General features: G+C 68.4%; 214 protein-coding genes and 1 pseudogene (1 of these 215 cut by a window edge). 117 read left to right on the top strand and 98 right to left on the bottom strand.

Annotated features, from left to right (window positions below; genetic code table 11):
- The 5 genes from DFS13_RS16335 to DFS13_RS16310 all read left to right on the top strand — a co-directional run.
- On the top strand, positions 1-959 hold the 3' portion of the coding sequence (locus DFS13_RS16335; RefSeq protein WP_034201314.1) for a DUF3108 domain-containing protein. Its footprint begins 301 nt before the window's first position; the window shows 959 of its 1,260 coding nt (coding positions 302-1,260); its start codon lies beyond the left edge, outside the window; the stop codon is at positions 957-959.
- 258 nt (positions 960-1,217) lie between these two features.
- Positions 1,218-1,475 (top strand): DUF3567 domain-containing protein, encoded by a 258-nt coding sequence (locus tag DFS13_RS16325; protein ID WP_006477667.1) that lies wholly within the window; start codon positions 1,218-1,220, stop codon positions 1,473-1,475.
- A gap of 202 nt (positions 1,476-1,677) precedes the next feature.
- A complete protein-coding gene (locus DFS13_RS16320) occupies positions 1,678-2,745 on the top strand; it encodes a homocysteine S-methyltransferase family protein (RefSeq protein ID WP_059721698.1) in 1,068 nt (355 codons plus the stop codon).
- A 42-nt stretch (positions 2,746-2,787) separates the two neighbouring features.
- Positions 2,788-5,505, top strand: coding sequence for a methionine synthase (metH, locus tag DFS13_RS16315; protein WP_006495430.1), 2,718 nt, complete (start codon positions 2,788-2,790; stop codon positions 5,503-5,505).
- A gap of 179 nt (positions 5,506-5,684) precedes the next feature.
- Positions 5,685-6,272: a hypothetical protein gene (locus DFS13_RS16310; RefSeq protein WP_006495431.1), complete on the top strand. Its 588-nt coding sequence runs from the start codon at positions 5,685-5,687 to the stop codon at positions 6,270-6,272.
- A gap of 307 nt (positions 6,273-6,579) precedes the next feature.
- Here DFS13_RS16310 and DFS13_RS16305 read toward each other — a convergent pair whose 3' ends face one another.
- Entirely contained in the window at positions 6,580-6,903 is a 324-nt protein-coding gene (locus DFS13_RS16305; RefSeq protein WP_006489103.1) for a DUF1840 domain-containing protein, read from the bottom strand.
- A gap of 200 nt (positions 6,904-7,103) precedes the next feature.
- Between DFS13_RS16305 and argS the strand changes: the two genes are divergently transcribed.
- From argS to DFS13_RS16275, 6 genes are all read left to right on the top strand, one after another.
- Positions 7,104-8,885 (top strand): arginine--tRNA ligase, encoded by a 1,782-nt coding sequence (gene argS / locus DFS13_RS16300; RefSeq protein WP_006495432.1) that lies wholly within the window; start codon positions 7,104-7,106, stop codon positions 8,883-8,885.
- A 107-nt stretch (positions 8,886-8,992) separates the two neighbouring features.
- Positions 8,993-9,883 (top strand): SPOR domain-containing protein, encoded by an 891-nt coding sequence (locus tag DFS13_RS16295; protein ID WP_034201311.1) that lies wholly within the window; start codon positions 8,993-8,995, stop codon positions 9,881-9,883.
- Between the two features lie 70 nt (positions 9,884-9,953).
- Positions 9,954-10,592, top strand: coding sequence for a thiol:disulfide interchange protein DsbA/DsbL (locus DFS13_RS16290; RefSeq protein ID WP_034201310.1), 639 nt, complete (start codon positions 9,954-9,956; stop codon positions 10,590-10,592).
- A gap of 19 nt (positions 10,593-10,611) precedes the next feature.
- On the top strand, positions 10,612-11,385 hold the full coding sequence (locus DFS13_RS16285) for an SDR family oxidoreductase (protein ID WP_006489097.1): 774 nt from the start codon (positions 10,612-10,614) through the stop codon (positions 11,383-11,385).
- Between the two features lie 351 nt (positions 11,386-11,736).
- Positions 11,737-13,332 carry an ABC transporter substrate-binding protein gene (locus DFS13_RS16280; RefSeq protein ID WP_111441876.1) on the top strand — a complete coding sequence of 532 codons (1,596 nt, stop codon included), beginning with the start codon at positions 11,737-11,739 and terminating at the stop codon, positions 13,330-13,332.
- Positions 13,333-13,524: 192 nt separating this feature from the next.
- Positions 13,525-15,168 carry an ABC-F family ATP-binding cassette domain-containing protein gene (locus DFS13_RS16275; RefSeq protein ID WP_111441875.1) on the top strand — a complete coding sequence of 548 codons (1,644 nt, stop codon included), beginning with the start codon at positions 13,525-13,527 and terminating at the stop codon, positions 15,166-15,168.
- A 16-nt stretch (positions 15,169-15,184) separates the two neighbouring features.
- On the opposite strand, the gene DFS13_RS16270 is transcribed toward DFS13_RS16275, so the two are convergent.
- Positions 15,185-16,264: an MBL fold metallo-hydrolase gene (locus tag DFS13_RS16270; protein WP_006483650.1), complete on the bottom strand. Its 1,080-nt coding sequence runs from the start codon at positions 16,262-16,264 to the stop codon at positions 15,185-15,187.
- 304 nt (positions 16,265-16,568) lie between these two features.
- On the opposite strand from DFS13_RS16270, the gene aceK reads away from it, so the two are divergent.
- The 9 genes from aceK to bioB all read left to right on the top strand — a co-directional run bounded on the left by aceK (position 16,569) and on the right by bioB (position 26,630).
- Positions 16,569-18,386, top strand: coding sequence for a bifunctional isocitrate dehydrogenase kinase/phosphatase (gene aceK / locus DFS13_RS16260; protein WP_006495436.1), 1,818 nt, complete (start codon positions 16,569-16,571; stop codon positions 18,384-18,386).
- A gap of 56 nt (positions 18,387-18,442) precedes the next feature.
- Positions 18,443-19,210 (top strand): carbonate dehydratase, encoded by a 768-nt coding sequence (gene can, locus DFS13_RS16255; RefSeq protein ID WP_058901849.1) that lies wholly within the window; start codon positions 18,443-18,445, stop codon positions 19,208-19,210.
- A 111-nt stretch (positions 19,211-19,321) separates the two neighbouring features.
- A complete protein-coding gene (locus DFS13_RS16250; protein ID WP_006495437.1) occupies positions 19,322-19,999 on the top strand; it encodes an SDR family oxidoreductase in 678 nt (225 codons plus the stop codon).
- 38 nt (positions 20,000-20,037) lie between these two features.
- Positions 20,038-20,472: a YchJ family protein gene (locus DFS13_RS16245; RefSeq protein WP_006495438.1), complete on the top strand. Its 435-nt coding sequence runs from the start codon at positions 20,038-20,040 to the stop codon at positions 20,470-20,472.
- 106 nt (positions 20,473-20,578) lie between these two features.
- Positions 20,579-21,850: a dienelactone hydrolase family protein gene (locus DFS13_RS16240; RefSeq protein ID WP_006487605.1), complete on the top strand. Its 1,272-nt coding sequence runs from the start codon at positions 20,579-20,581 to the stop codon at positions 21,848-21,850.
- Between the two features lie 475 nt (positions 21,851-22,325).
- Positions 22,326-23,672: an adenosylmethionine--8-amino-7-oxononanoate transaminase gene (bioA, locus tag DFS13_RS16235; protein ID WP_012492369.1), complete on the top strand. Its 1,347-nt coding sequence runs from the start codon at positions 22,326-22,328 to the stop codon at positions 23,670-23,672.
- Positions 23,669-24,853: an 8-amino-7-oxononanoate synthase gene (gene bioF / locus DFS13_RS16230; RefSeq protein WP_034201305.1), complete on the top strand. Its 1,185-nt coding sequence runs from the start codon at positions 23,669-23,671 to the stop codon at positions 24,851-24,853. The genes bioA and bioF overlap by 4 nt, the downstream gene beginning before the upstream one ends.
- On the top strand, positions 24,850-25,569 hold the full coding sequence (gene bioD / locus DFS13_RS16225) for a dethiobiotin synthase (protein WP_006483466.1): 720 nt from the start codon (positions 24,850-24,852) through the stop codon (positions 25,567-25,569). The genes bioF and bioD overlap by 4 nt, the downstream gene beginning before the upstream one ends.
- A 41-nt stretch (positions 25,570-25,610) precedes the next feature.
- Positions 25,611-26,630 (top strand): biotin synthase BioB, encoded by a 1,020-nt coding sequence (gene bioB / locus DFS13_RS16220; protein ID WP_111441873.1) that lies wholly within the window; start codon positions 25,611-25,613, stop codon positions 26,628-26,630.
- A gap of 79 nt (positions 26,631-26,709) precedes the next feature.
- On the opposite strand, the gene DFS13_RS16215 is transcribed toward bioB, so the two are convergent.
- Positions 26,710-27,627 carry a LysR family transcriptional regulator gene (locus DFS13_RS16215; RefSeq protein ID WP_006483476.1) on the bottom strand — a complete coding sequence of 306 codons (918 nt, stop codon included), beginning with the start codon at positions 27,625-27,627 and terminating at the stop codon, positions 26,710-26,712.
- A gap of 259 nt (positions 27,628-27,886) precedes the next feature.
- On the opposite strand from DFS13_RS16215, the gene DFS13_RS16210 reads away from it, so the two are divergent.
- The 6 genes from DFS13_RS16210 to DFS13_RS16185 all read left to right on the top strand — a co-directional run bounded on the left by DFS13_RS16210 (position 27,887) and on the right by DFS13_RS16185 (position 33,830).
- Positions 27,887-28,669, top strand: a complete 783-nt coding sequence (locus tag DFS13_RS16210) for a 5-oxoprolinase subunit PxpA (RefSeq protein WP_006483471.1) — start codon at positions 27,887-27,889, stop codon at positions 28,667-28,669.
- Between the two features lie 22 nt (positions 28,670-28,691).
- Complete coding sequence (locus DFS13_RS16205; protein WP_006483474.1) at positions 28,692-28,934, top strand: acetyl-CoA carboxylase; 243 nt, start codon at positions 28,692-28,694, stop codon at positions 28,932-28,934.
- A gap of 4 nt (positions 28,935-28,938) precedes the next feature.
- On the top strand, positions 28,939-30,396 hold the full coding sequence (locus DFS13_RS16200) for an acetyl-CoA carboxylase biotin carboxylase subunit (protein ID WP_111441872.1): 1,458 nt from the start codon (positions 28,939-28,941) through the stop codon (positions 30,394-30,396).
- Positions 30,393-31,268, top strand: coding sequence for an allophanate hydrolase subunit 1 (locus DFS13_RS16195; protein WP_006495445.1), 876 nt, complete (start codon positions 30,393-30,395; stop codon positions 31,266-31,268). Before DFS13_RS16200 ends, DFS13_RS16195 begins: the two co-directional genes overlap by 4 nt.
- A complete protein-coding gene (locus tag DFS13_RS16190; RefSeq protein WP_006483468.1) occupies positions 31,258-32,253 on the top strand; it encodes a biotin-dependent carboxyltransferase family protein in 996 nt (331 codons plus the stop codon). The genes DFS13_RS16195 and DFS13_RS16190 overlap by 11 nt, the downstream gene beginning before the upstream one ends.
- Before the next feature lie 221 nt (positions 32,254-32,474).
- Entirely contained in the window at positions 32,475-33,830 is a 1,356-nt protein-coding gene (locus tag DFS13_RS16185; RefSeq protein WP_006484074.1) for a cytosine permease, read from the top strand.
- Positions 33,831-33,854: 24 nt separating this feature from the next.
- Here the strand turns inward: DFS13_RS16185 and DFS13_RS16180 are convergent, their stop codons facing one another.
- From DFS13_RS16180 to DFS13_RS16160, 5 genes are all read right to left on the bottom strand, one after another.
- Positions 33,855-34,943: a suppressor of fused domain protein gene (locus DFS13_RS16180; RefSeq protein WP_111441871.1), complete on the bottom strand. Its 1,089-nt coding sequence runs from the start codon at positions 34,941-34,943 to the stop codon at positions 33,855-33,857.
- Between the two features lie 61 nt (positions 34,944-35,004).
- Positions 35,005-35,730, bottom strand: coding sequence for a copper homeostasis protein CutC (locus DFS13_RS16175; protein ID WP_006495447.1), 726 nt, complete (start codon positions 35,728-35,730; stop codon positions 35,005-35,007).
- 109 nt (positions 35,731-35,839) lie between these two features.
- On the bottom strand, positions 35,840-36,244 hold the full coding sequence (locus tag DFS13_RS16170; protein WP_006484079.1) for a hypothetical protein: 405 nt from the start codon (positions 36,242-36,244) through the stop codon (positions 35,840-35,842).
- Positions 36,241-36,627 (bottom strand): hypothetical protein, encoded by a 387-nt coding sequence (locus tag DFS13_RS16165; protein WP_006484062.1) that lies wholly within the window; start codon positions 36,625-36,627, stop codon positions 36,241-36,243. The genes DFS13_RS16170 and DFS13_RS16165 overlap by 4 nt, the downstream gene beginning before the upstream one ends.
- Positions 36,628-36,783: 156 nt before the next feature.
- On the bottom strand, positions 36,784-38,070 hold the full coding sequence (locus DFS13_RS16160) for an EAL domain-containing protein (RefSeq protein WP_058901856.1): 1,287 nt from the start codon (positions 38,068-38,070) through the stop codon (positions 36,784-36,786).
- Between the two features lie 308 nt (positions 38,071-38,378).
- Here DFS13_RS16160 and DFS13_RS16155 point away from each other — a divergent pair, with 308 nt between their 5' ends.
- Positions 38,379-40,046, top strand: a complete 1,668-nt coding sequence (locus DFS13_RS16155) for a Na+/H+ antiporter (protein WP_043204969.1) — start codon at positions 38,379-38,381, stop codon at positions 40,044-40,046.
- Between the two features lie 92 nt (positions 40,047-40,138).
- Here the strand turns inward: DFS13_RS16155 and DFS13_RS16150 are convergent, their stop codons facing one another.
- The gene (locus tag DFS13_RS16150; protein ID WP_059721713.1) at positions 40,139-43,711 is read right to left on the bottom strand and encodes an indolepyruvate ferredoxin oxidoreductase family protein; all 3,573 of its coding nucleotides are present in this window, start codon (positions 43,709-43,711) and stop codon (positions 40,139-40,141) included.
- 1,726 nt (positions 43,712-45,437) lie between these two features.
- Entirely contained in the window at positions 45,438-45,995 is a 558-nt protein-coding gene (locus tag DFS13_RS16145) for a DapH/DapD/GlmU-related protein (protein WP_048984858.1), read from the bottom strand.
- Positions 45,996-46,349: 354 nt separating this feature from the next.
- Here DFS13_RS16145 and DFS13_RS16140 point away from each other — a divergent pair, with 354 nt between their 5' ends.
- Positions 46,350-46,964, top strand: a complete 615-nt coding sequence (locus tag DFS13_RS16140; protein WP_006484065.1) for a glutathione S-transferase family protein — start codon at positions 46,350-46,352, stop codon at positions 46,962-46,964.
- 32 nt (positions 46,965-46,996) lie between these two features.
- On the opposite strand, the gene DFS13_RS16135 is transcribed toward DFS13_RS16140, so the two are convergent.
- Positions 46,997-47,965 (bottom strand): ion channel, encoded by a 969-nt coding sequence (locus tag DFS13_RS16135; RefSeq protein WP_006484077.1) that lies wholly within the window; start codon positions 47,963-47,965, stop codon positions 46,997-46,999.
- 165 nt (positions 47,966-48,130) lie between these two features.
- Positions 48,131-49,150, bottom strand: a complete 1,020-nt coding sequence (locus DFS13_RS16130; RefSeq protein ID WP_111441870.1) for a sulfate ABC transporter substrate-binding protein — start codon at positions 49,148-49,150, stop codon at positions 48,131-48,133.
- A gap of 451 nt (positions 49,151-49,601) precedes the next feature.
- On the opposite strand from DFS13_RS16130, the gene dapA reads away from it, so the two are divergent.
- A complete protein-coding gene (gene dapA / locus DFS13_RS16120) occupies positions 49,602-50,495 on the top strand; it encodes a 4-hydroxy-tetrahydrodipicolinate synthase (protein WP_006495455.1) in 894 nt (297 codons plus the stop codon).
- Positions 50,496-50,551: 56 nt separating this feature from the next.
- On the opposite strand, the pseudogene DFS13_RS16115 reads toward dapA, so the two are convergent.
- The 3 genes and pseudogenes from DFS13_RS16115 to DFS13_RS16105 form a co-directional block, all read right to left on the bottom strand.
- Positions 50,552-50,932: pseudogene (locus DFS13_RS16115) on the bottom strand (type II toxin-antitoxin system VapC family toxin).
- Positions 50,932-51,141, bottom strand: coding sequence for a hypothetical protein (locus DFS13_RS16110; protein WP_006484075.1), 210 nt, complete (start codon positions 51,139-51,141; stop codon positions 50,932-50,934). Before DFS13_RS16110 ends, DFS13_RS16115 begins: the two are co-directional and overlap by 1 nt.
- Positions 51,142-51,255: 114 nt before the next feature.
- Positions 51,256-52,308 (bottom strand): LysR substrate-binding domain-containing protein, encoded by a 1,053-nt coding sequence (locus tag DFS13_RS16105; protein ID WP_111441869.1) that lies wholly within the window; start codon positions 52,306-52,308, stop codon positions 51,256-51,258.
- A 106-nt stretch (positions 52,309-52,414) separates the two neighbouring features.
- Here DFS13_RS16105 and DFS13_RS16100 point away from each other — a divergent pair, with 106 nt between their 5' ends.
- A complete protein-coding gene (locus DFS13_RS16100) occupies positions 52,415-53,686 on the top strand; it encodes an MFS transporter (RefSeq protein ID WP_012492366.1) in 1,272 nt (423 codons plus the stop codon).
- A 56-nt stretch (positions 53,687-53,742) separates the two neighbouring features.
- Here the strand turns inward: DFS13_RS16100 and DFS13_RS16095 are convergent, their stop codons facing one another.
- A complete protein-coding gene (locus DFS13_RS16095) occupies positions 53,743-54,381 on the bottom strand; it encodes a glutathione S-transferase family protein (protein WP_006493377.1) in 639 nt (212 codons plus the stop codon).
- A 112-nt stretch (positions 54,382-54,493) separates the two neighbouring features.
- Between DFS13_RS16095 and DFS13_RS16090 the strand changes: the two genes are divergently transcribed.
- The gene (locus DFS13_RS16090) at positions 54,494-55,414 is read left to right on the top strand and encodes a LysR substrate-binding domain-containing protein (protein ID WP_058901861.1); all 921 of its coding nucleotides are present in this window, start codon (positions 54,494-54,496) and stop codon (positions 55,412-55,414) included.
- 9 nt (positions 55,415-55,423) lie between these two features.
- On the opposite strand, the gene DFS13_RS16085 is transcribed toward DFS13_RS16090, so the two are convergent.
- From DFS13_RS16085 to DFS13_RS40330, 4 genes are all read right to left on the bottom strand, one after another.
- Positions 55,424-57,649, bottom strand: coding sequence for a xanthine dehydrogenase family protein molybdopterin-binding subunit (locus DFS13_RS16085; protein WP_006493375.1), 2,226 nt, complete (start codon positions 57,647-57,649; stop codon positions 55,424-55,426).
- Entirely contained in the window at positions 57,646-58,647 is a 1,002-nt protein-coding gene (locus DFS13_RS16080) for a xanthine dehydrogenase family protein subunit M (protein ID WP_006495461.1), read from the bottom strand. Before DFS13_RS16080 ends, DFS13_RS16085 begins: the two co-directional genes overlap by 4 nt.
- Before the next feature lie 18 nt (positions 58,648-58,665).
- Positions 58,666-59,421: a (2Fe-2S)-binding protein gene (locus DFS13_RS16075; protein ID WP_006495462.1), complete on the bottom strand. Its 756-nt coding sequence runs from the start codon at positions 59,419-59,421 to the stop codon at positions 58,666-58,668.
- A 228-nt stretch (positions 59,422-59,649) separates the two neighbouring features.
- Positions 59,650-59,979: a hypothetical protein gene (locus tag DFS13_RS40330; RefSeq protein ID WP_166677915.1), complete on the bottom strand. Its 330-nt coding sequence runs from the start codon at positions 59,977-59,979 to the stop codon at positions 59,650-59,652.
- Between DFS13_RS40330 and DFS13_RS16065 the strand changes: the two genes are divergently transcribed.
- Positions 59,978-60,262, top strand: a complete 285-nt coding sequence (locus tag DFS13_RS16065) for a hypothetical protein (RefSeq protein ID WP_006493376.1) — start codon at positions 59,978-59,980, stop codon at positions 60,260-60,262. The two genes, DFS13_RS40330 and DFS13_RS16065, sit on opposite strands and share 2 nt — an antisense overlap.
- A 242-nt stretch (positions 60,263-60,504) precedes the next feature.
- Here the strand turns inward: DFS13_RS16065 and DFS13_RS16060 are convergent, their stop codons facing one another.
- Complete coding sequence (locus tag DFS13_RS16060; protein WP_006488647.1) at positions 60,505-61,128, bottom strand: alpha/beta hydrolase; 624 nt, start codon at positions 61,126-61,128, stop codon at positions 60,505-60,507.
- 346 nt (positions 61,129-61,474) lie between these two features.
- Between DFS13_RS16060 and DFS13_RS16055 the strand changes: the two genes are divergently transcribed.
- The 4 genes from DFS13_RS16055 to DFS13_RS16040 are packed head-to-tail and all read left to right on the top strand — an operon-like array spanning position 61,475 to position 64,117.
- On the top strand, positions 61,475-62,416 hold the full coding sequence (locus tag DFS13_RS16055; protein WP_109342244.1) for a glyoxylate/hydroxypyruvate reductase A: 942 nt from the start codon (positions 61,475-61,477) through the stop codon (positions 62,414-62,416).
- A gap of 32 nt (positions 62,417-62,448) precedes the next feature.
- Entirely contained in the window at positions 62,449-63,381 is a 933-nt protein-coding gene (locus tag DFS13_RS16050) for a hydroxymethylglutaryl-CoA lyase (protein ID WP_060214923.1), read from the top strand.
- A 26-nt stretch (positions 63,382-63,407) separates the two neighbouring features.
- Positions 63,408-63,914 (top strand): YbaK/EbsC family protein, encoded by a 507-nt coding sequence (locus tag DFS13_RS16045; RefSeq protein ID WP_006488642.1) that lies wholly within the window; start codon positions 63,408-63,410, stop codon positions 63,912-63,914.
- Positions 63,911-64,117, top strand: coding sequence for a DUF1289 domain-containing protein (locus DFS13_RS16040; RefSeq protein ID WP_060214925.1), 207 nt, complete (start codon positions 63,911-63,913; stop codon positions 64,115-64,117). The genes DFS13_RS16045 and DFS13_RS16040 overlap by 4 nt, the downstream gene beginning before the upstream one ends.
- Positions 64,118-64,369: 252 nt before the next feature.
- On the opposite strand, the gene DFS13_RS16035 is transcribed toward DFS13_RS16040, so the two are convergent.
- Positions 64,370-65,272, bottom strand: a complete 903-nt coding sequence (locus tag DFS13_RS16035) for a DMT family transporter (RefSeq protein WP_006488637.1) — start codon at positions 65,270-65,272, stop codon at positions 64,370-64,372.
- Positions 65,273-65,384: 112 nt separating this feature from the next.
- On the opposite strand from DFS13_RS16035, the gene DFS13_RS16030 reads away from it, so the two are divergent.
- Positions 65,385-65,876, top strand: a complete 492-nt coding sequence (locus tag DFS13_RS16030) for an Lrp/AsnC family transcriptional regulator (RefSeq protein WP_006495467.1) — start codon at positions 65,385-65,387, stop codon at positions 65,874-65,876.
- Positions 65,877-65,937: 61 nt separating this feature from the next.
- On the opposite strand, the gene DFS13_RS16025 is transcribed toward DFS13_RS16030, so the two are convergent.
- On the bottom strand, positions 65,938-66,834 hold the full coding sequence (locus tag DFS13_RS16025) for an alpha/beta fold hydrolase (protein WP_111441868.1): 897 nt from the start codon (positions 66,832-66,834) through the stop codon (positions 65,938-65,940).
- A gap of 239 nt (positions 66,835-67,073) precedes the next feature.
- Here DFS13_RS16025 and DFS13_RS16020 point away from each other — a divergent pair, with 239 nt between their 5' ends.
- Positions 67,074-68,033: a nitronate monooxygenase family protein gene (locus tag DFS13_RS16020; protein WP_006488640.1), complete on the top strand. Its 960-nt coding sequence runs from the start codon at positions 67,074-67,076 to the stop codon at positions 68,031-68,033.
- Positions 68,034-68,148: 115 nt separating this feature from the next.
- On the opposite strand, the gene DFS13_RS16015 is transcribed toward DFS13_RS16020, so the two are convergent.
- From DFS13_RS16015 to DFS13_RS16005, 3 genes are all read right to left on the bottom strand, one after another.
- Positions 68,149-69,111: a LysR family transcriptional regulator gene (locus tag DFS13_RS16015; RefSeq protein WP_006488650.1), complete on the bottom strand. Its 963-nt coding sequence runs from the start codon at positions 69,109-69,111 to the stop codon at positions 68,149-68,151.
- A 183-nt stretch (positions 69,112-69,294) separates the two neighbouring features.
- Positions 69,295-70,371, bottom strand: a complete 1,077-nt coding sequence (locus DFS13_RS16010; RefSeq protein WP_006488646.1) for a porin — start codon at positions 70,369-70,371, stop codon at positions 69,295-69,297.
- A gap of 345 nt (positions 70,372-70,716) precedes the next feature.
- Positions 70,717-71,199 (bottom strand): hypothetical protein, encoded by a 483-nt coding sequence (locus DFS13_RS16005; RefSeq protein ID WP_034201267.1) that lies wholly within the window; start codon positions 71,197-71,199, stop codon positions 70,717-70,719.
- 355 nt (positions 71,200-71,554) lie between these two features.
- On the opposite strand from DFS13_RS16005, the gene DFS13_RS16000 reads away from it, so the two are divergent.
- The 6 genes from DFS13_RS16000 (at position 71,555) to DFS13_RS15970 (ending at position 78,531) form a co-directional block, all read left to right on the top strand.
- Positions 71,555-72,586 (top strand): bile acid:sodium symporter family protein, encoded by a 1,032-nt coding sequence (locus DFS13_RS16000; protein ID WP_060214927.1) that lies wholly within the window; start codon positions 71,555-71,557, stop codon positions 72,584-72,586.
- A gap of 185 nt (positions 72,587-72,771) precedes the next feature.
- Positions 72,772-74,616 (top strand): phosphodiesterase, encoded by a 1,845-nt coding sequence (locus tag DFS13_RS15995; protein WP_060214929.1) that lies wholly within the window; start codon positions 72,772-72,774, stop codon positions 74,614-74,616.
- Positions 74,617-74,998: 382 nt separating this feature from the next.
- On the top strand, positions 74,999-76,018 hold the full coding sequence (locus tag DFS13_RS15985) for a LacI family DNA-binding transcriptional regulator (RefSeq protein WP_006482178.1): 1,020 nt from the start codon (positions 74,999-75,001) through the stop codon (positions 76,016-76,018).
- Positions 76,015-77,295, top strand: coding sequence for an AGE family epimerase/isomerase (locus tag DFS13_RS15980; RefSeq protein WP_034201266.1), 1,281 nt, complete (start codon positions 76,015-76,017; stop codon positions 77,293-77,295). The genes DFS13_RS15985 and DFS13_RS15980 overlap by 4 nt, the downstream gene beginning before the upstream one ends.
- Entirely contained in the window at positions 77,292-78,200 is a 909-nt protein-coding gene (locus DFS13_RS15975) for a carbohydrate kinase (RefSeq protein ID WP_006495474.1), read from the top strand. The genes DFS13_RS15980 and DFS13_RS15975 overlap by 4 nt, the downstream gene beginning before the upstream one ends.
- A 109-nt stretch (positions 78,201-78,309) precedes the next feature.
- On the top strand, positions 78,310-78,531 hold the full coding sequence (locus DFS13_RS15970; protein ID WP_006484657.1) for a hypothetical protein: 222 nt from the start codon (positions 78,310-78,312) through the stop codon (positions 78,529-78,531).
- A 54-nt stretch (positions 78,532-78,585) separates the two neighbouring features.
- Here DFS13_RS15970 and DFS13_RS15965 read toward each other — a convergent pair whose 3' ends face one another.
- On the bottom strand, positions 78,586-78,780 hold the full coding sequence (locus DFS13_RS15965) for a DUF2905 domain-containing protein (RefSeq protein WP_006484654.1): 195 nt from the start codon (positions 78,778-78,780) through the stop codon (positions 78,586-78,588).
- Positions 78,781-78,793: 13 nt separating this feature from the next.
- Positions 78,794-79,984 carry a class I SAM-dependent methyltransferase gene (locus DFS13_RS15960; RefSeq protein ID WP_060214931.1) on the bottom strand — a complete coding sequence of 397 codons (1,191 nt, stop codon included), beginning with the start codon at positions 79,982-79,984 and terminating at the stop codon, positions 78,794-78,796.
- A 13-nt stretch (positions 79,985-79,997) separates the two neighbouring features.
- Between DFS13_RS15960 and DFS13_RS15955 the strand changes: the two genes are divergently transcribed.
- The 9 genes from DFS13_RS15955 (at position 79,998) to DFS13_RS15915 (ending at position 87,146) form a co-directional block, all read left to right on the top strand.
- On the top strand, positions 79,998-80,741 hold the full coding sequence (locus DFS13_RS15955; RefSeq protein WP_006495477.1) for an SDR family oxidoreductase: 744 nt from the start codon (positions 79,998-80,000) through the stop codon (positions 80,739-80,741).
- A 75-nt stretch (positions 80,742-80,816) separates the two neighbouring features.
- The gene (locus DFS13_RS15950) at positions 80,817-81,221 is read left to right on the top strand and encodes a dihydroneopterin aldolase (protein ID WP_006488695.1); all 405 of its coding nucleotides are present in this window, start codon (positions 80,817-80,819) and stop codon (positions 81,219-81,221) included.
- The gene (gene ttcA / locus DFS13_RS15945) at positions 81,218-82,198 is read left to right on the top strand and encodes a tRNA 2-thiocytidine(32) synthetase TtcA (RefSeq protein WP_034178390.1); all 981 of its coding nucleotides are present in this window, start codon (positions 81,218-81,220) and stop codon (positions 82,196-82,198) included. Before DFS13_RS15950 ends, ttcA begins: the two co-directional genes overlap by 4 nt.
- Before the next feature lie 135 nt (positions 82,199-82,333).
- A complete protein-coding gene (glmU, locus tag DFS13_RS15940; RefSeq protein ID WP_060214934.1) occupies positions 82,334-83,695 on the top strand; it encodes a bifunctional UDP-N-acetylglucosamine diphosphorylase/glucosamine-1-phosphate N-acetyltransferase GlmU in 1,362 nt (453 codons plus the stop codon).
- Between the two features lie 50 nt (positions 83,696-83,745).
- Complete coding sequence (glmS, locus tag DFS13_RS15935; RefSeq protein ID WP_006488693.1) at positions 83,746-85,563, top strand: glutamine--fructose-6-phosphate transaminase (isomerizing); 1,818 nt, start codon at positions 83,746-83,748, stop codon at positions 85,561-85,563.
- Positions 85,564-85,693: 130 nt separating this feature from the next.
- The gene (locus DFS13_RS15930; protein WP_060214937.1) at positions 85,694-86,059 is read left to right on the top strand and encodes a type II toxin-antitoxin system RelE/ParE family toxin; all 366 of its coding nucleotides are present in this window, start codon (positions 85,694-85,696) and stop codon (positions 86,057-86,059) included.
- A complete protein-coding gene (locus tag DFS13_RS15925) occupies positions 86,052-86,372 on the top strand; it encodes a DNA-binding transcriptional regulator (RefSeq protein WP_006477596.1) in 321 nt (106 codons plus the stop codon). Before DFS13_RS15930 ends, DFS13_RS15925 begins: the two co-directional genes overlap by 8 nt.
- A 70-nt stretch (positions 86,373-86,442) precedes the next feature.
- Positions 86,443-86,928: a hypothetical protein gene (locus DFS13_RS15920; protein WP_060214939.1), complete on the top strand. Its 486-nt coding sequence runs from the start codon at positions 86,443-86,445 to the stop codon at positions 86,926-86,928.
- Entirely contained in the window at positions 86,928-87,146 is a 219-nt protein-coding gene (locus DFS13_RS15915; RefSeq protein WP_006477594.1) for a hypothetical protein, read from the top strand. Before DFS13_RS15920 ends, DFS13_RS15915 begins: the two co-directional genes overlap by 1 nt.
- A 125-nt stretch (positions 87,147-87,271) precedes the next feature.
- Here DFS13_RS15915 and DFS13_RS15910 read toward each other — a convergent pair whose 3' ends face one another.
- Positions 87,272-88,108 carry an FTR1 family protein gene (locus DFS13_RS15910; RefSeq protein ID WP_006488051.1) on the bottom strand — a complete coding sequence of 279 codons (837 nt, stop codon included), beginning with the start codon at positions 88,106-88,108 and terminating at the stop codon, positions 87,272-87,274.
- A gap of 12 nt (positions 88,109-88,120) precedes the next feature.
- Complete coding sequence (locus tag DFS13_RS15905; protein WP_006488047.1) at positions 88,121-88,453, bottom strand: cupredoxin domain-containing protein; 333 nt, start codon at positions 88,451-88,453, stop codon at positions 88,121-88,123.
- 330 nt (positions 88,454-88,783) lie between these two features.
- Between DFS13_RS15905 and DFS13_RS15895 the strand changes: the two genes are divergently transcribed.
- Positions 88,784-88,984 carry a heavy-metal-associated domain-containing protein gene (locus tag DFS13_RS15895; protein WP_006477591.1) on the top strand — a complete coding sequence of 67 codons (201 nt, stop codon included), beginning with the start codon at positions 88,784-88,786 and terminating at the stop codon, positions 88,982-88,984.
- Positions 88,985-89,042: 58 nt separating this feature from the next.
- Here DFS13_RS15895 and DFS13_RS15890 read toward each other — a convergent pair whose 3' ends face one another.
- Both DFS13_RS15890 and DFS13_RS15885 read right to left on the bottom strand, forming a co-directional pair.
- Positions 89,043-90,533, bottom strand: a complete 1,491-nt coding sequence (locus DFS13_RS15890) for an aldehyde dehydrogenase (RefSeq protein ID WP_006488053.1) — start codon at positions 90,531-90,533, stop codon at positions 89,043-89,045.
- 88 nt (positions 90,534-90,621) lie between these two features.
- Complete coding sequence (locus tag DFS13_RS15885; protein WP_034178391.1) at positions 90,622-91,173, bottom strand: cupin domain-containing protein; 552 nt, start codon at positions 91,171-91,173, stop codon at positions 90,622-90,624.
- A 455-nt stretch (positions 91,174-91,628) separates the two neighbouring features.
- On the opposite strand from DFS13_RS15885, the gene DFS13_RS40835 reads away from it, so the two are divergent.
- The 11 genes from DFS13_RS40835 (at position 91,629) to DFS13_RS15830 (ending at position 104,512) form a co-directional block, all read left to right on the top strand.
- The gene (locus DFS13_RS40835; protein ID WP_006488040.1) at positions 91,629-91,811 is read left to right on the top strand and encodes a hypothetical protein; all 183 of its coding nucleotides are present in this window, start codon (positions 91,629-91,631) and stop codon (positions 91,809-91,811) included.
- A gap of 283 nt (positions 91,812-92,094) precedes the next feature.
- The gene (locus DFS13_RS15875) at positions 92,095-92,880 is read left to right on the top strand and encodes a gamma-glutamyl-gamma-aminobutyrate hydrolase family protein (protein ID WP_012492361.1); all 786 of its coding nucleotides are present in this window, start codon (positions 92,095-92,097) and stop codon (positions 92,878-92,880) included.
- 28 nt (positions 92,881-92,908) lie between these two features.
- Positions 92,909-94,246: a glutamine synthetase family protein gene (locus tag DFS13_RS15870; RefSeq protein ID WP_006485614.1), complete on the top strand. Its 1,338-nt coding sequence runs from the start codon at positions 92,909-92,911 to the stop codon at positions 94,244-94,246.
- A 34-nt stretch (positions 94,247-94,280) separates the two neighbouring features.
- Positions 94,281-95,723, top strand: coding sequence for an aspartate aminotransferase family protein (locus DFS13_RS15865; RefSeq protein ID WP_111441867.1), 1,443 nt, complete (start codon positions 94,281-94,283; stop codon positions 95,721-95,723).
- A 63-nt stretch (positions 95,724-95,786) separates the two neighbouring features.
- Positions 95,787-96,902, top strand: a complete 1,116-nt coding sequence (locus tag DFS13_RS15860; protein WP_006485616.1) for a polyamine ABC transporter substrate-binding protein — start codon at positions 95,787-95,789, stop codon at positions 96,900-96,902.
- A 188-nt stretch (positions 96,903-97,090) separates the two neighbouring features.
- Positions 97,091-98,245, top strand: a complete 1,155-nt coding sequence (locus tag DFS13_RS15855) for an ABC transporter ATP-binding protein (protein ID WP_006485613.1) — start codon at positions 97,091-97,093, stop codon at positions 98,243-98,245.
- Between the two features lie 10 nt (positions 98,246-98,255).
- The gene (locus tag DFS13_RS15850) at positions 98,256-99,242 is read left to right on the top strand and encodes an ABC transporter permease subunit (RefSeq protein WP_060210665.1); all 987 of its coding nucleotides are present in this window, start codon (positions 98,256-98,258) and stop codon (positions 99,240-99,242) included.
- Positions 99,239-100,078 (top strand): ABC transporter permease subunit, encoded by an 840-nt coding sequence (locus DFS13_RS15845; RefSeq protein ID WP_006485612.1) that lies wholly within the window; start codon positions 99,239-99,241, stop codon positions 100,076-100,078. The genes DFS13_RS15850 and DFS13_RS15845 overlap by 4 nt, the downstream gene beginning before the upstream one ends.
- A gap of 115 nt (positions 100,079-100,193) precedes the next feature.
- A complete protein-coding gene (locus tag DFS13_RS15840) occupies positions 100,194-101,783 on the top strand; it encodes a DUF3138 family protein (protein ID WP_034201261.1) in 1,590 nt (529 codons plus the stop codon).
- 97 nt (positions 101,784-101,880) lie between these two features.
- Entirely contained in the window at positions 101,881-103,185 is a 1,305-nt protein-coding gene (locus DFS13_RS15835; protein WP_060210663.1) for an FAD-binding oxidoreductase, read from the top strand.
- A gap of 25 nt (positions 103,186-103,210) precedes the next feature.
- Entirely contained in the window at positions 103,211-104,512 is a 1,302-nt protein-coding gene (locus DFS13_RS15830; protein WP_060210662.1) for an FAD-binding oxidoreductase, read from the top strand.
- A 92-nt stretch (positions 104,513-104,604) separates the two neighbouring features.
- On the opposite strand, the gene DFS13_RS15825 is transcribed toward DFS13_RS15830, so the two are convergent.
- The 8 genes from DFS13_RS15825 to DFS13_RS15795 form a co-directional block, all read right to left on the bottom strand.
- Positions 104,605-105,279 carry a DUF799 domain-containing protein gene (locus DFS13_RS15825; protein WP_006492460.1) on the bottom strand — a complete coding sequence of 225 codons (675 nt, stop codon included), beginning with the start codon at positions 105,277-105,279 and terminating at the stop codon, positions 104,605-104,607.
- 10 nt (positions 105,280-105,289) lie between these two features.
- The gene (locus DFS13_RS15820) at positions 105,290-105,721 is read right to left on the bottom strand and encodes a DUF4810 domain-containing protein (protein ID WP_034201258.1); all 432 of its coding nucleotides are present in this window, start codon (positions 105,719-105,721) and stop codon (positions 105,290-105,292) included.
- A gap of 57 nt (positions 105,722-105,778) precedes the next feature.
- The gene (locus tag DFS13_RS15815; protein ID WP_185626066.1) at positions 105,779-106,450 is read right to left on the bottom strand and encodes a CsgG/HfaB family protein; all 672 of its coding nucleotides are present in this window, start codon (positions 106,448-106,450) and stop codon (positions 105,779-105,781) included.
- A gap of 51 nt (positions 106,451-106,501) precedes the next feature.
- Complete coding sequence (locus tag DFS13_RS40325; protein WP_154641531.1) at positions 106,502-106,651, bottom strand: hypothetical protein; 150 nt, start codon at positions 106,649-106,651, stop codon at positions 106,502-106,504.
- A 324-nt stretch (positions 106,652-106,975) separates the two neighbouring features.
- Complete coding sequence (gene gor / locus DFS13_RS15810; protein ID WP_060210661.1) at positions 106,976-108,331, bottom strand: glutathione-disulfide reductase; 1,356 nt, start codon at positions 108,329-108,331, stop codon at positions 106,976-106,978.
- Between the two features lie 240 nt (positions 108,332-108,571).
- Positions 108,572-108,796, bottom strand: coding sequence for a hypothetical protein (locus tag DFS13_RS15805; protein ID WP_011546403.1), 225 nt, complete (start codon positions 108,794-108,796; stop codon positions 108,572-108,574).
- Positions 108,797-109,170: 374 nt separating this feature from the next.
- Positions 109,171-110,292 carry a porin gene (locus DFS13_RS15800; protein ID WP_012492356.1) on the bottom strand — a complete coding sequence of 374 codons (1,122 nt, stop codon included), beginning with the start codon at positions 110,290-110,292 and terminating at the stop codon, positions 109,171-109,173.
- A gap of 347 nt (positions 110,293-110,639) precedes the next feature.
- Positions 110,640-111,386, bottom strand: a complete 747-nt coding sequence (locus DFS13_RS15795) for a YoaK family protein (RefSeq protein ID WP_006495495.1) — start codon at positions 111,384-111,386, stop codon at positions 110,640-110,642.
- A gap of 287 nt (positions 111,387-111,673) precedes the next feature.
- On the opposite strand from DFS13_RS15795, the gene DFS13_RS15790 reads away from it, so the two are divergent.
- Complete coding sequence (locus tag DFS13_RS15790; RefSeq protein WP_006483072.1) at positions 111,674-112,012, top strand: hypothetical protein; 339 nt, start codon at positions 111,674-111,676, stop codon at positions 112,010-112,012.
- A gap of 43 nt (positions 112,013-112,055) precedes the next feature.
- Here DFS13_RS15790 and DFS13_RS15785 read toward each other — a convergent pair whose 3' ends face one another.
- A complete protein-coding gene (locus tag DFS13_RS15785) occupies positions 112,056-112,583 on the bottom strand; it encodes a chromate transporter (RefSeq protein ID WP_060210660.1) in 528 nt (175 codons plus the stop codon).
- Positions 112,580-113,239 carry a chromate transporter gene (locus tag DFS13_RS15780; protein WP_060210659.1) on the bottom strand — a complete coding sequence of 220 codons (660 nt, stop codon included), beginning with the start codon at positions 113,237-113,239 and terminating at the stop codon, positions 112,580-112,582. The genes DFS13_RS15785 and DFS13_RS15780 overlap by 4 nt, the downstream gene beginning before the upstream one ends.
- Before the next feature lie 96 nt (positions 113,240-113,335).
- Between DFS13_RS15780 and DFS13_RS15775 the strand changes: the two genes are divergently transcribed.
- On the top strand, positions 113,336-114,220 hold the full coding sequence (locus tag DFS13_RS15775; RefSeq protein WP_006483074.1) for a transcriptional regulator GcvA: 885 nt from the start codon (positions 113,336-113,338) through the stop codon (positions 114,218-114,220).
- A 63-nt stretch (positions 114,221-114,283) separates the two neighbouring features.
- Here DFS13_RS15775 and DFS13_RS15770 read toward each other — a convergent pair whose 3' ends face one another.
- The 13 genes from DFS13_RS15770 to flgB all read right to left on the bottom strand — a co-directional run bounded on the left by DFS13_RS15770 (position 114,284) and on the right by flgB (position 127,721).
- Positions 114,284-115,591 carry a solute carrier family 23 protein gene (locus DFS13_RS15770; protein ID WP_034201255.1) on the bottom strand — a complete coding sequence of 436 codons (1,308 nt, stop codon included), beginning with the start codon at positions 115,589-115,591 and terminating at the stop codon, positions 114,284-114,286.
- A 278-nt stretch (positions 115,592-115,869) separates the two neighbouring features.
- Positions 115,870-117,105 carry a flagellar hook-associated protein FlgL gene (gene flgL / locus DFS13_RS15765; RefSeq protein ID WP_006489190.1) on the bottom strand — a complete coding sequence of 412 codons (1,236 nt, stop codon included), beginning with the start codon at positions 117,103-117,105 and terminating at the stop codon, positions 115,870-115,872.
- Positions 117,106-117,122: 17 nt separating this feature from the next.
- Positions 117,123-119,054: a flagellar hook-associated protein FlgK gene (gene flgK, locus DFS13_RS15760; protein ID WP_060210658.1), complete on the bottom strand. Its 1,932-nt coding sequence runs from the start codon at positions 119,052-119,054 to the stop codon at positions 117,123-117,125.
- A gap of 189 nt (positions 119,055-119,243) precedes the next feature.
- Positions 119,244-119,999, bottom strand: a complete 756-nt coding sequence (locus tag DFS13_RS15755; RefSeq protein WP_006477567.1) for a flagellar brake protein — start codon at positions 119,997-119,999, stop codon at positions 119,244-119,246.
- 219 nt (positions 120,000-120,218) lie between these two features.
- Positions 120,219-121,196, bottom strand: coding sequence for a flagellar assembly peptidoglycan hydrolase FlgJ (gene flgJ / locus DFS13_RS15745; RefSeq protein ID WP_006493513.1), 978 nt, complete (start codon positions 121,194-121,196; stop codon positions 120,219-120,221).
- Entirely contained in the window at positions 121,197-122,381 is a 1,185-nt protein-coding gene (locus tag DFS13_RS15740; RefSeq protein ID WP_034195648.1) for a flagellar basal body P-ring protein FlgI, read from the bottom strand.
- Positions 122,382-122,386: 5 nt separating this feature from the next.
- A complete protein-coding gene (gene flgH / locus DFS13_RS15735; protein ID WP_006495504.1) occupies positions 122,387-123,076 on the bottom strand; it encodes a flagellar basal body L-ring protein FlgH in 690 nt (229 codons plus the stop codon).
- A gap of 20 nt (positions 123,077-123,096) precedes the next feature.
- The gene (gene flgG, locus DFS13_RS15730) at positions 123,097-123,885 is read right to left on the bottom strand and encodes a flagellar basal-body rod protein FlgG (RefSeq protein WP_006485706.1); all 789 of its coding nucleotides are present in this window, start codon (positions 123,883-123,885) and stop codon (positions 123,097-123,099) included.
- A gap of 34 nt (positions 123,886-123,919) precedes the next feature.
- The gene (gene flgF, locus DFS13_RS15725) at positions 123,920-124,678 is read right to left on the bottom strand and encodes a flagellar basal-body rod protein FlgF (RefSeq protein ID WP_006485699.1); all 759 of its coding nucleotides are present in this window, start codon (positions 124,676-124,678) and stop codon (positions 123,920-123,922) included.
- Positions 124,679-124,697: 19 nt separating this feature from the next.
- Positions 124,698-125,939 (bottom strand): flagellar hook protein FlgE, encoded by a 1,242-nt coding sequence (gene flgE / locus DFS13_RS15720; RefSeq protein WP_006485700.1) that lies wholly within the window; start codon positions 125,937-125,939, stop codon positions 124,698-124,700.
- A gap of 27 nt (positions 125,940-125,966) precedes the next feature.
- A complete protein-coding gene (locus tag DFS13_RS15715; RefSeq protein ID WP_006485702.1) occupies positions 125,967-126,713 on the bottom strand; it encodes a flagellar hook assembly protein FlgD in 747 nt (248 codons plus the stop codon).
- A gap of 55 nt (positions 126,714-126,768) precedes the next feature.
- Positions 126,769-127,194 carry a flagellar basal body rod protein FlgC gene (gene flgC / locus DFS13_RS15710; RefSeq protein WP_006485701.1) on the bottom strand — a complete coding sequence of 142 codons (426 nt, stop codon included), beginning with the start codon at positions 127,192-127,194 and terminating at the stop codon, positions 126,769-126,771.
- Positions 127,195-127,232: 38 nt separating this feature from the next.
- The gene (gene flgB, locus DFS13_RS15705) at positions 127,233-127,721 is read right to left on the bottom strand and encodes a flagellar basal body rod protein FlgB (RefSeq protein ID WP_006485705.1); all 489 of its coding nucleotides are present in this window, start codon (positions 127,719-127,721) and stop codon (positions 127,233-127,235) included.
- A 204-nt stretch (positions 127,722-127,925) separates the two neighbouring features.
- Between flgB and flgA the strand changes: the two genes are divergently transcribed.
- The 3 genes from flgA to DFS13_RS15690 all read left to right on the top strand — a co-directional run bounded on the left by flgA (position 127,926) and on the right by DFS13_RS15690 (position 130,100).
- Positions 127,926-129,137 carry a flagellar basal body P-ring formation chaperone FlgA gene (gene flgA / locus DFS13_RS15700; protein ID WP_111441895.1) on the top strand — a complete coding sequence of 404 codons (1,212 nt, stop codon included), beginning with the start codon at positions 127,926-127,928 and terminating at the stop codon, positions 129,135-129,137.
- A gap of 117 nt (positions 129,138-129,254) precedes the next feature.
- On the top strand, positions 129,255-129,581 hold the full coding sequence (gene flgM, locus DFS13_RS15695; protein ID WP_109342238.1) for a flagellar biosynthesis anti-sigma factor FlgM: 327 nt from the start codon (positions 129,255-129,257) through the stop codon (positions 129,579-129,581).
- 78 nt (positions 129,582-129,659) lie between these two features.
- A complete protein-coding gene (locus DFS13_RS15690) occupies positions 129,660-130,100 on the top strand; it encodes a flagella synthesis protein FlgN (protein ID WP_006483184.1) in 441 nt (146 codons plus the stop codon).
- 49 nt (positions 130,101-130,149) lie between these two features.
- Here the strand turns inward: DFS13_RS15690 and DFS13_RS15685 are convergent, their stop codons facing one another.
- Positions 130,150-132,000, bottom strand: a complete 1,851-nt coding sequence (locus DFS13_RS15685) for a M24 family metallopeptidase (protein WP_111441866.1) — start codon at positions 131,998-132,000, stop codon at positions 130,150-130,152.
- 375 nt (positions 132,001-132,375) lie between these two features.
- On the opposite strand from DFS13_RS15685, the gene DFS13_RS15680 reads away from it, so the two are divergent.
- A complete protein-coding gene (locus DFS13_RS15680; RefSeq protein WP_043204979.1) occupies positions 132,376-133,155 on the top strand; it encodes a helix-turn-helix domain-containing protein in 780 nt (259 codons plus the stop codon).
- 38 nt (positions 133,156-133,193) lie between these two features.
- Here DFS13_RS15680 and DFS13_RS15675 read toward each other — a convergent pair whose 3' ends face one another.
- The 4 genes from DFS13_RS15675 to DFS13_RS15660 all read right to left on the bottom strand — a co-directional run bounded on the left by DFS13_RS15675 (position 133,194) and on the right by DFS13_RS15660 (position 138,104).
- Complete coding sequence (locus DFS13_RS15675; RefSeq protein WP_034201249.1) at positions 133,194-134,435, bottom strand: multifunctional CCA addition/repair protein; 1,242 nt, start codon at positions 134,433-134,435, stop codon at positions 133,194-133,196.
- On the bottom strand, positions 134,432-135,079 hold the full coding sequence (locus tag DFS13_RS15670; protein ID WP_109342236.1) for a glutathione S-transferase family protein: 648 nt from the start codon (positions 135,077-135,079) through the stop codon (positions 134,432-134,434). The genes DFS13_RS15675 and DFS13_RS15670 overlap by 4 nt, the downstream gene beginning before the upstream one ends.
- Before the next feature lie 62 nt (positions 135,080-135,141).
- Positions 135,142-136,101: a complex I NDUFA9 subunit family protein gene (locus tag DFS13_RS15665; protein WP_006483181.1), complete on the bottom strand. Its 960-nt coding sequence runs from the start codon at positions 136,099-136,101 to the stop codon at positions 135,142-135,144.
- A gap of 50 nt (positions 136,102-136,151) precedes the next feature.
- The gene (locus DFS13_RS15660) at positions 136,152-138,104 is read right to left on the bottom strand and encodes a lytic transglycosylase domain-containing protein (RefSeq protein WP_048986130.1); all 1,953 of its coding nucleotides are present in this window, start codon (positions 138,102-138,104) and stop codon (positions 136,152-136,154) included.
- Positions 138,105-138,112: 8 nt separating this feature from the next.
- Here DFS13_RS15660 and DFS13_RS15655 point away from each other — a divergent pair, with 8 nt between their 5' ends.
- On the top strand, positions 138,113-138,721 hold the full coding sequence (locus DFS13_RS15655) for a 5-formyltetrahydrofolate cyclo-ligase (protein ID WP_109342235.1): 609 nt from the start codon (positions 138,113-138,115) through the stop codon (positions 138,719-138,721).
- 74 nt (positions 138,722-138,795) lie between these two features.
- Here the strand turns inward: DFS13_RS15655 and DFS13_RS15650 are convergent, their stop codons facing one another.
- Complete coding sequence (locus DFS13_RS15650; RefSeq protein WP_006483173.1) at positions 138,796-139,308, bottom strand: winged helix DNA-binding protein; 513 nt, start codon at positions 139,306-139,308, stop codon at positions 138,796-138,798.
- Between the two features lie 146 nt (positions 139,309-139,454).
- Here DFS13_RS15650 and pxpB point away from each other — a divergent pair, with 146 nt between their 5' ends.
- The 3 genes from pxpB to pxpA are packed head-to-tail and all read left to right on the top strand — an operon-like array spanning position 139,455 to position 141,996.
- Entirely contained in the window at positions 139,455-140,111 is a 657-nt protein-coding gene (pxpB, locus tag DFS13_RS15645; protein ID WP_006483176.1) for a 5-oxoprolinase subunit PxpB, read from the top strand.
- Positions 140,108-141,175 (top strand): biotin-dependent carboxyltransferase family protein, encoded by a 1,068-nt coding sequence (locus tag DFS13_RS15640; RefSeq protein WP_034201245.1) that lies wholly within the window; start codon positions 140,108-140,110, stop codon positions 141,173-141,175. The genes pxpB and DFS13_RS15640 overlap by 4 nt, the downstream gene beginning before the upstream one ends.
- Positions 141,176-141,231: 56 nt before the next feature.
- Entirely contained in the window at positions 141,232-141,996 is a 765-nt protein-coding gene (pxpA, locus tag DFS13_RS15635; RefSeq protein ID WP_006483671.1) for a 5-oxoprolinase subunit PxpA, read from the top strand.
- Between the two features lie 557 nt (positions 141,997-142,553).
- On the opposite strand, the gene DFS13_RS15630 is transcribed toward pxpA, so the two are convergent.
- From DFS13_RS15630 to DFS13_RS15585, 10 genes are all read right to left on the bottom strand, one after another.
- The gene (locus DFS13_RS15630; RefSeq protein WP_006492839.1) at positions 142,554-143,699 is read right to left on the bottom strand and encodes a TraB/GumN family protein; all 1,146 of its coding nucleotides are present in this window, start codon (positions 143,697-143,699) and stop codon (positions 142,554-142,556) included.
- Positions 143,692-144,705 (bottom strand): peptide ABC transporter ATP-binding protein, encoded by a 1,014-nt coding sequence (locus tag DFS13_RS15625; protein WP_006489146.1) that lies wholly within the window; start codon positions 144,703-144,705, stop codon positions 143,692-143,694. The genes DFS13_RS15630 and DFS13_RS15625 overlap by 8 nt, the downstream gene beginning before the upstream one ends.
- Entirely contained in the window at positions 144,702-145,700 is a 999-nt protein-coding gene (locus tag DFS13_RS15620) for an ABC transporter ATP-binding protein (RefSeq protein WP_034201243.1), read from the bottom strand. Before DFS13_RS15620 ends, DFS13_RS15625 begins: the two co-directional genes overlap by 4 nt.
- 2 nt (positions 145,701-145,702) lie before the next feature.
- Positions 145,703-146,620 (bottom strand): ABC transporter permease subunit, encoded by a 918-nt coding sequence (locus DFS13_RS15615; protein ID WP_034201242.1) that lies wholly within the window; start codon positions 146,618-146,620, stop codon positions 145,703-145,705.
- A 4-nt stretch (positions 146,621-146,624) separates the two neighbouring features.
- Positions 146,625-147,635, bottom strand: a complete 1,011-nt coding sequence (locus DFS13_RS15610; protein ID WP_006495518.1) for an ABC transporter permease subunit — start codon at positions 147,633-147,635, stop codon at positions 146,625-146,627.
- Between the two features lie 110 nt (positions 147,636-147,745).
- The gene (locus DFS13_RS15605; RefSeq protein WP_006495519.1) at positions 147,746-149,374 is read right to left on the bottom strand and encodes an ABC transporter substrate-binding protein; all 1,629 of its coding nucleotides are present in this window, start codon (positions 149,372-149,374) and stop codon (positions 147,746-147,748) included.
- 321 nt (positions 149,375-149,695) lie between these two features.
- Complete coding sequence (locus DFS13_RS15600; RefSeq protein ID WP_006489148.1) at positions 149,696-151,003, bottom strand: MFS transporter; 1,308 nt, start codon at positions 151,001-151,003, stop codon at positions 149,696-149,698.
- Positions 151,004-151,194: 191 nt separating this feature from the next.
- Positions 151,195-151,506 carry a high-potential iron-sulfur protein gene (locus DFS13_RS15595; RefSeq protein ID WP_012492346.1) on the bottom strand — a complete coding sequence of 104 codons (312 nt, stop codon included), beginning with the start codon at positions 151,504-151,506 and terminating at the stop codon, positions 151,195-151,197.
- Positions 151,507-151,665: 159 nt separating this feature from the next.
- Positions 151,666-152,775 (bottom strand): NAD(P)/FAD-dependent oxidoreductase, encoded by a 1,110-nt coding sequence (locus DFS13_RS15590; RefSeq protein ID WP_006489140.1) that lies wholly within the window; start codon positions 152,773-152,775, stop codon positions 151,666-151,668.
- Between the two features lie 176 nt (positions 152,776-152,951).
- Positions 152,952-153,932 (bottom strand): AAA family ATPase, encoded by a 981-nt coding sequence (locus DFS13_RS15585; RefSeq protein ID WP_006495523.1) that lies wholly within the window; start codon positions 153,930-153,932, stop codon positions 152,952-152,954.
- 227 nt (positions 153,933-154,159) lie between these two features.
- Between DFS13_RS15585 and DFS13_RS15580 the strand changes: the two genes are divergently transcribed.
- From DFS13_RS15580 to DFS13_RS15545, 8 genes are all read left to right on the top strand, one after another.
- Complete coding sequence (locus DFS13_RS15580; RefSeq protein WP_034201241.1) at positions 154,160-154,888, top strand: nitroreductase; 729 nt, start codon at positions 154,160-154,162, stop codon at positions 154,886-154,888.
- Positions 154,889-155,034: 146 nt separating this feature from the next.
- Positions 155,035-155,523 (top strand): hypothetical protein, encoded by a 489-nt coding sequence (locus DFS13_RS15575; RefSeq protein ID WP_034201240.1) that lies wholly within the window; start codon positions 155,035-155,037, stop codon positions 155,521-155,523.
- A gap of 5 nt (positions 155,524-155,528) precedes the next feature.
- Entirely contained in the window at positions 155,529-156,344 is an 816-nt protein-coding gene (locus DFS13_RS15570) for an endonuclease/exonuclease/phosphatase family protein (protein ID WP_006482036.1), read from the top strand.
- Positions 156,345-156,652: 308 nt separating this feature from the next.
- On the top strand, positions 156,653-157,423 hold the full coding sequence (locus tag DFS13_RS15565) for a ferredoxin--NADP reductase (RefSeq protein WP_006482027.1): 771 nt from the start codon (positions 156,653-156,655) through the stop codon (positions 157,421-157,423).
- A gap of 415 nt (positions 157,424-157,838) precedes the next feature.
- Positions 157,839-158,654: a quorum system sensor histidine kinase RqpS gene (rqpS, locus tag DFS13_RS15560; RefSeq protein ID WP_043204981.1), complete on the top strand. Its 816-nt coding sequence runs from the start codon at positions 157,839-157,841 to the stop codon at positions 158,652-158,654.
- A gap of 7 nt (positions 158,655-158,661) precedes the next feature.
- Positions 158,662-159,318 carry a response regulator transcription factor RqpR gene (rqpR, locus tag DFS13_RS15555; protein ID WP_006477530.1) on the top strand — a complete coding sequence of 219 codons (657 nt, stop codon included), beginning with the start codon at positions 158,662-158,664 and terminating at the stop codon, positions 159,316-159,318.
- 216 nt (positions 159,319-159,534) lie between these two features.
- A complete protein-coding gene (locus DFS13_RS15550) occupies positions 159,535-160,941 on the top strand; it encodes an amino acid permease (protein WP_111441865.1) in 1,407 nt (468 codons plus the stop codon).
- Positions 160,942-161,193: 252 nt separating this feature from the next.
- Positions 161,194-162,219, top strand: coding sequence for an XdhC family protein (locus DFS13_RS15545; protein ID WP_006482029.1), 1,026 nt, complete (start codon positions 161,194-161,196; stop codon positions 162,217-162,219).
- A 57-nt stretch (positions 162,220-162,276) separates the two neighbouring features.
- Here the strand turns inward: DFS13_RS15545 and DFS13_RS15540 are convergent, their stop codons facing one another.
- From DFS13_RS15540 to fliE, 7 genes are all read right to left on the bottom strand, one after another.
- Positions 162,277-163,011: a PepSY-associated TM helix domain-containing protein gene (locus DFS13_RS15540; RefSeq protein WP_006482034.1), complete on the bottom strand. Its 735-nt coding sequence runs from the start codon at positions 163,009-163,011 to the stop codon at positions 162,277-162,279.
- Entirely contained in the window at positions 163,008-163,250 is a 243-nt protein-coding gene (locus DFS13_RS40320; RefSeq protein ID WP_166677913.1) for a hypothetical protein, read from the bottom strand. Before DFS13_RS40320 ends, DFS13_RS15540 begins: the two co-directional genes overlap by 4 nt.
- A gap of 30 nt (positions 163,251-163,280) precedes the next feature.
- Positions 163,281-163,598, bottom strand: a complete 318-nt coding sequence (locus DFS13_RS15535; protein ID WP_058901893.1) for an EscU/YscU/HrcU family type III secretion system export apparatus switch protein — start codon at positions 163,596-163,598, stop codon at positions 163,281-163,283.
- A complete protein-coding gene (locus DFS13_RS15530) occupies positions 163,595-164,947 on the bottom strand; it encodes a flagellar hook-length control protein FliK (RefSeq protein WP_111441864.1) in 1,353 nt (450 codons plus the stop codon). Before DFS13_RS15530 ends, DFS13_RS15535 begins: the two co-directional genes overlap by 4 nt.
- 133 nt (positions 164,948-165,080) lie before the next feature.
- Entirely contained in the window at positions 165,081-165,413 is a 333-nt protein-coding gene (locus DFS13_RS15525; protein WP_006486993.1) for a flagellar protein FliT, read from the bottom strand.
- The gene (gene fliS / locus DFS13_RS15520) at positions 165,410-165,844 is read right to left on the bottom strand and encodes a flagellar export chaperone FliS (protein ID WP_006486995.1); all 435 of its coding nucleotides are present in this window, start codon (positions 165,842-165,844) and stop codon (positions 165,410-165,412) included. The genes DFS13_RS15525 and fliS overlap by 4 nt, the downstream gene beginning before the upstream one ends.
- A gap of 225 nt (positions 165,845-166,069) precedes the next feature.
- Positions 166,070-166,414 carry a flagellar hook-basal body complex protein FliE gene (gene fliE, locus DFS13_RS15515; RefSeq protein WP_006486991.1) on the bottom strand — a complete coding sequence of 115 codons (345 nt, stop codon included), beginning with the start codon at positions 166,412-166,414 and terminating at the stop codon, positions 166,070-166,072.
- A gap of 248 nt (positions 166,415-166,662) precedes the next feature.
- Here fliE and fliF point away from each other — a divergent pair, with 248 nt between their 5' ends.
- From fliF to DFS13_RS15480, 6 genes are read left to right on the top strand one after another with little or no spacing between them, the layout of a single operon-like run.
- On the top strand, positions 166,663-168,426 hold the full coding sequence (gene fliF / locus DFS13_RS15505; protein ID WP_006495531.1) for a flagellar basal-body MS-ring/collar protein FliF: 1,764 nt from the start codon (positions 166,663-166,665) through the stop codon (positions 168,424-168,426).
- Positions 168,416-169,411 (top strand): flagellar motor switch protein FliG, encoded by a 996-nt coding sequence (fliG, locus tag DFS13_RS15500; protein WP_006484813.1) that lies wholly within the window; start codon positions 168,416-168,418, stop codon positions 169,409-169,411. The genes fliF and fliG overlap by 11 nt, the downstream gene beginning before the upstream one ends.
- On the top strand, positions 169,404-170,087 hold the full coding sequence (gene fliH / locus DFS13_RS15495; RefSeq protein ID WP_006493319.1) for a flagellar assembly protein FliH: 684 nt from the start codon (positions 169,404-169,406) through the stop codon (positions 170,085-170,087). The genes fliG and fliH overlap by 8 nt, the downstream gene beginning before the upstream one ends.
- Positions 170,088-170,119: 32 nt before the next feature.
- Positions 170,120-171,625 carry a flagellar protein export ATPase FliI gene (fliI, locus tag DFS13_RS15490; RefSeq protein ID WP_012492343.1) on the top strand — a complete coding sequence of 502 codons (1,506 nt, stop codon included), beginning with the start codon at positions 170,120-170,122 and terminating at the stop codon, positions 171,623-171,625.
- 5 nt (positions 171,626-171,630) lie between these two features.
- On the top strand, positions 171,631-172,089 hold the full coding sequence (gene fliJ, locus DFS13_RS15485) for a flagellar export protein FliJ (RefSeq protein ID WP_006495534.1): 459 nt from the start codon (positions 171,631-171,633) through the stop codon (positions 172,087-172,089).
- Between the two features lie 31 nt (positions 172,090-172,120).
- Positions 172,121-173,485 (top strand): flagellar hook-length control protein FliK, encoded by a 1,365-nt coding sequence (locus tag DFS13_RS15480; protein ID WP_062911131.1) that lies wholly within the window; start codon positions 172,121-172,123, stop codon positions 173,483-173,485.
- Positions 173,486-173,519: 34 nt separating this feature from the next.
- Here DFS13_RS15480 and DFS13_RS15475 read toward each other — a convergent pair whose 3' ends face one another.
- A complete protein-coding gene (locus tag DFS13_RS15475) occupies positions 173,520-175,160 on the bottom strand; it encodes a GMC family oxidoreductase (RefSeq protein WP_111441863.1) in 1,641 nt (546 codons plus the stop codon).
- Between the two features lie 223 nt (positions 175,161-175,383).
- Here DFS13_RS15475 and DFS13_RS15465 point away from each other — a divergent pair, with 223 nt between their 5' ends.
- Both DFS13_RS15465 and DFS13_RS15460 read left to right on the top strand, forming a co-directional pair.
- The gene (locus DFS13_RS15465; protein WP_181461615.1) at positions 175,384-175,890 is read left to right on the top strand and encodes a hypothetical protein; all 507 of its coding nucleotides are present in this window, start codon (positions 175,384-175,386) and stop codon (positions 175,888-175,890) included.
- Positions 175,887-177,329: a coniferyl aldehyde dehydrogenase gene (locus tag DFS13_RS15460; protein ID WP_111441862.1), complete on the top strand. Its 1,443-nt coding sequence runs from the start codon at positions 175,887-175,889 to the stop codon at positions 177,327-177,329. The genes DFS13_RS15465 and DFS13_RS15460 overlap by 4 nt, the downstream gene beginning before the upstream one ends.
- 66 nt (positions 177,330-177,395) lie before the next feature.
- Here DFS13_RS15460 and DFS13_RS15455 read toward each other — a convergent pair whose 3' ends face one another.
- Together DFS13_RS15455 and DFS13_RS15450 are read right to left on the bottom strand one after the other, a co-directional pair.
- A complete protein-coding gene (locus tag DFS13_RS15455; protein ID WP_077175738.1) occupies positions 177,396-178,418 on the bottom strand; it encodes a serine/threonine protein kinase in 1,023 nt (340 codons plus the stop codon).
- A 56-nt stretch (positions 178,419-178,474) separates the two neighbouring features.
- A complete protein-coding gene (locus DFS13_RS15450) occupies positions 178,475-178,687 on the bottom strand; it encodes a hypothetical protein (protein ID WP_006477514.1) in 213 nt (70 codons plus the stop codon).
- Positions 178,688-179,495: 808 nt separating this feature from the next.
- Between DFS13_RS15450 and DFS13_RS15440 the strand changes: the two genes are divergently transcribed.
- Entirely contained in the window at positions 179,496-180,383 is an 888-nt protein-coding gene (locus DFS13_RS15440) for a DMT family transporter (RefSeq protein ID WP_080331659.1), read from the top strand.
- 353 nt (positions 180,384-180,736) lie between these two features.
- Positions 180,737-180,922, top strand: coding sequence for a hypothetical protein (locus DFS13_RS15435; protein WP_006482800.1), 186 nt, complete (start codon positions 180,737-180,739; stop codon positions 180,920-180,922).
- Between the two features lie 106 nt (positions 180,923-181,028).
- Here the strand turns inward: DFS13_RS15435 and mgrA are convergent, their stop codons facing one another.
- A complete protein-coding gene (gene mgrA / locus DFS13_RS15430) occupies positions 181,029-182,072 on the bottom strand; it encodes an L-glyceraldehyde 3-phosphate reductase (protein WP_006482799.1) in 1,044 nt (347 codons plus the stop codon).
- A 193-nt stretch (positions 182,073-182,265) separates the two neighbouring features.
- Between mgrA and DFS13_RS15425 the strand changes: the two genes are divergently transcribed.
- The gene (locus DFS13_RS15425; RefSeq protein ID WP_006482797.1) at positions 182,266-182,472 is read left to right on the top strand and encodes a DUF3185 family protein; all 207 of its coding nucleotides are present in this window, start codon (positions 182,266-182,268) and stop codon (positions 182,470-182,472) included.
- A 151-nt stretch (positions 182,473-182,623) separates the two neighbouring features.
- Here the strand turns inward: DFS13_RS15425 and DFS13_RS15420 are convergent, their stop codons facing one another.
- Positions 182,624-183,397 carry a phytanoyl-CoA dioxygenase family protein gene (locus tag DFS13_RS15420; RefSeq protein ID WP_006482801.1) on the bottom strand — a complete coding sequence of 258 codons (774 nt, stop codon included), beginning with the start codon at positions 183,395-183,397 and terminating at the stop codon, positions 182,624-182,626.
- 352 nt (positions 183,398-183,749) lie between these two features.
- Between DFS13_RS15420 and DFS13_RS15415 the strand changes: the two genes are divergently transcribed.
- Positions 183,750-184,091, top strand: a complete 342-nt coding sequence (locus tag DFS13_RS15415; protein WP_006492161.1) for a hypothetical protein — start codon at positions 183,750-183,752, stop codon at positions 184,089-184,091.
- A gap of 111 nt (positions 184,092-184,202) precedes the next feature.
- Here DFS13_RS15415 and metK read toward each other — a convergent pair whose 3' ends face one another.
- Positions 184,203-185,390 carry a methionine adenosyltransferase gene (gene metK / locus DFS13_RS15410; protein WP_006482984.1) on the bottom strand — a complete coding sequence of 396 codons (1,188 nt, stop codon included), beginning with the start codon at positions 185,388-185,390 and terminating at the stop codon, positions 184,203-184,205.
- Positions 185,391-185,655: 265 nt separating this feature from the next.
- Here metK and lpxL point away from each other — a divergent pair, with 265 nt between their 5' ends.
- The 9 genes from lpxL (at position 185,656) to hslU (ending at position 195,030) form a co-directional block, all read left to right on the top strand.
- On the top strand, positions 185,656-186,540 hold the full coding sequence (gene lpxL, locus DFS13_RS15405; protein ID WP_006482982.1) for a lauroyl acyltransferase LpxL: 885 nt from the start codon (positions 185,656-185,658) through the stop codon (positions 186,538-186,540).
- Positions 186,541-186,863: 323 nt separating this feature from the next.
- Positions 186,864-187,733: a diaminopimelate epimerase gene (gene dapF, locus DFS13_RS15395; RefSeq protein ID WP_111441861.1), complete on the top strand. Its 870-nt coding sequence runs from the start codon at positions 186,864-186,866 to the stop codon at positions 187,731-187,733.
- A gap of 37 nt (positions 187,734-187,770) precedes the next feature.
- Positions 187,771-188,496, top strand: a complete 726-nt coding sequence (locus DFS13_RS15390; protein ID WP_034201232.1) for a DUF484 family protein — start codon at positions 187,771-187,773, stop codon at positions 188,494-188,496.
- Between the two features lie 13 nt (positions 188,497-188,509).
- Positions 188,510-189,430 (top strand): tyrosine recombinase XerC, encoded by a 921-nt coding sequence (xerC, locus tag DFS13_RS15385; RefSeq protein WP_006483686.1) that lies wholly within the window; start codon positions 188,510-188,512, stop codon positions 189,428-189,430.
- Positions 189,431-189,506: 76 nt separating this feature from the next.
- Complete coding sequence (locus DFS13_RS15380) at positions 189,507-190,721, top strand: class I SAM-dependent rRNA methyltransferase (protein ID WP_111441860.1); 1,215 nt, start codon at positions 189,507-189,509, stop codon at positions 190,719-190,721.
- A 96-nt stretch (positions 190,722-190,817) separates the two neighbouring features.
- Positions 190,818-191,993: a GTP-binding protein gene (locus DFS13_RS15375; RefSeq protein ID WP_171984008.1), complete on the top strand. Its 1,176-nt coding sequence runs from the start codon at positions 190,818-190,820 to the stop codon at positions 191,991-191,993.
- A gap of 494 nt (positions 191,994-192,487) precedes the next feature.
- Complete coding sequence (dksA, locus tag DFS13_RS15360) at positions 192,488-192,904, top strand: RNA polymerase-binding protein DksA (RefSeq protein WP_006477498.1); 417 nt, start codon at positions 192,488-192,490, stop codon at positions 192,902-192,904.
- Positions 192,905-193,140: 236 nt separating this feature from the next.
- Positions 193,141-193,677 (top strand): ATP-dependent protease subunit HslV, encoded by a 537-nt coding sequence (gene hslV / locus DFS13_RS15355; RefSeq protein WP_006483683.1) that lies wholly within the window; start codon positions 193,141-193,143, stop codon positions 193,675-193,677.
- Between the two features lie 9 nt (positions 193,678-193,686).
- Positions 193,687-195,030: an ATP-dependent protease ATPase subunit HslU gene (gene hslU / locus DFS13_RS15350; RefSeq protein ID WP_006483681.1), complete on the top strand. Its 1,344-nt coding sequence runs from the start codon at positions 193,687-193,689 to the stop codon at positions 195,028-195,030.
- Between the two features lie 67 nt (positions 195,031-195,097).
- Here hslU and DFS13_RS15345 read toward each other — a convergent pair whose 3' ends face one another.
- From DFS13_RS15345 to DFS13_RS15335, 3 genes are all read right to left on the bottom strand, one after another.
- Positions 195,098-195,640 carry a response regulator transcription factor gene (locus tag DFS13_RS15345; RefSeq protein WP_006483687.1) on the bottom strand — a complete coding sequence of 181 codons (543 nt, stop codon included), beginning with the start codon at positions 195,638-195,640 and terminating at the stop codon, positions 195,098-195,100.
- Between the two features lie 13 nt (positions 195,641-195,653).
- A complete protein-coding gene (locus DFS13_RS15340; protein ID WP_006495543.1) occupies positions 195,654-197,084 on the bottom strand; it encodes an ATP-binding protein in 1,431 nt (476 codons plus the stop codon).
- Between the two features lie 91 nt (positions 197,085-197,175).
- Entirely contained in the window at positions 197,176-197,400 is a 225-nt protein-coding gene (locus DFS13_RS15335; protein ID WP_006495544.1) for a cysteine-rich CWC family protein, read from the bottom strand.
- Between the two features lie 293 nt (positions 197,401-197,693).
- On the opposite strand from DFS13_RS15335, the gene argB reads away from it, so the two are divergent.
- The 7 genes from argB to DFS13_RS15290 all read left to right on the top strand — a co-directional run bounded on the left by argB (position 197,694) and on the right by DFS13_RS15290 (position 204,598).
- Positions 197,694-198,593 carry an acetylglutamate kinase gene (gene argB, locus DFS13_RS15325; RefSeq protein WP_006490510.1) on the top strand — a complete coding sequence of 300 codons (900 nt, stop codon included), beginning with the start codon at positions 197,694-197,696 and terminating at the stop codon, positions 198,591-198,593.
- Positions 198,590-199,381, top strand: a complete 792-nt coding sequence (locus DFS13_RS15320) for a pyrimidine 5'-nucleotidase (protein ID WP_006495545.1) — start codon at positions 198,590-198,592, stop codon at positions 199,379-199,381. The genes argB and DFS13_RS15320 overlap by 4 nt, the downstream gene beginning before the upstream one ends.
- The gene (gene slmA / locus DFS13_RS15315; RefSeq protein ID WP_012492337.1) at positions 199,348-200,013 is read left to right on the top strand and encodes a nucleoid occlusion factor SlmA; all 666 of its coding nucleotides are present in this window, start codon (positions 199,348-199,350) and stop codon (positions 200,011-200,013) included. The genes DFS13_RS15320 and slmA overlap by 34 nt, the downstream gene beginning before the upstream one ends.
- Positions 200,014-200,279: 266 nt before the next feature.
- Entirely contained in the window at positions 200,280-201,425 is a 1,146-nt protein-coding gene (locus tag DFS13_RS15305) for a homoserine O-acetyltransferase (protein WP_006484643.1), read from the top strand.
- Complete coding sequence (metW, locus tag DFS13_RS15300; RefSeq protein WP_006484645.1) at positions 201,422-202,030, top strand: methionine biosynthesis protein MetW; 609 nt, start codon at positions 201,422-201,424, stop codon at positions 202,028-202,030. Before DFS13_RS15305 ends, metW begins: the two co-directional genes overlap by 4 nt.
- A 116-nt stretch (positions 202,031-202,146) precedes the next feature.
- Complete coding sequence (locus DFS13_RS15295; protein WP_006484646.1) at positions 202,147-203,568, top strand: AmpG family muropeptide MFS transporter; 1,422 nt, start codon at positions 202,147-202,149, stop codon at positions 203,566-203,568.
- Positions 203,558-204,598 carry a M48 family metallopeptidase gene (locus tag DFS13_RS15290; protein ID WP_034201229.1) on the top strand — a complete coding sequence of 347 codons (1,041 nt, stop codon included), beginning with the start codon at positions 203,558-203,560 and terminating at the stop codon, positions 204,596-204,598. Before DFS13_RS15295 ends, DFS13_RS15290 begins: the two co-directional genes overlap by 11 nt.
- Before the next feature lie 21 nt (positions 204,599-204,619).
- Here the strand turns inward: DFS13_RS15290 and DFS13_RS15285 are convergent, their stop codons facing one another.
- Positions 204,620-205,564, bottom strand: a complete 945-nt coding sequence (locus DFS13_RS15285) for an AraC family transcriptional regulator (protein ID WP_034201228.1) — start codon at positions 205,562-205,564, stop codon at positions 204,620-204,622.
- A 226-nt stretch (positions 205,565-205,790) separates the two neighbouring features.
- Here DFS13_RS15285 and DFS13_RS15280 point away from each other — a divergent pair, with 226 nt between their 5' ends.
- The gene (locus DFS13_RS15280; RefSeq protein WP_034201227.1) at positions 205,791-206,843 is read left to right on the top strand and encodes an NAD(P)-dependent alcohol dehydrogenase; all 1,053 of its coding nucleotides are present in this window, start codon (positions 205,791-205,793) and stop codon (positions 206,841-206,843) included.
- Between the two features lie 109 nt (positions 206,844-206,952).
- Here the strand turns inward: DFS13_RS15280 and DFS13_RS15275 are convergent, their stop codons facing one another.
- From DFS13_RS15275 to gatC, 5 genes are all read right to left on the bottom strand, one after another.
- Positions 206,953-207,726, bottom strand: a complete 774-nt coding sequence (locus DFS13_RS15275; RefSeq protein WP_006494378.1) for an exodeoxyribonuclease III — start codon at positions 207,724-207,726, stop codon at positions 206,953-206,955.
- A gap of 40 nt (positions 207,727-207,766) precedes the next feature.
- Complete coding sequence (locus tag DFS13_RS15270) at positions 207,767-208,606, bottom strand: polyphosphate kinase 2 family protein (RefSeq protein WP_034201226.1); 840 nt, start codon at positions 208,604-208,606, stop codon at positions 207,767-207,769.
- A 118-nt stretch (positions 208,607-208,724) separates the two neighbouring features.
- The gene (gene gatB / locus DFS13_RS15265; RefSeq protein ID WP_006482505.1) at positions 208,725-210,200 is read right to left on the bottom strand and encodes an Asp-tRNA(Asn)/Glu-tRNA(Gln) amidotransferase subunit GatB; all 1,476 of its coding nucleotides are present in this window, start codon (positions 210,198-210,200) and stop codon (positions 208,725-208,727) included.
- A gap of 4 nt (positions 210,201-210,204) precedes the next feature.
- Positions 210,205-211,695, bottom strand: a complete 1,491-nt coding sequence (gene gatA, locus DFS13_RS15260) for an Asp-tRNA(Asn)/Glu-tRNA(Gln) amidotransferase subunit GatA (RefSeq protein WP_006494379.1) — start codon at positions 211,693-211,695, stop codon at positions 210,205-210,207.
- Positions 211,696-211,764: 69 nt separating this feature from the next.
- The gene (gatC, locus tag DFS13_RS15255; protein WP_006477478.1) at positions 211,765-212,064 is read right to left on the bottom strand and encodes an Asp-tRNA(Asn)/Glu-tRNA(Gln) amidotransferase subunit GatC; all 300 of its coding nucleotides are present in this window, start codon (positions 212,062-212,064) and stop codon (positions 211,765-211,767) included.
- A gap of 367 nt (positions 212,065-212,431) precedes the next feature.
- Here gatC and DFS13_RS15250 point away from each other — a divergent pair, with 367 nt between their 5' ends.
- From DFS13_RS15250 to rodA, 5 genes are all read left to right on the top strand, one after another.
- A complete protein-coding gene (locus tag DFS13_RS15250) occupies positions 212,432-213,475 on the top strand; it encodes a rod shape-determining protein (RefSeq protein ID WP_004189550.1) in 1,044 nt (347 codons plus the stop codon).
- Positions 213,476-213,613: 138 nt separating this feature from the next.
- Positions 213,614-214,678 (top strand): rod shape-determining protein MreC, encoded by a 1,065-nt coding sequence (gene mreC, locus DFS13_RS15245; RefSeq protein WP_006494380.1) that lies wholly within the window; start codon positions 213,614-213,616, stop codon positions 214,676-214,678.
- On the top strand, positions 214,675-215,187 hold the full coding sequence (gene mreD, locus DFS13_RS15240; RefSeq protein ID WP_006482567.1) for a rod shape-determining protein MreD: 513 nt from the start codon (positions 214,675-214,677) through the stop codon (positions 215,185-215,187). Before mreC ends, mreD begins: the two co-directional genes overlap by 4 nt.
- Before the next feature lie 101 nt (positions 215,188-215,288).
- Positions 215,289-217,559, top strand: coding sequence for a penicillin-binding protein 2 (gene mrdA, locus DFS13_RS15235; protein ID WP_049004828.1), 2,271 nt, complete (start codon positions 215,289-215,291; stop codon positions 217,557-217,559).
- 11 nt (positions 217,560-217,570) lie between these two features.
- Positions 217,571-218,719 (top strand): rod shape-determining protein RodA, encoded by a 1,149-nt coding sequence (gene rodA, locus DFS13_RS15230; protein ID WP_006482564.1) that lies wholly within the window; start codon positions 217,571-217,573, stop codon positions 218,717-218,719.
- Positions 218,720-218,797: 78 nt separating this feature from the next.
- Here rodA and DFS13_RS15225 read toward each other — a convergent pair whose 3' ends face one another.
- From DFS13_RS15225 to queC, 5 genes are all read right to left on the bottom strand, one after another.
- On the bottom strand, positions 218,798-219,550 hold the full coding sequence (locus DFS13_RS15225; protein WP_048987582.1) for a tetratricopeptide repeat protein: 753 nt from the start codon (positions 219,548-219,550) through the stop codon (positions 218,798-218,800).
- Positions 219,547-220,332, bottom strand: coding sequence for an HpcH/HpaI aldolase/citrate lyase family protein (locus DFS13_RS15220; RefSeq protein ID WP_111441859.1), 786 nt, complete (start codon positions 220,330-220,332; stop codon positions 219,547-219,549). Before DFS13_RS15220 ends, DFS13_RS15225 begins: the two co-directional genes overlap by 4 nt.
- Before the next feature lie 325 nt (positions 220,333-220,657).
- Positions 220,658-221,110: a 6-carboxytetrahydropterin synthase QueD gene (queD, locus tag DFS13_RS15215; protein ID WP_006482561.1), complete on the bottom strand. Its 453-nt coding sequence runs from the start codon at positions 221,108-221,110 to the stop codon at positions 220,658-220,660.
- A gap of 18 nt (positions 221,111-221,128) precedes the next feature.
- Positions 221,129-221,761, bottom strand: a complete 633-nt coding sequence (gene queE / locus DFS13_RS15210; RefSeq protein ID WP_006495383.1) for a 7-carboxy-7-deazaguanine synthase — start codon at positions 221,759-221,761, stop codon at positions 221,129-221,131.
- A 75-nt stretch (positions 221,762-221,836) separates the two neighbouring features.
- Entirely contained in the window at positions 221,837-222,571 is a 735-nt protein-coding gene (queC, locus tag DFS13_RS15205) for a 7-cyano-7-deazaguanine synthase QueC (protein WP_006482568.1), read from the bottom strand.
- Between the last annotated feature and the right edge of the window lie 194 nt (positions 222,572-222,765).

Here is a 222,765-nt window from a genome sequence, read left to right as displayed (position 1 = left end):
CGTCGCACGAGCCGGTCCTCACGTCGACGCAGACCGCCGAGCACGGCGAACCGCCGGCTGCCGCCGCGTCCGCGGCGAGCGGCACACCGGGGGCTTCGGGTGCGCACGCCGCATCGGCCGCGGGCGCCAGCGCCGCGACACCGGGCCCCGCGACGAGCGGCGTGAAGTTCGCGGCGCCGCCGTCCGGCGACCTGCAGTACGACACGTTCTACAACGGCATGCAGAACATGATCGGCACGATCCACTGGCGCACCGACGGGCATACCTACGACTTGTCGGTGTCGATGCCGGTGCCGTTCGTCGGCCCGTTCACCTATCGCAGCGAAGGCCGCATCGACGCCTTCGGCGTCGCACCCGATCGTTACGTCGAGAAGCGCGGCAAGCGGCCGGAAGACATCGCGATCTTCAACCGCGAGATCCGGCAGGTCGTATTCACGCGCACGCCGAACAACGCGCCGCTGCCGGACGGCGTGCAGGACCGCTTCAGCATGCTGATGCAGTTGTCGGGGCTCGTGCGCGGCAATCCCGCCGCCTACAAGCCGGGCGTCACGCAGCAGTTCTTCGTGATCGACAACAACAGCGGCGAGACCTGGCCGATCACCGTGATCGGCGACGAACAGGTGCAGACGCAGGCCGGCATCGTCGCGGCGCGGCACTTCATGCGCCTGCCGCGCCGCGACGGCGACACGCGCCGCATCGACATGTGGCTCGCGCCGTCGCTCGGCTGGCTGCCCGCGCGGCTCGTGCAGAGCGAGCCGAACGGGGCGCAGATCGAACTGCTGTGGCACGGCCGGCTCGCCGCACCGAACGTGCCTGCCGACGCCGCGCCCAGCGGCGCAACGAACGCGCCCGCCGGCGCTCCGGCACTGGATGCATCGGCCGTGCCGCCCGCGGAACCCGCGCCCTCCACGCCGCCCGCCGCCGTGCAACCACCGGCGTCATCGACTGTCACACAGTGAACGCGCGCACATGAACGCGCACGAATCGGCAATTTCGACCGATTACAGATTTCCGGAAAATGGCCGATGACACTCTTTAACAACTATTTCAGTGCACCGGCTCACAATAAGAAACGTTTGATAGACATCGGCTTCTAACCGATACACCCCACGCAAACGGGAGAACGGGGTGTGCAGCGCAAGCCCCTTGAAACCGGCAAGGCTCGCCCCACCTAGGGGACAACAAGGCCAGATGCCACTGCGAAGAGGAGTGCCGCCATGCAAATGATCTACAACAGCCCCAACTACTGCGTCGTCGAATTTGCGCCGCAGGCCGGCCATCACCTGATGAATGCCGGCGGATACGAAATCGTCGACAAGAACGCGCAGCGCGAAATCTTCATCGACGGCGAACTTGCCGAACGATTCCGCGCGCACGTGAAGCAGCTGATCGAGGATGAACCGTCGCTCGACGAAGTCGACGAATTCCTCGGACAATTCGACAGCCTGATGATGATGCCCGTCGTGCTGCACTGACGACTCGCGGCCCGGCGCGTCACGCGGCCGGGCCATTCGCCGCGCATCGACGCGGCGCCGCGTGCACTCCGATCCTGCCCCCGTCCGGTTCGCCTGCGGGGGCTTTCATTTGACGGGCCGTCCGGCCGGCGCGGCGAGGGTCGGCGACCGCTTGACGCACCGGCTACAATGACGGTTTTCCGTCTTCGCCGGTCTTCCGCCCATGTCTGCGACTCCCCTCGCCGCTTCCGCCCCGCTCGACGCGCGCTACACGCGCGGCGCCGCCCTGCCCGCGCTGCTGAAATCGCGCATCCTGATCCTCGACGGCGCGATGGGCACGATGATCCAGCGCTACAAGCTCGACGAAGCCGCGTATCGCGGCGAGCGCTTCAAGGATTTCCCGCGCGACATCAAGGGCAACAACGAGCTGCTGTCGCTCACGCAGCCGCAGATCATCCGCGAGATCCACGATCAGTACTTCGCGGCCGGCGCCGACATCGTCGAAACCAACACGTTCGGCGCGACGACCGTCGCGCAGGCCGACTACGGGATGGAAGATCTCGTCGTCGAGATGAACGTCGCATCGGCGAAGCTCGCGCGCGAATCGGCCGCCAAATACGCGACGCCGGACAAGCCGCGCTTCGTCGCCGGCGCGATCGGACCGACGCCGAAGACGGCCAGCATCTCGCCGGACGTCAACGATCCGGGCGCCCGCAACGTCACGTTCGACGAGCTGCGCACGGCGTACTACCAGCAGGCGAAGGCGCTGCTCGACGGCGGCGTCGACCTGTTCCTCGTCGAGACGATCTTCGACACGCTGAACGCCAAGGCCGCGCTGTTCGCGCTCGACGAGCTGTTCGAGGACACCGGCGAGCGCCTGCCGATCATGATCTCGGGCACCGTCACCGATGCGTCGGGCCGGATCCTGTCGGGCCAGACCGTCGAGGCGTTCTGGAATTCGCTGCGCCACGCGAAGCCGCTCACGTTCGGCCTGAACTGCGCGCTCGGCGCGGCGCTGATGCGCCCGTACATCGCCGAGCTCGCGAAGCTGTGCGACACCTACGTGTCGTGCTACCCGAACGCGGGCCTGCCGAACCCGATGAGCGACACCGGTTTCGACGAAACCCCCGATGTCACGTCGGGCCTGCTGAAGGAGTTCGCGCAGGCCGGGCTCGTGAACCTCGCGGGCGGCTGCTGCGGCACGACGCCCGAGCACATCGCCGAGATCGCGAAGGCGCTCGCCGGCGTGAAGCCGCGCCGCTGGCCGAACCAGTACAGCGACAACGCCTGACCCGACCGCCCCACGTCCTTCCTCAAAAGAATTCGCACCGCCATGACCGATCACATGATGCGCCTTGCCGGCCTCGAGCCGTTCAACGTCACGCCCGGGACGCTCTTCATCAACGTCGGTGAACGCACCAACGTCACCGGCTCGAAGGCGTTCGCACGGATGATCCTCAACGGCCAGTTCGACGAGGCGCTCGCCGTCGCGCGCCAGCAGGTCGAGAACGGCGCGCAGGTGATCGACGTCAACATGGACGAGGCGATGCTCGATTCGAAGGCGGCGATGGTGCGCTTCCTGAACCTGATCGCGTCGGAGCCGGACATCGCGCGCGTGCCGATCATGATCGACTCGTCGAAGTGGGACGTGATCGAAGCCGGCCTCAAGTGCGTGCAGGGCAAGGCGATCGTGAACTCGATCTCGCTGAAGGAAGGCGAGGACGCGTTCCGCCACCACGCGAACCTGATCCGCCGCTACGGCGCGGCCGCGGTCGTGATGGCGTTCGACGAGACCGGCCAGGCCGATACCTACGCGCGCAAGACCGAGATCTGCAAGCGCTCGTACGACTTCCTCGTGAACGAAGTCGGCTTCCCGCCGGAAGACATCATCTTCGACCCGAACATCTTCGCGGTCGCGACGGGCATCGAGGAGCACAACAACTACGCGGTCGACTTCATCGAGGCGACCCGCTGGATCAAGCAGAACCTGCCGCATGCGAAGGTGAGCGGCGGCGTGTCGAACGTGTCGTTCTCGTTCCGCGGCAACGACCCAGTGCGCGAGGCGATCCACACCGTGTTCCTGTATCACGCGATCCAGGCCGGGATGGACATGGGCATCGTGAACGCGGGCCAGCTCGGCGTGTACGCCGATCTCGACGCGGAGCTGCGCGAGCGCGTCGAGGACGTGATCCTGAACCGCCGCGCGGATTCGACCGATCGCCTGCTCGAGATCGCCGACAAGTTCAAGGTGGGCGGCGCGAAGAAGGAAGAGAACCTCGAGTGGCGCAACCAACCGGTCGAGAAGCGGCTCTCGCACGCGCTGGTGCACGGCATCACGACCTTCATCGTCGAGGATACCGAAGAAGTGCGCGCGAAGATCGCCGCGGCCGGCGGCCGTCCGATCAACGTGATCGAAGGCCCGCTGATGGACGGGATGAACATCGTCGGCGACCTGTTCGGCCAGGGCAAGATGTTCCTGCCGCAGGTCGTGAAGTCGGCGCGCGTGATGAAGCAGGCGGTCGCGCACCTGATCCCGTTCATCGAGGAAGAGAAGCGGCTGCTCGCGGAAGCGGGCGGCGACGTGCGCGCGAAGGGCAAGATCGTCATCGCGACCGTGAAGGGCGACGTGCACGACATCGGCAAGAACATCGTGTCGGTCGTGCTCCAGTGCAACAACTTCGAAGTGGTCAACATGGGCGTGATGGTCCCGTGCAACGAGATCCTCGCGAAGGCGAAGGTCGAAGGCGCGGACATCATCGGGCTGTCGGGCCTCATCACGCCGAGCCTCGAGGAAATGGCGTACGTCGCGTCCGAAATGCAGCGCGACGACTACTTCCGCGTGAAGAAGATTCCGCTGCTGATCGGCGGCGCCACGACGTCGCGCGTGCACACGGCGGTGAAGATCGCGCCGCACTACGAAGGCCCGGTCGTCTACGTGCCGGATGCGTCGCGCTCGGTGTCGGTCGCGTCGAACCTGCTGTCCGACGAAGGCGCGGCGAAGTATCTCGACGAGCTGAAGTCCGACTACGAACGCATCCGCGACCAGCACGCGAACCGCAAGCAGCAGCCGATGGTCACGCTCGCCGACGCGCGCGCGAACAAGACCAAGATCGACTGGGCCGGCTACCAGCCGGTCAAGCCGAAGTTCATCGGCCGCCGCGTGTTCAGGAATTACGACCTGAACGAGCTCGCGAACTACATCGACTGGGGCCCGTTCTTCCAGACCTGGGATCTCGCGGGCCCGTACCCGGCGATCCTGAACGACGAGATCGTCGGCGAATCGGCGCGGCGCGTGTTCTCCGACGCCAAGTCGATGCTCGCGCGCCTGATCCAGGGCCGCTGGCTGACCGCGAACGGCGTGATCGCGCTGCTGCCGGCGAACACCGTCAATGACGACGACATCGAGATCTACAGCGACGAGTCGCGCTCCGAGGTGCTGCTCACGTGGCGCAACCTGCGCCAGCAGAGCGTGCGCCCGGTGGTCGACGGCGTGATGCGGCCGAACCGCTCGCTCGCCGATTTCATCGCGCCGAAGGAATCGGGTGTGGCCGACTACATCGGGATGTTCGCGGTGACGGCCGGCCTCGGCGTCGACGCGAAGGAAAAGCAGTTCGAAGCCGACCACGACGACTACAGCGCGATCATGCTGAAGGCGCTCGCCGACCGTTTCGCCGAAGCGTTCGCCGAAGCGATGCACGCGCGCGTGCGGCGCGAGCTGTGGGGCTATGCGAGCGGCGAGACGCTCGACAACGACGCGCTGATCGCCGAGAAGTACGCGGGCATCCGCCCGGCGCCCGGCTACCCGGCCTGCCCGGACCACCTCGTGAAGCGCGACATGTTCGACGTGCTGCACGCGGACGAGATCGGCATGAGCGTGACCGACTCGCTGGCGATGCTGCCGGCGGCGAGCGTGTCGGGCTTCTACCTCGCGCATCCGGACAGCCGCTACTTCTCGGTCGGCAAAATCGGGCAGGATCAGCTCGAGGACTATGCGCGGCGCATGGCGCTGTCGCTCGACGACGCACGTCGCGCGCTCGCGCCGCAACTGTAACCGCGTCGACCTGCCGCTTCCATCGCCACGCGCCCCGATCCAGGGGCGCGTCGCACAACAGCTCAATTCATCAGGATACCTAATCTCAATAATCAAGATCGAAGCCGCTGTAACGCCGAGCTTTCGGGCCAACGCGCGTGGGCGACATGACGCGCCCTTCTCTCTAAATCATTCCCGCCATGTCGACCTTCGAGATCCGGATCACCGAAACGCCAGCGGACAGCGCAAGCCCGTTCCCGCCGACGATTTACCGCGGCGAGCGCTGGGATCTGGACCATCTGCGTCCATTGACCTTCACCTGCGATCTGGAAACCGGCTTCGATGTGACGGTTCTTGTCCTGTTCTCGTGTCACTGCTTCACACGCAGCTTCAAATGGGACGGACGCAGCCGCGACACCATTCCGGACGGCGAGATCTACGACGACGGCCGCGAGACACGCGTGCTTTGCGCGGACCGGTATCGCGCGTCACGGGAGCTGTTGCGCGGCGTGATCGTGGGGCTGGCGACGCGCCGGATCGTCGTCGCGGATGAACGGCAACCCAATTTCGTCACGGTGGAGGCGGTCGCATCGGACGGCACGCAACGCGTGTATGCCGTGTTCTTCGAGGTGTCGAAGGACCGGATCAGGAAACGCCGGCTCATCCTGCGCGTACAGTCGGCCTACATGCTGGACGGCGGCCTGAACCGGCGCCAGCGGGAAGCCCGGAAAGTCGCGTTGCGCACGTTGCTGCGCGCGAGCCTGGAAGGCCGCAAGATCCGGGCGTAGAAAAACCAACGGCCGCCTTTCGGCAGCCGTCGCATGCAGGATTCTCTTTCCGTCTTTCGACGAAATACCCACTCCAGGTGGGACCCGGTTGTCCGGGCGGCGCTATGTTTTCGCACCCGCTTTCACATAGTCTTGCGTTGAATTATAAGGAATTTCATCTTTCGGTCAAGGCAAGTGCCACGCTGCCGCCCCGATTTCGCGCCCGCCTTCCGCTGAGCGCAACTTTCATCAGACAAAAGAAAAAGCCCGCTCGAAAGCGGGCTTTTTCCTGTCTGGCGAACCTTTCGATCCGCCAAGCAAGGGAAGCTCAGAAGCCCCAGTGGACGTCGGCCTGGCCGGCCTTCGCTTCGCGCAGCATCGTCAGGAACGGCGCGACGCGCTGGGCCAGGCTCGGCGGCACTTCGTGGTGCGCGTGGTCGGCTTCGTCCTCATGGAAATGGCCGGCGTGCTCGGCGCGTTCCTGCTTCGCCTGCGCGACCGCGCCTTCCAGCTTGGCGATCGCGTGGTCCAGTTCGTCGTGCGTAATCACACCGCGCTCGCCCAGCTGCTTGCCGACGAGACCCAGCACATACACGGCGAAATCCTTCAGCACGTCGAGATCCTGTGCCGCCTTGCTCTTGAACGTAATCATGACAATTCCCTTTTCATCTTGTTGTGCCTGCGCGGCGCGGTTGGGGAACGCCGGCAGACCGGCGTCCGGCCTCGCGGACGCGGGCCGCCTGAGCGGCATATTAGCACCTGTTAAAATTCTGCGATCCCTGAAACGCGCGCTTAAAAAGCGTGCCGGCGGGCCGGCGTTTCCGGCCGCCACCAACGAAGCCTTCTACCAGCATGCTGCCAGCACACAAACAGACCCTCGAAGCCCTGCTCGCGGATAGCGTCAAGCAGGTCGCACACGCGCTGAAAGGCGCCGACGCAGCATTCGTCGCCCCGGCCATCACGCTGGAGCGCCCGAAGGTCGCCGCGCACGGCGACGTCGCGTGCAACGTCGCGATGCAGCTCGCGAAGCCGCTCGGCACGAACCCGCGCCAGCTCGCCGAGCAGATCGTCGCCGCCCTCACCGCGCAGCCGGCCGCGCAAGGCCTCGTCGAAGCCGCCGAGATCGCCGGCCCCGGCTTCATCAACCTGCGCCTGTCGGCCGCCGCGAAGCAGGCCGTGATCGCCGCCGTGTTCGACCAGGGCCGCGCGTTCGGCACGTCGGATCGCGAGAAGGGCAAGCAGGTGCTGCTCGAATTCGTGTCGGCCAACCCGACCGGCCCGCTGCACGTCGGCCACGGCCGCCAGGCCGCGCTCGGCGACGTGCTCGCGAACGTGATCGCGAGCCAGGGCTACGCGGTGCACCGCGAGTTCTACTACAACGACGCGGGCGTGCAGATCGGCAACCTGGCGATCTCGACGCAGGCGCGCGCGCGCGGCCTGAAGCCGGGCGACGCGGGCTGGCCGGAAGCCGCGTACAACGGCGAGTACATCGCCGACATCGCGCGCGACTACCTGAACGGCGAAACGGTCGCCGCCTCGGACGGCGAGCCGGTCAAGGGCACGGGCGACGTCGAGGATCTCGACGCGATCCGCAAGTTCGCGGTCACCTACCTGCGTCGCGAGCAGGACATGGACCTGCAGGCGTTCGGCGTGAAATTCGACCAGTACTACCTCGAATCGTCGCTGTACAGCGAAGGTCGCGTCGAGAAGACGGTCGACGCGCTGGTCAAGGCCGGCATGACCTACGAGCAGGACGGCGCGCTGTGGCTGCGCACGACCGACGAAGGCGACGACAAGGATCGCGTGATGCGCAAGTCGGACGGCACGTATACGTACTTCGTGCCGGACGTCGCGTACCACGTGACGAAGTGGGAGCGCGGCTTCACGAAGGTGATCAACATCCAGGGTTCGGACCACCACGGCACGATCGCGCGCGTGCGCGCCGGCCTGCAGGGGCTGCACATCGGGATCCCGAAAGGCTATCCCGACTACGTGCTGCACAAGATGGTCACGGTGATGCGCGACGGCCAGGAAGTGAAGATCTCGAAGCGCGCGGGCAGCTACGTGACGGTGCGCGACCTGATCGAATGGTCGGGCGGCGCGGCGGCGGGCCAGGAAGCGGCCCCCGACCTGATCGACGAGGCGACCATCACGCGCGGCCGCGACGCGGTGCGTTTCTTCCTGATCTCGCGCAAGGCCGATACCGAGTTCGTGTTCGACATCGACCTCGCGCTGAAACAGAACGACGAAAACCCGGTCTATTACGTCCAGTACGCGCATGCGCGAATCTGCTCGGTGCTCAACGAACTGAAGTCGCGCTACAACGTCGACGTCGCGCAACTGCCGGGCGCCGACCTGTCGCAACTGACGAGCGCGCAGGCGACATCGCTGATGCAGAAGCTGGCCGAGTATCCGGACATGCTCACGCACGCGGCGAACGAGCTGGCGCCGCACGCAGTCGCGTTCTACCTGCGCGATCTCGCTGGCGAATTCCACTCGTTCTACAATGCGGAGCGCGTGCTGGTCGACGACGCAGCGCCGCGCAATGCGCGCGCCGCGCTGCTCGCCGCGACCCGGCAGGTGCTCGAGAACGGCCTGGCGGTGCTCGGCGTGTCCGCACCCGCCAAGATGTAAGGATGTAAGCGCGGCCCCGAACCGGGCAGCGAATGGCCGCGGCAGCGCCCGCCGCAGGAGAGCCTGCCTCGGCCTTTTCACGATTCTTTTTGCAGGTGACTCAAGCAATGGCACAACCACGCCGAACTTCGAAGCAATCGAAACAAGCCGGAGGGACATTTCTTGGAATCGTGCTGGGCCTGATCGTCGGCCTCGCGATCGCCGTGGTGGTGGCGCTCTATATCACGCGTTCGCCGTCGCCGTTCGTGTCGAAGGTCGCGCCGCCGCCGGCCGACAACGGCGCAAGCCAGCCGCAGCAGTTCGATCCGAACCGCGCGCTGCAGGGCAAGACGCCTGGCCAGCCGGTGCCGCAAGCCGCGCAGCCCGCCCCGCCGAACACGGCGCCGGGCCAGGCCGCGAACCAGACCCAGGGCGGCCTGCTGCCCGAACCGCAGATCGTCGAAGTGCCGCCGTCGGGTAACACGAACGGCGCGACCGGCTCGAGCAACACCACCGCGTCGAACACTCCGTCGTCGGGCAACGGCGTCGCCGTCGCGCCGAAGCCGGCCGACACCACGCCGCCGCCGAAGAAGACGCAACAGGCGCAGCAACAGCAGCAAGGCGGCGAGGACGACCTCGCCCGCTTCGCCGCGCAGAAGCAGGCGCAGCAGGCCGCCGCGCAAAAACAGCAGCAACAGCAGCAGGCCGCGAACACGCCGAAGCCGACGTCGTCGGCCACGGCCGCAGCGGCAGCGAAGCCGCCGACCGCGAACGACGCGAACACCGGCTACTTCCTGCAGGTCGGCGCATACAAGACGGAAGGCGATGCCGAGCAGCAGCGCGCGCGCCTCGGCTTCCAGGGCTTCGAATCGAAGGTGTCGAAGCGCGACGTCAGCGGCGTGACCTATTTCCGTGTGCGCGTCGGCCCGTTCTCGAAGTTCGAGGATATGAACTCGGCCCGTCAGCGCCTGTCCGATGCAGGTGTCGACACGGCGGTGATCCGCTTCACGAAGCAGTAAGCCAACCGGCCGAGCCCACGCAGAACCCGTTACGTTCCGTAACCCGAGCAACTGATTCGACGTTCACAACATGAAAAAACTGCTTAGCACGCTCCTTCTGTCCCTGGGCCTGGCCGCCGGCCTCGCGCAGGCTTCGCCGGCCGCGCCGGCCGCCGGCAAGGACTTCGAGGTGATGAAGTCGCCGCAGCCGGTATCCGCGCCGGCCGGCAAGGTCGAGGTGATCGAGTTCTTCTGGTACGGCTGCCCGCACTGCTACGAATTCGAGCCGACGATCGAGGCCTGGGTGAAGAAGCAGGGCAACAACATCGACTTCAAGCGCGTGCCGGTCGCATTCCGTGACGATTTCGTCCCGCACTCGAAGCTGTACTACGCGGTGTCCGCGCTCGGCATCTCCGAGAAGGTCACGCCGGCGATCTTCAACGCGATCCACAAGCAGAAGAACTACCTGCTGACGCCGCAGGCGCAGGCCGACTTCCTGGCCACGCAGGGCGTCGACAAGAAGAAGTTCATGGACGCGTACAACTCGTTCAGCGTGCAGGGCGAGGTGAACCAGTCGGCCAAGCTGCTGAAGGACTACGCGATCGACGGCGTGCCGACGGTCGTCGTCCAGGGCAAGTACAAGACGGGCCCCGCTTACACGAACAGCATCCCGGGTACCGCCCAGGTGCTCGACTTCCTCGTGAAGCAGGTCCAGGACAAGAAGCTCTGATCCCCGCCCGCGCGCCGGCATGACTACTCCGCTGAAGGTCTTCATCACCGGCGCGTCGAGCGGCCTCGGCCTCGCGATGGCCGAGGAATACGCCCGCCAGGGCGCCACGCTCGCGCTCGTCGCGCGGCGCACCGATGCACTCGATGCGTTCGCGCGGCGTTTCCCGAAGCTGTCCATCTCCGTCTATTCCGCCGACGTGCGCGACGCCGATGCGCTCGCGACGGCCGCCGCGTCGTTCATCGCGACGCACGGCTGCCCGGACGTCGTGATCGCGAACGCAGGCATAAGCCAGGGCGCCGTCACGGGCCAGGGCGATCTCGCGGCGTTCCGCGACGTGATGGACATCAACTACTACGGGATGGTCGCGACGTTCGAGCCGTTCGTCGGCCCGATGACGGCCGCGCGCCACGGCACACTGGTCGGCGTCGCGAGCGTCGCCGGCGTGCGCGGGCTGCCCGGCTCCGGCGCGTACAGCGCGTCGAAGTCGGCCGCGATCAAGTATCTCGAAGCGCTGCGCGTCGAGCTGCGTCCGGCCGGCGTCGGCGTCGTGACGATCGCGCCCGGCTACATTCGCACGCCGATGACTGCGCACAACCCGTACCGGATGCCGTTCCTGATGGACGCCGACCGCTTCGCCGCACGGGCGGCGCAGGCGATCGCCCGGCAGCACGCGTTCCGCGTGATTCCGTGGCAGATGGGCGTCGTCGCGAAGGTGCTGCACGTGCTGCCGCGCTGGCTGTACGACCGCCTGTTCGAAAAGGCGCCGCGCAAGCCGAAGGCCGGCGCGCACTGACGCTCCGCCGACGCGGCCCGCGCGACACGCGCCGGGCCGTATCGCTGCGCCGGAGCGTCGACGCGCCGGTTTTGCGACACCTGCCGCGGCACCTTCGCCGCACCCCGCCCGCCGGCTCCGCCGCCCCGGCGCCCGCCCCGCCCGCCGCCTCCACCGCACCTTTCGCCGCATCAACACCCGTTCCGTCGCGAACGCAGCCGTTTTTCGGCCAATTCGCCGCGTTCCGGCGCCTTTTTTCACGCGTCGCGCGCTTTGACGGTATGCTATTCGCCAGCCGCGCCGGCCCTGCCGCTTCCAGGCCGCGCCTGCCTCCATCATCCAGCGAAAAACACAAGCCACGTGGGAGATCCTATGCACGTCAAGCTGTTCGCCGCGGCCGCCATCGCCGCCGCCCTTGCCGCCCCCGGCCTCGCCGCCGCCAAGCCGCTCACCGTTTGCACGGAATCGAGCCCGGACGGCTTCGACGTCGTGCAGTACAACTCGCTCGTCACGACCAATGCATCGGCCGACGTGATCTTCAACACGCTCGTGTCCTACGACGAGGCCGCGAAAAAGGTCGTGCCCGCGCTCGCGGACAAATGGGAGGCCAGCGCCGACGGCCTCACGTACACGTTCCACCTGCGCCCGAACGTCGCGTTCCAGACCACCGACTATTTCAAGCCGGGCCGCGCGCTCGATGCGGACGACGTCGTGTTCACGTTCACGCGGATGCTCGACGATGCGAACCCGTGGCACAAGGTCGCCGGCGCGAGCGGCTTCCCGCACGCGCAGTCGATGGGCCTCGTGAAGCTCGTGAAGTCGGTCACGAAGATCGACGACAGCACGGTGAAATTCGTGCTGAACGAGCCGAACGCGACCTTCGTGCCGATCCTGACGATGGGCTTCGCGTCGATCTACTCGGCCGAATACGCGGATCAGTTGCTGAAGGCCGGCAAGCAGGCCGACCTGAACGCGAAGCCGGTCGGCACCGGCCCGTTCGTGCTGAAGAGCTATACGAAGGACGCGCTGATCCGCTACGACGCGAACCCGACGTACTGGGGCCCGAAGCCGAAGGTCGACCGGCTGATCTATGCGATCACGCCCGACCCGTCGGTGCGCCTGCAGAAGGTGAAGGCCGGCGAATGCCAGATCGCGCTGTCGCCGAAGCCGCAGGACGTGCTCGCCGCGAAGGGCGAAAGCGCGCTGAAGGTCGTGCAGACGCCCGCGTTCATGACCGCGTTCGTCGCGCTGAACACGCAGAAGAAGCCGCTCGACAACGACAAGGTACGCGAGGCGCTGAACCTCGCGTTCGACCGCGCGACTTACCTGAAGGTCGTGTTCGACAACACCGCGACGGCCGCGAACAACCCGTATCCGCCGAACACGTGGAGCTACGCGAAGGACATCGCGCCGTACCCGCACGATCCCGCGAAGGCGAAGCAGCTGCTCGCGCAGGCCGGCTTCCCGAACGGCTTCTCGACGACGATCTGGACGCGCCCGACCGGCAGCGTGCTGAATCCGAATCCGAAGGTCGGCGCCGAACTGCTGCAGGCCGACCTCGCGAAGATCGGCGTGAAGGCCGAGGTCAAGGTGATCGAATGGGGCGAGCTGATCAAGCAGGCGAAGCTCGGCCAGCATGACATGCTGTTCATGGGCTGGGCCGGCGACAACGGCGATCCGGACAACTACCTGTCGCCGCTGTTCAGCTGCAACGCGGTGAAGTCGGGCATCAACTTCGCGCGCTTCTGCGATGCGCCGCTCGACAAGCTGATCGCCGACGGCAAGGCGACCGCCGACCAGGCCAAGCGCGCGAAGCTGTACGAAAGCGCGCAGAAGATCATCCACGATCAGGCGCTGTGGATTCCGCTCGGCTACCCGACCGCGGCCGCGCTCACGCGCACCAACGTGAGCGGCTATCACGTCAGTCCGTTCGGACGACAGAACTTCACGACGGTCGCCGTGCAGTAACCGTGCGTGGCGCGCAAGCGACGGCGCACGCGCCGCCCGCTTGCGGCCCGCACGCCGCGCTTGCTACACTGCGCGCCTATTCCTCATACCGGACGCCAGCCAAAGTGAACAACTAAGCCTTCCCGAAATGTTTTCGCCGCCCGTGCCACGCACGCCGCGCGCGAAGGTCTTCACGCATTTTTGGAGGTGCTTATGGCTGCAGCCACGCCCACCGGCGCGCTCGTCGCGCTTCATCACGTTTCCTTCCGCTTCGACGACGGCGTCACGCTGTTCGATTCGCTCGACCTGTCCATCGATCGCACGCCGACCGGCATCGTCGGCCGCAACGGCATCGGCAAGAGCCTGCTCGCGCAACTGATCGCGGGCCGCCGCGCGCCCAGCGCGGGCACGATCGAGCGGCATGCGCAGGTGGTCTACGTCGCGCAGCAGCACGACGACGACGCAATGGCCATCCCGCGGACCGTCGCGCAGATCACCGCGCTCGATGCCCCGCTCGGCGCCCTCGCGCGTCTCGCGGACGGGCGCGCAACGCCGCACGACTTCGAGCTGATCGGCAATCGCTGGGATCTCGCGGAGCGGCTGCGCACGACGCTCGACGCGGCTGGCCTGCACGACGTCCACGCCGACACGCCCGCGCACGCGTTGAGCGGCGGCCAGCTCGCGCGCGTCGCGCTGATCGGCGCGCTGCTGTCCGGCGCCGGCCTGCTCGTGCTCGACGAACCGACCAACCATCTCGACGCACCGGGCCGCGCGTGGCTGCGCGCGGCGCTCGACGGCTGGCGCGGCGGCGTCGTCATCGTCAGCCACGACCGTGCGCTGCTCGCCGGCGTGCAACGCATCGTCGAGCTGACGCCGCACGGCGCGCGTTCATATGGCGGCAACTATGCGCGCTACCGCGCGCAGCGCGACGCGGAACAGGACGCCGCGCACGCGGCGCTCGACCATGCGCGCACCGAGCGCGGGCGCGCACGGCGCCGGCTGGAACAGGAACACGACACGATCCAGCGTCACGCGGCCGCGTCGCTGCGCGACGCGAAGACGGCCAACCTGTCGTCGATGGCGCGTCAAAGCCGCAAGGGCGCCGCGCGCGCGATCATGGGGACCGTCCGGCGTCATCAGAGCGACTTCAAGGCGACCCTCGACGCGCGCGTGCAGGAAGCGGCCGCGCGCGTCGAAGCCGACGCGCCGGTGCTGGTATCGCTGCCGGGCACCGAGGTCAGCGCGCGCCGCCAGCTGTTCACGCTCGAACGCGCGCAACTGCCGTGGCGCGTCGCGGGCGACGCCGACGCGATCACGTGGTCGGCGAGCGGCCCCGTGCGCATCGCGCTGACGGGCCCGAACGGCTGCGGCAAGTCGACGTTGCTGAGAATGCTCGCGGGCGAGCTGGCGCCGCGTTCGGGCACCTGCACAACGCACGTGAGCACCGCGTATCTCGACCAGCGGCTCGCGCTGCTCGACGCCGAGCGCTCGATCGTCGAGCAGTTGGGCCTGCTCGATACGCCGCTCGCCGAAGGCGACCTGCGCAGCCGTCTCGCGCTGCTGCAGCTCGACGCGACGCGTGCGACGCCGCCGGCGCGGCAACTGAGCGGCGGCGAACGGCTGAAGGCCGCGCTCGCGTGCGCGTTGTGGCGCGGCACGCCGGCGCAACTGCTGCTGCTCGACGAGCCGACCAATCACCTCGATCTCGAATCGGTGCGCGCGATCGAAGCGGCGCTGGCCGCCTTCCCGGGCGCAATCGTGGTCGCGTCGCACGACGCCGCGTTTCTCGCAGCGCTCGAACCGACGCACACGATGCAGTGGCAGCGCGACGGGTGGCGCTACGAACCCGTCGCGTGACGGCGACGCAGCGTGCTCAGCCGGCGGTGCGGAACCGCAGCACGCCGTCGTCGCCCTGCTCGCGCACGAGTTCGCCCGCGAGCCACAGCAGGTTCAGGTGCGCGAGCGCCTCGCCGAGCGCGAACGTCATCTGGTGGATGTCGAGCTCGCGGCGGCGGAACATGATCGGCACGATGTCGGCCGCGCTCATCGGCTGCTCCGCGCACGCGACACGCACTTCGGCCAGGCGCGCATCGTGGTGTTCGCGCAGTTGCGCGATGCGCGTGCGCACGCCGCGGAACGGCTTGCCGTGCGACGGCAGCACGAGCGTGTCGGGCGCCATCGTCTCGTAACGGCCGAGCGATTCGAGGTACAGCGCGAGCGGGTTCGCTTCCGGCTCGAGGTCGAACACCGACACGTTCGTCGAGATGCGCGGCAGCACCATGTCGCCGGAAATCAGCACGCCGTCCGCTTCGCTGTGGAGCGCGCAATGTTCAGGCGAATGGCCAAAACCGGTGACGACGCGCCATGTCCGCGCGCCGATCGTCACCGCGTCGCCTTCGCGCAGGCGCCGGTAGCGCGGCGGCACGGCCGGCACGAGGTCCGAGTAGTAGCTGCGGCGGTTGCGCAGCTTGTCGAGCGCGGCCGGATCGGTCAGGCCGTGGCGCGCGAAGTGATCGGCGGCGGCCGCGCCGCCCGCGTTCGAACCGTTGCCGGCCGCCATCAGGCAGCCGAACATATATTCGCCGAGCGTCATCCACAGCCGCACGTTCCAGCGGCCTTGGTCGCCGCCTTCGCACAGCCAGTTCGCGAGGCCGAAGTGATCGGGGTGGCAGTGCGTGACGAGCACGCGCAGCACGGGCAGGCCGTCGAGCTGCGTGTCGAAGATCTGTTCCCAGTGCGTGCGGATCGCGTCCGACGAGATCCCGCAATCGACGACAGTCCAGCCGGCCTGCCCGTCGATCTCGTCGCGCAGCAGCCAGAGATTGATGTGATCGAGCGAGAACGGCAGCGGCATGCGCAGCCAGCGCACGCCGGGCGCAACCTCGAACGTGTCGCCCGCGGCGGGCAGCGTATCGGCGAAGGGGTAGTCGAGTTGGTGTTCCAGGGCGTTCATCGGTGGGGTGTCTCGTCGTTATCGGTGCGAATGCGCGCCGGCGGCGGGCGCGGCGGGCGGTGCGTCGATTCTATCGCCGTCGCGAAAAACGCGTGCCCGGCGGGCGCCGGCCCGCCAAAAAAAGTTCGTGTCAGAATCGGTTCCGTACCCGTATCTTTACGCGAAGATGCACCGAACGGCGCCGAACGGCGAGCAACACGCCGATTGACGGCCATTCGCGCGTCGCCCCGAAAGTCATTGAAACGCCGACTTGGGCGCTAAAATGGCGAGTGCTTACAGCCCCTCCAGAACGAGCCTGCACGCAATGAATCACTTCCCCAAACTGCTGTCGTCGCAGATCGGCTTCGACGTCGCGCAGACGATGCTCGAATACTTCGATCGCCATTACCGGATCTTCCGCGAAGCGGCCGTCGAAGCGAAGACGCTGTTCGAGCGCGGCGACTGGCACGGGCTGCAGCGGCTCGCACGCGAGCGGATCACGTCGTACGACGATCGCGTGAAGGAATGCGTGGAGGTGCTGGAAGACGAATACGACGCGGAGAACATCGACGACGAAGTGTGGCAGCAGATCAAGCTGCACTACATCGGCCTGCTCACGTCGCACCGCCAGCCCGAGTGCGCGGAGACCTTCTTCAATTCGGTGTGCTGCAAGATCCTGCACCGCTCGTATTTCAGCAACGATTTCATCTTCGTGCGCCCGGCGATCTCGACCGAGTACCTGGAGAACGACGAGCCGGCCGCGAAACCGACCTACCGCGCGTACTATCCGGGCACCGACGGGCTCGCGGTCACGCTCGAGCGCATCGTCACGAACTTCCAGCTCGAGCCGGCGTTCGAGGATCTCACGCGCGACATCGGCTGCGTGATGCAGGCGATCGACGACGAATTCGGCCACTTCGACGCAGCGCCGAATTTCCAGATCCACGTGCTGTCGTCGCTGTTCTTCCGCAACAAGAGCGCGTACATCATCGGCCGCATCATCAACGCCGACCGCGTGCTGCCGTTCGCGGTGCCGATCCGCCACGTGCGCCCGGGCCTGCTCGCGCTCGACACCGTGCTGCTGCGCCGCGACCTGCTGCAGATCATCTTCAGCTTCTCGCATTCGTACTTCCTCGTCGACATGGGCGTGCCGTCCGCGTACGTCGAGTTCCTCTGCACGATCATGCCGGGCAAGCCGAAGGCCGAGATCTACACGTCGGTCGGGCTGCAGAAGCAGGGCAAGAACCTGTTCTACCGCGACCTGCTGCACCACCTGTCGCATTCGAGCGACCGCTTCATCATCGCGCCCGGGATCAAGGGCCTCGTGATGCTCGTGTTCACGCTGCCGTCGTTCCCGTACGTGTTCAAGATCATCAAGGATCACTTCCCGCCGCCGAAGGAAACGACACGCGCGCAGATCATGGAGAAGTACCAGCTGGTGAAGCGCCACGACCGCCTCGGGCGGATGGCCGACACGCTCGAGTATTCGAGCGTCGCGCTGCCGCTCGCGCGGCTCGATCACGCGCTCGTGCGCGAACTCGAGAAGGAAGTGCCGTCGCTGCTCGAATACGAGGACGACAAGCTGGTGATCAAGCACCTGTACATCGAGCGCCGGATGACGCCGCTCAACCTGTACCTGCAGAACGGCAGCGACGCGGACGTCGAGCACGGCGTGAAGGAATACGGCAACGCGGTGAAGGAGCTGATGAAGGCCAACATCTTCCCCGGCGACATGCTGTACAAGAACTTCGGCGTCACGCGCCACGGCCGCGTCGTGTTCTACGACTACGACGAGATCGAATACCTGACCGACTGCAACGTGCGGCGCGTGCCGCCGCCGCGCAACGAGGAAGACGAGCTGTCCGGCGAACCGTGGTATACCGTCGGCCCGCACGACATCTTTCCGGAGACCTACGGGCCGTTCCTGCTCGGCGACCCGCGCGTGCGCAGCGTCTTCATGAAGCATCACGCGGACTTTTTCGATCCCGCGCTGTGGCAGGCGAGCAAGGACAAGCTGATGCAGGGCGAATTGCCCGATTTTTATCCGTACGACGCGACCCTGCGCTTTTGCGTGCGCTACCCCGCGCGCTTCGGCGCGACGGGCCGCAACGACGGCGAAGGCGATGCGCAGCGCGCCGCCTGACGCCGGCAACACCGAATCCGATATCGACCCGATTTCCGCCAACGGAAGCCACCCCGATGACTACCCAAGACAATCCGCTTTCACATCTGTTCGACAACAACGACGCGTGGGTCAAGCGCCAGCTCGCCGACGATCCCGATTTCTTCGCCCGGCTCGCCGACCAGCAGGCGCCGGAATATCTGTGGATCGGCTGCTCGGATTCGCGCGTGCCGGCAAACCAGATCATCGGCCTCCCGCCGGGCGAAGTGTTCGTGCACCGCAACATCGCGAACGTCGTCGTGCACAGCGACCTGAACTGCCTGTCGGTGATCCAGTTCGCGGTCGACATCCTGCGCGTGAAGCACATCATGGTCGTCGGCCACTACGGCTGCTCGGGCGTGAACGCGGCGCTGCACAACCGCCGCGTCGGCCTCGCGGACAACTGGCTGCATCACGTGCAGGACGTGCGCGAGCGCCACGCGGCGCTGCTCGACGAATGGCCGGTCGGCGAAGCGCGCTATCGCCGCCTGATCGAGCTGAATTCGATCGAACAGGTCGTCAACGTGTGCCGCACGACGATCGTCAACGACGCGTGGGCGCGCGGCCAGTCGCTGACCGTGCACGGGCTCGTGTACGGCGTGCACGACGGCCGGATGCGCAATCTCGGCATGTCCGTGTCGAGCTTCGACGCGCTCGACGCAACCTACAAGCGCTGCGTGGCGGCGCTGACCGCGCGCGGCCAGCACGCGCCGGACAACGACATGGTCGCGGCGGACGCCGCACGGCTCGACGGCGTCGCGCAGGCGGTCGCCGCCACGCTGAAGCCGTGCGACGACGCGCAGTAACGTGAGGTGCGCGCCGGCCGCGCGGCGGCGACTGCCGCGCGGGCGCGGCACGCATCGAACGGATCTGACACCGGCACTGCCGCGGCGGCGCCAACCCAAGGAGCGACGAGCATGAAAACCGTATTGATCGTCGGTGCATCGCGCGGCCTCGGCCGCGAATTCGTCCGGCAATACCGGCGCGACGGCTGGAACGTGATCGCCACCGCGCGCGACGCCGCGTCGCTCGACGCGCTGCGCGCGCTCGGCGCCCAGGCGCATGCGCTCGACATCGCGCAGCCCGAGCAGATCGCGGCGCTCGGCTGGAAGCTCGACGGCGAGCGGCTCGACGCGGCCGTGCTCGTGTCGGGCGTGTACGGGCCGCGCACCGAAGGCGTCGAGACGATCACCGCCGAGGATTTCGACGCGGTGATGCATACGAACGTGCGCGGGCCGATGCAGTTGCTGCCGATCCTGCTGCCGCTCGTCGAGGATGCGCGCGGCGTGCTGGCGGTCGTATCGAGCCGGATGGGCAGCATCGCCGAGGCGACCGGCACGACCGGCTGGCTGTACCGCGCGAGCAAGGCCGCGCTGAACGACGCGCTGCGCATCGCGTCGCTGCAGACGCGCCATGCCGCGTGCATTTCGCTGCATCCCGGCTGGGTACGCACCGACATGGGCGGCGCGCAGGCCGCGATCGATCCGGAAACGAGCGTGACCGGCATGCGTCGCGTCATCGCCGAATCCGGTTCGGACGTGTCTCAGGCGAACGGCCGGTTCTTCCAGTACGACGGCATCGAGCTCAGTTGGTGAGTGCGCCGACAACCCAGCGTTGTTAATTCACATTTCGCATGATTTTGAACCGACCTGACGCGTGCCCGTGCGGCGGCGCGTCCCCCGCGCCCGCCAGGACGTCCGCGCCGCGCTATGCGGCCTGCTGCGGCCGCTTCATCGACGGCGGCGAGGCCGCGCCGACCGCACTCGAATTGATGCGTTCGCGGTACAGCGCGTACGTGCTCGGCGCGACCGATTACCTGCGCGCGACGTGGGCCGCGCGCACCTGCCCGCCCGATCTCGACACCGACCCCAGCGCGCCGGACGCGCCGCGCTGGCTGGGCCTCGCGGTCAAACGCCACGCGCCGCTCGACGACCGGCACGCGGAGGTCGAATTCGTGGCCCGCTACAAGGTCGGCGGACGCGCCTACCGGCTGCACGAGACGAGCCGTTTCGAGCGCGACGAGCACGGTTTCTGGCGCTATGTCGACGGCGAAGTAAGTGAACGCTGACAAATAGTTGCTGTGTCAGACGCCGGGTTATTCCCGCATTGCACAACCCGATTTTGTCGGGCTACGATGACCTCGAATTGGTCATGTTGCATGGCAGGGCTTACGGATGGCGTTCAGCAAGGTATTGGTGGGATGGATGGCGGCCTGTGCGCTGTCGGCCGCTCAGGCCGGTACGCTGCCGAGCGCCAATACGGGTGCGGGCACCAGCGGCTCGCTCGCCCATGCCGAGCACTTCGACTACGCCGACGCGAACCTGCCGCAGGTTGCCGCCGACCTCAACGAGCAGATCCTCCGCATTCCGGCCGACGCGTCGGGCGCCGTCACGCTCGAGGCCACGCTGTTCAAGCCGAACGGCCCCGGCCCGTTCCCGCTCGTCGTCTTCAACCACGGTAAAAACACCGGCGATCTCCATCTGCAGCCGCGCAGCCGGCCGCTCGCGTTCGCGCGCGAATTCGTGCGCCGCGGCTATGCGGTGATCGCGCCGAATCGCCAGGGCTTCGCCGGTTCGGGCGGCACGTACCAGCAGGAAGGCTGCAACGTCGGCAAGAACGGCCTCGCGCAGGCCGCCGACGTCGACGCGACGGTGCGCTACATGTCGCGCCAGCCGTACGTCGATGCGTCGCGCATCGTCGTCGCCGGCACGTCGCACGGCGGCCTCGTGTCGGTCGCCTACGGCACCGAAGCCGCGGCGGGCGTGCGCGGCATCATCAACTTCTCCGGCGGGCTGCGCCAGGACCTGTGCGACGGCTGGCAGCGCAACCTCGTCGACGCGTTCGACCAGTACGGCGCGCATACGGCCGTGCGGTCGCTGTGGCTGTACGGCGACAACGATTCGGTGTGGACGCCCGCGCTCGTCGCGCAGATGCACGATGCGTACGTGTCGCATGGCACGCAAGCGCAGTTCATCGATTTCGGCCGCTACAAGGACGACGCGCACCGGCTGATCGTCGATCGCGACGGCGTGCCCGTGTGGTGGCCGGCCGTGCACGCATTCCTCGCCGAACTGAACCTGCCGACCGCGGTGCGCTATGCGGTCGCGAACCCGCACGAGCCGAAGGCCACCGGCTATGCGTCGATCGATGCGGTCAACGCGGTGCCGTACGTCGACGAAGCCGGCCGCGAAGGCTATCGCCGCTTCCTGAACCAGCATCCGAGCCGCGCGTTCGCGGTGTCGTCGGAAGGCGCGTGGTCGTGGGCCGAAGGCGGCGACGATCCGATGGCGCTCGCGCTCGACAACTGCGCGAAGCAAGGCGCGGGCGCATGCCGGTTGTATGCGGTCAACGACCGTGTCGTGTGGAACGACAACGCGACGCAGACGGCCGACAACGGCGACGCCCCCGCCCGCGACACCGATACGCGCGCACTGGCTTCGCGCTGACGTCCGACGCGCGGCGGATCGTACGCCGCGCGCGTTTTTCGTCTTTTCCCCCGCTTCCTTTTCTTTTCTCCTGAGCGCGTGTCCGTCGCGCGGCGCCGCCTGCCGTTCCGGCTGCCCGATTGCGTTCCGGTGCGCCCCCACCGCTGTGCCGCCGCCTGTCGGTCGCGACATCGCCCCGCACGCCCCTATTGCGCTTCGATCCCCGATTTTTCGCCCGCGCACCGCGCGCCGCCCCGCGATTTTTTTCTGTCGGGGGGTGTCACTCGAACGTCGTCATCTGCGCGCATTTCGCCCGATCCGTCGCGTTCCGTTCCGAGCCCCCGCGAACTGCGCCGAACTCCCGCCCGACAAGGCTTTGCGGCACTTGTAACCGCTAGTGCAACGTCCGGCGGAACACGCTAATCTCAGCGCGTTTCGTATCCCGCCGCGCGGCATCCCGTCGATGCCGCGCGGTCGTTTTACCCCCGGAGCCGCCTTGAGTACGCCAGCCACCGACGACTGGGTCGCGCGCAGCCTGCGCGCGGTCTGGCACCCCTGCACCCAGATGAAGCATCACGAGCGCCTGCCGCTCGTCCCCGTCGCGCGCGGCGCGGGCGTGTGGCTGTACGACCGTGACGGCCGCCGCTACTTCGACGCGATCAGCTCGTGGTGGGTCAACCTGTTCGGCCATGCGAACCCGGACATCAACGCGGCGCTGAAGGACCAGCTCGACACGCTCGAGCATGCGATGCTCGCCGGCTGCACGCACGCGCCCGCGATCGAGCTCGCCGAACGGCTGCACGCGCTCACCGGGCGCACGCTCGGCCATGCGTTCTTCGCGTCGGACGGCGCGTCGGCCGTCGAGATCGCGCTGAAGATGAGCTTCCACGCGTGGCGCAACCGCGGCCGCGCGAACAAGCAGGAATTCGTCTGCGTCGCGAACAGCTATCACGGCGAGACGATCGGCGCGCTCGGCGTGACCGACGTTGCGCTGTTCAAGGATGCGTACGACCCGCTGATCCGCCACGCGCACGTGGTCGCGTCGCCCGATGCGCGCGGCGCGCTGCCGGGCGAGACGGCCGCCGACGTCGCCGGCCGCGCGCTCGCGGACGTGCGGCGTCTGTTCGTCGAACGCGGCGACCGGATCGCCGCGCTGATCGTCGAGCCGCTCGTGCAGTGCGCGGCCGGCATGGCGATGCACGATCCGTCGTACGTGCGCGGGCTGCGCGCGCTGTGCGACGAATTCGGCGTGCACCTGATCGCCGACGAGATCGCGGTCGGGTGCGGACGCACCGGCACCTTCTTCGCGTGCGAGCAGGCCGGTGTCTGGCCCGATTTCATGTGCCTGTCGAAAGGGATCAGCGGCGGCTACCTGCCGCTGTCGCTGGTGCTCACGCGCGACGACGTGTTCGCGGCGTTCTACGACGACGACACGACGCGCGGCTTCCTGCACTCGCATTCGTACACCGGCAACCCGCTCGCGTGCCGCGCGGCGGTCGCGACGCTCGACCTGTTCGCGCGCGACGACGTGCTCGCGCGCAACGCCGGCAAATCGGCGACGCTGCGCGCGGCGCTCGCGCCGCTCGACGCTCATCCTCAGGTGCGACATCTGCGCGAGCGCGGCACGCTGTTCGCGTTCGACGTCGCGCTCGACGGCGACGCGGCGCGCGGTTTCTCGCGGCGCTTCTTCGAACATGCGCTGGCGCGCGAACTGCTGCTGCGCCCGATCGGCACGACCGTGTACCTGATGCCGCCGTACGTGATGAGCGACGACGACATCGCGTGGCTCGCGCAGCGCACGCGCGACACGCTCGACGCGACGCTGGAGGACCTCGGCCGATGAGCCTGCTCGACACCCTGCAACGCGGCCTCGCCGATCTCGACGCGCAAGGGCTGCGCCGCGTGCGCCGTATCGCCGACACCGCGTGCGACGCACGCATGACCGTAAACGGCCGCGAGATCGTCGGCTTCGCGAGCAACGACTACCTCGGCCTCGCCGCGCATCCGGCGCTCGTCGCCGCATTCGCGGAAGGCGCGCAGCGCTACGGCTCCGGCAGCGGCGGCTCGCACCTGCTCGGCGGCCATTCGCGCGCGCACGCGCGGCTCGAGGACGAGCTCGCGGGCTTCGCGGGCGGCTTCTCCGACGCGCCGCGCGCGCTGTACTTCAGCACCGGCTACATGGCGAACCTCGCCGCGATGACGGCGCTCGCGGGCAAGGGCGCGACGATCTTCTCCGACGCGCTGAACCACGCGTCGCTGATCGACGGGATGCGGCTGTCGCGCGCGAACGTGCAGGTCTATCCGCACGCCGATACGGCCGCGCTCGCCGCGCTGCTCGACGCATCGGAGGCCGAAACGAAGCTGATCGTCAGCGACACCGTGTTCAGCATGGACGGCGACGTCGCGCCGCTCGCCGAACTCGTCGCGCTGGCCGAGCGCCACGGCGCGTGGCTCGTCGTCGACGATGCGCACGGCTTCGGCGTGCTCGGCCCGCAGGGGCGCGGCGCGCTCGCGGCCGCCGCGCTGCGTTCGCCGCATCTGGTGTACGTCGGCACGCTCGGCAAGGCGGCCGGCGTCGCCGGCGCGTTCGTGATCGCGCACGAAACCGTGATCGAATGGCTGATCCAGCGCGCGCGCAGCTACATCTTCACGACCGCCGCGCCGCCGGCCGTCGCGCATGCGGTCTCCGCGAGCCTGAAGGTGATCGCGGGCGACGAAGGCGACGCGCGCCGCGCGCACCTCGCCGCGCTGATCGAACGCACGCGTGCGCTGCTGCGCAACACGCGCTGGCAGCCGGTCGATTCGCACACGGCCGTGCAGCCGCTCGTGATCGGCAGCAACGATGCGACGCTCGCGGCGATGCGCGCGCTCGACGCGCACGGCCTGTGGGTGCCCGCGATCCGGCCGCCGACGGTGCCGGCCGGCACGTCGCGGCTGCGCGTGTCGCTGTCGGCCGCGCATTCGTTCGACGATCTCGCCAGGCTCGAAGCCGCGTTGATCGAAGCTAGCGAGGCAGCAGCATGACCGCCCCGCTCTCGTTGTTCGTCACCGGCACCGATACCGAAATCGGCAAGACCTTCGTGTCGGCCGCGATGCTGCACGGCTTCGCGCGGCACGGGCTGCGCGCGGCCGCGCTGAAGCCGGTCGCGGCCGGCGCGTACCAACGCGACGGCGTCTGGCGCAACGAGGATGCCGATCAGCTCGACGCCGCCGCGAACGTCGTGCTGCCGCCCGAGCTGCGCACGCCGTTCCTGCTGAAAGCGCCGGCCGCGCCGCACATCGTCGCCGCGCAGGAAGGCGTGACGCTCGACCTCGACACGATCGTCGCGTGCCATCGCGAAGCGCTGACGCGCGCGGACGTCGTCGTCGTCGAAGGCGTCGGCGGCTTTCGCGTGCCGCTGAACGACACGCAGGACACCGCCGATCTCGCGGTCGCGCTCGGCTTGCCCGTCGTGCTCGTCGTCGGCATCCGGCTCGGCTGCATCAGCCACGCGCTGCTGACGGCCGATGCGATTCGCCAGCGCGGGCTCGCGCTCGCGGGCTGGGTCGCGAACCACGTCGACCCGGCCATGTCGTTCGCCGACGAGAACGTCGCGACGATTCGCGACTGGCTCGCGCGCGAGCACCGCGCGCCGCTCGTCGGCCGCATCGCGCACATGACGCCGGCCGCCCCCGAATCCGCCGCGGCGATGCTCGACATCGCCGCGCTCGTCGAGTCGCTGCGCGCCGCGCGGCCTTGACCCAACCGATCCCCCAATCCCGCCCAGGACAGGAAAACGAAATGACCCAAGCCCAGACCGTCGCCGTGCAATCCGACGCGATTCCCATGGCTGCACCGGCGCCGCAGCGCTGGCGCGTCGCCGACGTCGTCGCGCTGTTCGAACTGCCGTTCAACGACCTGATGTTCCGCGCGCAGCAGGTGCATCGCGAGCACTTCGACGCGAACGCGGTGCAGCTGTCGACGCTGCTGTCGATCAAGACGGGCGGCTGCGAGGAAGATTGCGGGTACTGCTCGCAGTCGTCGCATCACGACACGGGCCTGAAGGCCGAGAAGCTGATGGACGTCGACACGGTGCTCGACGCCGCGCGCGCGGCGAAGGCGAACGGCGCGAGCCGCTTCTGCATGGGCGCCGCGTGGCGCAACCCGAAGGAGCGCCACATGCCGGCGCTGACCGAGATGGTGCGCGGCGTGAAGGAGCTCGGCCTCGAGACCTGCATGACGCTCGGCATGCTGGAAAACGAACAGGCCCGGCAGCTCGCCGATGCGGGCCTCGACTACTACAACCACAACCTCGACACATCGCCGGAGTTCTACGGCCAGGTGATCTCGACGCGCACGTACCAGGATCGCCTCGACACGCTCGACCGCGTGCGCGACGCGGGCATCAACGTGTGCTGCGGCGGCATCATCGGGATGGGCGAGTCGCGCCGCGAACGCGCGGGCCTGATCTCGCAGCTCGCGAACCTGAACCCGTATCCGGAGTCGGTGCCGATCAACAACCTCGTCGCGATCGAAGGCACGCCGCTCGAAGGCACCGCGCCGCTCGATCCGTTCGAGTTCGTGCGCACCATCGCGGTCGCACGCATCACGATGCCGAAGGCCGTCGTGCGCCTGTCGGCCGGGCGCGAACAGCTCGACGACGCGATGCAGGCGATGTGCTTCCTCGCCGGTGCGAACTCGATGTTCTACGGCGACCAGCTGCTGACGACGAGCAACCCGCAGACGCAGCGCGACCGCGCGTTGTTCGAGCGCCTCGGCATCCGCGCGAGCCAGGCCGACGCGCTGTCGGACAACGCGTAAGCGGCAACGGCCGGCGCGCCGCGCCCGCCAACGAAAAAGCCGGGGCGCGCCCCGGCTTTTTCACGCCCGCGCGCACGGCTCAGGTCGCGCCGCCCAGTGCGCGCGGCTCCATGAACGTGTGCCGGAAATAGTCGCGCACCGCGTGCATCGCGGGACTCAGCTCGATGTTCTTGCGCCACGCGAGGCCGACGCTCATCGGCGGCACCGGGTCGCGCAGCACGATCGTCTCGATGCGCCGCCCTTCGAGCGACCACGGGCGATACACCATGTCGGACAGGATCGCGACACCGCTGCCGTTCGCGACCATGCTGCGCACCGCCTCGACCGACGAGGTGCGCAGGATCACGTTCGGCCGGTACGGCGTCTCGTTCCAGTAACGCAGCGCGGTCTGCCCGGCCTCGTCCACCGTCAGCATCACGAACGGCTCGTGCGCGACCTCCGCGAACGTGACGCTCTCGCGCCGCAGCAGCGGATGATGCGCGCCGACCCACAGCCTGCGCACCGAATGGATCACCGGCTCCAGCACGAGCTCCGGATTCGACACGTTCGACGTGAGCAGCACGGCCATGTCGTAGCGGCCCGCGATCAGCCCTTCCTCGATCGACTCGCGGTTCAGCTCGTGCAGGTGGATCGTCAGGCGCGGATAGAGCGTATTGAGCCGCAGCACGTGATGCGGCAGGAAGTAGCCGAGCACCGTGTAGCTCGCGGCGATCGCGAGCGTGCCGGTCAGCGTGCTTTCGAGATTCGGGATCCGCATCGCCTCGTCGACCGACGACAGGATCGTGTACGCGTGATTGAGAAAACGCCGCCCGGTATCGGTCAGCGTCACGCCCGCCGACGTGCGCACGAACAGCTGCGTGCCGAGACTGTCCTCCAGTTCCTTGATCGCGCTCGTCACGGCCGACTGCGAGATGGTGAGCTGGATCGCGGCCTGCGAGATCTGTCCGAGCTCGGCGGTCGCGACGAAGTACTTGAGCTGTCTGAGCGTCAGGGCCATGCGCGGTGGAAAACTGATGGGGGCATGGCAACCATCATATCAACCGTCCGTTGCGCGGCAATCCGGGCCCGCCCGACCCGCGCGCATCCGCCTGCCGCGGCGCCGGGCGGCCGCTTCCCGCGATATCTGAAAAATCGATACGCTCGCATATAAAAATAGAACTATTTTGACGCACCCCGCACGGCTAACCTGCGTTCAACACGGTGTCGACACGCGCTGCGGCGCACGCGAGACCGGAGAACCTGGAGGAACGAACCGTATGAGGAAGCACAGTGTCGACCTGAATTCGGACATGGGCGAAGGTTTCGGCCCGTGGACGATCGGCGACGGCGTCGACGAGCAGATCATGCCGCTCATCAGCTCGGCGAACATCGCCACCGGTTTTCATGCCGGCGACCCGAACATCATGGCGCGCACGGTGCAGCTCGCGCGCGACGCCGGCGTCGGGATCGGCGCGCATCCGGGCTTTCGCGATCTGGCGGGCTTCGGTCGCCGCACGATCACCGAAACGCCGCAGGCGCTCGTCCACGACATCCTGTATCAGCTCGGCGCGCTGCGCGAGTTCGCGCGGCTCAACGGCGTGAGCCTGCAGCACGTCAAGCCGCACGGCGCGCTCTACATGCACGCGGCGGCCAACGAGGCGTTCTCGCGGCTGCTGATCGAGACGCTGCAGCGCGTCGATCCCGGCCTGTGGCTGTACTGCATGGAAGCGTCGGTCACGTATCGCGTGGCGAGGGAGTACGAACAGCCGGTGATCCGCGAGTTCTACGCCGATCGCGACTACGACCGCAGCGGCTCCATCGTGTTCACGCGCCGCGTCGGGCGCCTCGACCCGCAGCAGGTGGCCGACAAGGTGCTGCGTGCGTGCATCGACGGCAAGGTGCGCACGATCGACGGCGACGACATCGACATCGATTTCGATTCGGTCTGCATCCACAGCGACACGCCCGGCGCGCTCGAACTCGTGCGCGAAACGCGCGACGCGCTGGTCCGCGAAGGCATCCGGACCGCCGGCCCGCAACCGCTCGCCGCTCATCACTGAACCCGATTCAAGGAGACGCAAGATGGCATTGCACGACATCGTCAGCCCGCTGCCGGGCACGTTCTACCGACGCCCGTCGCCCGAGGCGGACTACTACGTCGCGGTGAATGCGACGGTCGCGGCCGGCGCGGTGGTCGGCCTCGTCGAAGTGATGAAGCAGTTCACCGAGATCGAGGCCGATGCGGCGGGCCGCGTCGTCGAGCTGCTCGTCGACGATGGCGAGCCGGTCGACGCCGGCCAGGTGCTGATGCGGATCGAGGGGTGATGCGATGAAGCCGGCAAACGCCCCCGACACCTTCTATCGACCGTCGCGGATCAAGACCGTGCTGGTCGCGAACCGCGGCGAAATCGCGGTGCGCGTGATCCGCGCGGCACGCGAGCTCGGCATGCGTGCGGTCGCCGTGGTCAGCGACGCGGACCGCGACAGCCTCGCCGCGCGCATGGCCGACGAAGCGATCCACATCGGGTCGTCGCATGCAGCGAAGAGCTATCTGAATCCGGCAGCGATCCTCGACGCCGCGCGGCAATGCGGCGCGGACGCGATCCATCCGGGCTACGGCTTCCTGTCCGAGAACGCGGCGTTCGCCGCGCAGGTCGAGGCGGCCGGGCTGATCTTCGTCGGCCCGGGCGCGCAGGTGATCGCCACGATGGGCGACAAGGCGCGCGCCCGCGACACCGCGCGGCGTGCCAATGTGCCGACCGTGCCGGGCAGCGACGGTGTCGTGCAGTCGCTCGACGAGGTGCGGGAAGTCGCCGCGCGCATCGGCTACCCGATCATGATCAAGGCGGCCGCGGGTGGCGGCGGACGCGGCATCCGCGTCGCGCACGACGCCGCGCAGCTCGACGCCGAACTGCCGCTCGCGCAGCGCGAGGCGCAGGCCGCGTTCGGCGACGGCGGCGTCTATCTCGAACGCTTCATCGCGCGAGCGCGGCACATCGAGGTGCAGGTGCTCGGCGACGGCCGCGACGTCGTCCACCTGTTCGAGCGCGAATGCTCGCTGCAGCGGCGCCGCCAGAAGATCCTCGAGGAAGCGCCGTCGCCGTCGCTCACGCCGGCGCAGCGCGACGCGCTGTGCGCGTCGGCCACGCGCCTCGCGCGCGAGGTCGGCTACCGCAGCGCGGGCACGCTCGAATACCTGTTCGACGATGCGCGCGGCGAGTTCTACTTCATCGAGATGAACACGCGCATCCAGGTCGAGCATCCGGTGACCGAGGCGATCACCGGCATCGATCTCGTGCGCGAAACGCTGCGCATCGCCGACGGCGAGCCGCTGCGGTTCGCGCAAGCCGACATCGCGATGCGCGGCGCCGCGCTCGAATGCCGGATCAACGCGGAAGATCCGCTGCAGGATTTCCGCCCGAATCCGGGCCGGATCGACGCACTGGTGTGGCCGACCGGCCCCGGCGTGCGCGTCGATTCGCTGCTCTACCCGGGCTACGTCGTGCCGCCGTTCTACGATTCGCTGCTCGCGAAGCTGATCGTGCACGACGAGAGCCGCGCGGCCGCATTGCGGCGTCTGTCTCGCGCGCTCGGCGAGCTGCAGGTCGGCGGCCTGAAGACCACCGCGCCGCTGCACGTCGCGCTGCTCGCGGACGACGACGTGCGCGCGGGCCGCTATCACACGAATTTTCTCGAAGCGTGGATGCCGTCATGGCGCGAGGCCGCGACGGCCGCCGCCCGGCAGCACGAAACCGCGGACGCCGCGCGCGTCGGGGAGGCCCTGTGACGACCCGTTATACGTTCGGCGGCGACGAATTCGTGTTCGTCGAGATCAGCGAGGCGATGTCGCTCGACGCCTTCTTCAAGGGCACGGCGATCACGCGCGAACTGCAGCGGCGCGCGGTGCCGGGCATCACCGAGATCTGTCCGGCGAACGCGTCCTACCAGGTGCGCTACGACCCGGACGTGATCGAGCCCGACACGCTCGTCGCGCTGCTCAAGGCGATCGAGGCCGAGGTCGGCGACGCGCCGCTCGAACTCGATACCCGCATCGTCGAGGTGCCGGTGCTGTACAACGACCCGTGGACGCACGAGACGCTGATGCGGTTTCGCGAGCGTCACCAGGACCCGTCGTCGACCGACCTCGAATATGCGGCGCGGATCAACGGCAAGCGCGACGTCGACGACTTCATCGCCGCGCACTCGGGCTCGCCGTGGTTCGTGTCGATGGTCGGCTTCGTCGCGGGCCTGCCGTTCATGTACCAGATGGTCGAGCGCGCACGCCAGCTCGAAGTACCGAAATACCTGCGGCCGCGCACCGACACGCCGAAGCTGACGGTCGGCCACGGCGGCTGCTTCGGCTGCATCTACTCGGTGCGCGGCGCGGGCGGCTACCAGATGTTCGGCGTGACGCCGGCGCCGATCTTCGATCCCGCGCAGCGGCTCGACTACCTGCGCGATTTCATGGTGTTCTTCCGGCCCGGCGACATCGTGAAGTTCCAGCCGATCGATCGCGACGCCTATGACGCCGCGGTGGCGGCCGTCGAAGCGGGTACCTTCTCGCTGCGCGTGCGCCCCGTGAAATTCTCGCTCGACGCGTTCCGGCGCGATCCCGATGCGGTCAACCGTTCTCTCGTCGAGGTGCTGCATGCCCGCTGACGCGCACAACCTGATCGAGGTCGTGAAACCCGGCCTCGCGACGTCGGTCCAGGATACGGGCCGGCAAGGCTACTACCACGTCGGCATCCCGCCGTCGGGCTCGCTCGACCAGTACGCGTCGCGCGCGGCGAACCTGCTGGTCGGCAATCCGGAACAGGCGGCCGTGCTCGAATGCACGCTGCTCGGCCCGGAGCTGCTGTTCCATGCGGACGCGCTGGTCGCCGTCACGGGCGCCGAGATGACCCCGAAGATCGACGGCGTCGGGCAGCGCTGCAACGTCGCGCTGTGGATCCGCGCGGGCAGCGTGCTGTCGTTCGCCTACGTGAAGGGCGGCGCCCGCGCGTACCTGGCCGTCGCGGGTGGCATCGACGTGCCGGTCGTGCTCGGCAGCCGCTCGACCTACACGCTCGGCGCGATCGGCGGCCACGCGGGCCGGCGCCTGCAGAAAGGCGACCGTTTGCCGATCGGCGCGGCGCGCGGCACGCTTCGCGAAGGGCGCGAGCTGCCGGCATCGGTCAGCCGGCCGCTGGACAGCCAGGTCGAACTGCGCGTGCTGCCGGGGCTGTACCACTACCGGCTCACCGACGCGTCGGCGCACACGTTCTTCGATGACGAATGGACGGTCGCGCCCGAGGCGGACCGCATCGGCTACCGCTACAAGAACGGCCGGCCGCTGCAGTTCCGGCCGCGCGAGCAGCCGTTCGGCGCCGGGGCCGATCCGTCGAACATCGTCGACGCGTGCTATCCGATCGGATCGATCCAGGTGCCGGCCGGGGTCGAGCCGATCATCCTGCATCGCGATGCGGTGTCGGGCGGCGGCTACGCGACGATCGGCACGGTCATCAGCGCCGACATGGACCTGATCGGCCAGATGCAGCCGAACCATCGCGCGCGCTTCGTGCGCGTGACGATGGCCGACGCGCTCGCCGCGCGCCGCGAGTATCAGCGGCGCCTCGCGCTGCTGCGCGCCGTACTGAAGGACTGAGCGCCACGCGCCCGGCCGTCGCGCCGGGCGCCGTGCGCCGCCCTCCGTTTTCATCCTTCGCTTCCGTTTCCCGTCCGTGCGGCCGCGCGCGGCGCGGCGGGGACGCCTGCGCGCCGTTTTCGCCGGACCGGTTGCCCGCCCCGACGTCGGGGCAACCCCGCGGCTCGCATGGGCCGCGGCCCAGACGTCGTCCGCTGTTTCGCTCATCGAGGAGCACGCTCATGGCCAACCTGGCTCAGGCCCGCACCGACGAGGATCTCGACCTGTCGACGCTCGCCATTCCCGATCACGCACGCATGCCGCCCTTTGCGCTGACGATGGCGTGGTGGGCCGTCTGCAGCGCGGTGTTCTACATCGTCGTCGGCGCGACGCTCGCGCTCACCTACGGCGCGCGCAACGCGCTGATCGGGATGGCGCTGTCGGTCGTTTCGTACGGCATCGTCAATTCGATCATCAGCCGCTACGCGATCCGTACCGGCCTGTCGGTCGCGCTGTTCTCGCGCGTGCTGTTCGGCAGCGCGGGCGCGGCGCTCGCGACGCTGATCTTCTTCGCGACGGCGATCTACTACGCGGTGTTCGAGGGCTCGGTGATCGCGGTCGCCGCGCATCACCAGTTTCCGGCGCTCGACTACAAGTGGGCCGCGCTGATCGTCGTCTGCTACAGCGTGCCGCTCGTGTTCGGCAGCGTGCAGCACTGGCTCGACAAGTTCAACGGCGTGCTGCTGCCGTTCTACCTGTTCGGGTTGCTCGCGGCGGTCGGGCTCGCGACGGCCGAGTACGGCTATCACGCCGCGTGGCTCGATTTCGGGCCGGCGGGCGGCGCCCCGGCCGGCGGCTGGTGGCAGTGCTTCGTCTACTACATGGGCGTATGGGTGCTGATGATGTTCACGTTCGACTACGCGCGCTTCGGCCGCAAGGCCGACGCCCGCTATCACGGCCGCTTCAACTTCGGGATGCCGTTCTACCTCGTCACGTTCCTCGTCAACGGCGCGGCCGGCATCTATCTCGTCAGCACGATTCCCGGGCTCGGCACGCTGTCGGAAGTGTCGGTCGTGCTCGCGCTGCTGAAGCTGATGGGCGTGTGGGGGCTGCTGTTCGTGTGGGTCACGCAGTCGCGCATCAATACCGCGAACTACTACCTCGCGACCGTCAACATGCAGGCGTTCTTCCAGAAGGTCGCGGGGCTGCGCGCGCCGAAATTCGTGTGGGCGGTCGTGGTCGGCGCGGTCGTCTATGCGCTGATGATGGCCGACATCTTCTCGCGGATCCTGCAAGCGCTCGCGTACCAGGGCATCTTCGTCGTCGCGTGGGTCGGCGTCGCGCTCGCGCACATCCTGTCGGCGCGCTACGGGCAGCTCGTCGGCGACGACGTCGAATGCCGCGACGCGCACGTGCCGGTGTTCAATCCGGGCGGCCTGACCGCGTGGTTCGCGGGCGCGTTCGCGGGGCTCGCGCTGAACCAGGCGACCGGGTTCGCCGCGTCGCTGTCGGCGCCGGCCACCTTCGTCGTGTCGTGGCTCGTCTATCGCGCGCTGCTCGGCACCGCGAAGCGGACCTGGTTCGTGCGCAACACGTGACGCGCCGCGGCTCGGGCGCCGGCCCTAGCCGATCGTCTGCACCGGATGGCCCTGCGCGTCGCGGATCACCGTCGGCTCGACCCGCCAGCGCACGCCGTCGAGCCCGTCGATCGCATACTCGCCGGCGCGCGGCTTCAGCGTGCGCGCCAGCGCCTGCACCGTCGCGTCGGTGAGCCGCAGCGTCAGCGTGCCGTCTTCGTCGCTCACGCCGTTCCCGTCGCCGCGCACGAACCGCACCGCGCCGTCGTGACCGACGAGGCGGAACGGCCGGTCGAACGGCAGCCGCAGCGGCAGTAGCGTGACGAGTTCGTCGACCTGCCGCGCGCCGACGGTGATCTCGATCACCGGCGCGCGCAGCAGCCGCTTGCGGGTGCCCCAGCCGAGCACGTCGGTGAACAGGTAACCGCTCGCCGAGCCGTCGCGCTGCGTGCCCGCGTCGACCTGCTCGCGCACGTCCGCGCGTTCGAGCAGCGACGCGCGGCCGAGATCGGTCACCCACAGCGGCATGTGCGGCAGCAGCGTGTCGAGCAGCGCACGCGTGCGCCAGCGCTTCGCGGCGCGTTCCTCGTCGAGCGTCAGCCCGACGACCTGCAGGAACGCGAGACGGCCGTGCGGCGTGTCGATCGCCGGCAGCTCCGGATCGAACGCGAAGCCCATCGAGCAGAGCGCCGTATCGGTATCGAGCGCGATCGGGCCGTTGGCCGTCATCCAGTGGCCGTCGTCGAACGCGTTGCCGCTCTGGAACACGTAGCGCGCGAGATTCTGCAGGAAGCTGAACACCCAGCGCGGCGGCTCGTCGTCGCCAGCCACGCACGCGACGCGCATCGTCAGCTCGAAGCCGAAACCGCTGGCGGCCGGATCGTCCGACTCCTTCGCATACAGCTCGCTCAGCCCGTACGTGACGAAATGCCAGTGCGGCACGGGGGCCGCGCGCCGCCACACGCTGATCCCGTCGAGCGGATCGGGGCCGCCGAGCCGCCACTTGACCAGCGTGCCGTAGTGCTTCGGCTCCTGGCCCGGATAAAGGCGCGCGAGCGCGGCGTCGATCGCGTCCCAGCCGGGCGCGGCATCGTCGTCCGCGCCGTCGTGCGTGTCGTGCGTGGCGTCCGTCATGTGGCCCGCTCTCCCCGATGATGTCGTGTCGTGTTTGTGTCGTGCGGTGTCGGGACGTGCGTCACACGTGCGACGCCGCGCCGTCGAGCGCCGCGCGCACGCGCTCGACGCGTTGCCCGTCGACGGGCGCCAGCACCTCGCCGCGCGGCCGCACGCCCGAGCCGAAATGCACCGCACGCACGCCGGTGGCGCGGACGAAATCGCCGACCGCGTCGATCGTGAGCCCCGAGCCGGCCAGCACCGTGCAGGTCGTGCCCGCCGCCTGCCGCACGAGCCGCGTGATCGTCGCAACCGCGTCGAGCACCGACGGATGACCGCCCGACGTCAGCACGGACGTGACGGCCGGCACGCGCAGCAGCGCGTCGAACGCGGCGTTCAGATCGCGCGCGACGTCGAACGCGCGGTGAAACGTGAGCGCGCGCCCGTCCGCGGCGGCCGCGATCCGGGCCAGCGCGCCGAGATCGACGTCGCCGCGCGAGTCGAGCGCGCCGAACACGACGCCGTTCGCGCCGGCCGCGACGGCCGCGCGCACGTCGCGCTCGATCACGCGCAGGTCGTCGGCGTCATAGACGAACGAGCGGCTGTGCGGACGCACGATCACGTTGACCGGAATCGGCACGGCGGCCACGACGGCCTCAATCAGGCCGACGCTCGGCGTCAGCCCGCCTTCGGTGATCGCGGTCACGAGTTCGAGGCGGTCGGCGCCCGCGCGGGCGGCGGCCTGGGCATCGCCGACGGTCGTGGCGATCACTTCGAGGAGGACGGAAGAAGCGGCATGTCGGTTCATGGGCGGCCCGCGAATCGTCTGGATAATTCGCGCATCCTAGCCGAGCCGCGTGACGGACGCCAGCGTGCCGGCGGCCGCGTATTTCAGTCGCGCATTTCAGCCATGTCCTTCAGCCGCGCCGCACGAGCCAGACGCCGACCAGCGCGGACAACGCCGTCACCGCGGTGCCGGACACGAACCGGAACATGCGCGCGTCGAAGTACGCGCCCTGCTGCTGCATCATGTCGACGATCGCCGGTGTGAGCAGGAGCATTCCCCAGCCGATCATCCCGAGCGCGGTGGTCGCGGCCGCGGCCAGCAGCGTGATGCCCGCGCCGCGCGCACGCGGCCGGAATGCGCCGGCAAACGCGCCCGCAGCCAGCAGCACGGCCGACGCCGTGAACAACACGGCGACGAATACGACCGTCACACCCGCCTGCCCGACTTTCAGGAACGCGGCCATCTGCGCGGCCATCACGCCGAAGCCGGCGATCGTGAACAGCACGATCGCCAGCGCGTTGCGCACGACGTTCACGCGAGGGCGTGCCGGAAATACGCGGTCGCGGGACGCCGGAACAGCAGGTAGATGAACAGCGCGAACAGCAGGAAGCCGGGGATCAGCACCGCGAACATCGACTTCGGCATGTTGATGAACGAAAACGCGAAGCCGAACACCGACGTCGCGACGTAGGCCTTGCGCGACCACTCGCGCCCCTTGAGGATCGCGATGCCGATCACGACGTTCGCGGCTTCGATGATCACGCTGATGCCGAGCGTCGCCCAGACGGGCAGCAGGTAGTGCGACAGCAGCGCCTGGGTGGTCGGCATGCCGATCGAGAACGGCGTATACACGCAGGTGATCGCGTTGGTCACGATGATGACCCACGCGAGGATGGTCAGCGAAATCGGTCGTTTCATGGTTTTTTTCCTTTTTTATTCGCCGCCATGGTGGCCCCCGGGACGGCGCGCGCGGTCACGATGGCCGCGGTCGCGCCATTGTCGGGGAAGCCCGCGGTGAACGCAACGGCCGCCCCGCGCCCCGCTCGCTGGTCATCGCATGCGCGCCGTGCGTCGCTACGCGACTGGCGCGTCGTCGTCGATCCAGTCGATGTCGCCGCACAGCACGCGCTGCGCATCGCCGACGCGCACGGCCACCGACAGCGTCACGCACGGCTGCGCCTCGTTGATCGACAGGTACGGCCGCGTGACCTGCACGCGCCCCGGTTCGGCGATCGCCGAGCGGAAATACGGCCGGCGCAGCCAGTTCGCTCCCTGCGCGTCCGCCAGCGGCGAAAAGCGCGCCTCGGCCAGCGCGCGATCGGCGCGCAGCACGACGTTGCGGCCCGACTGCCGGCCCTGCGCATCGAGCAGGAAACAGCGCGCGGCCGCGTCGAGCGCGAGGAAGTTCCAGCACACCTCGTCGAGCGGCTCGCCGGCCTCGAGGCGCTCGGCCGCCCGTTCGAACGCGCGCAGGTACGGCGCGAGCCGCTGCGTGTCGCGCCGCTCGCGCGCTTCGGTCTGCTGACGAAAGCGCTCGGTCAGCTCGCCGATGCAGCCGGTCGCGGCCGCGCTGTCGGGCAGCCCCGGCGCCGGCCGGCCGAAGTAGTAGCCCTGCACGAAATCGGCCTCGCACGACAGCGCGATCTGCGCTTCGTGCTCGGTCTCGATCCCTTCGACGAGCACCAGCTTGCCGGCCTCGTGCAACAGCGTCACGAGCCCGTGCAGGATCGCGGTCAGTCCCGTGCGATGTGCCGCGTGCGACAGCATGATCCGGTCGAGCTTCACGATGTCCGGATTCAGTTGCCAGATCCGCTCGAGGTTCGAATGGCCCGCGCCGAAATCGTCGAGCGCGATCAGGAAACCCTGCGTGCGGAACGCGCGCACGGCCTCCGCGAGCCGCTCGACGTCCTCCGCGCGCTGTTCGAGCACTTCGAGCACGATGCGCCGCGGCGGCATGCCGAGCCGCTTCAGGTTCGCGAGCAGCGCGGCCGCCTGGAACGGGTCGGTGAGCACGCCCGGATGGACGTTGAGAAACAGCCACTCGCGCTCGGCGCCGAGCAGCGCGAAGTTCTCCAGATGCAGCGCCTGCGCGAGCCGGTCGAGCTGCAGCAGTTCGCCCTGGCGCGCGGCTTCGCCGAACACGTCGAGCGGCGACACGGCGCGGTCGAGCGCATCGTGCGCGCGCAGCAGCGCCTCGTAGCCGACCGCACGCTGGTGCGACAGGCTGAATATCGGCTGGAACACGGTCGTGAGCGTCAGGTCGCGGTGCTGCGTCGCCAGCCGTTCGAAGCCGGAGCTCATCTCCCGCTCGAACCGGTACGGCGACGCGGCGGCCGGACGCTCCTGTTGCACGATCGTCATGCCCTTCTCCTGGTGATGCACTCGAACGCGCCGTCCGGCGTCACGGACGACGACCGGGACGGCGCGCGCAATGTCATGGTTGGACCCTCGGTTGCCCGGCGCGGGCCGGGCGGCTGCTCTCCCTCAAGCAAGCTCCGTGCAAGGTGCGCATGAGCCGTGCGCCGCAGGGTCGCGCCGGGCTGCCGCACCACCGTGGCGCGCCGTCGATGCACCATTTCCGTGCGCACGCACCGCCCGTTCGAGCGCATCCGTCACGTCGGCACGCTACACTCCGTACGATCGTTTCATTCTGCCTATCCGCCGTATCGATGGAAATCGTCTTCACCGTCCTCATTCTGCTGCTGACCGTCGCGCTGTCCGGCGCCGTCACGCGCCTCCTGCCGTTGCAACTGCCGCTGCCGCTGATGCAGATCGCGTTCGGCGCGATGCTCGCGTGGCCCAAGCTGAACCTGCACGTCACGTTCGATCCCGAGATCTTCATGCTGCTGTTCATTCCGCCGCTGCTGTTCGCGGACGGCTGGCGGATTCCGAAACGCGAGCTATACCTGCAGCGCCGCGCGATCCTGATGCTCGCGTTCGGGCTCGTGTTCATGACGGTACTCGCAGTGGGCTACTTCGCCCACTGGCTGATTCCCGAGTTACCGCTGCCGATCGCGTTCGCGCTCGCGGCCGTGCTGTCGCCGACCGATGCGGTCGCGCTGTCGGGCATCGCCGGCAAGGGTCGCATCCCGCCGCAACTGATGCACATCCTCGAAGGCGAGGCGCTGATGAACGACGCGTCGGGCCTCGTCGCGCTGAAGTTCGCGATCGCGGCCGCGCTGACCGGCGTGTTCTCGCTGCGCGCCGCGTCGGTCACGTTCGTGATCGTCGCGGCCGGCGGGCTCGCGACGGGCGCGATCGTGTCCTGGCTGTTCAGCGCGCTGTCGACACGCTTCCTGAACGCCGAACAGGAAGGCGACCCGGCGCCCGGCATCGTGATGACGCTGCTGGTGCCGTTCGCGGCCTACCTGTTCGCCGAGCACCTCGACCTGTCGGGCGTGCTCGCGGCCGTGTCGGCCGGGATGATGATGAATTACACGAGCTTCTCGCGCAAAAGCACCGTCGCGTCGCGCGTGCGCGCCGAAAGCACGTGGGCGATGATCGAGTTCGTGTTCAACGGCATGGTGTTCATCATGCTCGGGCTGCAGTTGCCGCACATCATCGGCCGCGCGCTCGTCGACGCGCACCATACGAGCGACGCGCTGGTCGGCCGCATGATCTTCAACGTGTGCGCGATGATGCTCGCGCTGTATGCGATCCGCTTCCTGTGGGTATGGCTGCTGCGCTGGTTCGCGAGCCGCCGCGCCGCGCGCCAGGGCCTCGCCGGCACGATGGCCGGCGTGCGCACGATCGCGGTGATGACGGTCGGCGGCGTGCGCGGCGCGGTCACGCTCGCCGGCGTGCTGTCGATCCCGGTCGCGCTGTCCGACGGCGCGCCGCTGCCCGGCCGCGACACCGCGATCTTCATCGCGTCGGCCGTGATCCTCGGCTCGCTGATCGTCGCGGTGATCGGCCTGCCGCTGCTGCTGCGCGGCGTGCGCTCGTCGCGCAACCCGCTCGGCGACGAGGAGCGCACCGCGCGCTCGGCCGCCGCGCAGGCCGCGATCCGCGCGATCGATTCGTCGCACGACGCGATTTCGGCCGATCTCGACGAATCGGGCGCGGCGCGCTGCGCGGACATCTCCGCACGCGTGATGGACCAGTATCGCCGCCGGCTCGCCGCGCTGGCCGAGGACGGCCCCACGCCGCGCGCGGAAGCGAAGCAGGCCGAAACGATGGAGCTGCAGATGCGGATCGCTGCCGTGCGCGCGGAGCGCTCGGCGCTGTACCGGCTGCGCAGCGACAGCAAGATTTCCGACGAGACGCTGACGAAGCTGATTCGCGAGATCGACCTGTCGGAAACCGCGCTGTCGACGCGCAAGAAAGGCATTCTTTGACGGGCCTGCAACGGCCTGCGCGCGGCAACCGGCATGCATGAAAAAACGGCGACGCACCCGCGTCGCCGTTTTCGCATCCACTCGCGTTCGCGTTACTTCGCGACGACGACCGGAATCCCCTTCAGCATCCCCGCACCCTTCATCTCGTCGAGCGCGTGCTGCACGGCCGCGCTCGTCGCCGCGTCGATGCCGAGCTGCAACGCGAGCTCGCGTTCCGCGCGCTTCACGCCGGCCAGGTTGCGCACCTTCACGTGACCGAAGCCGCGCACGCGGGCGTGCAGGTCGGCCAGTTGCACGACCTGCGCCGCATTGCCGGGGGTCATCGCGGCGAACGCACGCGTGAGCGTGGTCTCGTAGTCGTCGGCCAGCGCGCGCTCCATCTTGCGCTCGACGGTGCGGCCGAACGGATCGAGCCACGTGCCGCGCAGGCTGCGCACGCGCGCCAGTAGGCCGAGCACCGGCCACATCCACTGGCCGAACACGCGCTTCTTCGGCGTGCTGCCGTCGCTGCCGGCCTTCGCGACCGTCGGCGGCGCGAGGTTGAACTTCACGCGGTACGCCTGCCCCGGCACGCCTTCGAACTGCGCTTCGAGCGCGGTGCGGAACGCGTCGTCCGTGTACAGCCGCGCGACTTCGTATTCGTCCTTCACCGCGAGCAACCGGTAGAACGTCGTCGCGACCGCGCGCGTCAGCGTGTCGTCGCCCTTCGCGCGCGCCGCACTCACCAGCGCCCGGTAGCGCTCGACGTAGCGCGCGCCGCCGTAGGCGTCGAGGCGCGCCTCGCGATCGGCGATCAGCTCGGCGAGCGTCTCCGGCGCGGCATGGACGGCCACCGTATGGCGCGCGTTCCACAACGCATCGAGGCCCGCCGCGTCGCCGGCCGCCATCCGGCCGATCGAGAACGCGAGCTTGTTCATCGGCACCGCGACGTTGTTCAGCTCGATCGCGCGCATCATCGCGGCGAGCGACACCGGCACGAGGCCGAGCTGCCACGCGTAGCCGAGCATCAGGATGTTCGCGCCGATCGAATCGCCGAGGAACTTCGCGGCGAGCGCCTGCGCGTCGCAGCTCGACAGGTAGCCGTCGCCGGCCGCGTGGCGCATCTTCTCGAGCAGTGCGTCCGCATGCAGGTTCGCGTCGGGGTTCTGCACGAACGACGCGTTCGGGATCCGGTGCGTGTTGACGACGATCCGCGAACGCTCGTGACGCACCGTCTGCAGCGCCTCGGCGCTCGCGCCGACCACCATGTCGCATGCGAGCAGCACGTCGGCCTGCTGCGTGTCGATGCGCACCTGGTTCAGCCAGCGGTCGCTCGACGCGATCCGCACGAACGACAGCACCGAGCCGCCCTTCTGCGCGAAGCCCATGAAGTCGAGCACCGACGCGCTCTTGCCTTCGAGATGCGCGGCCATGCTGATCAGCGCGCCGACCGTCACGACGCCGGTGCCGCCCACGCCCGTCACGAGCATGTCGAACGGCGCGGCATCCAGATGCGTCGCCGGCACCGGCAGCGCGTCGACGCGCGCGGCGAGCGCCGCTTCGTCGAACGCGGCGCCGGCGGCCTTCTTCAACGCCGCGCCTTCGACCGTCACGAAGCTCGGGCAGAAGCCGTTCACGCACGAATAGTCCTTGTTGCACGACGACTGGTCGATGCGGCGCTTGCGGCCGAGCGGCGTCTCGAGCGGCTCGACCGACAGGCAGTTCGACTGCACGCCGCAGTCGCCGCAGCCTTCGCAGACCGCGTCGTTGATGAACAGGCGCTTGTCCGGGTCGGGGAATTCGCCTTTCTTGCGGCGGCGGCGCTTCTCCGCCGCGCAGGTCTGGTCGTAGATCAGCACGGTGACGCCCGGCGTCTCGCGCAATTCGCGCTGCACCGCATCGAGTTCGCTGCGGTGATGGAACGTCGTGCCCGTCGGGAACTGCCCGTGATGGCCGTCGTACTTCTCCGGTTCGTCGGACACCACGACGAAGCGCGACACGCCTTCCGCCTCGACCTGCCGCGCGATCTGCGGCACCGAGATGCTGCCGTCGACCGGCTGGCCGCCCGTCATCGCGACCGCGTCGTTGTAGAGGATCTTGTACGTGATGTTCGCTTTCGCGGCGACCGCCTGGCGGATCGCGAGAATGCCCGAGTGGAAGTAGGTGCCGTCGCCGAGGTTCTGGAACACGTGCTTCGTGTTCGTGAACATCGCGTGTGCGGCCCAGTCGACGCCCTCGCCGCCCATCTGGATCAGGCCCGTCGTGTCGCGCTCCATCCACGACGCCATGAAGTGGCAGCCGATGCCGGCCTGCGCGATCGAGCCTTCGGGCACCTTCGTCGACGTGTTGTGCGGGCAACCCGAGCAGAAGTACGGCGTGCGCTTCACCGCGTCGGCCTCGTTCGACAGGATCTGCGGCGCGACGAGATCGACGACGCGCTCGCGGCGGTCGAGCGCCGGCTTGTGCCGCGCGAGCCAGTCGGCGAACACCGGCAGGATGCGCGACGGGCGCAGCTCGCCCAGCTCCGACAGCAGGCACCCGCCGGCCGCGTCGTGCTTGCCGAGCACGCGCGGGCGCGCGCCTTCGGTGCGGTTGTACAGGTAGTCCTTGATCTGCTGCTCGATGACCGGACCCTTCTCCTCGATCACCAGCACTTCGGCCAGCCCGTCGACGAAGGTCTCGAGCCGCGTCATTTCGAGCGGATACGACAGGCCGACCTTGTAGATCCGCACGCCGGCCGCGTCGAGATCGGCGACCGTCAGGTCGAGGCGGCGCAGCGCCTCCATCAGGTCGAGGTGCGCCTTGCCGCAGGTGACGATGCCGACGTTCGCGTGGGTGCTCGGCGCGATCCATTTGTCGATGCTGTTGGCGCGCGCGAAATGGCGGACCGCGTCGAGCTTCGCGGCGAGGCGCGCCTCGATCGTGAGGCTCGGCAGGTCGGGCCAGCGGTTGTGCAGGCCGCCCGCCGGCGGCGTGAAGCCGGCCGGCGCCGGCCAGCGCGTCTGCAACGCATCGAGGTCGACGGTGGAGCCCGACTCGACCGTTTCCGAGATCGCCTTGAAGCCGACCCACGCGCCCGAGTAGCGCGACAGCGCCCAGCCGTACAGGCCGAATTCGAGCATGTCGGCGATGTTCGACGGGTTCACGACCGGCATGTGCCACGCCATCATCGCGAAGTCGCTCTGGTGCGGCATCGACGACGACACGCAGCCATGGTCGTCGCCCGCGACGACCAGCACGCCGCCGTGCGGCGACGAACCGTACGCGTTGCCGTGCTTCAGCGCGTCGCCCGCGCGATCGACGCCCGGGCCCTTGCCGTACCACATCGCATACACGCCCTCGACCGTGCGCTCGGGGTCGGCCTCGACCCGCTGCGTGCCGAGCACGGCCGTGCCGCCGAGTTCCTCGTTGATCGCCGGCAGGAAGCGCACGCCGCTGGTGTCGAGCAGTTTCTTCGCCTTCCACAGCTGCTGGTCGACCATGCCGAGCGGCGAGCCGCGATAGCCGCTGACGAAACCGGCCGTGTTGAGCCCCTGTTCGGTGTCGACCGTGCGCTGCATCAGCAGCAGGCGAATCAGCGCCTGCGTGCCGGTCAGGAAGATCCGGCCGCGCGTCGCGGTCAGGTTGTCGGTCAGGCGGTAGTCGGACAGGGCAGGCGTGCCGTCGACGGGCAGGCGGGCGGTCATGAGGGGATGTCTCCGGATTGTGCTGTTCTGGGCCGTGCGCGGCGGAGCGTCGGATGACGCGCGGGTGCCGGCAGCGAATGGCTCTATTTTTTCGCGCGCCGGCGAGAATGTTTTTTCTCATCTTGCGCGGACCGGCCCGTGGCGAGAAAAACTGCGCAGCTTTTTGCCGTGATTTGAGAGAGTTTTCGCGCGGGTGGCGGGAGCGTGACGGGCGGCGCGTCAGGGCGGTCGAGTGGTTCGGCAGAAAAGCCGGTGCGTGCCGCAACGCTCGCCGCCAGCCGGGTGGAGGGCGCTCGAACCCCGAGCGGCAAGGGTTTCGGCGGCATCGGGACGTCACGCTCACCGTCGAAATGCACAGCGTTCCGACTGGTCGCTGGCGGCGGATGTCCACAACGACGCGTCCTTCGGCCGGTCGGGCAAGCGCGCTCACCGTTCGATTGCACAGCGTTTCGAGTGGCGTCGGGGGCGGGATGTCCACCTCCGGAATCGGCATGCAGAGCGCTCGGAGGCCGACGCTCACCGTTGAAATTCACAGCGCGGCGAGTCGGTTTGTGGGCGGATATCCACATTGGAGCCCGCGCATTTCGTCGCTCGGCTGCTCGCCCTCACCGGTCGGATACACAGGCGCGCGAGTACGTCCGTCCGGCGGACGGTCGCGCCGGAATACGCCGGTCGAGGGACTATCGCTTCACCCTCACCGTTGAAATACACAGGACTTCGAGTGGTTGCCGCGATAGTTGTCCACGCCCGGACCAGCGTTGCCCGCCGGCCTGGCGCGCACCCTCACCGTCGAAAAACACAGCGCTTCGAGTGGTCCCGGGAACCGGATATCCACATGGACGAATGTGCCTGGATCGACGGAGGATGCACGCGTCGAAACCCATCGGCGACCGGCAATCCGTACCGGAAGCGGCACCGCGCCCGACGAAGCGCCGATGCTCACCGTCGAAAGTCACAGTGGCGAGCGTCGTTTCGGCGGCCGGATATCCACACGGGAATGCGTAGACGCATCGCTCGCAACCTCGCGTCCAGGCGTGACACGGACGGTGCTTCGCGTGGCTTCATCGGTCGAGCGGCTGCTTCTTCGCGCGCTGCGCGCAGATCACGGGCCCAGATTCACCATTGGGTTACACGATGCGTCGAGTCCCGCGAACAGGCGAAGACGCGCACCGAAACCCGCATGTTGCGAACCACGCGCCGGCGCTCACCGTTAGAATGCACAGCCCTTCGATTGGGGCCGGAGCCGGATGCATACGTCCCCGGGCACGTATGCGGCAGTCACGCGCTCGCGACAGTCGGCTAGAATGCGCGGCGCGCCGAACCGCGGCAAACGGCGCGAAACCCGCGCCGGTGCAGGCGCCCCGCGTGATCGGGCGCGACACTCACCATCGAATTTCACAGCGTTTCGCTTCGTCTTGCCGCGAGTTGTCCACAACCTGCGTCATCTATCGCGCCGCATCCGGTCACCCTCACCTGTGAAAACCACAGCGCGCCGAGTCGTTTCGCGACGCGGATATCCACAACCCGGCACCCGACCGGATTTTCATCCGCCGTTCGGCGGATGCGTTGTTGGACGAAAGCAGCGGAAAGCCCGGAGGGCTTGTCCGGGCGGCCTCGGCGGCACGCTCACCATTCAGATGCACAGCGTTTCGAGTGGCTGGGGCGACGGGTTGTCCACATTCGTTCGACGACGCCTCACCGCACCGGCACGCGCGCCCGGACGACGTTATTCGGCAATCGACCGGATGACCTTCGCCGGATTGCCGCCGACCAGCGTATTCGGCGGCACGTCCCGGGTGACGACGGCCGCGGCCGCGACGACCGCGTTCTCGCCGATCGTCACGCCGCCGATGATCGTCGCGCCCGCGCCGATCCACACGTTGCGTTCGATCACGATCGGCTTCGCGACCACGCCATCGCGCCGCCGCGAAGGTTCGACCGGATGACCGGACGTGATCAGGCTGACGTTCGGGCCGATCATCACGTCGTCGCCGATCTCGAGTCCGCCCAGATCGTAGAACGTGCAGTTCTGGTTGACGAACACGTTGCGCCCGAGCTTCATGCCGGTGCCGCCGGTCGCATGGAACGGCGGGATCAGCACGAAGCCGTCGTCGACCTGCGTGCCGATCAGTTCACCGAACAATGCGCGCACGTCGGCCGCATCGTCGAACGTCAGGCGGTTGAGCCGCGCGGTGATCGCCATCGCCCGTCTGACCTCGGCCACCATGGCCGCCGATTCGGGCGTTCTGCGCGGAACGAACGTGGTGCGATCGTCGTTTGTCATGCGTGACTTGTCTCCTCGTTATTGCGGCGGCGCGTTTCCGGTCGCAGCCGGACGATCGCGTTGCAGTATGCGCGGGTACGGCGGAATGCGGCCGGGCGCATCGTAACGATGCGGATTTGCGTTGAGACCTCTCGATTTTTATAACTAGTTTATAAATAACTAGTCATTCATTGAACTCCCGTTGCCGAAGGCTTCACGAGGCATTTCGCCCGGTTCATCCGTGCTCCCGCGCACCGAATCAGGCACACGCAACCGACCGGCGCCCATGGCCGGGTTCCTCTGTCCGAACCTCCCGCGCTCGGGTACGCTTGAGCATCCACCGGATCGACAGCAGCACCCAAACGCGGAGGCGCGATGAAGCTCTACTACTGGCCGAAGACCCGGGCATTCCGGGCGCTGTGGATGCTCGAGGAACTCGGTGTGGTGTACGAACTCGTGCCGATCGACCTGCGCTCGCACGAGCAGGGCAGCGATGCGTTCGTGCAAGTCAACCCGATGGCCAAGCTGCCCGCGCTCGACGACGGCAGCGCGCCGTTCGCCGAATCGGGCGCCGTGCTGCTCTATCTTGCCGACCGTTGCCCCGGCGCCGGGCTCGGCGTCGCGCCCGACGATCCGCTGCGCGGCCGTTTCCTTCAGTGGATGTTCTTCACACCGACCTGTCTCGAACCGGCGATGGCCGAGAAATTCACCGGCGCGTCCGGCAATCCGGTCGCGTTCGGCTGGGGCAACATCGCGCGCGTGCAGCGCGCGCTCGCGCAAGCGCTCGCCCACAGCCGCTGGCTCGTCGGCGACCGCTTCACCGCGGCCGACCTGCTGCTGGCCAGCACGCTGAAGATCGCGTTCGACGCACATCTGCTGCCGCACGAAGGCGTGCTCGGCGACTACGTCGCGCGCGCCGAGGACCGCGACGCGTTCCGCCGCGCGGTCGCGATCGAACAGCGCGAAGCGGCGCGTCTGCTGCACGCGTGACGCCCGAACGGGCGGCGCCCCGCCGCCCTCGATCACGCCTGCGCCGCGGGCCCCGGCGACGACGCGTCCGCGTCGATCACCACGCCCGGCGAACCACGCTCGTCCGTGTCGACGTCGATCGGCACGACTTCGTGAAAATGCGTGTAATCGATGTGCGTGATGCCGTCCTCGTCGTGCATCAGGTCGACATAGCGGTGGCGCCAGCGGATCTCGCCATGCGCCCACGCATGACGCGCCTGCATGACCTGCGCGGTAGTCTCGTCCGAGCCCTCGATCGTGATCAGCAATTGCGCGTCGCGCGCGGCGAGCGATTCGGGCGTCTCGCCGAACAGCGCGCTCGACTCGTCGATCACGTGCATCAGGTTCCAGCCGAGCAGGAAGATCGGATGCTCGCTGCGCACGAGCGGCAGGTCGTGAATCTTGCGCAGCGAGTAGCCCTCGTGCGTGCCTTCGACGCGCATCAGCCGCAGTTTCGCCTGCGCCTCGGCAATCACGTTCTGGCGGGCATTCGCGGCGCGCACCATCAGCGTCATCCGGCCGTTCAGCGGCCGCACGATCGCGTAGCGCGCGAACAGGATCTTCGCCTGCGGCCGCGAAAACCGCGCGAACACGAGCCCGGTGGCCAGCGCGATGCCCGACATCCCGACGAAGATCTCGAACGTCGCGACGAGGTGCGCATAGACCGTCTGCGGATGCATGTCGCCGTAGCCGACGGTCGCGAGCGTCTCGACGCTGAAGAAGAACGCGCCGCCGAAGCCGGCCGGCGACTGGTTCGCGATCGGCGCATGGCCGAGCAGATAGAGCGTCGCGAAGCCGCCGTTGAGCAGCAGGAACAGCACCGCAAGCGACAGGAAGAACACCGGCCAGCTCACCGTCAGCGCGCGATGGTAGAAGTCGCGCCAGCCGAGCGGCGGCATCCCATACGCGATCACCGGGCGGGTGCCCGACCAGATCTTGCGGCCACGGCCGCGGGAGGCTGGGGAGGACGAATCGACGTTCATCGCGCGGCGCCGGTTGCAGGGAGGCGATGAGCGTAGCACGCGCGGCGGCGGCCGGGAATGCGGGCCGGCTCGGAACGGAAATCCGCCGCGCAGGCACAAAAAAAGCCGGCCGCGGGAGCGGCCGGCTGCGTCGTCATGCGAGCGCGCGCGTCGTGCGCGCCGCGCTCACTTCCGGTCGACGATCACCTGGTCGAACGTGCCGCCGTCGGCGAAATGGGTCTTCTGCGCGTTCGCCCAGCTGCCGAAGACCTGCTCGACGCTGAACGTCTTCAGCGCCTTGAACTCGGCCGCATGCTTCTTCAGCACGGTCGCGTCGCGCGGGCGCAGATGGTGCTGCGCGATGATCTCCTGCGCTTCCGGCGTGTACAGGTAATCCAGATACGCCTGCGCGACCTTGCGCGTGCCTTTCTTGTCGACCACCTTGTCGACGACGGCGACGGGCGGCTCCGCGAGGATGCTCGCCGACGGATACACCGCGTCGAATTGCGCGCCCGATGCGCCCGTGTCCATCAGCGCGACCTCGTTCTCGAACGTGACGAGCACGTCGCCGATGCCGCGCTGCGTGAACGTCGTCGTCGCGCCGCGGCCGCCCGAATCGAGCACCGGCACGTTGCGGAAGATCGCCTTCTCGAAGTCGAGCGCCTGCTGGTCGGTCGCGCCCTTCTGCTTCTGGAAGCCCCATGCGGCGAGATACGCATAGCGGCCGTTGCCCGACGTCTTCGGGTTCGCGATGATCACCTGGACGCCCGGCTTCGCGAGATCGCTCCAGTCCTTGATCGCCTTCGGGTTGCCCTTGCGCACGAGGAACACCATCGTCGTCGAGTACGGCGAGCTGTTGTCCGGGAAGCGTGCGCGCCAGTCCTTCGGCAGCAACTGGCCGCGCTCGGCGAGCAGGTCGATGTCGTTCGGCTGGTTCATCGTCACGACGTCGGCCTGCAGCCCCTGCAGCACCGACAGCGCCTGTGCGCTCGATGCGCCGTGCGACTGCTTGATCGTGACCGTCTCGCCGGTCTTCTGCTTGTAGGCGGCGGCAAAGCTCGCGTTGATGTCCTTGTACAGCTCGCGCGTCACGTCGTACGACACGTTCAGGATCGACGTGTCCGCGTGCGCGGCCGTCGCCGCCACGACCAGCGCCGCCGCCGCGCCCGTGTGCAGCCAGCGGCCGATCCCCTTGATGCTTGCCATCGTGATATGCCCCGTTTCCAGTGGTGGTGAATGTGCGTGACCGCACGCGTACGCGCTGTCATCGAAACGTAAGCGGGCATTCTAGCGGCCGGGCGCGGCGCGCTTTCCAATCAGTCGTGGAAAGCAAATCTCGAATCCTGCTAAGCGGCGGCCGGGGCTCGCGCGCGCCGCCGCTCCGGTGTTAAGATCGCCGCTCAGCCCATTCACGGTTCATCCATGTCCGCTACCCTGCGCTCGCCCTCGATCCTCGCCGCCGTCGCGGCAGGTGCGCGCGCGGCCGGGCTGAAACTGAAAAAACGACTCCTCGACTGACGGGGGCGTCGCGTCCCGTCAGGCGAATGCCGGACGGGATGCCCGCAGGTCGTTTCATTCTCCTTGCACGCACGCCTCGCTCCGGCACACCGCCGGCGGAACGGTTCCTTCCCACTCCGTTTCCACCCTGAGGTTTTGCATGAACACACGTTTCGAAGGTATCTGGCTGCCGATCATCACGCCGTTCCACCACGGCGAGGTCGACCATGCGGCGCTCGCGCGGCTTGCGCGCCACTATGCGGCCGCGGGCATCGCGGGTTTCGTCGCGGGTGCGACGACCGGCGAAGGCGTGCTGCTCGACGCGCGCGAACAGGACGCGGTGTTCGCGACGCTGCGCGACGCGGCGCCCGGGCTGCCGATCGTCGTCGGGCTGACCGCGAGCGCGACGCATTTCGCGGCCGCCCGCGCACGGGAACTCGCGGCGCTGCGCCCGGACGGGCTGCTCGTCACGCCGCCCGTCTACGTGCGGCCGACGCAGGACGGCATCCGCCGCCATGTCGAGGCGATCGTCGACGCGGCCGACCTGCCGGTGCTCGTCTACAACATCCCGTACCGCACCGGCGTGAACGTCGAACTGGACACGCTGCAGGCGCTCGCCCGCGATCCGCGCGTCGCGGGCATCAAGGAATGCGGCGGCACGCTCGACCGGATGAGCCGGCTGGTGCACGACACGCCGCTCGCGATCCTGTCCGGCGACGACAACCAAAACTTCGCGGCGATGTGCGCGGGCGCGCACGGCGCGATCGCGAGCAGCGCGCACGTGCTGCCCGACTGGCATGTGCGGATTCACGCATGGCTGCGCGACGGGCGGCTCGCCGATGCGCGGCGCCTGTCGGTCGCGCTGCAGCCGCTCGTCGCGGCGCTGTTCGCGGAACCGAACCCGGCGCCGGTGAAGGCCGTGCTCGCCGCGCAAGGGTGGTGCGAGGACGGATTGCGGCTGCCGTTCGTGCCGGCGAGCGAAGGGTTGCGAGCGCGGTTGGACGCGCTTTGCGCGGCGCTCGAAGCAATCGAGCCGGACGTCGCCACGGCATAGGCCGCTAAGCCACGCATGGCGCTGGCGGCAGATGAATCCCGCCCCGACGGATTATTTCAAACTGTCAAAACCAGGGACCGGTCATACCGAGCCAGATGCGCGTCGGCCGTCACAAGCCGAAGGGGTTCATGTCGCGCCTGCGCGACCAGCAATCAATCGAAAGGATCGCGATGGTGATGAGGCAAATCGCGCACCGCGGCTCCATGTACGGCGCGAACCGGTAACTCGCGAATCCCGCTTGCGCTGATTGCGCGGATCAGCTCGCCAACGTCGATGTCGAGCTTCCCAAGGCCGGCCTTGATGGCGGCCTCCCAGATGCTCGCGCTGCTGACGAAGCGTTCGTCAGCAGCCGAGATCAGTCTGCGCGCACGCGTGCTGAGCCTCGGATCGTTGGTCGCGATCCACAGGAAGATGTGCGTATCGAGCAACAGGCGCATCACCGTCCTTCGAAAGCATCCAGCAGATAATCGGGCAGCGGCGCATCGAAGTCGTCCGCGATCCGGACCTGTCCCTGCAGGACCCCGAACCGAACGGGTAGCGAGGCAGGCGCGGACTGATCGGCGGGTTCCCCGTCACTGCGGATCGAACCATCCGTCCGATGCGCAGGATCGATCGCGCCGGCACCGGGAACATTCGCTTTTTGCATGATGACCTCCGTTTCAGATGATCATCACTGTAGTCAGGTTCGCCCGATCGATCCATTCGGCCAATCGGCAGAGGGGCTGTCGGATAACCGGCAGTGACCATCGCGAACGTGTCGTCAGGCCGCCAACGCCGCGCCTTCCGCCCCCGTCGCCCCCCGCACCGCCTGCGTCACGATCCGCGCAAGCCGGTCGACCGTCGGCGTTGCCGACGACGTGCGCCGCAGCAGGATCAGCGGCAGGCCAGGCAGCGCCGGCAGCCCGCACGACGCCGCATCGAGCACGCGCACCGACGCGGGCAGCCCGTAATGCGAGCGCACCGTCAGCCCGAGGCCGGCCGCCGCGGCCGCCCATAGCCCGGCCAGGCTCGGCGTCGTGAACGCGACGCGCCACGGCACCCCCGCGCGGTCGAGCGCATCGGTCGCCGCGCCGAAGAACCGGCACGGCCGGTCGAACACGACGAGCGGCAACGCCTCGCCCGTCGCGTGCACGGCGCGACCGCCGGTTTCGTCGACACGGCCCGTCACGCCGGCATCCCCGCCGCCATCCGGCACACCGGCACCACCACCCGCCGCCGCGCCGATCCATTGCATCGGCACCTGCGCGATCGCTTCGCTGTCGATCCCCGCCCGCGACACGAGCGCCGCCGACGCCGGATCGCCCCACACGAGCGCCAGATCGAGCTGGTTCGCGTCGAGCCGGTCGAGCAGATCGGCGTTGCGCGCCACGCGCGCCTCGATCTTCACTTTCGGATGCGCACGCGCGAACCGCCCGAGCACGTCGGGCAGGATCGCTTCGCCGAAATCCTCCTGCAACCCGACGCGCACCCAGCCGTCGAGATTCACGCCACGCACGGCCGCGGCCGCTTCATCGTTCAGCTCGATCATCCGCCGCGCGTAGTGCAGCATCGCGTTGCCGGCGTCGGTCAGCGCGAGCCCGCGTCCGGCCTTCACGAACAACGGCGTGCCGGCCTGCTCCTCGAGCTTGCGGATCTGCGCGCTCACCGCCGACGACGAGCGCGCGACGCGCTCGGCCGCCTTGGCGAAACTGCCGAGATCCACGCCCGCGACGAGGCTGCGCAGCGCCGCGACATCGAAGTTGGGCCGCGCCAGCGCGGCATCGGCCCCCGCGAGCGGCTCGCCGCCGTCGCGCGGCAGGTCTTGTCCAGGCATTTCAACCATCCTGTTTCATCGAACAATTCATCAAAAACTTTCCGATTTTCAGGATGAATGTAGGCCGCCAGACTGTGGACGTCAACTTCGAACCGGGCCTGCCGTCATGGACACTTCGTGCATCGTTTCTCCTGCTTCGCCAGCCCGCGACGTGCGCGGGCCGGCCCATCGCTGGCGCGTGCTGGCCGCCGGCGTCGCCGCGAACATGAGCTTTTCGGCCGCCGCGGCCGGCATTCCGACCACGGCCGTGTGGATGCGCTCGGCCTATCACCTCGACAACGGCGCGCTCGGCCTCGTGCTCGGCGCGCTCGGCTTCGGCGTCGCGCTGTCCGAGCTGCCGTGGGGCATCGCCGCCGACCGCTTCGGCGACCGCCGCGTGCTGCTGACCGGGCTCGTCGCGACGGCCGCGATGCTCGCGCTGATGGTGGGCACGGTCGTCCCGACCGCGCACGCGGCGCCGCCGCTGATGCGGGTCGTCGCGGCCATGTGCTGCGTCGGCCTGCTCGGCGGCAGCGTCAACGGCTCGAGCGGACGCGCGGTGATGCGCTGGTTCGGCGAGCGCGAACGCGGGCTCGCGATGAGCATCCGCCAGACGGCCGTGCCGCTCGGCGGCGGCCTCGGCGCGGCGCTGCTGCCGTCGCTCGCGTCGCATGCCGGCTTCGCCGCGGTGTTCGGGGCGCTGATGCTGCTGTGCGCGGGATCGGCCGCACTCACCTGGCGTTGGCTGCACGAACCGCCTGCCGAGCCGGCCGCGGCGCCCGTCGCGACGCGCCGCATCGCCCAACGGCCACCGACCGCCGGCCACGCGCGCAACCCGCTCGCGAGCGGCCCCGTGTGGCGCATCGTGCTCGGCATCGGCCTGCTGTGCGCGCCGCAATTCGCGGTGCTCACGTTCGCGACGGTGTTCCTGCACGACTTCGGCCGGCTCGGCCTGTCCGGCATCAGCGCGGCGATGGTCGCGCTGCAGCTCGGCGCGATGGTGATGCGGGTGTGGAGCGGCCGCCATACCGACCGGCACGGCAATCGACGCGCGTACCTGCGCGGCTCCGTGTTCGTCGCGGCCGGGTCGTTCACGCTGCTCGCGGCGGCGACGGCCGGCAGCCCGCATGTGCCGCTCGCCGCGATCGTCGCGATTCTCGTGTTCGCCGGCATCTGCGTGTCGGCGTGGCATGGCGTCGCGTACACGGAGCTCGCGACGCTCGCGGGCGCGAACCACGCGGGCACCGCGCTCGGGATGGCGAACACGATCGTCTACCTCGGGCTGTTCGCGACGCCGCTCGCGATTCCGCCGCTGCTCGCCGCGAGTTCGTGGAGCGTGGTGTGGCTCGCGGCCGCGCTGGTCGCGGGCGCGACCTATCCGCTGTTCGCGGCGAAATAACCGCCGCCCGTTTCACTCGGACGTCGCGGCAAGGACCCGCGACGCCCGCTCCCCCGTCAGGCCGCCTCGCGCGCCAGCGCGCGCCGCGCGGCCGGCCGTTCGGCCTCGCGCTGCGCATGAGCGGTCCATGCGGGATGCCGCGTCATGTCGAGCCCGATCGCGACGCCCCACCGATACAGCACGAGCAGGAACGGATCGACGATCGAATGCGCGCCCGGCTCGGCCCACGTGCGCCCGTCGGCCAGCAGGGCTTCGATCGACGCGTTCGCGGCCTCGATCGTGCCGCGCCCATGCGCGCTGATCGCGCCGTGCAGCGCCGGATCGTCGATGAAGCGCCCCGGCCGCCACAGCGCGCCATACCCGACGCCATGCACCCAGCCGACCAGCCAGGCGAGCCATTCGTGGCAGCGCGCCTCGCGCAGCGGATCGTCGAGCGGCAGCAGTTGCGCGTCCGGATAGCGGCGCGCGAGATACGTGAGGATCGCCGGCGTTTCGGTCAGCACGCGCGGCTCGCCCGGAATCGCGAGCACGGGCACGCGCGCCTTCGGGTTGATCGCGAGATAGCGCGCTTCGAGGTTCTGCTGTTCGCGCACGGACACGATTTCGACGTCGAACGGCGCGCCGGTTTCCTCCAGCGCGATGTGGGCGGCAAGCGAGCAGGCGCCCGGCGAAAGGTAGAGACGATAGGCGTTCATGGCGGTGTGGCCCGATGGGGCTGTGGAAGACGGAACCGAGTGTAGGAACGCGTACCGATACGCGGCAAACGATGAATTGTCGTGCTCGGACATTAGTGTTACTAATACCCGTATGCGACGCATCCACCTCCCTCCGCTGCAGACGCTGCGTGCGTTCGAAACCGCCGTGCGGCTGCAGAGCTTCACGCGCGCAGCCGACGAGCTCGCGCTCACGCAAGGCGCGGTCAGCCAGCACATCCGCGCGCTCGAGGCGCAGCTCGGCTATCCGCTGTTCACGCGCGAGCGCAACGGTGCGACGCCGACGCACGCCGCGCACGCGCTCGCGCTGCAGGTCCGCCAGGGCCTGAGCGTGCTCGAACGCGCGTTCGAACCCGCGCTGGCGGTGCGCCGCCGCCCGCGCACCTGCGACGTGACGCTGAACGTGAGCGTGCTGCCGAGCGTCGCCGAGCGCTGGCTCGCGCCGCGCCTGCCGCGCTTCTCCGCCGCGCATCCGCACATCTCGATCGTGCTCCATCCGGACGTGGCGCTCGCACCGCTGCGCAAGCGCGACCGCATCGACGTCGCGCTGCGCTACGGGCCCGGCACCTGGCCCGGCGTCGTCGCCGAGAAGCTGATGAACGAGACGATCTTTCCGGTCGCGAGCCCCGCCTACCGCAATCGCGACGGCGTCGCCCCGCGCACGCCGGCCGACCTCGTCCGCGCGACGCTGCTGCGCCATCCCGCGCAACCGTGGGAACCGTGGTTCCAGGCCGCGCGGCTCGACCTCACCGAATCCGCGCGCGCGCCCCGTTTCACCGATACGAACGCGCTGATCGACGCAGCACGGCAAGGCCGCGGCGTCGCGCTCGCGCGCCGCTCGCTGATCGAGCCCGAACTCGCGGACGGCACGCTCGTGCGCGTGTCGACGGTGCGCATCGCCGACGTGTATGCGCACTACGTCGTATGGCGCCCCGGCCATCCGCACGAAGCGGCGATCCGCACCTGGCTCGACTGGCTGCGCAGCGAAGTGCGGCGCAGGACGCCGCGGCGCTGACGTCGCGGCTCACGCACGCGTCGGCATCGCCACCTTGTCGAGCGTGATCGGCAAGTCGCGCACCCGCACGCCGGTTGCGTGATAAACCGCATTGGCGATCGCGGCCGGCACGCCGGTGATGCCGATCTCGCCGATGCCGCGAATGCCGAGCGGATTGAAATGCGTGTCGCTTTCGTCGACGAAACTCACGTCGAGCGCGCCGATGTCCGCGTTCACGGGCACGTGATATTCGGCAAGATTCGCGTTCGTGAAGCGGCCGTGGCGCACGTCGAGATGCGAACCCTCCTCGAGCGCGGTACCCAGTCCCCATACCATTCCGCCGATCAACTGGCTGCGCGCGGTCTTCGCGTTGAGCAGACGCCCGACGCTGTACACGCCGACGATGCGCGGGACGCGGATCGTGCCGAGCTCCGCGTCCACGCGCACTTCCGCGAACACCGCGCCGAACGAATGAGACGCGTAGCGCGACTTCTCGTCGCCCGGCTTCGTCGTCGCCTGCGCGTCGATCGGTCGACCGCCCGCGCGCGCGAGCACCGCCGCGGCCGGATCGCGCCGCGACGGCGCGCCGCGATGCACGATCCAGCCGTTGTCGACCGTCACGTCATCGGCCGCGGCGCCGTGCAGCGGCGACCCCGGATCGGCGATCGCCAGCGCGATCAGCTTCGCGCGCGCCTGCCACGCGGCCTCGCGCACGGCCGGCGCCACGCTCGCCGCCGACTGCGAGCCGCCCGATACCGGCGCGCGCGGCAGGCTGGAATCGCCGAGCACGAAGCGCACGTTCCGCGGCGCGAAACCGAGCGCATCGGCCGCGACCTGGGTCATCACGGTGTAGGTGCCGGTGCCGATGTCCTGCGTGCCCGACGCGACTTCGGCCGTGCCGTCCGGCAAGATCCGCGCACGCGCCGACGCCTCGCTGCGGTTCGCCGGATACGTGGCGGCCGCCATCCCGAGGCCGATCAGCGTGTCGCCGTCGCGCATCGTGCGCGGCGCGCCGGCTCGGCGCGACCAACCGAAGCGCTGCGCGCCGACGCGGTAGCATTCGCGCAGCGCGTTGCTCGACCATGGCTTGCCGTCCTGCGGATCGACTTCCGCGTAATTCGCGAGCCGCAGCGCGACCGGATCCATGCCGAGCCGCCACGCAAGCTCGTCCATCGCCGATTCCAGCGCGAACGAGCCGGACGCCTCGCCGGGCGCGCGCATGAACGTCGGCGTGCCGACGTTCAGCGACACGATCCGGTGCGTGGTCGCGTGGTTCGGCACCGCGTACAGGATGCGCGACGGCATCCCGCAGGTCTCCATCCAGTCCTCGAACGTCGACGTGGTGGCGATCGTGTCGTGGCGCATCGCCGTCAACGTCCCGTCCTGGCGCGCGGCCAGCACGATGCGCTGCTCGGTGAACGGCCGCCCGCCGACCGGGCCGAACATCTGCGGCCGCGTCAGCGCGAGCCGAACCGGGCGCCCGACCTGTTTCGCCGCCATCGCGCACAACGACACGTGCGACCACGACGAACCCTTGCAGCCGAAGCCGCCGCCGAGGAACGGCGAAATCACGCGCACCTGCTCCGGTGCGATGCCGAAGACCGCGGCCACCGCCGCGCTCGTGCCCGACACGCCCTGCGTCGCATCGTGCAGCGTGAGCATCGGGCCGTCCCAGCGCGCCATCGTCGCGTGCGGCTCGATCGGGTTGTGGTGCTGCATCGGCGTCGTATAGGTTGCGTCGATGCGCACCGCGCCTTCGCGCAGGCCGGCATCGAGGTCGCCGCGCTGCGTGTCCATCGCACGCCCCTGCTGTTTCGGCGGCACGCGCGCGCCGTGCTTCGCCTGCGCGAAATCGAGCACGGCCTCGCTCGCGCGATAGCGCACCTGCACGGCGTTCGCGGCGTCGGTCGCCTGCTCGAGCGTCTCGGCGACGACGACCGCGACGGGCTCGTTGCTGTAGCGCACCGTGTCGTCCTGCAACAACGTGAGCCGGCGCCCGGCGGGCGGCGACAGCGGCGGCCGGCCGCCGTCGGGCAGCCGCATCGCGTTCTCGTGCGTGATCACGATCAGCACGCCCGGCATCGCGCGGGCCCGCGCCGCATCGATCGATTCGATGCGCCCGGATGCGATCGTGCTCGTCACGAGCACCGCGTGCGCGAGCCGCGCATCGGCAAACTCGGCCGCGTAGTGCGCGCCGCCCGTCACCTTGAGTACGCCGTCGACACGGTCGAGCGGCTGTCCCGTCAACGTGTTCATGCGACACCTCCCGTCGTGGCGGCTGCCGTTGCGACCGCACGGACGATCGCCCGCTGCGCGAGCGCGACCTTGAATCCATTGCCGTCGAGCGGCCGCGCATCGCGCAACGCCAGCGCGGCCGCCTCGCGCAGCGTCGCGTCGGTCGGCGTGCGGCCCGCGAGATGCGCTTCCGCCTCCAGCGCCCGCAACGGCTTGTGGGCGACGCCGCCCAGCGCGATCCGCGCGTCGGCAACGTGCGGGCCGTCCATCCGCAAGGCGGCCGCGACCGACACCAGCGCGAACGCGTAGCTCGCGCGATCCCGCACTTTCAGATAGTGCGCATGGTCGGCGAAGCGCGGCGGCGGCAAGTCCACCGCGGTGATCAGCTCGCCCGGTTCGAGCGTCGTGTCGAGATCGGGACGATCGCCCGGCAAGCGGTGAAACGACGCGATCGGAATCTGCCGTGCGCCGCGCGGGCCGCTCACCTGCACGACGGCGTCGAGCGCGGCGAGCGCGACGCTCATGTCCGACGGGTTCACCGCCACGCAGTGCGGACTGGCGCCGAGGATCGCGTGCATCCGGTTGTGGCCGCCAATCGCCGCGCAGCCGCTGCCCGGCTCGCGCTTGTTGCACTGCGCGAACGCTGGATCGTAGAAATACGGGCAGCGGGTGCGCTGCATCAGGTTGCCGCCGACGGTCGCCATGTTGCGCAATTGCGCGGACGCCCCGGCGAGCAACGCCTGCGACAGCAGCGGATAGCCGGCGCGCAGGCGCGGATGATCGGCCGCATCGCTGTTGCGCACGAGCGCACCGATGCGCATACCGCCGCCGGGCAACGCATCGACCGTATCGAGGCCCGCGATCCGCGTGATGTCGATGAGCGTGACGGGCCGCGCGACGCCGCCCTTCATCAGGTCGAGCAGGTTCGTGCCGCCGCCGATGAAGGCCGTGCCGGGCCGCTGCGCCGCGCGCACGGCGCCGGCGACGTCGGTCGCGCGCTCGTAGGAGATCGCTTCCATTGCGATGCCCTCCGTCGGCTAGCCGTGCGCCGCATGCGCGGCGCGCACGGCGGCGACGATGTTCGGGTACGCGCCGCACCGGCACAGGTTGCCGCTCATGCGCTCGCGGATCTCGTCGTCGGACAGGCGCGCGGGGCGGCGCCGCACGTCGTCGGTGGCGGCGCTCCCGGCGCCGGCCGCGAACTCATCGAGCAGCGCGGTCGCGGAGCAGAGCTGGCCGGACGTGCAGTAGCCGCACTGGAACGCATCGTATTCGACGAACGCGCGCTGCACCGGGCTCAGCACGCCGTCGCGCGCCAGCCCTTCGACGGTCGTGATCCGCTCGCCTTCGTGCATCACCGCGAGCGTCAGGCACGCGTTGATGCGCCGCCCGTCGACGAGCACCGTGCACGCGCCGCACTGCCCGCGATCGCAGCCCTTCTTCGTGCCCGTGAGGCCGGCGTATTCGCGCAGCGCGTCGAGCAGCGTGACGCGCGGTTCGAGCTGCAGCGTGTACGCGCGCCCGTTGATGTCGAGACGCACGGGCTGCGCCGGCGCCGTATCGCGGCGCGGCGCGGGCGGCTGCGCTGCCGCGTGCGGCGGCTGCGAATGAACGTGCGATGCGGCGCTGACGGTCGCGGCAGCCGCCGCGGATTGCAGGAAGCGGCGCCGCGCGGCGCTGGACGGCGTATCGTGCGGCAACGGCGGCGCCACGGGATGGCCGGGCCCGAGCGGCGACGGGGCGGCATCGCGCGCCGGTTCGGCGGACGGAGAATCGGATCGATCGCTGGACATGGCTTGTGCTCGCTCCATGGTGGAGGGACGCGGATGTGCCGCTCGTGCCCGGATGGCAGCGCAGTCGGCACGCGGATCGGCAAACGAGCAATTCCGGTGCCGCGACACCGCGGGAAGCCGCGCCTCTGCAGCGTGCCGGCGCCCGGCCGCGGCGCGCACATGCGATCGCCAGGCTCGGGCGCCCGAGATCGCGCGTTCATGACGCCACGCTGGCGCGCGGCTGGCAATTCACTGACGAAGCGGCAATAACGCCCGGTTTTCGGGCGAAACCGGCCGCCCGTCGATCGCAAGTTGCCGATCGCATCGCTGATGGCGCGCATGGCGGCCGCTTCGCGGTGGCCGGGTTGGGAAGTTGCGCGCCGTGTAAATGCGCGCAGCATCCGCGTCTGCTGGAAAATTCCGCCATGCGTGCAGGCGAATCGCCGCGAAGGCGCGCGGTCGGCCTGACGAAAACATGTCGCGATCGCGCCCCGATCGCCAACGATTCACCGAAACGTCGCATCGCGGCGGCATACTCGAAAACGTTTCCCGATCAGCCTGCCAGGAGAGAGAAGTCATGCGTCGCGTTTCCGTCGCCGTCGTTCTGTGTGCCGCCGTATTCGTCGCCGCCTGCAGCGACGACGCACCGCCCGACGCTCACGCGACCGACGCCGCGCCGCAGGCCGGCGCATCGAGCGGCGCCGCCAGCGCGTTCAACAGCGACGCGCCCGCGAACGCCGCCGCATCCGATGCCGCGCCGCTCGCGCCGCCCGTCGTGCACTACCCGCCCGATGACGACGACGATGCGAAGCCCGCCACGAACGCGGCCGCATCGAGCGCCGCCGCCTCGTCGCCGGGTTGATTCCTTCGTAACCTGACAGGAGTCGGCACCGCTCGCACAGAGCAGCAGGCGCTCGTGCGGAGGCGTGACGGGTATGACGTGACGGTGGGGTGGACGGCGGCGCAAACGGCACGTTCGCGCGCCGCTTCGCGAGCCACATCGAGAACGGCCGGCCGAGCGATTCAGCGCCGGCCGGCGTCAGGCCGGCGCGTCATCGGCGCGACGGTGCCGCATGCCGCGGCAGCCGCCGCGCAGCCTGCCCGTCAGACCGCGTGCGCGAGCGCGCGATCGACGAGCGCGGCCTCGAAGCCGTCGTCGGCGTCGCGAAAGCGCAGCGGCGCCGCGCAATGCACCAGCGTGTCGATGAAGTATTTCGCGCGCGGCCACGGCCCGAAGCCGGCCGCGGTGTTGATGTGCCCGGCGTCGCCGAGGTTCACGAACGCGCTGCCCAAACGCTGCGCGAGCGTGCGCGCATCGGCGAGCGGCATCCACGGATCGGTCTCGCTGCCGATCACGATCGACGGCACCGCGAGCCGGCGCGCGTCGAACGGCCCGGCAAACGTGAATTTCTTCGGGCTGGCCGGCGCGACGAACAGCACGCCCGCGACATCGCCCACGTGCGGCCACTGCGCGAGCGCATGCGCGGCCGCGAGGCAGCCGAAGCTGTGCGCGGCGAGCACGAACGGGCCGCGCTCGCGATCGAGCAGCGCGCGCACCGATTGCGCCCAGCCCGCGAGATCGGGCGCATCCCAGTCGTGCTGCTCGACGCGCAACGAGCGCGGGAACTGCCGCTCGAGCCAGGTCTGCCAGTGGGCGCCTTCGCTGCCGTGCAGGCCCGGAACGGTGACGAGCCGCGGCGGCCACGCCGATTTGCTGCATGCGCGCATGATTGCCCTCGCTTGCTTGAAGACGAGGTTCGATTGTGGCGCCGGGTACGCGGCGGCCGAACCAATATTTTGTGCTTTGCTTTTGCACGACCGGTGGCGCGGTGGCGGCCGGTGGCCGCGTGACGGCGGCCCGCACCGGCCGCGCCGTCCCGCACGACGGCGCGATGTGCCGCGAAACCGTAGAATGTGGGCTTCCCGTCAGCTTCACACGGAACCGGTCCCCGCGCCGACGCGCCGGACCGCTCGTCAGGAGACACCCGATGTCCGCTACGTCCGCCGGTGCGCTGCACCCGGCTTCGCTTGCCGTTCCCGCGGCGCGCCTTGCCGGCGCGCGCGCCCTCACGCAATGAAGATCCTGTTCTACTCGCCGCATCAGGAAGCCGGCGCATGGCGCGACGAGATCGCGCGTGCGCTGCCGGAAGCCGAACTGCGCGCATGGCAGCCGGGCGATACGGCCGCCGCCGACTACGCGCTCGTGTGGCGCCCGCCGCGCGAGTTGTTCGCGCCGCGCGACGGCCTGCGCGCGATCTTCAACCTCGGCGCGGGTGTCGATGCGCTGCTCGCGCTCGACCGCGCGCATCCGGGCACGCTGCCCGCGCACGTGCCGCTGGTGCGGCTCGAGGATTCGGGCATGGCGCGGCAGATGGTCGAATACGTGACGCACGCGGTGCTGCGCTACCTGCGCCGTTTCGACGAATACGACCTGCAGCAGCGCGAGCGCCGCTGGCAGCCGCTCGAGCCGCATGCGCGCGCGAACTTCACCGTCGCGGTCCTCGGGCTCGGCGTGCTCGGCGCCGAAGTCGCCCGCGCGCTCGCCGCCCTCGGCGTGCCGGTGCGCGGCTACAGCCGCAGCGCGAAGCAGCTCGACGGCGTCACGACCTTCGCCGGCGACGGCGCGTTCGACGCGTGCATCGACGGCGCGAAGGTGCTCGTCAATCTGCTGCCGAGCACGCGCGACACCGACGGCATCCTGTCGTCGCGTGCATTCGCGCGGCTCGCGCCCGGCGCGTACGTCGTCAACGTCGCGCGCGGCGCGCATCTCGTCGAAGCCGACCTGCTCGACGCGCTCGCGAGCGGCCAGGTCGCCGCGGCCACGCTCGACGTGTTCCAGCACGAACCGCTGCCGGACGACCATCCGTTCTGGCGTACGCCGCGCATCACGATCACGCCGCACAGCTCGGCCGAGACGCTGCGCGCGGAAGCCGTCGAGCAGATCGCCGGCAAGATCCGCGCGTTCGAGCGCGGCGCGCCCGTCAGCGGCATCGTCGACTACGCGCGCGGCTACTGAATTCCGCCACAAAGAGAAACCAGGAGACAACCATGACGTTCCCCACCGCCGTCAAGATCGTCGAAGTCGGCCCGCGCGACGGGCTGCAGAACGAGAAGACCTTCGTGCCGACCGACGTGAAGATCGCGCTCGTCGACCGGCTGTCGCGCGCCGGCTTCCGCAACGTCGAGGCCGCGTCGTTCGTGTCGCCGAAATGGGTGCCGCAGATGGCCGACGGCGCCGACGTGATGGCCGGCATCGAGCGTCGCCCGGGCACCGTGTACTCGGTGCTCACGCCGAACCTGAAGGGCTTCGAGAATGCGGTCGCGGCACGGGCCGACGAAGTCGTGATCTTCGGCGCGGCGAGCGAGGCGTTCTCGCAGCGGAACATCAACTGCAGCATCGCCGAGAGCATCGCGCGCTTCGAGCCCGTCGCGAAAGCCGCGAAGGATGCGGGCCTGCGGCTGCGCGGCAGCGTGTCGTGCACGCTCGGCTGCCCGTACCAGGGCGAGGTGCCGGTCGCGTCGGTGGTCGACGTCGTCGAACGGTTCGCCGCGCTCGGCTGCGACGAGATCGACATCGCCGACACGATCGGCGTCGGCACGCCGAAGCGCACGCGCGAAGTGCTGTCGGCCGTCACGCGCGTGTTCCCGCGTGAACGGCTGTCGGGCCACTTCCACGACACCTACGGCCAGGCGCTCGCGAACATCTACGCGGCGCTGTTCGAAGGGATCGAGATCTTTCACGCATCGGTCGCGGGCCTCGGCGGCTGCCCGTACGCGAAGGGCGCGACCGGCAACGTCGCGACCGAGGACGTGCTGTACCTGATGCAGGGCCTCGGCATCGAAACCGGCATCGACCTCGCGCAGGTCGTCGCCGCCGGCGATTTCATCTCGAACGCGATCGGCCGCGCGAACGTGTCGCGCGCCGGTCGTGCACTGCTCGCGAAAGCACGGAGCGCGGCCGACGCCGCGAACTGCGTCTGATCGCGCCACTCCACGGATTCATCAACATGACGACACCCGCTTCATTCGATTCCCTCCCCGATTCCGCGCGACGCGTCGCGCTACTGCTGCGCGAGCGCGGCCATGCGAAAGGCATCGTGATGCTCGCCGAAACCGGCAAGACGTCGGCCGAGGCCGCGGCCGGGCTCGGCTGCTCGGTCGCGCAGATCGCGAAGTCGATCCTGTTTCGCCGGCAGGCCGACGGCGCGCCCGTGCTGGTGATTGCGAGCGGCGTCAACCGCGTGGACGAAAGGAAGGTCGCCGAACAGGTCGGCCCGGTCGGCCGCGCGGACGCGAAGTTCGTGCGCGACAACACCGGCTATGCGATCGGCGGCGTCTGCCCGATCGGCCATCTGGTCGAACCCGTCACGCTGATCGACGCCGACCTGCTCGCGCTCGACAGCCTGTGGGCCGCCGCCGGCCATCCGCACGCCGTGTTCAACCTGTCGCCGCACGAACTCGTGTCGCTCACCGGCGCGCCGGTCGCGGACGTCGCGTTGCGGGAGTCCGCATGAGCAACGTGACGATGCCGGTCGCCACGGTCGCGTCGCCGTGCACCGACGTCTGCCGGATCGATCCGCGCACCGACTGGTGCGCGGGCTGCCTGCGCACGCGCGGCGAGATCAAGGGATGGCGTACGTCGGACGACGACGCGCGGCGCGCGCTGCTCGCGCGGCTCGACGCACGGCGGCGCCTGATCGCAGGCAGCGAGACATAAAAAAAAGCCGTTCAGCCTCACGGGCGAACGGCATCGAGATCGGAATCCTGTGAACGTGATCAACGTCACAGCCCGCATCATACGAGCGACGCGGCCGCATCGCATCGGGTGTTTCCCTACAACTTCTTACAGCGCTTTTCCGAGTGCGCGCGGCGTCCGCAGGGCGTCGTTTCAACCGCAATCTCCGTTCCCGACTCGCCCCTTCGACGGCCGCTGCATGAGCCCGCCACGGCGCCGAATCGTCTGACCGTATCAGTTGCCGACCGCCGTGCGACGCGCCGGCACGATGCGCCAGCCGAGGTTCACGCCGGCCGCCGCGAGCAGGATCAAGAGCGCGCCGACCACCTGCGTCCACGCGAGCGTCTGCCCGAACGCGACACGATCGACGACGATCGCGACGACCGGATAGACGAACGACAGCGCGCCCGTCATCGCGGTCGGCAGCTTCTGGACCGCGCCGTACAGCAACACGTACATCAGCCCGGTGTTGACGATGCCCAGCACGATCAGGTCGGCCCATTGCCCGACCGTCGCCGGCAAGGTGTCGAAGTGTGCGAACGGCGCAAGCAGCAGGACGCCGAGGCCGACCTGCAGCAGTGCGAGCAGATGCGGCGGCGTGCCCTTCAGGTGCTTCGTGATGATCGACGAGATCGCATACAGGAACGCCGCGCCGAGCGACAGCGCGACCCCTTCCAGGTATTCGCCGGGCACCGCGAGCACGGCCGGCTCCACGCGCACCACGAACACCAGCCCCGCGAACGCGAGCACGAGCCACGCGACCGTCGACGCGGTGATCCGCTCGCGGAACACGATGGCGCCGAGCGCGACGAGCATGAACGGCTGGGTGTTGTAGACAGCGGTCGCCATCGAGATCGACGCGCGCGAATAGGCGGCGAAGAGCAGCAGCCAGTTCGCGACGATCGCGAGGCTGCCGAACATCGTGAGCACGAGCATCCGCGGCGAGAACAGCGAGCGGCGCAGGAAACCGAACGCCGCACAGACGATCGCGAGCGTCGCGGTGCCGAATACGCAGCGGAAGAACACGACATTGGTCAGCGGCTGCTGCGACGACATCACGAGCCAGCCGATCGTGCCGGACATCAGCATCGCGACGATCATCTCGGCGGCGCCGCGGCGAATTTCATTCGTGGCCATCAGGAACTCCGTTGAAGAGAGTGGATGACTTCGATTCTAGAAACTTGCTTTCGCCGCAACCACGGCTAAACTGAAGTGAATCAGCCGATTCACCTTCGAAAGCAAAGCAATCATGCCGAAACGCCTTTCCCCGCCTGCCGTCGCGTCGCTCGACGCGACCGACCGCGCGATCGTCGCCGCGCTGGCCGACGACGCCCGCATCGCGACCAGCGAACTCGCCCGGCAGATCGGGTTGTCGGCGCCCGCGACCGCCGACCGCGTGCGGCGGCTCGAGGCGCAAGGCGTGATCGCCGCATTCACCGTCGAGCTCGACCCGCGCGCGCTCGGCTACACGCTGCAGGCGATCGTCCGCGTGAAGCCGCTGCCGGGCCAGTTGCATCTGGTCGAGGAGTTGCTGCGGCGGATTCCCGAATTCGTCGAATGCGACAAGGTCACCGGCGACGACTGCTTCATCTGCCGGCTCTACCTGCGCACGATCGAGCATCTCGACGACATCCTGTCGAAGGTGACGGAGCGCGCGGAGACGAGCACCGCGATCGTGAAATCGACACCCGTGCCGCGCCGCCTGCCGCCGCTCGTCGAAGACGAGCACGCGCACCGCTGAGCCGCGAGCGGCACGCCCCGCCGAGGCGCGGGCGACCCGCGCCGGCCGCCTGCAGGCACCGTCACGCAGCCGCGTCGCGCGCGTCGAAGAACGCGAGCAGTTCGTCGATCAGCGCGGCGGGCGCCTCTTCCGGAATGTAGTGCCCGCAGTCGAGCGCACGGCCGCTGACGTCGCGCGCGACGCGCCGCCATTCGTCGAGCGGATCGAAGCAGCGGCCGACGATCCCGTGCTCGCCCCACAGCACGCGCAGCGGGCACGCGACCTTGTTGCCGCGTTCGAGATCCGCACGGTCGTGCTCGAGATCGATCGTCGCCGACGCGCGGTAGTCCTCGCACATCGCGTGCACGGCGCCCGGCTGCGCGAGCGCCGCCCGGTACGCGTCGAGCGCCTCCGGCGCGAACGGCGCCAGCCCGGCCGACCGGTTGCCCATCACGCGCTCGATGTACGCATCGGTGTGCGCGCCGACCAGCGTCTCGGGCAGCGGCGCCGGCTGGATCAGGAAGAACCAGTGGAAATACGCGGTCGCGAACGCGCGATCGGTTTTCTCGTACATCGCGAGCGTCGGCGCGATGTCGAGCAGCATCATCCGCTCGACGGCATCCGCATGATCGAGCGCGAGCCGGTGCGCGACCCGCGCGCCGCGATCGTGCGCGCATACGTGGAACTGCTCGAAGCCGAAATGCCGCATCACGGCGACCTGGTCCGCCGCCATCGCGCGTTTCGAATACGGCGTGTGCCGCGCGTCGCTCGGCGGCCGGCCCGATGCGCCGTAGCCGCGCAGGTCGGTGGCGATCACCGTGAAGTGATCCGCGAGCGTCGCGGCAACGCGATGCCAGATCATGTGGGTCTGCGGATGGCCGTGCAGCAACAGCAGCGGCGGCCCCGTGCCTCCTTTGACACCGAAAATGTCGGTGTCCTGCACCGTCACGCGAAACGGTGCAAACGCCTCAAACGACATGGTTTGTTTCTCGTTGGTTTGTTATGGCGGCTATTTTAGGAGCGCCGGCGCGTCTTCACAGCGGGGTAAGCACCCGAAACCATAGAAAGAGAACACTCACTCGATTGCCGGCGCACCGCGCAGTTTGCTAAGCTCGCGTAGAATCGCACGACCGTTCGTATTAATATGAACGAACGCATTCCACAGCTACACTCGAATCACCGTCCGACCGCAACGCCCCCGGAGACTGGAGACATCACATGGCATTGCCCACCGTCCTGCAGAACCTGACGCTCCCCGTCATCGCGTCGCCGATGTTCATCGTCAGCTACCCCGAACTCGTGCTCGCGCAATGCAAGGCGGGCATCGTCGGCTCGTTCCCCGCGCTCAACGCGCGCCCGGCCGAACTGCTCGACGAGTGGCTCACGCAGATCCAGTCGGAACTCGCCGACCACAAGGCGAAACATCCCGATGCGGTGATCGGCCCGATCGCGGTCAACCAGATCGTCCACCAGTCGAACGCGCGGCTCGAACACGACGTGCGCGTGTGCGTCGAGCACAAGGTGCCGATCTTCATCACGAGCCTGCGCGCACCGGCGCGCGAGATCGTCGACGCGGTGCACAGCTACGGCGGCATCGTGCTGCACGACGTGATCAACCTGCGCCACGCGCAGAAGGCGCTCGAAGCGGGCGTCGACGGGTTGATCCTCGTCGCGGCCGGCGCCGGCGGCCACGCGGGCACGACGTCGCCGTTCGCGCTGGTCGGCGAAGTCCGCAAGATCTTCGACGGTCCGATCGTGCTGTCCGGCTCGATCGCGAACGGCGGCTCGATCCTCGCCGCGCAAGCGATGGGCGCCGACTTCGCGTACATGGGCACGCGTTTCATCGCGACGCAGGAAGCGCACGCGATCGACGACTACAAGCACGCGATCCTGAACGCGAAATCGTCGGACATCATCTACACGAACCTCTTCACGGGCGTGCACGGCAACTACATCCGCGAGAGCATCGAGAAGGCCGGCCTCGATCCGGACGCGCTGCCGGAATCCGACAAGACCAAGATGAATTTCGGCAGCGACAAGACGAAGGCGTGGAAGGACATCTGGGGTGCGGGCCAGGGCGTCGGCCTGATGGACGACCTGCCGAGCGTGGGTGCGCTCGTCGAGCGGCTCAAGCGCGAATACGACGACGCGAAGGCGCGGCTCGGCATCCCGCGCTGACGGAGGCGGCGGCCATCGCGGCCGCCATCGACGCGAAATCGTCGAGCCAAGCAAAAAGCGCGAACCGCAGCGGTTCGCGCTTTTTTTATTGCCCCGCCGCGGCGGACGATGCGGGTCAGACCGCGCGCTTCATCCGCGTGATCGGCAGCACGCGCAGACGCGCTTCGATCGACGGGCACAACGACTGCCCTTCGAAGCGCGCAGCCAGGAAGTCGACGAACGAGCGCACCTTCGCGGACACGTGACGACGGCTCGCGTACACCGCGTAGATCGGCGCCTCGTGCGGCGGCACCGAATCGAGCAGCACCGGCACGAGCCGGCCCGACTCGATGTCGTCGCCGACCACTTCGGTGCCGAGCAGCGCGATGCCCGCGCCGGCGAGCACGGCCGCGCGCAGCCCTTCGAGATGGTTCACGATCAGGTTGCCGTTCAGGCTCACGCGCGACGCGGCGGCCGCGTCGATCACCAGCGAATCGAGCATCGTCGAATTCGAATCGCGCCGCAGGTAGTTGTGGTTCGCGAGATCGGCGATCGTCTGCGGCGTGCCACGCTTCTCGAGATACTCGGGCGACGCGACCAGCAGGATGTGCGCGGTCGCGATCTGGCGCGCGACCAGCGACGACGATTTCAGGCCGTTCGGCGCCGCGCGCACCGCGACGTCGTAGCCTTCCTCGATCAGGTCGACCACGCGATCGGAGAGCGTCATGTCGACCGTCACGTCCGGGAACCGACCCGCGTAATCGGTGACGGCCTGCATCACGTGCCGCAGCCCGAACGCGGACAGCGACGTCACGCGCAGCCGGCCCTGCGGCACCACGCTCGCGGCGCCGACGGCCTGACCGGCTTCGTCGAGTTCGGACAGCGCCTGCACGAGGCGCTCATAGTATTCACGTCCGGCCTCGGTGGGCGCGACGCGTCGTGTCGTGCGATGCAGCAGCCGCGCGCCGAGCTGCTGCTCGAGGTGCATCACGTGCTTGCTCGCCATCGCCGCCGACATCTGCATGCGCTCCGCCGCGCCGACGAAGCTGCCCACTTCGACGACGTAGCGAAACACATTCATGCTGACGAGGGTATCCATCGAACTAGCTCGCAATCCCGGGGGAATCAACCAATTACGAGATAGGGTAACAAAGGCGAGGAAACAGAAAGGTCAAGAAAGGCAAAACGGCGCCGCGGGTGGCGGCGCCGTTTCGGGCGGGAAAACATGCAGCCAAAACGCGCGATTGACGCGCGCGGCCGGCGCGCCGATCGCGCGTGCGCGTCAGAACTTCGCGCGGATGCCTGCGCCGAACGTGTTGCCGGTCGACAGGCCGCTGATGTGGTCGTTCATGTAGGCCGCGTAGACGTCGGTGCGCTTGGACAGCGGATAGTCGTAGCCGACGGCCCAGGTCTGGCGCGTCTGGTCGAGGCCGCCCGCGTCGCGCGAGTACGCATACGACGCCATCGCGTTGCCCACGCCGAGCGGCACCGACACGCCGCCCTGCGCGGTGTTCACGTGCCAGCTGCCCGCGACCTGGTCGTTCTTCGTGTACATGTACTGGCCGAACAGCTTCACGAGCTTCAGGTCGTAGGTCGCGCCGACCAGCGCGATGCCCTGGCTCTTCATGCCGGTCACGAGCGCGCTCAGATCCTGCGGGCCGTTGTTGAAGTTCACGTACTGATAGACGGCGGTCGCCGCGAACGGGCCGTTCGCATAGTTGAACTGCGCGCTCCACTTCTTCGAACGGTTGTCGCCGGCCTGGTTGCCGAGTGCGTACATCGCGCCGAAATTCAGGCCACCGAACGAAGGCGACGTGTACGACAGCGCGTTGTTCCAGCCCGAATCGCCGACCGCGCCCTGGTCGCTCGGATAGGTCGGGAACGTGCCGAGGCCGAGGAACACGTGGTACACCATCGGCGAGAAGGTGTACGAGTCGTAGAACGGGTTGAACAGGATCGTCGACAGGAACAGGTGCGTCGTCAGGCGGCCTGCCGTCACCGTGCCGTACGGCGAGCTGATGCCGACGTACGCGTTGCGCGCGAAGAACGTGTCGCCCTGGAAGCGGCCGTACTGGCCGTTCTGCGCGCGGAAGAAGCTCTCCATCGTGAAGATCGCCTTGTAGCCGCCGCCGAGGTCCTCCGCGCCGTGCAGGCCCCAGTACGACGTCGACATGCCGCCGCCCGACACGTTCCACGCACGATTGCCGCCCGGGAACTTGGTGGCGCCGACCCATTCGTCGACCTGACCGTAGAGCGAGACGCTCGACTGCGCATGGACGGGTGCGGCGGCCGCCACGCAGGCGGCTGCGGCGATCAGCTTGACGGACGTGCGCGACGCACGGCGAGCGAATGCTTTCATGGGATCTCCAGGTTTTGTCGAATAGTCGATAAGTGGCGCGAGCGTTGTTTTTTGGAGCCGAGTGCTTGCGTCGTATGGGGCGCAGCCATCTTTACGGATCATTCGTCCGGTCAAAATTGCGCACACTTATTGCTGGTATAGCGCCAGCCTTAACTTCGCGGAACGTATCCATGGCCGGATGCACGGCGGCGGCCCGGCGCGAACGCGGTCGCACGGGTGGGCGGCGGCGTGGCATGCGCGTGCCGGGCGCGAAAGATAGCGCAATGCGGCGGGAAAATCAGCGGAAATCTGCGCGCGACTGTGGCGAATTCGCATCAGCCGGCGAGGGGACGCGCGCCGGGGCGCTCAGTTTCGGTAGAACGGGGAGAAAAACGGCGAGTGCGCAGGCTCTTCCTGCGAGCGGGGCGGCGGCATCGGACGACCGCCGCGCTCCTCGTTGTAGCGGGCGACGTCGGCGCGGATCGAACCGGCGCGCAGCGGGACGTTGCCGCCGCCCGGCGGGCGCGGCATCTGGCGGACCTCGGCGCTGATCGGCCGATACGGGCTTTGCGCGGCGTAATGGCCGTACGACGGCGTCGGGCGCAGCCCCCAGCGGGAGCCGGAGCCGCTGACGCCGCCGGGACGTACGCCGGCAGGCGGCGCGGCGCGGCGCCAGACGGGACCGCCGGCGGCCGCCTGGCCGTACGCGCGCATGTCGCCGCCACCGAAGCCGTGGCCGCCGAACCCGTGACCGCCATGGGGCGGCTGGGCGAGCGCGAGCGGCATCAGCAGCGTGCCGAGCACGCCTGCCACCCATCGTCCGATCTTCCGTTTCACCCGTTCCGTCATCGTTCCGTGCCCATCGACGCCCGCCGTCGGCTCCTTTCGGCCGACCCAAGGCTTTCAGCAGTAATTTATGAGCGGGCGGAAAGTGTGTCGAGCCAAAAAGTGTTATGTCGCCGGCATCGGTGTAACACCATGTTACTGCTAGGTTTTTTCACTTCGGGGCGCGATCGCGACAGAACATTCTTCTGCTGTTTTGCGTGAGGCCGGACAGGTGTGGCGGACGCCATTGCATGCAACAGATTCATCAATCGATTCTCACAATGAATTTGTGTAGTGAATCGCCAACCGCGACAATGACGCCATCCGCGCGCGCGACGCGCGCTTTTGCCGCCCGTGCTGTTTCCGAATCGAGTTCCCGATGGCCCGTCCCCGTTTTCTTCCCGACAACTTCACGCTCGCGCTGGTCGGCACCGTCGTGCTCGCGAGCCTGCTGCCCTGCCGCGGCCCGGCCGCCCATGCGTTCAACTGGGCGACCAACATCGCGGTCGGCCTGCTGTTTTTCCTGCACGGCGCGAAACTGTCGCGCGAAGCCGTCGTCGCCGGCGCGACCCACTGGCGGCTGCACGCGGTCGTGCTGCTCAGCACGTTCGCGCTGTTCCCGCTGCTCGGCCTCGCGCTGAAGCCCGTGCTGCAGCCGCTCGTCACGCCGACGCTGTATGCGGGCGTGCTGTTCCTGTGCACGCTGCCGTCGACGGTCCAGTCGTCGATCGCGTTCACGTCGATCGCGAAGGGCAACGTGCCGGCCGCCGTGTGCGCGGCATCCGCGTCGAGCCTGCTCGGGATCTTCGTCACGCCGGCGCTCGTCGGGCTGATGATCACGTCGCAATCGGCCGCCGCCGCGTCGCCGTGGAGCACCGTCGGCAGCATCGTGATGCAGTTGCTCGTGCCCTTCATCGCCGGCCAGTTGCTGCGGCCCGTGATCGGCGGCTGGATCGACCGCAATCGCGGCGTGCTGCGCTTCGTCGACCAGGGTTCGATCCTGCTGGTCGTCTACGTCGCGTTCAGCGAGGCCGTCAACGAGGGGCTGTGGCACCAGATTCCGCCGCGCGCGCTCGGCGGGCTGCTGGCCGTCAACCTCGCGCTGCTCGCGATCGCGCTGCTGCTGACCGCGTTCGTCAGCAAGCGGCTCGGCTTCAACCGAGCCGACCAGATCACGATCATCTTCTGCGGCTCGAAGAAGAGCCTCGCGGCCGGCGTGCCGATGGCGAAGGTGATCTTCTCGGCGAACGCGGTCGGCGCGATCGTGCTGCCGCTGATGCTGTTCCATCAGATCCAGCTGATGGCGTGCGCGGCGCTCGCGCAGCGCTGGGGCGCGCGCGACACGAGCGGCGAGCAGGACGAGGGTGATGCGACGGCCACGTCGGGCGCGTTGAGTACCGGCAAGCGCTGACGTGTCTCCGGGGGGCCGGATGGCCGCCGCTGGCGGCCTCCTGCCTTCCGCCCCTTCCAGCCACACCTCAACGCGCTCGCGGCGCGATGCACCAACAACGCCCATCGCGTCACGAAATCTTCATTCAATTCTCCGCGAGCGGTGCCGTTAAGTCGGGCGTCCCGTCGATTCGGCTGCCCTCGCCCATGCCCGCGCTTCCCTCCGATTCCGCTGTCGCCCGCACCACGCGCCTGATCGCGGATCGCGCGCTCGCCGCCGTGTTCCAGCCGATCGTCGACCTCGGGTCGGGGACGGTCGTCGGTTACGAGGGGCTGATCCGCGGCCCGCGCGGCACCGACCTCGAACCACCCGCCGCGCTGTTCGCGCAGGCCGCGCGCGAAGGCGAAACCATCGCGCTCGAACGGGCCGCCGCGCTCACCTGCCTCGACGCGTTCGCGGCGCTCGGCTGCGACGGCAAGCTGTTCCTCAATTTCAGCGCGGGCACGATCCTCACGCTCGCCAGCGAACGCGAGCGCACCCGCCAGTTTCTCGGCCGTGCGCGCGTCGGCGCCGAGCGCATCGTGATCGAGCTCACCGAGCAGAACGCGATTCCCGACGTCGCGCACATCGGGCCGGCGGTCGCGTCGCTGCGCGACGCCGGCATCCAGTTCGCGCTCGACGACTACGGCACCGCGAACGCGAGCATGAACCTGTGGCTGCGCCTGCATCCGGACGTCGTGAAGATCGACCGTTTCTTCATCCACGACATCGCGCGCGACCCGCTCAAGTTCGAAGCGGTGAAGGCGATGCAGCACTTCGCGCAGGCGAGCGGCGCGCAGCTGATCGCGGAAGGCATCGAGAACGAATGCGACCTGATCGTCGTGCGCGACATGGGCATCTGCTGCGTGCAGGGCTTCCTGCTCGGCCGGCCGAACGCGCAGCCGTCGCGGGTGGTCGCGCCGGCCGCGCGCGACGCGATCCGCGCGCCGCATATCGCGGTGTTTCCCGGCGTGACGCGCGCGGTGCGGCCGGCCGGCACGATCGCCGGGAAGATGCTCGTACCCGCCCCGGCGCTGCCGCGCGACGCGACCAGCAACGACGTGCTCGAGCTGTTCAACCGGATGCCCGACCTGCACGCGGTCGCGCTCGTCGAGCGCGGGCGGCCCGTCGCGCTCGTGAATCGCCGCGGCTTCATCGACCGTTTCGCGCTGCCGTATCACCGCGAGGTGTTCGGCAAGAAACCGTGCCTGCAGTTCGCGAACGATGCGCCGCTGATGATCGACGTCGCGACGACCTTCGAGCAGCTCGCGCTGCTGCTCGCGAGCCACGACCAGCGCTATCTCGCGGACGGCTTCGTGATCACCGACCACGGCCGCTATGTCGGGCTCGGCACCGGCGAGAGCCTCGTGCGCGCGGTGACCGAGATGCGCATCGAGGCCGCGCGCTACGCGAATCCGCTGACGTTCCTGCCCGGCAACATCCCGATCAGCGCGCACATCGACCGCCTGCTCCAGCGCGACGCCGGCTTTCATGCGTGCTACGTCGACCTGAACCAGTTCAAGCCGTTCAACGACCAGTACGGCTACTGGCAGGGCGACGAAGTGCTGAAATTCGCCGCGACGGTGCTGGCCGGCGTGTGCGACCCGCAGCGCGACTTTCTCGGCCACGTCGGCGGCGACGATTTCCTCGTGCTGTTCCAGCGCGACGACTGGCGCGAGCGCGCCGCCGACGCGATCGCGCGCTTCAACGACGGCGCGCAGCTCTTCTACACGCAGGCCGACCGGCAGGCGGGCGGGCTGCGCGGCGAGGATCGCCACGGCAACCCGGCGTTCTTCGGCTTCGTGACGATGGCGATCGGCGCGGTCGGCGTGCCGGCCGGCGCGCACGGCGCCAAACGCTACGGCAGCGACGAGATCGCGTCGGTCGCGGCGCTCGCGAAGCGGCGGGCGAAGCAGCAGCCGGACGGGCTCGCGGTCGTTGATCTCGATGCCGGCCGCGCCGCGCTGCGCCATCGCGGCGAACCGCCGGCCGTGGCGGTGACGGCAGGCTGAACCGCGCGCTGCCGCGGACGCACGGAACAGCTAGACGCCTGCGCACCGTGCGAAGAAACCGATGCCGGTGCGACGCAAGGTTCGGCGGTTGCGCCGCCGGCCCTCATCGTCGCGCGCGAAGTCCACGGGGCAGCACGCCTTCGTGCGCGCCGCCGGCTCGCGCTCCTTAAGCTGTTTCCCGCGGCACCGTCGATGCCGCCCGACACCCTCACACGCACCTTGCCTTTTTCGCGTTTTGTTTAGTATTTTTAGTAACGGCGTTTTCGCAGATTAGCGCTTAAAAACCCGTTATTTTCGGGTATTCCCCGGTTATCCGGCCCGAATTCGGCGATGCGTTTTACTATACAATCGCTTTCACCCTAAACAAACCGGACCCCGAACGATGGGTACGACCATTCGCGATGTGGCGCGGGCGGCAGAGGTCTCGATCGGCACCGTCTCCCGCGCGCTGAAAAACCAGCCGGGCCTGTCCGAAGCGACGCGTGCGCGCATCGTCGAGATCGCGCAGCAGCTCGGCTACGATCCCGCGCAGTTGCGGCCGCGCATCCGCCGGCTCACCTTCCTGCTGCACCGCCAGCACAACCGCTTTCCGGCCAGCCCGTTCTTCTCGCACGTGCTGCACGGCGTCGAGGACGCCTGCCGCGAGCGCGGCATCGTGCCGACGCTGCTCACGGTCGGCCCGAACGACGACGTGCTGCGCCAGATGCGTCCGCACGCGCCCGACGCGATCGCGGTCGCCGGCTTCATCGAGCCCGAGACGATCGAGGCGCTCGCCGCCACGGGCCGGCCGCTCGTGCTGATCGACCTGTGGGCGCCCGGGTTGCGCTCGGTCAACATCGACAACGCGACAGGCGCGGCGCTCGCGATGCGCCACCTGCTCGCCACCGGCCGCTCGCGGATCGCCTTCATCGGCGGCTCGCCCGCGCACTACAGCATCGCGCAGCGCGCGATCGGCTACCGGCGCGCGTTCTTCGAAGCCGGGCGGCTGTTCGATCCCGCCTACGAAGTGACGATCGACGCGGGGCTCGACCCGGACACGGGCGCCGCGCGCGCGATGGAGCAACTGCTCGACGCGCCGGGCCCGCGCCCCGAAGCCGTGTTCGCATACAACGACGCGGCCGCGCTGGCCGCGCAGCGCGTGTGCACCGCGCGCGGCCTGCGGATTCCGGACGACATCGCGATCGTCGGCTTCGACAACATCCCGGCCGCCGCGCACGCGAGCCCGCCGCTCACGACGCTCGCGGTCGACAAGGAAGCGCTCGGCCGCCGCGGCGTCGAGCTGCTGCTCGCCGAAGCGCCCGAGCGCACCGAGATTTCCCTGCCCGTCGAGCTGATCGTGCGGGCCAGCAGCCAGCCCGCCGGCTCCCCGGCACTCGATACCGTAACGGCCACCGAATCATGAACATGCCTCCGGTCCAACCCTGCACGGCCGCGCCGGCCGCCCACACGCAAGCCGCACCGTTCGTCGCGAGCTTTCGCGATCCGTCGTTCCTGCTGTCGCACATCGAAGACACGCTGCGCTTCTACGCGACCCACGCCTTCGACCCGACGGGCGGCTTCTACCATTACTTCCGCGACGACGGCAGCATCTACAACCGCACGTCGCGCCACCTCGTCAGCAGCTGCCGGTTCGTCTTCAACTACGCGATGGCGTACCGCCATTTCGGCGATCCGCGTCACCTCGACTACGCGCGCCACGGGCTGCGCTTCCTGCGCGACGCGCACTGGGACGACACGCTGCAGGGCTACGACTGGGAACTCGACTGGCGCGACGGCGCGAAGCGCGCGACGCTCGACGGCACGCGCCACTGCTACGGGCTCGCGTTCGTGCTGCTCGCGGCCGCGCACGCGACGATGGCCGGCATCGATGAAGCACGCCCGCTGATCGCCGCCACCTACGAACTCGCCGAGCACCGCTTCTGGGATGCGGCCGCGGGCCTGTATGCGGACGACGCGACGGCGAACTGGAACGTGTCGTCGTATCGCGGCCAGAACGCGAACATGCACATGACGGAAGCGCTGCTCGCCGCGTACGAGGCGACCGGCCACCTCACGTACCTCGATCGCGCGGAAAAGCTCGCCACCCACATCACGCAGCGCCAGGCCGCGCTGTCGGGCGGCCTCGTGTGGGAGCACTACCATGCGGACTGGTCGATCGACTGGGACTACAACAAGGAAGACAGCTCGAACATCTTCCGTCCGTGGGGCTTCCAGCCCGGACACCAGACCGAATGGGCGAAGCTGCTGCTGATCCTCGAGCGGCACCGCCCGCTCGACTGGCTCGCGCCGCGCGCGGCCGAGCTGTTCGACGCGGCGCTCACGCACGCGTGGGACGCCGATCACGGCGGCCTGTACTACGGCTTCGGCCCCGACTTCACGATCTGCGACCACAACAAGTATTTCTGGGTGCAGGCGGAAACCTTCGCGGCGGCCGCGATGCTCGGCGCGCGCACCGGCAGCGAGCGCTTCTGGGACTGGTACGACGAGATCTGGCGCTACAGCTGGGCGCATTTCGTCGATCACCGCTACGGCGCGTGGTATCGAATCCTCACCTGCGACAACCGCAAGTACAGCGACGAGAAAAGCCCGGCCGGCAAGACCGACTATCACACGATGGGCGCGTGCTACGACGTGCTCGCGACCCTCGCGCGCGCGCAACGCAGCGAGCCGACGCAATGAGCGGCGGCACGTTTCCGGCTTTCGTGTCGGCGGGCGACATCCTGACCGACATGGTGCGCGCGGGCGATGCGCAGTGGACGTCGGTGCCGGGCGGCGCCGGCTGGAACGTCGCGCGCGCGGTCGCGCGGCTCGGCGTGCCGAGCGCGCTCGCCGGCGCGATCGGCGAAGACTGCTTCTCCGACGTGCTGTGGCACACGAGCGAAGCGGCCGGGCTCGACCTGCGCTTCCTGCAGCGTGTCGCGCGGCCGCCGCTGCTCGCGATCGTCCACGAGACGCGCCCGCCCGCGTACTTCTTCATCGGCGAAGCGAGCGCCGACCTCGCATTCGATCCCGCCCGGCTGCCGGCCGGCTGGACCGAGCACGTGAAATGGGCGCATTTCGGCTGCATCAGCCTCGTGCGCGAACCGCTCGCGGGCACGCTGGCCGCGCTCGCGGCCGACCTGCACGCGCGCGGCGTGAAGATCAGCTTCGATCCGAACTGCCGGAACCTGATGACGGCCGCGTACCGGCCGACGCTCGAGAAGATGGCCGCCCTCGCCGACCTGATCAAGGTGTCCGACGAGGACCTGCGGCACCTGTTCGGCGGCGACGGCCCCGACGCGATCGCGGCGGTGCGCGCGCTGAATCCGCGGGCGGCCGTGCTGGTCACGCGCGGCGCGCAGGCGGCGACGCTCTACGCGGACGGCGACGTGCACGAAGCCAGCCCGCCGCGCGTCGAGGTGGCCGACACGGTCGGCGCGGGCGACGCGTCGATCGGCGGGCTGCTGTTCAGCCTGATGGCCGCGCCGCAGCGCGGCTGGCGCGAGCATCTGGCGTTCGCGCTGGCGGCCGGCGCCGCCGCGTGCCGGCACACGGGCGCGCACGCGCCGACGCTCGACGAGGTCGTCGCGCTGCTCGAAGGTTGAAGGGACGTTGAAGGAACGGTGACCGGTCGCTGATCGGTCACCGATAAACCGCACTCACCATGCTGCGCCGCAGTGCTACGATGAAGCGTCCTATTGCGGGAGAGGCACGATGGACACGAACACGTTCACCAAAGGCATCTATACGGCCAAGGCGCATACGCACCGCGCGGACAACGGCGAGTTTCAGGGCTACGTGATCCTCGCGCGGGACGACGGCGACGAGACGGAGAACATGCGCTACGACGTTCACACGACGAGTTCGAGCGAGGAAGAAGCGTTCGAGGAAGCGAAGGCGCTCGCGCACCGGATTCTCGGCGAAATCGAACTGTAAGGCGCGAGCCGTCATGCGCGCGCCGCGGCCCGGCCGCGACGCGCCGCCTGCGGCTCAGAGCAGCCGCGCCACCATCGATACCAGCATCGTCAGCACCAGCGTCGACATGAACGGGAACGGGTAGCGCCGCCCGCCGAGCGTCAGCGTGACGTCGCCCGGCATCCGGCCGATGCCGAGCTTGCCGAGCCACGGCCAGCAGCGCGTCAGGATCATCACCGCGACAAACGACGCCATCAGCCAGCGCAACATGAGGGATGCCTCGTCAGAGCGCGTGCGAGCGGTCGCCGCGCGCGAACGCGCCGAGCGTGCCGTCGATCCCGCGCGAAAACGCGATCACCTTGAACAACTCGCCCATCTCGGCTTCCGAGATCAGCTTCTGCACCGCGTTCGCGGCCGGCAGGAAGGCGTGGATGTCGGACGGATCGATCGCGGCCAGCGCATCGGTGATGCCCGCGTTCAACAGGAAGCGCGCCTGCGAGGTATAGCCGAGCAGCTCGGCGCCGGTGGCGATCGCGGCCTCGTAGATGCCGGTGAATTCGACGTGCGCGGTGATGTCCTGCAGGCCCGGGTACACGAACGGGTCGTCGTGCGCGTGATGGCGGTAGTGGCACATCAGCGTGCCGCGGTCGCGCTGCGGGTGGTAGTACTCGTGCGCGGGGAAACCGTAGTCGACCAGCAGCACCGCGCCGCGGCCGAGCATCGTGCAGACGGTGCGCGTGAACGCGAGCGCCGCCTCGTGCGTTTCGGTCACGTAGCCGTCGCCGACGTCGAGCGCCGCGAGCACCGCCGGCAGGCCGGCCGCGCCGACCGGCCGGTCGTCGAACACGAACGCGTGCCGCGCGTCGAGCGCGACGCCGCGCTCGCGCCATGCGCCATCCGCCTTCGCGAACAGCCGCACCGGCATCGCATCGAGCACCTCGTTGCCGACCACGACGCCGTCGAACCGCTCGGGCAGCGCGTCGAGCCAGCGCACCTTGGCGGCCAGCGCCGGCACCGCGGCTTCGATCGTGTCGCGCTGCCGTTCGCGCAGCTCGCCGGACAGGTCGACGATCAGGTATTGGTCGAGCTCGACGCCCGGCGCGTCGAGCGCCGCGAGCAGCCCGGCCGCGAGCTTGCCCGTGCCGGCGCCGAATTCCATCACGCGGCGCGTGCCGCTCGCCGCGAGCGCCTCGGCCACCGGTTGCGCGAGCGTCTGCGCGAACAGCGGCGACAGTTCGGGGGCGGTGACGAAGTCGCTGCCGTCGTCGGCGCGGCGCCCGAACTTGCGCGCGCCGCCGCTGTAGTAACCGAGGCCCGGCGCATACAGCGCGCGCTCCATGAAACGGTCGAACGGCAGCCAGCCGCCGGCCGCCGCGATCGCGTCGCGCAGTTGCGCGGCAAGGGTTTCGGACTGCGCGAGCGCGTCAGGGCCGGGAGCAGGTAAACTAGCGGGTTCGTGAGCTTTCGGGTTCATCCCGGCATTGTAAATGACCGTTTCAGCCGATACGTCGACCCCACGCGTGGTGCTCGTCACGGGCGCCCTGGGCAGCGCGGCCGACGCCGCGTCGATCGGCCGTGCGCTCGCGACGGGCTTCGCCCGCCGCGGCTGGGACGTCGCGCTGCAGCGCAGCCACGGCGCGCCGCGCGCGGCCGCCGACGCGCTCGTCGCCGAAGTCGCGGCGCACGGCCGCCGCGCGGCCGTGCTCGACGCCGATCTGGCCCTGGAGGCCAATGCCGCGGCCCTCGTCGCCGCGTGCGGCGAAGCGCTCGGCCGGCCCGCATGCGCGGTGTTCGTCAGCGCCAGCGCAGGCGCCGACGACGCGCACACGGTGGACGGCGCGTCGCTCGCCGCCGCGCTCGCGCGCAACGTGACCGCGCCGCTCGCGCTGGCCCGCGCACTCGCCGATGCGACGCCCGACGCCGCGCGCGAGCACGAAGCGCTGCGCGCGTGCGCGATCCACGTACTGGATCAGGCGCTGTTTCACCCCGCACCGGCGCAGCTGTCGCACGCGCTGATGCAGGCCGCGTTGAACCGCGCGACGTCGGCGCTCGCGCTGGCGCTCGCACCGAAGGTGCGGGTCGCGGCGCTCGTGCGCGGCCACGCGCCGCACGCGGACGACATCGCGGCGGCCGCGTGCTATCTCGCGAGCGCGCCCGGCGTCACGGGCGCGACGCTGACCGTCGACGGCGGCGAGCACCTGGTGCCGCCGGCCGCCGGCCCGAATGAATGAACCGCGCGGGCGCGGCCTGACCGCCGCCGCCCGCGCCGCTTTGCGTGCGCGCACGCCAATTTGACTGGGACGACCATGTTTTCCGCTCTCCTGCACCCCCGCCTCGCGGATTGCCGCAGGCTCTACCTGCGCGACTACGAGGTGCACATCAACATCGGGGCCTTCGAACACGAGAAGCGCGGCGAGCAGCGCGTCGTCATCAACGTCGACCTGTTCGTGCCGCTCGCGCTGTCCACCCCGGTCGACGACCGGCTGCACGAAGTCGTCGACTACGATCTGATGAAGCAGAGCGTCGCGCAATGCGTGGCGCGCGGCCACATCCACCTGCAGGAGACGCTGTGCGATTCGATCGCCGCGCACCTGCTGGCGCACGATGCCGTGCGCGCGGTACGCGTCCGTACCGAGAAACCGGACGCCTATCCGGACTGCGACGCCGTCGGCGTCGAAGTCTTTCGCATCAAGGACGAGGAGCGCGCATGAACGCCCCCCACATGAACGACACGGCGGCCGACGCCACGACCGCCGAAACCGGCCGCCCCGCGCTGACGCGCCGCGAACAGAAGGAAGCGTACGAGAACAACAAGCTGTTCAAGCGGATCGTGCGCCAGGTCGGCCAGGCGATCGGCGACTACAACATGATCGAGCAGGGCGACAAGGTGATGGTGTGCCTGTCGGGCGGCAAGGACAGCTACGCGATGCTCGACGTGCTGCTGCGCCTGCGCGAACGCGCGCCGATCGACTTCGACATCGTCGCGGTGAACCTCGACCAGAAGCAGCCGGGCTTCCCCGAGCACGTGCTGCCCGAATACCTGAAGCAGGTCGGCGTGCCGTTCCACATCGAGAACCAGGACACCTACAGCATCGTCAAGCGGCTCGTGCCGGAAGGCAAGACGACCTGCTCGCTGTGCTCGCGGCTGCGCCGCGGCATCCTGTACCGCGTGGCCGGCGAGCTCGGCGCGACCAAGATCGCGCTCGGCCATCACCGCGACGACATCGTGCAGACGCTGCTGCTGAACATGTTCTACGGCGGCAAGCTGAAGGGAATGCCGCCGAAGCTGCAGTCGGACGACGGCAAGAACATCGTGATCCGCCCGCTCGCGTACGTGAAGGAAACCGATCTCGAGAAATACGCGGAGCTGCGCGAATTCCCGATCATCCCGTGCAACCTGTGCGGCAGCCAGCCGAACCTGAAGCGCGCGGAAATGAAGGCGCTGATCCGCGACTGGGACAAGCGCTTCCCGGGCCGCGTCGACAACATGTTCAACGCGCTCGCGAAGGTCGTGCCGTCGCACCTGATGGACACGACGCTGTACCCGTTCCAGTCGCTGCGCGCGACGGGCGAAGCCGACCCGCAGGGCGACATCGCGTTCGACGAGGAACCGTGCGCATCGGGCGACGACACCGCGACGCCGGGCGCGTCCAAACCGATCTCGATCGTCCAGTTCGACGACCTGTAAGCAGGGCCGGAACACCCGCCGGAACCGGGCGCCGGCCGCCCTTTCCGGCGTCGCGCGCCCGCCGCGGCAGGCCCGGAACGGCAGGGGCCGCATGCTAAAATGGACGGCTTCGAACTCCTCTGACAAGCTGGCGCCATGAATATCGTGATTTTGGCGGCAGGCACCGGCAAGCGCATGCGTTCCGCGCTGCCGAAAGTGCTTCACCCCCTGGCCGGCAGGCCGCTCCTCTCCCACGTCATCGACACCGCGCGCACGCTGCAGCCGTCCCGGCTCGTCGTCGTCGTCGGCCACGGCGCCGAGCAGGTCCAGGCCGCGGTCGCCGCGCCCGACGTCCAGTTCGCGGTGCAGGCCGAGCAGCTCGGCACCGGCCATGCGGTCCGCCAGGCGCTGCCGCTGCTCGATCCCGCGCAACCGACACTCGTGCTGTACGGCGACGTGCCGCTCACGCGCGCGTCGACGCTGCAGCGTCTCGTCGATGCCGCGCGCGAGGGCCGCTACGGGATCCTGACCGTCACGCTCGACGACCCGACCGGCTACGGCCGCATCGTGCGCGACGCGTCCGGCTTCGTCACGCGCATCGTCGAGCAGAAGGATGCGTCGCCGGAAGAGCTGAAGATCGCCGAGATCAACACCGGCATCATCGTCACGCCGACGGCGCAGCTGTCGATGTGGCTCGGCGCGCTGAAGAACGAAAACGCGCAGGGCGAGTACTACCTGACCGACGTCGTCGAACTCGCGATCGAGGCCGGCTTCGAGGTCGTCACGTCGCAGCCCGACGAGGAATGGGAAACGCTCGGCGTGAACAGCAAGGCGCAACTCGCGGAGCTCGAACGCATTCACCAGCGCAACGTGGCGGACGCGCTGCTCGTCGACGGCGTTACGCTCGCCGATCCGGCGCGCCTCGACGTGCGCGGCACGCTGCGCTGCGGGCGCGACGTGTCGATCGACGTGAACTGCGTGTTCGAAGGCAACGTGACGCTCGATGACAACGTGACGATCGGCGCGAACTGCGTGATCCGCAATGCGTCGGTCGGCGCCGGCACGCGCATCGACGCGTTCACGCACATCGACGGCGCCGCGCTCGGCGCGAACACCGTGATCGGCCCGTACGCGCGGCTGCGCCCCGGCGCGCAGCTCGCGGACGAAGCGCACGTCGGCAACTTCGTCGAGGTGAAGAACGCGGTGATCGGTCACGGTTCGAAAGCGAACCACCTCACGTACATCGGCGACGCCGACATCGGCGCGCGCGTGAACATCGGCGCTGGCACGATCACCTGCAACTACGACGGCGCGAACAAGTTCCGCACCGTGATCGAGGACGACGTGTTCGTCGGCTCCGACACGCAGCTGGTTGCCCCCGTGCGGGTCGGCCGCGGCGTGACGATCGCCGCCGGCACGACGATCTGGAAGGACGTCGCCGAAGGCGTCCTCGCGTTGAACGAGAAGACGCAGACCGCGAAGAGCGGCTACGTCCGGCCGGTCAAGAAGAAAAGTTAACCTCATGCGGGTGCCGGACGGCATCCGCTTCCACATAGAAGGTAGATTTCATGTGCGGCATTGTCGGCGCAGTTGCGCAACGTAATATCGTTCCGGTGCTGATCGAAGGTCTGCGGCGCCTCGAATACCGCGGCTACGACTCGTGCGGCGTCGCCGTGCTCGAGCCGGGCGCCCCGAAGCGCGCGCGCAGCGTCGCCCGCGTCGCCGATCTCGATACACAGGTGCAGGAATCGCACCTCGAAGGCACGACGGGAGTCGCGCACACGCGCTGGGCCACGCACGGCGCGCCCGTCACGCACAACGCGCACCCGATCTTCTCGTCGAACGCGCTCGCGCTCGTGCACAACGGCATCATCGAGAACTTCGAGCCGCTGCGCGAAACGCTGCGCGCGAAGGGCTACGAATTCGTGTCGCAGACCGACACCGAAGTGATCGCGCACCTCGTGCACAGCCTGTATCGCGGCAACCTGTTCGACGCGGTGCGCGAAGCCGTGCAGCAGCTGCACGGTGCCTACGCGATCGCCGTGATCCACAAGGACCAGCCGCACACCGTCGTCGGCGCGCGCCAGGGTTCGCCGCTCGTCGTCGGTCACGGCGACGGCGAGAACTTCCTCGCATCCGATGCGCTCGCGCTCGCCGGCAGTACCGACCGCTTCACGTTCCTCGAGGAAGGCGACGTGTGCGAGCTGTCGCTCGACGGCGTGACGATCGTCGACCGTCACGGCGCCACCGTGCAGCGCGAAATCCGCGTCGTCAGCGCGTACGGCGGCGCGGTCGAGCTTGGACCCTATCGCCACTTCATGCAGAAGGAAATCTTCGAGCAGCCGCGCGCGATCGGCGACACCGTGCCGCAGACGGACGCCTTCGACGCGACGCTGTTCGGCGATGCGGCCCCCGCCGCGTTCGCGGAGATCGACAGCCTGCTGATCCTCGCGTGCGGCACGAGCTACTACTCGGGCCTCACCGCGAAATACTGGCTCGAATCGATCGCGAAGATCCCGACCCAGGTCGAGATCGCCAGCGAATACCGCTACCGCGAGTCGGTGCCGAACCCGCGCCAGCTCGTGCTCGTGATCTCGCAGTCGGGCGAGACGGCCGATACGCTCGCGGCGCTCAAGCATGCGCAGTCGCTCGGCCACACGCATACGCTCGCGGTGTGCAACGTCGCGACGAGCGCGATGGTGCGCCTGACCGAAATGCAGTTCCTCACGCACGCGGGCACCGAGATCGGCGTCGCGTCGACGAAGGCGTTCACGACGCAGCTCGTCGCGCTGTTCGTGCTGGCCGCGACGCTCGGCAAGCTGCGCGGGCACGTCGACGCCGCGCAGGAAGCGCAATTCCTGAAGGAGCTGCGCCACCTGCCGGCCGCGCTGAACAGCGTGCTCGTGCTCGAGCCGCAGATCATCGCGTGGTCGGAGGAATTCGCACGCAAGGAAAACGCGCTGTTCCTCGGCCGCGGGCTGCACTACCCGATCGCGCTCGAAGGCGCGCTGAAGCTGAAGGAAATCTCGTACATCCACGCCGAGGCCTATCCGGCCGGTGAACTGAAGCATGGGCCGCTCGCGCTCGTCACGGAAGCGATGCCGGTCGTCACGGTCGCGCCGAACGACACGCTGCTCGAGAAGCTGAAGTCGAACATGCAGGAAGTGCGCGCGCGCGGCGGCGAGCTGTACGTGTTCGCCGATGCCGATACGCAGATCGTCAACGACGACGGCCTGCACGTGATCCGGATGCCTGAGCACTACGGTCAGCTGTCGCCGATCCTGCACGTCGTGCCGCTGCAGCTGCTCGCGTATCACACCGCGTGTGCACGCGGCACCGACGTCGACAAGCCGCGCAACCTCGCGAAATCGGTGACGGTGGAGTAAGGCCGGACGTCGGGATGGCCCCTCGCCGGGCCGTCCCGACCGTATGCGGATGCGAGGTCGGCCATTCGGCCAGGTCGAAATTTGTACCACGTAGTGGTATATAATCCTGTGCTAACTCGACCGGCTCGACATGTCTGCTTCCGTACGACGCGTCTTCAAGACGAAGTGGTTTCACACGGCAGCCGGGAAAGCGGGAATCGCCGATGACGAGCTCTGCCGCGCGGTGCGGGATCTGGCCCGCGGCCAGGGCGTCGATCTCGGCGGCAACGTGTGGAAGAAGCGCCTCGGCGGCAATCGGCAGCGCGGGATCGTGCTGGGCAAGGTCGGGCACACGTGGGTGTTCGTGTTCCTGTTCGCGAAATGCGACCGCGAGAACATCGACGCACGCGAACTGCGCGCCTTCAGAAAGCTCACCGCGGATGTCGGCCGACACACCGACAGCGACATCGCGACGCTGGTTACCCTGAAAGAGTGGGTGGAGATGTGCAATGGCTAAGAGTCGATTCAAGAGCGACGCAACGGAGGCGATCCACAGCGCCGCGTCCGGCCTTTATCGTGCGCAACTGATCGACAAGAAGACGATGCGGGAATACGACGATCTCTGCATCGAAGCCGCCCCGCAGTTCGATCCGGAAGCGATCGCCCGCATTCGCAAGTCCGTCAACGTCAGCCAGAGCGTGTTCGCGCTCTACCTGAACACGACGACCTCGACGATCCGCCAATGGGAACAGGGCGACAAGCGGCCCAGCGGCATCGCCGCGCGCATGCTCCAGATCGTCGAGAAACACGGGCTCGAGGTGTTCTCCTGAGCCGGCTTCCCCGAATGCAGAGGCACGGCCCCGGCCGGACGCGCGCCGCAACGAATATGACGGAGAGACAATGATAAGACTGTTTGGATGCGGATTGCTGGCGCTGACGTTCGCGTCGACGGGCTGGGCCGCCGAGCACTATGTCGAGGTCTGGAACCCGCCCGAGGCGCGGCAGCCTGCTGCCCGTACGCCGGACGCCCGTACGCCGGATGCCCGTATGCCGGCCGCCCACACAAGCGCCGACGCACGCACCGGCAAGAGCGCGGAGAAGCACGCGAGCGCCGCCACGCCGAAAGCCGCGGCGAAACCGCACAAGCGCCGCGTCGCGCAGGCCGTGAAGGCCGGCCCGCACCGCCCGGCCGCCGCCGCGACCGACACGCCGGCCGCGCCGCGCCCGGTTGCGCAGCCGGCACCCGGGCGTCTCACGGTGATGCAGCCCGCCGCACCGGATGCGACGCACGCGCCCACCTTCTCCAACATCCCGCGTCAATACACGCCGGACGGCAACGTGCTGCAGGTCGGCACGCACGGCCGCGCGGCGGAGGTGACTCGATAATGGAAGCGCAGACCTACCACGGCTACCAGATCTGGGGCCACGCGATCCTGCAGCAGGACGAGATCATGCAGCCCGAGCGCTTCGCGGCAAGCGGCACGATCACGCAGAACAATCGGCTCGTCGAGGCGTCGGGCGTGCTCGGCGTGTTCGACACCGAAGACGATGCGCGCGATGCCGGGCTCGAATGGGCGCGCGCGTGGATCGACAACCACAGCTGACGCACGCAACGCGCGCATCCGCGGCCGCCGTCAGCAAGGCCGCGCAGGTGCATCGCGCACCGCACATGAAAAAGGGGCGTCCATGACGCCCCTTGTTTCATTCGAACCGGGAAACCCGGAAACACTCACGCCGCGGCGCGTGGCGGCCTCACCGTCTCCTGCGGCCGGCCGACGAACCGTGCCAGCACGAGGATCGCCACCAGCGTCGCGACGTACGCGGCGATCTGGATCCCCGCCGGGCGCGCGGTATAGCCGATCAGCGTATGCAGCGCCTTGCCGACGATGCTCGTTTCCTTGAGCAGCCACGACGTGTCCCAGACCGCATCGCCCCACGACGGCACGAGCCCGGCCGCCAGCAGGAAGCCGACGCACTGGCTCGCCATGCCCGCGGCGAGCAGCACGATCAGCCCGTTGGTGACGGAGAACAGGCGCTTCAACGGAATCTGCAGCAGGCCCGCGTACATCGCATAGCCGAGCCCCGCACCGCCGAGCACGCCGAGCAGCCCGCCGGCGATCATCTGCGGCGTCTGGCCCGGATCGCCCGCGGCGATCCCGTACAGGAACAGCACGGCCTCGGAGCCCTCGCGCAGCACCGCGACGCCGACCACGATCGCGAGCCCCGTCAGCGGCCGGCTGCCGGCCGCGACCGCGCGGCCGACCTCGCCCATGTGCAGCGCCATTTCGCGACCGTGCCGGCTCATCCAGATGCAGTGCCACGCGAGCATCAGCGTCGCGACGAACATCACGCCCGCGTTGAAGACTTCCTGGCCCATGCCGGACGCCCATTGCGAGATCACGTCGGCGAACGCCGCGATCAGGCCGGCGCCGACCACGCCGCCGACCAGCCCGCCGCCCACCCACCAGCCGCGCCGCGGCACGCCCTTCGTGGCAGCCATCACGATCGAGACCACCAGCGCGGCCTCGAGCACTTCACGAAAGACGATCAGGGCAGTAGACAGCATGTCGGTATCGGCTTACTTGACGGTCAGGTGCGTCTTCGACTGCGCTTCGTGATACTCGTCGTGGAACTCGTAGGTCCCGGCCTTCAGCGGCCCGACCAGGATCTCGACCGACTTGCCGGCCGGCACGACCTTCTCCGCCTTGAAGTCGTCGCTCTCGAATTCCGCCGGCGTCGCGTCGAGGTTCTTCACGACGAATTTCACTTTCTTGCCGGCGGGGATCGTCACGCCATCGGGCGAAAACTTGTGGTCCTTCAGCGTCAGGTTGACGACGTCGTCGGCCGCGAAGGCGGACGTGGCCGAGGCGCCCAGCAGGGCCAGTGCGAAACCGATAGCGAAACGGGTCATGTGCGTAATGAACGGAAATATCGAAGGGAATCGATACTAAGATCGATTCGCATTTTCACCTCGGAGTACCCTTACTCCGAACATGGAGATCGTACGCGATCGACGTGACACGCCCGTTGCCGCGCAAGGCTCCGCGAGATTTCGTCGACAATGGATGGCCGTCAATCGGGAAAAATTCGGACTGACGCGCGCACACGAATCGCGATTCGTCAGACTTCAGCATTACAAATGGCTGATGCCGTACACCTCGTTGCGTGCGGCGCTTGACCTTCCCACCATGGCAAGCTTCATGCTGCACGTATTCGTCAACCATCCATCCGGGAGAACACGATGGAATTCGAAGTCCAGGACATGACCTGCGGCGGCTGCGCCAACGCAATCACGCGCGCGGTGACGGCCGCCGACCCCGCCGCGAAGCTCGACATCGACGTCGCGGCGAAGATCGTCAAGGTCGACTCGGCGCAAGGCGCCGAGCGCGTGCAGTCGATCATCGAAGCCGCCGGCTTCCATCCCGCGCTGCGCACCGCGTAACGCGCACCGAAGGCTGGGCGCGTCGCCGGACGGCGACACGCCCGCGCCCGGCCGCGCGTCAGCGCAGCCGGATCAGCGTCGACTTCAGTTCGGTGTACTTCTCGAGCGCGTGCAGCGACTTGTCGCGGCCGTTGCCCGACTGCTTGTAGCCGCCGAACGGGAAGTTCATGTCGCCGCCCTCGTCATAGCAGTTCACCCACACGGTGCCCGCCCGCAGCCGGCGCGACACGTCGTGCGCGGTCGTCAGGTTCGACGTCCACACGGCCGCGGCCAGCCCGTATTCGGTGTCGTTCGCGATCCGCACGGCCTCGTCGACGTCGTCGAACACGATCACCGACAGCACGGGCCCGAAGATTTCCTCGCGCGCGATCTTCGCGTCGGGCTTCACCTCGAACACCGTCGGCTCGACATAGAAGCCGCCCGTTTCCGCGTTCACGCGCGCACCGCCCGTGACGAGCCTGCCCTCGCCGCGCCCCGCTTCGATATAGCCGAGCACGCGTTCGAGCTGGATGCCGTCGACGATCGCGCCCATCGACACCGACGGATCGAGCGGATTGCCGGGCACGTATGCGCGGGCGGCCGCGACGAGCTTCTCGATGAACGCGTCCTTGATGTCGCGATGCACGAGCAGCCGCGAGCCGGCCGTGCACATCTCGCCCATGTTGTAGAAGATCGCGCCGGCCGCCGTCTGCGCCGCGCGGTCGAGATCGGGACAGTCGGGCAGCACGATGTTCGGTGACTTGCCGCCGAGCTCGAGCCACGCGCGCTTCAGGTTCGACTGCGCCGCATACTGCATGATCAGCTTGCCGACCGCCGTCGAGCCCGTGAACGCGATGCAGTCGACGTCGCGATGCAACGCGAGCAGCTTGCCCGGTTCGCCCGCGCCCGGCACGACGTTGAATACGCCGGCCGGGATGCCGGCTTCGAACGCGAGCTGCGCGACGCGGATCGCGGTCAGCGGCGACTTCTCCGACGGTTTCAGCACGACGCTGTTGCCGGCCGCGAGCGCGGGGCCGAATTTCCATGCGGCCATCAGGATCGGGAAGTTCCACGGCACGACGGCGGCCACCACGCCGACCGGCTCGCGCGTGACGAGACCGACGAGATGATGATCGGCCGGCGCGACCTCGCCGCCGACCTTGTCGATCGCCTCGGCGAACCATTCGACGCAGTACGCGGCGCCCGGCACGTCGACCGTCGTCGTGTCGCCGATCGGCTTGCCCGCGTCGAGCGTCTCGAGCAGCGACAGTTCGTCGAGATGCTCGCGCATCAGCGCGGCCCAGCGCAGCAGCACGGCCTTGCGCGCGCGCGGGTTCAGGCCGGCCCATACGCCTGCGTCGAATGCGCGGCGGGCTGCCGCGACGGCCGCGTTCACGTCCGCTTCGCCGCAATCGGCGACCTTCGCCAGCACGCGGCCGTCGATCGGGCTCACGCAGTCGAACGTCCTGCCGCCATGTGCGTCGCGCGACGCGCCATCGATGAATGCGCGCCCTTCGATCTCGAGCGACGCCGCCTTGTGTTGCCAGTCAGCCAAAGTCAACTTGTTCATCAGGATGCCTCAATGTTGTGGCATTCGCGATGCGGCGCGCCGCGCGCGAGGCATGCGGCCGGCCTGCAGCGAATGCGGTGACGCGCGGTCAGAAGGTCGCCGGCGAATTGGCCGACACGACCTCGCAGATCAGTTCCGCGCTGGGATTGCGAAAACGATGCGGCAAACGGCTTTCGAAGTAGTAGCCGTCTCCGGGGTCGAGCAGCCACGTCGCGCCGTCGACGGTCAACTCGAGCCGGCCCGACACGACGACGCCGCCCTCGTGTCCCGCGTGCACCAGCATCTCGGGCCCCGTGTCGGCCAGCGGCTGGTAGGTCTCGCGCAGGATGCACATGTTGCGATCCTTCACGTTCGCGCCGACGAGCTGAAACGCGAGCGACTCGTTGCCGAGGTTCGGCATCTCGTCGCGGCGCGACACGACCGCGCGCGATTCGACGAGCTCGAACGTGAAGAACTCCGCGAGACTCATCGGGATGCATTCGAGCAGTTTCTTCAGCGAGCCGACCGACGGGCTCACGCGGCCCTGTTCGATCAGCGAGATCGTGCCGTTGGTGACGCCGGCGCGTTTCGCGAGTTCGCGCTGCGACAGGCCATGCTTGTTGCGCACGAAACGCAGGCGCTCGGCGACTTCGGTGGACATCGATTCGGTTTCGGACACGATAAGTGCGATGACAAAGTGAAACGACGCATGGGACAGCCGTTGAATATTCTAATCACTTTATGCCGCACATCAGCGGGGAAAACCCTGAAAGCCGTTCGAAATAATGAACGGCATGCCGATTATTCCTTTTGCGAATCTTTTGTTCGCACTGCTCGGGAAAGCCCTGATGCAGGACCATTAAAAAACATTTGACGCCGTTATTGGCTCGTATATGCTGGCTCTCAGGTCGGCGTCATCAGGCTTTCATAGGTATCGAAAAGCGTTATCGCAACGCAACAATTGATGCCCGTCAATGTAAATGACGCAGGACCGGCGCCTCGATTATTTTAAACGCCCCGTGCGTCGAAACGATCAGGTGTTCAATACTTTCAACAAACCAGTCGAGTGTAATCGTGAGAGTCCGTGGCCCTCTGGTGAGGTGGGATCGAGGCGATGTGCGAAGTTTGCGCAGCGCCGTTCCCGCTTCCGACGGCAGTTGCGGCTGGCATAGTCCTCGCCTGCTTCACCTGTCGATCTACACCATCCTGTCCCGTCGTTCCGTTCGGCGTCACAACGCCGTTTCCGCACGCGCATTCGTCGCCGTCGATACCGACGAAGTGGCGTCGCTGCTGCCGTAGCGCCTCTCCTTTCTTCACGTCGTTCGTTTCATGTGCCGATTCGCCAACCGCATCTTCCGTGCGGTGACGGAACGCGTTCGCGCATACGTTGTCGCGTCGCGTATCGCGAGGAAACGAACGACGGCCTGATCGTCGCGCGCAGCGCGGATCGCCACGCCATCCCGTTGCGCCCATTCACCAGCGGCCGTGCGCCTCGCGCCCGGCTGCGGGGTCGTGTCGCGCCTGCGTTTTGCCGCATCCGGCTCGATGCACGTCACGTCCCTACGGATTACTGATTGACGTCATGGAAAGGAAACCTCTCGTCGGCATCACCGCCGACCTCACCCAGATCGGCGCCCACGCGTCGCATACGGTCGGCGACAAATACGTCGCCGCGATCGTCGACGGCGCGCAGGCGCTCGCGATGGTGCTGCCCGCCCTCGGCGAGCGCCAGTCGACCGCCGACGTGCTCGACGCGGTCGACGGGCTGCTGTTTACCGGCAGCTACTCGAACGTCGAGCCGCATCTGTATGGCGGCGAACCGAGCGCACCGGGCACGAAGCACGACCCGGCGCGCGACGCGACGACGCTGCCGCTGCTGCGCGCGGCCATCGTCGCGGGCGTGCCCGTGCTCGCCGTGTGCCGCGGCTTCCAGGAGCTGAACGTCGTGTGCGGCGGCACGCTGCATCAGCGCGTGCACGACGTGCCCGGCTTCGCCGACCACCGCGAGGACGACGACGCGCCGATGGATACGCAATACGGCCCCGCGCACGTCGTGCGCCTGACGCCCGGCGGCCAGCTGCATGCGCTCGCCGGCGGCCGCGACGAAGTGCAGGTGAACTCGCTGCACAAGCAGGGCGTCGCGCAACTCGGCTCCGGTCTCGCGGTCGAGGCCGTCGCGCCGGATGGCCTGATCGAGGCCGTGAGCGTCGTCGACGCACCGGCGTTCGCGCTCGCCGTGCAGTGGCATCCGGAATGGCGACATGCGCAGGACCCGCTGTCGAGCGCGATCTTCCGCGCGTTCGGCGACGCGTGCCGCGCGCGCCGCGCCGCCCGCACGCGCGCCACGGCCGCCGCCGCGCTCGCCTGAGCGCGCCCACCAGACAACGAGAACAGACATGCAAGACATCGAAGACTTTCTGAAGCAGCATCGGATCACCGAGATCGAAGCGATCATTCCCGACATGGCCGGCATCGCGCGCGGCAAGATCACGCCGCGCAACAAGTTCACGTCCGGCGAATCGATGCGCCTGCCGCAAGCCGTGATGGTGCAGACCGTCACCGGCGAATATCCGGAAGACGGCTCGCTGACCGGCGTGACCGACCCCGACATGGTGTGCGTGCCCGACACGTCGACGATCCGCCTGATTCCGTGGGCCGTCGACCCGACCGCGCAGGTGATCCACGACTGCGTGCACTTCGACGGCTCGCCGGTCGAGATCTCGCCGCGCTACGTGCTGCGCCGCGTGCTCGACCTGTACAAGGCGAAGGGCTGGAAGCCGGTCGTCGCGCCGGAACTCGAGTTCTACCTGGTCGACATGAACAAGGACCCCGACCTGCCGCTGCGTCCGCCGGTTGGCCGCACGGGCCGCCCCGAAACGGGCCGCCAGTCGTACTCGATCGAGGCCGTCAACGAGTTCGATCCGCTGTTCGAGGACATCTACGAGTACTGCGAATCGCAGAACCTCGACATCGACACGCTGATCCACGAAGTCGGCGCCGCGCAGATGGAGATCAACTTCATGCACGGCGACGCGCTGTCGCTGGCCGACCAGGTGTTCCTGTTCAAGCGCACGGTGCGCGAGGCCGCGCTGCGCCACAACATGTACGCGACGTTCATGGCCAAGCCGATGGAAGACGAACCGGGTTCGGCGATGCACGTGCACCAGAGCATCGTCGACGAGGAAACGGGCCAGAACCTGTTCACGTCGCAGGAAACCGGCGGCGCGACGTCGATGTTCTACAACTACCTCGCGGGGCTGCAGAAGTACACGCCGGCGCTGATGCCGATCTTCGCGCCGTACATCAACTCGTACCGCCGCCTGTCGCGCTTCATGGCCGCGCCGATCAACGTGCAGTGGGGCTACGACAACCGCACGGTGGGGTTCCGCATTCCGCATTCGGGTCCGGCCGCGCGCCGCATCGAAAACCGCATCCCCGGTGTCGACTGCAATCCGTACCTCGCGCTCGCGGCGACGCTCGCGGCCGGCTATCTCGGCATGACGCAGCGCCTGGAGCCGACCGAGCCGCTGGTGAGCGACGGCTACAGCCTGCCGTACCAGCTGCCGCGCAACCTCGAGGAAGGGCTGACGCTGATGGCCGCGTGCGAGCCGCTCGGCGAGATCCTCGGGCACAAGTTCCTGAAGGCGTATTTCGCGCTGAAGGAAACCGAATACGAAGCGTTCTTCCGCGTGATCAGCTCGTGGGAACGCCGCCATCTGCTGCTGCACGTGTAAGCGTGCCAACCGCATACGGAATCACGGAGGAAACATGACTTACCGCAACGAATCTGCCTGGATCCAGCCGGCCGCACCGACCGCCACGGCCGCCGCGCCGCGCGCGACGCAGGCACGCTCGACCGCCGAATACCGCGCGCTCGACGCCGCGCACCACATCCATCCGTTCTCGGACATGGGCGCGCTCAATCGTGCCGGCAGCCGCGTGATCGTGAAGGCCGACGGCGTCTACCTGTGGGACTCGGACGGCAACAAGGTGATCGACGGGATGGCCGGCCTGTGGTGCGTGAACGTCGGCTACGGCCGCAAGGAACTCGCCGACGCCGCGTATCGCCAGATCCAGGAACTGCCGTTCTACAACACGTTCTTCAAGACCACGCACCCGCCGGTGATCGAACTTTCCGCGATGCTCGCGGAAGTGACGCCGGCCGGCTTCAACCACTTCTTCTATTGCAACAGCGGCTCGGAAGGCAACGACACCGTGCTGCGTCTCGTGCACCAGTACTGGCGCGTGCAGGGCAAGCCGCAGAAGAAATACGTGATCTCGCGCAAGAACGGCTATCACGGCTCGACGATCGCGGGTGGCACGCTCGGCGGGATGGGCTACATGCACGAGCAGATGCCGTCGAAGGTCGAGCACATCGTGCACATCGACCAGCCGTACTTCTTCGGCGAAGCGGCAGCCGGCGAAACGCCCGAAGCATTCGGCCTCGCGCGCGCGCAGCAGCTCGAAGCGAAGATTCTCGAACTCGGCGCGGAGAACGTCGCGGCCTTCATCGGCGAGCCGTTCCAGGGTGCGGGCGGCGTGATCTTCCCGCCGTCGACGTACTGGCCGGAAATCCAGCGGATCTGCCGCAAGTACGACATCCTGCTGGTTGCCGACGAAGTAATCGGCGGCTTCGGGCGCACCGGCGAATGGTTCGCGCACCAGCACTTCGGCTTCGAGCCGGACCTGATCACGATGGCCAAGGGCCTCACGTCGGGCTACGTACCGATGGGCGCGGTCGGCATTCACGAGCGCGTCGCGCGCCCGATCATCGACAACGGCGAATTCAATCACGGCCTCACGTATTCGGGTCACCCGGTGGCAGCCGCCGTCGCGGTCGCGAACCTGAAGCTGCTGCGCGACGAGGGCATCGTCGAGCGCGTGAAGACCGATACCGGCCCGTACTTCCAGGCGCTGATGCGCGAAACCTTCGCGCGTCATCCGATCGTCGGCGAAGTGCATGGCCACGGGATGGTCGCGAGCCTGCAACTGGCCGAAGCGCCGGCCGCACGCCGCCGCTTCGCGAACGGCGGCGACGTCGGCACGATCTGCCGCGACTTCTGCTTCAACGGCAACCTGATCATGCGCGCGACCGGCGACCGGATGCTGCTGTCGCCGCCGCTCGTGATCTCGCGCCAGGAAATCGATGAACTCGTGTCGAAGGCGAAGAAGGCCGTCGATGCCACCGCCCAGCAACTGGGTATTTCGTAACGGTTTTTGCCTACAGGCGTGCGGCGGGCGCCGCACGCCGCCATCATCCAGGGGAATTCCACCATGCGTGCCTGCATTCTTCGCCAAGCCTGTTCCGTCGCCGCCCTCGCCGCCGCGGCCGCGCTCACGTCGGTCGCCAGCCCGTCGGCGCATGCCGACGAACTGAACGTCTACAACTGGTCCGACTACATCGCGCCGGACACGATCCCGAACTTCCAGAAACAGACGGGTATCCACGTCAAGTACGACAACTACGACAGCGACGACACGCTGCAGGCGAAGCTGCTGGCCGGCAGCTCGGGCTACGACATCGTCGTGCCGACGTCGAACTACATGGCCAAGCAGATCCAGGCCGGCGTGTACCAGAAGCTCGACAAGTCGAAGATTCCGAACCTCGCGAACCTCGACCCGTTGCTGATGAAGATGATCGCCGACGCCGATCCGGGCAACCAGTACGGCGTGCCGTGGGCCTACGGCACGGACGGCATCGGCTACAACGTGCAGGCGGTGAAGAAGGCGCTCGGCGACAAGGCGCCGGTCGACAGCTGGGCGCTGGTGTTCGACCCGGCCAACATGGAGAAGCTGAAGGGCTGCGGCGTGTCGTTCCTCGACCAGGCCGTCGACGTGTTCGCCGCCACGCTGCAATACATGGGCAAGGACCCGAACAGCAAGAACCCCGGCGACTACCAGGCTGCCTTCGAAGTCCTGAAGAAAGTCCGCCCGTACATCACCCAGTTCAACTCGTCCGGCTACATCAACGATCTCGCGAACAACGACGTGTGCGTCGCGCTCGGCTGGTCGGGCGACATCGGCATCGCGCACCGCCGCTCGTCGGAAGCGAAGCGCTCGTACGACATCAAGTTCGCGAACCCGAAGGAAGGCGGCCTGCTGTGGTTCGACGTGATGGTGATCCCGAAGGATGCGCCGCACCCGGAAGCCGCGATGAAGTGGATCAACTACGTGTCCGATCCGAAGGTCAACGCGGCGATCACCAACACGGTGTTCTACCCGACCGCGAACAAGGCCGCGCACCCGTTCGTCACGCCGGCCGTCGCGCAGGACCCGACCGTCTACCCGCCCGAGGACGTGCTGAAGAAGATGGTGCTGATGAAGCCGATGCCGGCCGACATCCTGCGCCTCGAGAACCGTCTGTGGGCCCAGTTGAAGACGGGCCACTGACCACCATGCATCACGGCGGCGCAGGCATCGCGGTACGCCTGACCGCCTGAGATCCGCGGACGTCCGTCCGCTCGCGCGCCCCGCGCGCGCTGTTCCATCCGGCACGAGCCGTCGTCCGCGAGTCGCGTTGCGCGCCTCGCGCGGGGACGCTCACGCCTGCAATCCGTGAAGAACGAATGGTGACTCCCATGCAATCGATACCCTCTTCCGCTGCTGCACGACAGACCCAACCGGCCACGGCGCCCCGCACGCAAAACGACGCGTTCGTGCGCATCGAAAACGTCGTGAAGAAATTCGGCGACAGCACGGCCGTCGACAACGTGAACCTGACGATCGCGAAGAACGAGCTGTTCGCGCTGCTCGGCAGCTCGGGCTGCGGCAAGTCCACGCTGCTGCGCATGCTCGCCGGGCTGGAAACGGCGACCTCCGGCAAGATCTTCGTCGACGGCGAGGACCTCGCGTCGCTGCCGCCGTACCGCCGCCCGGTCAACATGATGTTCCAGTCGTATGCGCTGTTTCCGCACATGACGGTCGAATCGAACGTCGCATTCGGCCTGAAGCAGGAAGGCACGCCGAAGCACGAGATCAAGGAGCGCGTGGCCGACGCGCTCGCGCTCGTGCAGATGAGCAAGTACGCGAAGCGCAAGCCGCATCAGCTGTCCGGCGGCCAGCAGCAGCGCGTCGCGCTCGCCCGCTCGCTGGTGAAGCGCCCGAAGCTGCTGCTGCTCGACGAGCCGATGTCCGCGCTCGACAAGAAGATCCGCCAGAAGACCCAGCTCGAACTGGTGAACATCATCGAGAAGGTCGACGTGACCTGCGTGATGGTCACGCACGACCAGGAAGAAGCGATGACGATGGCGAGCCGCCTCGCGGTGATGAGCGAAGGCAAGATCGTGCAGATCGGCTCGCCCGGCGAAGTCTACGAATACCCGAACAGCCGCTTCTCGGCCGAATTCATCGGCTCGACCAACCTGTTCGAGGGGCGCGTCGTCGAGGACGAGCCCGATCACATCTTCGTCGAAAGCGACGATCTCGAAACGCGCATGTACGTGAGCCACGGCGTGACCGGCCCGCTCGGGATGCCGGTCGGCATCTCGGTGCGCCCGGAGCGCGTGCACGTGTCGCGCGAGAAGCCGGGCTCGAAGCACAACTGGGCGCGCGGCGTCGTCACCGACATCGCGTACATGGGCAGCTATTCGCTGTACCACGTGCGTTTGCCGAGCGGCAAGACGGTGGTGTCGAACCTGTCGAGCTCGCACCTGATGAACGACGGCGCGCCCGCGTGGAACGACGACGTGTTCGTGTCGTGGTCGCCGGCCAGCGGCGTCGTGCTGACGCAGTGAGGACGCCACGATGAGAACCTCCGCTTCCACGCCTTCCGCGCCGGTGCCGACCGGCGCTACCGCTGTCACCCAGGCTCATCAACGCCGCAGCCGCTTCTCCGTGCTGTCGCGCTTCCTGCCGTCGGGCCGCAACGTCGCGATCGGCGTGCCGTTCCTGTGGCTCGCCGTGTTCTTCGCGCTGCCGTTCGTGCTGGTGCTGAAGATCAGCTTCGCCGACCAGGTGATGGGCATCCCGCCGTACACGTCGCTCGTCGAGATCAAGGACGGCGTCGTGCACTTCGCGCTGCAGCTGTCGCACTACGCGTTCCTGCTGCAGGACGACCTGTACATCGCGACCTACCTCAGCTCGCTGAAGATGGCCGCCGTGTCGACGGTGCTGTGCCTGCTGATCGGTTACCCGATGGCGTACTACATCGCGCGCTCGGAGCCGGACCGTCGCAACGTGCTGATGATGGCCGTGATGCTGCCGTTCTGGACGTCGTTCCTGATTCGCGTGTACGCATGGATCGGCATCCTGAAGGACGACGGCCTGCTGAACCACACGCTGATCGCGCTCGGCATCATCCACACGCCGCTGCGGCTCTATCACAGCGACGCGGGCGTCTACATCGGGATGGTCTATTCGTACCTGCCGTTCATGGTGATGCCGCTGTACGCGCACCTCGTGAAGATGGACCTGACGCTGCTCGAAGCCGCGTACGACCTCGGCGCGAAACCGTGGGTCGCGTTCACGCGCATCACGCTGCCGCTGTCGAAGAACGGGATCATCGCCGGCAGCCTGCTCGTGTTCATCCCGGCGGTGGGCGAGTACGTGATTCCGGAGCTGCTCGGCGGCGCCGACACGCTGATGATCGGCCGCGTGATGTGGGATGAATTCTTCAACAACATGGACTGGCCGATGGCGTCCGCGGTGACGGTCGCGATGGTGATGCTGCTGCTCGTGCCGATGGCGCTGTTCCAGTACTACCAGGTCAAGGAACTGGGAGACGCGAAATGATCAAGCCGAGCAAACCGCTGTCGACGGGCGTTCTCGCCTTCGGCTTCCTGTTCCTCTACATCCCGATCATCAGCCTGATCGTGTACTCGTTCAACGAATCGAAGCTCGTGACGGTGTGGTCGGGCTTCTCGCTGAAGTGGTACGCGGCGCTGCTCGACGACGACGAGCTGCTGACCGCTGCGTGGCTGTCGCTGAAGATCGGCCTGCTGACGGCCACCGCGTCGGTCGTGATCGGCACGTGGGCCGGCTTCGTGCTCGCGCGCTTCGGCCGCTTCAAGGGCTTCACGCTGTACACCGGGATGATCAACGCACCGCTGGTGATTCCGGAGGTGATCCAGGGGATTTCGCTGCTGTTGCTGTTCGTCGCGCTCGAGCAGATGTTCGGCTGGCCGAAGGGGCGCGGAATGGTGACGATCTGGATCGGCCACGTGATGTTGTGCGTGTCGTACGTGGCGATCATCGTGCAGTCGCGCGTGAAGGAGATGAACAAGTCGCTCGAGGAGGCCGCGCTCGACCTGGGCGCGACGCCGCTGAAGGTGTTCTTCGTGGTGACGCTGCCGCTGATCTCGCAGGCGCTGCTGTCGGGGTGGCTGCTGTCGTTCACGCTGTCGATCGACGATCTGGTGCTGTCGGCGTTCCTGTCCGGGCCGGGGTCGACGACGCTGCCGCTGGTGGTGTTCTCGCGCGTGCGGCTGGGGCTGAACCCGGAGATGAACGCGCTGGCGACGCTGTTCATCACGGCCGTGACGATCGGCGTGATCGTCGTGAACCGGATGATGATCGCGCGCGAACGACGCCGGATGGCCGACCTGAAGGCCGCGTTCGCGGTGGCCTGACCGCCGGCCTCCTGCTTCGACGATAACAAGCACTGCAGACAAGCAAGACGCGCTGCCCCAGGGGGGCGCGCGATTCGATCCCGATTTGACAGGCGCACGACTAGGAGAATCCGCAATGAAGAAGAAACTGATCTGCCTGCTGGTGGCCGGCGCGTTGCCGGGCATCGCGCTGGCCGGTTCGACATCCGCCGAAATCAAGGCGCTGCAGGCGCAGGTCGCCGCGCTGCAGAAACAGATGAAGGCCATGCAGGCGCAGCTCGCCGCGAAGCCGGGCGGCGCAGGGGGGGGCGCGACGTCCGGCGCGAGCGGCGGCATGGCCGGCGGCGGCAACGCCGTCGCGGTCGCCGCCGACCCGGGCTCGCCGGATTACGGCAAGGCACGCGCGACGCTGACCAACGACGAGGTCAGCGAGATGAAGCAGCAGATCGCGAACCAGCAGCTGAAGGTCGATTCGCTGACCGACGCGGCCAACACCGGCCCGCTCGCCGGCCTGTCGGTCACCGGCTACATCGATCCGACCTACATCTACAACCGCGCGGCCGGCACGTCGTCGTTCCTGTTCGCGAACCACGAGAACGCGTACAACTACTTCAACAGCACGTTCGGCGATCTCTACCTCGACATCAAGAAGACCTTCGGCGTCGGCCCGATGGCGCCGTCGGCCGAGATCACGTTGATGCCGAACCGCGGCAACGGCATCACGCTGCTGCAGAACTCGCGCGGCTCGATCACCGACAACCTGCTGAACACGGCGGTGATCAACGTGCCGATCACCGCGGAAACGACGCTGGTCGCCGGCCTGATCCCGAGCTTCGGCGGCTACGAAGTGCAGCAATCGAACCAGATGCTCACCCTCACGCACAACCTGCTGTACGATTTCTCCGATCCGGGCAGCTACGTCGGTGTCGGCGCGAACTACACGAAGGGCGCCTGGGCGTGGAAGTTCTTCCTCGGCAACGAGCAGTACCGCACCTACGGTTCGGTCACGCAGACGGGCACCAATGCGCTCGGCGACCCGATCACCACCAGCAACAAGGTGCCGACCTTCACCGCGCGCGCGGACTACACGTGGTCGAGCGCGCTTGATATCGGTGGGTCGTTCAACATTGGCCGGCAGACGCTGGCGAGCGCGGTCGACGATCAGGGCAACGTCCATTACGGCCCGGGCGCCGCGGCGCCAAGCGCGTACGGTTCGTTCTTCTTCGGCGAACTCGACGCGACCTACACGCTCGCCGACGTGCAGTACAACGCCGAAGTCGACTACGGCCGGCAGCAGCATGCGGCGTTCAACGGCGGGCTCGCGCAGTGGTACGGGCTGTCGCTGCTCGCGCACCGCAAGTTCAACGCGCCGGTGGTCGGCCGCATGGGCGTGACGCTGCGCTACGACCTGCTCGCGAACTCGAAGAACGGCGGCGGCGGCGGCGGCATCGCGCTGAACGGCAACGGGATGGACCCGAGCAACGGCTTCGGCGTCGACGCGGACTGTCTCGCGCAGTCGAAGGCCGGCGGCGGCCTGGGCTTCGAGTGCAAGGGCGCGGTGCGCCAGGACGTCGCGCTCGACCTGCTGTTCTATCCGACCCAGCAGATCACCGTGAAGGTCGAATACCGGCACGACTGGGCGAACAACAAGGTGTTCCTGCGCAACGACGGGTCGTACGGCAAGTCCAACGACCTGCTCGCGACGCAGTTCATCTATTCGTTCTGATGCAGCACGCGCGGGGCGACGTGCCGCACGCACGGCGTCCCGCGCCGTTTTCCGGGTGGCTGCGCGCCGTTGCAGCCTTGTCGAGGGAGTCGGTTTCATGACGCAGTCTTTCACCCGCCGCGCCGATGCGCTCGCGCGCGACTCGTACTACGAAGCCACGGCCACGCGGCCCGCGGCGGACGATCCGATGCTCGACGCGGCGATCGACGTCGACGTCTGCGTGATCGGCGCCGGCTTCGCCGGCCTGTCGACGGCGCTCGACTGCCGCGCGCGCGGGCTGTCGGTCGCCGTGATCGATGCGCAGCGGCCCGGCTGGGGCGCGTCGGGCCGCAACGGCGGCCAGGCGATCACCGGTTTCGCGAAAGACGAGGTGATCGAGCAGCAGCTCGGCGCCGACGGCGCGCGCGCCGCGTGGTCGCTGTCGCTCGACGGCGTCGCGCTGATCGCCGAGCGCATCGCGCGCTACGGGATCGACTGCGACTTCACGCGCGGCTACCTGACGGTCGCGACGAAGCCGCGCCGCATCGACGACCTGCGTGCGTGGATGAACGCCGCGACGTCGCGCTGGGGCCATCCGTCGCTCGCCTGGCTCGATACCGGCGAGATCCAGGCGCGCATTGCATCGACGCGCTATCTGGCCGGCGTGCACGATCCGCTGTCGGGCCATCTGCATCCGCTCAAGTACTGCCTCGGCCTTGCCGATGCCGCACGCCGCGAAGGCGTCGCGCTGTACGCGCACACGCCGGCGCTCGACGTCGTGCGCGGCGCCCGGCCCGTCGTGCGCACGCCGTCGGGCGAAGTGCGCTGCCGCTTCGTCGTGTCGTGCTGCAACGCCGGGCCCGGCGGCGTGCTGCCGGCCGCGACCGCCGCGCGCATCGCGCCGATCGCGTCGTACATCATCGCGACCGAGCCGCTCGGCCGGGCGCGCGCCGATGCACTGATCGCCCGGCGCGAAGCCGTGTGCGACAACAACTTCTTCCTCGACTATTTCCGGGTGTCGGCCGACCACCGGATGCTGTTCGGCGGCCGCGCGAATTCGGCCGGCGCATCGCCCGCGGCGCTCGCCGAAGCGATCCGGCAACGCATGGTCGGCGTGTTCCCGCAGCTCGGCGACGTGCGCGTCGACCACGCGTGGGGCGGCTTCGTCGACGTCACGCGCAACCGCGCGCCGGATTTCGGCGCGATCGATCCGAACTTCTTCTACGTCCAGGGCTTCAGCGGCCACGGCGTCGCGCTCACCGGCATCGCCGGACGCGCGGTCGCCGGCGCGATCGCGGGCGACACGCACGCGTTCGACCTGTTCGCCCGCCTGCGTCACCGGCGCTTTCCCGGCGGCGATGCATGGCGGCAACCCGCGCTCGAACTCGGGATGCTGTACCACCGCGTACGCGAGCTGTTCTGAGCCCTTTCACTCCGCTTTCCTGATCATGCAGACATTCGCCAACCAGCCGCACGTCGCGTCGTACTACGCGGCGACCGCCAACGATACGACCCGCCACGCGCCGCTCGCCGGCACGATCGACGCCGACGTGTGCGTGATCGGCGCGGGCCTCACGGGCCTGTCCGCCGCGCTCAATCTCGCCGAGCGCGGCCATTCGGTGACCGTGCTCGAAGCGTCGCGGGTCGGATGGGCGGCGAGCGGCCGCAACGGCGGCCAGTTGATCGGCGGCTTCGCGTGCGACATCGACACGTTCGCGCAGTTCATGCCGGAAGGCGACGTGAAGCGCATCTGGGACATGGGGCTCGAAACGCTGTCGCTCGTGAAGTCGCGCATCGCGCGGCACGACATCGACTGCGCGCTGGTGCCCGGCTATCTGACCGCGGCCAACACCGAGCGCGACGCGGATGCGCTGAAACGCTGGCGCGATGAAGCCGCGAAGCGCTTCGGCTACGACCGCTTCCACTTCGTCGAAGCCGACGAACTCGGCGACTACGTGCAGTCGGCCCGCTATTGCGGCGGCCTGTACGACCCCGATAGCGGCCATCTTCATCCGCTCAACTACACGCTCGGCCTCGCGCGGGCGGCCACCGACGCGGGCGTGCGCATCCACGAGGACAGCTGCGTGACACGCGTGCGCGACGTGGCCGGCGGCCACGTCGTCGAGACGAGCGGCGGCAACGTGCGTACGCGCTTCGTCGTGCTCGCCTGCAATACCTACGTCGGCACGCTCGCGCCCGCGCTGTCGAGGAAGATCATGCCGGTCGGCACCTACGTGATCGCGACCGAGCCGCTCGGCGAAACGCGCGCCGCCGCGCTGATGCCTGCCCGCGCGGCGATCTGCGACAGCCGCTTCGTGCTCGACTACTTCCGGCCGGCGCCCGACACGCGGCTCGTGTGGGGCGGCAAGGTCAGCTATTCGACGCGCGCGCCGCGCGATCTCGCGGCGGCGATGCGCGCCGACATGCTGAAGACGTTCCCGCAGCTCGCGGACGTGAAGGTCGACTATGCGTGGGGCGGTTTCGTCGACATCACGATGAACCGCGCGCCGCACTTCGGCCGCATCACACCGACCACGTATTTCGCGCAGGGGTTTTCGGGGCACGGCGTGAACACGACCGCGCTCGCGGGCAAGCTGATCGCCGAGGCAATCGACGGCCAGGCGAGCCGCTTCGACCTGTTCGACAAGATCCGGCATCGCGACTTCCCCGGCGGCGCGGCGCTGCGCACGCCGGCGCTGGTGCTCGCGATGAGCTGGTATCGGCTGCTGGATGCGTTCGGCGTGCATTGAGCGCGCGCAGCGTCACCGCGCAAAAGCAGAACGGCCGCTCGTTCGAGCGGCCGTTCGGTCCGGCGGCAGGATTCGGGAGAAGCCGCCGCGCGTCAGTCGGTACCGTACTTCGGCGAGCGCGGCCCGTACAGCAGCCCGTTCGGCGGGCCCGCCGACAACAGCCGCGTGCTCGTCAGCCCGGCCACGTCATGCGCTTCGTCGGTCAGCGAATGCGCGACCTGCTTGACGGCTGCCTGCACGAGCGCCCCGACGATCCCGAACGCATTGACGCTCATGTTGTTGCCGACTTCCTTGCCGGTCGCGCGGCCCTCGCCCTGCCACAGCACGTCGCCGCTCTTCAGGTCGACGAGCTTCGCCGACGCGGCAACGGTCGTCGTGCTGTCGACCAGCTGGTAGACGGAGCCGTATTGCGTGACCTTCGAATACAGCACGGCGTCCGCGCCGAAGATCTCGCGCAGCTTCGCCGGCGACGTAGCCTGGATGTCGGTCGCATTCGTCAGGCCGTTCTGCTTGAACGTCTCGTCCATCACCGCGACGGGCACCACGTAGTAGCCCGACTCGGCGAGCGGCAGCGTCATTTGCGACAGCACGCCGTAAGTCGCGCCGACGTCGGTGGTTTCATTGACCGGCGGCAGCACGAGGATCGAGCGCGGCTGGCTCTTCTTGAACGCCGTGTAGTCGGGACGTTGCACCGGCTGCGCGCACGCGCTCAGCAGCGCGGCGATCGACAGCGCGAACAGCAGCTTGAATGAAAGTGTCTTGAACATGGCGGGCGTGTCACTGTTTGGCAGGATTCGAATCGGCATTCTTCCGATCGGCAACGGTCTGGCCGGCGGCCGCCGGATTCGCGGCTTTCGACGCACCGGCCTTCTTCTTCATCAGGAAATCCATATACGACGCGGATTCCGGGAACAGCTGCTTCTCGGCCTGCAGTTCCTGCTCGGCCTGCTGCTCGTTGCCGACGCTCGCATACAGCATCCCGAGATGCGCATGGAAACCCGGCGGCGGCGTATGGCCCTTCGCGCGGATCTCCTGCAGCGCTTTTTCGAGCGCATCGATCTGCTGCTGCGGCGCTTGCTGCCCCTTGAAGTATTCGTACACCTGCGGCTGATAGCCGGTCCACTGATACAGCGGCGGCGTGGTCGGCGCCGCGCAGCCCGCGAGCAGCAAGGCGGCCGCCGTCGCCGGCAGCCAGATTCCCCGTTTCATGGTCTTGTCTCTTCTGGTTGGTGAAATGATGCGTGCGCGCCGTATCGCGCGCGGCACTTACTGCGCGGCCTTCAGCACGCCGGCGTCGACCTGGTCGACGAGATGGTTCACGGCTTCCTGGATCGCGAGGTCCAGCACCTTGCCGTTGAGCGTCGAGTCGTAGCCGGCGGTGCCGCCGAAGCCGATCACCTCGCGGTTCGACAGGCTGAACTCGCCCGCGCCCTGGCTCGATGCGACGACTTCCGACGTCGTCGTGTCGACGATGTTCAGGTTGACCTTCGCATACGCGACCTGCGTCTTGCCGCGGCCGAGAATGCCGAACAGCTGATGATCGCCGACGTCCTTGCGGCCGAACTCGGTCACGTCGCCGGTCACCACGTAGTTCGCGCCCTTCACGGCCTGCGCCTTCTTCATGAAGCCCGCTTCCTGCCTGATCTCGTCGAGATTCTCGCGATCGAGCACGTTGAAGCGGCGGCTCTGCTGCAGGCGCGTGACGAGGATCGTCTTCGCCTGTCCGCCGAGGCGGTCGATGCCGTCGGAGAAGATGCCGCGCATGTAGCTCGAGCGGTTGTCGAACTTGCCGACGGCGATCGCGACGGGCTTGCCCGCGTACGGCTTCTGCGCGCTGCTGACGGCCGGCACGTCGAGCGTGCGCGACGATTCGGTCGCGCAGCCGGACAGCGCCGCGACGACCGCGGCCGCCACGAGGACGGTGCGTCGTGTCTGAATGTTCACTGCTGGTCTCCTTGCTGGAAAAGATGGCACTGCGCGCGCACGCGTTCATCGCCGGTTCGGCGATCGCTGCAAGTCATGGAGGAGCGCGCGCAACGGATGCGTCACGGCGAAAAGCGGATCGATAATGCGATACGCGCCTGCATCGCGCGCACGGATGATTCCGTTATTCTGATTACTGCGCTGTTGATCGCGCATGGTCGGCCCCGTATATGATTTTTCGCGATCATATCAAGCCCGTTTATCAAGACGGCTTATCTTGATAATAATTGACGATTTTCACGCTTATTTTTATTCGGCGCCCCATTCGTGCGCAAAGTCCTGCGGGCAAGGGCTCGCGCGACATGCGTTCGATACTCGCCGGTCTTCCGTGTCGATATCGGCGGATTAACGGTCGATCCGCCGATATCGACACGCGTTAATCCATGCCGTCGATCCGAACGATCGATATCTCTAAAATACGCCGTTCGGCGTTCCGGCCTCACACGCGCGTGCAGCGATGCACACGCGCTTGCCATTCTGCTAGTCGGCCACCTTCTGCCGCATCGTCACGAACTCCTCGGCCGCGGTCGGATGAATGCCGATCGTGTCGTCGAACTGCGCCTTCGTCGCGCCCGCGCGAATCGCGATCGCGATGCCCTGGATGATCTCGCCCGCATCGCGGCCGACCATGTGCGCGCCAACCACGCGCTGGCTGTCGCGCGCGACGACGAGCTTCATCAGCGTGCGCTCGTCACGGCCCGACAGCGTGTGGCGCAACGCCTTGAACGACGTGCGGTAGATGTCGACGTCGCCGTGCGCGTGCCGCGCATCAGCTTCGGTCAGGCCGACCGTCGCGACCTCCGGCTGGCTGAACACGGCCGACGGCACGTACGCGTGATCGACGGCCACGCGCGACCCGCCGAACAGCGTGCGCGCGAGCAGCGCGCCGTCGCGCGTCGCGACCGGCGTGAGCTGCGGCCGCGACGTGACGTCGCCGATCGCGTGGATCGACGGCACCGACGTCGCCGAATACGCATCGACGGCAATCGCGCCGCGTGCATCGAGCAGGATGCCCGCCTGCTCGAGCCCGATTCCGTCGACGTTCGGCACGCGCCCCGTCGCATAAAGCACCTGATCGTACGGCCCGTGCCGCGCGTCGCCGACGCGCACGAACAGCGCGCCGTCGTCCGCGCGTTCGATCGATTCGATCACCGCGCGCGCATGAATCGTGACGCCCTGCTTCGTCATCTCGTCGGTCAGGAACTGGCGCACGTCGTCGTCGAAGCCGCGCAGGATTTTTTCGCCGCGATAGAACACGTCGACGTGGCTGCCGAAACCGTTGAAGATGCCCGCGAACTCGACCGCGATATAGCCGCCGCCGACCACCGCGATGCGTTTGGGCAGCGCCGCGAGCGACAGCGCCTCGCGCGACGTGATCGCGTGCTCGATGCCGGGCCGCGGCGGCAGCGACGGCCGCGAGCCGGTCGCGATCGCGAGGTGGCGCGCGCGGATCGTGCGCGCGCCGATCGCGACCGTGTGCGCATCGACGAGCGTCGCGCGGCCGGCGTGCATGTCGACGCCCGATTGCCGTAGCAGGTTGACGTAGATGTCGCTCAGCCGGTTGATCTCGCGATCCTTCGCGGCGATCAGCGCGGACCAGTCGAGCGTGCCGGCGCCGAAGGTCCAGCCGAAGCCCTTCGCGTCGTCGACCTCGTGCGGGTAGTGCGACGCATAGACCAGCAGTTTCTTCGGGATGCAGCCGCGCAGCACGCAGGTGCCGCCGATCTGCTCTTCTTCCGCTATGCCGACGCGTGCGCCGTAGGACGCCGCCATGCGTGCGAGCCTCACGCCGCCCGAGCCGGCGCCGATGACGAACAGGTCGTAGTCGAAATCCATCGCATTCCCTCATCGCAGTTCGGATGGAGGGACGATAGCAAGATTCGGGGATTCGTGCGGCGCGTGGTGCGTGCCGCGCGCCCCATAAAAAACGGCGAGAGACGAGGCCTCTCGCCGGTCAAACCGGCTGGCGGTTGTGCCATGCGTCACCGATCGACCGCATGCCCGACCTGCCGATTGCGCGGCACCGGCCGGCCCTGGCGCGCGAAGGGCGCGCCCGCGGCCGACCGGCCGCCATGCTCATGCCTGCGACGTGTCGCTGCCGTCCGTCGCCTGCGTATCGTCCGCCTGCTGCGGCTGCTCGTCCTTCTTCTCGAGCATGCCTTCGATCGCCTCGGCGCCCTTGAAACCCGCGACGGCCGCGGCCGCCTTGGTCAAGAGGCCCGCATCCGGATCCAGCTTTTCCGCGCCTTCGACGGCGGCAACTGCGCCGGCGATTTCACCCACGACGTTCAGGATACCCATCGTCATCCCCTTTCTAGAAAATCGTGAGCGCATCGTCCCACGAAAGAAACCGGCGGACCGTGTTTGTCATCGCCGGATACACAAGTTACGCATCAGGCCGGCCGCGCTCGCAGAGCGCCACCGGAACGACGCACGCGCACGCCTGACGGCATGCCACGAGCGATGCACGCAGCGTAGCGGAAAGCCTGCGCGCGCACTGTAAAAGTATGTTCTGGATTGCCGACGGATCGCTTACGGCGCGGGACTTCCGCAATGGAGCGCCCGCCGAATAGTCGTGCGCGCGTATGAAGGTCGCGTGACGAAAAAAAAGAGGCTCCTCGCGGAGCCTCTTCGATGTGCGCCGGACGAAGCCGGCGCATGCGTTCCGACGTTCGTCAGAAGATATTGCGCAGGCCGATCGCGATGCCCGTCTGGTTGCTGCGGCCAGGCAGCTCGACGTTCGCCGCGCCGGTCGTCTTGTTGAAGTCGACGGTGCCGTAGATTTCGGTGCGCTTGCTCAGCGCGTACTCGGCGATGCCGACGACCGCGTAGCGGTTGCCGCTCGCGAGCGTGCCGTTCGTGGTCATCGCGTTGCGCATGTGGTCGTAGTAGAACGCGCCCGTCAGCGTCAGCGGCGCGCTGACCTGCCAGCTCACACCCGCGAACGGACCGTCGTCGATGCGGCCCGTGCCCTTCGCGACCGGAATCGTCTGCTGCGCGAGCAGGCTGTCGACGAAGCCCGTGTCGTCCTTCGAACGCAGGTAGCCCGCGTAGATCTTCGCCTTGCTGAACGCGTACACGATGTTCGCGTGGTAGATCGTCTGCTTGCGCGCCGAGTTGTCGCTGTTCTGCTGCGCGCCGGCCGCGATGCTGAGCGGACCCATCACGTACGACAGCGACACGCCCCACGCATTGCCCTTGCCGAGCGAACCCGGAATCTGGCCCGAGAAGCCGCCGGCGCCGGTCGATTCGTAGTTGGTGCCGGTCGAGTACATCGCCTTCGCCGTCAGGCCCTCGAACTTGCCCGTGTACTTGATCTGGTTGTCCGCATACAGGCCGCCGCCGAGGGCGACCGGCAGCCACGCGTTTTCGAGGTAGTTGCCGACGGTGAGCGGATCGTACGTATCCGACAGCAGGTCGAACAGCGGCGTCTTCTGGCGGCCGAGGGTCACCGTGCCGTACGGGCTCTGCAGGCCGACGTACGCCGCGCGGTTGAACAGGCGGCCGCTGTCGGCGAATGCGCCGTTCTGCAGGTTCACGCCGCTCTCGAGGTTGAACACGGCCTTCAGGCCGCCGCCGAGGTCTTCCGTGCCGTAGATGCCGAAGCGGCTGTTGGTGATCGCGCCGTTGCTCATCGACAGCAGGCCGTCGTTCTTGGCGTTGGCGTTGGTCAGGTAACGGATGCTGGCGTCGGCGACGCCCCAGAGCGTGACCGAGCTTTGTGCGGCCGCGTACTGGCTGGCAAATGCGAGCGCGGCGCCCCCTGCGATGGCTGCGAGTCGGGTGGTCTGCTTCATGAGCTTTCCTTTTTGTAGGTGTCTCCATTCATGGCCGGCCGCGTGCGCAGCCGGGTGGCGATCGCACGCGTTCATGGCGCGCACGATGTGGGCTGAATCATATGACGAGTGCGAACGCTGAAAGAAATTGAAATACGCGGTAATCGCGCGATTGTCGTCCGGGAACAACGTTTCCCGCGCCGGGCCTGGCTCGCGCGGCGGCAGGGCGCGGAGCGACGGCGCCGGCGAGCGCACACGGCGCTGCAAGATCCGGCGAGGGTGCGGCGCGGTAGCGCGGATCGGGCGAAACAGTCGGGGCGATCGTTGCGATCGGCTACCTCGGGCTGCGCGCTGCGGGCTGAGTGTCGTCAGGCGGTTTGCGCCGCGCCGTCGCTGCCGCTGCCCGCGTCGCCGCTGCCGCCCTCGCCGCCCGCACCGCCGTTCCCCGCGCGACGCCTGGCCCGTCGCACGATCTCCGCGAACGCGCCGACGAGCAGCAGCACGGCGCCCCACAGCGCGACGTCCGGCACCAGCCGCGTCACGAGGCCGCCGACCACCGCGCCCGCCAGGAAGCAGAAACTGATCGTCGCGAGCAGCGCCGAGTCGTGCAGCGCGCCCACGTCGTAGCGTGGAATCAGCCCGACGAACAGTTTCTGCGCGGCACGCCGCAGGTTGCCGGTCGTCATCACCGACGTGTACGACAGTGCCTCGAGATGGGTGAACGACAGCGTCTGCAGCGTCGCGACGAACGAGATGCCCGGAATCAGCCACGCGCTCGACGCGCCGACGAGGCCGCTCGCGGCGACGCCGAGAAACGCGATCTCGACGATCAGGCTCACGAACGCCGTATGCCGCATCCAGCCGCGCTGCGCGGCGAGGCCCAGCAGGTGCGCGACGAACACCGCGAGCACGAAGCCGCCGAGCGGCGGCACGTGGTGCAGCGCGGCGGCCCATTCGCCGGCCGACAGGTTGATGCCGAGCAGCGCGACGTTGCCGGTCATCGTGTTCGCGAACACATGGCCGTGGCCGACGTACGTGTACGCGTCGAGATAGCCGCCGGACAGCGTCAGCAACGCGGCGACAGTGAGATTGCGGCTGGCGCCGTCGAGATCCATCGATCCTCCGTGGTGCGCGCCGCCCGGCCGCGCGCGGCGGGCGGTGCGCAGGTCAGTCGTGCCGGCACGCGCGGGGCACCGCCGGCACTGCGCGGCCAGGCTTCGCCACCTGCCGCGCGCCAATATAATGTCCGTCGTCGGGGGACGGCCGAGCGCCGCACATCGCAGCCGGCCGGCACAGGTCCAACGCGCGGGTTTCACCGCCGCAAGACCGGCCGAGTATACCGGCCGGCCGCCACCGGCCGCGGCCAAGCGCGCCGCCCCGCCGTTCTTCACCGGGCCTTCGAATGACACTCGCGAAGTTCTTCCTGCGCTACACGGTCATCCCGTTCGCGGCGATCGTGCTGGTGGCCGTCTGGGCGTTCAACCGCGAATCGGACGAGATCGATGCGCGCCAGTACGCGGCGCTGGTGGCCGCCTATCCGTCGTTCACGCCGACGCTCAAGCACGAGGTGGCGGACGCGTTGCGCGGCGGCCGGCTCGCGAAGGCCGACTACGGCGCGATCATGCGCGATGCGCTCGACGCGGGGTTCGTGGTCGACTGGCCGGCCCCGACGGACGACGTCGGCGGCGAGCGCGGCCGGCTGCTCGGCCTCGTGAACGGCGACCTGCCGGCATCGCGGTAACCTGCAACCGCCGCCGGCAACGGCGGGCGGCACGACGGGCCGCTCATTGCCCGATGCCCGTGAGCCCGATCAGCGCGCCGCCCGCGAGCAGCCACAGCGGGTGGATGCGCGTGCGCCACGCCAGCACCGCGCACGCGGCCGTGATGCCCCACTGGATCGCGGTGCGGTTCGACGCCTCGGAAATCAGCACCGCGCTCGCCGCGACGAGCCCCGCCGTCACCGGCATCATTCCCTGCTGCACGTAGCGGCGCCACGGCCGGTCGCGAAAACGCTCCCACGCATGCAGCGCGAGCACGGTGACGATCGACGACGGCCCGAATTTCGCGAGCGACGCGACGAGCAGCCCGGCCCAGCCGGCCACGTGCCAGCCGACCAGCGACACGATCATCATGTTCGGCCCCGGCGCCGCCTGGGCCAGCGCGAACAGCGCGGTGAACTCGTGCGTGCTCATCCAGTGATGCACGTCGACGACCTGCCGCTGCATCTCCGGCAGGATCGTGTTGCCGCCACCGAACGCGAGCAGCGACAACTGGCTGAAGATCGTCGCGATGGCGATCAGCGTATCGCTCATGGCCGGCGCTCCTGTTGCGTGTCGGACGTACCGTGCGCGCGATGCGCGGCAGCCGGCGCCGGCCGCGGCGTGCCCGCGTCGCGGCGGCGCGACGCGAGCCATACGCTGACGGGCGTCAGCACGAGCATCGTGGTCAGCAGCGGAACGCGCAGCACCGCGATCGCGACGAACGCGAACACGGCGATCGCAGCCGCCGCGCGCGGCGCCCGAAGCAGCGGCTTCGCGACCTTGATCGCCATCGCGACGAGCAGGCCGGCCGCCGCCGCCGCGAGCCCCGCGAACAGGTGCTGCACGTGCGGATCGTTCTGCGTCTTCGCGTACAGCACGCCGAGCGCGACGACGACCAGCGTCGGGCCGGCGATCAGCCCGAGAATGCCGGCGAATGCGCCGGCGACGCCGCGAAAGCGCATGCCGACGGCGACCGACAGGTTGATCACGTTGCCGCCCGGCAGGAACTGGCACAGGCCGAGCAGATCGGTGAATTCGTCGGCGGAGAGCCATTTGCGCTCGTCGACGATGGTGCGCCGCGCGAACGGCAATGCGCCGCCGAACGACATCAGGCCGAGCGACAGGAAACCGGTGAACAGCTCGGCGAGGCCGACGCTGCGGGGCGGCGCGCCGGACGGCGGGGGGGCGGGCGGCGAAGCGGATTGCATGGGGCTCCTCATCAAACGGTGAAGCGAGGTTACCGCCGTTCAGGATGCCGGCAAAACGATTTTATCGGCGCGCCCTTGTGATCTAGAATCACAAGCATGGCACGCGATCTCCCGCCCTTTTCCGCGCTTCGGGCCTTTGAAGCCGCGGCACGACATGAAAGCTTCAGCGCCGCCGGCGACGAGCTGCATGTGACTCACGGTGCCATCAGCCGGCAGATCGCCGGGTTCGAGGCGTGGCTCGGCAAGCCGGTGTTCCACCGCTACGGCAAGCGCGTGAAGCTCACCGACGAAGGCCGCCGCTACCTGGACACCGTGCGCGCGGCGTTCGACAGCATCGCGCTCGCCACCGAGCAGTTGCGCCACACCGGCGCGGCGCGCGTGCTGCGCATCAACGCGCTGCCGACCTTCGCGATGAAATGGCTGCTGCCGCGCCTGTCGCGGTTCCAGCGCGACGTGCCGAACGTCGAGCTGAAGCTGTCGACGTCGAACGCGCCGCTCGACACGCTGAACGGCTTCGACGTCGCGATCCGCCGCGGCCCCGGCCACTGGCCGAACTGCACGAGCGGCCACTTCCTCGACGAAAGCGTGATTCCGGTGTGCAGCCCGGCGCTGCTCAAGCGCGCGCCGATCACGCGCGCGGACGATCTCGCGCGGCACGTGCTGCTGCATTCGGATACGCGGCCGGAAGGCTGGCGCGACTGGTTCGCGGCGGCCGGCGTCGCGATGAAGGGCCGCAAGCGGCAGTCGTTCGACCACTTCTACCTGGCGCTGCAGGCGGCCGTCGACGGGCTCGGCGTCGCGCTCGGCCCGTTGCCGCTGATCGACGACGAGCTCGCGAGCGGGCGCCTGGTGATGCCGCTCGACGGGCCGCGCATCGCGACGCGCAGCTACTGGTGGATCGCGCCGGGCGCGCCGGCCGACGATCCGCTCGTCGCGCAGTTCTGCGGGTGGCTGCAGGGACAGTCGAATACCGGCGCATAACGCGCACGCGCCGCCGGGATCGACAGGACGACGGCGGGCGGCATGGCACCGCCCGCGCCCGAATCAGACCACCGGGCCCGGTTCCTTTTCCTTGCGCAGGATCGCGTACAGGATGATCGCGCCGAACGTCGCGGTGCCGATCCCGCCGAGCCCGAAGCCGCCGATCTTCAGCGAGAAGTCGCCGGCGCCGAGCACGAGCGTGACGGCTGCGACGATCAGGTTGCGGTTGTCGGAGAAGTCGACCTTGTTGACGACCCAGATCCGCGCGCCCGTCACCGCGATCAGCCCGAACACCACGATCGACACGCCGCCGAGCACGGGGCCCGGGATCGTCTGGATCACCGCGCCGAACTTCGGCGAGAAGCCGAGGCCGATCGCGATCAGCGCGGCGAGCGCGAACACCAGCGTCGAATAGATTCGCGTGACGGCCATCACGCCGATGTTCTCCGCGTAGGTGGTGACGCCCGTGCCGCCGACGCTGCCCGACACGATCGTCGCGAGGCCGTCGCCGATGAACGCCCGGCCGACGTAGCGGTCGAGGTTGGTGCCCGTCATCGCGCTGACGGCCTTGATGTGGCCGAGGTTCTCCGCGACCAGGATCACCGCGATCGGCGCGAGCATCAGCATCGCGTGCGGATCGAACACCGGCGCGCGGAAGCTCGGCACGCCGAACCACGCCGCATGCGCGACGATCGCGAAATCGATCGGCTTGCCGAGGCCCATCCCGTTGGTCGCGATCGCGTAGATCACGTACGCGATCACGAGCCCGACCAGGATCAGCAGGCGCTGCATCATTCCGCGCGCGAACACCGCGACGCCGCCGACGCACAGCACCGTGACGAGCGCCATCACCGATTCGAAGGTGGAGCCCGACACGCCCTTGACCGCGATCGGCGCGAGGTTCAGCCCGATCACCGCGACCACCGCGCCGGTCACGACGGGCGGCATCAGCGTCTCGATCCAGCGCGTGCCGATCGCCTGCACCAGCGCGCCGAGCGCGACGTACACGACGCCGCACGCGACGATCCCGCCGAGCGCGACCGGAATGTTCGGGTTCGGGCCGCTGCCGCCGTAGCCCGTCACCGCGATCACGAGGCCGATGAACGCGAAGCTCGAGCCGAGATAGCTCGGCACGCGGCCGCCGACCAGCACGAAGAACAGCAGCGTGCCGATGCCCGACATGAAGATGCACAGGTTCGGGTCGAAGCCCATCAGCAGCGGCGCGAGCACGGTCGAGCCGAACATCGCGACGACGTGCTGCACGCCCATCGCGACCATCTGCGGCCACGCGAGGCGCTCGTCGGGGCCGACCACGCGCGAGCTCGCGCCGGTCGGCTGGACCCGCCAGCGCGGGAAATAGGAATCGGACATGGGGAAAGCGCTCCTGTCGGTCGTCGGTCGCCGGCTGCCAGGGATGCGCCGGTCTGGAATCTGGCGCGAGTTTACGGAGCGGAAATGGGGCTGGCAAGCGAACCGGTACGCGGCGTCGGCGGGCGGAACAGCCAGGTGCGGGGCGCCAGGCCGCGCGCGAGAACCGGTGCGCGACCGCGCGGGCCGGCGACGTGCCCGCCCGCGCACGATGCGCGTGCGGCGGCGAGCGCCGGCCGTGAAGTAAGCGTGCGCTCACATCGCGGCCGGCACGTCGTGCATCAGGGGTTGATGTACTGGAACAGCGACAGGTTCTGCAACTGCGCGTAAGCCTTCTGCGAGCCCGTCAGCGCGTTCTGCATCTGCAGGAACTGGCTGATCGTCGCGACCATGTTGGTGCTCGTCAGGTCGGCCAGGTTGCTGCTGACCTGCAGCGTGTTGGTCTGGTTCACGGCCTGCATCGCCTTGATTTCCTGCTCGCGGCCGCCGACCGACGCCTGTACCGTGAGCACGTTCGTCATCATGTTGTTCAGCTTCGTCGTGCCGGTGGTCATCGCGTTCGCGAGCGCGGTCGCGGCGGTCGTGTTGCTGCTGATCGGCACCTTCAGCGCGGCGATCATCGTGTCGAGCGCCGCGAACACGTCGGTGCCGGCCTGCGGCGCGGGCGTGACCGTGAACGTGTCGCCCGGCGCCGGCTTGCCCGACACGGGCACCGACAGGCCGTTGCCGAGCGCGATCCCGGCGCCGTCCGAATACGGTTGCGCGGGGGTCGTGGTCGGCGGCACGACGGTGTTGTCGGTCACCGTGTAGGTCGGCGCGGCGGCCGTGCCGCCGAACGCGATCGTGAACTGGTGCGCGTTGGACGCGGCCGACGGGCTCGTGATCGTCACGCTGCCGATCGTGCCGGTGCCGGTGTTGCCGGTGCCGGCGAGCGGCACCGGCTGGCTGCCGAGCATCGGCACCGACAGGAACACGTTCGCGCCGTTGTCGCCCTGCGCGATCGAGCGCGTGTCGGCGATCTGCACCTCGCGCGAGCCGGTGTCGCCGCTGTAGGTCACGCCGCCGCCCGGCGCGTTCGAGAACGGCGCGGTGGCCGTCTTGAAGCCGGCGAACAGGTAGTTGCCCGCGCCGTCCGTCGAGTTCGCGAGCGTCAGCAGCTGGTCGCGATAGCCCTGCAGCTGCGTCGACAGTGCCGAACGATTGCTGTCCGACAACGAACCGTCGCCGGCCTGGATCACGACCGTGTGGATGCTGTTCAGCAGGTTGTTGACGCTGATGAGCGTCTGGTCTTCCTTCTGCAGCGACGACAGCGCGGCGTTCTGGTTCGCCGCGTACTGCGACAGCGTCGCCGACGTCATCGACAACTGCACGGCCTGCGCCGCGCCGAGCGGGTTGTCGGCCGGCGTCGCGAGGCTCACGCCGCTCGAGATCTGCTGGTACAGCTGCGAGAGCTGCGCCTGCTGGTCGCTCATCTGGGCGACGTTCATCTGGTAGAACTGCGCAGTGGAAATCCGCATCGCTTCGAACCCCGAAATCAGTTGAACAGGCCCAGCACGGTCTGGAACAGCGTCGACGCGGTCTGGATCACCTTCGCGTTCGCCTGGTAGAGCTGCTGGTACTGCATCAGGTTGGCCGCTTCCTCGTTCTGGTTCACGCCCGACACCGACTGCTGCGCCTGCGTGATCTGGCCGACCAGCGCGGTCTGCGCGGCGCTCGACGACTTCAGCTGGCTCGCCGTGTTGCCGATGCCGTTCACGTAGTTCGCGTACGCGCCCGTCAGCGTGGTCGAGCCGTTGCCGAACGCCTTCGAGTTGACGAGCTTCGACAGCGCGAGCGCGTTGCTGCCGTCGTTCGTGCCGCCCGTGTTCGGCGCGACCTTGAACGTGTCGCCGGCCGCCGGCGTGCCCGACACCGTCACCGTGACACCCGCCGTCAGCGTGATCGGCGAGCCCGACTGGTACGGCTGCGCGGCGCTGGTCGTCGGCGGCACGGCCGTGTTGTCGGTGACCGTGTAGGTCGGCGCGGCCGCGGTGCCGCCCATCGTGATCGTGTAGTTGTGCGCGTTGGCCGCGGCCGTCGCGCTCGTGACGGACAGCCCGCCGATCGTGCCGTTGCCGGTGTTGGTCGTCGTGGCCGACGGCACGTACGGCGCAGCCGCCGCGATCGCGGAGCCGTTCGACGTCGCGAGGCCGAAGCCGTTCAGCGCGCCGCGCGTCGGCTGCACGGTGAACTTGTCGCCGGCGCTCATCGAGCCGGACGAGAACGAGAAGTTCAGCCCGCCGATCGAGGCCGGCATCGACGTCGACGTCCCCACCACCGTGCCGGTCGCACGGTCGGTCAGCGTGTAATTCGTGCCGTCGTACGCGAGCGTGTAATCGCTGGTGGTCGGCTGCGCGGCGTTCGCGAACGACACGGACAGCGTCGCGTTGCCGGTATTGCCCTGGTTCGCGTAGGTGATCGGCGCGCCGGTCGAAAACAGGTTGCCGCCGATCTTGCCCGACAGGTCGATGCCGAGCGCGTTCTGCGCGTTGACCTGCGCGGCGAAGCTGGTCGCGATCGCGCCGAGCTGGGCCTGGGCCGGGTCGAGCGTCTGGCTGCGGAACGCGAGCAGGCCGCCGAGCGTGCCGCCCGACAGCGACGCGTCGGACAGGAACTGGTTCGGCCCCTGCGGGTTCGCGCCCGCGATGCCCTGCGACACGACGGTCAGCTCGCTCGGATCGGACGGCGACGTGACGGTCGCGAGCTGGTAGCTCTTGTCCGCGACGACGAGCGGCGTGCCGCCCGACATGAACACGCTGTAGCCGTCGCTGTTGCGCACGACCTGCACGCCCGCGAGAGTCGACAGGTTCGACACCGCGAGGTCGCGCTGGTCCATCAGCTGGTTCGGCGGCTGGCCCTGGCTGCTCGCCGCGGCGATCTGCTGGTTCAGTTGCGCGATCTGCGCGGTGTACGCGTTGATCTGCGTGACGGTGCTCGTGAGCTGCGTGTTCACGCTCTGGCGCAGCGCGTCGTACTGCTGGCCGGCCGCGGTGATCTGGTTCGCGAGCGTCTGCGCATTGCTCATCGCGGTCTGCCGCACCGACGAATCGGACGCGCTGTTCGCGACGTTCTGCATCCCGGTGAAGTAGCTCGTGATCGCGGTCGAGATGCCGGCCGTCGGGCTGCCGATGTAGTTGTTCAGCTGCGTGACGAGCGAGTACCACGTCGAGAGCGCGCCGCCCTGCGTCTGCGCGCCGTTCAGTTGGTCGCTCAGGTACTGGCTGTACTGCCGCTGCACGGTGACGGTGTTCACGCCCTGGGGCATGTAGCCGCTGCTGGTGTACTGCCCGCTTGCCTCCGCATAGACGGGGCGTTCGACCGAATAGCCCGGCGTCGCGGCGTTGCTGATGTTCTGGCCGGTCGTCGTGAGGCCCCAGAGCGCGGCATTCAGGCCGCTGACGCCGAGGTTCATGAGTGTGTTGGACATGCGCGATCCTGATGAGCCGGCCGCACTGCGGCCGCCGGGTTGCGTGACTCCCGGTATAACGGCCGCGGATCGAAAAAATTGAGGAAAAAATGCACGTGCGACGCACGGGCGTGCGTCGCCGGTCGAAGCGGCCGGCGGGGGCGCCGGCGTTGCCGCGCGGGCGGCCCGGGCCGGCCCGCCAGATGCGCGTCAGGCCCGCGCGAGCGAGCGGCGCTTCATTTCGAGCTGCGTGATCAGCCGCTGCAGCGTGTTCTCTGCACTGCCCGGCAGCGACATGTAGCGAAAGCCGAGCTGGTAGCGCCGCGACCCGTTCGGCATCTGGGTCGAACGCTGCGACACCAGTTGCAGGTCGAGCGACAGCTTGCCGTGGCCGGTCAGCTCGAGTTCGACGTCCGGCAGCAGCGTGCCGACCTCGAGTGCCTCGACGCGCTCGTCGGCCGTGCGCAGCCCCACGCCGCCGAGCGACAGGTTGTGCACCTCGAACAGGAAGCTTTCGCCGTCCGGCAGCTTGCCGCGGCACAGAAACGGATCGACGATCGGCGCGTCGACGCGGAAATATTCGCGGCGCTGGATGCAGACCAGCACGTCGGGGAAATCGGCGACGAACGCGGGCAGCCCCTCGTAGCGCGTCTCGCGCGGCGTGCCCGTGGTGAATTCGACGCGCACGCCCTCCGGCGAGGCCGCGAACGTGCAGTGCGACGCGCCGAGGATGCCGGCGTTCTGCTCGGACAGCGCGCCCCAGTCGAACGTGAACGTCCGCGCGCCGACGTCGACCTCGAGCAGGCGCGTGACGAGCTGGCCGCCCGGATACTGGACGGTCAGGAAATCGCCGCGATTCACCAGGTTGCGCAGCTGCACGCCGATTTCCAGCGGATTGCGGCGGGCATAGTCGGGCCCGGAGTGGCCTGCATCCAGGCTGGGGTCCGTCGACGTTTCGATATTCATGGCTAGCCGGTCTTTCTTGTCATGGGCGCCCGGGGCAACCGGTGCGCAATAAAACCGGGCCAGAACGGGGGCCCGGTCGCAGGTCTCTCACACTTAGCGGCAGTGCTGACCGAAAGTTTAGATCGAAACGGCGATTTTTTTCGCGCAAACGTTGAAACCGCGCGCGGCGGGGGGCCGGGCGCGGTCCGAAGGGGGACAAATCGGTGGCGGGCGGGCCCGTCAGCCGATCTGCTGCATGATCGAGATCAGCTTCTTCGCGTAATTCGGGTCGGTTGCGTAGCCGGCCTTCTGCATGCCGTGCGCGAAGCCTTCGACGCTGCGGCTCGCGCTCAGCACGCCCGCATAGCGCGGATTGTTCTTCAGCAGGTTCGCGTAGTCGGTCATCGCGTGCTCGTACGAGTCGTACGCGCGGAATTTCGCGACCACGCGGCGCGGCGTGCCGTTCACGTATTCGGTGGTCAGCGCCGACACGGTGCGCCCGGTCCAGCCCTTGTTCGCCTTGATGCCGAACACGTTGTAGCTGGTCGAGCCGTCCGCCGCGCGGATCTCGCGCTTGCCCCAGCCCGATTCGAGCGCGGCCTGGCCGACGATGAACCGCGCCGGGATGCCGGTCGTCGCACTGGCCGCCTGCGCGGGGCCCGCGAGCCGGTCGACGAACGCGTCCGCGTCCTGCACGCCGCTCGCGCCCTTCAGCGGCGGCGTCAGCGCGCTGCCGGCCGAGTAGCCGCGCGCGCCGGCGAGCGCGCCGTTGTTCGCCGCGTTCGCATAGGCCTTCGCCATCGCGTTCATCGCGGCGAGGCTGCCTTCGTTGCCGGCCGTGCCGAGGCCGCCGATGCCGCCCGCGCCGATGTCGGCCGCCGTGTCGCTGCCCGCGCCGACGCCCGCGTTGCGCAGCAACTGCTTCATCAGCGCGTCGGCGACGCCGATCCCGCGCGTCGACATCTGCTGCGCGAGCTGCTGGTCGAGCATCGACGTGTACATCTTCGACGTATGCGAATCGAACAGTCCGCCGTCCGGCGACGCGTCGCGCATGCTCTTGAGCATCATCTGCGTGAACATCGCGTCGAACTGGCCGGCCACCGCCTTCGCGCCGGCCTGCGGCGACTGCTTCGCCTGCGCGCGCAGCGCATCGAAACCCTGCACGTCGAGCGCGAAGCGCTGCGTCAGGTCGTTTGCGTTCGGAAGGTTCGCCGCCATTTAGATGATCTCCAGATCCGCACGCAGCGCGCCGGCCGCCTTCATCGCCTGCAGGATCGACATCAGGTCCGCGGGCGTCGCGCCGAGCGTGTTCAGCGCCTTCACGACGTCGGCGAGATTCGCGCCGGCCGTCACCATCTTCAATGCACCGTTGTCCTGCTTCAGCTGGATCTGCGACTGCTGCGCGACCACCGTCTGCCCGTTCGAGAACGGCCCCGGCTGCGACACCACCGGCTGCGTGTTGACGACGACCGACAGGTTGCCGTGCGCGACCGCGCAGCTCTGCAGCGTGACCATCTGGTTCATCACGATCGAGCCGGTGCGCGCGTTCAGGATCACCTTCGCCGCGGCCTTGTCCGGGCTCACGTCGAGGTTCTGCAGCCGCGCCATGAACGCGACCTGCTGCGCCGAATCGGCCGGCGCCGCGAGCTGGATCGTGCGGCCGTCGAGCGCCGTCGCGGTGCCCGGGCCGAAGCTCGAGTTGACCGCGGACACGATGCGCTGCGCGGTGCCGTAGTCCATGTCGTTCAGTTGCAGCTGCAGCACGCCGTTCATCTGCGCGATCGCGTTCGGCACCGCGCGCTCGACGATCGCGCCGCCGACGATCCGGCCGGCCGCGAGCTGGTTCACCTGCACGCGGCTGCCGTTCGCGCTGGCGCCCGCGCCGCCGACCGCCATGTTGCCCTGCGCGAGCGCGTACACCTGCCCGTCCGCGCCTTTGAGCGGCGTGAGCAGCAGCGTGCCGCCGCGCAGGCTCTTCGCGTTGCCGAGCGACGATACGGTCACGTCGAGCGCCTCGCCGGGCCGGGCGAACGGCGGCAGCGTGGCCGTCACCATCACGGCCGCGACGTTCTTCAGCTGCATGTTGTTCAGCGACGACGGGCCGCCGTTGGCCGAGCCGTTGTTGATCGAGATGCCGAGGTTCGCGAGCATGTTCGCGAGCGTCTGCGTCGTGAACGGCGTCTGCATCGTCTGGTCGCCCGTGCCGTCGAGGCCGACGACGAGGCCATAGCCGATCAGCGGGTTGTCGCGCACGCCCTGGATCTGCGCGAGATCCTTCAGGCGTTCCGCGTGCGCGGGCGCGGCACCGAGCACGCAGGCGGCCGCCACGGCCGCGAACGCGACGGCGAGCCGCGCGGCCGCATGCGCGCGGGCCGACAGGCGGTGGAACAGGGTCGTCTGCATCGTCATCACCACGGCGCGATGTTGAGGAAGAAGCGCTGCAGCCAGCCCATCGTCTCGGCTTCGTTGATGTAGCCCTTCGACGAGTATTCGATCTTCGCGTCGGCGACCTGCGTCGAGTAGACGGAGTTCGCGCCCGAGATCGTGTTCGGGTTGACGACCCCCGAGAAACGCACGAATTCGTTGCCCTGGTTGATCAGCATCTGCTTCTCGCCGCTGACCACGAGGTTGCCGTTCGGCAGCACGTTGGTGACGGTCACCGTGATCGTGCCGTTGAACGTGTTCGCCGCGCTCGCGCCGCCGGTCGCCGCGAACTTGTTCGCGCCGGTCGCCGACAGGTTCGCCTTCGCGAACAGCCCGCCGAGGAAGCCGGCGGTCGGCACGTTGAAGTCGGTGTTGCCCTGCCGGTTGGTGTTCGCGCCGGACGACTTGGTCGCGTTGATGTTCTCCGCGATCATGATCGTCAGGATGTCGCCGATGTTGCGCGGCCGCTGATCCTCGAACAGCGGCCGCCCCGCGAAGCCGGGGTTGTAGATCGAGCCGGGCGCCTGCATCGACATCGGCATCGGCGGCTGCGCCGTCATCGGCTGCTGGATGATCGGATCGCGCGGGATCTGCGCGCAACCGGCGAGCGCCGCCACCGCGACCGCGCACGCGGCGCGGACGGTGGCTGACGAGGGGAGGCGAACCTGCTTCATGGCGACGGCGGGACTTCCGGTTAGCTCTTCATCTGCGTGACGGTCTGCAGCATCTGGTCGGACGTCGTCACGGCCTTGCTGTTGATCTCGTAGGCACGCTGCGTCTGGATCATGTTGACGAGTTCCTGCACGACGTTCACGTTCGACGCCTCGACGTAGCCCTGGTTGAGCACGCCCGCGCCGTTCAGCCCCGGCTGCGACACGTTCGGCGCGCCCGACGACGTCGTTTCCGCGAACAGGTTCTCGCCCTTCGCCTCGAGGCCGGCCGGGTTGATGAAGGTCGCGATCTGCAGCGAGCCGATCTGGACCGCGTTGCTCGAGCCCGGCTGCGTGACCGACACGACGCCGTCCTTGCCGATCGTCAGCGACTGCGCGTTCTGCGGCACGGTGATCGCCGGCAGCACCTGGTAGCCGCTCGACGTGACGAGCTGGCCCTGCGCGTTGGTCTGGAACGAGCCGTCGCGCGTGTACGCGTTGGTGCCGTCCGGCATCAGCACCTGGAAGAAGCCCGCGCCGTTGATCGCGACGTCCTTCGAGTTGCCGGTCTGCGTGAGGCCGCCCTGCGTGTAGAGGCGCTCGGTCGCGACCTGCTGCACGCCGGTGCCGAGCTGCAGGCCCGACGGCAGCTCGGTCTGCTGCGTCGAGTTCGCGCCGGGCTGGCGGATGGTCTGGTACAGCAGATCCTCGAACACCGCGCGCGACGCCTTGAAGCCGTTCGTGCTGGTGTTCGCGAGGTTGTTCGAAATCACGTCCATCTGCGCCTGCTGCGCATTCATGCCGGTGGCGGCGATGTAGAGCGAACGATTCACTTGTCTGGTCTCCTGCTTAGGCTGGCGCGGGCGCTCAGCTGAAATTGAGCAACTGGTTCGCCGTCTGCTCGTTCTGGTCGGCCGTCTGGATCAGCTTCGACTGCAGCTGGAACGCCCGCGCGTTGTCGATCATCGCGACCATCGCGGTCACCGGGTTCACGTTGCTGCCTTCGAGCGAATTCGGCGTGACGACGACGTTCGGGTCGACGTCGGCCGGATTGCCGTCGGCGGTGCGGAACAGCCCGTCGTTGCCGCGCGTGAGCGTGGCCGGATCGGGATTGACGAGCTTCATCTGGTCGACGATCGCGACGGCCGTCGGCGGGTCGCCCGGCATCAGCGCGGACACCGTGCCGTCCTTGCCGATCGTCACTTCCGCGTTCGGCGGCACCGAGATCGGGCCGCCGTTGCCGATCACCGGCAGGTTGCTCGCGTTGACGAGCTGGCCGTTCTCGTCGACATGCAGGTTGCCGGCGCGCGTGTACGCCTCGCTGCCGTCGGCCGTCTGCACCGACAGCCAGCCCGGGCCCTGCACGGCGACGTCGAGCGGATTGCCGGTGCGCGTGATCGGACCCGGCGCGTAGTCGGCGCCGGGCGTCGACGACAGCACGTAGGTGCGCGTCGTCGTCGGATCGATCTTGCTGCCGTCGCCGAAATTCATCGGCACCGCGCGATACGTCGCGAGTTGCGCGCGAAAGCCCGTCGTCGATGCGTTCGCGAGGTTGTTCGCGACCACCGCCTGCTGGTCGAGCGACTGCGACGCGCCCGTCATCGCCGTATAGATCAGTCGGTCCATGGCTGCCGGTTATCCGCGCTTACAGGTTGATGAGCGTCTGGTCGACGGTCTGCTGCGTCTTGATCGTCTGCGCGTTCGCCTGGTAGTTGCGCTGCGCGGTGATCAGGTTGACGAGCTGCGACGTGAGGTCGACGTTCGAGTTCTCGAGCGCGCTGCCCTGCAGCGTGCCGTGGTTCGTGCTGCCCGGCGCGGAGACCTGCGGCACGCCCGACGCGGCGGATTCCGCATACTGGTTGCCGCCGAGGTTCACCAGCCCGTTCGGGTTGTTGAAGTTCGCGAGCGCGATCAGGCCGAGCACGGCGGTCTGGCCGTTCGAGTAGTTGCCTGTCAGCTTGCCGTCGGCGCCGATCGAGTAGGTCGTCAGCGTGCCGCTCGCGTAGCCGTCCTGCGCGAGGTTGTTCACGCCGTCCTTGCCGCCGTACTGCGTCGTGCCGGTCAGGTCGAGCGTGAGCTTCTGCGGCGTCGCCGAACCGTCGGTGTTCGGCACGGTGAACTGGAACTGGCCGAGCGACGCGGTCGGCGTGGCCGGCGTGCCGGTCGTCGTGCTCTGGATCGCGCCGGACGTATCGAACGTGATCGTGCCGAGATCGGTCGTCGCGCCGCCCTGCACGCCCGCGTACGCTTCCCACGTGCCGGCCGCCGACTTCACGAAGTACATGTTGACCGCCTGCGAGCCGCCGAGCGAGTCGTACACCTGGATCGACGTCGTGTAGTTGTACGTCGTGTTGTCGGTCGCGCTGAACGGCGTCTTGGTCGGCACCGTGTCCTGCGAGTTCAGGTTGAACTGGCCGGTGATCTTGGTCGTCGCGGTCGGCGCGATGTTGGTGGTCGGCGCCTGCAGCGGCACGGTCTGCGCGGTATTGATCACGCCGCCCGCGTTGGCCGCGTAGCCCATCAGGTTACGGCCCTGCGAGTCGACGATGAAGCCGTTCTTGTCGCGCTGGAACGTGCCGTCGCGCGAGTACGTCGTCACGCCGTTGTTCGACATCTGGAAGAAGCCGTTGCCGTTGATCGCGACGTCGAGCGACGAGTTCGTCGTATTGATCGTGCCCTGGCCGAACTGCTGCTGCACCGAGTTCAGCGACGTGCCGATGCCGATCTGCGTGTTGACCGACGTCGCGACCGAGTTCGCGTACATGTCGGCGAATTGCGCGGTGCTCGACTTGAAGCCGACCGTGTTCGCGTTCGCGATGTTGTTGCCGATCACGTCGAGCGCGTTCGATGCGCCGGCGAGGCCGCTCAGACCCTGTTGATAACCCATTTCGGTCTCCGTTACGAGAAAGCTCGATCAGTTGGTAGTGGTGTCGCCGGACGTGGACGACTTGGTGTTCGGGAAGATCGACGCAACCTGGGTGAGCCCCACCGTCGTGCCGTTCGACAGCACGAGCCCCGCGGTGCCGTCCGCCTGCTTGACCACGCTCTGCACCGTCGCGGCCGCGAGCGTCGTGGCCGCCTGCGGCGTGCCGGCGCTGTTGGTGTACGACGCGCTGACCGTGTACGTGCCGTCCGGCAGCGCGTTGCCGGCCGCGTCGGTCGGCGTCCAGTTGAACGGCACGGTGCCGGCCGACTGCGCGCCCGCGTTGATCGTGTTCACGACGGCGCCCGCCGAGTTCTTCACGGTGATCGTCAGGTTCGACACCGAATTCGCGAGCGACACGCCGAACGGCGACGCCGCGCCGCCCTTCACCGCGACGCTGTTGCCCGGCGCGAGCACGTTGGTGCCGATCAGCAGCGCGGCCTGCGTCTGCTGGCCGGCCGCGAGCTGCGTCGACAGCGACGTGAGCGACGTGTTCAACTGCGCGATGCCGCTCACCGTGTTGATCTGCGCGAGCTGCGACGTCATCTGCGAGCTGTCGACCGGGCTGGTCGGATCCTGGTTCTGCAACTGCGTGACGAGCAGCTTCAGGAACGTCGCCTGCAGGTCGCTCGCCGACGTGCCGTTGGTCGACGACACGTTGTTGGTGTTCATCGTGTCGGTCGGCAGCGTCGACACGTTGGTGCCGTTGCTGCCGATCGTCGTGTTGGAGGAAGTCATCCTGGGTGGCCTTCTGTCGGAACTGTCGGGTCGGTAAGGTCGGGCCGCGCGCGGCTTACGAGCCGATCGTCAGCGTCTTGAGCATCAGCGTCTTCGCGGTGTTCAGCGTCTCGACGTTGGCCTGGTACGAGCGCGACGCCGAGATCATGTTCACCATCTCCTGCACCGGATCGACGTTCGGCATCTGCACGTAGCCGTTCGCGTCGGCGGCCGGGTTCGCCGGGTCGTAGGTCGATTTCATCGGCGACGGGTCGTCCATCACCTTGGTCACCCGCACGCCGCCCACGCCCTGGCCGGACGCGGTGCGCGCGCCGCCCATCGGGTCGGTCGCGAACACGACCTGCTTGGCCTTGTACGGCTTGCCGTCGGGGCCGGTCGCGCTGTCGGCGTTCGCGAGGTTCGACGCGGTGACGTTCAGGCGCTGCGATTGCGCGGACAGCGCCGAACCGGCGACGCCGAAGATGTTCATCAACGAAGGCATGGAAGCTCCTTGTGCTGGGCGAGGTTCGGAAGCGGCGCTTACGAGTTGGTCGTGATCGCGGCGATCATCGCCTTGATCTGCTGGGTCATCACGGTCATCCCGGTCTCGTAGTGCAGCGCGTTGTTCGCGAACTGCACGCGCTCGACGTCGAGATCGACCGTGTTGCCGTCGAGCGACGGCTGCAGCGGCATCCGGTATTGCGCACGGCCGTAGTCGTCCGCCGGGCCGCCGGTCGGGATCAGCTTCGCGGTGCCGGCCATGTGCCCGGGCGCCGTCGACACCATCGACATGCCGCTCGTCACGCCGGCCGGCTGCGTCATCGGCAGTTGCGCGGCGTTGCTCGGCGCCAGGCCGCCGCTCGTCTGCTTCAGCGAGCGCGCGAGCGTCGACGCGAAATCGACGTCGCGGGCCTGGTAGCCGGGCGTGTCGGCGTTCGCGATGTTCGACGACAGCAGTTCCTGCCGATAGGCGCGCACGTCGAGCGCCTGTCGGCCGAACGCGAATTCCGCATCGAGTTTGTCCAGCATGTGTGCGTCTCTCCGTATGAAGCGCTGCACGCCCCTCGCGCCGGATGGCGACGCGAGAGGCTTTTTTCCATGACAGCGATGGTAGGCGCGGGACGCAACCGGCAATCGGGCGAATAACGCGGCAAAGGCCCCCTCTATTCATCGTTTGCGCGACGCCCCCGCTCCCTAGAATGCGAAGCGGATCAACGGATCGGAGGCATGGCGATGACTGGCGGCGCACTTCGCGACAGGAACGGGCGGCTCGCGCACGTCCGGCGTGCGTTCGCGCTCGCCGCGGCGCTGTGGATCGCCGCGCCTGCCGCCCACGCCGACGACGGGATGATCGTGATTCCCGGGCGCGGCGAGACGGCCGACACCGCGCTCGCGCATGCCAATGCGGCGAGCGGCGGGCAGTTCGGCGGGAATGCGGGCGCCGCTTCGGTTCCGGGTGCGCAGCGCGCGGCCGGCGGGGCGAGCGCCTCGACCGGCGCCGGCTACGCGGCGCAACCGGCCGGCCAGATGGTCGTGACGAGCGTCCCGCCGCCGGCCGCTGCGGCGGCCCCCGTCTACGCAGCCGCCCGCCCGAACGCCGGTTACGGTGCGCCGTCGCGCACAGTCGATCCTTCCGCGATCGCGACGGTCGTCGCCGGCACGGCCGAGCCTGCATCGAATCCCGCGCGGCCGGCGCCGCAACCGGCCGCCGCCGCCCGCCTCGCGGCAGCCCGTGCGGCATCAGCGGCGGCGCCGCGCACGGCGGCCGCTTCCGGCAATCCGGCTCCGGCCGCCCCTGCCGCCCGGCCCGCGACGCCGCCCGGCCAGCAAGATCCCGAAACGATCCGGCGCGCGGCGCTCGCGTTCCTGCAGCAGCAGATCGCCGGCCTGCCCGGCAAGACCACCGCGACCGTCACGACCGCCTTTCCGCGCGGGCTCGCCGCGTGCACGACGCTCGAACCGTTTTTGCCGACCGGCGCGCGCCTGTGGGGCCGCACGACGGTCGGCGTGCGCTGCGCGGGCGAGCGGCCGTGGACCGTCTACCTGCAGGCGAAGGTCGCCGTGCAGGCCACCTATTACGTCGCCGCGCGCCAGATCGCGCCCGGCGAGCCGCTCTCCGCGGCCGACCTGGTCGCGCGCGACGGCGACCTGACGGTGCTGCCGCTCGCGGTGATCACCGATCCGGCGCAGGCGATCGGCGCAACCGCGCTCGCGCGCATCTCGGCCGGGCTGCCGCTGCGGCAGGACATGCTGAAGAGCGCGGCGTCGGTGTCGGCCGGCCAGACGGTGCGGGTCGTCGCGGCCGGCCCCGGCTTCACGATTTCGGCCGAAGGCAGCGTGCTCGCGAATGCGGCGCCCGGCCAGTCGGTGCGGGTACGGATGGCGGCCGGGCAGATCGTCACGGCGATCGTCAAGGACGCCGGCACCGTGGAAATTCCGCTGTAGGGACGGATCTGCCGCAAGAATGTAAAGAATTGTTTATTCGGAGCATTTCGGGCTCGCGATGCTAAAGTTCGGGCCGACCCGGCCGTTATCTGGGTCAAACCGTACAGGAAACCCATCGTGAAGATCGATTCCACTCCGAAACCGAGCCCCCTCGCGCCGACCGGCAACGGCGCGGCCCGTGCGCCGTCCGGCACGGCCCAGTCGTCCGCGCAGGCAGGCGACGCCGGATCGACCGGCGGCGACACGACCGTGAACCTGTCGGGTCTGTCCGGCCAGCTGCGTTCGATATCCGCGTCGGGCGACGCCGATATCGACACGGGCCTGGTCCAGTCGATCAAGGACGCGCTGAACAACGGCACGCTGACGATCGACGCGAACAAGATCGCCGACGGCGTATTGAACACCGCCCGCGAGCTGCTCCAGCAGCAGCGCCCGGGCAGCTAACTCCCGGCCTCGTGGCCGGGTCACCCGGTTTGCCGGCGTGCGCAGCACTGCACGCGCCGGCGTGACGAGCATGACGCGATGAGAGAAGAGCTGCTGGCCACGGTCAACGACGAACACGCGACGGTCGAAGCGTTCGCGTCGCTGCTCGTCTACGAGGAAAAGGCGCTGACGACGGCCGAGCCGCTCGAGATGCTGCCCGGGATCGTCGAGAAGAAAAGCGAATTGATCGACCGGCTCGCGCAACTCGAACGCACGCGCGACACGCAGCTTTGCGCGCTCGGCTTTCCGGCCGGCAAGAAAGGCATGGACCAGGCGGCCGAGCGCGATGCGCGCCTCGCCAGCCGCTGGCAACTGCTGCAACAGGCCGCCGAACGCGCGCGCCAGGCCAACGCGAACAACGGAATGCTGATCCGGATCCGGATGGACTACAACGAGCGCGCGCTCGCGGTGCTGCGCTCGGCGCCCGCGCCGGCCGGCGTGTACGGCCCCGACGGGCGCGTGTCGGCGCTCACGCGCTGACGTCGCGCCGCGCGGCCGCCCGGCGGCCGCGCTCCCGCCTCCCCCTTCGTTACAACAGCGGACACGCGGTGACCTGCGTGCCGCGCGCCACGCACAGCCGCTCGTAGTCGCGCAGGTACGCGCGCTCGGCGTCGTCCAGCAGGTCGAGATCGATCAGGTCCCAGTCGTAGCCGACCGTCACGATGTTCTCGAACGTCACGGTGTCCGGCTGCGCGTCGTCCGCCCGCACGATCACGATGTTCTCGATCCGCACGCCGCCCTTGCCCGGCAGGTAGATGCCCGGCTCGACCGAAATCACCGCATTCGGCACCAGCCCGTAGGTCGCGCCCGGCGCGAACCGCACGCCGCCCTCGTGCACGTGAATCCCGACGCCGTGCCCGGTGCCGTGGCCGAAATCGTAGCCATGGTCGCGGCACACCTGCCGCACCAGCGCATCGACGTCGCCGCCCGTCGCACTCGCCGGAAAGCGCGTGACGAGCCCCTTGATGCAGGCCTTCAGCGCGACCGTGTAGATCTCGCGCTGCCACGGCTGCGCGACCGTGTCCGGCCGCGTGCGACGCAGCACGACGCGCGTGCAGTCCGTCGCGAAGCCCGCTTCGTAGTACGCGCCGCTGTCGAGCAGCACGAGTTCGCCTTCGGTCAGCTCGACGTCGGCGCTCGCCGCCGTGTAGTGCGCGAAGGCGCTGTTCGCGCCGTTCGCCGCGATCGACGGAAACGTCAGCGCGACCGCCGAACGGGCGCCGTACGCGTCGTTGATCGTGCGCGCGAGGTCGTACTCGGTGTGGCGCACGCCCGGCTCGCCGTTCTTCGCCCAGCGCATCGTCTCGGCGATCGCCGCGGAGCTGCGCGCGAACGCGTCGCGGAAGCGGTCGAGCACGGCCGGCGTCTTGCTCGCCCGCAGCGCCTCGACCGGGTTGAAATCGGCATGCCGCGCGTGCGGCCACACCCGGTTCACCGCGTCGACGAGCGCGCAGTTCACCGATTCGAAGCCGTAGCACACGTGCTCGACCGCGAACCGTGCGAGGAAGCGCTCGAGCGCCGCCACGTCGCGCCGAATCACCTGCAGCGCCGGATACGAATCGAGCGCGACCGCGCAGCGGTCGCAGCCTTCCGGCAAGAACAGCACCACCTGCTCGCCGATCGCGAACAGGAAGCCGAGGTGCGACGACACGTTCGGGATGTGATAGCCGCGGCTGTTCAGCAGATACGCGAGATCGTCCGACGCGCAGGTGAAGAACGCGGTCTTGCCGTCGGCCGCGTCGGTATGCGCGGCGAGCCGCCGGTTCAGCGCGTCGAGGTTCTGCGCGACGCTCAGGCCCGTCATCGCTGCCGGGAGCTCGAAGATCGGCCGTTCGACGTTCCAGCCCGGCAGCGCGATCGCGCGGTCGATCTCGCGATCGGCGAGGCTCGTCCAGTCGAGCGACGCTGCCTGCGTCTGCTCGAACAGCCGGTTGCGCTGCCCGACGCTGATCCGCCGCGCGTCGTAGCCGACCCGCGCGATCCGGCTCGCGTGCGCGAGCAGCCAGTCGGCCATCGCCTGCCAGATCGTCACGTTCATGCCGAGCTTCTCGACGCGCACGCGCGCCGGATCGCACTGCTCGTCGGCCTGGAAGTGATAACGGCCATCGACGAACAGCACGAACGGCGGCAGATCGAGCGCCTGCGCGGTCGCCGCGCTCAGGAAGATCCCGCAGCCGGCCGAGCCGTCGAAGCCGGACACCGCGTAGCGCGGGTTGTTGCTGCGCGGCAGGTATTCGGTCACGTATTCGTCCTGCGACGTGATCACCACCGCGTCGAGTCGCGCGGCATCGAGCAGGCGCAACAGGCCGGCCTGCGTGTCGGCGACGGACGCGTCGTACGGGGGAAGGCCGGAGAAGCTGTATTTCAGTCGATCGATCATCGGATGCCCGTTATTCGTTGTTGTCGGCGGCCGGCGGCGTCGCGCGGCATCGCGCGCCGGGCACGGCACGTCGTTGCGGCGCAGGTCACGCGCGGCACGACGCGCGGCCGGACCGCGCCGCCGGCCGGGAGGCAGGCCTTCGGTAAAATTTTTGTCTCACTTAACTTTGTTTGATGCGCGACAGAATCTAGAGCACGTCGAAATCGAGGTCAAGCCAAGATTTTCGTAGGACTAAAATCGGCGTGCCGCATGCGGATCCCCGCACAACGCCGATTCGCCCCCGCGACGCTGCGCGGTACAATGCGCCGGCCTCGCCGCCCCGGGCAGCCGCACGGCCCCTGCCTGCACCCCGACTCGTTGCCACGAAAGAGATTCATGGATTCAGACCTCATGCGTATCGGCCAGCGCATTCGCCGCCTGCGCCGGGAAGCGAAGAAGACGCTGCTGGAAGTGGCGACCGAAGCGAACCTGTCGGTCGGGTTCCTGTCCCAGGTCGAGCGCCATCTGACGGGCATCTCGCTGTCGTCGCTCGTCAACGTCGCGAAGGCGCTGGGCGTGCCGCTCGGCACGCTGATCGAGCAGCCGCGCCAGGCGCAGCCCGATTCGCACGAGGGCAGCCGCAAGCCGTACGCGCTCGACGCCGCGTCGCAGTGGTACGAGCGGCTGTCCACCACGTTCGACGGCAGCCAGATCAACGCGCTGAAGGTGCAGATGATGGAGGGCTACCGGTCGGAATGGGTCGCGCACGGCGGCGACGAATTCGTGTACGTGCTGGCGGGCCGCATCTGCTACACGGTCGGCAAGAAGAATTACCCGCTGACGCCCGGCGACTCGCTGCACTTCGACGCGCGCAAGCGGCATCGCGTGGCCAATGTCGGCGACGGGCCGGCCGAGCTGATCACCGTCAGCACGCTGCCGCTGTTCGACGACAGTGGTGCGGAATTCGTGTCCGCGACGACGGAAATCAGGCAGTCGAAGCCCGGCGAGCCGCGCGTGAGCCGGCGCGCGCCGGCGTCCAAACGGGATGACCGCGACGCCGCCGCGGCACGGCCGTCCAGGGCCGGCTCAGCCGAAAAGAAGGGAGCGGCGAAGCCGCGCGCCGCCGCCGGCAAACGCCCGGCGGCCGCGACTCCGGCACGTAAGAAGAAACCGTAACGGCTGGCCGCGCGCTGTTCCGAGCCTGCACCTGCCGGCTACTCGCCGATCGCGAGCGCCTGCGCGACGGCCTGGATCCGCGCGCGATGCACGGCTTCCTTGATCTTCTCCGTGTCGCTGCCGATGCCGCGTGCGATCGCGCCGGCATCGACGCTGCGCGCGGCCGCGAGCGCGACGCGCAACCGCTCGGCCTGCGGATACGGCTGCGCATCGAGTCCGAGCCGGCCGCGCGCATCCGATTCGCAGGCCTGCAGCAGCTCGGCGAAGCGCGCCGGCTTGCGCAGCGCGTCGCTGCGCTCGAACAGCCGCACCAGCGCGGCCGCGCCCATTTCCATCACGCGATGCAGGTTGCCGTGCTCGCGCGCGACCACCAGCGCGAGATCGCGGCATTCGTTCGGCACCCGCAGCCGCTCGCACAACGGCTTGAGCAGCTCGACGCTGCGGCTTTCGTGGCCGACGTGGCGCGGCAGCACGTCCGCGGGCGTCGTGCCCTTGCCGAGATCGTGCGTGAGCGCCGCGAAGCGCACCGCCAGCGAATAGCCCTGCTTCGCCGCGTAGTCGACGACCATCATCACGTGCACGCCGGTATCGACTTCCGGGTGGTAATCGGCGCGCTGCGGCACGCCCCACAGCGCATCGACCTCGGGCAGGATGCGCGCGAGCGCGCCGCACTCGCGCAGCACCGCGAACATCCGCGACGGCTTCGCCTCCATCAGCCCGCGCGCGATTTCCTGCCACACGCGTTCGGGGACGAGCGCATCGACCTCGCCCGCGTCGACCATCCGCCGCATCAGCGCGAGCGTTTCGTCCGCGACCGTGAAATCCGCGAACCGCGCGGCAAAGCGCGCGATCCGCAGGATCCGCACCGGATCCTCGACGAACGCGTCGCTCACGTGCCGGAACACACGCGCGCGCAGGTCGGCCTGCCCGTCGAACGGATCGATCACCGGGCCGACCAGCGTGCCTTCCGGGCTCACCTCGCGCGCCATCGCGTTGATCGTCAGGTCGCGCCGCGCGAGATCCTCGTCGAGCGTGACGTCCGGCGCGTAGTGGAACTGGAAGCCGTGATAGCCGGCCGCCGTCTTGCGCTCGGTGCGCGCCAGCGCGTACTCCTCCTGCGTCTGCGGATGCAGGAACACCGGGAAATCCTTGCCGACCGGCCGGAAGCCCTGCGCGGTCATCTGCTCGGGCGTCGCGCCGACCACCACGTAGTCGCGGTCCTGCACCGGCACGCCGAGCAATTCGTCGCGGATCGCGCCGCCTACTGCGTAGATGTTCATGGCTGGGGTTCGTACTCGGCGATCACGTTGGTTTCACGGCGTGCAGCGTCGATCCACTGCTGCACGGCCGGCAGCGCCGTCACGCGGGCCGCATAGCCGGCCGCCTCCGGCGACAAGGCCGGCGCATACGTATTGAAGCGCATCACGACGGGCGCATACATCGCGTCGGCGATCCCGAATTCGCCGAACAGGAACGGCCCGCCCGACGCCTCGATGCATTCGCTCCACAGCGCGTCGATGCGCGCGACGTCGGCGAGCGCGTCGGGTGTCGCGCCGCGCCCCGGCATCGACGCGCGGATGCTCATGCCCATCTGCGTGCGCAGCGCCATGAAGCCCGAATGCATCTCGGCGGACACGCAGCGCGCATGCGCGCGCGCGAGCGGCTCGGCCGGCCACATCGGGAATTGCGGATAGCGCTCGGCGAGCGTCTCGGCGATCGCGAGCGAATCCCAGATCGCGAAGCCGTGATCGTCGACGAGGCACGGCACCTTGCCGGTCGGCGAATATTCGCGGATGCGCGCGGCCGTGTCGTCGCGGCGCAGCTCGACCACGATCTCGTCGAACGGGATGCCGAAATGCGCGAGCAGCAGCCACGGTCGCATCGACCACGACGAGTAGTTCTTGTCTCCAATGACGAGCTTCATGACGGGGTTCCGGAAAATGCGAAAAAGGAAAAGAAGCGCCGGCCGGCGGCGCCCCGCGGGTATTAGCGACGCGAGCGGAACCAGTCGAACCGCGAGCGCCTGGCCGCTTCGCCGAGATACGCGGGCGCAATGCTTTCGAGACTCGCGGGCGAGAGCCCGAGTTCCGGCGCGAGCGGCCCCGACAGCACGTTCGGCACCGACATCGTCGCGAGATTGTCGCGCGTGAGCACCGGTTCGCCCGGCAGGCATTCGAACACGCTCGCCTGCAGCCGCGCAAGCGCGTCGGGCAGCCGCACGATGCGTGCCTGCCGGCCGACCAGCGTGCCGCAATAGCGCACCAGTTGCTCGAGCGTGTAGACCGTCGGGCCGCCGAGTTCGTAGGTCTTGCCGTGCGCGCCCGCGAGATCGAGCGTGTTGACGAACGCGCGCACCACGTCGCCGACGAATACCGGCTGGAAGCGCGCGTCGGGCATCGCGAGCGGCAGCACGGGCACCGTGCGCTGCAGGTTCGCGAACGTGTTGAGGAATGCATCGCCGGGGCCGAACACGACCGACGGACGGAAGATCGTCAGCGCGAGCGAATCGGTGGCCGCGACCGCATGCAGCGCGGCTTCGCCGTCGCCCTTCGAGCGCTGGTACATGCTCGCGCCGTGCGGATCGGCGCCGAGCGCACTCATGTGCAGCAGGCGCCGCACGCCGACCTCGGTGCAGGCCGTCGCGAGCGCGGCCGGCAGTGCGACGTGCGCGCGCGCGAAACCCGGCCCGTACGGCGTGCCGCGACCGCCGTGCAGCACGCCGATCAGGTTGATCGCCGCGTGCGCGCCGGCGACGAAGCGCGCGAGCGTGCGCGTATCGAGCGCGTCGAGTTCGACGATGTCGACCGGCAGCATCTGCAGGTGGCGCGCGTGCTCGCGCCGCCGCGTACCGATCCGCACCTGCTTGCCGGCATCGATCAGCGCATTGACGAGCCGGCTGCCGATGAAGCCGGTGCCGCCCAGCAGCGCAACGGTCTGGCGATCCATGTTCGGGTCCTAAAAAGAACACTGCCGCGTCTCGCGCGGCAGTTCGTGTATCAGGGCGAGATCATGCCTAGACGTTTCTTCAACGACTGCGGTTTGCCCTCGAAGAGCGCCGCGTAGTAGACGGTGTTCGACAGCACGTTCTTCACGTAGTCGCGCGTCTCGTTGAACGGAATCGTCTCCGCGAAGATCGCGCCTTCGACCGGCTGCGTCAACACCTGACGCCACTGGCGCGGCCGGCCCGGGCCCGCGTTGTAGCCGGCGGTGGCGAGCACCGGCGAGCTGTCGAAGTTGTTGTAGATGTCTGCCAGATACCAGGTGCCGAGCTGGATGTTGGTATCGATGTCGTGCATCTGCGCCCGCGAGATCGTGCCCATGCCGAGCTTCTTCGCGACCATCTGGGCCGTCGCCGGCATCAGCTGCATCAGGCCGCCCGCGCCGACCGACGAACGCGCGCTGATGATGAAGCGCGATTCCTGGCGGATCAGCCCGTACGCCCACTCGACGTCGAGGCCCGTCGACTGCGCATAGCGCTCGACGGTCGTGCGGTACGGCGACGGATAGCGCAGCGTGAAGTCGTGCTCGGCCTTCGTGCGGTCGGCGGTGTTGACCGTGCGGTCGAGCAGCTCGACGCGCTTGCCGTATTCGGCGGCCGCGAGCAGTTGACGATCGGTCATCCCGCGCAGCGGCCAGTTCCATTCGCGATTGCCTTCGAGGCGCAGGTTCAGCGCGTAGAAGCGCTGCGCGAGCGCGAAGCCCGGGATCTTGCCCATCGCGTCGATCTCGGCGTCGCTCACCTTCGTGCGCGGCGGGATCGTCGTGCGCTGGCCGAGCTCTTCGCCGGCCAACTGCCCGTAGAAGTTGAACTGGCCGGCGACCTGCTCGAATTCCTGGTTCGCCTGCAGCGTGTCGCCGCTCTGCTTGAGCGCGCGCGCATGCCAGTAGATCCACGCCGGATCGTTGCGCAGCGACGGCGGCATCTGCTCGATCGACCAGCGCACCATCGGCCAGTTGCCGGCGAGCAGCGCGGCGCGCGTGCGCCATTCGTAGCCCGGGTTCGACAGCGGCGCGTTCGCCGATTTCGCATACCAGACCGATGCCATCGGCGAGCGCTTGATCGCGCCCTGGTAGCCGATCGCGCCCCACGCGATCGCCTGTTCCTGCTTGGTCAGCGAAGGCGCGACCGTCGTCAGCATCCCGGCGGCGGCGTCCGGATCGTTGCGCGCCATGCGGCCGAGCGCGATCAGCGCGAGCTGATGCGACGCGGCGTCGGGCCCGACGCCGCGCGCGAGATACAGCGGCGGCGCGCTCGTCGCCTGGTCGAAGCCGACCGGGCGCGGACCGAGCGCGTCGACGATCTTGCCGCCGAGCGTCGTGTAGTTCTGCTCGTACGCGAGGCGCGCCTGCTGCCACACGTCGTCGCTCGTGAACTGCTGGTTGACGGTGAGCGCGGTGATCAGGTCGACGCATGCATCGCCGTAGTTCTTCGGCTCGACGAGCAGCGCGCGCGCCGCGTCGGCGACGTTCTCGTTGCGCGCCGCGCGCGATTCGAGCGCATAGCACTTGACCTGCGTGTCGTCGTCGAGCACGAAGCGCTTGTACTGGTCGTCGAAATTGCGCCAGTCGTGGCGCGCGCCGAGCACGAGCAGGTAGTCGTTGCGCAGGCGATCGGCGATCGCCTGGCCGTCGTAGCGCTGCAGGAACGACTGCACGGGCGCGTCCGGCGCATCGACGCGCGCGCGGCCGGTCGAATCGAACAGCTGCGGCTTGATCTGGAAATACTCGACGTAGGACGGAACCGGATAGTTCGGGATCATCGACGCGAGCTGGGCGGCCTTCGCGGCGTCGTTGCGGCGTGCGGCTTCGCGAAGCTGCACGAAGATCTGGTCATCCCCGGGGAGCGTGTCGTCGTTCGGTGCGGCGCACGCGGCCGTGCCCGCGACGAGCGCGGCGGCCGAAAGCGTCAGCGCGACCGCGCGATATACTCGGAAAAGGCTGTTCGACATCGTTTTGAATGGAGCACGAAGTGAGCGAAAGCATAGCACGCAACCCTGTGCCGAACCCGAAGGTTGCGCTGCGCAAAACGCTGTCCGGCGCCCGTCGCGACGCCGCGTCGCAACCTGCCGCGAACGCCGCGCTCGACGCGCGGCTGCGCGCGCTGCTCGACCGTCTCGCGCCGCGCACGGTCGGGTTCTACTGGCCGCTGCCGGGCGAATTCGATGCGCGCGACGCGGTGCTCGCATGGTGCGCGGCAGGGGCCGGCCGCTGCGCCGCGCTGCCGGTGATCGGCGAGCGTCACACGCCGCTCGCGTTCCACGCATGGGACGCGCACACGCCGATGCGCGAAGGTCATCACCGGATTCCCGAACCGGCGTCGGGAATCGTCGTCGTGCCCGATCTTTTGCTGATTCCCTGTGTGGGATTCGATCCGCAGCGCTACCGGCTCGGCTACGGCGGCGGCTACTACGACCGCACGCTCGCCGCGTGGCCGGGCGACACGCTGCCCGTGACGGTCGGCATCGCGTACGAAGCGTGCCGCGTCGATGCGCTGCCGGCCGAGGCGCACGATCTCGCGCTGCGCTGGATCGTCACCGACGGCGCGCTTTACCCGGCCGCCGGATAATGCCGCGCGCGGCGCCGCGCTCGTCGCCGCCTGCCCGTGAGCGCGTCGCCGCGCCCGACCGTTGCCGCAATCGTTTACAGCGATGCCGCCGCGCGCGCGGCCGTGTCGTACAGGCCCGAGGCGTGGCGCAGCAACTGCGCCGCGTCGCCGATCTGCTCGTTGGTGAGGCCGCTGTCCTTCAGCGTCTCGATCAGGCAATGCTCGCGGACCTCGCGGTACTTCAGGCACAGGTCGCGGCCCGCGTCGGTCGCGAAGAAGAACACTTCCTTGCCGTTCTTCTCGCTCTTCACATAGCCGCGGGCGATCAGTTTTTTCAGCGCATAGGTCGCGACGTGCGTATCCTCGATATTGAGCACGAAGCAGATGTCGGCGAGCTTCTTCTTGCGTTCGCGATGGCTGACGTGATGCAGCAGCGAGACCTCGACCGCCGTCATGTCCTTCGCGCCGGCCGCCGACATGCAGCGCACCATCCAGCGGTTGAACGCATTGCCGGCCATGATGAGCCCGTATTCGAGCTCCGACAGCTCCGCGCTCGAATCGGAAACGAGGTGTTCGGATGACACGATCTTGGTCGCAGGACGCTTCATGGACAGGCGCAAGCCGGATGACAGGATGTGCCCGAGTGTACGCCAGAAGCCCCGGCCGGCGAGCTAGGCGAAAACGCTTATTGAGAAGTTGTCGATATTTTATTGACAATGTGCGCTAACATTGCCGTCCGAACCGTGCCAGTCCGATGACGCCACCCCGCATTTATCCGCTCGGCGATGCCGCCCTCGTCTGCGAGGTGCCGCCGCCCGCCACGCTCGATTGCCAGCGCCGCGTCTGGGCCGTGGCCGAGGCCGCGCGCGCGTGGCCCGACGTGATCGACGTCGTTCCCGGCATGAACAACCTGACCATCGTGTTCGACGCGCTCGCCGCGACGGCCGAGTCGCTCACGCCCGCGCTGCGCGACGCGTGGGAGACGGCCGACGTCGAGCACGCGGACGGCCGCGAGGTCGAGATCCCGGTCGAGTACGGCGGTGCCGCCGGCCCCGACCTGGCTGCCGTCGCCGCCCACACGGGCCTGTCGGCCGACGAGGTCGTCGCGCGCCACGCGGCCGGCGCCTACGTCGTGTTCTTCGTCGGGTTCCAGCCCGGTTTCGCGTATCTCGGCGGCCTCGACGCGTCGCTGCACACGCCGCGCCGCGCGGCGCCGCGTCTCGAGGTGCCGGCCGGCTCGGTCGGCATCGGCGGCGCGCAGACGGGCATCTACCCGGCCACGTCGCCCGGCGGCTGGCAACTGATCGGCCGCACGTCGCAGGTGCTGTTCGATCCGGCGCGGCCCCAGCCGACGCTGCTGCTGCCCGGCGACCGCGTGCGCTTCACCATTGCCGGAGTCGACGCACGATGACCCAGAACCACGCACCGGGCACCATCGAGGTCGTGCGGGCCGGCCCGCTGTCGACCGTGCAGGATCTCGGCCGCCGCGGCACGCGCCATCTCGGCGTCGCGCAGGGCGGCGCGCTCGACGGCCTCGCGCTCGAAGTCGGCAACCGGCTCGTCGGCAACCGCCCCGACGCGGCGGCCGTCGAAATCACGATCGGCCCCGCCACGTTCCGCTTCACGCGCGCCACGCGCATCGCGATCACCGGCACCGAGTTCGGTGCGACGCTCGACGGCAAGCCCGTGCATTCGTGGTGGAGCCTGCCGGTCGCCGCCGGGCAGACGCTCGTGCTGCCGGCCGCGAAACGCGGCATGCGCGGCTACCTGTGCATCGCGGGCGGCATCGACGTGCTGCCGATGCTCGGCTCGCGCAGCACCGATCTCGCGTCGCGCTTCGGCGGCCTCGGCGGCCGCACGCTGCGCGACGGCGACCGGCTCCCGGTCGGCGTGCCGCCGGCCGGCGCCGGCTGCCTCGCGGCCGATGCGCCCGAATTCGGCGTGAAGGCGCCGGCATGGTGCGCGTTCGTGCGCGTCGACGAGCCGCCGCGCCGTCACCGCCCCGCGCATGCACCATGGGCGATGCCCGTGCGCGTGCTGCCGGGCCCCGACTACGCGTCGTTCGCGGCCGATTCGCAGCAGGCGTTCTGGGACGAGGAATGGCTCGTCACCGCGAACAGCAACCGGATGGGCTATCGGCTCGCCGGCGCCGAGCTCGTGCGCGCGCGCCCGGTCGAGCTGCTGTCGCACGCGGTGCTGCCCGGCACGATCCAGGTGCCGCCGAACGGCCAGCCGATCGTGCTGATGCACGATGCGCAGACCACCGGCGGCTATCCGAAGATCGGCACGGTGATCCGCGCCGACCTGTGGAAGCTCGCGCAGGCGCGGCTCAACCTGCCGATCCGCTTCGTGCGCACGACGCCCGACGCCGCGCGCGCCGCCCTCATCGCGGAACGGGCGTACCTGCGGCAGATCGACGTCGCGATCGAGATGCGCGAGGAAGCGCGCCGCCGCGCCCAATCGCGCGCGGCGTGACAATGGCGGAAGCAGCAACGAAAGACGCGCCACGCAACCAGTGGACGAGGAACATCATGGAAATCGATCTGAATGCCGATCTCGGCGAAGGATGCGGATCGGACGAGGCGCTGCTCGACCTCGTCACGTCGGCGAACATCGCATGCGGCTGGCATGCAGGCGGCGCGAACGCGATGCGCGACTGCGTGCGCTGGGCCGTGCAGAAAGGCGTGTCGATCGGCGCACACCCGAGCTTTCACGATCCGGAGAATTTCGGTCGCAAGGAAATGCAGCTGCCGGCCGGCGACATCTATGCGGGCGTGCTGTACCAGCTCGGCGCGCTGTCGGCGATCGCGCAGGCCGAGGGCGGCCGCATCGCGCACGTGAAACCGCACGGCGCGCTGTACAACCAGGCCGCGCGCGATCCGCTGATCGCCGACGCGGTGGTGTCGGCGATCCACGACTTCGATCCGTCGCTCGCGGTGTTCGGGCTCGCGAACAGCGTGTTCATCGCCGCCGCGCGGCAGGCGGGGCTCGCGGCGGTGGAGGAGGTGTTCGCCGATCGCGGCTACCGCGCGGACGGCTCGCTGGTGCCGCGCAGCCTGCCCGGCGCGCTGATCGACGATGAAGACGCGGTGCTCGCGCGCACGCTCGACATGGTGCGCAACCGGCAGGTGCGCGCGCTGAGCGGCGAATGGGTGCCGCTCAATGCGCAGACCGTCTGCCTGCATGGCGACGGGCCGCATGCGCTGGCGTTCGCGAAGCGGATCCGCGCGGCGCTCGAAGCCGCCGGCGTCGACGTCGTCGCGCCCGGCGCGCTGCAGGCCGACGAAGGCGCGTAACGCCGCAGCGGGCGCCTTGCCCGCGCCCCGCACGTTTTCGTCGCACCAAAGAAAAAAGCGCCCTCGTGGCGCTTTTCCGTTGGTGCAATCGGTGCGGCTTCGCCGTCTGTCGATTCACCCCCCGAAACCGTCTTTCGACGGTGACCGGAAAAACATTCCGGATAAAAAACGTCCGCCGCCGCCCGATCACTGCCTTCCCCGGTCAGACGACGGAACGTCGCTTATGTGCAAGTCGGCCTGCATGCATGTGTTGTTCGACGACGATTGGCCCCGCCGTGCATGCAGACTCTCCGCGGCCGGCACGCGCTTCACGTGCCGGCGACGCTCACCCCGCGCTTTATTTCTGCTACCCCGTAGAACTTATCTATTCTTTTCATTTTTTCAACTTGTGGGGTGAAGAATAGATATCGGCCGAACGGGATGTCAATCGTTTTAAACGCTATTTTCCGACGATTCAAGGGTTTTCCTTATCGACCGACACCGCCGTGCAGGCGCGGCGCGCGGCGCGCGCGACGTCGATCAAACAGGGGACGATCAGCGCATGCAGCCGGGCACGATCAGTTCGCGTCGACCCGGTATCCTTGCTGGCGCAACAATTCGAGCACGCCGCGCGGGCCACCCAGATGCAGCGCGCCGATCGCGACGAACAGCGGCCGGTTCGGCGCGGCGATTGCCGTCATCCGTGCAACGAAGCGCCGGTTGCGCTCGTACACGATCTTGTTGTCGAGCGACGCCGACAACGCCTTCGAACGGGCGAGCCGTTCGCTCTTCGCGACCGCCCACGCCGAGATCGCATCGGCGTCGCCAATTCGCCACAGCCGGTGCAGCGCCTTGATGTCGTCGGCGTTCTGCGCGGGGGTCTGCACCATGTCCTGCGCGAGCATCTCGCGCTGCTCGGCCAGCGTCAGCCCGGTGAACGCGCGCATCTGTTCGGCGAGCGTCTCGAGCCCGATCACGCGGCCGCCTTTCTTCTTCAGGAACACGTTCTGCAGTTGCGCCTCGGTGCCGTATTCGGTCTGCAGGCCGGCGGACAGCGAATCGTAGGTCTCGACGACGAGCGCCGCGAGCCACGGCCGCATCTTGCGGATCTCGGCGAGCGCGGCCGGGTTGCCGCGCAGGCGCGCCGCGAGCCGCTGCCACAGCGGCTCCGGCAGCAGGCGCTGCAGGCACGGGTAGCGGCACACGCCGTATTTCGACACGTCGTCCTGCGATTCGAGCAGATCGTCGGGCGACAGCTCGAGCGCGAGCGTCGGCGACGCGGCGAGCGCCGCGAGGATGCGCGGCCGGAACGGCTGCGCGCTCGGGTAATCGGACGGATCGCCCGTATGCAGCGTGCCGAGCACGTAGAGCGTGACCTTGCCCTTGGTCGCGACGTAGAACGGCATGCGCGCCGGCTGCACGCGCACGGTGCCGCGCGACACCGTGCCGTCCGAGACGGCCGGCGCATGGAAGCCCGGCAGGCTCATGCCGGGCGGCGGGACCTGCGACGGATGAATCGGCGAAGTCGCCGGCGCACGCCCTTCGGCGCGCGCCGGTTCGACGGAGACCACGACGCTGGCCGCCGCGCACGCGCCGGCCAGCGCCGCGCCCGTGACGGTACGCACGCTCCAGCGCCGCGCGTAGCGGTACGCGCGCATCACGCGCGCACTGCCGGTCCCCACACGGCGCACGCCGGACACGCGCGCCGCCAACGCTTCAGGCATTCGCCTCCCCTACCTCCTCGGCGCGATGGCAGGCCACGCGCCGGCCGTCCACTTCGCGCAATTGCGGCTCCTCGACGCGGCACCGCTCGACCGCGTACGGGCAGCGCTGGTGGAACGCGCAGCCCGACGGCGGATTGAGCGGCGACGGCAGTTCGCCCTGCAGCTTGATCTGCACGCGGCGGTCTTCCTCGAAGATCGCCGGCGTCGCCGACATCAGCGCCCGCGTGTACGGATGGCGCGGCCGTGCGTAGATCGTCGCCTTGTCGCCGAGTTCGGCGACGCTGCCGAAGTACATCACCATCACGTCGTCCGCGACGTGCTCGACCACCGACAGGTTGTGCGAGATGAACACGTAGCTCGTCTTGAACTGCTCCTGCAGATCCATGAACAGGTTCAGGATCTGCGCCTGGATCGACACGTCGAGCGCGGACACCGGCTCGTCGGCGACGACGATGCGCGGATCGAGGATCATCGCGCGCGCGATCGCGACGCGCTGGCGCTGGCCGCCCGAGAACATGTGCGGATAGCGCTTCGCGTGCTCGGGCCGCAGGCCGACCGTGCGCATGATCTGCGCGATGCGCGCGGCGCGCTCGGCGGCCGTCAGGTTCGCGTTGATCTCGAGCGGCTCGGCGAGCGTCTGCTCGACGGTCTTGCGCGGATTCAGCGACGCGAACGGGTTCTGGAACACCATCTGCACGCGGCGGCGCAGGTCGGCGACCGTGTCGCGGCTCGCGCCGGCCACGTTCTTGCCGTCGATCGTCAGGCTGCCCGACGTGGGCGTTTCGATCATCGTGAGCTGGCGCGCGAGCGTCGACTTCCCGCAGCCCGATTCGCCGACGACGGCGAGCGTCTTGCCGCGCTTCAGCGAGAACGACACGCCGTTCAGCGCCTTCACCGTGCCCTGCCCGAACATCCCGCGCTTCACCGAGTAGTGCTTCGCGAGGCCGTCGGCCACCAGGACGTCCTCGTCGTGCGACGCGTGGCGCGTATCCTGGACTGCGTTCATCGTGCGCCTCCCGTCAGGTCGAGGTTGGAAACATTGAGCGGCTTGATGCAGCGCGCGCGCATCGCATCGTTGGCCGGCACCAGCGTGTCGAGCGCCGGCCGCGCCTTGCGGCAATCGTCGACCACGTACTTGCAGCGCGGCGCGAACAGGCAGCCGGACGGGCGATCATCGCGGCCCGGCACCATGCCGGGCAATGCGGCAAGGCGACGCGCCCCCTTATTGTGCTCGGGAATCGCCGCGAGCAGCGCTTCGGTGTACGGATGATGCGGCGCGCGGAAGATGTCGGGCACGCGATTGGTTTCGATGATCTCGCCCGCGTACATCACCGCGACGCGATGCGCGACCTCCGACACCACGGCCAGATCGTGCGAGATCAGCACGAGCGCCATCCCGCGCTCCTTCTGCAGCTTCACGAGCAGATCCATGATCTGCGCCTGGATCGTCACGTCGAGCGCGGTGGTCGGCTCGTCGGCGATCAGGAGCTTCGGGTTGCACGCGACGGCCATCGCGATCATCACGCGCTGGTTCATCCCGCCCGACATCTGGTGCGGGAACGACGCGATGCGGTTCTTCGCATCGGGAATGCCGACCTGGTCGAGCAGTTCGAGCGCGCGCCGGTGCAGCGCGTCGCCGCGCAGCCCTTCGTGCAGCTTCAGCACTTCCTTGATCTGGTAGCCGACCGTGTAGCTCGGGTTCAGGCTCGTCAGCGCGTCCTGGAACACCATCGCGATGTCCTTGCCGACGATCTTGCGGCGCGACTTCGGCGACGCCTTCAAGAGATCCACGCCGTTGAACGTGACTTCGTCCGCCGTCACCTTGCCGGGCGCGTCGATCAGGCCCATCAGCGCCATCATCGTCACGCTCTTGCCCGAGCCCGATTCGCCGACGACGCCCACCACCTCGCCCGGTGCGACCGACAGGTTGATCCGGTCGACCGCGGGCAGGCCGTTGAAGTTCACCGCGAGATTGCGGATGGTCAGTAGGTTCTGGGTCATGGTCATGCCATCCGTTTCAGCTTGGGATCCAGCGCGTCACGCAGCCCGTCGCCGAGCAGGTTGATCGCGAGCACCGAAATCAGGATCGACAGGCCGGGCATCGTCACGATCCACCACGCGTTGTCGATGTAGTCGCGCGCGGAAGCGAGCATCGCGCCCCACTCGGCGGTCGGCGGTTGCACGCCGAGGCCGAGGAAGCCGAGCGCGGCCGCGTCGAGGATGGCCGACGAGAAGCCGAGCGTCGCCTGCACGATCAGCGGCGCCGTGCAGTTCGGCAGCACCTGCGAGAACATCAGGCGCAGCGTGCCGGCCCCGGCCACGCGCGACGCGGTCACGTATTCCTTCTGCAGCTCGCCGAGCGCCGACGCGCGCGTGAGACGCACGTAGGCCGGCAGCGCGACGATCGCGATCGCGAACATCGTGTTGGTGAGGCCCGGGCCGATGATCGCGACGACCGCGACCGCGAGCAGCAGCGACGGCAGCGCGAGCAGCACGTCCATGATGCGCATCACCGGCGTGTCGGCCCACTTCTGGAAGAACGCGGCGACGAGCCCGAGCACGATGCCGGGGATCAGCGCGAGCACGACCGACACGAAGCCGATCCAGAACGACATCCGCGCGCCGAACATCAGCCGCGAAAGGATGTCGCGGCCCGCTTCGTCGGTGCCGAGGATGAACTGCCAGTTGCCGCCGGCGAGCCACGCGGGCGGAATCTTCACGTAGTCGCGGTATTGCTCGACCGGGCTGTGCGGCGCGATCAGCGGCGCGAGCAGTGCGACTGCGATCAGCACGATCACGACGACGCCCGCGCCGACGGCGCCGCGGTTGCGCGAGAAGTTGGCCCAGAACTCGCGCAGCGCGAGCGCACGGCCGCCGGCCGGCGCGGATTCGGTCGGCAGGGTATTTTGCAGATTGCTCATGGGATTACCTCGTGTGGCGGATGCGCGGATTCAGCACGCCGTACAGCAGGTCGACGACCAGGTTCACGACGATCACGAGCGTCGCGATCAACAGGATGCCGCCCTGGACGACCGGATAATCGCGGCGGCCGATCGCATCGATCAGCCACTTGCCGACCCCGGGCCACGAAAAGAGCGTCTCGGTCAGCACCGCACCCGCAAGCAGCGTGCCGATCTGCAGGCCGATCACGGTGACGACCGGGATCAGCGCGTTGCGCAGCGCATGCACGACGACCACGCGCACGGGCGACAGCCCCTTCGCGCGGGCGGTGCGGATGTAGTCCTCGCGCAGTACTTCGAGCATCGACGAGCGCGTCATCCGCGCGATCACCGCGAGCGGAATCGTGCCGAGCACGATCGCGGGCAGGATCAGGTGGCTCACCGCCGACTTGAACGCGCCTTCGTCCGGCGCGAGCAGCGCATCGATCAGCATGAAGCCGGTCGGGTGCGGGAAATCGTATTCGACCGCGATGCGCCCGGACACGGGCGTCCAGCCGAGATACGACGAAAACACCATGATGAGGATCAGCCCCCACCAGAAGATCGGCATCGAGTAGCCGGTGAGCGCGGTGCCCATCACGCCGTGGTCGACGACCGAGCCGCGCCGCAGCGCGGCGATCACGCCGGCCGGCAAACCGACCGCGAGCGCGAACACGAGCGCGCACAGCGACAGTTCGACGGTCGCCGGGAAGCGCGCGAAGAATTCGCCGCCGACGCTCGTGTTGGTGATGATCGACGTACCGAGGTCGCCATGCAGCGCACGGCCGACGTAGTGGAGGTACTGCAGCGGCAGCGGCTGGTCGAGCCCGAGGCGCTTCATCGCCTCTGCGTGCATCGCGGGATCGACGCCGCGCTCGCCCATCATCACTTCGATGGGGTCGCCCGGTATCAGGTGAATCAGCGCAAACGCCAGGATGGTGATGCCGATGAAAGTCGGGATCACCATCCCCACGCGGCGCAACACGAATCTGAACATGATGCGTCTCGTATTTTCTTGTGGGAAATGTGCGACCGGCGACGGGAAGCTTTTGGCCTCCCGCCGCCGGATGAGTTAGCCGGTCTTCGCGACAGCTTATACGGGCCGTATTACTTCACGCCGACACCGTCGAAGCGAGCATAGCCGAGCGGCTCGATACGCATGTCGACCACGTTCTTGCGCACCGGCTGGTAGACCGTCGAGTTCGCGATCGGCGAGAACGGCAGCTGTTGCGCGAAGATCTGCTGGGCCTGCGTGTAGAGCTTCGTGCGCGCGTCCTGGCCCGTCGTCGTGCGGCCCTTCTGGACCAGCTCGTCGAACGGCTTGTAGCACCAGTGCGAGAAGTTGTTGCCCTTGATCGCTTCGCAGCCGAGCAGCGTGCCGAGCCAGTTGTCCGGATCGCCGTTGTCGCCCGTCCAGCCGATCAGCATCGTGTCCTGCTCGCCCGCGTGCGCACGCTTGATGTACTCGCCCCACTCGTACGTGACGATCTTCGCCTTCACGCCGATCTTCGCCCAGTCGGCCTGGATCATCTCGGCCATCAGGCGGGCGTTCGGGTTGTACGCGCGCTGCACGGGCATCGCCCACAGCGTGATCTCGAACCCGTTCGGGAAGCCGGCCTTCGCGAGCAGCGCCTTCGCCTTCGCGGTGTCGTAGGCCGCCATCTTCAGGTTCTTGTCGTACGACCATTGGGTCGGCGGCATCGGCGCGCTCGCGGCCTGGCCGGCGCCCTGGTAGACGGACTCGAGGATCGCCTTCTTGTTGATCGCCATGTCGAGCGCCTGACGCACTTCGAGCTTGTCGACCGGCTTGTGCTCGACGTTGTACGCGAGGTAGCCGAGGTTGAAGCCGGCCTGCGACGGCATGTCGACGTTCGAATCGGCCTTCAGCGTCGCGATGTCGGCCGGGCGCGGATAGCTCATCACCTGGCATTCGTTGCGCTTGATCTTCTGCACGCGCACGCCCGGATCCGGCGTGATCGAGAAGATCAGCTTCGACAGCTTCACTTCGCCCTTCTTCCAGTAATCAGGATTGCCATCGAAGCGGATCGTCGCGTCCTTCGTGTAGCTGCGGAAGATGAACGGCCCCGTGCCGACCGGCTTCTGGTTGATGTCGGCGGCTTTGCCGGCCTTCATCAGCTGGTCGCCGTATTCGGCCGACAGGATCGACGCGAATTCCATCGCCATGTTCTGGATGAACGGCGCGTTCGGCTCGGCCAGCGTGAACTTCACGGTGTACGGATCGACCTTCTCGACCTTCGTGATCAGCTTGTCGAGACCCATGTCGGTGAAGTACGGGAACGACACCGGGTACGCCTTGCGGAACGCATTGTTCGGATCGAGCATGCGCTGGAACGAGAACACGACGTCGTCCGCATTGAATTCACGCGTCGGCTTGAAGAAGTCGGTCGTGTGGAACTTCACACCGTGGCGCAGGTGGAACGTGTACACCTTGCCGTCGGACGACACGTCCCACTTCTCGGCGAGGCCGGGCTCGACCTTCGTGCCGCCGCGCTCGAATTCGACGAGGCGGTTGTAGACGGTGAACGTGGCGGCGGTGAAGTCGACGCCGGTCGTAAATTGCGCGGAATCGAAACCCGCCGGGCTGCCTTCTGAGCAGTAGACGAGCGTTTTGTTCGGGATCTGTGCGAATGCAGAACCCGCGACGCCGAGCGATGCCGCTGCCACGCCTGCCATGGCGGTAACACGCAGGGTGTGCAACAGACGGTTGTATTCCATGTTTCCTCCAGGTCTCCAGATCGGAACCGGTCCCGCCAGGGAGCCGGCGTACGCGGATATTACTTGAGCTAACGATGCTGCAACAAGCTGGAGAAAAAACTCTTCTATACGCCCGCCGGGTTTTTGCCGATTTTTAGTGTGGGTAAAAAATGCAACCACGCGCGCGAGCGACAATTCCGTCCATTTCGCGGCATGTTTCGTTCGACGACTAAACAATTCGGGTGCGAACGCGAAGGGGCGACACACCGTTTCCCCGCGTTCTGCATCACATCATTGCGTTTGGCGAAACGATTCGATGACCGTCCTCAAATCGTCATGTCGTCACGCCGGCGCATCGAGGTCGGCGCTGCGCGCGGGCACGAACGCGACCGCGACGATCGACAGCGCGAGGCCCGCCATCACGTAGTAGGTCGGCGCGAGCGGCGTGCCGGTGACCTTGATCAGCCACGTGACGATGAACTGGCCGAAGCCGCCGAACAGCATCACCGCGACGTTGTACGCGATCGACAGCCCGGTCGAGCGCACGTTGGCCGGGAACAGCTCGGCGATCATCGCGCCGAACGGCCCGTAGTAGCCTGCCAGCGTCACCGACAGCACGGCCTGCACCGCGATCAGCCGCCCGATGCTCGGCGCCGCGTCGAGCCATGCGAACAGCGGGTACATCAGCGCGAGCGTCAGCACGAGCGACCACAGCGACAGCCCCTTGCGGCCGATGCGGTCCGACCACGCGCCCGCGATCGGCGACAGCACCATCAGCAGCAGGTTGCCGATGATCACCGCGTAGAACGATTCCGCATACGGCAGCTTCAGCTGCTTCACCGCGAAGGTCGGCAGGTAGCTGATCAGCACGTAGATCGTCACGGTGAGCGCGATCACCGAGCCGAGCCCGCACAGCACCTCGCGCGGGTGGCGCGTGAACACTTCGCCGAGCGTCGCGCGGCGCGCGTTCTGCTGCGCATGCAGGAACGCTTCGGAATCGGCGAGATGGCGGCGGATGTAGAAGCCGATCGGGCCGATCAGCAGCCCGAGGACGAACGGCACGCGCCAGCCCCAGCTGCGCAGCGCGTCGTGCGACAGCCCGCGCGTGACGGCCGCGCCGACGAGCGCGCCGATCAGCAGCGCGGCCGCCTGGCTCGCCATCTGCCAGCTGCCGTAGAAACCGCGTTTCGAGAACGGCGCCGCTTCGATCAGCAGCGCGGTCGAGCTGCCGAATTCGCCGCCCGCCGAGAAGCCCTGCAGCAGGCGGCCGAGCACGATCAGGATCGGCCCGCCGATGCCGATCGCCGCATAGGGCGGCGCGATCGCGAGCAGGAAGATGCCGGCCGTCATCAGCAGGATCACGAGCGACAGCGCGGCCTTGCGGCCCGCGCGGTCCGCGTACAGCCCGAACACGATGCCGCCGATCGGGCGCATGAAGAACGCGACGCCGAACGTCGCGGTGGTCAGCAGCAGCGACGAGTATTCGCTGGAGGTGGGGAAGAACAGTTCGGCGATCACGACCGTCATGAAGCCGAACACCGTGAAGTCGTACCACTCGAGTGCATTGCCGATCACGGCGGCCGCCACCGCGCGCCGGTTCAGCGCACGCTCGGGCCGGATCGTTTTCGTTGAATTCGCAATCGTCGCCATGCGTGCCTCGTCCTCGTGAATTCGCCGTGTCGGGCGGCGCGGCGCGCGGGCATGCCGCGCCGCGCAGGTGTGCAGCGAGTGTAGAAAGCGCCGGAACCGTTTTCAAGCAATAAAAAACGCTCGCCATCGAACGACAGCGAGCGTTTTGCGGTTTTCGCCACAATGCGGCATCGCACGATGCCGCACCGGCCTCAACCCATCTTCGAGAATGCGCTGCACCAGCCCTTCGCCGCGACCTGCTTGCCGGGGAAGGCGCCGCACGGGCCCGACGTCGAGCCCTTCTTGCCCTGGTACAGCATGCAGGCCGCGCAATCCTGGCCCGCTGCGTATTTCGGATACTTCGTCTTGTCGACCTTGGTGGCATCGGCCTTGTAGCCGAGCGCCGCCGCGGTCGGATCGGTTTCCGACAGCATCGGCGCATCGGCCAGCGCTTCACGCGACAGTGCCAGCGCGGACACGGCACCAATACTCGTAATCAGGAAACTCCGACGGGTTGCTTTCATAGGGGGACTCGCTCCAACGTTATTGGTTTGAAAGCCGTTCTGGCGACGGCCGTTCGACAGAATAACGCCCAAGCGAATAAATGTGCGCGCCGAAATGCCGGAGATAAGGGATTTCACACGGGTTTCGCGCGGCCGGCCCGCACGGACGCGGGCCGCGCATCACGCGCGCGACACCATGTCGCCCACCCGCTGCGCGAGCGCGAGCGACGCGGTGAGCCCCGGCGACTCGATGCCGAACAGGTTCACGAGCCCGCGCACGCCGTGCTGCGCGGCCCCCTGCACGATGAAGTCGGCCGGCGGCTCGCCGGGCCCCGCGAGCTTCGGCCGGATACCCGCGTACGCCGGCTGCAGCGCATCGTCGGGCAAGCCCGGCCAGAACGCGCGGATCGACGTGTAGAACGCGCCCGCGCGCGCCGGATCGACCTCGTAGCGCAGCGAATCGCACCACTCGACGTCCGGGCCGAAGCGCGCCTGCCCGCCAAGATCGAGCGTCAGGTGCACGCCGAGCCCCGCGCGATCGGGCATCGGATAGATCAGGTGCGAGAACGGCGCACGGCCCGACAGGCTGAAATAATTGCCGCGCGCGAAATAAAGCGGCGGCACCCAGCGCGGATCGAGGCCCCGCGTGCGGCGCGCGAGCGCCTGTGCGCCGAGCCCCGCGCTGTTGATCACGCAGGTGGCGTCGATCTCGGCCGGCGCGCCGCCGCCGGTGCGCACGATGAAGCGGCCGCCACGCAGCACGTCGATCGACTCGACCGGAGCGTGCAGCGCGCACACGGCGCCGTCGCGCTCCGCGTCGCCGAGCAGCGCGAGCATCAGCTGGTGGCTGTCGACGATGCCGGTCGACGGCGAGAACAGCGCCTCCACGCATTCGAGCGCGGGCTCGAGCGTCTGCGCCTCGGCGCGCGTGAGCGGCAACAGGTCGAGCACGCCGTTTTCGGCGGCGCGCGCGGCGATCGCCTTCAACTGCTTCACCTGCGCGGCGCTCGTCGCGACGAGCAGCTTGCCGGTACGCCGGTGCGGCACATGATGGGTCTCGCAGAATTCGTACAGCAGGTCGCGCCCGTGCACGCACGACATCGCCTTCAGCGACCCGCGCGGATAGTAAAGCCCCGCGTGAATCACCTCGCTGTTGCGCGAACTCGTGCCCGTACCGATCGCGTCGGTCGCCTCCAGCACGATCGTTTCACGCCCGCGCGCGGCCAGTTCGCGCGCAATCGCCAGACCGACGACACCCGCGCCGATCACGACACAATCCGTCTGCTCCATGGCTTTTTGCGCTGCTCGCGCGTCGAAGGGAGAGACAAGAATTGTACGTCCCGGTTCGCCCGCTTGCCGAACGCCGACGTATCGCGTCGCGACGATGCGGACGGTGGCGCAGACAACGATGCGGCCACGAATGCGACGAATGCCACGCGCGCCGCGGCCGGGCGCGCGTGGCCGCGTCAGAAGCCGATCGGCCGGCGCTTCGCCGCGCCTTCGTCGGCGCGGATGTCGGCCGGCCCGATCGCGTCGCGGCCGTCGAGCCGCGCGGCGCCGAACGCGTGCAGCAGCGCGCGGCGCATCGTGCGCGGCGGCGTCGCGGCCAGCACGTCGAGCGCATCGTCGCCGAGCGTCTCGGGGAAGCGCCGCCCCCACGCATGCGACGTGCGGATCTCGTCGTAGATCGTCTGCGCGATCCGGCGTGCGCCGGCTGCATCGGGCGGCGCGATCTCGTACACGTTCATCCGGTTGAGCAGCGGCTCCGGAATCGCCTGCGCGTCGTTCGCGGTCGCGATCCAGATCACGTTGCCCGCGTCGATCGGCACTTCCGCGAATTCGTCGACGAACGCGCGCGCGGTGTCGTGCTCGAGCAACGCATACAGCGCGCCGAGCGGATCGTATTGCGCATCGCTGCCGGCCTTGTCGATCTCGTCGACCGCGATCACCGGGTTCGCGTAGCTGCCGTTCACGAGCGCGTCGAACACCTTGCCGGGCTTCGCGTTCTTCCATTGCGACGACGCGCCCGACAGGATCCAGCCGGCCGTCAGCGAACTCATCGGCACGTAGTGGTACGCGGTGCCGAGCAGTTGCGCGAGCGCCTTCGCGAAATGCGTCTTGCCGATCCCGGGCGGCCCGAGCAGCAGGATCGGCATCAGTTCGAGCCGGTCATCCGTTTCGAGACACAGCGCGATCTGCTTGCGCACGTCGTCGAGCGGCTCGCCGAAATTCGGCAACGCCTCGCCGAGCGCGTCGAACGACGGCATCCGGTTCGGCTTCACGCAAAAGCGCAGATTCCCCGTCTTGAGCATCTTCTCGTAGGTCGAGCGCAGTGCGTCGCTTGCGCTCTCGTTCAGGTCGCCCAGCGCCGTCTCGACCTGCTCGAGGTCGTACACCGTGCTGAAGGACGCCACCGCCAGTTCCTGTTTCACCATCGCCGTCGTCATACCAACCTCGCTGCCTTGCCGTCACACACTCATCAGACCCTTACGATTTCAGTGTAGCGATCCCGCATCGCCGTGCAAGCAAGCAGCCGGGGGAGTCTGCTGCTAACAGCGCGCCCGCGCTGCACGGTCGTGCGCCGCGGCGTATGATCGACAGTTCACGACGCTCGCGCCGGGTGCGCCGCTGGCGTTCGCGCGCCGCGCCAGACGCCTCGCCCGAAGAGTTGCCGATGTCCGTCCCCACTGCTTCCCCGCGCGTCGACGCCGATGCGATCCGTTCCGTCGATACCGTCGACGCCGCGCTCAAGTCGCGCCGCGCGATCCGCGCATTCCTGCCGACGCCGGTGCCGCGCGACACGCTCGAGGCGATCCTCGAAGCCGCGAGCCGCGCGCCGTCGGGCACCAACATCCAGCCGTGGCGCGTGTACGTCGCGACGGGCGCCACGCGCGACTCGCTCGCCGCCGCGCTCACCGCGGCCTACGACGATCCCGCGCGCGACGAGAAATACGTCGCCGAATACGACTACTACCCGCGCGAATGGGTGTCGCCGTATATCGACCGGCGCCGCAAGGTCGGCTGGGACCTGTACGGCCTGTTGAACATCGGCCGCGACGAGAAGGCGCGCATGCATGCGCAGCACGCGCGCAATTTCCGTTTCTTCGATGCGCCGGTCGCGCTGTTCTTCACGCTCGACCGCGTGATGACGTTGGGAGCCTGGCTCGACTGCGGGATGTTCCTGCAAGGCGTGATGACGGCCGCGCGCGCCCGCGGCCTCGACACCTGCCCGCAGGCCGCGTTCGTGCCGTTTCACCGGATCGTCGCCGAACATCTCGACATTCCGGCCAACGAGCAGCTCGTCTGCGGCATGTCGCTCGGCCATGCGGACCCCGACGCGATCGAGAACCGCCTCGTCACCGAGCGCGCGAGCGTCGCCGAGTTCGCGCGCTTTTTCGCTTGAAAACGCATGACGCGTCCTTACCTGTCGAGCAGGACCGCATCGTGCTGCGAACCCGTCGCGGCGCGTCCCGTCACATCGCGACCGAAATCGATCGGGCGTAAGATGTGCGTCCGTTCCCCGCTATCCCGCGTTTCCGGAGACGTTTCATGCTGAAACACGGCCTGGCCGTCCTGCTTGCGAGCGTCGTGCTCGCCGCCCATGCGCAGAGCCCCGCGCCGGCCGTCGTCGCATGGGAAATCCAGGTGGTGCGCGACGGTCAGACGATCGACACGTTCCAGCAAAACACCACCGTGGGCCAGTCCCGCACCGATACCCATCGCTATCCGGCCGCCGTGCCGGTGGGCTGCGGCAATGCCGCGCGCGTCGTGCCGACCGAGCGCTCGCGCTCGGTGACGGTCGCCCCGCTCGCCGTCGACGCCAACGCGAACACCGTGTCGCTCGGGCTCGACGTGCAGGAAACGCTCGACGACGAAAACGCGACGCGCGGCGATCCGTGCGTGCCCGCGTCGCCGCGGCAGATCGTCGCGAGCCACCCCGGTCTGTCGGTCGGCGGCGAGGCGTGGACCGACTGGACGCTCGTCGAGCAGCATCCGCATCTCGTGTACCGCGTGCGCGCGCACGTCGCGAAGGACTGAGCGTCATGTCCGCCGACGCTCTCTCCCTGCCGTTCGCCGAACCGCACGCCGCGCCCGACGAAATCACCGCCGTCAGCTGGAACCTGCACAAGGGCCGCTCGCCGCTCGGCTTCACCGCGTGGAACGCGATGCGCGACTGGATGCAGTCGACCCACGCCGACGTGTATTTCCTGCAGGAAGCGATGGCGCGCCGCATGCCGCGCCCGATGCTCGCACCGGGCTTCGGCGCGCCGATGGACGACACGGTCGACGACGTGTGGCATTGCCAGGCCACCGAGATCGCGCAGGCGCTCGACTGGCAGATCGCGCTCGGGCCGAACGTGTTCAAGCCGTCGTGGCGGCACGGCAACGCGATCCTGTCGCCGCATCCGCTCGATCTCGGCGGCCGCTGGGACATCTCCGCGCACCGCTTCGAGCGGCGCGGGCTGCTCGTCGCCCGCGCGACGCTCGCGGGCGCCCGCCCGGTCACGCTGCTGTGCGCGCACCTGGCGCTCACGCGCGCCGCGCGGCTGCGCCAGATGCACTGGATCGCGCACTGGATCGTGCGCAACGCGGGCGACGATCCGCTCGTGCTCGCCGGCGATTTCAACGACTGGCGCAACGATTCGGTCGCGCTGTTCGGCGAGATCGGGCTGTCCGAGGTCGCGACGCTGCTCGGCGAATCGGGCCGCACGTTCCCCGCGTTCTCGCCGGCGCTCGCGCTCGACAAGATGTTCGTGCGCGGGCTGACGCCGCTCGAATGGCGTGCGCCGTCCGGCGAAGCCGCGTGGCTGTCGGACCACCTGCCGTACATCGCGCGCCTGCGCCTCGATCCGCAGTAGCGCCCGCGGTCCCGCGGCGCCCCCGGTCACGGCGCTGCCGGAGCACGCCGCAGTCGCCGCGACACGCGCAGCCGATCATGGAAAGCATGTTGAAAGGATCTGTTGCGCCAAATCCGCGCAGCCGCGGGGGTCAAGCCCGCGATCCGCGTCAACAGGGTAAAATAACGAGTTCCTCAAACGTCTGTCATCGAGAAGGCGCGTGTCCGACGCGCCGGCCGGCCGATCCGCGATCGGGCCGTCGCACTCGGTTTTTTGCCCGTTTTTGGGCCCGTTACACGCGTTCGCCACGCGCGTCCGTTTTCAAAGCCATGAGCAAATACGACACCGCCACCGTCCAATCCGTCCATCACTGGACCGACACGCTTTTCAGCTTCACCTGCACCCGTGAGGCGAGCCTGCGCTTCAACAACGGCGAATTCACGATGGTCGGCCTCGAAGTCGACGGCAAGCCGCTCGCGCGCGCCTATTCGATCGTCAGCCCGAACTACGAGGAGCATCTCGAGTTCTTCAGCATCAAGGTGCAGAACGGCCCGCTGACGTCGCGCCTGCAGCACCTGAAGGTGGGTGACACGGTGCTGATCGGCAAGAAGCCGACGGGCACGCTGGTCGCCGACAACCTGCTGCCGGGCAAGACGCTGTGGATGCTGTCGACGGGCACGGGCCTCGCGCCGTTCATGTCGATCATCCGCGATCCGGACATCTACGACCGCTTCGACAAGGTGATCCTGACCCACACGTGCCGTCTGAAGGGCGAGCTCGCGTACATGGACTACATCAAGCACGACCTGCCGGGCCACGAGTACCTGGGCGACATCATCAAGGAAAAGCTCGTCTACTACCCGACCGTCACGCGCGAAGCGTTCGACAACGAGGGCCGGATCACCGACCTGATCGCGACGGGCAAGCTGTTCACGGATCTCGGCGTGCCGGCCTTCTCGCCGGAAAACGACCGCGTGATGCTGTGCGGCAGCACCGCGATGCTGAAGGACACGACCGACCTGCTGAAGCAGGCCGGCCTCGTCGAAGGCAAGAACAGCGCGCCGGGTCACTACGTGATCGAGCGCGCATTCGTGGACTGATCGATCCCCGAATTTGTGCCGCATCAAGAACCGGAGCGAAAGCTCCGGTTTTTTTTCGCCCCTACTTGGCGAATTCGTAACAAACTGGGACCATTCCATCTCAAATAGTTACATTTGGATACGTCATCGCCCGGTGTTCGGGTGTCAGTGTTTTTCCTACAACAGGTTCATTCCGATTATTCACATTTACCCTTAAATGTCCGCCCGACATGACCTTTTCAGAAATTTTGAGATATTATTCGCCGCGCGTGGTTGCCGTTCGGATGAGAGTGGAAGGGTCGGATGCAAGTGTTACAAGACGTAACTTTTGTTACCTCGGCATGGAGCGATTCTCTGGCGGCGACCGTCATCGAAACGGCAGCCGGTGCACGCAACCAGCCGGTGTCTGAACCGCTTTCTGACAGCAGGGAGAGTCATGGATACGTCGCTTAACGCGCCCTCGGGCGCCCACGCCCCGTTCCCGTCGCGGCAGCGCATGCCCGGCTGCGCCGCGACTTCGCCCCTGGCCGACGTCGCATCGAAACGCGACGCGTCCGCCGCACGGATCGCGGCACTTTCCGCCCAGTTGCTCGCCGCCGACGAAGCGGCCCGCCGCCATCTGGCCGGCGAGCTGCACGACGGGCTCGGCGCCGAATTGACCGCTGCCCGCTTCGCGCTCGCAAACGTTCAAACGTGGCTGCCGGCCGATGCGCCGGAAGGCTGCCTGCGCGCGCTGGCGCTGGCGCAGCAGGCGCTCGACGCCGCGACCGACGCGAATCGCCGGCTGATCGACGAGCGCGACACGCCGGCGCTCGACGCAGGCGTGGTCGGCGCGCTGTCGTCGTGGATCGACACCCATGCGGCGCGCACCGGCCTGCGCACGAGCTTCGTGTGCGCGGCCGACGCGCGCCTCACGCAAATCGCCGGCGCCGGCGCGCTCGCGGTGTTCCGCGTCGCGCAGGAAGCGCTGTCGAACGTCGCGAAACACGCCCGCGCGACGTCGGTCGACGTGCGGATCGTCACCGACGGCACGCACCTGTCGCTGAGTGTCACCGACGATGGGACCGGTTTCGCGCGCAATCGCCGCAGCGGCTACGGCCTCGCCGGCATGCGCGCGCGCTGCGAGGCGTTCGGCGGCAGCTTCGAGACGGCCACGCCGGCAACCGGTCGCGGCACGCGCGTCACCGCGCGCTTCGCGTGGGATTCGCTGCTCGCGGTGCCCGTCGCGGCACGCCGCACGTCGCTTTCGTGAGGTCGCGATGAGCCTGAACATCCTGCTCGTGGACGATCACGCGATCGTCCGGCAAGGGATCCGCCAGTTGCTGATCGACCGCGGCGTCGCGCGCGACGTGACCGAGGCCGAGAACGGCGGCGACGCGATGGCGGCCGTCGACAAGCAGGAATTCGACGTGATCCTGCTCGACATCTCGCTGCCCGACACGAACGGCATCGAGGTGCTCAAGCGCCTCAAGCGCAAGCTGACGCGCACGCCGGTGCTGATGTTCTCGATGTACCGCGAGGATCAGTACGCGGTGCGCGCGCTGAAGGCAGGCGCGGCCGGCTACCTGTCGAAGACGGTCAACGCCGCGCAGATGATCGGCGCGATCCAGCAGGTCGCGGCCGGCCGCAAGTACGTGAGCCCCGCGATGGCCGAGGCGCTCGCCGAATACGTGTCGTTCGAGAACGAACCGCTGCCGCACGAGAAGCTGTCCGATCGCGAATATCAGACGCTCTGCATGCTCGCGTCCGGCAAGCGGCTCACCGATATCGCGAACACGCTGTCGCTGTCGGTGAAGACGGTGAGCGTGTACCGGTCGCGGCTGCTCGAGAAGATGCGGCTGTCCAACAACGCGGAACTCACGTTCTACGTGATGAGCAACCGGCTCGTCGACATGGCGCCCACGGCCGGCGCCTGAGCCCCCCCGGCCCATTCGAATTCGTCCGATCCCGCGACGCGGCGCACGCCGCGCCGCGCCCAACCGCGCCCGCTCCGGGCGCAAGCGCTTGTTTTATCGGACGATTCCACGGCGCACCGCGGCGCCGCAGCGGGGCTTGCACGCCAAATCAGCTAAAATTATGGGTTTTCACTCAGTCAACGCGCCGTGCCTGCGCGCGATGGCGATTCATCCGCAATGTCTCTCTTCCGCAAGAAAAACGTCGATCGCATGATCGCCGGCGCGCAAGCCGCCGGGCTCAAGAAAGCGCTGGGCGCGATCGACCTCACCTTCCTCGGCATCGGCGCGATCATCGGCACCGGCATCTTCGTGCTGACCGGCACCGGCGCCGTCCAGGCCGGCCCCGCGCTGATGCTGTCGTTCGTGATCGCCGCGATCGCGTGCGGCCTCGCCGCGCTGTCGTACGCGGAATTCGCGTCGACGATCCCCGTCGCCGGCTCGATCTACACGTATTCGTATGCAACGCTCGGCGAGCTGGTCGCGTGGATCATCGGCTGGGACCTGATGCTCGAGTACGGCCTCGCGTCGTCGGCCGTGTCGGTCGGCTGGTCGGGCTATCTGCAGTCGCTGCTGCAGGGCTTCGGGCTGTCGCTGCCGACCGTGCTGACGGCCGCGCCCGGCGCGGTGCCGGGCGTCATCACGTGGTTCAACCTGCCCGCGTTCCTCGTGATGATCGTGATCACGACGCTGCTGTCGATCGGCATCCGCGAATCGACCCGCATCAACAACATCATGGTGTTCATCAAGGTGTCGGTGGTGCTGCTGGTGATCGCGGTCGGCCTGTTCCACGTGACGCCCGCGAACTGGAAGCCGTTCATGCCGCACGGCTGGAACGGCGTGTTCGGCGCGGCCGCCGTGATGTTCTTCGCGTTCATCGGCTTCGACGCGGTGTCGTCGGCGGCCGAGGAAGTGAAGAACCCGAAGCGCGATTTGCCGATCGGCATCATCGCGTCGCTCGCGGTGTGCGCGGTGCTGTACGTGACGGTCGCCGCGGTCGCGACCGGCATCGTGCCGTCGGCCCAGTACGCGAACATCTCGCACCCGATCTCGTACGCGCTGCAGGTCGCCGGCGAGAAGTGGGTCGCGGGCTTCATCGATCTCGGCGCGGTGCTCGGCATGCTCACCGTGATCCTCGTGATGAGCTACGGCCAGACGCGCGTGATCTTCGCGATGTCGCGCGACGGGCTGCTGCCGGCCGCGCTGTCGCGCGTGCATCCGCGCTATGCGACGCCGTTCCTGACCACCTGGCTGGTCGGCCTGTTCTTCGGGCTGATCGCCGCGCTCGTGCCGCTCAACGTGCTCGCCGAGCTGATCAACATCGGCACGCTCGCGGCGTTCTCGATGGTGTCGATCGCCGTGCTCGTGCTGCGCCGCACCCACCCCGAACTGCCGCGCGCGTTCCGCTGCCCGGGCGTGCCGGTGGTGCCGATCCTCGCGGTCGCATCGTGCCTGTTCCTGATGCTGAACCTGCAGCCCGTCACGTGGGCCGCGTTCGGCATCTGGCTCGTGATCGGCCTCGTGATCTACGCACTGTACTCGCGACACCACTCGAAGCTCGCGCACGGCCACCCCGACGCGCACTGAGCGCCGTCATCGCGCGCCGCCGCGGCGCGCGATGACGAACCCCACGCGGAACCGCCCCGGCTCCGCACGCCCCCTCTCCCGAACCCTCGGCCGCCGCGCGATCAGTGTCCGATCGTCGCGATCTCTTGCCCGATCGTCCGGATTTGCCCGCCCCCGCCGCCGCGCCGCCTGCACGCGCGCGCCGGGCGGTTCATAATCCGGCCATCGAATGACGGCGCCGCGCGACGGGCCGTCCGGCAACAGGAAAAAACGATGGAAAGCGTCGATCTCGATGTACTGAAATCCAGCGCGCGCTGGCTCGAAGAAGGGCGCCGCGTGCTGCTCGTGACGGTCGTGAAGACGTGGGGCTCGTCGCCGCGCCCCGAAGGCGCGATGCTCGCCGTGCGCGAGGACGGCCTGGTGGTCGGCTCCGTGTCCGGCGGATGCATCGAGGACGACCTGATCGCCCGCGTGCATGCGAGCGGCATCGCGGCCGATGCGCGCCCGGAAGCGCTCAAGTACGGCGTGACCGCCGAGGAAGCGCACCGCTTCGGGTTGCCTTGCGGCGGCACGATCCAGCTGGTGCTCGAACCGCTCACGCGCGACAGCGGGATCGCCGCACTGTGCGCGGAAGTCGAGGCCGGCCGCCTCGTCACGCGCACGATGACGCTCGCGACCGGCCGCGCGTCGCTGTCGCCCGCGCAGGCGACCGACGGGCTCGCGTTCGACGGCGAACGCCTCGTGACGATCCACGGGCCGCGCTACCGGATGCTCGTGATCGGCGCCGGCCAGTTGTCGCGCTATCTGTGCCAGATCGCGGTCGGGCTCGACTACCAGGTGACGGTCTGCGATCCGCGCGACGAATACACGGATGCGTGGGACGTGCCGGGCACGCGCGTCGTGCACACGATGCCCGACGATACGGTGCTCGACATGAAGCTCGATGCGCGTTCGGCGGTGATCGCGCTCACGCACGACCCGAAGCTCGACGATCTCGCGCTGATGGAGGCGCTGAAGACGCCCGCGTTCTACGTGGGCGCGCTCGGCTCGCGGCGCAACAACGCGGCGCGGCGCGAGCGCCTGCGCGAATTCGATCTGAACGAAGTGGAACTGGCCCGGCTGCACGGGCCGGCCGGCATCTACATCGGCAGCCGGACGCCGCCGGAAATCGCGATCTCGATCCTCGCCGAGATCACCGCCGCGAAGAACAACGTGTCGCTGCCGACGATCCTGCAGGTCGAAGGCGCGAAGGCCGCGCGCGAAATCGCGGCGAACAGCGGCGCGGCCTGCGGCCTCTGACCCGCGACGGCGGCGGGCGATCACGCCCGCCGGCCGCTACCCCGGCGCGACCCGCGCTCAGGTCAGGCCGGCGGCCAGCGCCGCGGCAACCGAACCGACCACCAGCACGACGCCGACCGTGCGGCGCTTGTTCAGCTCGGTCCACAGCAGCACGCCGGTCAGCGACAGCAGGATCAGCGAGCCCGCGATCGTATCCATCAGCAGCACCCAGCCCAGATTCATCCCGACACCGCGATGCAGGTTGTTCAGCGTCGTCAGGAACGTGTTGCCGGTGCGCTTCACCGACACGTAGCCGTTGCCGACCCAATACTCGGCCTGCAGGTTCTGGTGCGGCCCGAACACGCCGAATTGCCAGTGCTCGGGCTGCATCACGCGCTTGTCGCCCCATGCGACGGCCTGCGCGGGCTCCTTGCGCATGCGGCCCGGCTTGCCGTCGAACTGCAGCTCCTGCTGCAGCCACTTCGTCATCGCGGCGGGCGTCTTCGGCACCGGATCGGGCAGCGCGATCTGCATCTCCTCGACCTGCGGCTCACCGGTCGAAATCTTCAGCGGCGGCGCGCGATGGTTCAGCAGCACGCCGGTCACGCCGAACAGCAGCCCGAGCACCGCGCCCCACAGCCCGACCCAGCCGTGCACCTTGCGCAGCCACTTGATGAAGGTCGCACGGCGCGAGCGCTGGCGGCGCGCGGCCAGTTCGTCGTCGCTCAGCGGGCGGCCCGCCGGGTGCAGCACGGTGACGCCGGCGCGCGGCATGCCCGTCTTGGGCGGGTCGATCGTTTCGGGCGCATTCACGCGAAAGTATCCATTCGTTCAAAACGACGGGCGGCGCGCAGGGAGTGCGCGCCGCCCGGCAGCATGAAAATGAGAATGGATATCATTACATAAATCGACCGCCGGCTCAATCCATACGCATACGAAGCGACAAGGCCGGGAGCGCGCGAGAACGAGAAGGAAAGGCGTGCGTTGCCTTGCGATGACGATCGATCGACGGCAGATACCGACAGAATGATCCCGCAAGCATCGGACAGCATTTCGTAATAAGCCGCCCGTCGGCAGGCCTTTCAGCGCAACGGCGGCAGCGGGAAACGCGGCGCGGCGTCGTCCGGCGCGGGTTCGGCGCGATCGAGCGCGTACAGCCACGCGAGCAGGTCAGCGACCGCCTGATAAAGCTGCGGCGGAATCCGGTCGTCGAGATCGACCTGCATCAGCAGCGACACCATCTCCGGCGCCGTATGCACGTACAGCCCCGCATCGTGCGCGCGCGCGACGATCATCTCGGCGAGCACGCCGTAGCCCTTCGCGACCACGCGCGGCGCCGCATCGCCGCCTTTCGGGTCGTAGACGAGCGCGGCCGCACGCTTGCGGGACGTCGTGCTCATGGCAGCGCCTCGTCATCGTCGCCCGGCACCCGCACGTCGGCGCCGCCGGCCGCGCCGCGCGCATACGCGGCGGCGGCCGCCTGCGCGGCGAACAGGTCGAAGCCGTCCGGCCCGTCGTCGACCGCACGGATCGACAGCCCGCCTACCTTGAGCCCCGAGCCTTCGAGCCGCTGCCGCAGCGCGGCTTCGTTACGCGTGAGACGGTCGGCGCCCGTCTGGTTCGCGCGCAGCCGCGCGACGAGTTGCGCGCCGTTCAGCACCAGCTCGGCATCGACCGTGCCGAGCGACGGCAGCGTCAGCGTCAGGCGCGTGCGCCACGCGATGCCGTCGCCCGCGTCGTCGTCCCCGCCGCCGCGCGGCGCACGGTGGCCGGGCTCGTCGGGTTCGATCGTCCAGTCGAGCCGCGCGCCGGGCCACGCCTCGCCGGTCCAGCGAAACTGGTCGGTCGCGAGCGCGTCGAGCTGTTGCCGAACGAGCGGCACGGCGGCCGGATGCACGGTTGCGAGCGGCGGCTGCGGATCGGACGACGCGGCGGCCAGCTCGGCACGCGCGGGCGTCCAGCGCGCATCGGCGTGCGCAGCCAGCGGATCGGCCGGGTCGGACGGCAGCGACGCACCCTGCCGGGCCGCCGCAAGTGTGGGCTGCGCGGGCTCGCGCGCGGGTGCGCCGCCCTGCGCCGGCGGTTGCGCGCTTGCCCGCGCGGCGGCCGGCAGCGGCGGGCGCTGCGCGAGCAGTTCATCGAGCACGTCGGTCGACGCGTGCGGGACGGCTTCCGGGTCGACCGGCGCGAGCGCGGTCGCGAGGCGTGCCTGCGGCTCCCGCATCAGCGCCGCGAGCGGACGCTGGCCGGCCAGCCACTGTGCGAGATGGGATTCGTAGAATAGGCCGCTTTCGCTCACGGCCTGCGCGAGCGCCGCCCGCAGCGCCGCGACCGGCGGCGGCGCGAGCGCATCGCGCGCGGCCGCGGCGGACGACGCTTGAGCCGAAGCCGGCGTGGCAGGCGCGGCGGGACCGGACGCCGCCGGCGCACGCGCCGGCACGGGCGTATCGGTGAGCAGCACGGCGGGATCGGCCAGCAGCGGCAGCCGGCCGACGATCGCCGGTGTCGCATCGCCGCCCGAGCGCGAGATCGCGTCGAGCACGCGCCCGACCTCGGACAGCGCGGTCTGCGTGGAAGCCGGCGGCGCGGCGGGCGGGCTGCCGGCCGGCGGCGCGGACGATGCGCCGGCGCCCGGCGTGCCGACCTGCGCGGTGGCGCCGCCGCCGGCGGGCGCCGAAACGGTGCCGGTCAGCAGGCTGTCGAGGCGGCTCGCCAGCAGCGCGGCCGCAACGGAGTCGATACCGGTCATGATCGGAGCCTGCTTATATCAGCCACATCGTTGCGAATCCGGGCACGGCACGCCGGTGCCGCCCGCGGGAACAGCGCGCGCCGCGTGCGGCACCGGGCCCGGACGCTTCGCGCCCGTCTCCCGGAACCCGGCCCTACCCGCGCGCGCGGTAGAGATCGGTCAATACCTGGGTCGAGCGCCGCGCCTCGAACAGCGCGGACAGCCGCGCGACGTCCGGGCTCGCGAGATCGCGGATCGCGGCGTCGTCGGCCAGGATGCGGCGGATCAGGTCGAGCTTGCGGCCGAGATCCGATTCGTCGAGCGCGACGCCCGGATCGGCCTCCTTCAACCCGTCGACAAGCTGCATGAATTCGGCCTGCAACCCCGGCAACGCGCTCCAGTCGGCGCCGCGCGCGGCGCACAGCATCCGGCCCGACACGGCGGCGAGCGCCTCGTAACGCGCGAAGTATTCGGCCTTGTGATTCATCGTGATGCTTCCGCTACCTGTTGCGCGGCCATCCGCGCGACTTCCGGGGCGATGCCCGTCCATGCTTCCTCGAGCGTCGCGAGCAAGCCGTCGACCTCGACCAGCATCGCGTCGCTCGCCTGCGCGTTCGCTTCCAGCAGGCGCCGGCCGATATACGCGTACAGCGCATTGAGCCGGTCGGCGATCTCGCCGCCCGCGTCGCGGTTCAGCGACGCCTGCAGGCCGCTCTCGACGATCCGGATCGCCTTGCCGATCGCCTCGCCGCGCCCGGCCACGTTGTCCTGCTGCAGATGCATGCGCGCCAGCGCGATCGCCTGCCGCGCGCCCTGGTACAGCATCGCGATCAGCCGGTGCGGGGAGGCGCCCATCACCCCGGTCTCGACGCCGACACGCGCGTACGCACTGGCTCCAGCGTGTCCTGGGGAAAACATGCGCTTCTCCTTGTTATTGCCTGCTATACGGGAGCCGCCGCCGTGCGTTGCACGGCGCGGCCTTCACCGGAGTTATCGGAAGGGATTTGAAAAGCTTTAGGTGCGCGGGGGGCCGCCGCCGGGCCTGCGATGCCGGCTCGCCGGACTCGTTCGGCAGGCCCTGAACCGTCCGCGGATGACCCCGGATGCGCGTCGCCGGATGCGCGTCGCCGGATGGCCGTCCCCTCACACCGACATCTGCATGATATCGTTGTAAGCGCTCACTAGCTTGTTGCGGACCTGGAGCCCGAACTGGAAGCCGATATTGGCTTTCTGCATGTCGACCATCACGTCGTTCAGCGAGATGTTCGGCGCGCCGACCTCGAACGCCTTCGCCTCGCCGAGCGCGTGCTGCTGGTCGCCGCTGATCTTGTCGAGCGATGCCTTCATCGCGCTCGCGAACGTGCCGGCCGTCGCCGCGCCCGAGCCGGCCAGCGCCGCCGTCGGGCTCGCGACGCCGCCGGACGCCTGCGCGGCCATCGACTGCATCTGTTGCAACACCGAACCGATTCCGCTGACGTTCGCAGTCATGCTGTCCCCAGACATAGAGAAGAGACCCGGACGCACCGGGCGACCCGCCGGCGCCGCACCACGCGCACCATGCCGGATCGCGAAAAAGGATAGCAGCGCGGCGCGCGTCAAAGCCGCGAAAGTACGGGGGAAACCCCGCTCTTTTCGGTCGATCGGAGTGCGCCCCCGGTCACGATAATCGCATCGTGTCATTGTCCGCCCGCTCGTCCGAGCGAGCTCAGTCGTCCCGCTCCGGAGAAACTCGACGCATGGATTCGCAGGCCAACTCGCTGATCAACCCAGACGCCCGCGCGGGCCTCAGCCCGGCGCCCGGCGCCGCCGCGGCCGCCGCGTTGCCGGGCGCGGGTGGCGCAGGCGCGGACTTCGGGCTGGGCGGCTTCGCGGAACGCATTCCCGGCATCTCGCGGATGAAGGGCAACCCGAAGCTGCCGTTCGTGATCGCCGTCGCGTTCGCGATCGCCGCGATCACCGCGCTCGTGCTGTGGAGCCGCGCGCCCGACTACCGCGTGCTGTACAGCAACCTGTCGGACCGCGACGGCGGCGCGATCATCGCCGCGCTCCAGCAGGCAAACGTTCCCTACAAGTTCGCCGATGCCGGCGGCGCGATCCTCGTGCCGTCGAACCAGGTGCACGAGACGCGCCTGAAGCTCGCCGCGATGGGGCTGCCGAAGGGCGGCTCGGTCGGCTTCGAGCTGATGGACAACCAGAAATTCGGCATCAGCCAGTTCGCCGAGCAGATCAACTACCAGCGCGCGCTCGAAGGCGAGCTGCAGCGCACCATCGAATCGATCAACGCCGTGCGCGGCGCGCGCGTGCATCTCGCGATCCCGAAGCCGTCGGTGTTCGTGCGCGACAAGGAAGCGCCGAGCGCGTCGGTGTTCGTCGACCTCTACCCGGGCCGCGTGCTCGACGAGGGCCAGGTGCAGGCGATCACGCGGATGGTGTCGTCCGGCGTGCCCGACATGCCGGCCAAGAACGTGACGATCGTCGACCAGGACGGCAACCTGCTGACCCAGACCGCGTCCGCTTCCGGCCTCGACGCGAGCCAGCTCAAGTACGTGCAGCAGGTCGAGCACAACACGCAGAAGCGCATCGACGCGATCCTCGCGCCGATCTTCGGCGCCGGCAACGCGCGCTCGCAGGTCAGCGCCGATCTCGATTTCTCGAAGATCGAGCAGACGTCGGAAAGCTACGGCCCGAACGGCACGCCGCAGCAAGCCGCGATCCGCAGCCAGCAGACCAGCAGCGCGACCGAGCTCGCGCAGGGCGGCGCGTCGGGCGTGCCGGGCGCGCTGTCGAACACGCCGCCGCAGCCGGCCTCCGCGCCGATCGTCGCCGGCAACGGCCAGAACGCGCCGCAGACCACGCCGGTCAGCGACCGCAAGGACCAGACGACCAACTACGAGCTCGACAAGACGATCCGCCATACCGAACAGCCGATGGGCAGCGTGAAGCGGCTGTCGGTCGCGGTCGTCGTCAACTACCAGCCGGTCGCCGACGCGAAGGGCCACGTGACGATGCAGCCGCTGCCGCCCGCGAAGCTCGCGCAGGTCGAGCAGCTCGTGAAGGACGCGATGGGCTACGACGAGAAGCGCGGCGACTCGGTGAACGTCGTGAACAGCGCGTTCTCGACCGTGAGCGACCCGTACGCCGACCTGCCGTGGTGGCGCCAGCCCGACATGATCGCGATGGCGAAGGAAGCCGCGAAGTGGCTCGGCATCGCGGCGGCCGCGGCGGCGCTGTACTTCATGTTCGTGCGCCCGGCGATGCGCCGCGCGTTCCCGCCGCCCGAGCCGGCCGCGCCGGCGCTCGCGGCGCCGGAAGACGCGGTCGCGCTCGACGGCCTGCCAGCGCCGGACAAGGCGGCGGAGGAACCGGACCCGCTGCTGCTCGGCTTCGAAAACGAGAAGAACCGCTACGAACGCAACCTCGACTACGCGCGCACGATCGCCCGCCAGGATCCGAAGATCGTCGCCACCGTCGTGAAGAACTGGGTGTCCGATGAACGCTGAAGGCTTGACCAAGAGCGCGCTGCTGCTGATGTCGATCGGCGAGGAAGAGGCCGCGCAGGTATTCAAGTTCCTCGCGCCGCGCGAGGTCCAGAAGATCGGCGCCGCGATGGCCGCGCTGAAGAACGTCACGCGCGAGCAGGTCGAGGACGTGCTGCAGGACTTCGTGAAGGAAGCCGAGCAGCACACCGCGCTGTCGCTCGATTCGAGCGAGTACATCCGCTCGGTGCTGACGAAGGCGCTCGGCGAGGACAAGGCCGGCGTGCTGATCGACCGCATCCTGCAGGGCAGCGACACGAGCGGCATCGAGGGCCTGAAGTGGATGGATTCGGGCGCGGTGGCCGAGCTGATCAAGAACGAGCATCCGCAGATCATCGCGACGATCCTCGTGCACCTCGACCGCGACCAGGCCTCGGAGATCGCGTCGTGCTTCACCGAACGGCTGCGTAACGACGTGCTGCTGCGGATCGCGACGCTCGACGGCATCCAGCCGGCCGCGCTGCGCGAACTCGACGACGTGCTGACGGGCCTGCTGTCCGGCAGCGACAACCTGAAGCGCAGCCCGATGGGCGGCATCCGCACCGCGGCCGAGATCCTGAACTTCATGACGAGCGTGCACGAGGAAGGCGTGCTCGAAAGCGTGCGCCAGTACGACGCCGATCTCGCGCAGAAGATCATCGACCAGATGTTCGTGTTCGAGAACCTGCTCGACCTCGAGGACCGCGCGATCCAGATGGTGCTCAAGGAAGTCGAGTCGGAAACGCTGATCGTCGCGCTGAAGGGCGCGCCGCCCGCGTTGCGCCAGAAGTTCCTCGCGAACATGTCGCAGCGCGCGGCCGAACTGCTCGCCGAGGATCTCGACGCGCGCGGCCCGGTGCGCGTGTCCGAAGTCGAGACGCAGCAGCGCCGCATCCTGCAGATCGTGCGCAACCTCGCCGAGAGCGGCCAGATCGCGATCGGCGGCAAGGCGGAAGACGCGTATGTCTGATTCGGCGAGCGATCGCGTGGGCACCCTCACCGCGTACCAGCGGTGGGAGATGGCGTCGTTCGACCCGCCGCCGCCCCCGCCGCCGCCCGACCACGCGGCGGCCGCTGCCGCCGCGCTCGCCGAGGAACTGCAGCGCGTGCGCGACGCCGCGCACGCCGAAGGCCATGCGGCCGGCCACGTCGAAGGCCAGGCGCTCGGCTACCAGGCCGGTTTCGAGCAGGGCCGCGAACAGGGTTTCGAGGCCGGCCAGGCCGACGCCCGCGAACAGGCCGCGCAGCTCGCGGCGCTCGCCGCGTCGTTCCGCGAAGCCGTGTCCGCCGTCGAACACGATCTCGCATCCGAGCTCGCGCAGCTCGCGCTCGACATCGCGCAGCAGGTCGTGCGCCAGCACGTGAAGCACGACCCGGCCGCGCTGGTCGCCGCCGTGCGCGACGTGCTCGCCGCCGAACCCGCGCTGTCCGGCGCGCCGCATCTCGCGGTGAATCCGGCCGACCTGCCCGTCGTCGAAGCGTATCTGCAGGACGATCTCGACACGCTCGGCTGGAACGTGCGCACCGACGCGTCGATCGAGCGCGGCGGCTGCCGCGCGCACGCCGCGACCGGCGAAGTCGACGCGACGCTGCCCACGCGCTGGCAGCGCGTCGCCGCCGCGATCGGCAAGGTGAGCACGTGGTGACGCGCTCGCCCGACGCGTTCGCGCACGACGGCATGACGCCGCTCGAACGCGAGCTCGCGCTCGCGTCGTTCGGGCCGGCGGCCGCGCACGATCCCGCGGACGACGCCACGCCGCACGCCGCATCCGCGGCTGCCGACGCCGCCCCGCGCGCGCCGCACAATCCGCATCTCGCGCACTGGCGCACGCACCTGAACGGGCTCGCCGCGCGCAGCCACCGCGCGCTGCCGCTGCGGCCGTGCGGACGCCTCACGCGCGCGGCCGGCCTCGTGCTCGAGGCGATCGGGCTGCGCCTGTCGGTCGGCGCCGAATGCACGATCGAACTGCCGCCCGGCAGCACGCTGCCGCACGCGGAAGCCGAAGTCGTCGGCTTCGCCGGCGACCGCCTGTTCCTGATGCCGACCACCGACGTCGCCGGCGTCCTGCCCGGCGCCCGCGTGTGGCCGCGCGAAAGCGCGCCCGTCGCCGATCCGCTCGCGGGCGCGAAGCGGCTGCCGGTCGGCTGGGAGATGCTCGGGCGCGTCGTCGACGCGTCGGGCCGCCCGCTCGACGGCCTCGGCCCGCTCGCGTCGAAAGTCGATGCGCCGCTGTCGGCGCCGTCGATCAATCCGCTCGATCGCGAGCCGATCCACCACGTGCTCGACGTCGGCGTGCGCGCGATCAACGCGCTGCTCACCGTCGGCCGCGGCCAGCGGATGGGCCTGTTCGCCGGCTCCGGCGTCGGCAAGTCGGTGCTGCTCGGCACGATGGCGCGCTATACGAGCGCGGAAGTGATCGTGATCGGCCTGATCGGCGAACGCGGCCGCGAAGTGAAGGAATTCATCGAACAGATCCTCGGCGAGGACGGGCTCGCGCGCTCGGTCGTCGTCGCGGCGCCGGCCGACGTGTCGCCGCTGTTGCGGATGCAGGGCGCCGCGTACGCGACGTCGCTCGCCGAGTATTTCCGCGACCAGGGCAAGCACGTGCTGCTGCTGATGGATTCGCTGACGCGCTATGCGATGGCGCAGCGCGAGATCGCGCTGGCGATCGGCGAGCCGCCCGCGACGAAAGGCTATCCGCCGTCGGTGTTCGCGAAGCTGCCCGCGCTCGTCGAGCGCACCGGCAACGGCCCCGAAGGCGGCGGCTCGATCACCGCGTTCTACACGGTGCTGACCGAGGGCGACGACCAGCAGGACCCGATCGCCGATTCGGCGCGCGCGATCCTCGACGGCCACATCGTGCTGTCGCGTGCGCTCGCCGAGGCCGGCCACTATCCCGCGATCGACATCGAGGCGTCGATCAGCCGCGCGATGACCGCGCTGATCGACGAAACGCATCTCGACCACGTGCGGCAGTTCAAGCAGATGCTGTCGCGCTACCAGCGCAATCGCGACCTGATCGCGGTCGGCGCCTACGCACCCGGCCGCGACGCGCAGCTCGACCGCGCGATCGCGCTCTACCCGCGCATCGAAGCGTTCCTGCAGCAGGGCTTTCGCGAATGCGCGCCGTTCGCATCAAGCCTCACTGCGCTCGATGCGCTGTTCGACGCTTACGGAGGCTGATCCCGATGGCCCACGGCTTTCCCCTTCAGCTGCTGCTCGACCGCGCGCAGGAAGACCTCGACTCGGCCGCGAAGCAGCTCGGCGCCGCGCAGCGCGACCGCACCGCGGCGGCCGAACAGCTCGACGCGCTGCTGCGCTATCGCGACGAATACCACGCACGCTTCGCGCAATCCGCGCAAAGCGGGATGCCGGCCGGCAACTGGCGCAATTTCCAGGCGTTCATCGACACGCTCGATGCCGCGATCGCGCAGCAGCGCAGCGTGCTCGCCGCGGCCGAAGTCCGCATCGACGAGGCACGCCCGAACTGGCAGCAGAAGAAGCGTACCGTCGGCTCGTATGAAATCCTGCAGGCGCGCGGCATCGCGCAGGAAGCGCAGCGCGATGCCCGGCGCGAACAGCGCGACGCCGACGAACACGCCGCGAAGATCCTGCGCATGCGGGCCGACGCGGCCCGCTCGTCGTAACCGACCACCGCCTTCGAACGAGAGAACCGTCATGCCTCCCCTGCCCCTGCTCGGCGCGCTGCTCGACACCGCCGGCGCCGCACTCAAGGCCGCCCGCGGCTCGGGTGCGTCCGCCGCCGGCGCCGATGCGGCCGCTGCCACGAGCGCCGTGCCGTTCGCTCAGACGCTCAAGCAAAGCGTCGCCACGCGCGGCGATACGGCCAACGCCGGTACGCCGGACGCGTCGACCAGACCGGCTTCGTCGAAGCCGGCCGCCGGCGCGAAACCGTCCGGCACCGACGACGACAAGGCGACCGACGACACGCCCGCGAACGCCGCCACCGCCACCGCCAACCCCGACGCCGCCGCCCTCGCGGCCGCCGCGGCCGTGCAGGCGCAACTGCAGGCGCGCCCGGACACCGCGACGCCGGCCGACGCGGCGACCGCCGCCGCGGCCGCCACCACGCAAAAGACGGCCGTGTCCGGCCAGCCGGACGCCACGGCGACGCTCGCCGATCATGCGGCCAAGGACGCGACCGCGCAGCCGACCGACCCGGCATCGAGCCGCGACGCGCTGCAAGCGGCGCTCGCCAAGCTGACGGGTGGCGCGGGCGCGATCACGATGCCGGCGACCGGCACGAGCGCCGCCGCCACGCCGGCAGCGACCGCATCGAACGCCGCCGCACCGCTGACACCGAAAGTGCCGACGTTCGACCGCACGCTCGCCGACGCGAAAGGCGCGCTCGCCACCCAGCCCGCGCCGACCCAGGTCACGCCGCAAACGCTGCAGGCCGACGCGAACGCGCAGTCCGGCGCCCAGCACGCGCTCACGGCAGCCAGCAACGCGACGGACCCGGCCGCCAGCGCGACGCTCGCGGCGGGCGCCACGGCTGCCGCCGCCGCGCAGGCGAACCTGCAACTGTCGCCGGCCGCCGGTGCGATCGCCGCCGCCAACGCACACGCGCTCGCGCCGCACGTCGGCACGGCCGACTGGACGGATGCACTGAGCCAGAAAGTGGTGTTCCTGTCGAACGCGCACCAGCAGAGCGCCGAGCTGACGCTCAACCCGCCCGATCTCGGGCCGCTGCAGGTCGTGCTGCGCGTTGCGGACAACCATGCGCACGCGCTGTTCGTGTCGCAGCACGCGCAGGTGCGCGACGCGGTCGAAGCCGCGCTGCCGAAGCTGCGCGAAGCGATGGAAGCAGGCGGACTCGGGCTCGGCAGCGCGACCGTCAGCGACGGCGGCCTCGCGTCGCAGCAACAGCAGCCCAACCCGCAGCAGACTTTCGCCGGCGGCCAGTCGTCGCGACGCGGGAACGGCGGACCGTCAGCCGTCGATGCACCTGTCGACGCCGCGCAATCCGCACCGGTCGCCGCGCGCGCGAGCCGCGCCGGCCTCGTCGATACGTTTGCCTGAGCATGGCCGCTGCCGTGCCGTGCGCGCGCCGCGCCTAGCGGCCGTGCACCGCGGTAGCCGCCTCGCCGCGCGGCACACCGCCGCGGCGCGCCGCGACGATGAAGTCCGCCGCGCGTTCGCCGATCATCACCGACGGCGCATTCGTGTTCCCGCCCACCAGCGTCGGCATCACCGACGCATCCACCACGCGCAACCCGTCGACGCCGCGCACGCGCAGTTGCGGATCGACGACCGCGCGCGCATCGGAGCCCATCCGGCAGGTGCCGACCGGGTGATAGATCGTGTCCGCATGCGCGACGATCGTCGCGCGCAGCTCCGCTTCGCTCTGGTCCGGCCGCGTGTACAGCTCGCGCCCGCCCTGCGACGCGAGCGGCGCCTGCGACAGGATGCGGCGCATCGCCTGCGCGCCGCGCACCAGCAGGTCGAGATCGCGTGAATCGCTGAAGAAGCGCGGATCGATCAGCGGCGCGTCGCGCGCATCGCCGCTCGCGAGCGCGACCGTGCCGCGGCTGAACGGCCGCAGCGCGCACACGTGCAGCGAATAGCCGAAGCCCCAGTGCATCTTGCGGTTGTGGTCGTCGACGAGCGCCGTGCAGAAATGCAGTTGCAGGTCGGGACGCGCGAGCGACGGATCGCTCTTGATGAAACCGCCGGCCTCCGCGACGTTGCTCGTCATCATCCCGGTGCGGCTCGAGAAATAGCGCACGAGCGCCGGCGTCATCTTCGCGATGCCGCGCACGCACACGCCGACCAGCTCCGACGAATTCACGCGCGTGTTGATGATGAAATCGATGTGGTCGATCAGGTTCGTGCCGACGTCCGGCGCATCCTGCACGACCGCGATCCCGTGGCGGCGCAGTTGCTCCGCCGGGCCGATTCCCGAACACATCAGCAGTTGCGGCGAATTGAACGCGCCGGCCGACAGGATCACTTCCGCGCGTGCGCCGAGCGTCTCGACCCGCCCGTTGCGCGACACCACGACGCCGACCGCGCGCTTGCCGTCGAAGCCGACGCGCAGCACCGTCGCATCCGTGAGCACGTGCAGGTTCGGCCGGTTGCGGCCGTAGATATACGCGCGCGCCACGCTGCAGCGCGAACCGTCGCGATGCGTGACCTGATAGAAGCCGACGCCTTCCTGCGTCGCGCCGTTGAAGTCGTCGTTCAGCGGATAGCCGGCGGCATGCGCGGCCTGAATGAATCGTTCGGAGAACGGATTGCGAAAGCGCAGATCGGAAACGGTCAACGGGCCGTCCGCGCCGTGCCACGCGTCGGCGCCGCGTTCGTTGCCTTCCGCGCGGCGGAAATACGGCAGCACGTCCTGCCAGCCCCAGCCCGTCGCGCCGAGCTGCGCCCACTCGTCGTAATCGCCCGGGTGGCCGCGCGTATAGATCATCGCGTTGATCGCGCTCGAGCCGCCCATCCCGCGCCCGCGCGGCTGGTAACCGCGCCGCCCGCCGAGGCCCGGCTGCGGCACCGTCTCGTAGCCGTAGTTCGTGCCGAGCTTGAATGGCACCAGCGCCGCGATGCCGACCGGCATGTTGACCAGCAGGTTGCGCTCCGTATGCGAGCCGGCCTCGATCAGTGCGATCGTCGCATCGGGGCAGGCATCGGCGAGACGGCCGGCCAGGCTCGAGCCGCCCGAACCGCCGCCGACGATGATGTAGTCGTATTGCATGTCACGTCTCCGTCGTGTCATGGAAGGCGCGCCGGCACCGCCGCGCGACCGCGTCCCCTCTTGTGTTCGGGCATTGTAGGAATGGCCGTCCCGTGCGCGGCGCGCGGATTCAAGAGCGATTCCTCTAAACGCCCGCGTGAACTAAATTTAAGATGTATCGAATCGCTTCGCGCGATGCACCGGCCACGAGAAGCCGACTCGTCGCGAAACGGGAGGAACGACGATGCAGCGCCAGATCCTGCAGGCCGCGTGTCGACCGGATGATCCGGAGGTCGCGCGCGCGGCCCGCATTTCATTTCAAACGGCGGCCTGCGCGACGACGTACGGCGTCATGCGCGCAGTCGGTGGAAATCGAACGGCACGCGCCATCGCCGACCGTTTGGACGGTGTGTCGACGTCGCTGCACGATGAGCGGCGACGGGTCGTCGCGTACCCGTCGCGCGGCCCTGCTGCGGTGCACCGGCAGGCGTGCGCGCAACGGCAACGCGCGCCCGCTCGTCACCGTATCGGATCGTGCGCGCCTGCCGTGCGGCGCACTTTTCGGACGGGGACACCGTCGCGCGGATACGACGCTTGCCGCATACCGCAACCGGTTTTCGAACACCCGTCGCATCCGGCCCCGTGCCGCGCGACCCGCATCACCCGATCCGCGTCGCCGCGCTCGCCGAGCGTGCGCGTGCGGCGTGACGGCCGGCCGATCAGCCAGGCCCAACTGGAGGAGACGACATGAAGAACGACCTGCCCGAACTGGCCCCGCAAGCACTGCCGTCGGTCGATGCGCTGACGTCGCTGCTGCACGACCAGCGCGCGGCGTACCTGCGCGCACCGTACCCGGCATGGGACACGCGTGCGCAGCACCTGCGCGCGCTGCGCACGATGCTGATCGATCACGCGGATGCGCTCGCCGGCGCGATCAGCGCCGATTTCGGCCATCGCGCGAAGCAGGAAGTGCTGCTGTCGGAAATCTGGATGGCGAAGGAAGAGATCGACGACGCGCTGAAGCACGGCAAGCGCTGGATGAAGCCGATCCGCAAGCCGATGAACAAGTGGCTGCGCCCGGCGCGCGCGAAGGTGATTCCGCAGCCGCTCGGCGTGGTCGGCATCGTCGTGCCGTGGAACTATCCCGTGCTGCTCGCGGCGGGCCCGCTGATCTGCGCGCTCGCCGCCGGCAACCGCGCGATCATCAAGATGTCCGAACTGACGCCGCGCACGTCGGCGCTGTTCGAGCAGCTCATCGGCAAGACCTTCACGCGCGACCACGTCGCGGTCGTGAATGGCGACGCGGAGATCGGCGCCGCGTTCAGCGCGCTGCCGTTCGATCACCTGTTGTTCACCGGCTCGACGCAGGTCGGCCGCCACGTGATGCGCGCGGCCGCGGACAACCTCACGCCCGTCACGCTCGAGCTCGGCGGCAAGTCACCGGCGATCGTCGGCCCGAATGCGCGCTTCGACGCGGCCGTCGATGCGATCGTCGCCGGCAAGACGCTGAACGCCGGCCAGACCTGCATCGCGCCCGACTACGTGCTGCTGCCGCGCGGGATGGAAGGCGCGTTCATCGAACGCGCGCGGACCCGCTTCGCGAAGCTGTATCCGGACCTGTCGGCCAACGGCGACTACACGACGATCGTGTCGCCGCGCCACTACGCCCGCCTGCAGCAACTCGCGAGCGACGCGCAGGCGGCCGGCGCGCAGTTGCACCCGCTGTCCGATGCGCAGTCCGATCCCGCATCGCGCCGCTTCGTGCCGTGCGCGCTCACGCAGGTGCCGGCCACGTCGCAACTGATGCAGGAGGAAATCTTCGGGCCGCTGCTGCCGCTCGTGCCGTACGAGCGGCTCGACGAAGCGATCGCGTACGTCAATGCGCGCCCGCGTCCGCTCGCGCTGTACCTGTTCGACGAGGATGGCGGCACGATCGACCGCGTGATGCGCGAAACGATCTCGGGCGGCGTCTCGATCAACGAAACGCTGATGCACATCGCATGCGGCAGTTTGCCGTTCGGCGGGGTCGGGGCGAGCGGCATGGGTGCGTACCACGGCTACGATGGCTTCGTGACGTTCTCGAAGATGAAGCCGGTGCTCACGCAGGCGCGCCTGAACGCGCGCAACCTGCTCGCGCCGCCGTACGGCAAGCGCTTCGCCGCGCTGATCAAGCTGATGCTGAAGTTCTGAGCCGGACGGGCCGCGTCGCGGCCCTGTCCAACCTGACGCGCGGCAGGGATGCCGCGCGCGCAACGGTCACACGGGCCAGAGCGGCCCTTCCTGCATCGCGCCGATCTGCTCGCGCAGTTCGAGCACGCGCGCTTCCCAGTAACGATGCGTGTTGAACCACGGGAACGCGGCGGGAAACGCCGGATCGTCCCAACGCCGCGCGAGCCACGCCGCGTAGTGGATCAGCCGCAGCGTGCGCAGCGCTTCGACGAGATACAGCTCGCGCGGCTCGAATTCGCAGAAATCCTCGTAGCCGGCGAGCAGGTCCGCCAGCGCGCGCGACGCGCCTTCGCGATCGCCCGGCAGCAGCAACCACAGATCCTGCACGGCCGGCGCCATCCGGCTGTCGTCGAAGTCGACGAAATGCGGGCCGGCATCGGTCCACAGCACGTTGCTCGGATGACAGTCGCCATGCGTGCGCAGCAGGCGAATCTCGCCCGCGCGCTCGAACGCCGCCTCGACGCCTTCGAGCGCCAGCGCGACCGCGGTCTCGTACGCCGGTCTTACGTCATCCGGAATGAAATCGTGCGCGAGCAGGTAGTCGCGCGGCTCGTAGCCGAACGTGCCGATGTCGAGCACGGGACGCGCGACATACGGCTGCGTCGCACCGACCGCATGAATACGGCCGATGAAGCGGCCGAGCCATTCGAGCGTGTCGCTGCGGTCGAGATCGGGTGCGCGCCCGCCGCGCCGCTCGAAGATCGAGAAGCGGAAACCGTCGAACGCGTGCAGCGTGCGGCCGTCGAACGATCGCGCGGGCACCGCCGGAATCTCGCGCGCGGCGAGTTCGGCGACGAACGCATGCTCTTCGAGAATCGCCTCGTCCGACCAGCGCGCCGGGCGATAGAACTTCGCGACGACCGGCGGGCCGTCTTCGATACCGACCTGGTAGACGCGGTTTTCGTAGCTGTTGAGGGCAAGCAAACGCCCGTCGGTGCGCAGGCCGGCCGGCATCAGCACGCTGTCGAGCGCGTCGAGCACGCATTCGGGCGTGAGGCCGGCGAACGGCGGGCTGGCGGGAGAAGCGGGAGCGGAGGTGGCGTCTGTCATGCCCCGCATTGTGCCGCCTGCCGGACCGAAAGACGAGCGTCCGGTGCGATGGGTGCTTAGTGAAGCGCCGCGCCGGCCGGCAGAACGGATTCGCCGGTGTCGATCAGGTCCTCGAGAAAGAACGGCTCGGTGTTGAGTTCTTTCGACTCACCCGGCACGCCCGCGTACCAGGTCACCATGGCCATGTCGCCCAGGATGCGCTGGACGATGCCGCGCGCGCCTTTCGGCACCGCGATATGGGTAGTGCAGACGATCGACCCGATATGCATGATGGTTCCCCACTCTTGAATCTTGAAACCCGGCCCGCTGGCGAGCCGGCAAATGCACGATCCGCGCCGCTCTCGGCGGAGCGTTGCGCGTGATCCCATTGTTCACGGTTTATCGAAGCGCGAAAAGAAGAAGAAGCAGGCGAAGTGCCGCGAATTCGTCGAATGTCTCCAATCAACCACTGCGTCGGGCACGTACTTGCCCGCCCGGTTACCCCCATCATACCCTGTCGAATGTGACTGACCACCGAAACCGCCCGGCGCCGCCGTACGCACATGATTGACGCAACGCGCGTGCCGCTTCGCTTCGCCGCTGCCGAATCATCGGAACACTGCACGCGACCGACCGGAATCACGTCGCGTGCGTCGCATGTCGATCGCTTTCCACCGTTCGTCGAACGCTTGCGTGCGTACCGGCATCGGCCTGCATCGACGCACGACGCCGCTCGCGATATGCAGCCGCCGACAAGAGTTGCGCTCGATGGCTGCCTTGCGGTACCTTAAGCTTTCATTCGCGTTCAACCGCACTCCGACACGATGTATCCGCTCACGTCCGCCCTCGCAAAATCCCGGCCGCAGTTCGACTCGCGGCCGCAGGCGTGCGTGCATCCGTCGGTCCTTCCTCCTCCTGTCGCACCGCCGCTCGTCTGCGCCGCGCCGCCCCCTCCGGCGGCACGCGCCGGCTGACTCGCCGGCTTTTCGTTTTCGTCTTCCCTTCGCGCCGTGGGCTGCAGGTGCGTGCGTCATGACGCACGGTACGTTGCCGCGCGCGCGGATGGAACGTTTCGATCCGTTCGACAGGTGGATTCACATGGTTTCGTTCAAACGCGCGCTGGCCGCGCATGGCGCGACGTCGCTCTTCGTACTGCTGTGGAGCAGCGGCGCGATCTTCGCTGAACTCGGTCTGCGTCACGCGTCCGCGTTCGCCTTTCTCACCGCCCGTTTCGCGCTCGCATCGCTCGTGCTGCTCGCGCTGGCGTTCTTGCGCAAACGCTGGCTGCCGCCGCGCGGCGAGCGGCGCATGGCCGCGCTGACCGGCTTGCTGATGATGGGCGGCTATTCGATCTTCTATCTGCTCGCACTCGAGCGCGGCATCGCGCCCGGGGTGCTCGCGACGATCCTCGGCGTGCAGCCGATCCTCACGCTCGCGATCGTCGAGCGTCGCTGGCAACCGGTGCGCATCGCGGGGCTCGCGCTGTCGCTCACCGGCCTCGCGCTCGTCGTGGGCCGCGGCGTGAGCGGCGGGACGGGCGGCCTGTCGGCGGGCGGCATCGCGTGCGCGCTGACGGCGCTCGTCGCGCTGACCGTCGGCTCGCTGCTGCAAAAGCGCGTGCGCGCGGCGCCCGCCGACGTGCTGCCGCTGCAGAACGCGATCGGCCTCGCGCTGTGCGTCGCGATCGTGCCGTTCCGGCCGGTGTCGTTCGACATCAGCTGGGCGTTCGTCGTGCCGCTGCTGTGGCTCGGCATCGTGATTTCGGTAATCGCGCAACTGCTGTTCTACCGCTTGATGCAGCGCGGCGATCTCGTCAACGTGACGAGCCTGTTCTATCTCGTACCGGTCGTCACCACGCTGATGGACGCCGTGTGGCTCGGCAACCGGCCCGAGCCGCTCGCGCTCGCCGGCATGGGCGCGATCATCGCCGGGCTCGCGCTCGTGTTCCGCGCACCGGCCGCCCGCCCGCACCCCGACCGCGCCTGAGCGGCGGGCCGCCGCGCCCACGGGTGCGGCGGCCCGTATCGGACACATACGACGATTCCGCGAAAATCGAAAGGAACGGGAAAGATACGCGCAAGGCGTTCGTCTTGTTCGCACGAAAAACGCGTGATTCGCGGGGCTTTCTACTGATTTTTAATGGTTCGGATAGCGAAAAACGCCGCCGGTTGCCTATACTCGAATTGACCGGCCTGCTCGTAACGGGCCGGACCAACTAGAAACACCCGGCATGGGGCCGGGGTGAGCGCACGCGTGCCGTTTCAGGCCGATATCCCGCAGGGATGGAGCCGCCCAGGCAAGCACCGAAGCGCCCACTTCGGCCGACACTGGAGACACGCATGACGACCTATTTCACGATCGGCGACTTCATCCTGTTGATTCCGATGGCGCTGGCCGGAGCGCTATTTCTCGGCGCGGTACCGTGCGCCACCCAGTTCCGTCACAACCTGCTGCGCGTACTCGGCGTCATTCTCGGCGTCGGCGTCGCGGTATTGCTCGTTGAAGGCCTGCCTGCGCTGATCTAGCGCCTCGCCGTGCGCGACGCCCATCGCTGCACCGCAGCGATGGGCCGCATGGCGTGTGCGGCGGCGATACGGCACACGATATTTCGCATCCCGTATCGACTTCCGATCAGATCGCCTGATCGGTGGACGGCTTTTCCCACAGATTGATGCCGCCTTCCGTCGCGTAACGATCGATCTCCGCGAGTTCCTCCGCCGAGAATTCGAGGTTCTGCAACGCACCGACGTTCTCGCGCACCTGCTCGGCCCGGCTCGCGCCGATCAGCGCGGAGGTCACGCGGCCGTTACGCAGCACCCACGCCAGCGCCATCTGCGCAAGGCTCTGCCCGCGCCGTTCGGCGATCGTATTGAGCTTGCGCACGTGCTCGAGGTTGTCCGCACTCAGGTGCTCCTGCTTCAGCGAGCCGCCGCCCGGCTTGTTCACGCGCGCGTCGGCCGGCACGCCGTTCAGGTACTTCGACGTGAGCAAGCCCTGCGCGAGCGGCGTGAACGCGATGCTGCCCGCGCCGACGTCGTCGAGCGTACCGAGCAGATCCTCTTCGATCCAGCGGTTCAGCATGTTGTACGACGGCTGGTGAATCAGCAGCGGCACCTTGTATTGCGCGAGCAGCGCGGCCATCTCGCGCGTCTTCGCGGCCGAATACGACGAAATGCCGATGTAGAGCGCCTTGCCCTGCTGCACGGCCGACGCCAGCGCGCCCGCCGTTTCCTCGAGCGGCGTGTGCGCGTCGAAACGGTGCGAATAGAAGATGTCGACGTAGTCGAGCCCCATCCGCTGCAGGCTCTGGTCGAGGCTCGCGAGCACGTACTTGCGCGACCCGCCGCCGCTGCCGTACGGCCCCGGCCACATGTCCCAGCCGGCCTTCGTCGAGATCAGCAGCTCGTCGCGATACGGCCGGAAATCCTCTTTCAGCAGCCGGCCGAAGTTGGTTTCGGCGCTGCCGTACGGCGGCCCGTAGTTGTTCGCGAGGTCGAAGTGGTTGATGCCGAGGTCGAACGCGGTGCGCAGGATCTCGCGCTGCGTCGAGATCGGCGTCGAATCGCCGAAGTTGTGCCACAGGCCGAGCGACAGGGCGGGCAGTTTGAGCCCGGACTTGCCGCAGGTGCGGTATTGCATGCCGGCATAACGTTCGGAAGCTGCTTCGTAGGCCATGAGTCTGTTCCGTCAGGACATCGGGGAAAGGGACGCGCGCCGGCCACGCCAATGACGCGACGGCGGCGAAGGAGTCATACGACGACTATGGTAGCGAAAGCGGCCGGATCACGCACGGCGGCGCGACGATGGACGCGACCGCGGTCGTCGCCTACACTGCGGCGTCTCGAATCACCGTTTCAGCGAGGTTGGTATGTCCCGAGTCATCTCGGTTGCACTGCTCGTCGGCGGCGTCGTGCTGCTGTATTTCGGCGGCCAGTCGTTCCATTCGATCAACGACAACGTGTCGCGCTTCTTCACCGGCTCACCCGCGACGAAGACGATCCTGCTGATCGCCGGCGGCGCCGTGGCGTCGTTCGTCGGCCTGATCGGCCTCGCGATGCCGGGCGGCAAGCGCTGATCGCGCCGCAGCGCGACGCACGTACGACTCGCGTCACGCGCGCGGGCCGCATCAAACGAAACGGGCGGCCTGGCCGCCCGTTGCTTCATTCTCGTTCGCCCGCGATGCACCGCATCGCCTGCGCATCGCGACGGCGCCGCCGGAGCGGCGCCTAGAACTGCACTTCCGGCTTCGACGCCGAGCGCGTGCCGGGCACCGGCCGGTTGCTTGCGCCGTGGTACGTGTACACGAGCGAGAACTTCACCTGGTCGGAACGGTTCTGCCCGGCCGAATGCAGCGTGTTGCAGTGGAAGAACACGACGTCGCCCGTCTGCAGCGGCGGACAGGTGGCCGCTTCGATCATCCTGCGGTTCTCCGGCACATCACTGCGGAAGAATTTCGCGTCATCGAACGCTTCCGGCCCGAATTCGGCCGTATGCGAACCCGGCACGAGCCACAGCGCACCGTTCTCGTTGGTTTCGGGCCCGAGCGCGAGCCACACCGACACCATGTCCGGGCGCTCGAACGCCCAGTAGCGGAAATCGCGATGCCAGCCGGTCAGGCTGCCGTACGCCGGATGCTTCGTCATCATGCAGTTGTGATGCGCACGCGACAGCACCGGCTCCTCGCCGAAATACGCGCGCATCCACGCGCCGATTTCGGGCGCGATCGCGCGCTCGGCAAACGCCGGATCGCGCGAATACGCATCGAGCAGCCGCCGCACCGTATGCCCGCCCGGCGCGTGCTTCGATTCGGGCGCGCCCGGGTAGCGCAGGTCGGCCTCGAACTCGATCGGCTCGGCGGCCTCCCGCAACTGGCGCTCCGCGATCTGCCGGAGCGCCGCGCACTGCGCTTCGCCGACGAGGCCGCGCGCGACGACGAAGCCGCGCTCGCGCAATTCCGCGACTTGCGCGCGGATCGATTCCGACTGCAATGGAGACGACATGGGATGCCAGACGTTTATTGTGTGAATGTGACGATTGTAAATCGGCGCCGGATACCGCGAACAGCACCATTGTCGTGCGCAGGGGCATGCCAATCGCGGATTTGACCCAGCTCAAGGGAACTGTGCGGCGCGGCACCTGCCTGAGCGACAGGCGGTATGCGGCACACGCCTTGCGGCACAAGGGTTTATCGCGACTTTTGCCCGTCATGAATCCCCTGTAGCCTGACGCGGCCTGTCAATTCTGGCGGGCGCGGCGCGCAACGGGTTTCGGTAAGATCCGTTGTGCCATCCGAGGCCGTTCATACCAGTGCGCTCTCCAGGGCGCCACCCATACAAGCGAAGCATCGTTCACATGCCATTCCGTCTGACTTCCCGTTTCAACCGCGCTGCGAAGCGCGTCGTGCCGTCCGCTCCTGCCCGCTCGCTGCGCCATCACCGCGCACGCACGCAGGCGCTGGCCGAGCGTACGCACACGCACAGCCGGCTGGACGGCATCCGTGCGTGGTTCCACGCGTTTTTCTCGATGATGAGCGCGCAGGCGTTCGCCCGCCGCGCCGGCCTGCGCTCGCTGCTGCAGAAGCCGTCGTCGCTGCGCGCGCTCGCGCTGCGCCGCACGCTCGGCCCGCAGCGCCGCGTCAACCGCCCGCGCCGCCTTGCCGCGAGCAACGGCTGGTTCGGGTTCGGCGCGCGCTGAGCGAGTGTCTGGCGGGCACGGCCCGCCCCGATCGCCGCCATTGCTTCGACGATCGAAACCCATAAAAAAACCCCGGCTTGGCCGGGGTTTTTCATTTCGGGCGGACGACGCTTACGCGACGCGTGCCGTCGGCTCCACGCCGGCCGCTTCGGCCAGTGCGAGCGCCTTGTCGGTCGCTTCCCACGAGAATTCCGGCTCTTCGCGACCGAAGTGGCCGTAAGCTGCCGTCTTCTCGTAGATCGGGCGCAGCAGGTCGAGCATCTTGATGATGCCCTTCGGACGCAGGTCGAAATGCTCGCGCACGAGCTTCGTGATCACCGCATCCGACACGCGGCCCGTGCCGAACGTGTTGACCATCACCGAGGTCGGCTCGGCCACGCCGATCGCGTACGACACCTGGATCAGCGCGCGCGACGCGAGGCCGGCGGCGACGATGTTCTTCGCGACGTAACGGCCGGCATACGCTGCCGAACGGTCGACCTTCGACGGATCCTTGCCCGAGAACGCGCCGCCGCCGTGCGGTGCGGCGCCGCCGTACGTGTCGACGATGATCTTGCGGCCGGTCAGGCCGCAATCGCCCTGCGGGCCGCCGATCACGAACCGGCCGGTCGGGTTCACGAGGAACTTGATGTCGCCCTTGATCAGGTCGGCCGGCAGCGTCGGCTTGATGATTTCCTCGATCACGGCTTCGCGCAGCGCGGGCAGCTCGATGTCCGGTGCGTGCTGCGTCGACAGCACGACGGTGTCGATCGAATCGGGCTTGCCGTCGACGTAGCGCACGGTGACCTGCGACTTCGCGTCCGGACGCAGCCATTGCAGGCGGCCGTCGCGACGCAGGCTGGCCTGGCGCTCGACGAGGCGGTGCGACAGGTAGATCGGCAGCGGCATCAGTTCCGGCGTTTCGTCGCACGCATAGCCGAACATCAGGCCCTGGTCGCCCGCGCCTTGATCGAGGTTGTCGTCGTGTGCACGATCGACGCCCTGCGCGATGTCCGGCGATTGCTTGTCGTACGCGACGAGCACCGCGCAACCCTTGTAGTCGATGCCGTAGTCGGTGTTGTCGTAGCCGATGCGCTTGATCGTATCGCGCGCGATCTGGATGTAGTCGATGTTGGCCGTCGTGGTGATTTCACCGGCCAGCACGACGAGACCCGTGTTGCACAGCGTTTCCGCCGCAACGCGGGAATATTTGTCTTGCTCGAGGATGGCGTCGAGAATCGCGTCCGAGATTTGGTCCGCGACCTTGTCCGGATGGCCTTCGGAGACGGATTCGGACGTGAAGAGATAATCGTTTGCCACTTTTTCAGGCTCCTGTGTGGTTACGGTTGGTTTCACGTAGCCAGCTTCGTTGGGCCTGAAGCGGCGACGCTTTAGCGGATTACCAGGACCGGGCAGCGCGTGTCGCGCCAACCGGCTTCGCCCCGCAAGTTGTCAGTTAACTCGGCGAAGCCCGTATTATAGCGGCTTTCCTGAATTGTCACAGAGCGCCGCCCGTGCTGCATCTTCCGCTGTCTTACCACCCTGTTCGCAACGTGCCGGCCAGCCGGCCCTACGGAGATTCCGCATGCTAGGCCGCCTCGGCACGCACCTCGCCATCGGCTTGCTGAAGCTGCTCGCCCTGCTGCCGTACGGTCTGACCGCACGGTTCGGCGATGGCCTCGGCTGGCTGCTGTATCAGATCCCCAGCCGGCGAAAGCGCATCGTACATACGAATCTGAAACTCTGCTTCCCGGACTGGAGCGACGAGCGGCGCGAGGAAGTGGCGGGCCAGCATTTCCGTCATGCGATCCGCAGCTACGTCGAGCGCAGCGTGCAGTGGTTCGGCTCGGAGAAGAAGCTCGCGAAGCTGATCCAGGTGGACAGCGCGGTCGATCTCACCGATCCCGACCTGCCGCCGACGCTGTTCCTCGGCCTGCACTTCGTCGGCATCGAGGCCGGTTCGATCTGGCTCAACCGTTCGCTGCACCGCCGCTGCGGATCGCTGTACCAGCCGTTCTCGAACGCGGTGCTCGAGGAAGAGGCGAAGAAGGCGCGCGGGCGCTTCGACGCCGAGATGGTCGGCCGCGCGGACAGCGCGCGCGTCGTGCTGCGCTGGCTGCGCGACCGCAAGCCGGTGATGCTCGGCGCGGACATGGATTACGGGCTGCGCAACTCGACGTTCGTCCCGTTCTTCGGCGTGCCGGCCTGCACGCTGACGGCCGTCGGCCGGCTCGCGAAGACGGGCCGCGCGCAGGTCGTGCCGTTCATCGGCGAGGTGCTGCCGAACTACAAGGGCTATCGTCTGAGGGTATTCAAGCCGTGGGATCACTACCCGACCGGCGACGACGATCTCGACGCGCGGCGGATGAACGAATTCCTCGAGGAGCAGATTCCGCTGATGCCCGAGCAGTATTACTGGGTGCACAAGCGCTTCAAGACGCGCCCGCCCGGCGAGCCGAGCCTGTACTGACCCTGCCGCGAAACATGCGCGGGTGCGCCGTCATGTGCGTGCCTGCGCTCTCGCCGCCTTCGGCGCCCTTTGCGCGCCCGCCTGCCGCACCGCCCCCCTGTCGATCCGGCCGCTCGTCGTTCGCGCGGCCAGTCGGCCAATCGGCAGATTGCGCCCCTTCCATCTGCACGACGGACACGCGGCCCCGCCCGCGCAGGACGCCCCTGTCGGCTGCATGTATCATTTGCGGTTGAGATCAGCACGACGAACGAGGCTGCCCCGGCATGGCCGCCGGCCGTCCGTGTCGTGCCGACCGCCTCGTTCGCCATGGAATTCCGGACCCAGTGAAACTCTCGTTCACCAAGATGCACGGCGCGGGCAACGACTTCGTCGTGCTCGACGGCTATTCGCGCGCGCTGCCGCCGCTCACCGACGCGCAGGTGCGCGCACTCGCCAACCGCCATTTCGGCATCGGCGCCGACCAGTTGCTGCTGGTCGAGAAACCGACCGTCGACGGCGCGGATTTCAAGTACCGGATCTTCAATTGCGACGGCGGCGAGGTCGAGCACTGCGGCAACGGCGCGCGTTGTTTCGTGAAGTTCGTCAGCGACCGCGGCCTGACCGACAAGCGCAGCGTGCGCGTGCAGGTCATGAAGGGCCTGATCACGCTGACGCTGCAGGACAACGGCGAAGTCGTCGTCGACATGGGCGCGCCCGTGTTCGCGCCGGCGCAGGTGCCGTTCGACGCAGCGGGGCTCGACGGCCGCCAGGAAGGCCGCGACACGCTGTGGCCGCTCGACGTCGGCGGCGCGACGCGCTGGATCTCGACGGTGTCGATGGGCAATCCGCACGCCGTGCAGGTCGTCGACGATGCCGAAGCGTATCCGGTGCTGGAAGAAGGCCCGCTGATCGAGCATCATGCGCGCTTCCCGCAGCGCGTGAACGCCGGCTTCATGCAGATCGTGTCGCGCCGCGAAGTGAAGCTGCGCGTGTACGAACGCGGCGCGGGCGAGACGCTCGCGTGCGGCACCGGCGCATGCGCGGCGGTCGCGGCCGGCATCCGGCGCGGCCTGCTCGATTCGCCCGTGACCGTGCACACGCACGGCGGCACGCTGACGATCGGCTGGGACGGCGCGCGCGACGAAGCCGCCGCGCTGATGATGGCCGGCCCCGCCACGACCGTGTTCGAAGGCGAGATCGACCTGAACGCCTGACCCTGCAACGTCCTTGATAACTGAACGCTCCAGCCACATGAACGATCGCGAAGTCGCCGACTACCTGCTCGCCAATCCCGAATTCTTCGCGCAGCACGCCGAGCTGCTCGCGACGATCCGTCTCGCGAACCCGCACGGCAAGGCCGCGATCTCGCTGCAGGAGCGGCAGATGGAGATGCTGCGCGACAAGAACAAGCACCTCGAGCGCCGGCTCGCCGAACTCGTGCGCTACGGCCACGAGAACGACAGCCTGTCCGCGAAATTCAGCCGCTGGACCGCGCGCGTGATCGCGGAGCGCGATCCGTACGCGCTGCCGCGCACGATCGCCGACGGCATCGCCGACGTGTTCGACGTGCCGCAGACGGCGCTGCGCGTGTGGGACGTCGCCGACACCTACGCGCAAGCCGACTTCGCGCGCCAGGTCGGCGAGGAAGTGCGCCTGTTCACGAACGGCCTGTCGACGCCGTACTGCGGCGCGAACACGGGCTTCGAAGCCGCCCAGTGGCTCGCGCCCGCGCTCGCCGCCCCGGCCGCGAGCGCCGCGGAAGGCACCGAAGCCGCGCCGGCCGGCGACGGCTCGGCCGCGTCGGTCGCACTGCTCGCGCTGCGCGCGCCGCTCGCCGGCAGCGATGCACCCGCGTTCGGCCTGCTGGTCCTCGGTTCGCCCGATCCGCGCCGCTTCCACGACGGGATGGCCACCGACTTCCTCGCACAGATCGCGACGCTCGCGAGCGCCGCGCTCACGCGCCTGCTGCCGCACTGATCCGCCGCACGCGATGACCGACGATCCGATCGCCGCCTACCTGTCGAACCTGAAGCACGTCAGGCAGCTGTCGGAACACACGCTGCGCGCGTACACGCACGAACTCGACGAACTGAAGAAGCTCGCGGCCGGCCGGCCGCTCGACGCGCTAACCGCCGCCGACATGCGCGGCGCGGTCGCCCGCGCGCATGCGGGCGGGCTGTCCGCGCGCTCGATCTCGCACCGGCTCTCCGCGTGGCGCGCGTTCTACCGCTGGCTCGCGCAACGCATCGAGATGCCCGCGAACCCGGTGGCCGCGGTGCGCGCGCCGAAGCGCCCAAAAACGCTGCCGAAGGCGCTGTCGGTCGACGACGCATCCGCGCTGATGGACGCGCCGCTCGCCGGCACGACCGAAGGCATCCGCGATCACGCGATCCTCGAGCTGTTCTATTCGTCGGGGCTGCGCCTCGCCGAGCTGATCGGGCTCGACGTGACGTACACGCAGGCCGACGGCTACCGCTCGGCCGGCTGGCTCGATCTCGCCGAAGCCGAAGTCACCGTGCGCGGCAAGGGCAACAAGGAGCGCAAGGTGCCGGTCGGCCGCAAGGCGATCGACGCACTGAACGCGTGGCTCGCGGTGCGCGGCGAATTCGTGAAGCACGATCCGCATCCGCTGTTCGTGTCGGTGCGCGGCAACCGGATGTCGCCGGGCGTCGTGCGCGAGCGCGTGAAGCGCGCGGCGCTCGCCGCCGGCATCCCCGCCAACGTCCACCCGCACGTGTTGCGCCACTCGTTCGCGACGCACGTGCTGCAGTCGAGCGGCGACCTGCGCGCGGTGCAGGAACTGCTCGGCCACGCGAGCGTCGCCGCGACGCAGGTCTATACGTCGCTCGACTTCCAGCATCTCGCGAAGATTTACGACAGCGCGCATCCGCGCGCGAAGAAGCGCGACTGACGCGCGTCCCGTGTTACCCGCCACGCGCGGCGGCCGGCATCGGCCGGCGCCGCGCCCGGCCCATTTCGATCTCATCATGCAAACCGTCACCCTCAAGCCGTCCAAGGAAAAATCGCTGCTGCGCCGCCATCCGTGGATCTACGCCAATGCGATCGACCGCGTCGACGGCAAGCCCGCGCCCGGCGCGACCGTGCTCGTGCGCGCGCACGACGGCCGCTTCCTCGCGCGCGGCGCGTACAGCCCGCAGTCGCAGATCCGCGTGCGGGTGTGGAGCTTCGACGAGCACGAGCCGATCGATCACGCGTTCTTCAAGCGCCGCGTGCAGCGCGCGGTCGCGCACCGCACGACGATGGTGTCGGGCACGGGCGCGGTGCGGCTCGTGTTCGGCGAAGCCGACGGGCTGCCGGGGCTGATCGTCGACTACTACGTCGCGGACACCGCCGAGGCCGGCGCCGCGCCGCGCGGCCAGCTCGTCTGCCAGTTCATGGCCGCGGGCGTCGAAGCGTGGAAGGACGCGATCGTCGCGGCGCTCACCGGCGCGACCGGCTGCCCGAACGCGTACGAGCGCTCGGACGTGTCGATCCGCGACAAGGAAGGGCTCGAACAGACGACCGGCGTGCTGGCCGGCGACGCGCCGCCCGCGACGCTGATCTCGAACGAAAACGGCGTGCGCTATCACGTCGACGTGCCGAACGGCCACAAGACGGGCTTCTACGTCGACCAGCGCGACAACCGCGCGCTCGTCGCGCAGTACGCGGCCGACCGCGACGTGCTGAACTGCTTCTGCTACACCGGCGGCTTCTCGCTCGCGGCGCTCAAGGGCGGCGCGAAACGCGTCGTGTCGATCGACTCGTCGGGCGATGCGCTCGCGCTCGCGCAGCAAAACGTCGTCGCCAACGGCTTCGACGCCGAACGCGCGACCTGGCTCGACGCCGATGCGTTCAAGACGCTACGCCGCCTCGTCGACGAAGGCGAACGATTCGACCTGATCGTGCTCGATCCGCCGAAGTTCGCGCCGACCCGCGACAGCGTCGATCGCGCGGCGCGCGCGTACAAGGACATCAACCTGAGCGGTTTCAGGCTGCTGCGTCCGGGCGGCCTGCTGTTCACGTACTCGTGCTCGGGCGCGATCGACATGGACCTGTTCCAGAAGATCGTCGCGGGCGCGGCCGCCGACGCGAAGGTCGACGCGCGAATCCTGAAGCGGCTCGGCGCGGGCGTCGATCATCCGCTGCTCGCCGCGTTCCCGGAAGGCGAATATCTGAAGGGCCTGCTGTTGCAAATCGTCTGATCGCCCCGATCTTGGCGGACACCCGGTCCGCCAGCTCCGCCTGTCGGGCCGCGCCTCGCCCCTGTCGTCCGGACGATGGGCGGGGGCTTGACAGGTATGTTTCAATGGATGGTTGTGCGCCCCGGCTCGCAGCGCGAGGGCGCGACGCACATCCTGGTTTTGACCCCGATTCACGAACCACAGGCGACCGACATGGCCACTCCCGTCACCATCCTTACCGGCTTCCTCGGCAGCGGCAAGACGACGCTGCTCAAGCGCATCCTGAACGAACAGCACGGCATGAAGATCGCCGTGATCGAGAACGAGTTCGGCGAAGAGAACATCGACAACGAAATCCTCGTGCAGGATTCGAACGAGCAGATCATCCAGATGAGCAACGGCTGCATCTGCTGCACGATCCGCGGCGACCTCGCCCGCGCGCTCGGCGATCTGGCCGCGAAGAAGCGCGAAGGCAAGCTCGACTTCGACCGCATCGTGATCGAGACGACCGGCCTCGCGAACCCGGGCCCCGTCGCACAAACGTTCTTCATCGACAGCGAAATTGCCGACGATTTCCTGCTCGACGCGGTCATCACGCTGGTCGACGCGAAGCACGCGAACGCGCAGCTCGACGAACACGAAGTGGTGCAGCGCCAGGTCGGTTTCGCCGACCGCCTGTTCATCACGAAGTCGGACCTCGTCGACGACCAGACCGTCGCGGGCCTCAAGCACCGCCTGATGCACATGAACCCGAAGGCCGCGATCAAGGTCGTGAATTTCGGCGAAGCGGACATCAAGGAAATCTTCGACCTGCGCGGCTTCAACCTGAACGCGAAGCTCGAGATCGATCCCGATTTCCTCGCCGAGGACGATCACGCGCACCACCACCACGATCACGACCATGATCACGATCACGCGAATTGCGACCACGATCACGGCCAATGCGCGCACGATCACGACCACGGCCACCACAACCATCACCACGCGCACCACGACGACAAGATCAAGTCGTTCGTGTACCGCAACGACCGCCCGTTCGATCCGAACAAGCTGGAAGACTTCCTCGGCGGCATCCTGCAGATCTACGGCGAGCGCATGCTGCGCTACAAGGGCGTGCTGTACATGAAGGGCGTCGACCGCAAGGTCGTGTTCCAGGGCGTGCACCAGATGATGGGCAGCGACCTCGCGGCGAAGTGGCTGCCGGTCGAGAAGAAAACCAACAAGATGGTGTTCATCGGCGTCGACCTGCCGCAGGACCTGATCACCGACGGCCTCGACGCCTGCCTCGCCTGACCCGCGCGGGCGCCTGCCGCACCCCGCTGCCGGCCGCCTTCGCAGGCGGCTGCGGCAGCCGCGCGACGCCTTTTCCGGGCAGGGTTTCGCCGTCATCGCTTTTTCGCGATTTGCGCGTTATATTTTCTAGATATTGGCGCGGCCGACGGGGATCGACCCGATACGGCGGCCGCTTGCGATTCAGTTACAATACGTGCCCGCTGGAGTACGGCAACAAACAGGCCCGGTTCTTGCTGAACCAGTTTTCCGGGCATCGCAACCGCGCCGGATCGCCCATCCGCCTCCCGGCCGCGGCCGATGCGATCTGCCGCGCAGCACACCGGTTCGCAGCGCGCGCAAATCCGCGCCAGGCCTATCCTGGTATTTGAGAACCGGTTTTCCAGAGGCTTTCGGCCCCGCGGCGGCAAATCGCAAATGATTGCAAGCGCGGTTGCGGGTAATCCCAAAGTGCAGGCAATATCTCTTGATTTGCCGCACATTGAAGAAGCAAGCAGATGACGAAGAAACTCTTGACCGAAGCCGAAATCCTGAAGATGAGCGACAAGGATTACATGAATGAGGATCAGCTCGCCTTCTTCAAAAATCGGCTCGAACAGTTGCAGGCGGACATCCTCAAGAATGCAGGCCAGACGACCGAGAACCTGCGCGAGACGGTGATCGTTCCCGATCCCGCCGACCGCGCGACGATCGAGGAAGAGCACGCGCTCGAGCTGCGTACGCGCGATCGCGAACGCAAGCTCCTCAAGAAGGTTCAGCAGTCGCTCGCCCGCATCGATTCCGGCGATTACGGCTGGTGTGAGGAAACCGGCGAGCCGATCGGCATTCCGCGCCTGCTCGCGCGTCCGACCGCCACGCTGTCGCTCGAGGCGCAGGAGCGCCGCGAGCTGCGCCAGAAGCTGTTCGGCGACTGATCGAGCGGTATTCCGCTCAGACACGCTGCTTCCCGAAAGCGCGCGGCCTGCCGCGCGCTTTTTGTTTTCCGGCACCGGTTCCCGGCTGCCGGCCGATTTGCCTCCCCCTCTTGATATCCCGGCGCCCGCCCTAAAATGAAACGGACGCGCGCCGGGCCGCTCCCCGGCGCACTGCGGATTCACGCGGCGGCGCGTCGCGCCGCCCGACTCTTCCCCGTTTTTCTCAAGGAACGCAGATGGAGCAATTTCACGGCACGACCATCGTTTCGGTCCGGCGCGGCGACAAGGTCGCGCTCGGCGGCGACGGCCAGGTAACCCTCGGCAACATCGTCATGAAGGGTGGCGCGCGGAAAGTGCGGCGGATCTACAACAACCAGGTACTGGTCGGATTCGCGGGCGGCACCGCCGATGCGTTCTCGCTGCTCGACCGCTTCGAGGCGAAGCTCGAGAAGCACCAGGGCAACCTGACCCGCGCGGCCGTCGAGCTCGCAAAGGACTGGCGCACCGACCGGATGCTGCGCCGCCTCGAGGCGATGCTGATCACGGCCGATGCCACCACCACGCTCGTGATCACCGGCAACGGCGACGTGCTCGACCCCGAAGGCGGCATCTGCGCGATCGGCTCGGGCGGCGCGTACGCGCAGGCCGCGGCCCGCGCGCTCGTCGAGAACACCGACCTGTCACCGCGCGAAATCGTCGAGAAGTCGCTCGGGATCGCCGGCGACATGTGCATCTACACGAACCACAACCGCATCATCGAAACGATCGAGTAAGGACACCCCATGAGCACCATGACCCCTGCCGAGATCGTCTCGGAACTCGACAAGCACATCATCGGCCAGGCGAAGGCGAAGAAGGCCGTCGCCGTCGCGCTGCGCAATCGCTGGCGCCGCCAGCAGGTCGCCGACCCGCTGCGCCAGGAAATCACGCCGAAGAACATCCTGATGATCGGGCCGACGGGCGTCGGCAAGACCGAAATCGCGCGCCGCCTCGCGAAGCTCGCCGACGCGCCGTTCATCAAGATCGAAGCGACCAAGTTCACCGAAGTCGGCTACGTCGGCCGCGACGTCGACAGCATCGTGCGCGACCTGATCGAGATCTCGGTCAAGCAGACGCGTGAAGCCGAAATGCGCAAGGTGCGCAGCAAGGCGACCGACCAGGCGGAAGACCGCATCCTCGACATCCTGCTGCCGCAACCGCGCGCGGTGGGCTTCGGCGGCAACGCCGAGCACGCGAACGACGACAACAACGCGACGCGCCAGACCTTCCGCAAGCGCCTGCGCGAAGGTCAGCTCGACGACAAGGAAGTCGAGCTCGACCTCGAGCAGCCGTCGGTCGGCATGGACATCATGGCGCCGCCGGGGATGGAAGAGATGACCGAGCAGATTCGCTCGATGTTCTCGAACCTCGGCAGCGGCAAGAAGCAGCGCCGCAAGGTGAAGATCAAGGAAGCGCTGAAGCTGCTGACCGACGAGGAAGCGGCGAAGATGCTGAACGAAGAGGAAGTGAAGACGAAGGCCGTGCAGAACGTCGAGCAGAACGGCATCGTGTTCCTCGACGAGATCGACAAGATCACGTCGCGCAACAACGAAGGCAGCGGCGGCGAAGTGTCGCGCCAGGGCGTGCAGCGCGACCTGCTGCCGCTCGTCGAAGGCACGACGGTCAACACGAAGTACGGGATGGTGAAGACCGATCACATCCTGTTCATCGCCAGCGGCGCGTTCCACCTCGCGAAACCGAGCGACCTGATTCCCGAACTGCAGGGCCGCTTCCCGATCCGCGTCGAGCTCGATTCGCTGTCGGTGAACGACTTCGAGGCAATCCTCGTCGCGACCGACGCGAGCCTCGTCAAGCAGTACCAGGCGCTGCTCGCGACCGAAGACGTGCAGCTCGAATTCGCCGACGACGGCATCCGGCGCCTCGCCGAGATCGCGTTCGCGGTCAACGAGAAAACCGAGAACATCGGCGCGCGCCGGCTGTACACGGTGATCGAGAAGCTGCTCGAGGAAGTGTCGTTCTCGGCGGGCAACCACGCCGGCGAGCGCGTGACGATCGACGCGAAGTATGTCGACCGCGCGCTCGGCGAAGTGTCGCAGGACGAAGACCTGTCGCGCTACGTGCTGTAACGCGCGCGGCGCCGGATGAGAAGCGGGCGGCCCCTTCGGGGGTCGCCCGTTTTCGTTGGTGCGCCGCTTACTGCCGCACCGGCTTCTTCGCGAGCTTGCGCTGCAGCGTGCGGCGGTGCATGTTCAGCGCGCGCGCGGTCGCCGAGATGTTGTTGTTGTTCTCGGCCAGCACGCGCTGGATGTGCTCCCATTCGAGCCGGTCCACCGACAGCACGACCGGATTCTCGAGCGCTTCTTCGGCCTGCACTTCGGTCGCGTTGGTCTGCAGCGCGGCCAGGATCGACTCGACGTTCGCCGGCTTCGCGAGATAGTTGTCGGCGCCTTCCTTCACGGCCTGCACGGCGGTCGCGATGCTCGCGTAGCCGGTCAGCACGAGAATGCGCGCATCGGGCTGCAGGTCGCACAACGGTGCGATCAGGCTCAGCCCCGAATCCTCGCCGAGATGCAGGTCGACGGTGATGAACTGGAACTTGCCGCCCGCGGCGAGCCGGAGCGCCGCCTCCTTGTCGTGCGCCTGCTGGACCGCGTAACCGCGGCGCTCGAGGCCGCGCGCGAGCGTGCCCGCGAACACCTCGTTGTCGTCGATCACCAGGAAATTGTTCTCGCTCATGGGGTTTCTCCGTCTACGTGTTGGTTGAGGCCGCCGGCATCGCGACGCGCACGACCGGCAGGCGCAGCACGGCCCGCGTGCCGCGCCCGGCCGCGGCGCCGGCCGGGCGGCTGTCCGGCGTGCCGGCTGGCCGTTCGGCTGCCGGTGCACCCGTGCGTGATCCCGCGCGTTGTCCCGAGGCCGCCGCCGCGTGGCCATTTGCCGCACCGCCGGCCCGCCCGTTGCCGCCCGCTGCGCGCGGCGTGACATCGGACAGTTCGATCTCGCCGCCGAGTCGCGCGGCCGCACTGAACGCGAGATACAGGCCGACACCGTGCCCGCCCTGCGTGCTGTCGACCGGCATCGCGCCGAGCGATTCGCGCAGCGCGGCCGGAATGCCCGGCCCATCGTCGCATACCTCGAATTCGATTTCGTCGGCCGCGCGATCGTGCGCGACCTTCGCGGCGAGCGTCACGCGCTGCGGGCTCGCGCGCGCGGCGTTGTCGAGCAGGATCGTCAGGATCTGGCCGGCCGCGACCGTATCGTCGAGCGCGACGCCGGCCGGGCGCGCGCCGAGCAGTTCGAACTGCACGTGCGGATGCCGCAGGCGCCAGTGCTCGACGAACGTGTCGAGCCAGTCGTCCACCGGCTGGCGGCTCGCCGGCGCGCTCGCGCGGCTGCGCAGGCGCGCGAGCGCCGACGTGCACAGCGTCATCTGTTCCTCGAGCACCTTCAGGTCGGCCTCGTAGCGCGCCAGCCCAGGATCGGCGCGCGCCGCGTCGCGCAACTCCTCGGCGAGCATCGCGATCGTCGACAGCGGCGTGCCCATTTCATGCGCGACGGTGGCGGCCTGCACGCCGAGCGCGACGGCCCGCTCGTCGCGCAGCAGATGCGCCTGCGCCTCGCCGAGCGCCGCGTCGCGCTGGCGCAGCGCATTCGACATGCGCGCGACGAACCACGCGATCAGCCCGACGCTGACCATGAAGTTCGCCCACATTCCGGTACGGTAGTAATCGAACAGGTTCGCCGGGTTATCCATGTTGAGCGGCACCGAGTCGAAGCCGAGCGCCGCGTAGCAGGCGACCGCGAACGCCGCGAGCCAGATCATCAGGTGCCACGGCAGCACGGCCGCCGCGATCGCGAGCGACGGCAGGTACAGCGACACGAACGGGTTGGTCGTCCCGCCCGACAGGAACAGCAGCGCGGACAGCGCGCCGAGGTCGACCCACAGCTGGCCGAGCAGCTCGAAATTGGTCTCGGGCCGCGCACGCAGCACACGCACCCAGGTCAGCGCGTTGAAAACGATTTCGAGCGCGATGACCATCAGCATCGCCGGCAACGGCAGATGCACGCCGAAATAGGTCTGCACGACGCCGATCGTCACGAGCTGGCCGATGATCGCGAGATTACGGAGCCAGAACAGGTGACTGAGGTTGACGCGCCCGGTGGTGGTGATTCGTTGCATCCGAGCAGTTTACCCGTTTAGCGCCCGGCGCCTCTAGCGGGGCCGGATCGGCGCACGCGAACGGACGAGGCGCGTGCGTGGCGCGGCACCGTCAACCGGCCGCGCCGGCCATGCGCTGCGCAATCTCGTCGGCCAGGCACTCGGGGCACCGGCACCGCGCGCCGGCCGCGGGCGGCGTACCGCCGGGCGGCACCGGCATCGACGCGCACCAGCAGTCGAACGGCTGCGTGTGCGCGCCGCAGTCGAAGCCGCGCCCGCAGCGCGGGCAGCGCGCACGGCGCGGAGCGGAACGGGCGTCGGCGGCGGAATCGGTCATGGCGCAATCGCGGAAGCGGGCGGGACATCGCCCCACGCGACAAGCATAGCGCGGCGGCCGGATTTTGCACGTCGGCCGCCTGGCCAGGCTCCACCGCAAACGCGCGCGCGCCAGCCCGCCGGTGCCGCCCGCGCGGCGCCGCCCGAATCGCGCCGCGCCATAGCCGGCGGGCCGCCGCGTGCGATGCCGCGGCGCGCCGCCGGTGTTCCGATCGGCCCAAAAACCCGATGCTGCGCTGCGCCACTCCTGTACAATTCGGCCTGTTTCAACCGTTCCCAGCCAGAGCCGCCGCCATGTCCGAGCCCATCGACCTCTCGCAGATCGCCCCCACGCTGAAAGCAGAAATCCTCGCGGAGGCGCTGCCGTACATCCGTCGTTACCACGGCAAGACCGTGGTCATCAAATACGGCGGCAACGCGATGACGGAAGAGCGGCTCAAGCAGGGCTTCGCGCGCGACGTGATCCTGCTGAAACTGGTCGGCATCAATCCGGTGATCGTCCACGGCGGCGGTCCGCAGATCGATCACGCGCTGAAGAAGATCGGCAAGGCCGGCACCTTCATCCAGGGCATGCGCGTCACCGACGAAGAGACGATGGAAGTCGTCGAATGGGTGCTGGGCGGCGAAGTGCAGCAGGACATCGTGATGCTGATCAACCACTTCGGCGGCCACGCGGTGGGCCTGACGGGCAAGGACGGCGGCCTGATCCACGCGCGCAAGCTGCTGATGCCGGACCGCGACAACCCGGGCCAGTACATCGATATCGGCCAGGTCGGCGAAGTCGAGGCGATCAATCCGGCGGTCGTGAAGGCGCTGCAGGACGACGCGTTCATCCCGGTGATCTCGCCGATCGGCTTCGGTGAAGACGGCCTGTCGTACAACATCAACGCGGATCTGGTCGCGGGCAAGCTCGCCACGGTGCTGAACGCCGAGAAACTGCTGATGATGACCAACATCCCGGGCGTGATGGACAAGGACGGCAACCTGCTGACCGACCTGTCCGCGCGCGAGATCGACGCGCTGTTCGAGGACGGCACGATCTCCGGCGGCATGCTGCCGAAGATCTCGTCGGCGCTCGACGCCGCGAAGAGCGGCGTGAAGTCGGTGCACATCGTCGACGGCCGGATCGAGCATTCGGTGCTGCTGGAAATCCTGACCGAGCAGCCGTTCGGCACGATGATCCGCTCGCATTGAGCGCGCGCCGCCCGCCTGCCCGCCCCGACCTGCCGGCCCCGCTGCGGCGCCGGCGCATCTCGCGCAGCCGGCCGCGCGCCGGCGCGCCGGTCTGGTTGTTCGATCTGGACAACACGCTGCACCACGCATCGCATGCGATCTTTCCCGAGATCAACCGTGCGATGACGCAATACATCATCGACGCGCTGCAGGTCGGGCGCGCCGAAGCCGACCGCCTGCGCACCGGCTACACCGAGCGCTACGGCGCCGCGCTGCTCGGTCTCACGCGCCATCACCCGATCGACCCGCACGATTTCCTGCGCGTGGTCCACACGTTTTCCGACCTGCCCGCGATGGTGCGGGCCGAGCGCGGCCTCGCGCGGATCGTCGCCGCGCTACCGGGCCGCAAGCTGATCCTGACCAACGCGCCGGAAAACTATGCGCGCGCGGTGCTGCGCGAGCTGGGCATCGAGCGGCTGTTCGAGCGCGTGATCGCGATCGAGCACATGCGCGACCGCCGCACGTGGCGCGCGAAGCCCGATCACACGATGCTGCGCCGGACGCTGCGCGCCGCGCACGCACGGCTCGCCGACGCGATCCTCGTCGAGGATACGCGCGGCCACCTGAAACGCTACAAGCGTCTGGGCATCGGCACGATATGGATCACCGGCCACTTGCCCGGCCATCTGCCGGCGACCGGACGTCCGCATTATGTCGACCAGCGCATTCGTTCGTTAAAATCGCTGCGACTGGGCACACGATCGGGGCGACAAAAATGCAGCCGACTTACCCGCAGGACCAAGCCGTAACGGAAGGCCAGGCCACACCCTCGCGCCCGCGCCCGAAGCCAGGCGAGCGCCGCGTCATGATCCTGCAGACGCTCGCGGCGATGCTCGAGGCCCCGAAACCCGAGAAAATCACCACCGCCGCGCTCGCGGCCCGGCTCGACGTGTCGGAGGCCGCGCTGTATCGGCACTTCACCAGCAAGGCGAAGATGTACGAAGGGTTGATCGAGTTCATCGAACAGGCGCTGTTCGGGCTCGTCAACCAGATCGTCGCGAAAGAGCCGAACGGCGTGCTGCAGGCCCGCACGATCGCGTTGACGATGCTCAATTTCGCCGCGAAGAACCCCGGCATGACGCGCGTGCTGACCGGCGAGGCGCTGGTCGGCGAGGACGAGCGGCTCACCGAGCGCGTGAACCAGCTGCTCGACCGGATCGAGGCGACCGTCAAGCAATGCCTGCGCGTCGCGCGTACCGAGGCGAATGCGCCGCAGGACGGCGCGACGCCGTTCGTGCTGCCCGCCGACTACGATCCCGGCGCCCGCGCGAGCCTGCTCGTCAGCTACGTGATCGGCCGGTGGCATCGGTTCGCGAAAGGCGGGTTCCAGAAGCCGCCGGGCGAGCAGGCCGATGCGCATCTGCGGCTGATCCTGCAGTGACCGACGCATGACGGCGCGCCCCGCCATGCGCCCGAATCCGGGCCTCGCAATTTCCGCTATACTTTGCCGACTGTCGCCCCACGGGCGGCAGGTCGGAAGCGCGCCGATTTGCTGACTCGATTGCGGGCGCGCGAACCGGCCGGGGCGTGGCTGTGTGTTCGCCCTGGCGGTTCACTACAAATGCGGCTAAAGAGGTCGTCAGCCGCGCACCTTCGCCTCCGCGCCTCGCCGACACCATTTAGCCGCCCAGTCATAAGGCGGAACGAATGGAATCGATCGGCATCGTCGCTCCACAGACCATGCACTTCGCCGAACCGCTGCGCTTGCAAAGCGGCAGCGTGATCGGCAACTATCAGCTCGTCGTCGAGACGTACGGCGAGCTCAACGCCGCACGCTCGAACGCGGTGCTCGTCTGCCACGCGCTCAACGCGTCGCACCACGTCGCCGGTGTCTACGCGGACGATCCGCGCAGCACCGGCTGGTGGGACAACATGGTCGGCCCGGGCAAGCCGCTCGACACCAACCGCTTCTTCGTGATCGGCGTGAACAACCTCGGCTCGTGTTTCGGCTCGACCGGCCCGATGAGCATCGATCCGTCGACCGGCAAGCCGTACGGCGCGAAGTTCCCGGTGGTCACCGTCGAGGACTGGGTGCATGCGCAGGCGCGCGTCGCCGACGCGTTCGGCATCGAGCGCTTCGCCGCGGTGATGGGCGGCAGCCTCGGCGGCATGCAGGCGCTCGCGTGGAGCCTGATGTATCCGGAACGCGTCGCGCACTGCATCGACATCGCGTCGACGCCGAAGCTGTCCGCGCAGAACATCGCATTCAACGAGGTCGCGCGCTCGGCGATCCTGTCCGATCCCGATTTCCACGGCGGCGACTACTACGCGCATGGCGTGAAGCCGAAGCGCGGCCTGCGCGTCGCGCGGATGATCGGCCACATCACGTACCTGTCCGACGACGACATGGCCGAGAAATTCGGCCGGGCGCTGCGCCGCGCCGACGGCGCGCTCGACGCGTACAACTTCAGCTTCGACGTCGAGTTCGAGGTCGAGTCGTACCTGCGCTACCAGGGCGACAAGTTCGCCGACTACTTCGACGCGAACACCTACCTGCTGATCACGCGCGCGCTCGACTACTTCGATCCGGCGAAGGCGTTCGACGGCAACCTGACGGCCGCGCTCGCGCACACGCAGGCGAAGTACCTGATCGCGAGCTTCTCGACCGACTGGCGCTTCGCGCCCGCGCGCTCGCGCGAGATCGTGAAGGCGCTGCTCGACAACAAGCGCACGGTCAGCTACGCGGAAATCGATGCGCCGCACGGCCACGATGCGTTCCTGCTCGACGATGCGCGTTATCACAACCTGATCCGCGCGTATTACGAACGAATCGCCAACGAGGTAGGAGCATGAACCAGCAAGCGCTGAATTCCCTGTCCGCGCGCGCGGACTTCCGCGCGATCGCGCGCTGGGTCGAGCCGCGTGCGACCGTGCTCGACCTCGGCTGCGGCGACGGCTCGCTGCTGTCGCTGCTGATGGAAGAGCTGGACGTCACCGGCTACGGGATCGAGCTGAACGACGCGGGCGTGCTCGCGAGCACGAAGAACGGCATCAACGTGATCCAGCAGAACCTCGAGGACGGCCTGCGCCTGTTCGAGGACCACAGCTTCGACATCGCGATCCTGTCGCAGACGCTGCAGACGATTCACCAGACCGCCGCGATCCTGCGCGAAACCGCGCGGGTCGGGCGCGAATGCATCGTGTCGTTCCCGAACTTCGGCTACTGGGCGCACCGGCTGTCGGTGCTGCGCGGCCGCATGCCGGTGTCGAAGTCGCTGCCTTACCAGTGGCACAACACGCCGAACGTGCGGGTGCTGACGATCAAGGATTTCGAGGCGCTCGCGCCCGAGGTCGGCGTCACGATTCTCGACCGCATCGTGCTGCACGAAGGCCAGCCGATTCGATGGGGAGCGAACTGGCGTGGTAGTCTTGCTGTCTACCGCGTCAAGCGCAGCTGAGCCGGGGGGCCGTTGACGGAAGCTCCGGTCCGCACGCGCGAGCGGTCGCCCCTCGTGCGCCGCTCGCGCCGCCTGCGCTGCCGCCGCCATCAGTCAACGCTACCCAGTTCCAGTCCATGTCGAAAACGCCACACGAGGCGCCCGCACTCACCGCTCACGAGGATCACCCCGGCTGGCGAGCCTATCTGAACACGCACATGCTGATCTGCGTGTTCCTGGGTTTCACGTCGGGTCTGCCCCTCTTCACGCTCGTCTACCTCGTGCAGGCATGGCTGCGCTCCGAAGGCGTGAACCTGAAGGAAATCGGCCTGTTCGCGCTGATCCAGTTCCCGTATACGTGGAAGTTCCTGTGGGCGCCGCTGATGGACCGCTACATCCCGCGCCTGCCCGGCTGGCGGCCGGGCCGCCGGCGCGGCTGGCTGCTGCTCACGCAGCTGCTGGTCGCGGGCGCGATCGCCGCGCTCGGCTTCGTGTCGCCGCGCGACTCGATCTGGACGGTCGCCGCGCTCACCACGCTCGTCGCGTTCTTCGGCGCGAGCGCCGACATCGTGATCGACGCGTACCGCCGCGAGCTGCTGCGCGACACCGAGCAGGGCCTCGGCAACGCGGTGCACGTGAACGCGTACAAGCTCGCCGCGCTGATCCCCGGCTCGCTGGCGCTGATCCTGTCCGACCACATGCCGTGGGACGCCGTGTTCGCGATCACCGGCGCGTTCATGCTGCCGGGCATCCTGATGACGCTCGTCGTGCGCGAGCCGGAAGTGGTCGGCGCGCCGCCGCGCAACCTGCGCGACGCGATCGTGCTGCCGTTCCGCGAATTCATCCAGCGCGACGGCTGGGCCGGCGCGCTGCTCGTCATCGCGTTCATCTTCCTGTACAAGATCGGCGACACGATGGCCACCACGCTGTCGACGTCGTTCTTCCTCGACATCGGCTTCACGCGCACCGAGATCGGCATCGTCGCGAAAACCACCGCGCTCGTCGCGAGCGTGCTGGGCGGCATCATCGGCGGCATCTGGCTCGTGAAGATCGGCATCGGCCGCGGGCTGTGGATCTTCGGCGCGCTGCAGCTGGTGTCGACGCTCGGCTTCGCGTGGCTCGCGCAGCTCGGCCCCGGCTCGCCGGTGCTCGCGATGCTGTACGACTTCACCGTGTCGACGAGTCACGCGATCGCGTCCGCGCTGTCGGTGTTCGGCATCGCCGTCACGCCGCAATTCAGCCCGATGACGGTCGCGCTCGCGATCGTCTACGGCTTCGAGACCTTCACGACCGGCCTGACGATGGCCGCGTTCGTCGCCTATATCGCGAGCACGACCGACCCGCGCTATACGGCCACGCAGTTCGCGCTCTTCACGAGCCTCGCGTCGGTGCCGCGCACGCTCGCGTCGGCCGCGAGCGGCTTCATCGTCGCGAAGATCGGCTGGTTCGACTACTTCATCGTGTGTACCGCGCTCGCGATTCCCGGCATGCTGCTGCTGTTCAGGATCGCGCCGTGGAACGGTACCGCACGCGACGGCGAGGCGAGCCGTGCGCAGTAACCGCCTGCATCGTCTCGCCCGCGTCGCGGCTGCGTTGAGCATCGGCGCCGCAGCACTGGCCGCGATGGACGCCTGCGCGAGCGACACCGGCGCGACCGCGGCGGGCTCCGCGCCGGCGACGCCGCCCGCGCCTGCGACGGCGGCCGCGCCTGCCGCGCCGTCCATCGCGGAAGGCGCGCAGCCGACCGGCGCCGCGGCGCCCGCGAAGGCCTATACGCCGACGCCGCAGCAGGTCCGCTACGGCAACGCGATCGCATTCCGCACGCTGATCCCGTCGCCGCTGCTCGAACAGCTCACCGCGAACGAATACGCACAGATCGTCCAGGCGGCCGCCGACAGCAACCGGCTGCTGAGCGCGAACCAGCCGCGCGTGAAGCGGCTGCGCGCGATCGTCGCGAAGCTCGCGCCGTATTCGGTGAAGTGGAACGATCGCGTGAAAAGCTGGGCCTGGGACGTGAATGCGATCCGCTCGCGCGACATCCGCCTGACCTGCCTGCCGGGCGGCAAGGTGCTCGTGTACGGCGGCATGCTCGATCGGGTGCGCCTGAACGACGACGAGCTCGGCGTGCTGCTCGCGCACGGCATCGCGCATGCGCTGCGCGAACACGCGCGCAGCAACTTCAGCGTGACCTCGCAGACGTCGCTGCGCGCGGCCGCGCTGCCGCCGCTGTTCGGCGTCGGCGATCCGCTGCCGCAGGCGCTGAACCTCGGCGAGCGCCTGCAATCGCTCCACTACGACCCGACCGACGAAACCGAAGCCGACGTGATCGGCGGCGACATCGCCGCCCGCGCGGGCTTCGATCCGCGCGCGGCGATCACGCTGTGGGACAAGCTCGCGGTCGCGACCCGCGCGAACAAGGCGTCGGGCTTCATCTACACGCATCCGTACAGCAGCGCGCGCCGCCAGGACCTGCTGAACCGGCTGCCGGACCTGATGCCGCTGTACGCGAAGGCGACGGGCAAGCGTGTCGAATCGCTGCCCGACTACGCGGGCATCAGCGCGCAGCGGCGCAAGATCGTGCGGCGCTGAACCGCCGCGCGGCGCGGGACGCTACGCGTCCGCGTCGGCCATGGCCGGGCGCACCCCGCTGTCGCGCATCCAGCGCACTTCGTCTCCCGGGCTGCGGCCGAACAGCCGCTTGAACTCGCGGCTGAACTGCGACGCGCTCGCATAGCCGACCCGCGCGGCCGCCGCGCCGGCGCCGAGCCCGTCGCGCACCATCATCAGCCGCGCCTGGTGCAGCCGCGCGGTCTTCACGTACTGCATCGGCGACGTCGCCGTCACGTGCTTGAACTGCGCGTGAAACACCGCGAGGCTCATCCCGGCTTCGCGGGCGAGCGTCTCGACGTCGAGATCGGCCTTCAGCTCCGCATGGATGCGCCGCAACGCCTTCGCGATGCGGCCGAAATGATGCTGCTGCACGAGCGCCGCGCGCATCGCGTCGCCCTGCTCGCCAGTCAGCACGCGATACGCGATCTCGCGCATGATCGCCGGCCCCAGCACCCGTGTGTCGTGCGGCGACGCGAGCGCTTCGAGCAGGCGCACGACGGCATCGGCCAACGGCGCGTCGAGCGGCGTCGAATAGACGCCGAGCGGCTCGCTGACCGCCGCGCCGAGCGTCTCGTCGAGCAGGATCGCGAGTTCGGCGATCACCGCGAGATCGACGCGGATCGAGATCGCGAGAAACGGCTCGTCCATGCTCGCGAAGGTCTCGCATTCGAACGGCAGCGGCACCGACAGCACCAGATACTGCTGCGCGTCGTACACGAACGAGCGGTCGCCGAGATAGCCGAGCTTGCGCCCCTGGCACACGACGATGATGCTCGGCTCGTACAGCACCGGCATGCGCGGCGCCGGATGGGTCACACGGATGAAGCGCACGCCGTCGAGCGCCGCGAGCGTGTCGCCCTCGTTCGGCGCGAGGCGCGTGTGCAGCTCGATCATGCGGCGCTGCAGGCGCTCGCCCGCGTCGGCCAAAAGGGGTTGGAAGCTCATCGGTACGGCCCTGTCCGGCAAGAGAATCTGGCTCGCAATGTAGCACCTTGGACGCATTTTGACGGCTGTTCGCGGGCAATTCGAGAGGAATAGGCAAATCTTCCAGACCTTCGTGTATTTCGCCGCGGCGCCGCGCTCCTTACGATGACGTCCTGTCTCGCCGCATCGCCACATGATGCGACGGCAGTCTGTTTCGCCGGATGTTTTCCGGACAAGGAGCCCTTGCATGAGTACGACCTATGCCTACGCGGCGACCGATGCGCAGTCGCCGCTCGCCCCGTTCGAATTCCAGCGTCGCGCGCTGCGCGACCTCGACGTCCAGATCGACGTCCTCTACTGCGGCGTCTGCCACTCGGATCTTCACCAGGCGCGCAACGAATGGCGCAACACGATCTACCCGGTCGTCCCCGGCCATGAAATCGTCGGCCGCGTGAGCGCGACCGGCCCGCAGGTGTCGCGCTTCAAGGTCGGCGAGCTGGTCGGCGTCGGCTGTCTCGTCGATTCGTGCCGCACCTGCGCGAGCTGCGAAGAAGGCCTCGAGCAGTATTGCGAGAACGGCTTCGTCGGCACCTACAACGGCCAGGACCGCGTGACGGGCGACATCACGTACGGTGGCTATTCGACGCAGCTCGTCGTCGACGAGGCGTTCGTGCTGCGCGTGCCGGACACGCTCGACCCGGCCGGCGCGGCGCCGCTCCTGTGCGCGGGGATCACGACCTATTCGCCGCTGCGGCAGTGGAACGTCGGCCCCGGCAAGAAGGTCGGCATCGTCGGTCTCGGCGGCCTCGGCCACATGGGTGTGAAGCTGGCGCGTGCGATGGGCGCGCACGTCGTGCTGTTCACGACGTCGCCGTCGAAGATCGAGGACGGCAAGCGGCTCGGCGCGCACGAAGTCGTGATCTCGAAGGATGAAGCGCAGATGAACGCGCACCTGAACAGCTTCGACTTCATCCTGAACACGGTCGCCGCGCAGCACGACCTGAATCCGTTCTTGAACCTGCTCAAGCGCGACGGCACGATGACGCTCGTCGGCGCGCCGGAGCACGACCATCCGTCGCCGCAGGTGTTCAACCTGATCTTCAAGCGCCGCCGCCTCGCGGGTTCGCTGATCGGCGGGATCGCGGAAACGCAGGAAATGCTCGATTTCTGCGCGGAACACGGGATCACGTCCGATATCGAGACGATTCCGATGCAGCAGATCAACACGGCCTACGAGCGGATGCTGAAGAGCGACGTGAAGTACCGGTTCGTGATCGACATGGCGTCGCTCAGGCAGTAAGCGCCGCCCCAAGGGAAACGGGCCGCCTGTCGGAACAGGCGGCCCGTTTTGCATCCGGCGACCGGGATGAATGGCCCGGCGGCTGCGCGCGCGGCGCAGCCGCCCGCCATCACTTCTGGTAGTCGTAGTCGACCGTCAGCGGCGCATGGTCGCTGAACTTGATGTCCTTGAAGATCGACGTGCTTTTCGCGGTCCCGGCCACGCCCGGTGTCGCGATCTGGTAATCGATCCGCCACCCGACGTTCTTCGCGTACGCCTGGCCGCGGTTGCTCCACCACGTGTACTGCTCGGGACGCGGGTCGAGCGTGCGGAACACGTCGACGTAGCCGACGTCGTCGAACAGCTTCGTGAGCCACTCGCGCTCTTCCGGCAGGCAGCCCGAGTTCTTCTGGTTGCTCTTCCAGTTCTTGATGTCGATTTCCTTGTGGACGATGTTCACGTCGCCGCACAGGATCACCTCGCGCTTCTTCTTCAGCGCGGCGAGGTGCGGCATGAATTCGGCCATGAAGCGGTACTTCGCCTGCTGGCGCTCCTCGCCGCTCGAGCCGGACGGCACGTACACCGACACGACCGACAGCTTGCCGTAGCGCGCCTCGACGTAACGCCCCTCGGGATCGAATTCGCTGCTGCCGAAACCGATGATCACGTCATCGGGCTCGCGGCGGCTGTACACGCCCGCGCCGCTGTAGCCCTTCTTCTCGGCGTGGTGGAAATAGCTCTTGAAGCCGTGCGGCTCGACGAATTCGGCCGGCAGGTCGTCGGCCGATACCTTGATTTCCTGCACGCACACGCAATCGGCGTTCTGTTCGCCGAGCCAGTCGAAGAAGCCCTTCTTCGCGGCGGAGCGGATGCCGTTCAGGTTGGCGGTGATCACTCGCATCATGTCGGGTTCCGTTCAGTTCGATATTTTTACAGGGGGCAGCTTAACGGATCTTCACGCCTTCGAGCTCGGGCTTCGGCGGCGGGAATTCCAGCTTCATGTCGGTCATCGTGCGCAGCAGCAGCTCGGCGATCATCACGTTGCGGTGCGTCTTCGAATTCGCCGGGATCACGTACCACGGCGCATGCTCGGCCGACGTCGCGGCGAGCGCGTCGCGGTACGCGGACTGGTACGCGTCCCAGTGCTTGCGCGCGTCGAGATCGGCGATGTCGAATTTCCAGTGCTTGGTCGGATCGTCGATGCGCGCCTGCAGCCGCGCGCGCTGCTCGTCCTTCGAGATGTGCAGGAAGCACTTGACGATGGTCGTGCCGTTCTCGAACAGCATCGTCTCGAAATCGCGGATCTGCCGGTAGCGGCGCTCGCACTCCTTGTCGCCGATCGCGCCGAGCACGCGCGGCACCAGCACGTCTTCGTAGTGGCTGCGGTTGAAGATCGCGAGCTCGCCGGCCGCCGGCACTTGCGCATGCACGCGCCACAGGAAGTCGTGCGCGGCCTCGATCGGCGTTGGCGCCTTGAACGGCACGATGCGCAGGCCGAGCGGATCGACCTCGCGAAACACCGCGCGCACGGTGCCGTCCTTGCCGCTCGTATCCATCCCCTGCAGCACGAGCAGCACGCGCTTCTTCTGCTGCGTGTGCAGGCGCTCCTGCTGCACGTCGAGCTCGGTCGACACGACCGACAGCCGTTCACGGTCGGCCTCCTTCGAGCCGGACGAAAACGGCTTCGCGGCCGGGTCGAACGCGTCGAGCTTGAATGCGGCGGCTTCCTTCTCGCGCGTGCTGTACGGCACGCGGAAATCGTCGAGCGACGGTTGTTTCGCCATTCGTTCCTCCGTTGGACGGTGCGATGCATACGATAACGCATCCACCAAACGCGACGGGCCGCCCCGAACTGGTCGGAAGCGGCCCGTCGTCAAGCGCGGTTCAGGCGCGCGCGCATGCTCAGCCGAGCTTCTTCTTCAGCAGCTCGTTGACCTGCTGCGGATTGGCCTTGCCCTTGGTCGCCTTCATCGCCTGGCCGATCAGCGCGTTGAACGCCTTTTCCTTGCCCGCGCGGAATTCCTCGACCGACTTCGCGTTCGCCGCGAGCACTTCGTCGATGATCGCTTCCAGCGCGCCGGTGTCGGAGATCTGCTTCAGGCCCTTCGCGTCGATGATGCGGTCGGCCGCACCTTCGTCGGTCGCCTTCTCGTCCCAGATCGTCGCGAAGATTTCCTTCGCGATCTTGTTCGAGATCGTGCCGTCGGCGATGCGCTGCAGCAGCAGCGCGAGCTGCGCGGCCGAGACGGGAATCGCGTCGATCTCGATGCCGTCGCGGTTCAGTTGCGACGACACGTCGCCCATCAGCCAGTTCGCGGCGATCTTCGCATTCGCCGCGCCGGCCTTCGCGACCACCGCCTCGAAGTACGCGGCCATCGCCTTGCTCGACGTCAGCACGCCCGCGTCGTACGCGGACACGCCGTACTCGTCGACGAAGCGCTGCTGCATCGCGGCCGGCAGTTCCGGCATGCCGGACTGCACGCGCTCGATCCAGTCCTGGCCGATCACGAGCGGCATCAGGTCGGGATCGGGGAAGTAGCGGTAATCGTGCGCGTCTTCCTTGCTGCGCATCGAACGCGTCTCGCGCTTGTCCGGATCGTAGAGGCGCGTTTCCTGCACGACTTCGCCGCCGTCCTCGATCAGCTCGATCTGCCGACGCACTTCGTAGTTGATTGCTTCCTCTAGGAACCGGAACGAGTTCAGGTTCTTGATTTCCGCGCGCGTGCCGAACTTCTCCTGGCCGACCGGGCGCACCGACACGTTCGCGTCGCAGCGGAACGAGCCTTCCTGCATGTTGCCGTCGCAGATGCCGAGCCACACGACGAGCCCGTGCAATGCCTTCGCGTACGCGACGGCCTCGGCCGCGCTGCGCATTTCCGGCTCGGTGACGATCTCGAGCAGCGGCGTGCCCGCGCGGTTCAGGTCGATCCCGGTCATCCCGGCGAAGTCTTCATGCAGCGACTTGCCCGCATCTTCCTCGAGGTGCGCGCGGGTCAGGTTGACCGTTTTCTCGTACGCAGCCTTGCCGGCCTTTTCGTTGGCCGGCACCTGGATCGTGATCTGGCCGCCCTGCACGACCGGAATCTCGTACTGGCTGATCTGATAGCCCTTCGGCAGATCGGGGTAGAAATAATTCTTGCGCGCGAAGATGCTGCGCGGCGCGATGGTCGAGCCGATCGCGAGGCCGAAGCGGATCGCCCGCTCGACCGCGCCGCGGTTCAGCACCGGCAGCACGCCCGGCAGCGCCAGGTCGACCGGGCACGCCTGCGTGTTCGGCTCGGCGCCGAACTGCGTCGATGCGCCCGAGAAAATCTTCGAGACGGTCGACAGTTGCGCGTGCGTCTCGAGACCGATAACGACTTCCCACTGAGTAGCCATGTGCTTACACCCCTGCCGGAACTTGCTTGTGCCAGTCGGTCGCGCGCTGGAACGCGTCGGCGACCTGCAGCATCCGGGCTTCGTTGAAATAGTTGCCGATGATCTGCAGGCCGACCGGGCGCTGCGCGTTCGCGCCCGCGCCGAAGCCGCACGGCACGCTCATGCCGGGCAGACCGGCGAGGCTCACCGACAACGTGTAGATATCCGCGAGATACATCTGCACCGGATCGTCGCCCTTCGCGCCGAGATCCCATGCGACCGTCGGCGACGCCGGGCCCATGATCACGTCGCAGGACTTGAACGCTTCCTGGAAATCGTTCGCGATGATGCGGCGGATCTTCTGCGCCTGCAGGTAGTACGCGTCGTAGTAGCCGTGCGACAGCACATACGTGCCGACCAGGATCCGGCGCTTCACTTCAGGCCCGAAGCCTTCGGCGCGCGACTTCTTGTACATGTCGAGCAGGTCGCCGTACTGCGCGGCGCGGTGGCCGAAACGCACGCCGTCGAAGCGCGACAGGTTCGACGACGCTTCCGCCGGCGCGATCACGTAGTACACGGGGATCGACAGCTCCGTCTTCGGCAGCGACACCGGCACGAGCGTCGCGCCGAGCGCTTCGTATTGCTTGAGCGCCGCGTCGATCGTCGCGCGCACGTCGTCGGCAAGGCCGGCGCCGAAATACTCGTTCGGCAAGCCGATGCGCAGGCCGGCGAGCGGCTTGCCCGCGTCGTTGCCGGCCGCCCACGGCTGGCCGAGGTGGCGCGTGAAGTCTTCGTCGTCGCGCTCGAGGCTCGTCGAGTCACGCTCGTCGAAGCCGGCCATCGCGTTCAGCAGCAGCGCGCAGTCGGACGCGCTCTGCGCCATCGGGCCGCCCTGGTCGAGCGACGACGCGAACGCGATCATCCCGTAGCGCGACACGCGGCCGTAGGTCGGCTTGATGCCCGTCACGCCCGCGAACGACGCGGGCTGGCGGATCGAGCCGCCGGTGTCGGTGCCGGTCGCGGCCGGCGCGAGGCGCGCGGCGACGGCGGCCGAGCTGCCGCCCGAGCTGCCGCCCGGCACCGCGTTCGTGTCCCACGGGTTCTTCACCGCGCCGAACGCGGAATTCTCGTTCGACGAGCCCATCGCGAACTCGTCCATGTTGGTCTTGCCGAGCGTGACCATGCCGGCCGCCTGCAGGCGGGCGACGACGGTCGCGTCGAACGGGCTCTCGTAATTCGCGAGCATCTTCGAGCCGGCGGTCGAGCGCCAGCCGCGCGTGACGAACACGTCCTTGTGCGCGATCGGCAGGCCGGTCAGCGCGCCGCCCGCGCCGCGCGCGAGTTCGGCGTCGGCGGCTTTCGCCTGCGCGAGGGTGAGGTCGGCGTCGACGTGGACGAACGCGTTCAGGTCGCGCGCGGCGTCGATCCGTTTCAGGTAGTGCTGCGCGAGCTCGACGGCCGAGCATTCCTTGGCGGCGAGCGCGGCGCGCAGTTCGGTCAGGCTTTTTGCGTGCATTGAGTGGTTTTCCTGGGAATTCTGGGTCGCGCGCGGCGCTGGACGGCCGGCGCGCTTGTCATCGAATGCTTACTCGATCACCTTCGGCACGAGATAGAGGCCGTCCTGGACGGCCGGCGCCGGACGCTGGTTGTCGTCGCGATTGACGACTTCCGTCACGGCGTCGTCGCGCAGGCGCTGCGCGACTTCCTGGATCTGTTCGATCGGGTGGGCGAGCGGCGCGATGCCGGCGGTGTCGACCGCCTGCATCTGCTCGACGAGGCCGAAGAATTCATTGAGCTGGCCGAGCATGTGCTCGGCGTCGGCGTCGGCCATTTCGAGTCGCGCCAGGTGCGCGATGCGTTTCACATCGGTCAGGGTCAGGGCCATGCGATCACCGGAAAAACAAGGCTGCGCAGTGCATCGAAAGCAGCACTGCGGCGGGGGGTTGGAGGGTGCGATCCCACCCTCAAAAATCGGGGCCGAAGCGGCAAAAATACCGCCCGTTTCGATTCAAATACCGTGAAATTATAAGGTATCATTACGCGTTCGACCCAAACCCGGCAGCCTTTTCCCGCACCGTTTCGCCCCACTTCGGCAAGCCGTGCGTGCTTCGTGCGATCCCCGGTAGACATCACTCGCAGCTTCGTGCGCCGCGGCGGCCGCTTCCGCCACGCTTCCCGAGGCTGTTATTTTTTCCGCTGCCGCCCTCAGCGCTCGCTATGCAGGGCCGGCCCAGAGCGAAACAGGATTCTGAATGTTCGGTTTTTTGCGCAGCTACTTCTCCAACGATCTCGCGATCGACCTCGGCACCGCAAACACCCTGATCTACATGCGCGGCAAGGGCATCGTGCTCGATGAGCCGTCCGTCGTGTCGATCCGCCAGGAAGGCGGCCCCAACGGCAAGAAGACGATCCAGGCGGTCGGCAAGGAAGCCAAGCAGATGCTCGGCAAGGTGCCGGGCAACATCGAGGCGATCCGCCCGATGAAGGACGGCGTGATCGCCGACTTCACCGTCACCGAGCAGATGATCAAGCAGTTCATCAAGACGGCCCACGAGTCGCGCATGTTCTCGCCGTCGCCGCGCATCATCATCTGCGTGCCGTGCGGCTCGACCCAGGTCGAGCGCCGCGCGATCAAGGAAGCCGCGCACGGCGCCGGCGCGTCGCAGGTCTACCTGATCGAGGAGCCGATGGCGGCCGCGATCGGCGCGGGCCTGCCGGTCTCGGAAGCCACCGGCTCGATGGTCGTCGACATCGGCGGCGGCACGACCGAAGTCGGCGTGATCTCGCTCGGCGGCATCGTCTACAAAGGCTCGGTGCGCGTCGGCGGCGACAAGTTCGACGAGGCGATCGTCAACTACATCCGCCGCAACTACGGGATGCTGATCGGCGAGCAGACCGCCGAGGCGATCAAGAAGGAAATCGGCTCCGCGTTCCCGGGCTCCGAAGTCAAGGAAATGGAAGTGAAGGGCCGCAACCTGTCGGAAGGCATCCCGCGCAGCTTCACGATCTCCAGCAACGAAATCCTCGAAGCGCTGACCGATCCGCTGAACCAGATCGTGTCGTCGGTGAAGATCGCGCTCGAACAGACGCCGCCGGAACTCGGCGCCGACATCGCCGAACGCGGGATGATGCTGACGGGCGGCGGCGCGCTGCTGCGCGACCTCGATCGCCTGCTCGCGGAAGAAACCGGCCTGCCGGTGCTCGTCGCGGAAGATCCGCTGACCTGCGTCGTGCGCGGTTCGGGCATGGCGCTCGAGCGCATGGACAAGCTGGGCAGCATCTTCTCGTACGAGTGATCGCCCAGTGATCGCCTAGGCAGTCCCGTTTGATATGACGCACCCGCGGCGTGGCCGGATCGCTCGTTCAGAACGAACCGCCGCGCCGTTTGCGCGTCTGAGCATTATTTAACCGATCACACGCGCCCGGCGCCGACCATGGAATACAGTCCGCCGCCCCTCTTCAAGCAAGGTCCGCCCGCGCTCGCGCGGCTCATCTTCTTCGTCGCCCTCGCCATCGCGCTCCTCGTGTCGGACGCGCGCTTCAGCACGCTCGAAATCGTGCGCGGCGTGCTCGGCACGGTGCTCTACCCGCTGCAACGCGCGGCGCTCGTGCCGCGCGACCTGTTCATGGGCGCGGCCGACCTCGCCGTCACCGGCGCGGCGCTGCGCCACGAGAACGACGATCTGCGCAAACGCAACCTGCAACTGTCCACGCAGGCCAACCAGGCCGCCGTGCTCACGCAGGAAAACGCGCACCTGCGCGCGGTGCTCGAACTGCGCCAGCACATCGCGACGCAATCGACGCCGGTCGAGATCCAGTACGACACGAGCGATCCGTTCACGCAGAAGATCGTGGTCGGGCAAGGCTCGCAGCAAGGCATCCAGGACGGCTCGCCCGTCGTCAGCGAGGACGGCGTGATCGGGCAGGTCACGCGCGTGTTCCCGCTGCAATCCGAAATCACGCTGGTCACCGACCGCGATCTCGCGATTCCCGTGCAGGTGCTGCGCACCGGCCTGCGCAGCGTGATCTACGGCACGCCGAAGGGCGATTCGCTCGACCTGCGCTTCGTGCCGACGAGCGCGGATCTCGTCGCCGGCGACGAACTCGTCACGAGCGGCCTCGACGGCGTCTATCCGCCCGGCCTGCCGGTCGCGAAGGTCGTGCGCGTCGACAAGCTCGCCGATACCGCGTTCGCCCGCGTGACCTGCGCGCCGGTCGCGGCCGTGCGCGGCGCGCGCCAGATGCTCGTGCTGCATTACCGGAACGACATCCCGCCGCGCCCGGCCGAGCCCGATCCCGCGGCCGAGAAGAACGCGAAGGGCAAGAAGGGCAAGGCCGCCGCGAAGGCCGAGAAAGCCGACAAGGCCGACGCGAACGCGAAGCCGGCCGCCGCGGCCCCGCCCGCCGGTGCGAACCCGGCGCCGGCCCCTGCCGCGCCGGCCAAGCCCGCCGCCGCGCCCGCGAAGCCCGCTGCCGGGCAATCAGGAGCCCAGCGATGAACCGCCCGCAATACATCCTGCAGCCGGTCAATCCGTACTTCATCGTCTTCAGCCTCGCCGCCGCGTTCCTGCTGAACCTGATGCCGTGGGGCCGCCTGCCCGGCGTGCCCGACTTCGTCGCGCTCGTGCTGCTGTTCTGGAACATCCACCAGCCACGCAAGGTCGGGATGGGCGTCGCGTTCGCGCTCGGCATCCTGATGGACGTGCACGACGCGGGGCTGCTCGGCGAGCATGCGCTCGCCTATACGCTGCTGTCGTACGGCGCGATCACGATCCACCGCCGCGTGCTGTGGATGCCGATCGGCGTGCAGGTGCTGTACGTCACGCCGCTGCTCGTCGTCGCGCAGCTCGTGCCGTTCGTGATCCGCCTGCTGATGGGCGCCGCGTTCCCCGGCTGGCGCTACCTCGTCGACGGTTTCGTCGAAGCCGCGCTGTGGCCGATCGCGAGCCACCTGCTGCTGATGCCGCAACGCCGCCCGGTCGACCCGGACGATACGCGCCCGATCTGAGCCGGACCGACCTTGAATACCCGCCGCCCCCACGCCCGCCGCGCGCCGCGCTCCGGGGCGGCACCTCGCCCGCGTCCGCGCGCGGGCCAGATTGCCCTTAAATGACCGAATTCAACGACACCCAACAGCAGCTCTCGAAGTTCCGCCTGCGCGTCGCGGCGGCGGGCGTGTTCGTGTTCGTCTGCTTCGGGCTGCTCGCGAGCCGCTTCTTCTATCTGCAGCTGATGCAGCACGGCAAATACGCGCTGCAGGCCGAGGAAAACCGCATCTCGGTCGCGCCGATCGTGCCGAACCGCGGGATCATCACCGACCGCAACGGCGTGATCCTCGCGAAGAACTACTCGGCGTACACGCTCGAGATCACGCCGTCGAAGCTCGACGACACGCTCGACAACACGATCGACAAGCTGTCCGAGATCATCCCGATCGACGCGCGCGACCGCCGCCGCTTCAAGAAGCTGCAGGAAGACTCGAAGAACTTCGAGAGCCTGCCGATCCGCACGCGGCTCACCGATGCCGAAGTCGCGCGCTTCACCGCGCAGCGTTTCCGCTTCCCCGGCGTCGACGTGCGCGCGCGGCTGTTCCGCCAGTACCCGCTCGGCATGACGGCCGCGCACGTGATCGGCTATATCGGCCGGATCTCGAAGCGCGACCAGGATCGCATCGACGCGATGAGCGACGACAACGACAGCGACCAGGAGCACTACGACCCGCGCCGCGACGCGAACAACTACAAGGGCACCGACTACATCGGCAAGATCGGCGTCGAGCAGAGCTACGAAACCGAGCTGCACGGGCTGACCGGCTTCGAGGAAGTCGAGGTGACGGCCGGCGGCCGGCCGGTGCGCACGCTGTCGCGCACGCAGGCGACGCCCGGCAACAACCTCGTGCTGTCGCTCGACATCGGGCTGCAGCAGGTCGCCGAGCAGGCGTTCGCCGGCAAGCGCGGTGCGCTCGTCGCGATCGAGCCGAAGACGGGCGACGTGCTCGCGTTCGTGTCGTCGCCGAGCTTCGACCCGAACTCGTTCGTCGACGGCATCGACCAGCAGACCTGGGACGAGCTGAACAACTCGCCCGACAAGCCGCTCCTGAACCGCCCGCTGCACGGCACCTACCCGCCCGGCTCGACCTACAAGCCGTTCATGGCGCTCGCGGGCCTGACGCTCGGCAAGCGCACGCCGGGCTGGGGCTTCCAGGACCCGGGCTACTTCACGTTCGGCGGCCACACGTTCCGCAACGACGTGCGCTCGGGCCAGGGCTGGGTCGACATGAACAAGGCGATCATGGTGTCGAACGACACCTACTTCTACATGCTCGCGCGCGACCTCGGCGTGAACGCGATCGCGAACTTCATGAAGCCGTTCGGCTTCGGCCAGATCACCGGGATCGACATCCAGGGCGAGGCGCGCGGGATCCTGCCGTCGACCGACTGGAAGAAGAAGGCGTTCAAGAAGGCGGCGCAGCAGAAGTGGTTCGACGGCGAGACGATCAGCCTCGGAATCGGCCAGGGCTACAACTCGTTCACGATCCTGCAGCTCGCGCACGCAACCGCGACGCTCGCGAACAACGGCGTCGTGATGAAGCCTCACCTCGTGAAGGAAGTCGAGGATCCGATCTCGCGCGCGCGCCACCTGACCGTGCCGAAGGAAAGCGAGGTGATCCCGCTCAAGCAGGCCGACATCGACGTCGTGAAGCGCGGGATGGAGAACGTGATCGAGAACCCGTCCGGCACCGCGTACAAGGTGTTCCGCGGCGCGCCGTACCTCGCCGCCGGCAAGACTGGTACCGCCCAGGTGTTCTCGCTGCAGGGCTCGAACTACAAGGGCCACCTGCTCGCCGAACACCTGCGCGACCACGCGCTGTTCATCGCATATGCGCCGGTCGACCATCCGCAGATCGCCGTCGCGCTGGTCGTCGAAAACGGCGGCTGGGGCGCCCAGGCCGCCGGCCCGATCGCGCGTCGCGTGCTCGACTACTACCTGGTCGAGCGCCAGAACCCGAAGAACGAAGCCGCGGCCGTGGCCGCCGCGGCGTCGGCCACTGAGCCGGTGAGCGCGCCGGTGGTCGGCGACACATCCAAACCGGCCACGATCGCGGCCGGCTTCACCGCACTGCCGCAGCCGGTCGTGCCGTCGGCGGCCAGCGCGGCCGAAGCGGCATCCGCCGCATCGGGGGCCTCGGGCGCCAGCGCCACGGCGCCGGCCGACGCGAGCGCCGCGGCGCCGATGGCCGCGAGCCTGCCGCCGATCCGGCGCCCGCACCGGCCGCGCCGGCCCGCCAGCGACGCGCAGCCGGTCGTCGCCACGCCGCGGGACGACAACCATCGTGCGACGGCCCCCGCGAAAGCGGCGGACGCCGGCACCGCTCATTAACGGAGAAAGGCATGCAATTCGACAAGCGCGCCTGGCTCGACAAGATCAAGCAGATGTTCGCGGGCTTCGACCGTCCGCTCGCCCTCATCGTGTTCCTGCTGCTGTGCGTCGGCATCGTCACACTGTACAGCGCGTCGATCGACGTGCCGGGCCGCGTCGAGGACCAGTTGCGCAACATCCTGCTGACGTTCGTGCTGATGTGGGTGATCGCCAACATCCCGCCGACCACGCTGATGCGCTTCGCGGTCCCGCTCTACACGTTCGGGGTCACGCTGCTGATTGCCGTCGCGCTGTTCGGGATGACCAAGAAGGGCGCGAAGCGCTGGCTGAACGTCGGCGTCGTGATCCAGCCGTCCGAAATCCTCAAGATCGCGACGCCGCTGATGCTCGCGTGGTACTACCAGCGCCGCGAAGGCGGGCTGCGCTGGTACGACTTCATCGCCGCGTTCGGGATCCTGCTGGTGCCGGTCGGGCTGATCGCGAAGCAGCCGGACCTCGGCACGGGCCTGCTCGTGTTCGCGGCCGGCTTCTTCGTGATCTACCTCGCCGGCCTGTCGTTCAAGCTGATCGTGCCGGTGCTCGTCGCGGGCGTGATCGCGGTCGGCTCGATCGCGGTGTTCGAGGAACGCATCTGCCAGCCTGAAGTGCAGTGGCCGCTGATGCACGACTACCAGAAACACCGGGTGTGTACGCTGCTCGACCCGACGTCCGACCCGCTCGGCAAGGGCTTCCACACGATCCAGGCCGTGATCGCGATCGGCTCGGGCGGCGTGCTCGGCAAGGGCTACCTGAAAGGCACGCAGGCGCACCTCGAATTCATTCCGGAAAAGCACACCGATTTCATCTTCGCGGTGTTCTCGGAGGAATGGGGTCTCGCCGGCGGGCTCGTGCTGCTGACGCTGTACATGGCGCTGATCGCGCGCGGGCTCTACATCGCCGCGCAGGGCGCGACGCTGTTCGGCCGGCTGCTCGCGGGCTCGCTCACGCTCGCGTTCTTCGTCTACGCGTTCGTCAATATCGGGATGGTGAGCGGCGTGTTGCCGGTCGTCGGCGTGCCGCTGCCGTTCATGAGTTACGGCGGCACCGCGCTCACGACGCTCGGCATCGCGATCGGGATGATCATGAGCGTCGGGCGGCAGCGGCGGTTGATGAAGAGTTGACCGCGCGGCCTGCGCTGCGGCACACGACAACGGCGCCTGCGGGCGCCGTTTTGCATCGGGCGGACCGAATGCAGCCGCTTACTGCGGCGGCGCGTGCGGTTTGCCTGGCTCCGCGCCGGTGCCCGATGCCGGCCCCGGCGCCTTCAGCCGCGCGCTCAGCTCCTTGAATTTCATCCCGGCCGTCTCGTCGCCCTGCGCAGCGGCCGCCGCGTAGTACGCGCGTGCGATGTTCAGGTTCTGCGCGACGCCGTCGCCGCCGCGCTCGTAGAACGACGCGGTCACGTACTGCGCGGTCGGCTCGCCCGCGTCGGCGGCCTGCTTGTACCACGCGAACGCCTGCCGGTTGTCGCGCGGCGTGCCGCGCCCGTCGAGGAACTGGTTCGCGAGCGACAGCTCGGCCTGCACGTGCCCCTGCTTCGCGGCCCGCAGGAACCAGCGATGCGCTTCCGCCGGATTGCGCGCGACGAACTCGCCATCGTCGAACATCCGGCCGTACACGTACTGCGCATGCGACATGTTCGCTTCCGCCGCGCGCTTGAGCCAGCGCAGCCCTTCGTCGACGTTCGCGGTCACACCTTCGCCCGTCAGCAGCATCATCGCGTAGTTGAACTGCGCGAGGCGATCGCCGCGCTCGGCCGCATCGTGGAATTGCACCAGCGCCGCGCGATAGTCGCCGGCGTTGTAGTCGGCGACCGCCGATTGCGTCTCGCGCGACGGGTCAGGCTTCGCTTGCGGCGCGCCCTGCGCGACGGCCGCCGCCCACACGGCCCACAGGCCGACCATCGCCCCGATCCGCGCGCGCCCGCAGCACGCACCGTCTGCGCCGTTCATGACCGTACCTCCTGCAACGCCTGCCGCGTCGCGCGCAACAGCCAGCTCACGTCGGCCGACACCGTGATCATCCGGTAGCCGGCCTCGCGATACTGGCGCGCGGCCGCCGTGTCGCCCGCGAAGATGCCGACCGCGACGCCCGCCTGCTTGCCCGCCGCGAGCACGCGCGCCATCGCGGTTTCGACGTCCGGGTGGCGGATATCGCCGAGATGCCCAAGGCTCGCCGCGAGATCGGCCGGGCCGACGAACAGGCAATCGACACCGGGCGTCGCCGCGATCCGCTCGACTTCGTCGACGCCGCGCGCCGATTCGACCTGCACGATCACCGCGACTTGCGTATTCGCCGTCTGCAGGTAGTCGCGGCGCATGCCGAACGCCGCCGCGCGCACCATGCCCGCGACGCCGCGCAGCCCGTCCGGCGATTCGGGCGACGGGAAGCGCGTGAGCCGCACCGCGTGCGCGGCGTCGTCGGGCGTCTCGATACACGGAAACATCAGCGTGCGGGCGCCGGCGTCGAGCGCACGCTTCACGAGCCACGGCTCGCGCGCCGGCACGCGCACGACCGGCTCGCTCGGCAGGTGCGCCGCGGCGATCGCGCGCAGTTGCGACGCCACGTCACGACTGTCGTTCGGCGCATGCTCCATGTCGATGCAGAGCCAGTCGTAACCGGCATGCGCGAGCGCTTCCGCGGCCGAGTCGCTGCCGAGCGACAGCCACAGGCCGTACAGCGGCTCGTCGCCGTCGCGCAGGCGTTGTTTGAGGGAATTGGTGAGCGTGCTCATCGATACGGCCTCCGGAACGGAACGGCAATCGAACGGGACAAGCAACTGGCGAAGCGGAAGCGGAATGCATACCGCCGGGCAACCGAAGCACGGTGGCGGCGGCAGATCGCACGCCAGAGAACGTGAGTCGGCCCGGGACGACCGATCTGACAAAGCGGGCCGCGCAATGGCTCACGCGCGCGTTTTTCCGTGCCGCACGACGATCATAGCGCGGCCGGATGCTCGATGCGGGAACCGACGGGGGAAGCCCTACCGGCGCGGGACGCGGCGGCTGGCGGCGACGGCCAGCCCGCGCCGAACGGCGGGGCTGCCGGGAAAGGCAGGATCAGCGGCCAGGCTGGCGCTCGACGTCGGCCCAGCAGTTCGGCGTTTCGTACAGACGCACGCGCTCGAGGCGCAGATTCACGCCGTAGTGCGCGTCGTACACGTTCGCGAGCAGGTCGAACGCGATCGCCGCGAGGTTCTCGACGGTCGGGATCCGGTCGATCACGACCGTCTTGTGGTCGGCCATCTGCTCGAGGAACGAACGCACGACCTCGTCGCGCGCATAGACCAGGAACGCGTGATCCCACTTGCTGACGAGGTGCTCCATCGCGAGCGCCTTCACGTCGGCGAAATCCATCACCATGCCGCGGTCGGGCGCCCCCTCGGTATCGACGAGATCGCCGCGCAGCGTGATTTCGAGCACGTAGCGATGGCCGTGCAGGTTCCTGCACTGGCTGCGGTGATCGGGGATGCGGTGGCCCGCGTCGAATTCGAGTTTTCGGGTAATCAGCACGATGTCAAAAGCCGTGGCTCAGGGAATGTTCAGATATTTGTGGGTCTGCATCGACAGCCGCCACTGCGGATGACGCTTGCACCAGTCGATCGCGAGCTTCGTATTGAGGTCGCGCGACGGGCCGTCCATCGGCTGCACGAGAAAATACTCAAAGTCGAGCTTCGCGTAGTCGGCCAGCCGCTGGTTGTCCTGCGGCACGACGACCTTCAGTTCGTTGCCCTTCGTGACGACGAGCGGCGCATCGGCCTTCGGGCTCACGCAGATCCAGTCGATCGATTCGAGCACCGGCAGCGAACCGTTGGTTTCGATCGCGATCTCGAAGCCGGCCGCATGCAGCGCGTCGACGAGCGGCTGGTCGAGCTGCAGCATCGGCTCGCCACCCGTGCAGACGACGAAGCGGTGCGCTTCGCCCGCCGGCCACAGGCCGGCGATCGTCGCGACGAGCGCGGCGGCGTCCTTGAACTTGCCGCCGTTCTCGCCGTCGGTGCCGACGAAGTCCGTATCGCAGAAGCGGCACACGGCCTCCGCACGATCCTCTTCGCGGCCCGACCACAGATTGCAGCCGGCGAACCGGCAGAACACGGCCGGCCGGCCCGCATTCGCGCCCTCGCCCTGCAACGTGTAGAAAATTTCCTTGACCGCGTAAGTCATCGTCCTTCGTCCGGCTCGCGCCGCTCGTTGTCGATCAGAATCCGTTGTCCATCAAGCGCCGCCGGCGCAGCCGCGTCACAGCGGCGCTTCGGTCACCCGCTCGCCCTTCAGGTAGGCCTCGTAGCCGCGCTTGCGCAGCTTGCAGGCCGGGCATTCGCCACAGCCGAAGCCCCAGTCGTGCAGTTCCGCGCGCTCGCCCACGTAGCAGGTGTGCGTCTCGACGCGGATCAGTTCGACGAGCGCGTCGCCGCCGAGCTGTTCGGCGAGCTGCCAGGTCTGCGCCTTGTCGAGCCACATCAGCGGCGTCTCGAGCACCATGCGCGTATCCATCCCGAGATTCAGCGCGACCTGCAGCGCCTTCATCGTGTCGTCGCGGCAGTCCGGATAGCCCGAAAAATCGGTCTCGCACATCCCGCCGACCAGCACGCGCAGCCCGCGCCGATAGGCGATCGCCGCGGCGATCGTCATGAACATCAGGTTGCGGCCCGGCACGAACGTGTTCGGCAGGCCGTTCGCCGTCGTCTCGATCTCGATCGTGCGCGTCATCGCGGTATCGCTGATCGCGCCGAGCACCGACAGGTCGATCATGTGATCGTCGCCGAGCCGGTCCGACCACGCGGGAAACCTGTGCTTCAGCGCTTCGCGCACGCCTTCGCGGCACTCGAGTTCGACGCGATGACGCTGGCCGTAATCGAAGCCGAGCGTCTCGACCGTCTGGTAGCGTTCGAGGGCCCATGCCACGCACGTGGCGGAATCCTGCCCGCCGGAAAACAACACGAGCGCGCCGTCTTTAGCGTCTGTCCGAATCACCGTGATACTCCGTGAATGTGTAGGCTCGCGTCGCACTGCGCCCCGAGGCCGGCTGCCGCCGGGCGGCCCGACGCGGCCGGCCTGTGCCGGCTCGACCAGTATAGGCAGCGCGCTCGGCCGCGAATGCGGCGGCGCGCTTATACCGCTCATCGCACGGCATCGTTGCCGCGCGCCACGACAGGCGCACCGCGAGC

The organism is Burkholderia sp. 28_3 (genome assembly GCF_003253915.1).
In the GTDB taxonomy this organism is placed as follows: Bacteria; Pseudomonadota; Gammaproteobacteria; order Burkholderiales; family Burkholderiaceae; genus Burkholderia; species Burkholderia cenocepacia.
The sequence above is the reverse complement of the archived record's forward strand: the minus strand, read 5'-3'. Positions and strand labels throughout refer to the sequence as shown.

Excerpts from the sequence above, each read along its gene's own strand:
- DFS13_RS40325 (WP_154641531.1), bottom strand. The coding sequence starts at position 106,651 with ATGCGCGATCAACAGCGCAGTAATCAGAATAACGGAATCATCCGTGCG.
- DFS13_RS15755 (WP_006477567.1), bottom strand. The coding sequence starts at position 119,999 with ATGAATATCGAAACGTCGACGGACCCCAGCCTGGATGCAGGCCACTCC.
- DFS13_RS16145 (WP_048984858.1), bottom strand. The coding sequence starts at position 45,995 with ATGACAAACGACGATCGCACCACGTTCGTTCCGCGCAGAACGCCCGAA.
- DFS13_RS15580 (WP_034201241.1), top strand. The coding sequence starts at position 154,160 with ATGTCCGTCCCCACTGCTTCCCCGCGCGTCGACGCCGATGCGATCCGT.
- DFS13_RS15825 (WP_006492460.1), bottom strand. The coding sequence starts at position 105,279 with ATGTTCAAGACACTTTCATTCAAGCTGCTGTTCGCGCTGTCGATCGCC.
- metH (WP_006495430.1), top strand. The coding sequence starts at position 2,788 with ATGACCGATCACATGATGCGCCTTGCCGGCCTCGAGCCGTTCAACGTC.
- DFS13_RS15845 (WP_006485612.1), top strand. The coding sequence starts at position 99,239 with ATGATCAAGCCGAGCAAACCGCTGTCGACGGGCGTTCTCGCCTTCGGC.
- DFS13_RS15685 (WP_111441866.1), bottom strand. The coding sequence starts at position 132,000 with ATGATCGATCGACTGAAATACAGCTTCTCCGGCCTTCCCCCGTACGAC.
- DFS13_RS15925 (WP_006477596.1), top strand. The coding sequence starts at position 86,052 with ATGGCTAAGAGTCGATTCAAGAGCGACGCAACGGAGGCGATCCACAGC.
- DFS13_RS15625 (WP_006489146.1), bottom strand. The coding sequence starts at position 144,705 with ATGAACGCAGTCCAGGATACGCGCCACGCGTCGCACGACGAGGACGTC.
- fliE (WP_006486991.1), bottom strand. The coding sequence starts at position 166,414 with ATGACTGCGAACGTCAGCGGAATCGGTTCGGTGTTGCAACAGATGCAG.
- DFS13_RS16215 (WP_006483476.1), bottom strand. The coding sequence starts at position 27,627 with ATGGCCCTGACGCTCAGACAGCTCAAGTACTTCGTCGCGACCGCCGAG.
- DFS13_RS15285 (WP_034201228.1), bottom strand. The coding sequence starts at position 205,564 with ATGAGCTTCCAACCCCTTTTGGCCGACGCGGGCGAGCGCCTGCAGCGC.
- DFS13_RS16325 (WP_006477667.1), top strand. The coding sequence starts at position 1,218 with ATGCAAATGATCTACAACAGCCCCAACTACTGCGTCGTCGAATTTGCG.
- DFS13_RS15605 (WP_006495519.1), bottom strand. The coding sequence starts at position 149,374 with ATGGAATACAACCGTCTGTTGCACACCCTGCGTGTTACCGCCATGGCA.
- DFS13_RS15785 (WP_060210660.1), bottom strand. The coding sequence starts at position 112,583 with ATGAGCGATACGCTGATCGCCATCGCGACGATCTTCAGCCAGTTGTCG.
- DFS13_RS15570 (WP_006482036.1), top strand. The coding sequence starts at position 155,529 with ATGTCCGCCGACGCTCTCTCCCTGCCGTTCGCCGAACCGCACGCCGCG.
- DFS13_RS15850 (WP_060210665.1), top strand. The coding sequence starts at position 98,256 with ATGAGAACCTCCGCTTCCACGCCTTCCGCGCCGGTGCCGACCGGCGCT.
- DFS13_RS16085 (WP_006493375.1), bottom strand. The coding sequence starts at position 57,649 with ATGAACACGTTGACGGGACAGCCGCTCGACCGTGTCGACGGCGTACTC.
- DFS13_RS16130 (WP_111441870.1), bottom strand. The coding sequence starts at position 49,150 with ATGGCAAGCATCAAGGGGATCGGCCGCTGGCTGCACACGGGCGCGGCG.
- DFS13_RS15575 (WP_034201240.1), top strand. The coding sequence starts at position 155,035 with ATGCTGAAACACGGCCTGGCCGTCCTGCTTGCGAGCGTCGTGCTCGCC.
- DFS13_RS15550 (WP_111441865.1), top strand. The coding sequence starts at position 159,535 with ATGTCTCTCTTCCGCAAGAAAAACGTCGATCGCATGATCGCCGGCGCG.
- DFS13_RS15770 (WP_034201255.1), bottom strand. The coding sequence starts at position 115,591 with ATGTCCGATTCCTATTTCCCGCGCTGGCGGGTCCAGCCGACCGGCGCG.
- mrdA (WP_049004828.1), top strand. The coding sequence starts at position 215,289 with ATGACCGAATTCAACGACACCCAACAGCAGCTCTCGAAGTTCCGCCTG.
- DFS13_RS16250 (WP_006495437.1), top strand. The coding sequence starts at position 19,322 with ATGAAAACCGTATTGATCGTCGGTGCATCGCGCGGCCTCGGCCGCGAA.
- dapA (WP_006495455.1), top strand. The coding sequence starts at position 49,602 with ATGAACACACGTTTCGAAGGTATCTGGCTGCCGATCATCACGCCGTTC.
- DFS13_RS15980 (WP_034201266.1), top strand. The coding sequence starts at position 76,015 with ATGAACATGCCTCCGGTCCAACCCTGCACGGCCGCGCCGGCCGCCCAC.
- DFS13_RS15565 (WP_006482027.1), top strand. The coding sequence starts at position 156,653 with ATGAGCAAATACGACACCGCCACCGTCCAATCCGTCCATCACTGGACC.
- DFS13_RS40320 (WP_166677913.1), bottom strand. The coding sequence starts at position 163,250 with ATGCTGTCCGATGCTTGCGGGATCATTCTGTCGGTATCTGCCGTCGAT.
- DFS13_RS16175 (WP_006495447.1), bottom strand. The coding sequence starts at position 35,730 with ATGAACCGACATGCCGCTTCTTCCGTCCTCCTCGAAGTGATCGCCACG.
- fliG (WP_006484813.1), top strand. The coding sequence starts at position 168,416 with ATGAACGCTGAAGGCTTGACCAAGAGCGCGCTGCTGCTGATGTCGATC.
- DFS13_RS16280 (WP_111441876.1), top strand. The coding sequence starts at position 11,737 with ATGCACGTCAAGCTGTTCGCCGCGGCCGCCATCGCCGCCGCCCTTGCC.
- DFS13_RS15525 (WP_006486993.1), bottom strand. The coding sequence starts at position 165,413 with ATGAATCACAAGGCCGAATACTTCGCGCGTTACGAGGCGCTCGCCGCC.
- dksA (WP_006477498.1), top strand. The coding sequence starts at position 192,488 with ATGACGAAGAAACTCTTGACCGAAGCCGAAATCCTGAAGATGAGCGAC.
- rqpR (WP_006477530.1), top strand. The coding sequence starts at position 158,662 with ATGAGCCTGAACATCCTGCTCGTGGACGATCACGCGATCGTCCGGCAA.
- DFS13_RS15425 (WP_006482797.1), top strand. The coding sequence starts at position 182,266 with ATGTCCCGAGTCATCTCGGTTGCACTGCTCGTCGGCGGCGTCGTGCTG.
- flgL (WP_006489190.1), bottom strand. The coding sequence starts at position 117,105 with ATGCGGATTTCCACTGCGCAGTTCTACCAGATGAACGTCGCCCAGATG.
- mreC (WP_006494380.1), top strand. The coding sequence starts at position 213,614 with ATGGAATACAGTCCGCCGCCCCTCTTCAAGCAAGGTCCGCCCGCGCTC.
- fliS (WP_006486995.1), bottom strand. The coding sequence starts at position 165,844 with ATGTTTTCCCCAGGACACGCTGGAGCCAGTGCGTACGCGCGTGTCGGC.
- DFS13_RS16060 (WP_006488647.1), bottom strand. The coding sequence starts at position 61,128 with ATGCGCGCATGCAGCAAATCGGCGTGGCCGCCGCGGCTCGTCACCGTT.
- DFS13_RS15840 (WP_034201261.1), top strand. The coding sequence starts at position 100,194 with ATGAAGAAGAAACTGATCTGCCTGCTGGTGGCCGGCGCGTTGCCGGGC.
- DFS13_RS16210 (WP_006483471.1), top strand. The coding sequence starts at position 27,887 with ATGAGGAAGCACAGTGTCGACCTGAATTCGGACATGGGCGAAGGTTTC.
- DFS13_RS15530 (WP_111441864.1), bottom strand. The coding sequence starts at position 164,947 with ATGACCGGTATCGACTCCGTTGCGGCCGCGCTGCTGGCGAGCCGCCTC.
- DFS13_RS15910 (WP_006488051.1), bottom strand. The coding sequence starts at position 88,108 with ATGCTGTCTACTGCCCTGATCGTCTTTCGTGAAGTGCTCGAGGCCGCG.
- DFS13_RS15960 (WP_060214931.1), bottom strand. The coding sequence starts at position 79,984 with ATGAACCCGAAAGCTCACGAACCCGCTAGTTTACCTGCTCCCGGCCCT.
- flgF (WP_006485699.1), bottom strand. The coding sequence starts at position 124,678 with ATGGACCGACTGATCTATACGGCGATGACGGGCGCGTCGCAGTCGCTC.
- DFS13_RS15855 (WP_006485613.1), top strand. The coding sequence starts at position 97,091 with ATGCAATCGATACCCTCTTCCGCTGCTGCACGACAGACCCAACCGGCC.
- DFS13_RS16285 (WP_006489097.1), top strand. The coding sequence starts at position 10,612 with ATGACTACTCCGCTGAAGGTCTTCATCACCGGCGCGTCGAGCGGCCTC.
- DFS13_RS16295 (WP_034201311.1), top strand. The coding sequence starts at position 8,993 with ATGGCACAACCACGCCGAACTTCGAAGCAATCGAAACAAGCCGGAGGG.
- pxpA (WP_006483671.1), top strand. The coding sequence starts at position 141,232 with ATGGAAATCGATCTGAATGCCGATCTCGGCGAAGGATGCGGATCGGAC.
- DFS13_RS16090 (WP_058901861.1), top strand. The coding sequence starts at position 54,494 with ATGCGACGCATCCACCTCCCTCCGCTGCAGACGCTGCGTGCGTTCGAA.
- can (WP_058901849.1), top strand. The coding sequence starts at position 18,443 with ATGACTACCCAAGACAATCCGCTTTCACATCTGTTCGACAACAACGAC.
- DFS13_RS15820 (WP_034201258.1), bottom strand. The coding sequence starts at position 105,721 with ATGAAACGGGGAATCTGGCTGCCGGCGACGGCGGCCGCCTTGCTGCTC.
- DFS13_RS15655 (WP_109342235.1), top strand. The coding sequence starts at position 138,113 with ATGGAGCACGAAGTGAGCGAAAGCATAGCACGCAACCCTGTGCCGAAC.
- gor (WP_060210661.1), bottom strand. The coding sequence starts at position 108,331 with ATGGATTTCGACTACGACCTGTTCGTCATCGGCGCCGGCTCGGGCGGC.
- argS (WP_006495432.1), top strand. The coding sequence starts at position 7,104 with ATGCTGCCAGCACACAAACAGACCCTCGAAGCCCTGCTCGCGGATAGC.
- DFS13_RS15435 (WP_006482800.1), top strand. The coding sequence starts at position 180,737 with ATGACGACCTATTTCACGATCGGCGACTTCATCCTGTTGATTCCGATG.
- DFS13_RS16290 (WP_034201310.1), top strand. The coding sequence starts at position 9,954 with ATGAAAAAACTGCTTAGCACGCTCCTTCTGTCCCTGGGCCTGGCCGCC.
- DFS13_RS15680 (WP_043204979.1), top strand. The coding sequence starts at position 132,376 with ATGGATTCAGACCTCATGCGTATCGGCCAGCGCATTCGCCGCCTGCGC.
- DFS13_RS15450 (WP_006477514.1), bottom strand. The coding sequence starts at position 178,687 with ATGCATATCGGGTCGATCGTCTGCACTACCCATATCGCGGTGCCGAAA.
- mreD (WP_006482567.1), top strand. The coding sequence starts at position 214,675 with ATGAACCGCCCGCAATACATCCTGCAGCCGGTCAATCCGTACTTCATC.
- DFS13_RS15740 (WP_034195648.1), bottom strand. The coding sequence starts at position 122,381 with ATGCAGACGACCCTGTTCCACCGCCTGTCGGCCCGCGCGCATGCGGCC.
- DFS13_RS16180 (WP_111441871.1), bottom strand. The coding sequence starts at position 34,943 with ATGACGGACGCCACGCACGACACGCACGACGGCGCGGACGACGATGCC.
- DFS13_RS15585 (WP_006495523.1), bottom strand. The coding sequence starts at position 153,932 with ATGACGACGGCGATGGTGAAACAGGAACTGGCGGTGGCGTCCTTCAGC.
- DFS13_RS15915 (WP_006477594.1), top strand. The coding sequence starts at position 86,928 with ATGGAAGCGCAGACCTACCACGGCTACCAGATCTGGGGCCACGCGATC.
- bioF (WP_034201305.1), top strand. The coding sequence starts at position 23,669 with ATGAGCCTGCTCGACACCCTGCAACGCGGCCTCGCCGATCTCGACGCG.
- DFS13_RS15970 (WP_006484657.1), top strand. The coding sequence starts at position 78,310 with ATGGACACGAACACGTTCACCAAAGGCATCTATACGGCCAAGGCGCAT.
- mgrA (WP_006482799.1), bottom strand. The coding sequence starts at position 182,072 with ATGGCCTACGAAGCAGCTTCCGAACGTTATGCCGGCATGCAATACCGC.
- DFS13_RS15220 (WP_111441859.1), bottom strand. The coding sequence starts at position 220,332 with ATGAGCACGCTCACCAATTCCCTCAAACAACGCCTGCGCGACGGCGAC.
- DFS13_RS15590 (WP_006489140.1), bottom strand. The coding sequence starts at position 152,775 with ATGGAGCAGACGGATTGTGTCGTGATCGGCGCGGGTGTCGTCGGTCTG.
- gatC (WP_006477478.1), bottom strand. The coding sequence starts at position 212,064 with ATGGCCCTGACCCTGACCGATGTGAAACGCATCGCGCACCTGGCGCGA.
- DFS13_RS16050 (WP_060214923.1), top strand. The coding sequence starts at position 62,449 with ATGACGTTCCCCACCGCCGTCAAGATCGTCGAAGTCGGCCCGCGCGAC.
- DFS13_RS15995 (WP_060214929.1), top strand. The coding sequence starts at position 72,772 with ATGCCCGCGCTTCCCTCCGATTCCGCTGTCGCCCGCACCACGCGCCTG.
- gatB (WP_006482505.1), bottom strand. The coding sequence starts at position 210,200 with ATGGCTACTCAGTGGGAAGTCGTTATCGGTCTCGAGACGCACGCGCAA.
- bioD (WP_006483466.1), top strand. The coding sequence starts at position 24,850 with ATGACCGCCCCGCTCTCGTTGTTCGTCACCGGCACCGATACCGAAATC.
- DFS13_RS15465 (WP_181461615.1), top strand. The coding sequence starts at position 175,384 with ATGCAGCGCCAGATCCTGCAGGCCGCGTGTCGACCGGATGATCCGGAG.
- DFS13_RS15905 (WP_006488047.1), bottom strand. The coding sequence starts at position 88,453 with ATGACCCGTTTCGCTATCGGTTTCGCACTGGCCCTGCTGGGCGCCTCG.
- flgH (WP_006495504.1), bottom strand. The coding sequence starts at position 123,076 with ATGAAGCAGGTTCGCCTCCCCTCGTCAGCCACCGTCCGCGCCGCGTGC.
- metW (WP_006484645.1), top strand. The coding sequence starts at position 201,422 with ATGAACCAGCAAGCGCTGAATTCCCTGTCCGCGCGCGCGGACTTCCGC.
- hslU (WP_006483681.1), top strand. The coding sequence starts at position 193,687 with ATGAGCACCATGACCCCTGCCGAGATCGTCTCGGAACTCGACAAGCAC.
- DFS13_RS15420 (WP_006482801.1), bottom strand. The coding sequence starts at position 183,397 with ATGTCGTCTCCATTGCAGTCGGAATCGATCCGCGCGCAAGTCGCGGAA.
- DFS13_RS15690 (WP_006483184.1), top strand. The coding sequence starts at position 129,660 with ATGAGAGAAGAGCTGCTGGCCACGGTCAACGACGAACACGCGACGGTC.
- DFS13_RS16135 (WP_006484077.1), bottom strand. The coding sequence starts at position 47,965 with ATGAACGTCGATTCGTCCTCCCCAGCCTCCCGCGGCCGTGGCCGCAAG.
- DFS13_RS15975 (WP_006495474.1), top strand. The coding sequence starts at position 77,292 with ATGAGCGGCGGCACGTTTCCGGCTTTCGTGTCGGCGGGCGACATCCTG.
- DFS13_RS15860 (WP_006485616.1), top strand. The coding sequence starts at position 95,787 with ATGCGTGCCTGCATTCTTCGCCAAGCCTGTTCCGTCGCCGCCCTCGCC.
- DFS13_RS15345 (WP_006483687.1), bottom strand. The coding sequence starts at position 195,640 with ATGAGCGAGAACAATTTCCTGGTGATCGACGACAACGAGGTGTTCGCG.
- DFS13_RS15955 (WP_006495477.1), top strand. The coding sequence starts at position 79,998 with ATGACCGTTTCAGCCGATACGTCGACCCCACGCGTGGTGCTCGTCACG.
- flgC (WP_006485701.1), bottom strand. The coding sequence starts at position 127,194 with ATGCCTTCGTTGATGAACATCTTCGGCGTCGCCGGTTCGGCGCTGTCC.
- DFS13_RS15415 (WP_006492161.1), top strand. The coding sequence starts at position 183,750 with ATGCCATTCCGTCTGACTTCCCGTTTCAACCGCGCTGCGAAGCGCGTC.
- DFS13_RS16190 (WP_006483468.1), top strand. The coding sequence starts at position 31,258 with ATGCCCGCTGACGCGCACAACCTGATCGAGGTCGTGAAACCCGGCCTC.
- DFS13_RS15830 (WP_060210662.1), top strand. The coding sequence starts at position 103,211 with ATGCAGACATTCGCCAACCAGCCGCACGTCGCGTCGTACTACGCGGCG.
- DFS13_RS16200 (WP_111441872.1), top strand. The coding sequence starts at position 28,939 with ATGAAGCCGGCAAACGCCCCCGACACCTTCTATCGACCGTCGCGGATC.
- DFS13_RS16320 (WP_059721698.1), top strand. The coding sequence starts at position 1,678 with ATGTCTGCGACTCCCCTCGCCGCTTCCGCCCCGCTCGACGCGCGCTAC.
- DFS13_RS15885 (WP_034178391.1), bottom strand. The coding sequence starts at position 91,173 with ATGTCCACCGAAGTCGCCGAGCGCCTGCGTTTCGTGCGCAACAAGCAT.
- fliH (WP_006493319.1), top strand. The coding sequence starts at position 169,404 with ATGTCTGATTCGGCGAGCGATCGCGTGGGCACCCTCACCGCGTACCAG.
- DFS13_RS15670 (WP_109342236.1), bottom strand. The coding sequence starts at position 135,079 with ATGAAGCTCGTCATTGGAGACAAGAACTACTCGTCGTGGTCGATGCGA.
- DFS13_RS15600 (WP_006489148.1), bottom strand. The coding sequence starts at position 151,003 with ATGGCGACGATTGCGAATTCAACGAAAACGATCCGGCCCGAGCGTGCG.
- DFS13_RS15665 (WP_006483181.1), bottom strand. The coding sequence starts at position 136,101 with ATGGATCGCCAGACCGTTGCGCTGCTGGGCGGCACCGGCTTCATCGGC.
- DFS13_RS16015 (WP_006488650.1), bottom strand. The coding sequence starts at position 69,111 with ATGGATACCCTCGTCAGCATGAATGTGTTTCGCTACGTCGTCGAAGTG.
- DFS13_RS15270 (WP_034201226.1), bottom strand. The coding sequence starts at position 208,606 with ATGGCGAAACAACCGTCGCTCGACGATTTCCGCGTGCCGTACAGCACG.
- DFS13_RS15595 (WP_012492346.1), bottom strand. The coding sequence starts at position 151,506 with ATGAAAGCAACCCGTCGGAGTTTCCTGATTACGAGTATTGGTGCCGTG.
- DFS13_RS15875 (WP_012492361.1), top strand. The coding sequence starts at position 92,095 with ATGGAAAGGAAACCTCTCGTCGGCATCACCGCCGACCTCACCCAGATC.
- DFS13_RS15305 (WP_006484643.1), top strand. The coding sequence starts at position 200,280 with ATGGAATCGATCGGCATCGTCGCTCCACAGACCATGCACTTCGCCGAA.
- DFS13_RS15985 (WP_006482178.1), top strand. The coding sequence starts at position 74,999 with ATGGGTACGACCATTCGCGATGTGGCGCGGGCGGCAGAGGTCTCGATC.
- DFS13_RS15460 (WP_111441862.1), top strand. The coding sequence starts at position 175,887 with ATGAAGAACGACCTGCCCGAACTGGCCCCGCAAGCACTGCCGTCGGTC.
- DFS13_RS16000 (WP_060214927.1), top strand. The coding sequence starts at position 71,555 with ATGGCCCGTCCCCGTTTTCTTCCCGACAACTTCACGCTCGCGCTGGTC.
- DFS13_RS15615 (WP_034201242.1), bottom strand. The coding sequence starts at position 146,620 with ATGAGCAATCTGCAAAATACCCTGCCGACCGAATCCGCGCCGGCCGGC.
- DFS13_RS16110 (WP_006484075.1), bottom strand. The coding sequence starts at position 51,141 with ATGCAAAAAGCGAATGTTCCCGGTGCCGGCGCGATCGATCCTGCGCAT.
- DFS13_RS16155 (WP_043204969.1), top strand. The coding sequence starts at position 38,379 with ATGGAAATCGTCTTCACCGTCCTCATTCTGCTGCTGACCGTCGCGCTG.
- DFS13_RS15790 (WP_006483072.1), top strand. The coding sequence starts at position 111,674 with ATGACACTCGCGAAGTTCTTCCTGCGCTACACGGTCATCCCGTTCGCG.
- DFS13_RS15275 (WP_006494378.1), bottom strand. The coding sequence starts at position 207,726 with ATGATGCGAGTGATCACCGCCAACCTGAACGGCATCCGCTCCGCCGCG.
- DFS13_RS16140 (WP_006484065.1), top strand. The coding sequence starts at position 46,350 with ATGAAGCTCTACTACTGGCCGAAGACCCGGGCATTCCGGGCGCTGTGG.
- DFS13_RS15890 (WP_006488053.1), bottom strand. The coding sequence starts at position 90,533 with ATGAACAAGTTGACTTTGGCTGACTGGCAACACAAGGCGGCGTCGCTC.
- DFS13_RS15800 (WP_012492356.1), bottom strand. The coding sequence starts at position 110,292 with ATGAAGCAGACCACCCGACTCGCAGCCATCGCAGGGGGCGCCGCGCTC.
- fliF (WP_006495531.1), top strand. The coding sequence starts at position 166,663 with ATGGATTCGCAGGCCAACTCGCTGATCAACCCAGACGCCCGCGCGGGC.
- flgB (WP_006485705.1), bottom strand. The coding sequence starts at position 127,721 with ATGCTGGACAAACTCGATGCGGAATTCGCGTTCGGCCGACAGGCGCTC.
- DFS13_RS16055 (WP_109342244.1), top strand. The coding sequence starts at position 61,475 with ATGAAGATCCTGTTCTACTCGCCGCATCAGGAAGCCGGCGCATGGCGC.
- DFS13_RS16025 (WP_111441868.1), bottom strand. The coding sequence starts at position 66,834 with ATGTCGTTTGAGGCGTTTGCACCGTTTCGCGTGACGGTGCAGGACACC.
- DFS13_RS15775 (WP_006483074.1), top strand. The coding sequence starts at position 113,336 with ATGGCACGCGATCTCCCGCCCTTTTCCGCGCTTCGGGCCTTTGAAGCC.
- DFS13_RS16045 (WP_006488642.1), top strand. The coding sequence starts at position 63,408 with ATGACGACACCCGCTTCATTCGATTCCCTCCCCGATTCCGCGCGACGC.
- DFS13_RS15835 (WP_060210663.1), top strand. The coding sequence starts at position 101,881 with ATGACGCAGTCTTTCACCCGCCGCGCCGATGCGCTCGCGCGCGACTCG.
- DFS13_RS15250 (WP_004189550.1), top strand. The coding sequence starts at position 212,432 with ATGTTCGGTTTTTTGCGCAGCTACTTCTCCAACGATCTCGCGATCGAC.
- DFS13_RS15225 (WP_048987582.1), bottom strand. The coding sequence starts at position 219,550 with ATGAACGGCGCAGACGGTGCGTGCTGCGGGCGCGCGCGGATCGGGGCG.
- DFS13_RS16040 (WP_060214925.1), top strand. The coding sequence starts at position 63,911 with ATGAGCAACGTGACGATGCCGGTCGCCACGGTCGCGTCGCCGTGCACC.
- flgJ (WP_006493513.1), bottom strand. The coding sequence starts at position 121,196 with ATGGCGGCGAACCTTCCGAACGCAAACGACCTGACGCAGCGCTTCGCG.
- DFS13_RS15865 (WP_111441867.1), top strand. The coding sequence starts at position 94,281 with ATGACTTACCGCAACGAATCTGCCTGGATCCAGCCGGCCGCACCGACC.
- DFS13_RS15280 (WP_034201227.1), top strand. The coding sequence starts at position 205,791 with ATGAGTACGACCTATGCCTACGCGGCGACCGATGCGCAGTCGCCGCTC.
- DFS13_RS15870 (WP_006485614.1), top strand. The coding sequence starts at position 92,909 with ATGCAAGACATCGAAGACTTTCTGAAGCAGCATCGGATCACCGAGATC.
- DFS13_RS15335 (WP_006495544.1), bottom strand. The coding sequence starts at position 197,400 with ATGACCGATTCCGCCGCCGACGCCCGTTCCGCTCCGCGCCGTGCGCGC.
- gatA (WP_006494379.1), bottom strand. The coding sequence starts at position 211,695 with ATGCACGCAAAAAGCCTGACCGAACTGCGCGCCGCGCTCGCCGCCAAG.
- DFS13_RS16010 (WP_006488646.1), bottom strand. The coding sequence starts at position 70,371 with ATGAAAGCATTCGCTCGCCGTGCGTCGCGCACGTCCGTCAAGCTGATC.
- DFS13_RS16095 (WP_006493377.1), bottom strand. The coding sequence starts at position 54,381 with ATGAACGCCTATCGTCTCTACCTTTCGCCGGGCGCCTGCTCGCTTGCC.
- glmU (WP_060214934.1), top strand. The coding sequence starts at position 82,334 with ATGAATATCGTGATTTTGGCGGCAGGCACCGGCAAGCGCATGCGTTCC.
- DFS13_RS15630 (WP_006492839.1), bottom strand. The coding sequence starts at position 143,699 with ATGCCTGAAGCGTTGGCGGCGCGCGTGTCCGGCGTGCGCCGTGTGGGG.
- fliI (WP_012492343.1), top strand. The coding sequence starts at position 170,120 with ATGACGCCGCTCGAACGCGAGCTCGCGCTCGCGTCGTTCGGGCCGGCG.
- lpxL (WP_006482982.1), top strand. The coding sequence starts at position 185,656 with ATGCTAGGCCGCCTCGGCACGCACCTCGCCATCGGCTTGCTGAAGCTG.
- DFS13_RS15390 (WP_034201232.1), top strand. The coding sequence starts at position 187,771 with ATGAACGATCGCGAAGTCGCCGACTACCTGCTCGCCAATCCCGAATTC.
- DFS13_RS16005 (WP_034201267.1), bottom strand. The coding sequence starts at position 71,199 with ATGACGGAACGGGTGAAACGGAAGATCGGACGATGGGTGGCAGGCGTG.
- glmS (WP_006488693.1), top strand. The coding sequence starts at position 83,746 with ATGTGCGGCATTGTCGGCGCAGTTGCGCAACGTAATATCGTTCCGGTG.
- DFS13_RS15895 (WP_006477591.1), top strand. The coding sequence starts at position 88,784 with ATGGAATTCGAAGTCCAGGACATGACCTGCGGCGGCTGCGCCAACGCA.
- DFS13_RS15440 (WP_080331659.1), top strand. The coding sequence starts at position 179,496 with ATGGTTTCGTTCAAACGCGCGCTGGCCGCGCATGGCGCGACGTCGCTC.
- DFS13_RS15535 (WP_058901893.1), bottom strand. The coding sequence starts at position 163,598 with ATGAGCACGACGTCCCGCAAGCGTGCGGCCGCGCTCGTCTACGACCCG.
- fliJ (WP_006495534.1), top strand. The coding sequence starts at position 171,631 with ATGGCCCACGGCTTTCCCCTTCAGCTGCTGCTCGACCGCGCGCAGGAA.
- DFS13_RS16160 (WP_058901856.1), bottom strand. The coding sequence starts at position 38,070 with ATGACGATCGTGCAACAGGAGCGTCCGGCCGCCGCGTCGCCGTACCGG.
- flgE (WP_006485700.1), bottom strand. The coding sequence starts at position 125,939 with ATGGGTTATCAACAGGGTCTGAGCGGCCTCGCCGGCGCATCGAACGCG.
- ttcA (WP_034178390.1), top strand. The coding sequence starts at position 81,218 with ATGAACGCCCCCCACATGAACGACACGGCGGCCGACGCCACGACCGCC.
- xerC (WP_006483686.1), top strand. The coding sequence starts at position 188,510 with ATGACCGACGATCCGATCGCCGCCTACCTGTCGAACCTGAAGCACGTC.
- slmA (WP_012492337.1), top strand. The coding sequence starts at position 199,348 with ATGCAGCCGACTTACCCGCAGGACCAAGCCGTAACGGAAGGCCAGGCC.
- DFS13_RS16065 (WP_006493376.1), top strand. The coding sequence starts at position 59,978 with ATGCGTCGCGTTTCCGTCGCCGTCGTTCTGTGTGCCGCCGTATTCGTC.
- DFS13_RS15715 (WP_006485702.1), bottom strand. The coding sequence starts at position 126,713 with ATGACTTCCTCCAACACGACGATCGGCAGCAACGGCACCAACGTGTCG.
- DFS13_RS15480 (WP_062911131.1), top strand. The coding sequence starts at position 172,121 with ATGCCTCCCCTGCCCCTGCTCGGCGCGCTGCTCGACACCGCCGGCGCC.
- DFS13_RS16185 (WP_006484074.1), top strand. The coding sequence starts at position 32,475 with ATGGCCAACCTGGCTCAGGCCCGCACCGACGAGGATCTCGACCTGTCG.
- argB (WP_006490510.1), top strand. The coding sequence starts at position 197,694 with ATGTCCGAGCCCATCGACCTCTCGCAGATCGCCCCCACGCTGAAAGCA.
- flgA (WP_111441895.1), top strand. The coding sequence starts at position 127,926 with ATGACTGGCGGCGCACTTCGCGACAGGAACGGGCGGCTCGCGCACGTC.
- DFS13_RS15675 (WP_034201249.1), bottom strand. The coding sequence starts at position 134,435 with ATGAACATCTACGCAGTAGGCGGCGCGATCCGCGACGAATTGCTCGGC.
- DFS13_RS16100 (WP_012492366.1), top strand. The coding sequence starts at position 52,415 with ATGGACACTTCGTGCATCGTTTCTCCTGCTTCGCCAGCCCGCGACGTG.
- bioB (WP_111441873.1), top strand. The coding sequence starts at position 25,611 with ATGACCCAAGCCCAGACCGTCGCCGTGCAATCCGACGCGATTCCCATG.
- DFS13_RS15455 (WP_077175738.1), bottom strand. The coding sequence starts at position 178,418 with ATGACAGACGCCACCTCCGCTCCCGCTTCTCCCGCCAGCCCGCCGTTC.
- DFS13_RS15640 (WP_034201245.1), top strand. The coding sequence starts at position 140,108 with ATGACCCAGAACCACGCACCGGGCACCATCGAGGTCGTGCGGGCCGGC.
- DFS13_RS16030 (WP_006495467.1), top strand. The coding sequence starts at position 65,385 with ATGCCGAAACGCCTTTCCCCGCCTGCCGTCGCGTCGCTCGACGCGACC.
- DFS13_RS40330 (WP_166677915.1), bottom strand. The coding sequence starts at position 59,979 with ATGACTTCTCTCTCCTGGCAGGCTGATCGGGAAACGTTTTCGAGTATG.
- DFS13_RS16305 (WP_006489103.1), bottom strand. The coding sequence starts at position 6,903 with ATGATTACGTTCAAGAGCAAGGCGGCACAGGATCTCGACGTGCTGAAG.
- DFS13_RS16080 (WP_006495461.1), bottom strand. The coding sequence starts at position 58,647 with ATGGAAGCGATCTCCTACGAGCGCGCGACCGACGTCGCCGGCGCCGTG.
- DFS13_RS16205 (WP_006483474.1), top strand. The coding sequence starts at position 28,692 with ATGGCATTGCACGACATCGTCAGCCCGCTGCCGGGCACGTTCTACCGA.
- DFS13_RS15780 (WP_060210659.1), bottom strand. The coding sequence starts at position 113,239 with ATGCAATCCGCTTCGCCGCCCGCCCCCCCGCCGTCCGGCGCGCCGCCC.
- DFS13_RS15545 (WP_006482029.1), top strand. The coding sequence starts at position 161,194 with ATGGAAAGCGTCGATCTCGATGTACTGAAATCCAGCGCGCGCTGGCTC.
- DFS13_RS15930 (WP_060214937.1), top strand. The coding sequence starts at position 85,694 with ATGTCTGCTTCCGTACGACGCGTCTTCAAGACGAAGTGGTTTCACACG.
- rqpS (WP_043204981.1), top strand. The coding sequence starts at position 157,839 with ATGGATACGTCGCTTAACGCGCCCTCGGGCGCCCACGCCCCGTTCCCG.
- DFS13_RS15340 (WP_006495543.1), bottom strand. The coding sequence starts at position 197,084 with ATGCAACGAATCACCACCACCGGGCGCGTCAACCTCAGTCACCTGTTC.
- DFS13_RS15950 (WP_006488695.1), top strand. The coding sequence starts at position 80,817 with ATGTTTTCCGCTCTCCTGCACCCCCGCCTCGCGGATTGCCGCAGGCTC.
- DFS13_RS15610 (WP_006495518.1), bottom strand. The coding sequence starts at position 147,635 with ATGTTCAGATTCGTGTTGCGCCGCGTGGGGATGGTGATCCCGACTTTC.
- pxpB (WP_006483176.1), top strand. The coding sequence starts at position 139,455 with ATGACGCCACCCCGCATTTATCCGCTCGGCGATGCCGCCCTCGTCTGC.
- DFS13_RS16240 (WP_006487605.1), top strand. The coding sequence starts at position 20,579 with ATGGCGTTCAGCAAGGTATTGGTGGGATGGATGGCGGCCTGTGCGCTG.
- DFS13_RS15380 (WP_111441860.1), top strand. The coding sequence starts at position 189,507 with ATGCAAACCGTCACCCTCAAGCCGTCCAAGGAAAAATCGCTGCTGCGC.
- hslV (WP_006483683.1), top strand. The coding sequence starts at position 193,141 with ATGGAGCAATTTCACGGCACGACCATCGTTTCGGTCCGGCGCGGCGAC.
- DFS13_RS16245 (WP_006495438.1), top strand. The coding sequence starts at position 20,038 with ATGATTTTGAACCGACCTGACGCGTGCCCGTGCGGCGGCGCGTCCCCC.
- DFS13_RS15475 (WP_111441863.1), bottom strand. The coding sequence starts at position 175,160 with ATGCAATACGACTACATCATCGTCGGCGGCGGTTCGGGCGGCTCGAGC.
- DFS13_RS16310 (WP_006495431.1), top strand. The coding sequence starts at position 5,685 with ATGTCGACCTTCGAGATCCGGATCACCGAAACGCCAGCGGACAGCGCA.
- DFS13_RS15620 (WP_034201243.1), bottom strand. The coding sequence starts at position 145,700 with ATGACCCAGAACCTACTGACCATCCGCAATCTCGCGGTGAACTTCAAC.
- DFS13_RS15295 (WP_006484646.1), top strand. The coding sequence starts at position 202,147 with ATGTCGAAAACGCCACACGAGGCGCCCGCACTCACCGCTCACGAGGAT.
- DFS13_RS16270 (WP_006483650.1), bottom strand. The coding sequence starts at position 16,264 with ATGAACGCCCTGGAACACCAACTCGACTACCCCTTCGCCGATACGCTG.
- rodA (WP_006482564.1), top strand. The coding sequence starts at position 217,571 with ATGCAATTCGACAAGCGCGCCTGGCTCGACAAGATCAAGCAGATGTTC.
- queE (WP_006495383.1), bottom strand. The coding sequence starts at position 221,761 with ATGACTTACGCGGTCAAGGAAATTTTCTACACGTTGCAGGGCGAGGGC.
- aceK (WP_006495436.1), top strand. The coding sequence starts at position 16,569 with ATGAATCACTTCCCCAAACTGCTGTCGTCGCAGATCGGCTTCGACGTC.
- DFS13_RS15805 (WP_011546403.1), bottom strand. The coding sequence starts at position 108,796 with ATGGGTATCCTGAACGTCGTGGGTGAAATCGCCGGCGCAGTTGCCGCC.
- DFS13_RS16075 (WP_006495462.1), bottom strand. The coding sequence starts at position 59,421 with ATGTCCAGCGATCGATCCGATTCTCCGTCCGCCGAACCGGCGCGCGAT.
- DFS13_RS15650 (WP_006483173.1), bottom strand. The coding sequence starts at position 139,308 with ATGAAGCGTCCTGCGACCAAGATCGTGTCATCCGAACACCTCGTTTCC.
- DFS13_RS16035 (WP_006488637.1), bottom strand. The coding sequence starts at position 65,272 with ATGGCCACGAATGAAATTCGCCGCGGCGCCGCCGAGATGATCGTCGCG.
- DFS13_RS16020 (WP_006488640.1), top strand. The coding sequence starts at position 67,074 with ATGGCATTGCCCACCGTCCTGCAGAACCTGACGCTCCCCGTCATCGCG.
- DFS13_RS15660 (WP_048986130.1), bottom strand. The coding sequence starts at position 138,104 with ATGTCGAACAGCCTTTTCCGAGTATATCGCGCGGTCGCGCTGACGCTT.
- DFS13_RS16105 (WP_111441869.1), bottom strand. The coding sequence starts at position 52,308 with ATGCCTGGACAAGACCTGCCGCGCGACGGCGGCGAGCCGCTCGCGGGG.
- DFS13_RS15920 (WP_060214939.1), top strand. The coding sequence starts at position 86,443 with ATGATAAGACTGTTTGGATGCGGATTGCTGGCGCTGACGTTCGCGTCG.
- DFS13_RS15965 (WP_006484654.1), bottom strand. The coding sequence starts at position 78,780 with ATGTTGCGCTGGCTGATGGCGTCGTTTGTCGCGGTGATGATCCTGACG.
- DFS13_RS16275 (WP_111441875.1), top strand. The coding sequence starts at position 13,525 with ATGGCTGCAGCCACGCCCACCGGCGCGCTCGTCGCGCTTCATCACGTT.
- DFS13_RS16150 (WP_059721713.1), bottom strand. The coding sequence starts at position 43,711 with ATGACCGCCCGCCTGCCCGTCGACGGCACGCCTGCCCTGTCCGACTAC.
- flgK (WP_060210658.1), bottom strand. The coding sequence starts at position 119,054 with ATGTCCAACACACTCATGAACCTCGGCGTCAGCGGCCTGAATGCCGCG.
- DFS13_RS15375 (WP_171984008.1), top strand. The coding sequence starts at position 190,818 with ATGTTTCAATGGATGGTTGTGCGCCCCGGCTCGCAGCGCGAGGGCGCG.
- DFS13_RS15795 (WP_006495495.1), bottom strand. The coding sequence starts at position 111,386 with ATGGATCTCGACGGCGCCAGCCGCAATCTCACTGTCGCCGCGTTGCTG.
- DFS13_RS16165 (WP_006484062.1), bottom strand. The coding sequence starts at position 36,627 with ATGAAACGACCGATTTCGCTGACCATCCTCGCGTGGGTCATCATCGTG.